Origin of the sequence: Mammaliicoccus vitulinus, from assembly GCF_029024305.1 — a bacterium.
In the GTDB taxonomy this organism is placed as follows: Bacteria; Bacillota; Bacilli; order Staphylococcales; family Staphylococcaceae; genus Mammaliicoccus; species Mammaliicoccus vitulinus.
This window is the reverse complement of sequence record NZ_CP118974.1, coordinates 1,845,484-2,076,169: the sequence shown is the minus strand read 5'-3', so window position 1 is coordinate 2,076,169 and position 230,686 is coordinate 1,845,484. Positions and strand designations below refer to the sequence as shown.

The following is a 230,686-nucleotide window of genomic DNA, read 5'->3' as shown; positions in this document are numbered from 1 at the left end:
TTACTATGCAATGGACAGAGATAATCGTTGGGATCGTGAAGAAAAAGCTTATGATGCGATGTCTAACGGTGTAGGTCCTGTCTTCACAAATGCTATTGAAGGTGTAGAAGCTAATTATAAAGAAGGTTTAACAGATGAATTCGTTATGCCATTTATCGTTAAAGACGAAGAAAAAGGCGTTGAAAATACGGGCGTTAATAGTCATGATTCAATGATATTCTTTAACTTCCGTCCAGATAGAGCGGCTCAACTTAGTCAAGTATATACAAATGAAAAATTCGAAGGTTTCGAAATTAAACGTAAACTTGAAGATTTATTCTTTGTAACATTTACGAACTATAGTGACGATGTTTTCGCTAAAGTTGCATTTAAACCAGTTGATATTAAAAATACGATTGGTGAAGTTGCAGAAAAAAATAGCTTAAATCAATTAAGAATTGCTGAAACAGAAAAATTCCCTCATGTTACGTATTTCATGAGTGGTGGCCAACATGCAGAGTTTAAAGGTGAACGTCGCGTCCTAATCGACTCACCTAAAGTCGCTACTTACGACTTGAAACCTGAAATGAGTGCTTACGAAGTGAAAGATGCATTAATTGGTGAATTAGATAAAGGTGATTTAGATTTAATTATCTTAAACTTTGCTAATCCTGATATGGTAGGTCATAGTGGTATGCTTGAACCTACTGTCAAAGCAATTGAAGCAGTCGATGAATGTTTAGGTGAAGTTGTGGATAAAATTTTATCCATGAATGGTACAGCTATCATTACAGCTGATCATGGTAATTCTGATGAAGTATTAACAGATAGCGACTCACCTATGACAACTCATACAACAAACCCTGTTCCTGTTATTGTTACAAAAGAAGGGGTAGAAGTAAGAAGTGGTGGTCGTCTAGCTGACTTAGCACCAACACTTATTGACTTACTTGGAGTAGAACAACCAGAAGATATGACTGGTGAATCATTAATTAAAAAATAATCAATTAATATTATAAAAGGAGTTTTAATTATGCCAATTATTACAGATATTTATGCACGCGAAGTATTAGATTCACGTGGTAACCCGACAGTAGAAGTTGAAGTATTAACAGAAAGCGGTGCTTTTGGTAGAGCTTTAGTACCATCAGGCGCTTCAACAGGTGAATACGAAGCAGTAGAATTACGCGACGGAGACAAAGACCGTTATTTAGGTAAAGGTGTTCTTAAAGCTGTAGAAAACGTAAACGAAATTATTGCACCAGAAATTATCGAAGGTGAATTCTCAGTATTAGAACAAGTTTCTATCGACAAATTAATGATCGCTTTAGATGGTACACCTAACAAAGCTAAATTAGGTGCTAATGCTATCCTTGGTGTATCAATCGCTGTAGCTCGTGCTGCATCAGAATTCTTAGGCCAACCATTATACAAATATCTTGGTGGATTCAATGGTGTTCAATTACCAGTACCAATGATGAACATTGTAAACGGTGGATCTCACTCAGATGCTCCAATTGCATTCCAAGAGTTCATGATTTTACCTGTAGGTGCTGAATCATTCAAAGAAGCTTTACGTTGGGGAGCAGAAATCTTCCATAACTTAGCTAAAATCTTAAAATCTCGTGGATTAGTAACAGCAGTAGGTGACGAAGGTGGTTTCGCTCCTAAATTTGAAGGTACTGAAGATGGCGTTGAAACTATTTTAGAAGCTATCAAAGCTGTTGGTTTAGAACCAGGTAAAGATGTATTCTTAGGATTTGACTGTGCAGCTTCAGAATTCTTCGAAAACGGTGTTTATGACTATGCTAAATTCGAAGGTGAAAACGGTGCTAAACGTTCTTCAGAAGAACAAGTAGACTTCTTAGAAGAATTAGTTAATAAATATCCAATTATCACTATTGAAGATGGTATGGACGAAAACGACTGGGAGGGATGGAAAATCCTTACTGAGCGTATCGGCGACCGCGTTCAATTAGTAGGTGACGATTTATTCGTTACAAACACTGAAAAATTATCTGAAGGTATCGAAAAAGGTATCGGTAACTCAATCTTAATCAAAGTTAACCAAATCGGTACTTTAACAGAAACTTTCGAAGCAATCGAAATGGCTCAAAAAGCTGGTTACACTGCAGTTATCTCACACCGTTCAGGTGAAACAGAAGATACTACAATCTCTGATATCGCAGTAGCAACAAATGCTGGTCAAATTAAAACTGGTTCATTATCAAGAACTGATCGTATTGCTAAATATAACCAATTATTACGTATTGAAGACGAATTATTTGAAACAGCTAAATTTGAAGGCCTTAAAGCTTTCTATAACTTAGCAAAATAATTGAGCATATAAATAAAATGATTCACATAAAGTACGAAAGGTGTAAGCTCACCTTTTGTACTTTTTTTATCAAAACATTCTTTAGCGCTTTAAACCAACAACAGTTTATCATTTCATTCCATATGGAAATGTTCTATAATAGAGTCAATGAATTTTATAGGAGGATCATAGATGACGATTAATTTAAAAAGTGCTCAATCACCATGGTCAAGCTTAGATGGAGTAGAACAATTAACACTTCATCCTATTAACCAACCATTTAATAAGGAAGTGATTATTCCGGGGAGTAAAAGCGTAACGAACCGTGCTTTCATTTTAGCTGGATTTAGTAATGGAACTTCGAAATTATCTGGATATTTAAAGAGTGATGACACATATTGGTGTATGGAAACATTAAAAAAATTAGGCGCTACTTTTGAAATTGTTGAAGATGAGATTCATATTACAGGAATAGATAGTTCTGAACTACCAGATAAAGAGCAAGTATTTATCGGTTCTGCAGGTACTACTGCGCGTTTCTTACCAGGTATTTTAGGTACTCAAGAAAAAAGTGAAATTACGATAACTTCAACGGAACAACTTGCCGTTAGACCTCATCAAACACTTCATGAAGCATTAAAACAGCTAGGTGTTGAAGTTAAATATCTTGAAGAAGAAGGTCAGTTGCCTGTCACGATTAAAGGCACACCTCAAACAGGTGGAAAAGTTTCAATAGCTGGAAATCAATCTAGTCAATTTATTAGTGGATTATTAATGGCAGCGCCTTTATTTAATCGTCCGACTGAAATAGAATTAACGACAAACATTGTGCAGAGTGCATATGTAGACATAACGATTGAGATGATGAATCAATTTGGAATTAAAGTTGATGTGTCTGAAGATTATAAACATATGAAAGTTGAGCAAGGTCAGTATAAGCCGGCAACTTTACCATTAGAAGCTGATTTATCGACTGCTTGTTATTTTATGGCATTAGCCGCTTTAAATCATTCAACTATTAAAATTAACCATTTAAATATGGAAAGTCATCAACCTGATTTAGAAGTAGTTGATATTCTTGAGAGAATGGGTGCAACTGTTGAAAAGGGTTCTGACTATGTCGTGATTTCTGGTCCAGAACAATTAAAAGGTGATTTAACGATAGATATGAATGCCTGTTCTGACCAAGCATTAACGATTGGTACATTAGCTGCATTCGCGGATGGTCCAATTACAATTACAGGAGTTGAACATATCCGTCATCACGAATGTAATCGTGTATCCGCATTAACAGAAAGTTTAACGCAATTAGGTATTGAAGTTATTGAACATCATGATGGATGGACGATTACACCAGGTCAAATAAAAGCAGCAACATTAGATACATTTGACGATCATCGTGTAGCAATGTCACTAAGTTTAATGGGTACTAAAGTTGATGGAATTAAGTTGTTAGATCCTTCTTGTGTTTCTAAAACTTGTCCGAATTATTTTGAAATGTTAAAATCTTTAGGTATTTCAGTCGAATATAATGAATGATAACTTGAGTGAATATTGTAAATATGCTATAATTCTACTGTTATAATAGACAGGAGGACCGAGTCCATGCATACATTTTTAATCGTCTTATTAATCATCGTTTGTATTGCATTGATTACCGTCGTGTTACTTCAAGAAGGTAAAAGTACAGGTTTATCAGGTGCAATTAGTGGCGGAGCAGAACAATTATTTGGAAAACAAAAACAACGTGGAATAGATTTAGTTTTACACAGAGTTACAATTATTTTATCAATTTTATTTTTCTTATTAATGTTAGCAATTACTTACTTTAAAATGTAAAGGTCCGACTGTATTGTCGGACTTTTTTGTTTGTTTACAAGTAAAAAAACGATACAATAGAACTAGATTATGTTAAAGGATGGTCGATCATGAGAATTCAATTACCTAAACCTTTCTTTTTTGAAGAAGGAAAAAGAGCAGTTCTACTTTTACATGGATTCACAGGTAATTCATCAGATGTTAGACAACTAGGACGTTATTTACAGAAAAAAGGATATACATCATATGCACCGCATTATGAAGGTCATGGTAGACCTCCTGAAGAGATATTAGAATCAAGCCCATATGTGTGGTTTAAAGAATGTTTAGATGCCTATGATTTCTTGGAAGAAAAAGGGTATACTGAAATAGCGGTAGCAGGGCTTTCATTAGGTGGCGTTTTTAGTTTAAAATTAAGTTTAAAAAGAGATGTAAAAGGTATTGTAACAATGTGCTCTCCTATGTATATAAAAACTGAAGGCACAATGTTTGAAGGTGTATTAGATTACGCCAAAGAATTTAAAAAGTATGAAGGAAAATCACCTGAACAAATCGAGCAGGAAATGAAACAATTTCATCCTACGAATACTTTGACTGAATTACAGGAAGTCATTCAAGGTGTAAGAGATCAAGTTGATGAAGTATTTGATCCTTTATTTGTAGTTCAAGGTAAACTAGATAAAATGATTAACCCTGATTCTGCTAATGTTATTTACAATGAATCCTCTTCAGACGATAAAAACATTAAATGGTATGAAGAATCTGGTCATGTTATAACAATCGGACAAGAAAAAGAAAAAGTATTCGAAGATGTACATCAATTCTTAGAATCATTAGATTGGTCCGAATAAGACATAATAATAATATAAACGAGAAAGGAGGCCCGCTATGAATCTAAGAGAAGAAGTTGAACAAATCATCAATGAAAAAGAATATAGTCCTATGACAGTAAGTGAATTTCAAGATGTAATGGGACTCAATAATGCCGATTCATTTAAAGAATTAATTAAAGTTCTAGTTGATTTAGAACAAACGGGTCAACTAGAAAGAACAAAGACGGATAGATATAAGAAGACAAGAGACAAATCAGATCTTGTTAAAGGTACATTAAGTCAACACAAAAAAGGTTTTGCATTTTTAAGACCTGTAGATGATACAATCGAGGATATATTCATTCCACCTAATCAAATTAATAAAGCGATGGATGGTGACGAAGTATTAGTAGAAGTTGTGCCATCTCGCGGGGATCATAAAGGGAAAATAGAAGGAAGAGTTAAAGCTATTACAACACGTAATATTACGCAAGTCGTAGGTACTTATACTGAAGCTAAGCATTTTGGTTTCGTGTTACCTGATGATAAACGTATTACTCAAGACCTATTTATTCCTAAAGGTAAAAATCTTGGTGCCATTGAAGGGCATAAAGTATTAGTAGAAATTACTGAATATGCTGATGGAACACATAATCCAGAAGGACAAGTGAAGGCGATTCTTGGTCATAAAAATGATCCAGGCGTTGATATTTTATCTATTATTTATCAACACGGTATTAACATCGAATTTCCAGACAATGTTATTGCGGAAGCAGAAAACGTGCCAGATCAAATTCAACCAAGTGAAATAAAAGGTCGACGTGATTTAAGAGACGAACTCACTATCACAATTGACGGCGCAGATGCTAAAGACTTAGATGATGCAGTATCTATTAAACCTCTTGATAATGGTTTAACAGAGCTTACAGTCAGCATTGCTGATGTAAGTTACTATGTTACTGAGAATAGTGAATTAGATAAAGAAGCTTACGATAGAGCAACAAGTGTTTACCTTGTAGATAGAGTCATTCCAATGATTCCACACAGATTGAGTAATGGTATATGTTCATTAAATCCTAATGAAGACAGATTAACTTTAAGTTGTAGAATGGAAATTAACCAACAAGGTGAAGTTGTAAGACATGATATTTTCGAAAGTGTAATCCACTCAGATTATAGAATGACTTATACAGATGTAAATTCAATTATTGAAAATAACGATCAAGAAATCCGAAATCAATATGCTGAAATTACACCAATGCTCGATTTAGCTCAACAATTATCACAACAATTAATCGCTAAACGTAAAAGACGTGGTGAAATTGATTTTGATATTAAAGAAGCACAAGTGCTAGTCGACGAAGATGGTATACCAACTGATATTAAAGTGAGAGAAAGAAATGATGCAGAAAGATTAATCGAAAGCTTTATGTTATCTGCTAACGAAACGATTGCTGAACACTTCAGTAAACTTGAAGTGCCATTTATTTATCGTGTCCATGAAAATCCAAAAGCAGAAAGACTAACGCGATTCTTTGAATTTATTGCTAACTTCGGACTTTCTGTTAAAGGGTCTAGTGAAGATATTCATCCATCAACTTTACAGAAAATTGTAGAAGAAGTAGCTGGACAAAAAGAAGAAATGGTTATTTCTACATTGATGTTAAGAAGTATGCAACAAGCAAGATATAGTGAAGATAATTTAGGACACTTCGGTTTGTCAGCTGATTATTATACACATTTCACATCACCTATTAGAAGATATCCAGATTTAGTCGTTCATAGATTGATACGTAAATATTTAATCGATAAGTCTATGAACAGTAAACAAATTAGACATTGGGAAGAAATGTTACCTGATATTGCTGATCACACATCTAAGCGTGAAAGAAGAGCAATTGATGCAGAACGCGATACTGATGATCTGAAAAAATCAGAATACATGATCCAACATGTAGGAGAAGTATTTACTGGTATTATCAGTTCAGTAGCCAACTTCGGTATGTTCGTTGAATTAGAGAACACAATTGAAGGTATGGTACACATGTCTAACTTAACTGACGATTATTATAACTTTGATGAGCGCAACATGGCTATCATAGGTGAACGCCAAGCTAAAGTATTTAGAATTGGTGATAAAGTAGAAGTTAAAGTGATCAATGTTAATGTTGATGAAAGAATGATAGACTTCCAAGTTGTAGGTATGCCAATAGCTGAGAAGAATAGAGAAAGATTAGCAAGAGAAAAAACAATCAAAGCTAAAAAACGTGGTACAACTAAAGAAGAAGAGAAGCCTAATAACCGTAAAAAAGGTGGACCTAAAGGCAAGCAAGGCGGTAATCAAGGTAATAAAGACAAAAAGCCTTATTACAAAGCTAAAGCTGTAAAAAATAAAGCGAGACGCAATAAAAAATAGAAAGTAGGTGATGGATGTGCCAAAAGTTCAGAGCAAACCATTAGCGCAAAATCGTAAAGCAAGTCATGATTACACAATAGAAGATACGGTTGAAGCGGGTATTGTACTTCAAGGTACTGAAATCAAATCCATTCGCCGAGGTAGTGCAAACTTAAAAGATGCATATGCACGCGTATACAACGGAGAAATGTACGTTTACAACATGCATATTGCACCGTATGAAGAAGGTAACCGTTTTAATCATGAGCCATTAAGAAATCGTAAATTACTTTTAAAAAGAAAAGAAATCGATAAACTTTTGGGTGTTACAAAAGAAAAAGGGTATGCATTAATACCGCTTAAACTCTACATTAAACACGGTTACTGTAAAGTACTTATAGGTGTAGCTAAAGGTAAACGAGACTATGATAAACGACATGCATTGAAAGAAAAAGAAGCAAAACGTGACGTTGAAAGAGCAATGAAACAAAGATATTAAACAATTATATTGATAAATCAATCAAAAATTGTTAAGATTAAATATACTTCTGATAAAAAGAAGTATATTTCTTATCGAGGGGACGTTACGGATTCGACAGGGGTCCCCGAGCTTATGAAGCGTGTCGGAGGGTTGTCTTCGTCATCAACACAACAGTATAATAACTGGCAAACAAGATAACTTAGCAGTAGCTGCCTAATAGCACTCTGCATCGCCTAACAGCATCACCTATGTGCTGTTAACGTGATTCAAATTAAGTAGGATACGCTCGTCACTGCCGTTTGAAGTCTGACGAGAAGAGATTAATCAAACTAGCGTTGTAACAGGGTGTCAGTCTCCTGATTCAACGCGAACCCTTAACGACTAGACTACACACGTAGAAGCATTTGTATCAGGATCTCTGGACGCGGGTTCAACTCCCGCCGTCTCCATATATAGCTCTCAGCCCTAGTGGTTGAGGGCTTTTTATTTTTATTGCCCCAGTATTGCCCCAGTATTAACTTTTAGAACGCTGAACGCATAGATATAATTGAGACTAAAAAACTGCCAACTAGTTCACTTAAAGTGAACTAGTTGGCAGTCTGACCTCATCTATAACATGAGATTTCTATTCTTTTTCTTGTTTCTTCTTTAAATAGTCGCTTATTAGAATATAAACGACACCAATAACAACACCAATAAGTATTGTAGTTGTAACAGGATTGAGCGGTTTATCATTAAATAAGGCATTATAGAATAAATTTAAGACATATAGTAAAGAAAATAAACTTAGTATAAACATGATTACTTTTTTCATAACACACCCCCTTAAAACATTATAACATATAGAATATATTTAATAAGATTCATTTTATATAGTATAAAACTATATGAGTAAGTTATAAGAATGATAGAATTAGAAAAATAAAAGTTCTTATAAATTTATTTTCTCACTTGAATAATAATAGCTTTCTTTTTTGGGTCGTATAAAAATATAAACAATAATAAGTACGCCTATTTTACCAATTATCATTAAAAGTATGAGTATTACTTTAGATAAAGAAGTTAAGTCTGCAGTAATACCGGTTGAAAGACCTACAGTCGCAAAGGCTGATATTGTTTCAAATAATACTTTCGTCATGTTCAAATTTGGACTTTCAATCAATATGATTAATGTTGATAAGAAAATTAAAGTACTTGATAAAAAACAAATTATGATCGCTTTACTAATTTGTTCAGCCATAATACTTTTTTTAAATATATGGGTATGTTTTTGACCTTTTAATTGTGCGTATAAATAAGCCACTATTATTGCTAAGGTAGTTACTTTAATTCCACCACCGGTACTCATAGGTGCTGCACCAATGAACATTAACAAATCGAATATAAAAAGTGTGGAGTCATGTAATTGACCTATATCTACGGTGTTAAAACCAGCAGTTCTTGTCGACACTGATTGAAATACAGATTTATACACTTGAACAATCCAGTTATCATTTTTTAAAGTATTATTTTTTTCGATTAACCAAAATGATATAGCTCCGACAAAAATTAATATACTCGTAGTAGTGAGTACAATTTTTGAATGTAGTTTTAACTTGCTTATACGATTAGATCGCCATAAATCTACAATAACAATATATCCAATACCACCGATGATAATTAATAATGGAACGATTATATTGACTATGAAGTTATTGCTATAGGGTATAAGGCTATTTGAAAATAGTGAGAAACCTGCGTTGTTAAATGATGAAATAGATGTAAATAAACTAAGAAATCCTCCTTTAACTATCCCGAAGTCTGGTATAAACACTAGCGACAGAATAAGAGCGCCTAGTAATTCCACAATGAAACTAAATATTACAAGGTGTATCGTTATTTTTAATAAGCCAGAATCATTATCTATACTCCATGTATACATTAGTAACTCTCTATTTTTGAAAGTTATATTCTTTCTTGTAAAAATCATAATAAAAATCGTTAATGTAACAATTCCTATACCACCTATCTGAATTAACAATATTATAACTAAGTAGCCTAAATCATTAAATTGACTAGGAATATCTACTGTTGAAAGGCCAGTTACAGTAAATGCACTAGTAGCTATAAAAAATGCATCTATAAAGCTGATTGATTTTCTTCCAGTCATGGGTAAATAAAGTAGTATAGAACCAATAACTGTCGTAGTTATAAACAGTGTAAGATAAAGCATAGTTAACTTAGATATAGTGTTCATTTAACATCACCTTATATATGAGATAAGTTGATATTAGTCCTATATAGAGAGAAAGGCAATTATAATATGATATTTTACACATTATTTATAGAGATTAACACTTAACACACAGCGTGAATTTCGAAATATTTATAAGTGAAGTATAAGTGAAAATATTGAATGGATAAGAAACAAGCTCTTAACTGTTAAGGTTAAGAGCTTGTATTTGTTATTTGAAATTAATGATCTTTATTTCTCTAATTTAAATATACTGATTGCTAAGCCTATCAGTACGGTACCGATTGCATAGTCTAGTATGGATTTGAATTTATGGTTATTGAATAATTGTCTTATGTAATTGAATAAGAAGCTGCACAAGAAGAACCATACAAACACTGTTAAGATAAATAGTGAAGACAACATGATTATCTTCATTGATCCGTCTTGTTTTGTAATAAATTGAGGTAAAATGCTGACGTAAAATAGGATTGCTTTAGGATTAAAAATTGTACTTAAAAATCCTTGCTTATAAGATAGAGTCAGTTTAACTTGTGATGGACCTGTTGGATGGGTGGTTATATTAAATGTCTTCTTAGCATTTAATATGGACTTAACACCTAAATAAGCGATATAAATAGAACCTAAAATTTTAATACCAGTAAAAACATAATATGAAGATGTTAAAATAAAGATTAAACCAAAAGCAGCTAAAGCAGAATAAAAGACATGGGCGCTTGATATGCCTAAACCTGCCATAATGCCATTTCTAGCATCTCCTTTAAGTGTATTGTTCAACACTATAAAGAAATCAGGGCCAGGGATGATGATGATCATTAATGCTATGACAATGAAACTTAACCAGTTATCCATATATGCTACACCTCTTTGTTGATGATTTATTCTAAACAATATAACAGAAAATTATGAAAATAACTACATTATTTTTAAAAATGATATAATTCATAAGAGTTAATCTATATAAGAATAGGTGATTTGATGAAGATAGGTAAATATAGAATAGATTCAATGTGGTTAAGTATGATACTTGGTTTTGTTTTTGTATCTTTAGTTGTACCACCTTTATGGTTTTCTGTTTTTGCTTTATTATATTTTGCATATAAAAGCGGTGGGATTGAAAAAAATAGATAAGAATATATTAAAGCTAGCTATGATAACATAACTAGCTTTTTTTATATTAAATATGAGAATGAGGTCATCGAACAAACGTCTCAAATACAAACTTTAGTATAGTGAATAGCGTTAATAGGGCGCCGAATGAAAATAGAAATATGTTAAAGATGCTTTTTCCTTCCCATATTATTACTAGCAATCCGACTAATGTTATGATAATGCCACATAATAAGTACATATTTCCTCCAACTGATTCTTCTAAAAAATTCAATTTAATTTATTATTATTATTTTATCACAAGTATCATCATGAAGAACGATTAAAACTTCTAGCATTCTATTTTGATTACCTTGATTTTTATTAATTAATTTGTAATAGTATTTATATAAAAGGTGATTAAATGAAAGCTTTAATTTTTTGGATTGTATTTATCTGTGAGGCTTTATTTATTTTATTAGGAATTGGTTTTGATATCTATACTAATCATATAGGCGTTAAGGATATATTCTATGATTCTTGGATGACAAGTCAATTTAATTATAAACATAACTCAGCAGGTACTTTTACAGCTGTAGCACTAGCTTATATCTCTTTAATGACAATGTTTATTGTTATTTATTTCGTATATAGAGAAAAGGGATCTAAGATTAAAATATTTACGTCGATTTTTATTCTTGCTACGTTAATTTATACATTTTATATATTCATAACAGGACTCAATTATATAGTTGATTTTATATCTATACATTAATACGGTAAATCAAAGGAGAATGTATGAACGATAACAAAAAGAAAAGAAAGCCCATTACATTTGGAGATTTTTTAGATGTATTCTTTTTCATTGGAGAACTTATTAAAGGTGTATTCTTTGTAATACCAAGAACAATTGCGAGGATTGCAAAATTTATTTTTAAGATATTCGATTAAAACATCGTAAAGGTGTTTTATTTTTTTTGGAAAGAATTACAGGTGGATTTAAAATTATATTATTCATACAGGCGTTCTATGTAGCTTGTTTAGTGAGTCTTGCAACATACGGACGTTCTATGTTGCTTGTTTGGAGAGTCTTGCAACATACGGACGTTCTATGTTGCTTGTTTGGAGAGTCTTGCAACATACGGACGTTCTATGTTGCTTGTTTGGAGAGTCTTGCAACATACAGAGCTTCTATGTTGCTTGTTTAGTAAGTCTTGCAACATACAGAGCTTCTATGTTGCTTGTTTAGTAAGTCTTGCAACATACAGAGCTTCTATGTTGCTTGTTTGGCCAGTCTTGCAACATACGGACGTTCTATGTTGCTTGTTTGGAGAGTCTTGCAACATACAGGCGTTCTATGTTGCTTGTTTAGTAAGTCTTGCAACATACAGAGCTTCTATGTTGCTTGTTTAGTAAGTCTTGCAACATACAGAGCTTCTATGTTGCTTGTTTAGTAAGTCTTGCAACATACAGACGTTCTATGTTGCTTGTTTGGTGAGTCTTGCAACATACAGACGTTCTATGTTGCTTGTTTAGTGAGTCTTGCAACATACGGACGTTCTATGTTGCTTGTTTGGAGAGTCTTGCAACATACAGGCGTTCTATGTTGCTTGTTTAGTAAGTCTTGCAACATACAGACGTTCTATGTTGCTTGTTTAGCCAGTCTTGCAACATACAGCCGTTCTATGTTGCTTGTTTAGTGAGTCTTGCAACATACGGCATGTACTTAAAAATATAAACGACTTTAAATAAGAAAAACAGTAGAAATTCATTTTTAATAATGAATTTCTACTGTTTTTTAATTTCTAGGACATTTATGTCTCATGCACTTTATTAAATCTTAATGTACGTCTTCTTTTTTAATATTACCAACATGATAATCAGCTGTTTCATATATAGCAATGTAAGCTTTAGGATCAACAGTGTTAATAATTTCTTTTAATTTTTGTTCTTCAAGTCTATTAATTAGACATGTCACTTCTGTTAACTGAGTCTGCATATCACTAGCTGTAATCACTGAGTATGTACAATATCTACCTAATTTAGTTTGTATCTCAGTAATTAAAGTTTCATGATTACTTGAAATGATTTTGAATGTTTTAGAACCACTAAATCCTTCTTCAATAATATGTATCACTTTAGATGCGATGAAATAAGCAATTGAAGATAAAATAGCGCCTTTTAAACCAAATACCGTTGAAACTAAAATAAATACAAATGAATTTAAGAATAAAATTAAATCACTCGTTCCAAAAGGTAATTTTCTCGATAATAATACAGCTAACATATCGATACCATCAAGAGCGCCACCATTTCTAAGTGCTAACCCCATACCAAAACCGATAATCACACCACCAACTACTGTTACTAATAAAGAATCTCCCTCAATAATAGTAGGAATGTTGTGCATAATTGAAGTGAAAATTGATAAAGATAAAATACCTATAATAGATAAAAATGCGAACTTTTTACCAATTTGTTTATAACCTAACCAAACAAAAGGTATATTTAGAATACCAATCAAAATACCTAAAGGTAAATTTAATAATGTAGAACTTACAATACTAATACCCGTTACGCCACCATCAGATACATTATTAGGAATAAGAATAGATTCAAGACCGTAAGCAGTAATAAACGCCCCAATAATGATCAGTAAAATTCTGATAATAAACATTGTTTTTTGTTTCATAAATTTCCTCCTTTAAAATTGCCACGTATTATTATGACATGATTTTTATGAAAATCACATAAAAAGGTTCATGATGAGATAGACCATCGTGATTTAGGAAAGAAAGATGAAACATTTTCATGAGTTCTGTTTATATTTTGCATAAATTAACGTTATCACAAAAGTGATTATTATTAAGATAAGCAATAAAACATTAATTGTTGTATTTAAGTTGTGATTTTGAATAAAAAGTCCATTTATACAAAATAGAAAACTAATAATTACCAAGAAATTCAAAACTTTCATATATAGTTTTTCCATTTTTTCTTCTTTTATACAAAATACTATTTCAATTATTTTAATTATATGTTTACAATATATGCGAAGTCAAAAATATTAGGGAGAATTTTTATATCATTTATCGTTAATCACAGTGCGCTCTTAAGAGTGCTTTCACTTTTAATATTTGTAGTGATAGGAATGTATATAGAACATAGAGATGACAAGAACACACACCCTAAAACAAAAGGAGTCCATAATGAATAAAAGTATTCCATTTATAATAATTAGATTAGTAATTTTATTTATGATTTTATTTTCATATAATTATTTTGAAATTTACAATAAATTCGGATCTTTATTAGGATTCGGTTCCTTATTAATTATTATAGTTTTAGTAAGTATCCTTTTAGAAAAAGTATATTATAAACTTATTAATAGAAAAGATTAAATATATAAGAACACCGTGAAAACAATGAGTATGAGTGATTTTATTGATTTAATTCCTTAATATTTAATCCTTCATTTTCGCTTGGAGCTTTAAAGAATTTGGATACATGGTTAAACATTTCGATTGTGTCAAAGTGCTCTCTACTCGGATCTTCGTCGCGTCTCTTCTTAATTTGTTGGATGCACTGGTCGTCTGATAAGTTTAAAAAGATTAATTGATGACTCGTTTGTATATCGGAAGAGATTTCTACTAACCATCTTCTTTGTTCGACCGTGTTACCTGGAAAGTCCATGACTACATCTGTTCCAGTTTTTAATATGCTTTGGACATGACTTTTAATTAATGGTTTAATTTGATTTGAATATTTTAAGTAATGCTCGAATGAGTGAATTTGAGTAGGGTAAAGCGTTTCTAACCATTCGTCTTCTGATATTAATACAGCGTTATTTTCTTTTGCAATTCGTTTTGCTTTTGTTGATTTTCCCGCGCCCATTTTTCCTGCAAAAAAATACAATGTACCATACTTAGTCATATTGTGTGCCTCCGATTTATTTGTATATCATTCTTTTATATCATATAATCTCGTGAAGTGTCATTTTATAAGTGATACAATTAAATTCAAAATAATTTATAGTGAGGCCATGGTTATGACAAATATTTATTTTTTAAGACACGGTGAAACGGACTGGAATGTTATGGGAAGAATTCAAGGTAGAACGGATATTCAGCTTAATGATAATGGTGTCCGTCAAGCTAAAGAGAGTAGTGAATTTTTATCCAATTTAAATATAGATTGCATTATAACGAGTCCTTTAAAAAGAGCGAAAGATACAGCGGAAATTGTTAGAGAGAAGCTTAATGTAGAGTTGATTGAAATGGAAGAATTTATAGAATTATCATTCGGTGACGCTGAAGGCATGACGCTCGTTGAACGTTTAGAACTATATCCTGATCGTATTTATCCTAACCAAGAAGAAGACGAAAGTATTAAAGCACGATTTTTCAAAGGGTTAGATACAGTGCATCAGAAATATAACAATAAAAACGTGCTTATCGTATCACATGGAGCATTTATCAATGCGATTTTATATCATTATTCTAATGGAGAAATAGGTACAGGTAAGATTAAGCTCACAAATGGTGGCATTACATCATTGAAAATGTCAGACGATAAAGTGGAAATACTTGAATATAATCAAATCAATCATTTATCTCAATATAATCGAATAGGTGAAATTTAGGAGTATGAGTTACATGCTCAAATTGTATTGTTTTTTACGTTGTTAAGTTCGATTATAGTATTTTTATCTTATCTGTTATTTACTTAAAAGAGTCTTGGGCATAAATGTCCCAAACTATAATAATTTTGTAAAGTGCATGCTTGCCTGGGGGTATGGCTCGAGCCTGTAGTCGCGCGCGGCATACTATTCCCCCGGGCGTCAGCACTTTATAAAATCAGAAATATAATATCATCCAATCCGAAAATGATTCCAACGGATTGGATGATTTATTTTAAGTTGGTATTTATGTCCCAAATTCTTTTTGTAATACTATATTGACCATTTAATTAAAGAGGATGAGTAAGTTAATCCTCCTCCAAATCCTACTAATAGTAGAAGGTCACCTTTTTTAATTTTGTTTTCTGAAATTGCACGGTTAATAGATAACGGTATTGTAGCAGAAGATGTATTGCCATAGTATGCAAGACTCATTAAAGCTTGTTCTTTTTGAATATTGGATTTGTCGCAGATTGATTCAATCATTCTTGAGTTGGCACTATGTGGTACAAACCAATCTAAATCATCGATTGTATATTTTGATTTATTTAATGTGTCTTGGATAATTTTAGGAACTGTTCCTACAGCCCATTTATAAACACCTCTACCATTCTGTACGACAAAACCTGGATTATCTAAATCTTCATGAAACATTTCTTTAGATAAGTTCGAACAGTATAAATGTGAACCTTTATCTCCGTCAGAACCAAAACTACTTGCTATGAAACTAGGATCATTCTCGGAATATTCTACTAAAATGCACCAGCTCCATCTCCAAATAGAATACATGTGTTTCTATCTGTATAATCTGTTATTTTTGATAATGTTTCCGAACCTATGACTAAAACTTTTTTACTTTGACCTGAAGTAATCAAGCCATTTGCTATATTTAAGCCATACGTAAATCCTGCACAAGCTGCATTAACATCTATTGCGCCACTATTTTTGATGCCTAATTTTGCTTGAATATATGATGCAACACTTGGTGTTTTATAATCGGGTGTTAATGTTGCATTGATAATCATATCAACATCACTTAAATCAACATTGTAATTTTGTTGTAAGTCTAGCACGGCTTTATAACTAAGATCACTTGTATATTCATCGTTCTGGGCAATTCTACGTTCGATAATTCCAGTTCTTTGTTGTATCCATTCATCGGATGTGTCTACAATTTTTTCGAAATCTTGATTGTTCATTATATTTTTAGGAACATAAGCGCCTTGAGCAGTTATTTTTGCATTTGAAATCATTTTTATCACCTTATTTTATCAATTTGAATTTAGTACCTAGTCATATTATTACATATTAATACTTGATTATAAAGTAGGGGATGAAAAGTTGATTGTATATTGTGATGTGTACAAATATCAATTATGGGGTAATAGAATTGAGAAAGGTGAATAACCTAGCGAAAGTATATTGTGTGAGGAGTTGATTTAGATGGGGAACGTGTTAAAACGTATTCTAAGATATATAGGTACAGTTGTTATATTTAGAATGATTCGTAAATTATTTAACAAAGGTACAAATAAAGGTTAATTAATACCTAGGATTATTAATTTTTATTAAAATTTTTATTAAAATTATGTTTAAGTAATAATTATGCCGGGTATTTTATTATTACAAAGCTATTTACCTAGAGTGGTTTTGAAAAAATATTTATTCGTATATTGTAATATAAGAAACACCTCACAATTTTTTGTGAGGTGTTTCCAGTTTATCTAGTATTTTACAAAATAGTGAAGATAATTCGCACGAAGACTTAAAAGATAAAGTAAAAAGAGCGCAAATTCTTTAAAAACAAGAATTTGCGCTCTTTTACATTAATCTAGGATGTTAATGTCCCAGACTCTTAATACGTTAGTATGCTTATATACTAACATTTATTTTGCATTCTATTTTTTTCTGATTGCTTTTAAAATAAATGAAAGTATTAAGATTAAGATAATTGAACCAATTAATGCTGGAATAATAGCAATTCCGCCAATTACTGGTCCCATATCTCCTAATAATGATCCACCAATTGCTGAACCAATTATACCAGCGATAATGTTCCCGATAATACCACCTGGAACATCTTTACCTAAAATAACGCCTGCTAGCCAGCCGATTAAACCACCGACGATTAACATTAATATAAAGCCCATAATAATTACCTCCTATGTTTGATTTCTTTATATATATATCCAAAGAGAAGAGACGTTAAACACTTTTATAAAATATATGTTGGTAAAAATACACAATCAAGGTATTTATTTGGGAATTATTTAGTAAATAGGAATAATTTTGTCAGCTTTAAGGATGTCGTTAGTCCAAAAATATTGTTTCCCTTGTCCAGTATATGCAGGAACTAAGACCTCATTTCTAATGCAAGCATAGAACCATTCAGGATTGACACCACTATATAATAAAGTTTGATATTCAATAAATTCATTGTTCCAATCTATTTTAAGATTTTTCATACATGACACCTCACTACAATATTAAGCTTTATGACCTGCGATTAAACCTTTTCTTTCTCGTAATGTACCACTGTTTAATAAGCTTGAACCGCGCATAACAATATTTTTCCCATATTTCATACGTATAAAATCCAAATGATTTTCTATCGTTTCTGTCTTAACTTGAAATGGATCATCAAATAAAGATAGCTGCTTAATTTGATTAGGAATAAACTTACCAAATGAAATAGTAATCGTTCGATAAAGACGATCAGGTTCTAATCGTTGAGATAAATAATCCCATAATAAATTCACGATGACATAAGTATTCATAAAACCAGTCTTATTTGTAAATTGTTTGCGAACACCACCCATATCAGCATAACCAACGCTAACACTTATCCGAGTGGGGTATAAGTTTAGCTTTCGAGATCTATAATATACTTCATCTACTTGTTCGTTTAATACAGTCTTAAGTTCATTCATACTATAATCACGCATAAGTATTTGAGATTTACCTAAAGATTTGTCATATGCTTGATGAGGTTGTCTAATCATACTTTCATCTATTCCGTTAGCATGTAAATGTAAATCGACTCCAATCACACCATAATCCCGCTTCAAATATTCAACAGGGTAGTTTGCTAAATGACCAACTGTAAATATGCCTTTCTTGTTGAGTTTAGCTTCAGTACGTCTATTAATGCCCCACATTTCTCGCAAAGGTTGAATTGACCACAATTTGGCAGGTACATCTTCGTAACGCCATTCTGATATACCAAGAGGTGTATGCTTAGCGTCAATATCCATAGACAGCTTAGCGAGTAATAAATTTGATCCGATTCCTATTGTGCTGCGAATATGGACAAGATTAAATATGCGCTCTTGAAGTTGCATAGCTAATGAAAAAGGAGAATGCGCGAATAAATGATAAGATTCAGAAACATCCATAAAAAACTCATCTATACTATATTGATGAAAATCTTCGGGTGCGACATAGTCTAAAGCAATTTTGCTAATTTGAGTTGATAATTGAATATACTTTTTCATGGATGGATTAATAATATAAATATCTTTGCGTTGAGGTATTTCAAATAAACGAGATCCAGTTTTAATACCTATTGCTTTTAATGGTGGTGTAGCAGCAAGCACGACAGAACCTGGGCGCTTTGTATCAGCAACGACAGCAAGTTTCGTCGTTAAAGGGTCCAGCCCTTTTTCAATACAAGATACAGATGCAAAGAAACTCTTCAAATCGACACATAAAATATCACGATTTAAGCAATAACTGTAGTCATACATAAAAATCACCCCAGTCATATAGTACTCTTATTATACGAACATACGTTCTATTTTGTAAAGAGAAAAGTCGTATAAAAAGTAATGTATTTATAATAGCGGATTCATATATTGAGTAAATAGCATTTAAACTACAACCTAATAAACATTATTAAATTGTTGACAATCATATTTTACGGTAATAAAATATGAGTAATATAAAAAACTGCTGGAGGTGACATTGATGTCAGATTTTATAACTAGAAATGAATTTGAACAGTTTGAGAAGCGGGTTGATGAGCGCTTTGATACTTTGAATGGTAAGATAGATCGATTGCCGGATATTATACAAGATAAGATTACTATCTCAATGAACAATCTTGAAAAGGGAATAAATGAAACGAATAAGAAAAATAGAAAGATGGTTATTACTTCGGTCTTATCTGGCATGGGTATATTAATAGCGTTTGCGGGGTTAATAGGAAATATATTTGGTGTGTTTTAAAAGAACAATCTAAGGCAGTACATTCTTTAATAAGTATGTACTGCCTTAATTGTTTGTAATCAATATTTAATATGATGAAATATTCTTCAACCGTATGAATTAATTATATTTTGTAATACAATGTAACAATAAAATTTAAAGGGGGATAATGATGAAGTATAAGTTTGGAACAGCTTTAATATTGTCATCGAGCTTATTACTTTCTCAATCTAGTTTCTATGTTAATGCTGAAGAGAAAAGTAATGAACAGACTGAGAACACAAGCAAATCAATTAGTTTTGAACAAGCACAAAAGATGAAGCCAAAAGAACTTACAAATTTATTAACGGATGAAGATTTAAAATTACATAATAAAGTTGCAGAACATCAATCAACTGAGCTAGAAACAAATAGGAATACGAATGAAGCTTATCAAAATGTAAATGGTTATATTGACCAAAATAATATTAAGCCTTCAGCAATTACACAAGATACAAGAATGAACAGTTTACCGAAATATGATTATAAGTCAGATAAATTTATCGGTGTGGTGATTCATGAGACGGCGAATCCAAATAGTACCATCGATGAAGAAATTAATTATATGTATAATAATTATGAAAGTGCTTTTGTTCATGCTTATGCAGGTAGCAGTAAAATTGTTCAAACAGCATCAAGTGATTATTTAGCATGGGGTGCTGGTGCAAAGGCTAATCCTTATTTCTATCAAATAGAGTTGGCACAATCTAGTACTTTCGATCAATTTGCGAAGTCTGTAAACAATCAAGCGTACTTAACAGCTAAAATGTTAGATCAAAATGGACTTAAACCATCATTAGCAGATCATAACGGAGGAACAGGTACAGTTATTAGCCATAATGCTATTAGTCAATATTATGGAGGAACTGATCATACTGACCCGATTAATTACTTTAGTCAATGGGGTTATGATATGGATCAATTTTATAGTCTCGTACAAAAACATTATAATCAGCTAAACGAAGCAAGTGATACCATTACTGGCGATACACATACTGTCGCTTCAGGCGATACATTATACAATATTTCTCAAAGAAGCGGTGTAAGTGTAGATAACATTAAAGAACTCAATGACTTAAGTTCAAATGAATTAACAGTAGGACAAGTTTTAAAAATGAAATGAAGTGAAAGAAGCTGGAACAATTGATAATTTGTTCCAGCTTTTTTTATTATAAAATATATTCAGACTTCAGCAATGCCATAATATATGCATCTTTATATTTTCCATTAGTATAGAATTGTTCTATTAATAAACCTTCGATTTTAAAACCTTGTGATTTATATATGTGAATAGCCTTTTCATTATCAGTATCAACATATAAATAAAGCTTATGCATGTTTAAAATGTCAAAAGCATAACTCGTTGCTTTTTCAAAGGCAAATTTAGCATATCCCTTGCTACTAAACTCAGGTTTAATAATGATTTGAATTTCACAATTACGATGAATATAATTGATTTCCACTAATTCCACAATACCTACAATGGAATCTTCGTCTTCCACAATAAATCTTCTTTCAGACTCATCCAACAGATGCTTATCAAACAAATATTGAAGTTCAGTTAAAGATTCATAAGGTTCTTCAAACCAATATGACATAATTGAATATTCATTATTTAATTCATGGACAAACGGTAAATCAGTAATTTCTAATGCTCTTAGTTTCAAAGTTCCACTCCTATAAAATTCTAATTAACCATAGTATTACATTATTTAAGTGAATAACCAAGAAATACCACAGCTGTTAAATGTTAGATAATGATAAATTTAGGAATCAGCTTAATATAAACGAGTTCACTCATAAGTTCGACAAGCGTTTGCGTCACGATAACTGTAGTTACAATCGTTGACCACTGGCTAGGTAGAGATAAAGCTAACGGTAAGACAACTAATGCATTTCGCGTGCTTGAGCTAAAAGCCAATGTCCGCTTCAAATCTACTGGTAAATTGAACATCTTTCCTGAAAAGTTACCTATAAAAGGCGCTAAAATCATAAAGCATATGTAGATAGGTGCAACTGACGATACGACATGTAAATCAGAAAGGATTTTTGTGATTTGTGAGCCTATAACCGACATTAATACGAACGCCATAAACGGTACAGGGATCCATTCTGATAAAGTTAAGACCTTCATCATTTTATTAGATTTTCTACTTAAATATTGCAATATAATAGCGATTAACAAAGGTGAAACAATCAATAATATAAAGGTTTCCAAGAAAGGTTTAATATCAATATATTGGGAGAAATCTTGATTTAAAAATATAAAAAAATAAATAGGTAGCAAAATAACTTGTAAAACAAATAATATCGGTGTAGAAATCAACATGTATTCCGCATTACCATGCCCTAACTTCGTAAATACAATGACATAGTCAATACATGGCGTCAGCAAGACTAAGTAAATACCAATAAGAAGCGGTGTAGAAGTAATATTAAAAACTGTAACCAGTAAAAAAACGAGAACAGGAATTAATAAAAAGTTTGATAAAACAAGTGCGAAAATATATCTGAAATTCAATAATTTATTCCGTAAAGATAGAAATGGTACTTGAGCAAACATCCCAAACATTAAAATAGCGATGAGAACTGAAATCGAAGGCTCGAAAATTTGCTGAGTATGTTCAAAAAAGAGACCACAAAAAATACCGATAAATATAAAAACGATATAAATATAAATTTGATGATCCTCTAAACATAATTTTAAACGGAACATAAAAACCTCCTGTAGATACCTGTATTCCTATAAATCATAATATGTTGTACTGATTAATTCAAATAGAGATGGAGAATATCTTGTGATTTCTATTAACTTGGTTCAGGGTATATGGGTCATGATATAAAACGCTTCCAAAAGAATCCTACTCTTTAATTTATTTCGAATACTGAAACAAAATAGATGAATTATTCGTAAAGGTGTTCTATTATGTACCAATACGATAGATAATAAATCAAGGGAGTAATGAAAATGGGAAGCTTAATATTTAGCGTCTTAGGAATTTTAGTATTAATAGCTTTTAGTGTGATGTTAGGCACGACTGTAGTTAAAGCGATTAGAAATACTAGGTTCAGGGTTCCATTGCTAAGTACCATTGTATTATTCTTTTTACTTTTAGGTTGTGCTGTGGCAGTGGTTTCAACTGAGCCAGTACAAGATAGTAATTCGAAACTAAAATTTAATGGTCATGTTGCTGAGGCTCAAGTGAACGAATATGAGCAAAACAAAATGAATCATTCTAAAGAAATCGATTATGATAAATTCAATCATGAAACGTATGATCATAATCAATTATTAAAAATAACGAATGCTAAGGTTAATAAAATAAGTAATAGTGAAGTTGGAAACAAGGTTGTTGAAGTTACAAAAGGTAACGGTAAAGACAAAGCTTCTTATTTTATTATAGATTATGACCATAAAAATTTAAAAGAAGGGCAAACTTATAATTTTTATGGTAAAGAAGATTTGAAATATGATGCCAATAGCCAATTACATGGTTTAAATGTATGGAAAGTTGAATAGTCTTGAACGCCACCTCAGATGAGGTGGCGTTTTTATTTTGAAATGATACTAAAAAGAAAAAGATATATTTTTTACTTGCCAAATATAAATTCATGTATTATAGTTAAAACGTAGTCATTACGATTTACCTCCGAGAGATGAAGAGACTACTTTACTTACTTTAATAGACGATTCCAAGCCAACTTAACTTTGTTGGCTTAATTTATTTCAACTTATTCATGAATAAATAAAAAAGGAGCATTAAAAATGGCAAAAAAATCAAAAATTGCAAAAGAACAAAAACGTATCCAAATGGTAGAGAAGTATCGAGAACAACGTGAAGCGTTAAAGGCAAACAAAGATTATGAAGGTTTGAAGAAACTTCCTAGAGATGCTTCTCCTACACGTATCACACGCAGATGCCAAGTGACTGGAAGACCAAGAGGTGTTTATAGAAAGTTTGGTATGTCTAGAATTGCTTTAAGAGACTATGCACATAAAGGTCAAATACCGGGCTTGAAAAAATCGAGTTGGTAAAGTTTAAGTTTTATGGGATAAATATATAAAATAGGGGGAAAGCACTTTGAACAAAGTACCTGTAACAGTGTTGAGTGGTTATTTAGGTTCTGGTAAAACAACGCTGTTGAATAATATTTTGAAAAATCGAGAAGGTTTAAAAATCGCTGTAATCGTTAATGATATGAGTGAAATTAATATAGATAAAGATTTAGTAATTGAAGGTGGCGGTATTTCTCGAACAGATGAGAAGCTAGTCGAGTTATCCAATGGTTGTATTTGTTGTACTTTAAGAGAAGACTTGCTTATAGAAGTTGAAAAAATCGTCAAACGTGGAGATGTAGATCAAATCGTTATAGAGTCAACAGGTATTTCAGAACCTGAACCTGTCGCTCAAACGTTCTCATATATAGATGATGAATCAGGTATTGATTTAACGAACATATGTCGTTTAGATACAATGGTAACAGTTGTTGATGCTCATAGATTTGTTAATGATATGTATTCAGAAGACTTGTTGAAAGATAGAGATCAAGGTGTCAGTGAAGAAGATGAACGTTCTATTTCTGACTTATTAATTGATCAAATAGAATTTTGTGACGTTTTAATTTTGAATAAAGTAGATTTAGTAGAAGAAAAAGACTTAGCGCAACTAGAAATTATTTTGAGAAAGTTGCAGCCAGCTGCTAAATTCATTAAAACAAGATTTGCAGATGTAGCAATAAATGAAGTCGTGAACACTGGTTCATTTGATTATGAAAAAGCGAGTCAATCTGCTGGATGGATAAAGGAATTGACTGAAGGTGGTCATGCCAGTCATACTCCAGAAACTGAAGAATATGGTATTTCATCTTTTGTTTATAAAAGAAGGCTACCGTTTCATGCAGAAAGATTTAATCAATGGATGGAAAATATGCAGAACAATATTATTAGAGCAAAAGGTATTGTTTGGTTAGCACAGTACAATCATGTAGCATGTTTATTTTCACAAGCAGGATCCTTTGTAAACATACATCCCATTACATATTGGGTAGATGCAATGAAAGAAGAACAAAAAAGAGAAATACTAGATGCTAGACCAGAAGTAAAAGAAAATTGGGATCCTGAATATGGTGATAGAGAGACACAATTTGTTATTATTGGCAGTGATTTAAACGTAGATGAAATAACGAAATCACTAGATAAATGTTTAGTTGATTCACAAGAAATAGATGCAGATTGGTCTCAGTTGCATGACCCATATGAATGGCAGTTATCATAAATAAGCAATAATGGAAGTTAAAGAAAGCATCCTTTTGTATAAAGGGTGCTTTCTTTAGGTTTGAAAGTCATTATGTGATAAGTTTAAAGCTATCGGAAGGAGGAGATTTGATGAACAAAAATCTTGAAAAAGGTTTGAATTACTTAGTTAAAAGCGGTAAATTAGAAAAAACTTTACACAAAGTAAATGATAAATATAGAGCAAAAAGTGGAAAAGACTATTCTAAATATATAAACATGGCAATGAATAAAATAGATAAAAAGAAAACGATAAACAAATAATTTTTGAGGAATACCTACCAAAATCGGTGGGTATTTTTTATACTTAGTGATATGATATAAAATAAATAAAATTGTGTTAAGGAGGTTGTTAGATGATTTTAGAAACGGAAAGAATTAAACTCATACCACCAGCTTATACATACTTAGATAAACTATTTGAAGTCCATCATGATCCATTAAATCAAAAGTATAATCCAGCTGGACCTGTAGAAACTGTTGAAGAATTGAAAAAAACATTATCAGGATGGATTAAACATTATCAAGACCACGGTTTTGGTTATTACGTGTTAATCAAAAAAGATCACTACCAACCATTTGGTATATGCGGATTACAATATAAAAATATAAAAGGGCAAACCTATTTGAATATTTATTATAGAATAGAAGCGGCTCAAACAAGACAAGGACTCGTAGCAGAAGCAAGTCGAAAAGTAATAGAACACGTTAAAGAAATCACCGAAAATCAATATAAAATAGTCGCTTTAACTAAAAGGGAAAATATACCATCAATCAAAACAGCTGAAGCATTAGGACTTAAATATCAACCGGAATTTGACGATTACGACGGAGAAGGTAACGTATATTATTTTAGTGAATAATGGAGTGATGGAATTGATTATTACGATGAAGATATGATGCGATTTGAAATTACAACAAATTAAGACAGAAAAAAGATGGATTGTTCAATAAATATAATGATTTGAAAACGCAAAATTTCTATATAAATACTTTCAATCAAGCTACATAATATAAGAAAAAGCATGAGGTTATATGACTTCATGCTTTTTAATGCCAATAGTTGAGTAAACTTATAAGAATAGTTTTGTATAAATGGAAATTATGATAAGATAATCCCAATCATGGAATTACGTAAACCAATTGGAGGATATATAATGGATTATTATTTAAGAGATTTGAAACGTTCAGATATAGAAGATATTCATGCATATACTGCCTTACCTGAAGTAAGTCAATATCAGTCATGGGAACCACAAACTTATGAAGAAACTGAAGCATTTGTAGACATGTTATTAAACCGAGATGAAAATTGGATGTACAATGTTATTGTCGATGCAGATACAGATAAAGTTATCGGGGCTGTACAATTGATCAGCGATACAAAAAATCAAAGCGGAGAAATTGGTTATATCGTACATCCAGAATATTGGGGTAACGGTATAGCGACAGACATCGGACGAACAATTATTAAGTATGGATTTAAAGTACTTAAACTGAACAGAATATGGGCATCAACAGATATACGCAACACAGCCTCAGAAATCGTCTTACAGAAACTAGGTATGAAACACGAAGGCATCTTAAGACAAGACACTAAATTAAAAGATGGTTATAGAGATTCGTTAATTTATAGCATTCTAAAAGAAGAATATTAAACATGGTAAAAAGGTTCGGTACTCGTTAAACAGTACTCGAACCTTTTTTGTCTTGTCACATTCCTTTATAAACTTACATAATTAACTTAAAATAAAGTTAAAGACAGATGCAATCAGGAGGGTTATGCATGCCTATTAAAATAGAGCAATTAAATATACAGTTTGAGTATGAAGGCACTGAGTATGAAATACATCCTTCTCTTATTATTTTAGACGAAGAACTCACACTTGTTGATACGGGGTATCCTGGTTTTATGTCTAAAATCGAGCAGGAAATTAATGGTTTAGGCTACGATATTAAAAATCTACAGAACATCATTATTACGCACTACGATGATGATCATATTGGTGCTTTAAAAGCTTTTAAAGATAAATATCCTCACGTCCAAATTATAAGTAGTTTTTTAGAATCTAAATATATAAGTGGTATGGAAAAATCTGAAAGGTTGATTCAAGCTGAGGGTTTATTAAAGGACATGTCTGAAAAAGATAAACCATTTGGTGAAGCATTTGTACAAACATTAGAAGCTTTGGAACATGTCGATGTTGATATAAAAGTAACGGATGGTGCAATGATATTGAATAATGAGGTAGAAGTTGTACAAACACCTGGTCATACAGCTGGCCATATTTCATTATATATTCAGTCTATTAATAGTGCCATTACTGGCGATGCTGCTGTTAAAGAAGGAGAAAAATTAGTTGTTGCTAACCCTAAATATAGTATGAATCTTGAAGAAGCGGAGCACTCTTTGAAGAAAATAAAAGACTTAAATGCTGATAAATATTATTGTTTCCATGGCGGTTTGTTAGAAGATCACTCAAATAAATAAACGTAAAGCATAACCGTCTTAAGACATACGTATTTCTTAAGACGGTATTTTAACTTTATGTATGATTCACTACTATCGTTATAAATTATAATTTTTATAATTTATATGATTTACGAGCCTTGAAATGGGTATAGGGTATAACAAGGTTTTATTGAGAGGTGAAAGTATGATTAATGTTATTCAAGCTGTTGGTTCAATAGGTACATTTATTATGGCCATTTTATATTTCATTTCTGTTATGATACAAATTCGTCAGATTAAAATATCTTTTATCCCTTATTTATCTTTTGACCAAATTATTTTGGAAAAGAAGAAAAATGGTATTAAGGTGATGAATTTAACTGCCTCAGACCATGAGTATGTAAACACTGCATTAAAATTATTGAATTTAGGTGGAGGATCTGCAAAGGATATTGAAGTGGTTCTAAAATTAAATGGTGATGAAGTTCTTCAACGAAAGATGGTTAATATTTTACCTAACAATCAGTTTTATTTGATTCCTATTAATCAAAAAGTGTTCACTGAATTTAGTGATACGATTGAAAATAATGTTTATGAGACAAATATGACGATTGAATTAAAATATAGTGGTCAAGTTTCTAAAAAGCGTTCATCTAATGAATATAGAATCTCTATCGATAATTTTGTAAATTTAGATGATAAAGATTTATATGAATTAACTTTTGAAAGATTAGAAGAATAATTAAATTGATGAAACAGGTTAGAAACAATTTTTTCTACCTGTTTTTTTAATTGATATTTTAAATGGTCAATAATAGTTAGTGATAATTTAGTTTTACACTATTATTTTTAATAATTCATGCTATGATAAAATGACTAATCAATCGAAAAAGGAGAGAAAAGATGAGTAGTATACTTTTTGCGTTATTATGGGTTATTATATCCATCGCCTTTATTACTACTTTGGTTATCACAGTAGTAAAATATGCCAAAGAAAAACAGTATAGTAGCTATTTAGTAAGTACAATTTTACTATTCGTAATTGGTGTTATTAGTTTTGTTTTTATTTTTGTAAGTTTATCTTTTGATAAAGAGTATTCATATGATCAATTATTTAAAGAAGACAAGCCAAAGCAAGTGAAACATATATCTGATACACCTAAAAAAGACTTAAAAGATTTAAAGATTGGTGACAAAATTATCGTAGACGGTTTAGAAGTGACAGTTACTAAAGCCGAGTTTGTACTTCCTGATGACGGCTATTCATATTCACAAAATGGCAAAATATTAAAAATCAATTATAAATTCAAAAATTTAGAAAAAGATAAAAAGTTTATTGATAATTCTAATTTTAAATTAACAATTGATGGTGAAGTACAACCGCAATTTAATGGTATGAAAGATAATAAAGGCGGTTTTCAACATCAACTAGATAAAGGGAAATCTGGTTCTAGTTATTTATATTATGATGTAGTGGATACGGATAAATATCAAGTGGAAATGGACATTAAACCATCTAAGAAAACATATAAAGCAAACTGGAATATCGCAAAAAAAGATATTAAAGAAGACTTGAATAGTGGAAGAACGAGCGAAGAAGCGCCACCACAAGAGCCACAAACTTATGAACAAAATACAGTTCAACAGCCTAATAATTCTGCTGAAGAACAGAGAAAATTAGACGAAGCAGAGAAAAAACGTCAACAAGACGCTAAAGATAAAGCGGCTAAAGAAGAGGCAGATAAAAAATCAGCCGAAGATGAGAAAGCACACCAAGAAGAAGCCGATAAAAAAGCTGAAGACGAACAAGCAGCGAAAGACAAAGCAGCCGAAGATAAAGCGGCTGAAGACGAAAAGCAACAAGCAGCTGAAGATAAAGCAGCTGAAGAACAAGCTGCCAAAGACAAAGCAGCTGAGCAACAAAAAGCTAAACAAGAGCAAGAAGCTGAACAGAACCGACGTGAAGAACAAGCTGCTGCCGAACGTGAAAAGCAACAACAGCAACAACAAGAACAAGCAGCCCAAAGAGAAAAAGAACGTGCAGCGCAACAAGCAGCCCAAAAAGAGAGAGATAGAGCAGCTGAACCGAAACAATCTCAACGTGACTCAAACTCATCTGAAGAACGTTAGTTGAAATAAAATAATATATTAGAAGTAGTAGGAAGAGGTATATTGATGCAGACAGTTTATTTTAACCATGATGGTGGCGTAGATGATTTAATTTCTTTGTTTTTATTATTGCAAATGGATGATGTGAATTTGATTGGTGTAAGTGCAATTGGTGCAGATAGTTACGTTGAACCTGCAACAAATGCTTCATGTAAAATCATTAATCGCTTTTCGTCTCAACAATTAGATGTTGCCCCATCTAAAGAAAGAGGGAAAAATCCTTTTCCTAAAGATTGGAGAATGCATGCATTTTTAGTAGATGCAATGCCGATTTTAAATGAAGAAATGGATAAGCAATCTACTATTTCTAATAAAGAAGCTTATGAAGATATGATTGAAAAGGTAATGGCTAGTTCTGAAAAGGTCATCATGTTATTGACGGGACCTTTAACGGATTTAGCTAAAAGTTTAAAAGTTGAACCTAGAATAGAAGATCGTATCGAAAGAGTCGTATGGATGGGTGGAACATTGTTGGATAAAGGTAATGTTGAAGAACCAGAACATGATGGTACAGCAGAGTGGAATGCTTACTGGGATCCAGAAGCTGTTCAAACAGTATTTGATACGAATATAACAATTGATATGGTTGCGCTAGAAAGTACAAACCAAGTGCCATTAACGCCAGACATTCGTAAACGTTGGGCTAATGAAAGACGATATGAAGGTGTTGATTTTATGGGAATTTGTTATGCACTTGTTCCACCGTTAACACACTTTGTTACCAATTCTACTTATTTCTTATGGGATGTATTAACAACAGCATATGTTGGCAAGCCAGAACTTGTAAAAAAAGAAAAACAAAAAATTTCGGTAATAACAGATGGTCCTAGCCAAGGTAGAACTTTTAAAAGTGAAGAAGGCAGAACGGTCAATATTATCAATGATGTTGATAGAGATGGATTCTTTGATTTTATGACGGATTTAGCTAAAAAAATATAAAGTAATGTTTAAACGCCATTTAATAGATCACTTTAACGTGAATCTATTGAATGGCGTTTTTCTTTGAATTTTAAGTTATGCATATAACAATTGATATGTATAAGATTGTGCAGTATTTACGCTAATGAATTTAAAATATTCTGATTAAAAACATTTTAATAGGTTATATGAATATATAGATAAAATGGGGAGTGTTTATCATTATGAAATTCAAGAGAAAGAACGTCAACGTTGTAGACGCTAGTAAAACTAAAAAAACGGTTGTCGCAACAGGGATCGGTAATGCGATTGAGTGGTTCGACTTTGGACTTTATGCTCAATTGGCAGTAATTATCAGTATGAACTTCTTTGGTAATATGCCAAAAGAAATTCAACTGGCATCAACATTTGCCGTATTTGCTTTTGCTTTTATAGTTAGACCAATAGGTGGTATATTCTTTAGCCATCTTGGAGATAAACATGGGCGTAAAGTCGTGCTATCAACAACGATTATTATGATGGCATTATCTACGTTAGCTTTAGGTCTTTTACCTACGCAACATCAAATAGGAATTTGGGCACCTATTCTGTTATTGATTGTTAGAATGGTACAGTCATTCTCAACAGGCGGTGAATATGCAGGTGCTATGACATACATAGCTGAAATTTCACCAGACAAGGCGAGAGGTAAATTAGGAAGCGGACTTGAAATAGGTACTTTGTCAGGAAGTATATTAGCTGCAGCGCTTGTTGGTATCATGTATGCAGTGCTTAGTGACGAACAAATGGCTTCATGGGGATGGAGAATACCTTTCATTATTGCAGCACCTTTAGGAATTATAGGTGTTTATTTGAGAAATAATTTAGATGAGAGCCCAGCATATGAAACCTCACTTGAAGAACAAGAAGAGCTTGAGTATTCTTATAAAGATATATTTAGAAAATATTGGAGAGACATTATCGTCTGCTTCACAGGTGTAGCATTCTTGAACGTTGCGAACTATATGGTGCTGTCATATATGCCGTCCTTCTTGAATGGTACGATAGATTTAGGTGGAACGATGAGTAGTATACTGAGTACTTTAACCATGGCAGCCATGATACCAGCAGTATTCTTCTTTGGTTGGTACAGTGATAAAGTGGGTAATAAAAACACCATTTTATTTGGACTTATAGGATTTAGTTTATTCTCAGTTTTAGCTTTTTGGTTAATGAGTATTCCATCAATTCCAGTTATTATTATGGGATTATTCATAATTGCATTATTCATGTCTACATTTGAAGGTGTGATGCCTTCAGTGTTACCAAGTATATTCTATACTAAAGTAAGACTTAGAACATTATCACTTGTATATAATATTGGTGCTGCAATATTTGGTGGTTTAACACCATTTATTTTGACGACTCTTGTTGAAACAACCGGTCAAAAAATTGCACCATCATATTATTTAACATTTATTAATGTAGTAGGCTTGCTCATATTCTTGTTTATGTTTAAAACGACTTCAAATAAATCATTAAAAGGATCATATCCTAACGTTGATAATAAAGAAGACTTACAAGAAGTATATGAAAATCCAAAAGATGCATTATGGTGGAATAAAGATGAAGGAACAAAAAAATCATAAAAATAAAGAGATTGGAATATAAATAACCACTCTCAAAATCAATAACAACTCATTTCACTGATTTATTCAGCTAGAAATGAGTTGTTATTTTTTATAAAATCTTACGATTTTGAAAGTGCATGCTTGCCTGGGGGTATGGTTCGAGCCTGTAGTCTCTCACTCATACTATTCCCCCGGGCGTCAGCACTTTACAAAATCGTGAAGAATATTATGCTCCACTCAAAATAAAAAAGCATATCATGCTACTGATATTTGTAAGTAATGTGATATGTTTATTTTTATATTAAAACCTTACGATTTTGTTCGTGCATGCTTGCCTGGGGATATGGCTCGAGCCTGTAGTCTCTCACTCGTACTATTCCCCCGGGCGTCAGCACTTTACAAAATCGTTATAAATATCCATTTTTATAAAAAAATAAAGCACTTTCCTATAATTTAATTAATAACGACAAAAACTAAATTATCGAGGTGCTTTATGTCCAAACTTCTATTTATAATAGGATGGGGTTCGAGCCGGTAGTGGGAGCGGGTCTGAATGTTGCTTGTTTAGTGAGTCTTGCAACATACAGGCTTTCTATGTTGCTTGTTTAGTAAGTCTTGCAACATACAGGTCTTCTATGTTGCTTGTTTGGTGAGTCTTGCAACATACAGGTCTTCTATGTTGCTTGTTTGTTGAGTCTTGCAACATACAGGCTTTCTATGTTGCTTGTTTGATAAGTCTTGCAACATACAGGCTTTCTATGTTGCTTGTTTGATAAGTCTTGCAACATACAGGCCTTCTATGTTGCTTGTTTGGTAAGTCTTGCAACATATAGCATGTACTTAAAAGAACAAAGAACTTTAAATAAGAAAAACAGTAGAAATTCATTTTTAATAATGAATTTCTACTGTTTTTTAATTTTTAGGACATTTATGTCCCAAGATCTTCTTTTATATTATTAAACAGCTTCAACATTTAATTTAACATCTATATTATCTCTAGTTGCTTTAGAGTAAGGACAGAAGTCATGAGCATCTTTTAAATATTTTTCTGCGTCTTCTTGAGATACGTTTTTAACTTTAGCATCAATATCTACTTCTAGTTTTGGACTTTCAGCATTTTCATCTTCTACTAAACGTACAGTTAACGTAACTTCTGGTTCAGCGTCACGCACTTTGTTTTGTTTTAGAATTAAATCGAAAGCACCGTTGAAACATGAAGCATAACCTGCAGCGAATAATTGTTCAGGGTTCGTAGCTTTACCGTCAGCTTGTTGTGGTGGTAACACGTCTACATCGATTGCTTTATCATCTGTATAAACATGACCTTTACGTCCACCAGTGTTTGTTGCTTTTGTTTCATATTGAGTTGCCATAAAAAAATACCTCCTTTAGTATATATTTAGTGTTTACCCACATATTGTTTTTTAAACCATAATTAAATTAAAAGTTTTCATATTTAGGTGCTGATTCTATATAATAACAAACAATCTGCGTATAGAGAGGTTACAATATAAAAGCAATATTAAATGGCACAGAGTAAGATGAGATGTTTACAAAGTTGGCTCTATGGGTATATTTACTGTGAATGGCAATCATTCAATATGATTTATGAAGGGTGATATAAAATGGCAGACGAAAGTAAATTCGAACAAGCAAAAGGTAATGTTAAAGAAACAGTTGGTAATGCAACAGATAATAAAGATTTAGAAAACGAAGGTAAAAAAGATAAAACTTCAGGCAAAGCCAAAGAAACAGTTGAAAACGTTAAAAGTAAAGCAAACGATGTTATTGATAAATTCAAAAAATAATACGTGCTTAAGTTTTATCGTTTTGTAATAGAAAATCCGCTAGACAAGTTCACTGTCTAGCGGATTTTTATTTACTTTACATCGTTTTCTTCAATTTCCCATTTCATTTTGTAACGTTTATCTGATGAACGTAATTGTAAATATACATCGTATTGATCTGCTTCTGGCACATCGTAGTATGCATATCCTGTATCAGATTGACCAGGTTTTAGACTAAATGAGAACCCGTCATTTGTGTCATCCATACCATAAAATTTTGAAACTCGGCTACCGTCAGCTGTAATTCCGAAGTTTGTATCACCAACAATTAAGCTTGAGTTATTAATATTTTCTAGTTTGTATGAAACTTTTAATATTTTATCTTTAGTAGGCTTACTGTATTTAGAAGTTGGTTCAACAAATTCTGCTTTTTCAACCGTCACTTTCGTACCGAAAACACTAATTGGACTACCGACTGATGTGTTTCTATTTACGATAGATGAATCGTTATCATCTTCTTCAGTAGAGTTTTCCTCAGTAGTAGGTTCTTCTGTAGTCTCTTCTTCAGTTGATTCTTCTTCAGTTGATTCTTCTTCAGTAGAATTTTCCTCTGTAGTCTCTTCTTCAGTTGACGCTTCTTCTGTCTTGTTGTTTGTGAAATCATCAATTTGGTCTTTTATAGGACCAGCAGCACATGCTCCTAAAATCACAGCTAAAATAATGAATATAATTAAACATCCACCACAACCAAATAACCAAGGTTTCATACTAGAACCATTGCCGTTTCCCGATTGTTGCGGCTGATTATTAGCATTAGAATCATTAAATGGATTATTTTGTTGTGAATTTTGTTGCGAATTTTGTTGTTCTGAGGTGTTTTGGTTAAAAGGATTCTGATCTGTCTGATTAGAATTAGCCATAATATTTCCCTCCCTAATATTACTTTGTTTTAATAAAAAAATAATAGACCTTAAAATGATTAGATGCTTTCATAAAAGTATTTAATCAATGTAAAACAATTATTTTGTTTATTAATTATTTTTAGTTTATAGTAAATTGGGAAATAAATCTAGGACTATTATAAAAAATATAAAATGTTTATAGTTTGTTAATATTTTATATTTTTTCGGAATGTAAAATATTTGAAAACGGTGGGATAAGTAGTTTAAAATAAAATGAAAAGGAGTGGTAATCGTGTATAAAAATATTTTGTTTGGAATCAACACAGATATGAAAAATAAAAAGGTTTTAGAACAGATTGCTAAACTTGCTGGAGAAGGTTCAGAAGTTACACTTTTAAACGTTGTAAGCGAAAAAGATTTAAAAGCTTCTGTGCGAACGGGCGTTCATTTAGATGATATTAAAGAAAGACGCCAAGAATCAATGAAACATGTCTTTGATTATTTTAATGAACAAAACATCAAATATAATTTACAATTTGCAAAAGGGAATCCTAAATCAGAATTAGTGCACAAAGCTAATAGTGGGGATTTCGATGTTGTAGTACTGAGTAACAGAAAAGCAGAAGATACTGATAAATTAGTTTTAGGTAGCGTCAGTCATAAAGTTGCGAAACGAGCGAATATACCAGTATTAATTGTTAAATAATTTTCTGTAATCTTAATAAATCATTGCTTTTCTTTTATATTCATACATCGTTTCATAGAAAAATTCCTTCTACTCATGTAAAATATAAATAGAAGAACATTGGAGGAATGACTATGACTGATGAACAAAAGAAAACGTTTCCGTATATCGTTGCGACAATATCATTAGAAACAGAAGATGATATTAAAAAAACAGTTGAAGAGCTCATTTCAAATAAAGACTCAATAGACATTGTTGAATTTAGAGCGGACTCATTAAAAAACACTTCAATTGAAAACATTAATGAAATATTAGAAAAATTTAAAGCAGAATATCAATTAGCACCAATCTTATTCACTTACCGTTCTAAAGGACAAGGTGGGTATGGTGATTTTGATCATGAAACATACTACAAATTAATGCAAGATATTATTTGTAATAAAAAAGCAGATTATGTAGACATTCAATTAGATACTTATGAAGATAATTTAATGAATTGTATAACGAGAGCTCAAAATAATGAAGTTAAAATCATCATCTCTCATCACGATTTTAAATCGACACCTGATGAAGAAGAAATGTTTGTCACTTATGAAAAGATGGCAGAATTAGGGGCAGACATCGGAAAGCTTGCCGTAATGCCAGAAAATGAAAAGCATCTTCTATCAATGCTCAACGCTATGAACAGAGCGTACCATAAGTTAGATATTGATGTGATTGGTATTTCTATGGGTGAATTAGGTAAAATGACAAGAATTACAGCGGGCTTGTTTGGCTCTAAATTTACTTACGGATTTGTAGGTAAAGAAGCAGCGCCTGGGCAAATTCACGTTAAAGAAATTAAAGAACAATTAGCATTGTATCAGGAGTAGTCTATAAGCTTAAATTCTATAACGTTAGAATTTAAGCTTATTTTTATGCTATAATTGATAATAATTATCAATGGAAATTGGGAGTGTAAATAATGGAATTAAAAAAAGCAATTACAGAGAGACGCAGTGTTAAAAATTATGATTATGAAATGTATGTAGATGAAGAAAAAGTATTTTCTCTAGTCGATTTAGCAACATATGCTCCGAATCATGGAATGAGAGAACCGTGGAGATTAGTATATATAAGCAAAAAACAAATACCAGAATTTGCTGAAAAAGTAGCAGAATCTGCATTTGCAAATGATTCAGAAAAACAAGAAAAATATATAAACAAAGTCACTAAAGTTGGTGGTATGTTTGTTATCTTGTCTAAAAGAGATCCAAGACAAAAAGAAAATTTAGAAAACCAAATGGCTGTTGGAGCATTTGTTCAAAACTTAATGTTGTTAATGCATGATGAAGGAATGGGTTCATGCTGGAAAACACCAGAATTTATATTTAGACCAACATTCCGAAAAATTGTTGGCGTAAATGATGATGAAGAAGTGAATGGATTTTTATATATTACAGAGAAAGATTCAAGCGTGAAAGTAATGGAAAGAAAAAATAAATCATTGATTACAGAATGGTAGAATATTTGGTACATATACCAATAAATATACAGTAGGAATTCATTGTCGAAATTGAATTTCTACTGTTTTTCTTATATTTTTCTGTTTGTTCTTTTAAGTAGATGCTGTATGTTGCAAGACTGACGAAACAAGCAACATAGGAGGTCTGAAAGTTGCAAGACTGATCAAACAAGCAACATACAGACCCCGACCCCGAGGAAAGCGTGCGCAAAAAAAGACTGCCAACAAGTTCACTTTAAGTGACTTTGTCGACAGTCTGAGATTTCTTCACTAGGCTATAACCTAATGAAGAGATCTTTTATTTTAAGTTCTCAGCTAAAAATGCTTTTACATCTTCTGGAGTTTTGGCATTTGCTGAATGTAAGTGTGCAAGTTTTTCATTGTTTTTAAACACTAAAAGACTTGGAATACCCATTACATCATTTTCTGTAGCCGCTTCAGGTACTTGATCACGATTGATTTGATACCAGTTGTAATTATTATATTCATCAATGATAGGATCAATCCATTGATTCATTCTAGTACAGTCTGGGCACCAGTCTGCAAAGAATTTCACTACTACTGGTTCGTCGCTTTGTGTAATCTCTTCGAATTCTGCATATTGACTAATTGTTCTCATATTTATTTTGCTCCTTAGAAATTTTTCTTATAAACAAAGTATATCTCATTTTCATTATTTAAAAAAATATTTAACTCATTACTATATGTTAGCTATTAATATTGTTATAATGGATTTAAATAGACATATGGAGGTAAAGACATGATAAAATTTTATCAATATCCTAATTGTACAACTTGTAAAAAAGCAGCAAAGTTTTTAGAAATAAATGGTGCAAGTTTTGAACCGATTGATATTACACAGTTAACACCTACAGCTAAAGAATTGAAAGATATCATTGATGGAACAAATATTACTGTAAATCAATTATTTAATACTCGAGGCGCTAAGTATCGCGAGTTGGGTTTGAAAGATAAAATGGATGATTTGTCTGATAACGAAAAATTTGATTTATTAGCATCAGATGGCATGTTAATCAAAAGACCTTTAGCAGTTTTAGGAAATAAAGTAACTTTAGGATTTAAAGAAGAAGAATTTCGTCAAACTTGGCTATAAAAATAGTTGCTTGAATAATGGCTTTATGTCATGATAATAATTGAATTACATATAGGAGGGGATTACTTTGACAGTGCCTAGTGAGTTAAAATATTCTAAAGAACATGAATGGGTAAAAATTGATGGTGATGTAGTTACAATCGGTATTACTGATTTTGCTCAATCAGAATTAGGGGACATTGTGTTTGTTGAGTTGCCTGAAGAAGGTGACGAATTAACTAGTGGAGATTCATTTGGTAGTGTAGAATCTGTTAAGACAGTTTCTGAACTATATGCACCTCTATCTGGTAAAGTCGTTGAAGTAAACGAAGAACTAGAAGATAGCCCTGAGTTTGTTAATGAGTCATCATACGATAAAGCTTGGATGGTCAAAGTTGAACTATCTGATAAAGCTCAATTAGATGAATTATTAGATGCAGACGCTTATAGCGAAATGATAGGTGAATAACATAACTTTAAACTCCACGATGCAATAGTATCATGGAGTTTTTTTTAAATCTTAAATATGAAGTTCAAAAAAATATTAATTCATTTGTAGAAGGTGATGGCCATGGCGATGATTAAAAAAGTAATAATCGTAGAAGGTATTTCTGATAAAAAACGAGTGGAAGAAGTATTAAATGACCGTGTTCATATTATTTGTACCCATGGAACAATGGGTGTAGAAAAAATGGATGAACTTTTAGAAGAGAGTTATGGTTCACAAGTATATGTTTTAGTCGATCAAGATAAAGAAGGTAAACGTATTCGAAAATGGTTTAAGAAGTATATGAGCGAAAGTCATCATATTTATATTGATTCGACATTTTCTGAAGTAGCTCGTTGCCCAAGACATTATTTATCTAATGTGTTAAACTATCATGGATTTACAGTAAAACATGATTTCGTATCGAAAGGGAAGTATCGTTACCATGAAACACACAGAAATATTGAACGATATATACAAGCATTTTGATAAAGACTTACATTTATTATTTGGGTATACGCCTACTTGCGGCACGTGCAAAATATCTGAACGCATGTTGGATATCGCGAACGAAGTAACACAATTACCAATTAATAAATGTGATTTGAATTTTTATCCAGAGTTCTGTAAAGATTTTGAAATCTTATCAGTGCCAGTGCTTTTTATAATGAATCAAGATAAAGTAGTACATCGTATATACGCTTTTCAGTCAGTTCCTTATCTTGTTGAGAATATTCAAAAAGTTATTGACGATAAAAACTTATCATGATAGTATGAATTTAATTAAATACGTATTAACTCTTATCAAGAGAGGTGGAGGGATGTGCCCTATGAAGCCCGGCAACCGTCATATAAATGAAATGGTGCCAATTCACAAAAAGTGTAAACTTTTGGAGATGAGAGAAAGACATCTTTCAAACGCCTTTCTCTTGTCAATTAGAGTGAGGCGTTTTTAATTTAGAGATTAGGAGGCAGCAGATTTGATTGAGTTAAATAAAGTTGTTAAAACTTTCAAAACAAAAAAAGGTGACATAACAGCTGTTGACCATGTTGACTTAAATATAGATAAAGGAAGTATATATGGTGTAATTGGTTTTTCTGGAGCTGGAAAAAGTACATTAATCCGAATGTTTAATGGCCTTGAAACACCAACTGAGGGTGAAGTTATAGTAGATGGTGCTAATATTGGCAAACTGTCTAAACGAGATCTCAGACAAAAAAGACAAAAAGTAAGCATGATATTCCAACATTTTAATTTACTTTGGTCTAGAACAGTTAAAGATAACATCGCATTTCCATTAGAAATTGCAGGTGTATCAAAAAGTGAAATTAATGAAAAGACGAAAGCACTTATTAAAAGAGTAGGGCTTGAAGGTCGAGAGAATGCTTATCCATCACAATTATCAGGTGGACAAAAGCAAAGAGTTGGTATTGCTAGAGCTTTAGCTAACGATCCGCATGTATTATTGTGCGACGAAGCAACAAGTGCATTAGATCCTCAAACTACTGATGAAATATTAGATTTATTAGTAGACATAAATAAAGAAATGAATTTAACAATTATACTTATTACACATGAAATGCATGTCATTAGAAAAATATGTGACCACGTGGCAGTCATGGAAAATGGTAAATTTGTCGAAGAGGGAGAAGTTATAAGTGTATTTAATAACCCTCAAACATATGTTACACAACGCTTTGTGAAAGATGATTTAAAAGCAGATGATCTTCAAAGAACATTAGCAGATTTTAGAGCAGAACAACCGAACGGTGAAATTTGGAAATTGAATTTTGTCGGTGGGACAATTGCTAATCCTGTATTAGCTAAAATTATTAAGAAGTATAATGTAGATATTAACGTCATTGAAGGTGATGTTAAGTTAACACAAAACGGCACATTCGGACATATGATTGTGCATTTACCTCAAGGAGATTATTCTAAAGATCAAATTAAAAAAGAACTAAATGATCTAGGAGTGAAAGTAGAGGTGAATGTAAGTGAATAAGTCATTTGGAGATATTATTACTGAAATGATTACAATGCCAAATGTTAGATGGGATGATGTTTGGGAAGCATTATATGAAACGTTATATATGACAGTCATTTCAACAGTATTTACATTAGTATTTGGTTTAATACTAGGTACGTTATTATTTTTAACATCTAAAGGAACATCGAAAAGCTCACGCGTGTTTTATTCAATCGTGTCATTCGTTGTTAACTTATTTAGAGCCATACCATTCATTATTTTAATTCTATTATTATTACCTTTTACAGATATTTTATTAGGTACAATAAGTGGTCCTAAAGGTGCGTTACCAGCGTTAATCATTGGTGCTTCACCATTCTATGCTAGATTAGTAGAAATAGGCATGAAAGAAATTGATAAAGGTGTTATTGAAGCGGCAGTATCGATGGGTGCTACAACATGGACTGTCGTAAGAAAAGTATTAATTAAAGAATCACTACCTGCGTTAGTTTCAGGAATCACGGTTACAGCCATTGCGTTAGTAGGTTCAACAGCTATTGCTGGTGTAATTGGTGCAGGTGGATTAGGTAACTTAGCTTACTTAACAGGATTTACGCGAAACCAAAATGATGTCATTTTGATTTCAACTATCTTTATATTAATTATTGTTTTTGTTATCCAATTTATTGGAGATATTATTGTTAAAAGAATTGATAAACGTTAAAGGAGTGTTTTACATGAAAAAAGTATTTAGTTTATTATTTATTTCGATTTTAGCAGTTGTTCTAGTTGCTTGTGGTGGAGGTAGTGGTGACAAAAAAGAGAAGAATGAAACAATTAAAATTGGTGCATCACCAGCACCTCACGCTGAAATTTTAGAAGAAGCAAAGCCACTTCTTAAAAAAGAAGGTTATGATTTAGACATCAAGACAATTAACGATTATACAACACCTAACAAATTATTAGATAAAGGTGAACTTGATGCAAACTTCTTCCAACACACACCATATTTAGATAAAGAAGCTAAAGAAAAAGGTTATAAAATTGAATCAGCAGGAAATGTACACTTAGAACCAATGGCAGTTTACTCTAAAAAACATAAAAAATTAGAAGACTTACCAAAAAATGCTACTGTATATGTTTCAAACAACCCAGCTGAAGAAGGAAGATTTTTAGCATTCTTCAAAAAAGCAGACTTAATCAAAATTAAAGATGGCGTTGATCCAGTAGATGCGACATTTGACGACATTACTGAAAATAAGAAAAATATTAAATTTAATAATAAACAATCAGCAGAATTCTTACCAAAATCTTACCAAGCAGACGAAGGTGACGCGACAATCATCAACTCTAACTTCGCAATTGAACAAGGATTAAATCCAATTAAAGATTCAATCGCAGTAGAAGGTAAAGAATCACCATATGCTAACCTTATCGCTGTTCAAGAAGGACATAAAGACGATAAGAAAATTAAAGCATTAATGAAAGTATTACAATCAAAAGAAATTAAAGACTTCATCGACAAAAAATACGATGGTGCAGTCATCGCAGCTAAATAATAAAAAGCAAAAGAGCATCTAGCCAAAAGGTTAGATGCTCTTTTAATATATTTCTTAATTCTATTTTATACTTAAGCTAACAAGTCATTAGCAAAATAAATAACAACCATAAATACTGCTATTGCATATAAAATGATGCCAATTGATCTATAGTTTCTTACATTAAATGTTGCAATACTTGCTATTGTAGCTGCAGTTAGTAATGTATTAAATAGGCTATTTATATTGAAAACACCTACTAAATTTAATAAAAGTATAAATGCGCATATTGCACTAATGACAAATGCGAATTGTTCATAACGTTTCATGTGAACTTCCTTTCTAATATGTATATTTAATTATCATTATTATAGTATAAAAATTAATAAATAGCCTTCTTAAGCCATTCAAATAGAATATTTATAAATTGAGAATAGATTGAAATGATTATCATTTGGAAAAATTTTCAGAAAAATGCGAAATATGAAGAGTTTCTTCTATATAAATTGAGCGAAAATGTTTAATTGCCCGTGTAACTACGTTATAATATGAGAGGTAAAGATTCATAACAAACTTTGACGTTACATTAAAATTATTATAAACTAGAAAAGATAATATTGGGTTATCTTTTTTAAATGTGAATAAATTCTCTGGAGGGAAAAAATAATATGGCATCAAAATTAGAAATCAAAGATTTACACGTAGAAATCGAAGGCAAGGAAATTCTTAAAGGCGTAGATTTAACGATACAACAAGGTGAAATTCACGCAATCATGGGACCAAACGGTACTGGTAAATCAACTTTATCATCAGCAATCATGGGTCACCCTAAATACGACGTAACTAAAGGTGAAATCCTTTTAGATGGTGAAAATGTATTAGAAATGGAAGTTGATAAACGTGCTCAAGCTGGTTTATTCCTAGCTATGCAATATCCATCAGAAATTTCTGGTGTGACAAATGCTGATTTCTTACGTTCTGCTATAAATGCTAAACGTGAAGAAGGCGACGAAATTAACTTAATGCAATTCATTAAGAAATTAGATAAAGAAATGGATCTATTAGAAATGGATCAAGACATGGCTCAAAGATACCTTAACGAAGGTTTCTCTGGCGGTGAGAAAAAACGTAATGAAATTCTGCAATTAATGATGTTAGAACCTAAGTTTGCTATCTTAGATGAAATCGACTCAGGTTTAGATATCGACGCATTAAAAGTTGTATCAACAGGTATTAACAAAATGCGCGGTGAAGACTTTGGTTGCTTAATTATTACTCACTATCAAAGACTATTAAATTATATTACACCAGACTTCGTACACGTTATGATGCAAGGTCGCGTTGTAAAATCAGGTGGCGAAGAATTAGCGAGACGTCTTGAAGAAGAAGGTTACGAGTGGATTAAAGACGAACTAAACATTGAAGACGAAACAATCAACGCTGAGTAATATATAAGAATTATAGTCAAGTAGGAGGAGTATAAATGGCAACTGAAACAAAGTTAAATATTAACATTGAAGACATCGTTAATTATTCAGCATCTCAGAATGAACCAAAGTGGATGACTGACTTAAGAAAAGAAAGTTTTCAAAATTTAGATAAATTAGAAATGCCTAAACCAGATAAAACTAAAATTGACAGATGGGACTTTGATACATTCAAAACTCATGCTGTTGAAAGTGATACTTTCGATTCAATCGAAAGCTTACCAGAATCAGTACAAAAAATTATCGATACTGAAAATAATACAAACTTAATTGTTCAACATAATAATACACCTGCTTTTGTTAAAGTAGATGAAAAATTAACTGAACAAGGTGTTGTAATTAAAGATTTAAAAACGGCTTTAATTGAGAACAGTGAGTTAGTACAAAAATACTTTATGACAGATGCTGTTAAAGCAGATGAGCATAGATTAACGGCACTTCATGCAGCATTAGTAAATGGCGGTGTATTCGTATACGTACCTAAAAACGTTGTAGTTGAAGAACCTGTTCAATATGTTGTGCTTCATGATGATAGTGATGCAAGTTTCTTCAACCATGCGATTATCGTAACTGAAGAAAGCGCAGAATTAACATACGTTGAAAGTTATTTATCAACTGTATCTTCTAACAAAGGTCAGTTAAACATCGTTTCTGAAGTTATAGCTGGCGCTAATTCAAACATTACTTATGGCACAGTTGATTTTATGGATAAAGGTTTCACTGGTCATATCATTCGTCGTGGTACAGCAGATGCTGATGCTACAATAGATTGGGCTTTAGGCTTAATGAATGACTGTAGTACAATCAATGACAACACGACTTACTTAATGGGTGACCGTTCAAACTGTAACCTTAAAACAGTAGTCGTAGGTCGCGGAGAACAAAAACAAAACTTTACAACACAAATTATTCAATATGGTAAAGAATCAAATGGACATATCTTGAAACACGGTGTTATGAAAGACAGTTCTTCTTCAATCTTTAATGGTGTTGGATACATTAAACACGGCGGTACTAAAGCAGATGCACAACAAGAATCACGCGTACTGATGTTATCTGAAAAAGCTCGTGGAGATGCTAACCCAATTTTACTTATTGATGAAGATGATGTAACTGCAGGACACGCAGCTTCAGTAGGTAGAGTAGATCCAACTCAACTATACTACTTAATGAGTAGAGGTATTTCTCGTGAAGAAGCAGAACGTTTAGTTATTCACGGTTTCCTAGATCCAGTTGTATCTGCATTGCCAATTGAAGGCGTTAAACGTCAATTACGTGAAGTTATTGAACTTAAAGTAACAACACAAATATAAAAAAGGCACAGAAAGGTCTGATAATGTGGCCGAATCAACATTTAATGTAGAAAAAATTATAAAAGATTTTCCGATATTAGAGCAAGAAGTTAATGGTAGTAGACTCGTGTACTTAGATTCATCAGCCACAAGTCAAACACCTACGCAAGTTACGGATAGTATAGTTGATTATTATAATCGCTATAATTCGAATGTACATCGCGGTGTGCATACGCTCGGAACACTTGCAACAGATGCTTATGAAAAAGCGCGCGAAACTGTAAGAAGATTCATAAACGCACAGTATTTTGAAGAAGTTGTATTTACAAGAGGTACAACAACTGCAATCAATTTAATTGCGCATAGTTACGGTGATGCAAATGTGACAGAAGGTGACGAAATCGTTGTCACACAAATGGAACATCATGCAAATATCGTACCTTGGCAACAATTGGCAAAACGAACAGGTGCAAAGCTTAAATTTATTCCGATGTCAGAAAGTGGTGAACTTGAAAAAGAAGCCATTGATAACACGATAAACGATAATACTAAAATTGTAGCGGTAACTCACGTGTCAAATGTATTAGGAACAATAAATGATGTGAAGTATATTGCTGAAGTAGCACATAATCATAATGCGGTCATCGCTGTTGATGGTGCACAGTCAGCGCCACATATGAATGTTGACGTTCAAGATTTAGATGTGGACTTCTTTAGCTTTAGTGGACATAAAATGTTAGGTCCTACTGGGATAGGTGTTTTATATGGTAAACGCAATTTATTAGATAAGATGGAACCTATTGAATTTGGTGGAGATATGATAGACTTTGTTGGACTAGAAGATGCAACATGGACAGACTTACCAACGAAGTTTGAAGCAGGTACACCACTTATCGCTGAAGCAATTGCATTAGCTGAAGCAATAAGATATATAGATTCTATCGGTATGGATAACATTCATCAACATGAATACGATCTCGTGAGTTATGCATACAATGAAATGTCTAAAATTGATGGTTTAGATATATATGGACCATCTCCTGATAAACGAGCTGGATTAATAACATTTAATGTAGAAGGTGTACATCCACATGATTTAGCAACTGCACTAGATTCAAATGGTGTTGCTGTGAGAGCAGGTCACCACTGTGCGCAACCGTTAATGAAATGGTTAAACCAATCTTCAACAGCACGAGCAAGCTTCTATATTTATAATACTACTGAAGATGTTGACCAGTTAGTTCAGGCACTTAATGGAGCGAAGGAGTTTTTCTCGTATGAATTTTAATAACTTAGATCAACTATACCGTTCTGTAATTATGGACCATTACAAGAACCCACGTAATAAAGGTGTTCTTGAAGATGGCTCTTTAACAATAGATATGAACAACCCTACATGTGGTGATCGCATCCGCTTAACATTAGATGTTGAAGGAAATGTTATTAAAGATGCTAAGTTTGAAGGTGAAGGTTGCTCTATTTCGATGTCTAGTGCATCAATGATGACTGAAGCGGTTAAAGGTCATTCAATCGAAGAAGCTTTAGCAATGAGTCAAGAGTTCTCGAATATGATGCTTGGAGAATCTTATGATATGTCTGAGGAAATGGGCGATATTGAAGCCTTATCCGGTGTATCAAAGTTCCCAGCACGTATCAAATGCGCAACTTTAGCTTGGAAAGCATTTGAAAAAGGAACGAAAGAGCAAGATAACGCGTAACTTTTGAAAAATGGGCGAACGCTATTATAAAAGAGGAGTGAAGAAAATGGCTAAAAAATCACCAGAAGTTGGAGATTATAAATATGGCTTCCATGATGAAGACGTTTCTATTTTCCGTTCAGGTAGAGGTTTAACAGAAGATATCGTTAGAAAAATATCTGAAATGAAAGACGAACCACAATGGATGCTTGATTTTCGTTTGAAATCATTAAAACAATTCTACAAAATGCCTATGCCTATGTGGGGTGGGGATTTAACAGAATTAAACTTTGATGAAATCACTTATTATGTAAAACCATCAGAACGTTCAGAACGTTCATGGGATGAAGTACCAGAAGAAATTAAAAATACTTTCGATAAACTTGGTATACCAGAAGCAGAACAAAAATATCTTGCAGGTGTATCAGCGCAATATGAATCAGAAGTTGTTTACCATAACATGGAACAAGATTTAGAAGATCAAGGTATTATCTTTAAAGATACTGATTCAGCATTACGTGAAAACGAAGAATTATTCAAAGAATATTTCGCATCTGTTATCCCAGCTGCAGATAATAAATTCTCAGCATTAAACTCAGCAGTATGGTCAGGTGGATCATTCATTTATGTACCAAAAGGTATAAAACTTGAAACACCACTTCAAGCATATTTCAGAATTAACTCAGAAAACATGGGTCAATTCGAAAGAACTTTAATCATTGCTGACGAAGGTTCTTCAGTACACTATGTTGAAGGTTGTACAGCACCTGTTTATACAACAAATTCACTACACTCAGCTGTCGTTGAAATTATTGTTAAAAAAGATGCATACTGCCGTTACACAACTATTCAAAACTGGGCAAACAACGTTTTCAACTTAGTTACAAAACGTACATTTGTTTATGAGAATGGTACGATGGAATGGATTGATGGTAACTTAGGTTCTAAATTAACGATGAAATATCCATCTTGTTTCTTACTTGAAGAAGGCGCTAGAGGTATGACTTTATCTATCGCACTTGCAGGTAAAGGACAAGTACAAGATGCTGGAGCTAAAATGATTCATAAAGCGCCAAATACTTCATCAACTATTGTATCTAAATCTATTTCTAAAAATGGCGGTAAAGTAGTTTACCGTGGACAAGTACACTTTGGCCGTAAAGCAACTGGTGCTCGTTCTAACATTGAGTGTGATACGTTAATCATGGATAACGAATCTACATCAGATACAATTCCTTATAATGAAATTATGAACGATAACATTTCATTAGAACACGAAGCGAAAGTTTCTAAAGTATCTGAAGAACAGTTATTCTACTTAATGAGCCGTGGTATTTCAGAAGAAGAAGCTACTGAAATGATCGTAATGGGCTTCATTGAACCATTCACTAAAGAATTACCAATGGAATATGCAGTTGAAATGAACCGCCTAATCAAGTTTGAAATGGAAGGTTCTATCGGTTAATTATTCATTACAAAAATAGATAGTTTGGGCATCAATACCCATTCTTAAAATTAAAAATCTCTTCATTAGGTTATAGCCTAGTGAAGAGATTTTTTTGTTTTACTAATCTATTTTAGAAAGTGCTACTGAAGATGTTCTATTTCTTAAATCTACTTCAATTTCTTCTAAACTACGACCTCTTGTTTCAGGTAGATATTTTATAACAAATATCATTGCAAATATACCGATGACTGCGAAAATCAAGAATACTTGTTCAATTCCCATAACTGAAGTGAGCATTGGGAAGAATTGAGCGACTAATAAACTACCGATTGATAATGATAATGTCGCAATACCTGTTGCTGCGCCTCTTGCTCTCATTGGGAATAATTCTGGTAACACAATCCATAAAATAGGTCCCCAAGTGAATGCGAAGAATACAATGAACATTGTTAAACATGCTACGATAATCCAAGCACCGACTGTTGAATCGAGTCCAATTGTCCAAACGAGTGTTGCCATGATAAGTAATGAACTAACCATACCTATATTGCCTGTAATAAGTAGTTTTTTACGATCGATTTTATCCATAATCATAATTGCAAAAATGGTCACAATCACATTAACTGAACCGATACCTACTGTACCTAAAATGGCTGTAGCATCTCCTAATCCTGCTTGACTAAAGATTGTAGGTGCATAATATATGATGGCATTTATACCAATGATTTGTTGTAATAAAGCAAATATGCAACCAATGACGAGTACAGGTCTTAACCAAATTGACTTCAATACTGTCCACGTACTTTCTGAAATATGAATGATTTCTTTCATTTCATCTATTTCTTTATCGATTTCTCCTTGTTTACGTGTTATAGCCATAACTTTTCTAGCTGCTTTCTCACTTTTGTGCTCAAGTAACCATCTTGGACTTTCCGGCATAAAGTATACGCCAATCATGAGAATAACAGAAGGTACAACAGCTAAACCTACCATCCATCTCCAAGCTTCCATATCAGCGAAAGCATAGTTTACTAAATATGATGCGAGTATACCTATTGTGATCATAAGTTGATTTAACGAACTGAGTGAACCTCTTGTATCTGTAGGTGCCATTTCTGAAAGATACACTGGCACGATTGCAGTAGATCCTCCGACAGCTAAGCCGATAATAAATCTACCAATCACTAATACAATCATTGACTGTGCAAATGAAAGTATTAAAGCACCGATTATAAATACAATGGAAATGATAAAGACAAGTTTTCTACGTCCAAGTTTGTCTGATAAAGGACCACTTGCCCCTGAACCGAATATTGCGCCGACTAACATTGAACTTACAACAAGACCTTCAGTTATATGCGTAAGTGGAATGTCATTTTTTATGAAAAGTAAAGCACCCGAAATTACTCCAGTATCATACCCGTAAAGCAATCCTCCTAAAGCACCAAGGAAGAATATTAACTTTGTTCGATAATTGCTTGCTTCCATTTTATTACCTCCAAGTATTTTGAATAAGTACATTAGATAACTGCAATTATTCGATTAATGAATAAAAATTCTGAATCAGATTTAATTATGTTAAATAACTAAAAATTTGTAATTATCTAAAAAATCTGATTTAATTATAAATGTAAGCCTTTTCAAATAGAAAATCAAGTATAAATTAAAATAACAAAAAGATATTAGTTATCGTGCATTACTTAAATGAGAGGGGGACTGTCATGAAGCAATCTTCAAGAATTAATGTAAATTTGATGAAAGATTATAATAAACAACTTGTTTTAAGAACGATTCAAAAGCATGGACCTATATCGAGAGTTGAAATTGCGAACCGCATTGAATTATCTAGGCCCTCTGTTTCGGAAATTGTCTCTATACTGATTGAAGAACAATGGATTGAAGAAAAACCATCGGAAATAAAAGTTAGAGGAAGACAACCGATACCTTTAGATATTAATAAAGAGAAGAAAGTCATCGTCGGTTTAGAAATTGGTGCTTATGCTACAACAGTTATCGTTTGTAATTTAAAGGCAGAAATCTTATATGAGATACAAATTGAGATGAATACGCATAAAGAGCCAGATCAAATGATTGAATATTTAGGGCAACAAATTAATTCAATCACTCAAACTTATAAGGAAAAGGAAATAGGAGTACTTGGTATAGGTGTTGGTATGCATGGATTAGTAGATACGGAAAAAGGTAAAAATATATTTGCCCCTAATTTAGGTTGGAGAAATGTAGAGATTCAGACGATTTTAGAAAACATTACTCAATTAAAAGTTCTAATTGACAATGACTGTAATAGTGCAGCGCTAGCAGAAATGTGGTTTGGTCAAGGTAAAGATGAAAGTAATTTCATTTCAGTTATCGTGGATTACGGTGTAGGTGCAAGTATTATTAATGGTGGTTCAATCTTTAAAGGTGCACATCATGTTACCGGACAAATTGGTCACGTAACGATAGATCCTGATGGACCTCTATGTTCATGCGGAAATTATGGATGTCTAGAAACTTTAACATCAGAAAAAGCGATTTTGAAAAAAGTGAAACGCAAACTAAAAATGGGTGAAACGAGTCACATAATAAATCAAAAGTTTAATATAGAAGATTTGACGATAGAAGATTTCTACCAAGCAGTCAATCAAGGTGATGAACTTTGTTTAAATATAGCAGAAGAAATCGGAAGAAATCTCGGTCTTGGATTTACAATTTTAATTAATTTATTTGGACCAAAATTCATCGTGTTAGGAGGGAGTTTAACTCAAATAAGTGATGTTTTAATACCGAATATAATGCGTGTCATTCAGCTAAAAGTAATGGGTGAAGAAGCAAAGCAGACGCCGATTGTTACATCTGCTTTAGAAAATGATTTATATACGATTGGCGCAGCTTCTTTAATCGTTGAAGATATATTCTCGTTGCCTAACCCTAATAAAAGATTTTAAGGAGGAAAAATGAATGAGTAATTTAAATGGACAAGTTGCAATTGTCACAGGTTCTGGAAAAGGAATTGGAAAAGGAATTGCTAAGCAGTTAAGTCTTAAAGGTGCCAAAGTAGTCGTTGCTACAATAGATGCTGAATTTGGTAAAGAAACGGTTGAAGAAATAAAGCAAAGTGGAGGAGATGCTTACTTTGTTGAAACAGATGTATCTAAAGAAGAAAGTATTATCAACATGGTTGAAGAAACGATTAAACATTATGGGCAGATTAATACACTTGTAAATAATGCTGGTATTACAGTGTTTAAGTCTATTGAAGAAGCCACAGTAGAAGATTGGGATTCAATTATCAATATCGATTTAAGAGGGACTTTCTTATGTTCCAAACATGTTATTTCTGAAATGAAAAAGCAAGGTGGCGGTTCAATTATCAACATCTCTTCAAATCATTCTATTGCAACTTTGCCTGATACTGACATGTATGCAGCGGCTAAAGGTGGCGTAAATGGCATGACAAGAGGTATGGCATTGAGCTTAGGTAAATATAATATTCGTGTTAATGCAATTTGCCCTGGCTTTACGAATACAGCTCACTTGAAAAATTGGTTTGACTCAATGGATAACGAAGAAGAAGTCAGAAAAGGTGTGTTAGATTTACATGCAACTTCAAGAATTAATGAGCCAGAAGATATTGGAAAATTAGCACAATATTTAGCTTCAGATGATTCTGAAATGATGACTGGTGAACATTTAGTCATTGATGGCGGATTGTCAGCACGATTATACAACGCAGAAGGTTATTAACTTAAAGGAGTGTTGAAATGATGGATGTTTTATCAATTGGTGAAACGATGGTCGTGTTTGCTCCGAAAGAAGTTGGTCCTATGCGTTATGCACATGACTTTACAACTCATATTGCTGGGGCAGAGACAAATACGCTTATTGGTTTAGAAAAGCTCGGCATTAAAACTGGCTGGATTAGTCAGCTTGGAAATGATGAGCTAGGATATAAAATTCTTTCATTTGTACGTGGAGAAGGTATAAATGTTGATGCAGTTCATTTAACTGATGATGCACCTACAGGATTATTTCTAAAAGAAAAAAATCGACAAGATCAAACACGCGTGCATTATTATAGAAAAGGTTCTGCTGCAAGTTTAATGACGACTTCAAATATTGATGAAGAATATGTAGCACAATTTAAGTATTTATATGTAACTGGAATAACACCAGCATTGAGTGAAAACTGTAAAGATACGATATTCCATTTAATATCTGTAGCAAAAAAGCTTAACTTAAAAATCATATTTGATCCTAATTTAAGACTTAAGTTATGGAATGAAGCGCAAGCTCGAGAAACGTTGTTAAACATCATTTCATTAAGCGATATTGTCTTACCAGGAATAAGCGAAGGCGCATTTCTATTTAATGAAAGGTCTGAAAAAAAGATTGCTCAGAACATCATAGCGTTAGGCGCCTCAACAGTAATCGTCAAACTTGGTAGTGAAGGCGCTTATTACGAAAATGATGAACATGTAGGATATGCGAAAGCTTCTAAAAACGTAGAAGTTGTGGACCCAGTTGGAGCTGGAGATGGATTTGCTGCTGGATTTATAGCTGGTTATATAGACGGATTATCTTTACATGATGCTGTCGAACAAGCTTGTAATGCAGGTGCACTGGTGACGACTGTTAAAGGTGATGTTGAAGGTTTACCGAGTAAAGAAGAAATTAAACAATTAAAAAATAATATCAATACAGATGATGTTATTAGATAAGGAGCAATTTATATGGATACTTTAAATATAATAAAAGAAACTAAACTTATTGCGATTTTACGAAATGCAAATCCGGATGATGTCTTACCTATTGTGAGAACGTTATATAAAGCTGGTGTTAGAGCTATAGAAGTAACGATGAATTCACCAAAAGCTTTAGCATCAATTGATTTAATTGCTAATGAAATGAAAGGGAAAGTAGTCGTTGGAGCTGGAACAGTATTAGATGCTGAATCTGCGAGGTTAGCAATATTGAGTGGGGCTACTTTTATTTTATCTCCTACCGTTAATAAAGAAACAATTAGAATGACTAAGAAATATGGTGTGGTAAGTATACCAGGCGCTTTAACCCCAACTGAAATATTAGAAGCTTATGAATATGGCGGCGATATTATTAAAGTATTCCCAACTACTACGATGGGACCAAGCTATATAAAAGATTTACAAGGACCATTGCCACATATACCGCTTTTACCAACAGGAGGCGTTGATCTAAATAATGTTGCTGATTTTATAAAAGCTGGTGCAGTTGGTGTAGGTTTAGGAAGTGCGTTAGTCAATACTAAAGTCGAGACAAGCGATGAATATCATGATGAATTAGAAAAAACGGCTCAAGCATTTTATAACAAAGTACATTTAGAAAAAGGACGTGCATAATATGAAAATAATTGATTATGAACTATTTCAAGTACCGCCTCGTTGGTTGTTCTTAAAAATCACAACTGATGAAGGATTGATAGGATGGGGAGAACCTGTTATTGAAGGTAAAGCAAGTACTGTTGGAGCAGCAGTAGATGAGTTTATGCAACAATTAATTGGTAAGAATCCATTAAATATAGAAGACCATTGGAATATGATGTATAGAAGCAGCTTTTATAGAGGCGGCCCAATATTAATGAGTGCGATTTCAGGAATTGATCAAGCTTTATGGGATATAAAAGGGAAATATTATAATGCACCTGTACATGAACTATTAGGTGGCGCATGTAGAGATTCAATGAAAGTCTATTCTTGGATTGGTGGCGATAGACCTCAAGATACTTCAAATGCTGCAAAAAAAGCTTTAGAAAATGGTTTTGAAGCAATAAAAATGAATGCAACTGAAGAATTACAATATGTAGATAGTTATGGAAAAATAGATCTTGTGATAGAGCGTGTTGCGGGTATACGTGAAGCGGTTGGCAATCAATTAGGAATAGGCATTGATTTTCATGGTAGAGTACATAGACCAATGGCTAAAGTATTAGCGAAAGAATTAGAACAATTTAAACCAATGTTTATTGAAGAACCCGTATTAAGCGAAAATATAGAAGCCGTAAGAGAAATTAGCCAAACGACAACGATACCAATAGCATTAGGAGAGAGACTATTTTCAAGATGGGACTTTAAACCTATATTAGAAAGTGGTTATGTAGACATCATTCAACCAGACTTATCACATGCAGGCGGCATTACAGAATGTAAAAAAATTATTTCTATGGCAGAAGCACATGATGTAGGCGCAGCTCCACACTGTCCGCTTGGTCCTATAGCGTTAGCATCTTGTTTACAAGTAGATGCAACTTGTCATAATGCATTTATACAAGAACAAAGCCTAGGCATTCACTACAATAAAGATAGTGATATATTAGATTATGTTAAAAATAAAGAAATATTTGAGTTTCAAGATGGCTATGTAAATATACCTAAAAAGCCAGGACTAGGCGTAGAAATAGATGAAGATCATGTTAGAGAAATGGCAAAAGTAAGCCATGACTGGCACAATCCAGTATGGAGACATAAAGACGGAAGTATCGCAGAGTGGTAAAGAGGAATATAAAAAATCACCCAATCCGAAAATGATTCCAACGGATTGGGTGATTTTTTATATTTCTAATGTATTTCTTTATATTCGTACACTTGTAATGGATTAAATTTAATTAAATAATGCTCATACCAAGTACTGATACCATATTTCTGTTTATAATGTTCTAAAGCTTCATCTATATATCCTTCTGATACATCTAAATAATTACTGAGCTCAAACTTATTATGCACGCCTGCTTGATATGCTTGGACGATACTTTTTAAAGGTATAATTTTCTCGAAGCCCAATCTTCTTGCTTTATGTTCAAATTTCCATTTCCATAATTCTGTTGTATCAAGTATATTTCCATAAGAAATATCATGATGGGCTAATTCTTCTCCTAGAACTTCTAACTTTTCTCTGTTAGATAAATCATCTTTCAATAAAATTAATCCATCTACATATAAACCTTTCAATTGTCGTGGAAGGTTATTTGTTTCTTTTATGACGATGTGTTCATTATTGATAAGCATTTTTTCATATCTGTTCAAATTATCCCCACCATAAGTTTTGTCTAAAATACGTTTTATTTATTTTGATGTTTTAAGAAATCAACATATTCTAAAACTTTTTTTAGTTCTTCTTCTGTTAATTCTCCATCTAAATGTGCTGCAATAGTTTCAGCAGTCGAGTTATAAGTTCTTTTAGCTTCCCCATCTAACATATAACTCACGCTAACGTTAAACAATTTAGCCATTTCTTCTATTTTTTTCATCTTTGGTGCTTTACGACCTGTTTCCCAATATGAAATGGATTGTTTTGAAACTTGTAATTCGTCCGCTAACTTTTGTTGCGTCCATCCATTCTTCGTTCTTAATAAACTAATTTGTTCAGAGAGTTTATTTTCAGACACCATAAGTTTCCCGCTCCTTATATGATTGATACTTTCATTATAACTCTTGGTTATATTTTTTCAATAAAAATATCATAAATATAACTAAAAGTTATTGACGTCAACCAAAAGTTATACTATAGTGTAACCAAGGAGGTGATAGACATGGTTAAAATGAACTTCAAAACAAATAAGGTTAACTTGAATTATTCAGAAGATGAAAACAAAATTCAAATTGATCCGGATAAGGTTAAGCAGTTTGTTGCAATGATAGGAGGATTTATTGGCGCTTTGTATTTAGCTTTAAATGCTTCTGGTGTTCAAGTTGAATGGTTTAATCCTCAAAAGTTAAATGCATGGATGAATGTACTCAATACAGGTATCCCAATTGTATTTGTACTCTATGGAATTTGGAAAAATACATTCATTTTAACGAATCGCTCTAGAGAACAAGAACAGTTTTTAAAACAATCAGGAAAGAAATAAAATTTGAAAGGATGATTCAATGTTAACAGCAATCAATTATTTAACTCAAAAAGGATGGGAAATATCATCAGATCCAAGAACTTATGATGAATATCCGAAACAATACGGATATAGAAACTATACGGAAGACGGTATCAATTACGATGCATATTGCAGTGGCTATCATAGAGCTTTTGATGTATTTAATAACAAGACAAATAATATTCCAGCAGTTACAAGTGGGACAGTTATACTTAGTGAACCATTTGGTAATTTTGGTGGAACGATGGAAATTCGAGATAGCAATGGTAACGATTGGATATATGGACACATGATGAGAGATTCTTTGAAATTTTCAAAAGGAGATAAAGTCATTCAAGGAGATATCATTGGTTTACAAGGTAATACGAATTATGATGACAATCCAATGAGTGAACATTTGCATATTCAATTGCGCAAAAAAGGAGAAAATATTACAAACGAAGTCACAAGAGTGTGCAGTGGCATGCCGATAGAAAATTATGATATTACAAAATTAAACGAAAAGTTAGATCAATCTAAAAATAAAGGAGCAGTTCAAATGAGTAGAAAAATTATGATCGTAGCAGGGCATGGATATAATGATCCAGGTGCAGTTGGAAATGGAACAAATGAAAGAGATTTTATTAGAGCTAATATTGTAGATAGAGTAGCTAACTATTTAAAACAAGCAGGAAACACAGTTGCAGTTTATGGTAAAGATCAAGATATGTATCAAGATACAGCATACGGACAACAAATAGGTAACACGACTGATTATGGTTTGTATTGGGTTAAATCACAAGGGTATGAAATCGTTGTGGAATTTCATTTAGATTCTGCATCGGCATCAGCAACAGGAGGGCACGTTATTATACCTAGTGGATTAGCAGCAGATAATATTGACAAAGCATTGCAAGCAGCCGTACAAAAGCATGTTGGAACGATAAGAGGTATCACAGAAAGAAGTGATTTGTTACATTGCAACGTAGCAAAAGCAGAATATATCAATTATAGACTTGTAGAATTAGGATTTATTACGTCAACTAAAGATATGAACACGATTAAAAATAATCTAAATGCATATACAAAATCATTAGCAGAAGCAATACACGGTGCAGCAATCGGAACTAACCCATCAACATATACAGTCGTTAACGGAGATACACTGTGGGGCATTAGCCAAAAAACAGGGGTAACAGTTGCAACATTAAAAAAATTAAACGGATTGACATCAGATGTGATACAAATCGGACAAGTATTAAAATTGAAATAGGAGATGTAAAAATGGAAAATAAAACAGAAAAAAATACCTTAGACATAAACATTATCCAATGACAGCCATCATTTAATAAAATTATGTAAGGTATCCTTAACACCTTTCAATATAACATAAAATCCCCGCTATCAACAAAAAGATAGCGGGGATTTTGTTGGTAAATTATAGTTTTTATAAATTGTTGTGGTAGAAAAATTCATATCAATCATTATCAAAACTGTTTTTTTGTAGATGAATAGTCGTATTCCAATTTGTAAAGTTAGGATGATAAAAGAGTTAGAAATTACATAAATTTAATCAAACAAACTGAACTATAAATACTCTGTATGGTATGATAAATATGGTGATAAGATATGATAAAAATTGGCCTAACTGGATGGGGAGATCATGATAGTTTATACGAGGATCTTTCTAATAAAAAAGACAAATTAAAGGCATATGCTGCTCATTTTCCTATTGTAGAATTGGATGCGACTTATTATGCGATTCAACCTCAAAGAAATATTGAAAAGTGGATTCGTGAAACGCCTGAGAATTTTAAGTTTGTAGTTAAAATTCATCAAGCTTTAACTGGTCATGCTGAAGTTACTGATTTTGCTGAGGGTAAGGTAGAGTTATTTAATTTATTTAAAGATTCTATGGCACCTTTGAAAGCGGCAGGTAAGTTAGCGATGATTCTCGTTCAGTTTCCACCTTGGTTTGATTTGCAACCTCAAAATATTAATTATTTGCGATATGTTCGTGAGCAATTAAAAGATTTTGATGTATGCATTGAATTTCGTAATCGTTCTTGGTTTAGAGATGATGTAAAAGAGTATACATTGGAATTTTTAACTGAAATGAAATTTATTCATAGTATTTGTGATGAACCTCAAAGTGGAGAAGGCTCTATTCCACTTATTAATCGTATTACACATGATGTCGCTTTTGTTCGTTACCATGGCAGAAATGTTAATGGTTGGACTAAAAAAGATATGACAGATCAAGAGTGGCGTGACGTGAGATATTTATATGATTATAATGAAGATGAATTAAAAGAATTGACTCATAAAGTGAAAATATTAAACCAGAAAGCAAAGGATATCTATGTAGTATTTAATAATAATTCAGGTGGTCACGCTGCACATAATGCCAAAACTTACCAAAAATTATTAGATATAAGATATGAAGGTTTAGCGCCTAAACAACTTAAATTATTTTAGAGGTGACAGAAGTGGCATATTTAGTGTTAGTAATTATTGGTGTGTTATCTGCAATCATAGGTGCATTAGTAGGAATAGGTGGCGGTATAATTATCGTGCCATCACTTGTATACTTTGGAATTGATCACGATTTATTGTCAGGTATGACCCCACAAAGAGCAATAGGTACATCATCAGTCATTTTAATTACGACTGGTCTGACAGCTACACTGGGCTATTTGAAAACGAAGCAAGTTGATATAAAAAATGGACTGATATTCTTAATAGGTATTATTCCTGGTGCTTTAGTTGGTGCATATTTGAGTAAGTATTTCACGTTAGATTCATTTAATTTATATTTTGGGATTTTTCTTATTCTCATTTCTATAATTTTAATGATTCGTAACCATGTGAAGCCAATTAAATATTTCCAACAAGAAAAGTATTTAAAATCATTTACAGATAGATATGGGAAACAGCATAAATATGGAATACCGCCAGTCGCTGCGGTAGTATCAGCTTTTATTGTAGGTATTACGACAGGGCTGTTTGGAATAGGTGGTGGCGCCTTGATGACACCATTGATGATTATCGTATTTAAATTCCCACCCCACGTTGCAGTAGGCACAAGTATGATGATGATTTTCTTCTCTAGTCTATCGAGTTCTGTAAGTCACGTTCTGCAAGGTAATGTTTTATGGGTACATGCAATTGTACTGATTATATCAAGTTACTTTGGTGCGAAAATTGGTGTCAGAATTAATAGTAGAATGAAATCAGATACAGTTGTTTTAATTTTAAGGATTACAATGTTAATCTTAGGTATATATTTGATTATAAAAAGTGTTTTATAAGGAGTTGAATTTGTGAAACTCACAATATTTCATACGAATGATATTCATAGCCATTTAAATACATATGCAAAAATATCTCAATATATTAAAAATGAAAGAAGCAAACTTCAACAAGATTCCTTATATATTGATATAGGTGACCATATAGATTTGTTTCATCCATTAACAGAAGCGTCACAAGGTACTGAAAATGTTAAAATATTAAATGATAGCAATGTTGATGTTGTCACGATAGGTAACAATGAAGGTATGACAATTTCTCATGATGCACTTAATCACTTGTATGATGACGCTCAGTTTGATGTAACGTGTTGTAATTTATTTGATCTTGAAGGCAATTTACCTAACCATTTAACATCTCACGTCGTTAAAGATGTGAATGGTATAAAAGTGTGCATGATAGGTCTTACAGCACCATTTAACCATATATATGAAACGTTAGACTGGAAAGTGACATCCCCATTACTTGCATTAAAAAATGAAATTGCTCAAGTTAAAGAAGACTATGGTGTATTGCTTGTCTTAAGCCACGTTGGAATCTTTTTTGATGAGCAATTATGCCAAGAATGTCCAGAAATTGATGTTATTTTCGGAGCACACACGCATCATTATTTTGAACATGGTGAAGAAAAAAACGGTGTGCTGATGGCTGCTGCTGGTAAATACGGGCACTATGTTGGACAAGTCGATTTAGAGATTGAACATCATAAAGTTATTCATAAAGAAGCTCGTATTCTCGATACAACTTTATTAGAAGAAGTCACTAATAATTATGAAGAAAAAGGTAGGGCACTCTTAAACAAGCCAATTCTAAGTAGAGAGATATCTTTACCACGACGTTTAAATAGTGCTAGCTATACAACAGATTTACTTTGTGAAAGTGTTTTAGAGTTTACAGAGGCAGATTGTGCTATCATCAATGCAGGGTTAATTGTTAAAGGTATAGCTGGAAACGAATTAACCGAATATGATGTTCATCAAATGTTACCTCATCCAATTAATACAGTTTCTATTAATTTAAGAGGTGTAGAACTTAAACAAATTATTTATAAAGCGATGGAACAGTCCTATATGGATGAAGTTGCGATCGGTTTTGGGTTTAGAGGAGATATTTTTGGCGGATATGTCTTTAAAAATATCGGTTATATTGAATCTACAGGTCAATGTTTTGTTAAAGGTGAGGAAGTTCAAGATCACGAACAATATAAGTTAGGGACAATTGACATGTATACTTTTGGTAGATATTTCCCGATTTTAAAAGAAATGAATATAAATTATATCATGCCTCAATTTTTAAGAAATATTTTCGAACAAAAGTTATTACAAAGTGAAAAGAAAGTGTAACGAGCATTTAAATTTATACGTATTTTGGTTATAATGAACGAAGATGAAAATTAATTATAGAGGGGTGTTCGCGTATATGGCTACTAAAAATGAAGAAATATTACGTAAACCAGACTGGTTAAAAATAAAGTTAAATACTAATAAGAACTACACTGGCTTAAAGAAAATGATGCGTGAAAAGAATCTTCATACTGTATGTGAAGAAGCAAAATGTCCAAATATTCACGAATGTTGGGGAGAGAGACGTACTGCTACATTTATGATTTTGGGCGCAGTGTGTACAAGAGCGTGTCGTTTCTGTGCAGTTAAAACAGGTCTGCCAAATGAACTAGACTTAGACGAACCACAACGTGTTGCAGAATCAGTTCAATTAATGAACTTAAAACACGTAGTCATTACGGCTGTTGCGAGAGATGACTTGAAAGATGCTGGTTCAAATGTTTATGCTGAAACTGTTCGTAAAGTAAGAGAATTGAATCCATATACATCTATAGAAATCTTGCCTTCAGATATGGGTGGTAGCTATGAAGCGTTAGAAACTTTGATGGATTCTAAACCAGATATTTTAAACCATAATATCGAAACAGTTAGACGATTAACACCAAGAGTTAGAGCACGTGCAAAATATGACCGTACGTTAGAATTCTTAAGACGCTCTAAAGAAATGTATCCAGACATCCCTACAAAATCAAGTTTGATGGTAGGTTTAGGCGAAACTGTTGAAGAAATATACGAAACAATGGATGATTTACGTGCAAATGATGTTGATATTATGACGATTGGACAATATTTACAACCATCTCGTAAACATTTAAATGTTCAAAAATATTATACGCCGTTAGAGTTTGGTAAATTAAGAAAAGTCGCTATGGAAAAAGGCTTCAAACATTGCCAAGCAGGACCAATGGTACGTAGTTCTTATCACGCTGACGAACAAGTTAATGAAGCAGCTAAACAAAAACATAAACTAGGTGAGCAGGCACTTAATAATTAATAAGGTGATTGAATGTTAACTAAAATAGACCATAACTATTTTGAAGTAATTAAAGATGATCAACAATCATTCAATGAAGAGCAATTTACATCACGTTATTCTGAAATTCTAGATAAATATGATTTTATTGTTGGCGATTTTGGCTATGATCAACTTCGTTTAAAAGGTTTTTATTATGATTCTAATAAAAAAAGCGACTCAAATAAGCGATTTTCAGCTATTCAAGATTATTTACTCGAGTACTGCAACTTTGGATGTAAATATTTTGTGTTAAGACGCTTAACTAAAGCAGAAATAACTAGATTAACAGCTGAAGACGCACATTTTGTAGACGAAGATAATAAATTAGATGATGTGAAAATTGAACCTACAATACAACAAAATAGTAAACAAGAGCAACACAAACAACAAGAAAACGAAGAAGTAGAAGAAGAAGAAACAGTCGAAGAAGAAATCGTTGAAGAACAGCAAACATCTAAAAATACTTTAAAAGATTATTTATAAAAAAGAGCCCGGAAAAATCCGGGCTCTTTTCGTATTTATAATAAAGATAGCGTACATTTTAAATATCAATAACATCATTTAAATATTCAGTAACTTCTTCTCCTTCTTCTGGAGAAAGACCTAAGATGTGACTAATGTATCCGTCTTCTTCTAAGTCATCTCTACCAATGATTCCAAAAGTATTATTTTGCGTATTCAGTACCATTGTTTTACCGTAATGTCTGTCTGTATAGATAAGTGTTAGATCATATCTACTATGCTCACCTACAAAACCAACAAATTTTATTTTTGCTTCGTCTTCTTCATCATATAAAAACATTTCTATCATAAGTAGTTACTCCTTTATTTTAAAGCTTTCTTTAATTGTATAGTATACAGAGCAATGCCGTATAATTCAAAATTATGATATTATGATATATGAATAGGAGGTTTTCTACATGTATTTCGTAGATAGCAAAACATTAAATTTAAAATTAAATTATTTAGAAAAATTAACAGTTGATTTTGAAATTGAGAAGAATTCTCCATATGCTTTAGAAAGAATTGCACATATGATGATTGAATCGGTAGTAGATATTGGGAATTTGATTATTGATGCATTTATTTTAAGAGATCCAGGAAATTACAAAGATGTTATAGATATTATGGAGCTTGAGAAAGTATTTCAGCCTTCAACTGCAGAAGCTGTAAGAAATTCTATAGACTATAGAAAAGAATTAATTCGTAATTATGAAAATATCAATCATGATGAATTAAGAAAAACTTTTGAAATAGCTAATCCATTTTATAAGCAAGCGATTCAGGATACGAAACATTTTTTAGAAAATGAAAATGTACCAGTTACAGCATTTGGCGAAGGAGATAAAAATGAAAGACTATAAAGGTTATTTAATAGATATAGATGGAACGATGTATAAAGGTTCAGAGATAATTGAAGGTGCTATTGAATTTATTGAATATTTAAATGAACATCATAAAAATTATTTATTCGTTACGAATAATTCTTCAAAAACACCTGCAGAAGTAGCAGAAAAATTAAATAACATGGGATTTAATACTTCAAGTGAACATGTCATTACATCAGCAATGGCGACTGCTGGTTATATAAGTGAAACATCACCAGGTGCTTCTGTATATATGGTTGGTGGAAGTGGCTTGAATACCTCTTTAAGTGAGGCCGGCTTAGTCATTAAAGAAGATGAACATGTTGATTATGTTGTGATGGGACTAGATGTTAATATTTCTTATGAAAAATTATCAGTTGCATGTTTAGCTGTCCGAAATGGCGCTAAATTTATTTCAACAAATAAAGATGTTTCAATTCCTAATGAAAGAGGGTTCTTACCTGGTAATGGTTCATTAACAAGTGTTGTAAGTGTCTCTACAGGACAAACACCGATCTTTATAGGAAAACCTGAGACAATCATTATGGAACAAGCTATTGAAAAAATTGGTCTTTCAAAAGAAGAATGTGTGATGATCGGTGATTTATATGATACAGATATTTTAGCCGGTATTAATAGTGGTATTGATACTTTACACGTTCAAACAGGCGTTACATCTTTAGAAGAAATTAACAAGAAAGAAGTATTACCTACTTATAGTGTTAAGAACTTATTTGAAGTGATTAAGTAAGCTAAATAAGGAGATGGGAACATGACTGAAAAAGTATTAGTTGCAAGACAATTACCAGATAAATTCATACAACAAATCGAACAATTTTCGGAAGTAGATGTTTGGAATAGTGAATTAGAACCTATGCCAAGAGAAGAATTTCTAAAACGATCTAAAGACGCAACAATTGTTATTACAACGTTAAGTGAGAAAATCGATGAGACCTTCTTTGAATCAGCTCCAAAAATTAAAGGGGTCGTTAACTTAGCAGTTGGATTTGATAATATTGACATTGAACTTGCTCATAACAAAGGTGTTGTTGTAACTAATACGCCAGAAGTATTAACAGAAACAACAGCAGAACTAGGCTTTACGTTAATGTTAACTGCAGCTAGAAGAATAGTAGAAGCGGTTGAATATGTAGAAAATGGTGAATGGAAAAGTTGGGGCCCTTACTTATTAGCAGGTAAAGATGTTCATGGTTCTACAGTCGGTATATATGGCATGGGTGCAATTGGAGAAGCGTTTGCAAGACGATTAAAAGGATTTAATTGCAAAGTTTTATACCATAACCGCTCCAAAAAAGAAGATGCTGAAAAACAGTTGAACGTTGAATATAGAACGATGGATCAATTGTTAGAAGAAAGTGACTTCGTAGTGTGTACTGCGCCTTTAACCCCTGAAACAAAAGGTATATTTAATAAAGAAACTTTTAAAAAAATGAAGGATTCTGCAATATTGATTAACGTCGGGCGAGGCGGACATGTCGTAGAATCAGATTTAATAGAAGCAATAGAACAAAAAGAAATTCTCGGTGCTGCATTAGATGTCGTAGAAAATGAACCTATATCTATGGATCATCCGTTCTTAAAAATGGATCAAGTAATCGTAGTACCTCATATAGGTAGTAGTTCAATAAACACACGAGATAACATGGTGCAACTATGTGTAGATAATGCAAAACATATTATAGAAGGTAACGCGCCAGTTACACCGGTGAAGAAATAATACAATATGAAGTAAAAGTTTAATCTCATTAACTGAGACAACAATAATCTTAATGATTATTTCAGACTGCTAACAAAGTCACTTAAAGTGAACTTGTCGGCAGTCTTTTTTTGCGTCATATTGCTTGTATTTTTATATGTATAAAAACATCGATATTCCTTTTAATTTCCATAATATGCTAATATTTTACATATTTTCGTTGATATCTAGTTGCGCATAGAATATAATATGAAAATAGAATAATTACAAAATAAAATTATAAGGAGATTAACGATGGAAAAAATTAGGGATATATTACTTTCTGAGAACTGCAAAATTATTGGATTAACTATTTTCTATTTCTTAATCATGATTGTTTTATTTTGGATTTATGCTGGTGGAAGTGCAAGTAACGATTTTATATACAATGAATTTTAAAGAAGGAGAGCATATATGAGGGATATCTTAGAGCAAATAACATTTATGGATAAGTGGCATAGTGATACAGTCGCTATCAACTATAGAGATGAAGAAATGACTTATCGTGAACTGAATCTTTATTCAAGTAAATTAGCTACGTTGATCAAAGATTCTGAAAAGCCTATTGTGCTATATGGTCACATGTCACCTTATATGATTGTAGGTATGATTGCGAGTATGAAAGCAGGCATTGGATATGTTCCAATAGATATATCGATTCCTTTAGAAAGAATAGAACATATCATTGAGAAGGTAGAGCCTTCTTTTATTTTTAATACAACTGGAAATTTATTGAAAGATATACAAATTAAACAAATTACGATTGAAGAATGTATTGAAGTTCAAATAAATATAGATGGAATGAATAGAATAAAAGACAAGGATACTGTTTATACAATTTTTACATCTGGGTCAACTGGCTTACCTAAAGGTGTGCAAATTAGTTATGAAAGTTTAATGGATTTTACCAACTGGATGTTGCAGTTAAATAAGCTTGGCAACTATAGTATGTGGTTGAATCAAGCGCCATTTTCTTTTGATTTGTCAGTGATGTCTATTTATCCTTGTTTGATGACAGGTGGAACGTTACAACTTGTTGATAAAAAAATGATTGAAAAGCCTAAACAGTTATATGACTTGTTAAACAACAAAGATGTTGAAACTTGGGTATCGACACCATCGTTTTTAGAAATGTGTCTATTGTTACCAGAATTTAATCAAGCCTGTCATCCTAAATTAAAGCAGTTTTTCTTCTGTGGAGAGGTACTGAGTCACAAAACGGCACAGAAATTATTAAATCTATTTGAAGATTCAACAATATATAATACATATGGTCCTACTGAAGCAACTGTAGCGGTGACAAGTATTCAAATTACGCAAGATATTCTTAATCAATTCAACCCTTTACCAATAGGTTCTGTACGTCCAAATTCACAATTAAAATTAACGGATAACGGAGAACTTGTGATTATAGGTAAAAGTGTGAGTCAAGGATACTTAAAAGATGAGGAAAAACATAATAAAGTATTTAAAAATATTGATGGTAAATTAAACTATTTTACTGGAGATAAGGCGGAATTTCATGATGGTTATTGGTTCATTCAAGGAAGAATTGATTTTCAAATAAAAATTAATGGCTATCGTATGGAACTTGAAGAAATTGAACTGGTGTTGGAACAATTGCCAGAAGTGCTGCAAGCAGTTATTACACCGATTAAAAAAGGCGAGAAAGTTCAGTATTTACATGCTACTGTTATACCCGCGAATCCAAAAATAGAAGATGTAAACGAGATGATCATGCATTTGAAGCATGAATTAAAAATTCATTTACCTGAGTACATGATTCCTAGAAATTTCAGCTTTGTAGACGACTTGCCATTAACTGCTAATGGTAAGTTAGATAGAAATAAAGTGTCAGAGGGGTTAAAATCATGATTCCATATGGTGATTTTACCTACTTTTATATTTGTTTAATCTTAATGTTACCAGTCATCGTATTAGGATTAATCGGGAAGAGGAGCCTTGTTTATAATCGCATTATTACGATCGTTATGCTTGTGCTCATTTTTTCAGATGATAGTAAAAACTTATTTAATAATAAATATTTAAGTTATCAACTTATTTTCTTCACTTTATATGTTTGCTATCAAGTTGGATTAATTAGAATGTACATTTCAATATCAAAGAAAATAAATAATTTTAGGAATTATACTATTGCTATTTTTCTATCTATTTTGCCTTTAATGATTGTGAAAGTATTACAAAGTAGTTGGTTAGGAGATTTCCAAATAACGATACATGGTAACAAGTTAATTGAATTTATTGGGTTTTTAGGAATTTCATATATTGCATTTAAAAGTATTCAGCTGATTATGGAAATTCGGGATAACCGAATAAAGTCTATCGATACTGTAAAACTGATTGATTTTATTACATTCTTCCCGACTATATCTTCAGGTCCAATCGATCGTTATAAACGTTTTATTAAGGATGAAGAAAAAATTCCTGAACCTGATGTTTACTATGCCATGGTTATAAAAGCTATTCATATGATATTTATGGGATTTTTGTATAAATATATTATTGCTTATTATATTAACGAGTGTGTAATTAAAGTTATACCAATAGATACAGATCCTACTTTTTTGAATTATATATATTATATGTATGGATATAGTTTCTATCTGTTTTTTGATTTTGCTGGTTACAGTTTGTTTGCTATCGCATTTAGTTATTTATTTGGCATTCAAACACCCGCTAACTTTAATCAGCCGTTTAAAGCTAAAAACATTAAAGATTTTTGGAATAGATGGCATATGAGTTTATCTTTTTGGTTTAGAGATTGTGTATATATGAGATTTGTATTTTGGGTTTCTAAAGAAAAATTACTAAAAGATAAATTGTTGATTTCTAACTTAGGATTTCTAATCAATTTCTTTATCATGGGTATTTGGCATGGTATTGAAATACATTATATCCTTTATGGTTTGTATCATGCGTTCTTATTTATTGGATATGGATATTATGAACAATGGCGAAAAAATCATCCGTTCAAATTTAATCATAAGTTAATGAATGTGTTCGCAATTTTAGTTACATTCCATTGTGTAGCATTTGGATTTTTATTATTCTCAGGAAAATTAATACATTAAATAAGGGAGTTATATTATGAATTTTGAAGAAAGAGTTTTAAATATATTAGCTGATGTCGCTGAAAATGATATCGTCAAAGAAAATCCTGATATCGAAATATTTGAAGAAGGGATTATTGATTCGTTTGCCACAGTTGGCTTGTTGTTAGAAATTCAGAATAATTTAGACATTGATGTTACGATTACTGATTTTGATAGAGATGAGTGGGCGACACCAAATAAAATTATAAAAGTGCTTAAGGACTTACAATGAAAATAAAATTATTGTTGCCTTTATTGTTAAGTAGTATATTATTTGGTGTATTTTTATTAATACCAGTTGAATGGTTTACATCTTTATCAAAGCACGACAATATTAATAAAGAAGCAACATCTTTAAACGATACAGTACTAAAGGGTGTACATTCTCAAGAAGAAATGTTGTTAAGTGAGCAATATTATCCGATATTTGGATCGAGTGAATTGGAAAAACAAGATATTTTCCATCCTGCATATATTTTGAAAGAAAAAAAGGCGAAATTGAAGCCATATTTAATAGGAACAGGTGGCTCAACGGATTTAATTCATGCAATTAATATTGGTAGTCAAGCTCATCATCTCAAAGATAAAAAGATAGCTATCATCATTTCACCACAATGGTTTACAGACCATGGATTAACAAATGATAATTTCAGTGCTAGATTTTCACCATTGCAAGCAGATCATTTATTTAAAAATATGTCATTAAGTCCACAGTTGAAAGATAGATTTGCTAGAAGGTTAGTTCAATTTAAACAATTAAAATCAGATCCATATTTGAATTCTGTGATACATAAAGAAAATTATCAGTATGATGAAGGAACATTTATGAATGATTTCGAAAATAATATACACGAAAAACATGACGCTCTGAAATCTATATTTGGACAAGATAGAACCCATTTAGATAACAAACCTAAACGACATTTTAGCCATATGAATTGGAATGAAATGAGATTGTATGCTAATCAATATGGTGCAAAACATTCAAGAACTAACAAATTTGGAATGAATGATAAATATTGGAGTTTATTACAGCAACAACGTAAAAGATACAATCGAGATTATGAGTTCAATAAGCAATCAAAAGAATTTAGTGATTTACAATTGTTAATTGATACATTGAAAGAAGTAAAAGCAGATCCATTATTTATCGTCATTCCAGCAAATGGAAAATGGTATGATCATATTAATGTTGATAAAGCGAAAAGAGAAGCTGTTTATCGCAAGATTAATACAATGGTAACTTCGAATAATATGAAAATATATGACATAACAGACAAAGAATATGAACCATACGTCATTACAGATGCAGTTCATATAGGTTGGAAAGGTTGGGTCTATATTAATGAACAAATGATCAATCATATAAATGGAACTTGTAATCATAAAGTGAGTAGACAATATCATTAATACAAGTTAGAAAATATAAAAATCACCATCCCTAATAATCGGGATGGTGATTTTTTGTACGTTCTATGAGCAAGTATAGAGTATGTGCAATAAGTTAGAAGACTTGTTCTACTTCTACAACGCCGGGTACTTCTTCTAGTAAAGCACGTTCTATACCGGCTTTTAAAGTAATAGTAGAACTAGGGCATGTACCACATGCACCAAGTAGACGTAATTTAACGATACCATCATCAACATCTACTAATTCACAGTCGCCGCCATCTCTTAATAAGAACGGTCTTAATTTTTCAAGCACTTCACTAACTTGATCAAACATTGTTTGTTGTTCGGTAGCCATATATATAAATACTCCTCTCATCAAGTGTTATTAGATACACTAATCTTATTTATCTATTATAATAGATATAAGGTAAAAAATCTATTCATGAAACTAGGGGGATGTGAATATGTCTAAAGCAAGTATCGTAATTTATGGTGCTGATGTAGTATGCGCAAGTTGTGTGAATGCACCTTCATCTAAGGACACATATGAATGGCTACAAGCAATTTTGAGCAGAAAATATAATTTAAATTTTGAATACACATATATCGATATCTTTAATCAAACTGAAAATTTAACAGACCATGATCTTCAATTTATTGAAAGAATTAATGAAGACGAACTATTTTATCCACTTGTCACAATAAATGATGAGTATGTAGCAGATGGATATATTCAATTAAAACAAATTACGAGATTCATTGATGAACATATTGCTGTAGAACATTAGGAAATATAAAATCACCCAATCCGAAAATGATTTCAATAGATTGGGTGACTTATTTTAAGTTGGGATTTATGTCCCAGCTTCTTCGTATATTATCCGTTATGGTATTTATATAGCCATAATACGCCTGATTTAATGACTCTCGCTAATCTTCCTGTAACTGTTTGTTCCATTAAATAAGCGAAACCTTGTTTTTCACCGAGTGAACCTACAAAGCCTTGAGGTTTTAATTCGGGCATTTTTTCAGGTAGTGGTTTATTTTCCCACTGTAATTTCATAACTTCAGCAATTTGATCTGCTTGAATTTCTGCTAAATAAGCACTTGGTGCGTGTGGCAATGCTGCACAGTCACCTACAATATATACATTTTTATATGTTGGAATTTGATGATATTGGTTTACGATAACTCTTCTGCCGTCATTAGTATCAACTGGAAGGTTTCTCACGATTTCAACCGGTTGAATCCCTGCAGTCCATACGACTAAATCTACATTGTGAACATCTTCGTTGTTGTATAATTGTCCAGGTTCAACTTTTGTAATATTTGAATTAGGAACGACTTCTACATTGTGTTTATCAAACCATTTCTTCACATAATTACTTAGTTTTTCTGGAAAAGCTGGTAAAATTCTAGAACCTCTATCAAAAAGTTTAATCGTGATGTCTTGTCTGCTTTCTCGCAATTCACTTGCTAATTCTATCCCACTTAAACCTGCACCAACGATTCCGACAGTAGCGTTACTTGGTAAGTCACATATTGCTTGATAAGTCTTGCGAGCGCTTTGTACTGTTTGAATACTGTACGTGTGCTCTTTCGCTCCAGGTACGTTGTGATATTTATCTTCACATCCTAACCCGATTACAAGTTCATCGTAATCAACACGTGTGTCACCAACTGAAACAATTTGATTATCTAAATCAATATCAGTTATTTCCCCATATACTGTATTAATTTTTTTATCTTTAGGAAATTGAACTCGAATTTCTTTATCTGGTTTTGTACCGGCTGCTAATGCGTAGAATTCTGTTTTTAAACCATGAAATGGCATACGATCAATCAGCGTAATTGAATAATCGGAAGGTAAAATGCTTGGAAGTATTTCTTTCATTAAGCGCATATTACCATATCCGCCCCCTAATAATACTAAGCTTTTCATCGTTATTCTCCTTTGTCCATAAATCAAATTTCTATAAATTTGTATGTATATATTTTATAATATATAAGTATACTTTTAGTATAATCGTTTTTGGCATAAACTACAATGAATGTTAAAATAGTTTAATGAATAAAAAGTGAGTAGGTGAACACATTGAACCCAATTGTCGAATTTTGTATTTCAAACTTGGCTAAAGGTGCTGATGCAGTGTTTAACAAGCTCGACAATGATCCAGAAGTAGATGTATTGGAATACGGTTGTCTACAAAATTGTGGACCATGTGCAAGAGGGTTATATGCATTGGTTAATGGAGATATGGTCAAGGGAGAGACACCAGAAGAATTACTAGAAAATATATATAGTCACATAGAAGAAAATTGGATTTTTTAGGAGGAATAAATATGTCAACAGTTATATTAACTGAAGCAGCAGCTTATGAAGTTAAAGATATGATGAAAAGCAACAATATGCCAAATGGTTATTTAAGAGTATCTGTTAAAGGCGGAGGTTGTACTGGATTATCTTATGGTATGTCTGCAGAAGAAGAACCTGCTGAAAACGACGAAACACTAGAATTTTTCGGTGTTAAAGTGCTAGTAGATAAGAAAGATGTTCCAATACTGAATGGGACTACAATTGACTTCAAAACGTCATTAATGGGCGGCGGATTTTCTATTGAGAATCCTAATGCAATTGCAGCTTGTGGTTGCGGAAGTTCATTCAAGACGAGAGATGTTGCAGGCACACCTGAGAATTGCTAGGAAATATAGGTTGTGACACTTGAATTTATCTTTATAAAAATATACAATAAAACTTGTATGTAAATAGTATTATCATTACTTGTGACCAAAAACACAAAGTGACACAACTTTCCTATAAGTGTCAAACAAATATCAGAAAGTATAGGTGAAAATAATGGGATTTGAACGTAAAAAAGTTCTCGTATTAGGGGCAGGGTATGCTGGCTTACAAACAGTAACTAAATTGCAAAAATTAGTTTCAAACCAAGACGTTGATATTACTTTAATCAACAAAAATGATTATCACTATGAAGCTACATGGTTACATGAAACTTCAGCAGGTACTTTAAATTATGAAGATGCTTTATATCCAATTACTAATGTAATTGATAAAAACAAAGTAAACTTTGTAAAAGCAGAAGTTAGCAAAATCAACAAAGATGCTAAAACAGTTGAAACATCAAATGGTGTATTCGAATATGACATTTTAGTTGTAGCATTAGGATTTGAAAGTGAAACATTTGGAATTGAAGGTATGAAAGAACATGCTCTTCAAATCGAAAATATTAACACTTCTCGTCGTATTTCTAAACATATCGAAGACAAATTTGCTAATTATGCTGCGTCTAAAGAAAAAGACGAAAATGATTTAGCTATTTTAGTTGGTGGTGCAGGATTCACTGGTGTTGAATTATTAGGTGAATTAACTGAACGTATCCCTGAATTATGTAAAAAATATGGTGTAGATCAATCTAAAGTTAAAATCACTTGTGTTGAGGCTGCTCCAAAAATGTTACCAATGTTCTCTGAAGAATTAGTGAACTATGTTGTTAAATATTTAGAAGCACGCGGAGTAGAATTCAAAATTTCTACACCAATCGTTGCTTGTAATGAACAAGGTTTCGTAGTTAAAGTTAATGATGTAGAACAAACTTTAGAAGCTAACACAGCTATCTGGGCTGCTGGAGTTAGAGGTAGCAAATTAATGGAAGAATCATTTGACGGCGTTAAACGTGGTCGTATCGTAGTTAAAGATGATTTATCAATCGATAATTATGATGATATCTTCGTTATTGGTGACTGTTCAGCTGTTATGGCTGGCGAAGGAGACAACAAACGTCCACTTCCTACAACAGCGCAAATCGCTATGCAACAAGGTGAACACCTTGCTAAAAATATTAAAAACATCTTCAACGGTGAAAAAACAGAAACTTTCTCATATGATGATAAAGGTACTGTATGTTCATTAGGTAGCCGTGATGGTGTTGGTGTCGTTATGGGTCGTGAAATTACTGGTAAAAAAGCAGCATTCATGAAAAAAGTTATCGATACACGTGCTGTATTCAAAATCGGTGGTATCGGATTAGCCTATAAAAAAGGTAAATTCTAATTGATTATTTATTAAATGTAGAGACCTGCTATTAGGCGGGTCTCTTTTTTTAAAGGAGGTTAGTTATGATATCTTTACCACAAGTTATCATATCAATGGCATTGTTTTTCGTTTTATTTTTTGGCATAGCTTTTATTTTAAATATGCTCTTAAAAGCTACTTGGCTAATGGTAGTGTTTTATCCATTTGTTATTTTTGCAATTGTAGATAAAATCTCGACAACTATGTACTTTACAAATCCATCGACAGCTTTTTCAAAACTTATTACAGGCTTAACACATATACATACAGCTGACATTTTAATGCTCGGTTCAGGTTGGATTGGCGCGATTGTTGCAGGATTTGTTATAAGAAATCTTAGAAGAAGCGGTTATTCAATGTTCTAATAAAGGGGATAATAATATGAAATTTCAATTTATAGAAAAATATTCAGAAAATGAATTTCCAATTGTAATAGGTTGTCCAAGTCATTTAAATCAAATGCATAATTTTGATGAAGTGAATAACATTTTAAATGGTCAGTTAGATAGCTTAAAAAAACAACAAATTATAAGTAGTGAATTAGGTGAAATTACGAGTTCAGCAATAACCGTTAATCACCATGTCATTAAATTAATTGCAGTAGGTTTAGGTAATTTAAAAGAAATTAAAGAAAATGACTATCAAGTAATATATGGTAATTTAAGTCGTTATTTACAGAACAACAAAATAGAAAATATTAATTTGCTTGATGACACATTTTTAACACAAAGCGTAACGGATAAAGAAAGATTATACCGTTTTGGTTGGTTATCTAAACAAGCTGTATTCCAATTTGATCATTATAAATCAAATAAATCGGCGAATGTTGAGACAATGATAAACTTTATTACATCATCTCATGAAGATGTGAAATCGTTTATTGCGCAAGGTGAAATATTAGGAGATAGTATTAATTTAGCAAGAACATATTCACAAACACCTCCGAACATTTTAACACCTGATTATTTTGCTCAACAAATTGAACAGCACTTTAATGGCAGCAAAGTTGAAGTCACAATTAAAGACGAGCAAGCCATTCGTGAAGAAGGAATTGGCTTATTAGATGCTGTTGGTAAAGGTTCAATAAACCCTCCACGCTTAGTTACTTTAACTTATAAAGGATCAAATGATAATCCAATTGCTTTAGTAGGTAAAGGGGTAACTTACGATTCAGGCGGTTATCAAATTAAATCTAAAACAGGTATGCCAACTATGAAATACGATATGAGTGGGGCAAGTAATGTTGTAGCGATGGTAAATGCAATAGCTGAATTACAATTACCTATACACGTCGTAGCTGTGTTACCTTTAGCTGAAAATATGATATCTCACAATGCTATGAAACCAGATGATGTATTCACTGCTTTAAGTGGAGAAACAGTTGAAATAACAAATACAGATGCTGAAGGTAGACTCGTATTAGGGGATGCTGTCACGTATGTTAAACAGTTTAAACCAGAACTTATTATGAACTTTGCTACTTTAACTGGTGCAGTAGTTGCAGCTTTAGGTTTAGGGAAGACAGGCATATTCTCTAGTGATGCAGATCGTTATATTGAAGATGTTAAAAAAGCAGCGAAGTATTCAAATGAAGTAAGCTTTGAACTACCCATTACGGACGAAGAGAAAAACGATATTCAATCTTCAGAAGTTGCCGATTTAACTAACTGTATTTTGCATAAACATGGTAAAGCATTATTTGCTGCAGCCTTTGTTACGCATTTCAGTGGTGATATTCCACATTTACATTTTGATATCGCTGGATCTAGCGAAACTGAAAAAGCATCATACCTTGGACCAAAAGGTGCTACAGGCGCAATGATACCAACTGTACTTCATTTCTTAAAAAATAAATAAATAAATAAAAATAGCTTACAAAACTACCGTGAATTTTGTAAGCTATTTTTATATTATTCTATTCTGAAAATTCGGACTAATTTGAGATATATTGACATGGTATTTCTCAACTGATATGATAAATTCATCATTTTACTTTATCCTGGTAGAGAGTTAAAGAACGGAGAGGATTTTCTTGGAAATAAATGCAGTGTTAGTAGCTGTTATTGTAATGATTATACTTTGTTTAATGAGACTTAATGTCGTGTTGAGTATTTTCGTTGGTGCATTAACAGGTGGTTTGTTAAGTGGCATGTCACTTGATAAAGTGATATCAACATTTGGAAAAACGATTGTTGATGGTGCAGAAGTAGCATTATCTTACGCGCTATTAGGTGGATTTGCAGCGCTTATTTCATATAGTGGTATTACCGACTATATTGTCGGAAAAGTTATCAAATCTATGAAACAAGAAAATTCACAAAAAAGTAGATTAAAAATAAAAATTACGTTAGTCGCTGTTTTACTCGTTATTTCAGTGCTAAGTCAGAACATTATACCTGTCCATATAGCATTTATTCCAATTCTTATACCGCCATTATTAAGCTTATTTAATGAATTGAAAATGGATAGAAGATTAATCGCAACAGTTATTGGCTTTGGATTATGTTTCCCATATATTCTATTTCCATACGGCTATGGCCACATTTTCCAATCTATTATTTTTGATGCGTTTGGTAAAGCAAACGTAGATATAGAATTTAATAATATTTGGAAAGCTATGCTTATTCCATCAATGGGTTATGTTGTTGGTCTAATAATTGCAATTATTCTTTACTGGAAACCTAGAACATATAAAACAATAAAAGTTGAAGAAGAACAAGAAATGAAAACGTTAAAGCCATATCCTTTAATTGTCACTGGCTTAGCAATTTTAGCAACATTTATTGTTCAAACATATACAGAATCAATGATTTTCGGTGCTTTAGCTGGGATTCTAATTTTCTTCTTCTCAGGATTATATAACTGGAAAGATTTAGATGCTAAATTAGTAGAAGGTATCCAAATAATGGCATACATTGGTGTTGTGATTTTATCAGCTAACGGTTTTGCTGGTGTAATGAATGCAACGAATGAAGTAGGAACGCTTGTAGAAAGCCTTGCTGCAATAACTGGTGATAATAAAGCATTTAGTATTATGATGATGTATGCTATCGGTTTAGTTGTGACATTAGGAATAGGTTCCTCATTTGCTACAATACCGATTATCGCAAGTTTATTTATTCCATTTGGACAAGAAATTGGCTTGAGCTCAATGGCGCTTATAGCAGTTATTGGTACAGCAGGCGCATTAGGTGACTCAGGAAGCCCAGCCAGTGATTCAACATTAGGTCCGACGGCAGGATTGAATGTCGATGGAGAACATGATCACATACGAGATACATGTATTCCTAACTTTATGATTTATAACATACCGTTAATCATATTTGGTTTTATCGCTGCTATGGTATTATAGTAGCAACGAGGAGGCTCACAATATGGACTTAATAGAAAATTTTGAAATACAAACAGTAGAGTCAAAACATGGATACATTGAAATGACGATGCCTGTAACGGATAAAGTTAAACAACCTTTTGGATATTTACATGGCGGTGCTACTATTGCATTAGCAGAAACTGCAGCATCTGTAGGTGCACACGTATCTTCAAATGATGATGAAATTCCTTTAGGTTTAGAGATTAATGCAAACCATATAAAATCTATACGAAGTGGTCAAGTGCGTGCAATTGGAACAGCACTTCATATCGGTCGTTCTACACAAGTGTGGGATGTTAAAGTATTAGATGAGGAAGATCAATTAATCTCAGTTGTTAGAGCAACTATTGCTATAAAAAAGAAAAGATCATGAAATATTAAAACGATTATGAAATATTAAACAGTAGAATTTATTCTACTGTTTTTATTTTTCTTTAAAAAGGGTATGCATAGAGTATCAATGATTTAAGGAGGATTTAAATGACAAAGAGAAATCCGTTAACAGATTATTATAATGATACTTACGAAAAGCAACCACAAGCATATCCTGGAATACAAAGTGAAATGAAGCCAGTACCAGACTGTGGAGAAACTTCATATAAAGGTAATGATAAATTAAAAGGCAAAAAAGCTTTAGTGACAGGTGGAGATTCTGGTATTGGACGAGCTGCGGCGATTGCTTATGCAAAAGAAGGTGCAGATGTCGCAATCAATTATATATCAGATGAACAAGCAGATGCTGAAGACGTTAAAAAAGTGATTGAAGAGGCAGGACAAAAATGTATATTAATTCCTGGTGATTTAAGGGACCGAGAATTTCCTAAAAAATTAGTTGAACAAGCTTATAAAGCGTTAGAAGGTTTGGACATTCTAGTTTTAAATGCAGGCATGCAACAATATGAGTATGATATACAGAATTTAGCAGAGGAAAATTTAAGAGATACTTTTGAAGTGAATGTATTTGCTGGTGTTTCTATCGTTCAAGAAGCATTAAACTATTTAGAGTCTGGAAGTAGTATAATATTTACTTCTTCAATACAAGGTGTTAAACCAAGCCAACATCTTGTTGACTATGCAATGACAAAGAGCTGCAATATATCAATAACAATTAGTTTAGCAGCACAATTGGGTGAAAAAGGTATTAGAGTTAACTGTGTAGCTCCAGGACCTGTTTGGACACCATTACAAATAAGCGGTGGACAACCTCAAGAAAATATCCCTAATTTCGGTAAGAACCAACCATTACAAAGAGCTGGTCAACCAGTTGAGTTAGCAGATGTGTATGTATTACTTGCATCGGATAATGCTAGCTTTATAACAGGACAAGTATATGGTGTAACAGGTGGTTCGCCAATCAACTAAGGAGGCATCATACAGATGGGAAGAGTAGAAAATAAAATTGCAGTGATAACAGGTGCGAGTACAGGTATTGGATTTGCTACGGCTATGCAACTTGCATCAGAAGGTGCTCAAGTTATTTGTTTAGACATATCAGAGCATTTGGAAGCGTCAGTAAAACAAATTAACGATGAAGGTTATAAAGCAACAGCAATGAAAGTAGATATTTCTAAAGAAGATGAAGTTGTATCTGCAGTAAAACATATTGAAGAAAGTTATGGAAATGTGCACATACTCTTTAATAATGCAGGTATTGATCATAAGGCAGGAAGAATACACGAATATCCTGTTGAAGTATTTGATGATTTAATAAATGTGGATTTAAGAGGTACATTTATGGTAACGAAGTATATATTACCACTTATGTTTAGTGAAGGAGGATCAATTATTAATACAGCATCCTTCTCAGGATTAGCTGCAGACTTAAATAGATCTGGATATAATGCCGCTAAAGGTGGCGTCGTCAATTTCACTAAATCCATTGCGATTGAATATGGAAGAGAAAATATTCGAGCTAATTCTATCGCGCCTGGTACAATTGAAACACCACTTATTGATAGTTTAGTAGGTGGACAAGAAGACGAAGCAGGTGTGAATTTCAGAGAAAACCAAAAATGGGTGACACCTTTAGGAAGATTAGGAAAACCAGAAGAAGTTGCCAAACTGGTTCAATTTCTTGCATCTGATGAAAGTTCATTTATTACAGGCGAAAATATAACAATTGACGGTGGTGTCATGTCTTATACATGGCCAGGAGATATGTTAAGCGATAAAAGTTGGAAAGAAAGTACTAAATAAATATAAAAGAGCGTAAATTCTTATTTCAAGAAGAATTTACGCTCTTTTTATTATAATGATGGACTTTCAAAATCGTAAGATTTTAAAATAAAAAACTCTTCACTAGGCTATAACCTAATGAAGAGTTTTGTTATTTTGCATCTTTTAAGTCATCGCGAATTGTACGTTCACTCGGTTTAACACCCATGTAATAAGCACTTCTTGAAACTAAATGTCCTGCTAAAGGACCTGTAATAAATATAAATATGATACCTAACAGTAATTGGACATTGAAGTGTCCTTCTTTACCTATAAAGTATATCAAAACACCGGTTAAAATTAACATAACGCCAAGTGTTGAAGCTTTACCTGAAGCATGAGCTCGAGAGAATACATCTGGCAATCTTAGAATACCTAAAGCTGCGAAAAGGCTAAAGCATGCACCAATGACCATCATAATAATTGAGATACTAATTAGAATCGTTTCTATCATTTTCAATGATCTCTCCTTTATCCATAAATTTCGCAAATGCTGCAGTACCTAAGAATGCTAAAATACCTATTAATAAAAGTATAACGAATAAATATCTAGTATTTGTTAATACAGAGAACAGTGCAATCATGGCCATTAATGTAATACCTAAAGCATCAAGGGCGATAACCCTATCAGCTAAAGTTGGTCCGATTATGACACGGATAAGAATACCTATCATAGAGAGTGCAACGATGATAATCGCAATTATAACGAAGATGTTTGTCATCGTATGCTCACCTCCTTGATTGCTTTTTCAAATGAATCTTTTATAGCACTTACTTCAGAATCTATATCCGAAAAGTCGATAGAATGAATATAAAGTGTCTTTTGATCATCTGAAACGGCTACTACGATTGTACCAGGTGTTAATGTAATCAACTGAGATAATAACGTGATTTCCCAATCTTTATCTAATTCAGTTGGATATGCAAAAAACGCTGGTTTATTTTTAATTTCTTTTTGAAGAACAATTTTAATGACATCTATATTAGCCAGTATAAGTTCTTTCATAAATATTGCTGCTAATATGATCGTCTTCCATACAGGTCGCATGTAAAAATGTTTGCCAGGAAGAAGCGGTAAAGCTACTAATACGAACAAAATACCAAATAGATAACCAAATACGAATGCACCGAATGTATATGTTTCTGAAAGCATCATCCATAACGTTGCCAATAGGACATTTATAAGTACTTGTATAGCCATTAATAATCGCCTCCTAACGCATTTACATATGTCTCAGGGTTATAGAAAGGTAAGGAAGCTTTTTCTATTAAAGGATATAAAAAGTCTGCGCCTAGCCCAAATAATATTGCTACAACTGTAATTGTGACAGATGCAAACATTAGCTTATTAATTGGTAGCTTAGGATTATAGACATAACCTTTTTCTTCTCCCCAAAACGCCATTAAGAAGATTCGCATGACAGAGTATAGTACACATAAACTTGATAATAAGACGACGACACCGCTTATATAGTAACCGTTGTCGAACGTTGACATGACGATAATATATTTACCGTAGAAACCACTTAATGGCGGTATGCCAGCTAAGGATAGGGCAGCAATAAAGTATATCCAACCTAGAACTGGATAATGATTGATCAAACCACTAAATTTTCTTAAATCTGGTGTTCCAGTTATTTTAATGATGACACCAATTAATAAGAATAAAGATGCTTTAATAATCATGTCATGTAATAAATAATAAATACTGCCCATCATGCCATTCTTATCCATCATTGCTGCACCGATAAGAATAACGCCAATCGCAATCATAATATTATAAATAATAATCTTTTTAACATCATAGTAAGCAATCGCGCCAATACATCCCATAATAATCGTAAGTATGGAAAGTACAACTAATGTTTGCGTAATAAACTCACTGTTTACTGAATAAAATAAACTAAAAGTACGCATTATCGCGTAAGCGCCAACTTTCGTTAGTAAAGCACCGAATAATGCAATGATTGGTATAGGTGGTGCATAATATGCTCCAGGTAACCAGAAATACAGTGGGAACATACCTGCTTTAGTAGCAAAGACAAATAAAAACATAATAAATGTGATGACAACGACATTTAAATTAGTTTCTGAAAGCTCTGCAAATTTCACATGTAAGTCACCTAAGTTTAATGTTCCAGTTATTGAATAAAGCATACCAACACCAAGTACAAAGAACGCTGATGTTAAAACGTTAACGAGAATATATTTAATACTTTCTTGTAGTTGAATCTTTGTGCCACCAATTACGAGTAATAAATATGATGACATTAAGAATACTTCAAAGAATACGAATAAGTTAAATAAATCGCCAGTCATAAAGGCACCGTTAACACCCGTAACCATCATTGATACACCAAAGTAATAAAAATAACTTTCACGATGAATACCTATAGATTGATGTGAGTATACAAGTACAACAAGCGTAATGAATAAACTCACAGTAACCAATAATGCACTCAACATATCAACGTATATGACGATACTGTATGGAACTGGCCAACTACCTAAATTAAGTGTTTGTGTACCGTTCATGTTAACCATGTGAATATTGTATAAACTTACTAAAAAGGCTAATATAAAGCCGGTAAGTACGACTTTACGCTTTACATAAGGTCTTTGACCAACAAAAATTAAAGCAACTGCGGTTAAAAATGTAATGACAAGAGGTACAATAATCAAGTTACTCATCTTTCGGTACCTCCTTCATCTCTTCTAAATTATCAGTTCCAAGCTCTTTATAACTTCTGAAAGCGAGTACTAAGAAAAATGCTGTAACAGCAAATGCAATAACAATTGCTGTTAAAATTAATGCTTGTGGTAAAGGATCTACATAATTTTTGATGCCTTCTTCCTGAATTGGTAAAGCACCTTTCTTTAATCCACCCATCGTAAGAAGCATTAAATGAACCCCATGTGAAAGCAACGTTGTACCAATAATAATCCTAATTAAACTTTTAGAGAGAACTAGGTATACTGATACGGATATAATAATACCTGAAACGAAAATCATTAATATTTCCATTATTCATTCTCTCCAATCGATAATATGATAGTTATTGCAGTTCCCACAACAGCAAGCAATACACCTAAATCAAAAATCATTGCTGTATGCCAGTGTACTTCCCCAAAGATAGGGAGATGGAATTCTCCAAATGCATGTGTGAAAAATGTTTTGTTGTATGTCCAACTTAACATTGGCGTAAGAACACAAAAGAACAAACCAGTGGCTGTCACCAATTTAAAATCAAAAGGAAACATTTTCTTTAATGTTTTAGTATCAAATGCAATACCGATAATGATAACTGCAGATGATAGTAATAAACCACCTACGAAACCTCCACCAGGTGTGTAATGACCTCCAAAAAATATGGAAACAGCGTACATCATAATGATTAAGAAAATGATTATGGCATTGAACTGAAAGAATACATCATTTGATTGTTTCTTCATGTTCTTCACCTCCATCCTTATCTTTATCACGCAATTTAATTAAAGTATAAATGCCTAAACCAGCAATACCTAACACTGCCGACTCAAATAAAGTATCAAAGCCACGGAAGTCAACAAGGATTACATTGACCATGTTTTTACCAGCAGCTAAGTCATAAACATTATCTACATAATATTTAGAAATTGAATCAAAATGTCTATTGCCGTATGCAATCAATCCGATTGAAACAACGCCAATACCTACACAAATTGAAATAATGAAATTACCAATTTTAAATTTACGATTTTCATCATGTCTGTTCATTTTAGGTAAATGATAAAAACATAATAAGAATAGGGCAGTTGAAATGGTTTCAATAGATAGTTGTGTGAGTGCTAAATCTGGAGCACCAAAGAACACAAAGAATAATGCTACTGAGTATCCAACTGCAGCAAGCATAATAATGCTAAATAGTCGTGATTTTGCTAATACGATACAGAATGTACTTACTAAAATTAGTCCCATTAAAATAACTTCATATGGTCTAATGTCGCTTATATTATTAAACGCGACACTAACTGGGTGTGTGAATAAAGTTAGTGCAGTCATAATGATAAAGAAACCAAATATATAAATTAAGTACGTTCTAATAAATCCGGTCATATAACTTTGAGTAATTTTATTAGATATATATGAACTTAATTGAATACCTCTATCGTAATAATAATTAAAAGTTAAATATTCTGGCTGAATATTATATATACTGATCCATTTTTCAACGGATTTGAATAATATGAAACCAACTATGAATACAATTAACGTGCCCATTAAAGCAGGTGTTAGACCATGCCAATGTGAAATGTGAACATCTGGCGCATCTGCGAATGGCGCTATAGCTCTTACTGCAGGCGCTATAATGCTTTCACTTAATATATTTGGGAATAACCCGAAAAGCACTACTAAAAATGTTAAAATACCTGTCGGCAACAACATGAGCTTCGGTGCTTCATGTGGCTTTTTAGGTAACGCTTCAGCTTTGTATTCTCCGAAGAATATTTCATGCACGTATTTAAATGAATAAACAAATGTGAAAATACTACCTACAATAGCGACGATTGGTAGTAAATAACCAATTGTTGATAAACTAAAGATATCTGCTTGATGAGCATCAAACATTGCTGTTAAAAACATCTCTTTAGATAAGAAACCGTTAAATGGTGGTACACCAGCCATACTTAAAGCGGTAATAATCGTAAATGTACAAGAAATCGGCATGATGGTCATTAATCCACCTAATTTTTTAATATCTCTCGTACCAACTTCATGATCAATGGTACCGGTAATCATGAACAACGCGCCTTTAAATGTCGCGTGGTTAATTAAATGGAAGACTGCTGCCACAATACTTGCTAAGAATAGTTGGCTTGCTTCACCTGAATAGTGATAACTTACAGCACCAATTCCTAACATTGACATAATCATACCTAGTTGTGAAACAGTAGAAAAAGCTAAAATTCCTTTTAAATCTTGTTGTTTTACGGCGTTGAATGACGCCCAAAATAATGTGATTAAACCGATTGCTGTTACTGCCCACACAAATCCTGCACTTGCTGCAAAAATTGGTGTCGTTCTAGCAACTAAGTAAATTCCGGCTTTAACCATTGTTGCTGAATGTAAATAAGCACTTACTGGCGTAGGTGCTTCCATTGCATCAGGTAACCATATGTGAAATGGAAATTGTGCAGATTTAGTCATTGCACCAATTAAAATTAAAACCATCGCAAAAATAAAGTATGGTGATGATTGTATTTCTTCAGCATTTTGTACAAGTGAAGTAATACTCCAAGAGTTACCAGCTAATGATAAGCAAATGAAACCACCTAGTAACATTAAACCACCGAATACTGTGATTAAAAGTGACTTTTGAGCACCATATATTGATGATTGTTTGTGACGCCAATAAGCAATGAGTAAGAAACTTGAAATAGATGTTAGTTCCCAGAATAAATAAAGCATAAGTAGATTATCTGATAAAACAACACCTAACATTGCCCCCATAAACATTAATAAGTAACAATAAAAATTTCCCAATGATTCATTTTTACTTAAATATGTAATGGAATAAAGTACAACTAGAGCTCCAATACCTGTAATTAAAGATGCGAATAATAAACTTAAACCATCTAAATGAACGGAAAAGTTCATTCCGAGTCTTGGCATGAAGTTCCAAATAACTATAAATGGTTTGTCCGAATCTGGAACATTTATGTATGACATAAAATAACTAAATATAATAACAGGGATTGGTAAGACAAACCATCCTAGGTGAATACCTTTATAGAACCTATATAAAATTGGTATTATGATTGCAAATATTAATGGTAATAAAATCATAATATGCATCAAACTCATTTAATAACCTCCTTCCAAAAATTACTTAACTAATATTATACACAATAATGTTTAAGCTTGAAAATACTATCAAGACAATATTTCAGGATTTTTAGGCTATTTTTAAATATGAAGAAACACGTAAAAAAATTCTTGAATCTTTTTTGTGAACTTTAAAAATTCATCTTATATTGTCTCGAATAATCTATTTTTAATTGTTCGATACATTTCAGTGCTTGTTCACTGTATGCATTATCTTTTTTCTCCATTTTATCTTCTAGTTCGTAAAGCGCCGTTTTTAATGATTCAACGTATTTTGGAGCTGCTTCATTATAAGGCTTTAAAAATTGAGCTGTTGTATACCTTTTTTCAAACTGACTTAATGCTTTTCTTTCATGGAAAAATACATTTTCAACTTCATTAGGATTATGCAAATCCCCTTGTCTAGGGTGTCTCAAAACTGCTACAACTTTAACAAGAAGTTGATCACCTTTTTCTTCAATTACTTCTACTACATATTGACCAGTTTTATGTGGAAATTGATATAACATGTTGATATCCCCTTTCTATTAAATTATGTTATGATATCACTATTGTAATTATTTTAACATGAATGGAGAATTTTAAATGACAAACTATCCTCAATTAACAAATGAAATACTTGAAGGTGAAAGAGTTGTAGAAATCAAAACGACTAAAGGTAATATGACTTTCAAATTATTTCCTGAATTAGCACCTAAAACTGTAGAAAACTTTATCGGTTTAGCTGAGAAAAAATACTATGATGGCATTATTTTCCATAGAGTTATTAATGACTTTATGGTGCAAGGTGGAGACCCAACAGGAACAGGTATGGGCGGAGAAAGTATATATGGAAGTGCTTTTGAAGATGAATTCTCATTACAAGCTTTCAACTTATATGGTGCATTATCAATGGCAAATGCTGGACCTAATACAAATGGATCTCAATTTTTCATTGTTCAAATGAGAGAAGTGCCAGCAAATATGTTGTCACAACTTAAAGATGGCGGATGGCCAGAAGAGATCGTTGATCGTTATGCAGAAAAAGGTGGAACACCTTGGTTAGATCAAAAACATTCAGTATTTGGTCACATCGTTGAAGGTGAAGATATTTTAGAAGAGATTGCAAATGTTAAAGTAGGGGCTAACGATAAACCTGTTGAAGATGTTGTAATCGAAACAATTGAAATCATTAAATAAATCGACATTCAATTGTCATAAAAAATCAATTCATTCGACTTAATCTTTGTTATAATCTAGTTGCTAGGGGAGTGGTCGGATTATGATGGAATTTCTTTATTTTCCAGATAATAAATTAGAATATATTCCTGCTGTTGCTACGTTATTATTATTTATGATTTTGGCATACATTGTATTTATGATGTTTCGTAAAAAATCAAAAAAAGACGAAGAGAAAATGAAATCATTTGAAAAACAAGTGATGGATCATTTAGAGCAAGAGGAGAAAAAAAGTGAGAAGTAACGAGGTCAATATCGCTTTATATCAACGTCTCTGAAATCGAAGATATTTCTGAACTAACTAAGACATTTCAAGAGATATACGCATTTTCATTACTTAAAATAAATAACAACTCATTTCACTGATTTATTCAGCTAGAAATGAGTTGTTATTTTTTATGAAATTTACGATTTTGAAAGTGCATGCTTGTCTAGGGTATGGTTCGAGCCTGTATTCGCGCGCGGCATACTATTCCCCCGTGCGTCAGCACTTTACAAAATCGTGGAGAATATCTATTTTTCTTATATTTTTTTGTTTGTTCTTTTAAGTACACGCTGAATGTTGCAAGACTGGCTAAACAAGCAACATAGAACGCTTGTAAGTTGCAAGACTAACTAAACAAGCAACATAGAACGCTTATAAGTTGCAAGACTGACCAAACAAGCAACATAGAACGTCTGAAAGTTGCAAGACTCACCAAACAAGCAACATAGAAGGTCTGAAAGTTGCAAGACTGACCAAACAAGCAACATAGATGGCCTGTATGTTGCAAGACTGACCAAACAAGCAACATAGAAGGTCCCTGATAGAAATGAGTTGTTATTTTTTGAAGAATTTACGCTCTTTTACGTTAATCAGGGATGTAAATCTCCCAAGATGTTTTTTAATATCTTTTCAAAATATATGGCATGACTATTCGTTATATTTATGCGATTTATTTTCAGAATTATATATCAAATTAATGGTTAATTAAAATTAACTATGCTATGATGTAAGAGTTAATAACTATAAGTACAAGGGGTTTTCTAAAAGTGAGAAAACAATATAAAGTTGGTCAGTTTGTAAAGGTGAAAGTGACTGGCATTCAGCCATATGGCGCCTTTGTTGAAACCCCTGAACATGTGGAAGGTCTCATTCATATTTCGGAAGTGATGAATGATTACGTGCATAACCTCAATCAATTTTTAACAGTTGGTCAAGTTGTTAAAGCAAAAGTGATTAAAGTTGAAACTGACGGTAAATTAAATTTATCACTTAAAGAGAATGAGTATTTCAAAAGACAAGAGCGTAAGAAAGAAAAGCGATCTGTATTAGACGAAATACGAGAGACAGAAAAATATGGGTTTCAACCTTTAGAAGAAAGGTTGCCTAAATGGATTAATCAATCTAATAAGCATCTCGAAGACGATTAAATATAAATTTAATCGTCTTTTTGTTTATTAATTTTCCGAGAGCAACTATAGATATAGTGAAACTTGTGAATGGGCTAATAATATAGAAAAAATATCTCCTATGAATGATAAAAATATCATGAATTCAAACGCGATTAAATGAGGATTTAATCGCGTTTCTGTATATTTATTTATAGTAATATTACAACTAAATTTTATCTTAAAATTTTGTAGAAAAATATCTTGAAGTAATCTATAAAAGTGTGTCATTATAAGAATGTAAGGGGTTTCTTTTTTGCCCCGTATAAACTTAGGGAGGTTTACTTTAATGATTCCATACAAACACGAACCATTTACTGATTTTACGAAAGAGGAGAATAAGGCTGCTTATTTAGAAGGTCTTAAAACTGTTGAAGGATATTTAGGAAAAGAGTATCCGATTATTGTTGGAGGAGAAAGAATTTTTACTGAAGATAAAACGCGTTCTTATAACCCTTCAAATACTGAAGAAACAGTCGGTTTAGTTTCTAAAGCTAGCAAAGAACATGCTGAACAAGCAATGGAAGCTGCTAAAGATGCTTTTAAAACTTGGAGAGAAACTGATCCAAGCGTCCGCGCAGATGTATTATTTAGAGCAGCTGCGATTACTAGACGTCGTAAACATGAATTCTCAGCATTACTTTCTAAAGAAGGTGGTAAACCATGGAAAGAAGCAGATGCTGATACGGCTGAAGCTATTGACTTTATGGAGTACTATGCGCGCCAAATGTTAGAATTAAAAGATGGCAAAAAAGTAGAGAGCCGTCCTGGAGAATATAATAAATATAATTATTTACCAATCGGGGTTAGTGTTGTCATTTCACCATGGAACTTTGCATTTGCTATCATGGCTGGTACAACAGTAGCACCAGTTGTTACAGGTAATACGGTATTATTGAAACCTTCTTCTAAGACACCTGTTATTGCATACAAATTTATGGAAGTTCTTGAAGAGGCTGGTTTACCTAAAGGGGTCGTAAACTATATACCTGGTTCATCAAGTGAAATTGGTGACTTCTTAATTGATCATAAAGATACTAGTTTAATTTCATTCACTGGATCTCGTGATGTTGGTGTATCTATTTATGAAAGAGCTGCGAAAGTACAAAAAGGTCAAACACATCTTAAGCGTGTCATTGCCGAGATGGGCGGTAAAGATACAATCATTGTTGATTCTGAAGGTGACCTAGATTTAGCAGCAGATTCAATTGTGCAATCTGCATTCGGTTTCTCAGGACAAAAATGTTCTGCTTGTTCACGTGTAATTGCTGTTGAAGATATTTACGATGAATTACTAGATAAAGTAGTTGAGCGTACTGAAAAATTAACAGTGGGTGATTCTACTAATCAAGAAAATTACATGGGTCCAGTTATCGATGAAAATTCATTAAATAAAATTAAAAAATATATAGAAATTGGTAAAAAAGAAGGCCGTGTTGTAGCAGGGGGTACTACTGATGAAGAAAAAGGTCATTTTGTAAATCCAACTGTAATTGCTGATTTGAAGCATGACGATAGAGTGATGCAAGAAGAGATTTTTGGACCAGTTGTTGGCTTCAGTAAGGCTAAAGATTTTGATCAAGCTATTGAATTTGCAAATGACACTGAATATGGTTTAACTGGTGGCGTTATTTCAAATAATCGCTCAAAACTGGAACAAGCACGCAAAAACTTCTTAGTAGGTAACTTATACTTTAATAGAGGTTGTACGGGCGCTATCGTTGGATACCAACCATTTGGCGGATTTAAGATGTCTGGTACAGATTCAAAAGCAGGTGGACCGGATTACTTAATTCTTCATCTACAAGGACGTACGACTTCAGAAATGTTATAATATTGTTAGAATAATCAAAATACAGTAGAGCGCGTTATTGCTCTACTGTTTTAATGGAAGGAGATTTAATATGACAAAGTCACAAGAAATAATCGAACAAACAAATACATTTGGTGCTCCGAACTATTTGCCATTACCAATTGTAATTTCAGAAGCAGAAGGTATTTGGGTAAAAGATCCAGAGGGCAATCGTTATTTAGATATGTTATCAGCATATTCTGCTGTTAACCAAGGCCATCGTCATCCAAAAATTATCCAAGCATTAAAAGACCAAGCAGATCGTGTAACACTTACTTCACGCGCATTCCATAATGATCAATTAGGTCCATGGTATGAAAAAATATGTAAACTTGCGAATAAAGACATGGTATTGCCTATGAATACAGGTGCTGAAGCAGTTGAAACAGCTATTAAAGCTGCTAGACGTTGGGCATATGGAGTTAAAGGTGTAGAAGATAATAAAGCTGAAATCATTGCGATGAATGGAAACTTCCACGGTCGTACGATGGCTGCAGTTTCACTGTCTTCAGAAAAAGAGTATCAAAGAGGTTATGGTCCATTATTAGGTGGGTTTAAACTAGTTGATTTTGGTGACATTGAACAAATCAAATCTGCTATTACGCCTAACACAGCAGCTATATTAATTGAACCTATTCAAGGCGAAGCGGGTATCAATGTACCTGAAGATGGATACTTAAAACAAATAAGAGAAGTTTGTGATAAAAATAATGTTCTATTTATCGCTGATGAAATTCAAGCAGGATTAGGAAGAACTGGTAAATTATTTGCTACTGATTGGGATAATGTTCAACCAGATATGTATATTCTTGGTAAAGCATTAGGCGGAGGCGTATTCCCAATTTCTTGTATCGTAGGAAATAAAGAAATATTAGAAGTATTTAATCCAGGTTCCCATGGTTCTACTTTCGGTGGGAATCCACTTGCATGCGCAGTATCAAATGCAGCTTTAGATGTATTAGTTGATGAAAAATTATCAGAGCGTTCTTTAGAACTTGGTACGTATTTCAAAGATGAATTGAAGAAAATTGATCATCCATCAATTAAAGAAGTAAGAGGTAAAGGATTATTTATTGGGGTTGAGTTGACTGAAGATGCTAGACCTTATTGTGAAAAATTAAAAGAATTAGGTCTATTATGTAAAGAAACACATGATACAGTTATCCGTTTTGCACCACCTCTAATTATCGAAAAAGAAGATTTAGATTGGGCACTCGATCAAGTTAAGTCTGTTTTCAAATAAAATTTTTGATACCGTTTACAAAAAAGCGTTTAAGACCTTTTAAAAATAAACAATTATGTTACAATTATTTAGAGATTAAAAGTATTTAAAAAAGAGGCGAAGAGGATCATGAGCGAAAATTTAAATTTAGTTTCATCGACACAAGAAATTATTGGTGTAGCCCTTAATAAATTAGGCTTTGATGAGGGGATGTATGATTTAATTAAGGAACCAATGAGATTATTAACAGTCCGTATACCTGTTAGAATGGATGACGGTACTGTTAAGACATTTACTGGGTATCGTGCCCAACATAATGATGCAGTTGGTCCAACAAAAGGTGGCGTTCGTTTCCATCCTGATGTTGATGTTGAAGAAGTAACAGCTTTATCTATGTGGATGACTTTAAAATGTGGAATTGTAGATTTACCATATGGTGGCGGTAAAGGTGGTATTGTTTGTGACCCACGACAAATGAGTATTCATGAAGTTGAAAGATTATCTCGTGGATATGTTCGTGCTATATCTCAAATAGTAGGACCGACTAAAGATATTCCAGCACCAGACGTATTTACTAACTCACAAATTATGGCATGGATGATGGACGAATATAGTCAAATGGATGAATTTAATTCACCTGGTTTCATTACTGGTAAGCCGATTGTATTAGGTGGTTCTCAAGGTAGAGATCGTTCTACTGCATTAGGAGTCGTTATTGCAATTGAACAAGCAGCTAAAAGACGTGGAAAAACAATTAAAGGTTCAAGAGTCGTTATACAAGGATTCGGTAATGCTGGTAGCTTTTTAGCGAAATTCTTATATGATGAAGGAGCAAAAATTGTAGGTATCTCTGATGCTTACGGTGCACTTCATGATCCTGAAGGTTTAGATATCGAATATTTATTAGATCGTCGTGATAGCTTCGGAACAGTAACGAACTTATTTGATGATACAATTTCAAATAAAGAATTATTTGAAATTGACTGTGACATTCTTGTCCCAGCAGCAATATCAAATCAAATTACTGAAGAAAATGCACATGACATCAAAGCTGAAATTGTTGTTGAAGCAGCAAATGGTCCAACTACAATGGGCGCTACTAAGATTTTAAGTGAACGTGGTATCCTGATAGTACCAGACGTATTAGCAAGTGCTGGTGGTGTAACGGTTTCATACTTCGAATGGGTACAAAATAACCAAGGTTATTATTGGACTGAAGAAGAAGTTAATGAAAAATTACGTGAAAAATTAGTTAAAGCTTTTGATACAATTTATAACTTAGCTGAAAACAGAAAAATAGATATGCGTTTAGCAGCATACATTGTTGGTATTAAACGTACAGCTGAAGCTGCTAGATATAGAGGATGGGCTTAAGTCCTAATCTAATAAAGAGTAGAAATTCATTGTTAAAAATGAATTTCTGCTCTTTTTCTTATGAAAATCATTTGTAATAATTTTGTAAAGTGCTGACGCCCGGGGGAATAGTATGAGTGAGAGACTACAGGCTCGAGCCATACCCCAGGCAAGCATGGACTTTACAAAATCAGCAACATAAAAATCACCCAACCCGAAATGAATCTAACGGATTGGGTGATTTATTTTGAGAAAGGGCATAATGTCCCAAGTTGTTTAATTATTATATCAGTTCTTTTGCTACATTAATTTGATGTTGGACTGCTTCTTGACCAGTAGAGCCATAACTTTTTCTACGGCTTAAACAATTTTCTGGTTTTAAATAATCGTATACATTTGATTCGATCTTTTCATTATAAGATTGATATTGTTCTAAAGGTACATCTAATAAATATTTTCCATTTTGGATACACCATAGCACAATTTTACCAACGATTTCATGTGCTTCTCTAAATGGTATATTTTGTTCTACTAAGTAATCTGCAAGTTCTGTTGCATTTGAAAAGTCTTTATGAACAGTTTCATTTAAACGCTCTTTATTAACTTGCATAGTCGTAATCATACCTTCAAATATACGTAAAGATCCTTTAATGGTATGAATGGCATCAAACAAACCTTCTTTATCTTCTTGCATATCTTTGTTATAGGCTAAAGGTAAGCCTTTTAAAGTAACTAACATACTCATTAAGTGGCCAGTTGTTCTACCAACTTTACCTCTAATTAATTCAGCCATATCAGGGTTTTTCTTTTGAGGCATGATGGAAGAACCTGTTGAGAAACTATCTGATAAAGTGATGAATTTAGCTTCGTCTGTAGACCAAAAGATAATTTCTTCTGCAAATCTTGATAAATGAACCATTGTTAATGAAATATTTTGTAATGTTTCAACGATGTAATCACGGTCGCTTACTGCATCAAGACTATTTTCATACAAACTACCGAAACCTAAAAGTTCTTGTGTACGGTGTCTATCGATAGGATGTGTTGTACCGCTCAATGCTGCTGCACCAAGGGGACTTATATCAATTCTTTTAATACTATCATTAAATCTAGACTTGTCTCGCTCTAACATCCAGAAATAAGTCATAATATGATGTGCAAATGATATAGGCTGTGCTCTTTGAAGATGTGTGTAACCAGGCATGATCGTATGAATATGTTCATCAGCAATATTTAAAATTGCTTTTTGCAATGATTCAACAAGAGTAATAATTTCTTGAACATGTTGTTTTGTATAAAGATGCATATCTGTTGCAACTTGATCGTTTCTACTTCTACCTGTATGCAGCTTTCCACCGACCTGACCAATCTTCTGTATTAATGCATGCTCAACGTTAAGATGTATATCTTCCAGTGATTCTGAAAGTTCTAAATTATGGTCATAATAATCTTTTTGGATATCTTTCAAACCTTGAATAATCAATTCAGCTTCATCTGTTTGAATAATATTTTGTTCTGCTAGCATTGTTGCATGTGCGATACTGCCTTGTATATCTTGGTCAATCAAATTTTTATCAAAATGGATAGATGCATTAAATGCATCTACCCATGATTCAGGGTTAGACTCGAATCTGCCACCCCATGCTTTTTTTGTCATTTTAAAACACCCTCTGTTTCTAATAATGCTTTAACTTTAGTTGGTAAACCAAAGATTTCAATAAAGCCTACTGCAGCTTCTTGATTGAATGCATCTTCTTTTGTATATGTTGCAAGTTCTTCATTGTATAAACTAAACGGTGATTTACGTCCATTTACGATAACGTTACCTTTAAATAGTTTAACACGAACTGTACCTGTTACTTGAGTTTGAGTAGAATCAATAAACTGTTTTAAACTATCTGTTAAAGGTGAGAACCATAAACCATTATATATTTGTTCTGACAATTGTTTTTCAATAACAGGTTTAAAGTGGGCAACATCTTTTGTTAATGTAATTGTTTCTAAAGCTTTATGTGCTTCCATAATTACTTTAGCGCCAGGTGTTTCGTATACTTCACGAGATTTAATACCAACTAAACGATTTTCAACATGGTCGATTCTTCCTATGCCATGTAAACCAGCAATTTCATTTAATTTTAAAATAAGTTGATCTAAAGGATATGACTTATTGTTTATTGAAATAGGTAATCCATTTTCAAAAACAAGTTCAAGTTCTTCAGGTGTATCTGGTGTTTCTTCTATAGGTTTAGTTAAATCATATGCATCTTCTGGTGGTGTAGCAAATGGATCCTCTAAAATACCACATTCATTACTACGACCCCATAAGTTTTGGTCAATTGAATAAGGAGAGTCTAAATTGATTGGAATAGGGATGTTATGTTTTTTTGCATAATCAATTTCTTCTTCACGACTCCAAGACCATTCACGAACTGGTGCAAGTACTTTAATATGAGGTGCTAATGCTTTAATCGCTACTTCAAAACGTACTTGGTCATTACCTTTTCCTGTACAACCGTGAGCGATGGCTATTGCATCTTCAGCTTGTGCGATTTCCACTAATTTTTTTGAAATAAGTGGTCTACTTAATGCTGATACTAAAGGATAAGTTCCTTCATACATTGTATTACCTTTGATTGCATAACCAACAAAATCTTCACTGAATTCTTTAGTAGCATCAATTACGTATGATTGTTCTGCACCCATATCGAATGCCTTTTGTTGTACGAGTTCTAAATCTTTTCCTTCGCCAACATCTAAACAACATGCAACGACTGTATAACCTTTTTCAATTAACCATTTTACTGCAACACTTGTATCTAGACCACCTGAGTAAGCTAAAACAACTTTATTAGACATAAATTAAAACCCCTCTTTTTGTATTAATATTTAATATCTTGTATATTTAATCGATAAACATACAATATCACATCGTTTATGAATTTTCAATAGTTATTTTAAATATTTATGCATCTTGAAGCATATCGTCGCATTTCAATTGAAAGGCTATGAAAACTAGAGTAAAATAAAGACGTTGTTTAAATTAAGTATGAAATAAATAGGAGGATACTATGTCACATATTCAATTTGATTATAAAAAAGCATTAACGTTTTTCGGTGAACATGAATTAGACCAATCTCGTGATTTAGTGAAAAATATACATCATGTTATACATGAAAAAACAGGAGCAGGTAGTGACTATTTAGGATGGGTTGATTTACCTGTTGATTATGATAAAGAAGAATTTGATCGTATCTTAGCTGCTTCTAAACGTATTAAAGAACAATCAGAAGTATTGCTTGTTATCGGAATTGGTGGTTCTTATTTAGGTGCACGCGCAGCTGTAGAGATGTTAAATTCAACATTTGCTAACTATGAAAAAGGTGAAAATCCTCAAATTATATTTGTAGGACATCACTTATCATCATCATATGTACATGATTTAATTGAATATATAGATGGTAAAGATTTCTCTGTTAATGTTATTTCAAAATCTGGAACTACAACTGAACCAGCTGTAGCGTTCAGAATCTTTAAGAAAATTTTAGAAGAAAAATATGGTAAAGAAGAAGCTAAAAATCGCATCTTTGCTACTACTGATAAAGAAAAAGGTGCTTTAAAAGATTTATCTACTGGAGAAGGCTACGAAACATTTGTTGTACCAGATGACGTAGGTGGTAGATATTCAGTATTAACTGCTGTAGGTTTATTACCAATTGCAGCAAGCGGTATCGATATTCAAGAAATGATGAATGGTGCAGCGGCAGCACGTGAAGATTTATCATCATCAGAACTTGACGAAAATATTGCATATCAATATGCAGCAATTCGTAACATTCTTTATGCAAAAGGTTATTCAACTGAAATGTTAATTAACTACGAACCAGCATTGCAATATTTCAGTGAATGGTGGAAACAACTATTCGGTGAATCAGAAGGTAAAGACTTCAAAGGTATTTATCCTTCAAGTGCAAACTTTACATCAGACCTTCATTCATTAGGACAATACGTGCAAGAAGGACGTCGTTTCTTATTTGAAACAGTTGTTAAAGTCGAGAGCCCTAAACATGACATTACAATAGAAGAAGATAAAGATGATTTAGATGGCTTAAACTTCTTAGCAGGCGAAACAGTCGATTATGTTAACACGAAAGCATTCCAAGGTACACTTTTAGCACATACAGATGGCGGCGTACCAAACTTAATTGTTAAAGTACCTCAATTAGATGCATATACATTCGGTTATGTTGTATACTTCTTCGAATTAGCTTGTGCTATGAGTGGATACTTACTAGGCGTTAATCCATTTAACCAACCTGGTGTAGAAGCTTATAAACAAAACATGTTTGCATTACTTGGTAAACCTGGATTTGAAGATTTGAAAAAAGAATTAGAAGACAGACTATAATAGCATATGATTTGTCTATAAAAAGAGTTTGGACATAAATCCCAACTTAAAATAAATCACCCAATCTGATGGAATCATTTTCAGATTGGGTGATTTTATATTTCTGATTTTATAAAGTGCTGACGCCCGGGGGAATATTATGTAGCTACAACTTTTGTACGATGTCAATTTACTTTTCTAATTACAATTTTATAGGTATAATTAATATAAATTTAAGAAGGAAGTTGCGTTACATGTTATTTCAAGACTTTATAAATTGGTTCAGTGAGGATAATATTATTGAATTGATTGAAACATTTAGATCGTTTGGCATTTTTATTGCATTTTTATTACCATTTATTGAAGCGTTTATACCATTTTTACCTATTATATTGTTCGTAATAGCAAATGTGAATGCATATGGTTTGTTCTTAGGGTTTATTATTTCTTGGATAGGTACTGTTACCGGAAGTTACCTTGTCTTTTTAATTTTAAGGTTAATTTCTAAAAAGCCTTTTATGAAAAAAATCGTAGAACAACGAAAAGTAGTGAAGTTTATTCAGTGGATTGATGAACATGGCTTTGGGCCACTGTTTATTTTGCTATGCTTCCCATTTACGCCTGGAGCATTGGTGAATATGGTTAGTGCTTTCTCGAATATTAGTAAGCAAGTATATTTAATTGCGTTGATTTTATCAAAAGCGATTATGATATTTATATTAAGTTTCATTGGGGCAGACATAAATTCCTTTTTTGCAAGTCCTAAAAAGAGTATAATAGTATTCGTGATTATCTTTGTGCTATGGATAGTTGGAAAAGGGTTAGAAAAATATTTTGATAAGCGCTTAAAAAATAGGAGTTAATGATGAAAAAAATATTCGAATGGTTAATTGCAATAATAATAGCGTTAGCATTATTATTTATAGTGAGAACGTTTTTATTTATTGGTTATATAGTTGATGGAGAATCAATGGAACCAACTTTTCATGATGAAGATAGATTAATCGTTAATAAACTCGTTAAAAACATTGGACAGATAAACAATGGAGATGTTATCGTTTTTCATGCTAATAAAGAGGCTGATTTTATCAAAAGAGTAATTGGATTACCAGGCGACACAGTTGAAATGAAAAATAACAAACTGTATATTAATGGTACTCATGTTAATGAGCGTTATTTGAATAATGATATCAAAACTGATGATTTTAGTACGAGAACAATTCAAGGATCTAAAAGTGATGTCATCCCTAATGGTGAGTATTTAGTCCTAGGGGATAATCGTAGTAATAGTAGAGACTCGCGAGAAATAGGTTTTGTTCATGAACAAGATATTGTTGGTAAAGTTAATTTAAGATATTATCCATTTAATCAAATAGATGTGAATTTCGATAAATAATAATAATGAGGTGGCATTTTTGAAAAAAGAAATATTTGAATGGTTTATAGCAATTGCAGTCGCAGTTGTATGTGTCTTGCTTATACAGAAATTCTTATTTGTAACTTACACAGTTTCAGGAGACTCCATGCATCCAACTTTAAAAAACGGTGAAAAAGTAATCGTCAATAAAATTGGCTATAAAGTGGGTAATATTGATAATGGAGATGTTATCGTATTTCATGCAAATGAAAATGATGATTATGTAAAACGTGTCATCGGTAAGCCAGGCGATACAGTAAAATATGAAAATGATCAGTTATATGTTAATGATAAAAAAGTACCAGAAGAATATTTGAAAGAAAATAAAGCAAATAAATCACGTGATTTATTGACTGAGAATTTTGAAGTGAAAGATCTTGTGAATTCTAACGGCGTTAATAAAATACCTAAAGGTGAATACCTTGTATTAGGTGATAATCGTGAAGTAAGTAAAGATGGACGTTCGTTTGGATTAATTAATGAAGATGTCATTGTCGGTGAAGTTGCACTAAGATTCTGGCCGTTTAGTCAATTCCATTATAATTTTGACCCATCTACAAATTAATATAGATGTCATAAACACCTCGCTTATAATCATTAAGTGAGGTGTTCTTTTTATGTTAAAATATATACATATGAAAATGCGAGGGAGGTCGAATGGAATGCAGCTAAATGTATGGACTGGACGAAGTGGCACCGGGAAAACAAGACAAATGATTGAGCAGATGACTGAAGGTATGATAGAGAATCCGTTAGGTGACCCCATTATATTTTTAACACCTACCCAAAATACGTTCCAATATGAACAAGCATTTGTTCGAAATCCAAAATTAAGAGGAAGTATTAGAACATCAGTATTTGGATTTGAAAGGTTAAGTTGGAGAGTCCTAAGTGATGAAGGTGGCTTAATTGAACAACAAATTTCTGATGAAGCATTAGAAATGCTCACGTATCATTTATTACATACACATAAAAAACAATTAAACTTATATCAATCTACCATTCAACATTATGGATTTAGTCATAAAATGATGAATGAAATTAAAGATTTTAAAAAATATAATGTACAGCCTGATGATATTTCAGCATATATTGAAAGTAATGAACAAATACCTAAAAGAATGAAAGATAAATTAAGTGATATTGAAACAATATATAAAGCATTAGAAGGCCAACTTGAAGGACGATATGTTCAAGCGGAAGACGTATTGTATAAGTTGATAGAAAAAATGCCAGACTCAGATTATATAAAACAAGCGGATATCTATATAGATGGTTTCCATAACTTTTCAACTTTGGAATATCGAGTGATTGAAGCACTTGTAAAACATAGCAGGTCTGTAACGGTTGGTTTAACGACAGATGGAGATAAAGATCCGTTTAGTTTATTTAGAAAGACATCTGAAACGTTAAGTCATATAGAAGAAATTGCGCATACATTAAATATATCAATCCATCACAAGCATTTTAGTCAGGCGGAAAGATTTAACAATAATGAAGATTTGAAACATTTAGAAAGTCAGTTTGATGCATTATTACCAAATAAAATAAATAGTGAACACTTAAAAATTATTGAAGCATCCAATATGAGAGAAGAAGTTCAGTATGTGGCAAGAGAGATATTGAGACTATCTCGTGAAGAAAATTTGTCATTTAAAGATATAGCGATTCTTTATCGTGATCCGAGTTATGAGCAATTAATTGAAACAGTGCTACCACATTTTAATATTGCTTTTAATCATGATGCTAAAAAGAAAATGGCGTATCATCCTTTTATTGAATGTTTGAGATCAATGTTAGAAGTCATTCAATCAGGTTGGAGATTTGAACCAGTCATGAGAATGTTGAAGACGGGTATATTAACAAGTCATATACCAAATGCATCTCATTTAATAGATATACTTGAAAACTATGCTTTTGAAAGAGGTATTTCTGGCAAAAGATGGACGAATCCTGAATTCTTCACGGTTGATTCATTTGAGAAATCAGGAAAAAAATCATTAAGAAAAGAAGAAGACACTTTTGTAGAAGAAGATATTCATACGATAAAAAATGTTATCGCTTTAAAAGATTATGTAGTTAGCAGAATTGACAAGTTGAATCAAGCTTTATCAGACAGTAAGACAGTTGAAGACTTTACCGTTAGATTATACGAAGTCATAGAGCAATTTGAATTGCCAACGCATCTTATGACGATGAGAGATGAGTTAGAAATTAAGAGTCAGTTTGAAGAAGCTGAACAAATAGACCAAGTATGGGAAGGTACCATTCGTATACTTGATGATATTGTAGAAGTGTTAGGCGAGGTATCCTTATCATTAAATGAGTATATAGAAATTCTTGATCGTGGATTAGATGAATTAGAATTCTCTATGATTCCTCAAACGTTAGATGAAGTTACAGTTGGTAATATGGATTTAGCTAAAGTTGATAACAAAGAAACAGTATTTTTACTTGGCATGAATGATGGTGTTCTACCTAGTGTTTCTAATCAAATGCTTTTACTGACGGATGATGAGAAAAAAGAATTAGCAGAATCAAGTGGTTTAGAACTAAGTCCGACAAGTGATATTTTACAAATGGATGAAGCCTTTGTATGTTATATCGCGATGACACGTGCGAAAAGAGAAGTCGTATTTACGTACAGTCTGATGTCAGATGGTGGCGAAGTGAGAGAAAAGAGCCCATTCATCGATACGATTCAATCGTTATTTACAAACTTAGAAGTTCTATCGCTTAAATCTAGTATAGAACAGAATCCGATTCAACTTTTAGAACATGAACATCAAAGTCAAATGCATATATTTGAACATTTAAACGATTGGCTTAATGACGAAATCGTTAATGATATATGGTTAGATGCATATCATGCTGCTCAAGAAATACATCATTTAGACCATACGATTCAATTTTTAACGTCTGCATTAACTTATAAAAATGATACAGTGCAATTGAATACAGAGGTATCAGAACAATTATATGGTAAAAAAATAAATGCTAGTGTATCCAGATTTGAAACATATAATCAATGTCCATTTAAACATTATGTGTCACATGGACTAAAATTAAACGAGCGCTCTAAATATCAAATTCAAAGTGTAGATATTGGAAATATATTCCACAACACTTTGAAATATATTTCAGATGAAGTTAACGGAGACTTTAGTAAGTTATCTGCTCAAGCAATGAATAAATTAATAAATGAAGCAATTGATGAAAGTTTACCTAAAATTCAATTTGATGTATTACATCGAACAGCTCATTATAGATATTTAAAATTAAGAATCCAAAATATTCTTAAATCCACATTAGAAGCGATGAAATATCAAACAGGTCATTCCAAATTTAAAGCTTATCAATTTGAATTGAATTTCGGTTCTACATCTAAACATCAATTGCAAACGACACCTCTTACTACTAAACGACAAATACCTATCAATATTAGAGGACAAATAGATAGATTAGATGTGTATAAAGGGAAAGAAAAAGACTATGTTTCAATTATTGACTATAAGTCATCTGAAACAAGTTTAGATTTAACTAAAGTTATGTATGGTATGCAAATGCAAATGTTTACATACTTAGATGTTGTACTTCAAAACAAATCAATATTAAGTTTACAAGATGACGTATCACCAGGTGCACTTTTATATTTCCATGTTCATGAGCCAGAAATTAAAGCAACAAGCTGGGGTGAAATTCCAGAATCTGATGATATTTATCAACATACAATTGAAAAGTTTAAAATGGATGGCTATGTAAATAAAAATCCAGAAGTTGTAGAAGCACTTGATGATAAATTAGCCAAACAAGTTAAGTCAGATATGATTCCCGTTGCTCGAAAGAAAAATGGTGATTTATACAGTTACAGCAAAGCATTAGACGAAGATCTATTCTTTAAATTAATGGAGAAAAATAGAGCTAATTTTGTTGAAACGGCGACACAAATTATGGATGGACATACTGAAGTGTCACCTATGAGATATCAAAAGAAATTGCCGTGCCAATTTTGTGAATATAAATCTGTTTGTCACATTGACCCAATTACAGATACTGATCAGTATAGGGAAATTGAACATACATTAAGCAAAGATGAATTAATCAATATGTTGAGAGAGGAGGAAGAAGAATGACATTACCAAATAAGCCAGTTGATGCACAATGGACAGATGATCAATGGAAAGCTATTTATACTGAAGGACGAGATATATTAGTTGCAGCTGCTGCAGGAAGCGGAAAGACTGCTGTATTAGTTGAGCGTATTATTCAAAAGATCATGCGTAATAAACAAGATGTGAATAGATTACTCGTTGTGACATTTACGAATGCAAGTGCTCGAGAAATGAAAGCGAGAGTAAATGCAGCAATTCAACAAGAAAGTATGAAACATCCAGAAGATGAACATTTAAAATCTCAAAGAATAAAGATTCATCAAGCACAAATATCTACACTGCATAGTTTTTGCTTATCATTAATTAAAGCGCATTATGACGAAATAGATATTGATCCAAACTTTAGAACCGCAAATGAAGTTGAAGGTATCGTTCTGTTAGAGCAAGCGATTGATGATGTTCTAGAAATGTATTACGAGAAAAATGAACAACCATTTTTAGATATAGTTGAACATCTATCCAATGACCGTTCTGATGAACCGTTAAGAGATATATTGAAACGTTTATACCGTTTTAGTATTGCGCATGCGAATCCATTTGCATGGTTAGATGATTTAGATAAACCATATAAAGAATTGGATTTGCAACATCCTTACTTTAATATGTTGGATCAATTGATTAATCGGAAATTAGATAGTGCAAAAAATGCGCTTTACCAATCAATTGATTGCTATCAACATTTAAATGAAGTTGATAAGCATATGACTTATCTTGAAGGTGAGCGTATTTGGATAGAACAAGTTCTAGACGGGACTAAATCGCTTGAATCTATACAATCAGGTGTTGCGCTCAAAAAATTGCCGACAAATACCGCTAAAATTAAAAGTGAAAATGAAGGCGACGAGCAAATGTTAGAGCTTGGTAAAAATTATCATAAAGACTATATTACGCATTTAAAAGAGCTAGCAGAAGGCTATTTAAGTCGACAAAGAGAAGATTTAATTCAAGATATGCAAGAAATGCAGCCGAGAGTTACTGTTATTGCTGAAATTACGAAAGATATTATCAAGTATTTCAGAAGTTTAAAACAGAATAAGCGTATTATTGACTTCTCAGATTATGAGCATTTAGCTTTAGATATTTTAACTGATGATGAAGGTAAACCGTCAGAAATTGCGTTCCAATACAGAGATTACTTCGATGAAATATTAGTTGATGAATATCAAGATACGAATAGAGTACAAGAAGCAATTATTAGTAGTATTAAACGTGGAGAAGAGTTTAATGGTAATTTATTTATGGTTGGTGATGTGAAGCAGTCTATTTATAAATTTAGACAAGCAGAGCCTGAATTATTTATAGAAAAGTATAAACGTTTCAAACAATTTGAGAATGAATCTGGTAAGGTCATCGATTTATCTAAAAACTTTAGATCAAGAAGAGAAGTATTAAATAATACGAATTATATATTCTCTCATATGATGGATGAAGTTGTAGGTGAAATTGAGTATAACGATGAAGCGAAATTATATTATGGCGCTGATTACGACGAACAAGATACACCACTCGAAATGGATATTTTAGTTCAAGATTCATTTGAAGAAGAGGATAACAATCTAATAGAAGCGAAATGCATTGTTGATAAGGTGCAATATATACTTGATAACAAGCGTGTATATGACAGGAAAACGAAAAGTTATCGACCAGCAACTTTTAAAGATATTGTTATTTTAGAAAGAAGTTATAGTAATGCAATGCATTTACAGCAACAATTTAAAGACGCTAATATACCATTTTATGTCGAATCGAAAAAGGGCTATTTCGAACAAAATGAAATTCGTTTAATGCTTTCATTTTTAAGAGTTATAGACAATCCGTTGCAAGATAAATATTTAGTAGGATTAATGCGCTCCATCGCTTTCCAATTTAAAGAAGATGAGCTAGCAGAAATCAGAAATAAAGCGCCACAAGAAATTTATTATCTCAATTCAATATATAAGTATTTAGCTGATCATGAAGCAAATACAGAGCTTGTGGAAAAACTTAATCAGTTTATAAACCAATTGAAAGATTATCAAGCCTATAGTAAATCAGTTCCTGTTTGGCAGTTGCTTGATAAATTATACAATGATTACTATTTAGTTTCTTATTTTAGTGGTCTTACTGGTGGCGTTCAACGTAGACAAAATTTATACGGATTATTAAATAAAGCGATTCAATTTGAAGCATCAAGTTTGAGAGGGATTTTTCAATTTATTAGATTTATAGATGAATTGATAGAACGTGGTCAAGATTTTGGACAAGAAAGTGTGATAGGCCCGAATGATGATGTCGTTCGTATGATGACAATCCATAGTAGTAAAGGATTAGAATTTCCTTTTGTTATATATTCAGGCATTACGAGAGAATTTAATCGTGCAGACTTGAGAAATCATGTTATTTTGAATAATCGATATGGAATGGCTTTATCTTATTTTAATCTAGATAAGGAATTAACATATCCAACGTTGTCATCTATTATCTTTAAAAATATTAACGAAACAGAAATGATTTCTGAAGAAATGAGACTGATCTATGTTGCACTGACAAGAGCTAAAGAAGGATTATATCTTGTTGGGCGTGTTAAAAATGATAAAGCAGTTGAAAACTTAGGATTAGTAAATGCAGATAAATATGAAATGATCGATTCAGAATTTAGAGTGAAAGCTAAATCGGCATTTGAACTCATTTCAACGATACTTACGAAGTCAAAAACACATGGCTTATCACATGCAATTCCATTTAATTCAGCTCAAAATGAATCATTGAATATAAATATCATCAGAGAAGAAGAAACATCTGAAGAAAAAGATATATCATATGAACAGCCTACAATTGAGACATTATTAAATTATAAACCGTCCAATAAGAAAGATGATATTTACAATCAAATGGTTTACACATATCCTAACGAAAAATTATTAAATATAGCAGCTAAGCAATCGGTATCAGAAATTAAGAGGCAGCGAGAGACTGAAGAAGCGGGAACAGATTATCAAATTGTAAGGCAATACCAGCTAGGTACAAAATCATATGATAGACCAAATTTCTTATCTAATCAGAAGAAGAGGCAAAGTGCTGAAATAGGGACATTGATGCATGCAGTGATGCAACATCTACCTTTAAAAAATGATGGATTAGATATGAAACAGTTAAAAGAACTTGTAAATAAACTAATCGACAAAGATATATTACCTGATGATGCATTAGAAGATATAGATTTATCACTTATAGAAGTGTTTGTAAATTCAGACTTATATAAACGATTAGTTAAAGCAGATAAAGTGTATAGAGAAGTTCCTTTCGTAGTCGGTCAAAATGATATTGATCAAGGTTTATCTTTTGAAGTTTCTGAAGCAGACAACAAACCTATTATTCAAGGAATGATTGACTGTATATTTATTGAAGGGGATAAAGTATCATTTATTGATTATAAAACGGATGCGTTTATTGTGCGAAGAGGTAAGACTGAAGATGAAGTAGCAGAAACAATGAAGCAGAAATATGAAGTACAAATGCAATATTATAAAAATACTTTAGAAACCATTTTACAACAACCAGTTGAAGGGTATTTATATTTCTTTCAATATGGCACGAAACACATCAAGGAGAATCAATAATGTCAAAACAAAGAATATTTAGTATTGATGCTTTGAGAGGATTTAGTTTGTTAGGTATTTTAATGATGAACATTTTAACATTTGCATATCCTTATCAAATTATTAATCCTTTTGAATTTTTTCAACATCAAGATGGTGCATTATTTAAAATCAGCTCACTTTTTATAGTGGCATCATTTTATCCAATATTTGCATTTCTATTTGGATACGGTTTATCTATGATGTACCAGAACAGCATTGAAAGAGGACTGGACTATTATCCTATGATTATAAGAAGGTTATCATTTTTGTTATTGCTAGGTGTTATCCACGGTATATTTATTTTTTACGGTGACATTTTAGCAACATACGCATTATTAGGTTTTATTGCGATAATCTTTGTAAAACTAAAACCTCAATATTCGTTAGTCGCGCTATCCATTGGCTTTAGCATATTAATCCTGTTATATATTTTGCCAGTGGTCTTATTACAAGATGTAACACAAGTTGAAAATTTTGTTGGTATACAAGAATTAGAAAGAGTTAATAATATATTAGCCAGTGCTGATTATTTATCTATTGTTGGATTTAATCTGAAGTACTTCGGATTAAATATATCAAGCATTATATTTGTAGGGCCATTTAGTATTTTACCAATTATGCTGTTTGGTATTTATGCTCAACAAACGAATTGGTTAAATAAAATTCGCAACCATAAAAATTTATATACAGTGATTGGATTGGTTATATTTGTATTAGGTTTAGCAATTAAAATGATTCAAATCATTTTAGAAGGATCAATGAGTTCTCAATTGATTAGCCAAATGATAGGCGGACCAATTGTTGCGTTAAGTTATATTATATTCTTTGTCCTTTTATGTGAAAGTGCAACAGCTCGTAAAATTTTAAATCCACTACAATATATTGGGAAATTAAGTTTAACGACTTATATCTCACAAAGTGTGATTTGCATCATTATCTTTTATGGTATTGGATTTAATTATTATGGTAAGTTGCCAGTATTCACGATATACACAATGAGTATTGTCATTTATGCAGTGCAGTTATTACTGAGTTACTTATATTTAAAGAGATTTAAACAAGGTCCATTAGAAAAATTATGGAGAAAAGTAACATATTTAAAATAAAAGTTTGAAAATAATGCGATTTATCAAAAAATTCGGTATAATTAACGATAAGAACAAGAAGGAGCTGACAAAGTGGATGAAATTTTTAACTTTTAAATATAAAGATATAACTTCTTATGGTGTGAAAGTAAAGCGTGAAGAAGCAGTATGGGATTTACGTAAAGTATTCTCAGACTTTGGAGATGAGGATTTTAACCCTAAAACTTTATTAGAAGGCTTACAATTAAATATTAACGTTGATTTTCAAGAAGCGGTTCGTAAAGCAGTCGTAAAAGTAGAAGAAACTGCTGAAAAAGACGATTATAAATATAGCTTCGAAGATATTGAATTTTTACCACCAGTAACACCGACAAATAATGTAATAGCATTTGGTCGTAATTACAAAAAACATGCTGAAGAATTAAATAATAAAGTTAATAGACTATATGTATTTACTAAAGCAGCATCATCTTTAACAGGTGATAATGCAGAAATTCCTAACCATAAAGATGTAACTGACCAATTAGATTACGAAGGTGAGTTAGGAATCGTAATCGGTAAATCAGGAGAAAAAATACCACGTGGTTTAGCACTAGATTACGTATACGGATATACAATTATTAATGATATTACAGATAGAAATGCTCAAAAAGAACATGATCAAGCATTTTTATCAAAATCATTAACAGGCGGTTGCCCAATGGGTCCATATATTGTAACTAAAGACGAATTACCATTACCAGAAGACGTTAATATTGTGACGAAAGTAAACAATGAAATTCGTCAAGACGGTAATACGAGCGAGATGATTTTGAAAATTGATGAATTAATTGCTGAAATCTCAAAATATGTAGCATTACATCCAGGAGATATTATTGCTACAGGAACACCAGCTGGAGTTGGAGCAGGTATGAACCCGCCACAATTTTTACAGCCAGGTGACGAAGTTAAAGTAACAATAGATGGAATTGGTACTTTAACGACTTTCATTAGTAAAAAATAATCATTAAAAGATAAAAAAGGTCAGGGATATTAACATCCCTAGTTAACATAAAAGAGCGTAAATTCTTAATTTCAAAGAATTTACGCTCTTTTTGATTTGCTATCTTGAGTCTTCGTGCGTTTCATACCTACATAGGTTTAGTATTAATTAGTAATAATAACCAAAAAAAATAACCATCCAACTTTAGCAGGTTAATGGTTATTTTTTAACTAAAACAGCTACCGTCTTTCGAACGGGCTCATAAGGGCAACATGTTAGCGTATGTTGTCCTTATTTGATTTTTACACATACATAATATCATGAAATGACATTTTTTGTCTAATGTTGTTAGTGGAATTTTTCTGAACGGACTATATGAGTTTTAAAATAAATAGGTGTACAATTTAAATTTTGATAAATACTATAGTCCACAATGTTAGATTACGCTATAATATAACTTGAGCAAGTTGGATAGATGGTGGCTAGTCTCATAAAAATGGGGTGATGCCTATGTTGTTGGTTTTTGCTCCTGGAAAGGAGTAACATGACTGATTATGAAATGCTGATGATTGTTATATCAATCATAGGTTTAGTATTAATTAGTAATAATAACCAAAAAAAATAACCATCCAACTTTAGCAGGTTAATGGTTATTTTTTAATAATATAATCAGCTACCGTCTTTCGAACGGGCTCATAAGGGCAACATGTTAGCGCATGTTGTCCTTATTTGATTTCTACACATACATAATATCATGAAATGTCATTTTTTGTCTAATGTTGTTAGTGATTTTTAATTTATAAAGCATCCAAATCATTTGTACTTAATCGCTAGTGTGATTATGATAAATGAGTATAATAAATCTAACGTGGAAGGAAGTTATTACATGCCATTAATGAAGATAGATTTAATCAAAGGAAGAGACAAAGAAGAAATTAAACAAATTTTAGATATTTCCTACAAAGTAATGTTAGATACTTTTAATGCACCTGAAGGAGATCGATATCAAATCGTTAATCAACACGAAGATTACGAAATGCAGATATTGGATACCGGGTTAGGTGTTGAGCGTACAAAAGACGTAATAGTATTCACAATCATCACGAGACCAAGGACACAGGAGCAAAAGCTTGCATTCTACAGCACTATTGTAGAAGAACTACATGATCAATTAGGTGTACGCACAGAAGATGTTATGTTTAGTTTAGTAGAAAATACAGATGAAAATTGGAGCTTCTTTAATGGAGAAGCACAGTTTTTAAATGGATCATTGTAAAAGGTTAAAGCAATGATATTCTTATTTGAATATCGTTGCTTTTTATTTTTGTTTGTATTAATCACAGTTAGTGAAAAAATTTAAAAATATAAAACACAAAAGTTACGGAATACATAAGAAAAAAGATCTTAAAATATTTATATTACCATTATCTAGTTATATAAAATGGTAATATAAATATATATAAACGAACAATTAAAAGTTAAATAGAAAGCGTGAGTAGATGGTTCATTCAAAGAAATTAATAATATGCATAAGTTTGATAATGTTAACAATATTTATTGGAGGATGTGGAATGATGGATAAAGTAGTAAGTAAAAAGCCAAATAAAGAAGAACAAATCAAGCAAAAATTCAGCAAAACACTAGACATGTACCCAATAAAAAACTTAGAGGATCTATATGACAAAGAAGGATACCGAGATGAAGAGTTTGATAAGGATGATAAAGGGATGTGGATACTTAGTTCCGAAATGGTTATCCAAAAACGAGGGGAAAATATGTTTTCAAGAGCAATGGTCTTATATATAGATAGAAATAAAAGGACAGCGACAGGGTACTTTGAAACTAGTGAAACTTTTGAAGATAAAGACGGTATGGTTGACAGTATTGATAAAGATTATCCAATAAAAATGGTTAACAATAAAATTATTCCAACTAAAAAGATAAACGATGCGAAGTTAAAGAAAGAAATCGAGGAATTTAAGTTTTTTGCACAGTATGCTGATTTCAAAGACTTAAAAAAATATAAGGATGGCAATATATCTTATAATCCAAGTGCGCCAAACTATTCAGCAGAATATCAATTGAAAAATGATGAATACAATGTGAAACAGCTTAGAAAACGATATGATATTCCTACTAAAAAAGCACCAAAATTACTATTAAAAGGTACAGGAGAATTAGAGGGGACATCAGTGGGATATGATAACTTAGAATACACTTTTGTAGAGAATAAAAAAGAGAATATATTCTTTACAGATAATATAAGTTACATTCCAGCTAAGGAGTAGAGATGTCGATGAAAAATGAATATCAAATAAAGTTGAAAGAGACAGCTTATGATTCCGAGGAAACAAGTGCAATATCTTTGGTATTATCAAGTCAGGGCTCACATGATAAATAGACCTCATGAATTTATCAAGTCAGGGCTCACATGATAAATAGCAAAAATCTTTATAATATTCTCCACGATTTTGCAAAGTGCTGACGCCCGGGGGAATAGTATGCGAGAGAGACTACAGGCTCGAACCATACCCCAGGCAAGCATGCACGAACAAAATCGTAAGATTTTAAAACATACAGTGCTTCTATGTTGCTTGTTTGGTAAGTCTTGCAACATACAGCATGCACTTGCAAAATCGTAGATTTCAAAATTAATAACAACTCATGTCTAGCTGAATATATCAGTGGTATGATTTGTTATTTATTTTGAGTTGGGATTTATCTCCAAAGTTCTTTTATTGTTATATGAATAAACTTTTGAATAAATTGTGAAAACTCAACAAACTTTAACATTTGGTATATAAAAAAGAGCCTTATTATATTTGTTCCTATGTTATAATGCTAGTGGAAAACAAATATTAATATTTAGGGGGAACTGAATATGATACATTTCCATATTTTTAGCTGGCTAGTAACTATTATTTTATTCTTTGTAGTATATATGAAAGTTACAAACAAACCAGTACATATGGTATTAAGATTATTCATGGTGCTTACATTAATTTCTGGTCTTGTTATATTTATACAAGCTATGGGCATTAATGGCATGCTATACGGTATCAAATTTATTCTTGGACTTGCTGTAATTGGATTAATTGAAATGACAATTGCTAAGAAGAAAAAGAATAAAAAGAGCCAAGGATTTTTCATTGCAACTATTGTTGTGATGGTATTAACAATTTTATTAGGTAGTTATTTACCAATGGGTGTATTACATTTTGGTTAATGATTAACTGTAACAAATCCATTCATAACTTTTACAAACAAAGTTATGAATGGATTTTTCTATAGAAATATTTTTTATGACAATTTCATGTTGTCCTATCAGTAAAGTAAACGTTTTAGTATAATAGAGATAATTGGTAATAAAGAGGGTTGAGTAAATGAATAAATGGACAAAATTAATCATAACAGTAATACTGATTGCGCCACTTTTTAATGGCTATGCATTTGCGCAAGATAAAGAATACAAAGATGTTAAATATCCTAGGATATATAGTTTAGTCGTCGATCGTTTTATGAACGGTAATAATTATAATAATAAAATGATAAAAAACAACGAGAAATCTAAAGATTTGCCACTTGGAGGAGATTTTCAAGGTATTGAATCTAAATTAGACTATATACATGACATGGGATTTAATACGATACACATTTCTCCAGTGTTTTCACATGAACAAAATGACTTTTTAGGCTATAAAGTCAATAACTATGATGAGATTGATAACGTTTTAGGTGGGGAAAAGGCATTTAAATCCCTTATTAGTGAAATACATAAAAAAGACATGAAAATTATTGTCGATATGCCGACTACTTATACAGATGAATTTAAGCAATCTGTTAATGGTGATTTAAACAAAGTACAACAGTCTTATTTTAAAAATGATAAATTTATAGATTTAAAAGATAATGAGAACCAGGGGATTTATAAAGCTAAAGTAAAATCTTTTGTAGATCAGTACGATGTAGATGGAATATCAATGAATATTGTACAGGATGATATCGATGCTCAAGCATTTTTACCTGAGGGATTAGATACTTATGGCATTATAAATAAAGACGGTATTGATGCGAAAAACTTTAAACATTTATCTACTAATAAAACAAGAACTGCTATTCAAAATGCTTTTAAAACTGTCGATACGGAAATACCAGACTATAAACAAGATGGAGAAGTACTCATTGCTGACACTTGGTTTACGGAAAGATTTACTAAACATGCAGCTGATGAAAATATGTTTCCTGGCACACGTATCAAGCAGATGATGACTTATATGTGGGGTTATAAAGGGCCAATAATGATGAATTATGGTACGGAAATAGCAGTTAATGGTTCAAAAATAGAAACGATTAACCAATTACAGAATTTTAGAACGGATAAAGAAGTCATCAATTATTTAGAAAAAATTTCAGAAACGTTCAAACAATATCAAGAGTTGCTTGAAGGAGACGTTAAAGTCTTACCTCACGATAAAGGAACAAATGTATTTTATTATGATACGAATACAGTTGATTATATTTTGAATATTAATGATTCGAGCAATTCTAAAAAAGTGACTTTAACAGATAAAGAGATAGAAAAAAATAAAATGCTTTCCGGTTTAATTTTAGGAGATAGTATTAAAAATAAAAACAATCAATATAACTTAATCACTGATAGAGAAGAAAGCGAGTTGTATGCAGTGATTAACGAAAGAGGATTAAATAATGGTTACTTTGTAGCAGCTATATTAGTTGTATTGTTATTCGGTTTATTTATCTTCCTCGTTTCAAGAAGAAGTAAAAGACAAAGAAAATAAAAATTAGGAACAGGCGTACAATTTAATCGTTGTACGTCTGTTTATTTATATAGATTAAATATTTCTGTATGACTCATAAACCCTTTCATAGCGTAATAGTACATATTTTGATACTATGTCATTATTTATTGCCTACTTTATAAATAGTATTATATGCAATAATATACTCTATATAAAATTAATTGGAAAGGGATATAATATGAAAAATAGAGTGACTGAAATTTTTAATATCGAAAAACCAATTATTCAAGGACCTTTGAATTCATTGACTAATCCTAAATTTATTGCAGCCGTTAGCGAAGCTGGTGGATTAGGGATATTAGGACCAAATGCAGGAGAAGCAAGGGTTACGCGTTCAGCAGCTGAAACGACAGAACGTATGAGAAAAGAAATTATTAAAATAAAACAACTAACAAATAAACCTTTTGCTTCAACAATTATGGTCAGTGAAGATATTACTTTCGTCGGAAATATCGTTGATATGCTTATTGAAGAAAACGTACCTATAGTATTAATTAATGGCTTGCTAGATCAAGAATTATTTAATAAATTAAAAGAAAATAATATGAGAATTATTTTTAGACCTATAACGCCTACAATAGAAAATGCGAAAGCTGCAGAAGAAATGGGGGCTGATGTATTTGTAGCAACTGGTTTCGATGAGGGAGGAACAGTACCAGAACGTGTGATTGGTACTTTTTCCATAGTGCCTATGATTGTAGATGCAATTAGTATTCCAGTTATTGCTGCTGGAGGCGTTGGCGATGTAAGAGGAGTGAGAGCTGCGTTTTGTTTAGGTGCTGAAGGTGTCTATGTAGGTAGTGTGCTTATTCCCACTATAGAAAATCCAGCTGCTGAAAATGTAAAACAATATATCGTTGATTCGAACGCTGAAGATTTAATTTTATTTAGAACTTTGCCAGCATATTATCGATCTTTGCCGGGTAAATTAGCTAAAGAATTAGAAGATATGGATAAAAATGGTGCGACAAATGAAGAACTCGCTAAACATATGGGTGCTGGAAGAAATATGAGACTTGGTATGGTAGAAGGAGATACAGAAAATGGTTATGTATCAGTAGGAACAGGTATAAGTCCTATTAAATCAATCTGTACTGTCAAAGAAGTAATAGATGATTTAATGCAAGATTTTTAAGATTTAATAAAAAAAGCATATCACTCTGTTTACTGAGAAAAATCAGTAGAGTGATATGCTTTTTATTTTGATTGTGCTTTATAACCTATCATATTGACGATATCTTTTGGACTAGAAAAAGGTGGGGCATAAGCAATTTCTATGTCTCTTAATTCATCTATCGTGAGTTCACCGATGATAGCTGTTGATAAGATATCAATACGCTTATCCGCACCATCTTTACCGACTGCACATGCACGTAAAATTTTACGAGAACTCTTTTCGAAATAAACGCGCAACGTAATGGGTTCAGCATTTGGATAATAACCAGCATGTTGCTTTTGAGTTTGTTCGACAACATCAACATCATAATTTTCCAATTCACTTTCTGAGATGCCGACACTTCCTAGTGCATAATCAAATACACGAACGATATTTGTTCCTAACAGGCCGCGGAAAGCTGATTTTTCATTGGATGACTTCGCTACGAGATTTTCAGCAATTAACGAAGCTGCTCTATGCGCACCCCAAGCTAAAGTGATACTTGTAGGCTTTTTAGTATGTCTATAAAACGTTTCAATCACATCACCAATTGCATAAACGCCTTCCAAATTTGTTTCGAAATATTCGTTGACTGGCACGTAACCTTGTTCATTTAATTGAAGTGATGATGATTTCAGCCAATCACTATTTGGCTCAATCCCAACACCTGTAATAACGATATCATAGTCTTCAACGTGGCCAGATTTAAATGTAACTGTTCGATCAGTAATACTTTCAATTTCCTCATTTAATCGATATTGAATCTCTCTTTTATCTAATTCTTCAAAGATGACGTTATTTAAATCTTTATCCATACTTTTGTTAATATGATCACTTCTATGAATTAAAGTTGTCTCTATGCCTCTATAAAATAAATTCTCTAAAATTTCTAAACTGACATATCCAGCACCAACTATCAATGCAGATTGAACCTTTTCGTTTACGATAAAGTTTTCAATTTCATCTGTATCAACTAAGTTTCTTAAAGTGAATACTCTATCTGATTGAATAGGTAAGTGTCTTGCTCGACAACCGGGACTTAAAATAAGTGTGTCATATTGGTCTTCAAAAGTTTCACCAGTTTGATGATTTTTAATCGTAATTGTTTTATGTGCATCATTTAAAGCGATTGCTTCATGATAAGTTTTTACAGTGATATTTTTTTTATCATAAAATTGTTCGGGTGTTGCAGATAACATTAAATCTCTATCTTCTACAACTTCACCTAAATAGTAAGGTAAACCGCAATTTGCAAAACTCATATCTCTATCTTTTTCATATACAACAATTTCACTTTCTGAATCAAGACGTCTAATTTGTGATGCAACTGTGGCTCCACCAGCAACTGCACCAACTACGATAATTTTATTCAATTACGATCACTCCTTATAATAAAATATTGCGATCGTGCCACTTCCTGTATGAGAACTAATAACGGGACCAATGTTTGAAATGATCACATCTTTAGGTGATAAAGTGTCTTGCATCAATGATTTTAGTCTTTCTGCTTCTTCGTAATCATCAGCATGCGTTATATAGATTGTTTCATTTGAAAAGTCGCTATTTTCATGTTTCATTTTTTCTATAATGGCATGCCATAGCTTTTTAGAGCCACGATATTTTTCGATAGGTACAAGTTTACCTTCTTCTACGTGTAATAAAGGTTTTATGTTTAATAAATTACCAAGAAAAGCTTGTCCTTTAGATAATCTGCCGCCACTTGCTAAATAGTTTAAGTCTTTTACCGTAAATAAATGTCTAATTTTCTCAAGTTTGACTTTAATATATTGATCTAATTCTTCAAATGTATAATCTTGCTGGATTTTATCTTGAACATCGAGTATAAGTTTCCCACACCCCATTGAAGCACTTAAAGTATCATAGATGGCTAAGTCGAGATTAGGGTACTCTTCTTTAACTTGCTCTTTAACTAAGCATGCAGTTTGGTATGTGCCGCTTAAAGCGCTGCTAAAAGCTAGATAAATAGCTTGTTCATTGTTTTCAGCGATTTCTGTGAATACTTTAGTCATTTGTTCCATAGTTGCTTGGTTTGTCTTAGGGTGTTTATTTTGCTTGATGGCAGCTAATACTTCTTCGTTCGATATTTCATATAGGTCTACTTTATTTTGGTTATCAATGACGATCCCATAAGGTAAAAAGTAGAATCCATATTCTTCAATTTGTGATAATGTTAAATCTGAACCACTATCTACTATCATTTTCATTTGAATAACCCCTTACATATTTAGTCCAAAATGTTTGTTTAAGTATTTTCCGATACCATCATTGTTATTAGTGTCTGTAACTTCTGTTGAAATTTCTTTAAGTTCTGGAATAGCATTACCCATAGCAATTCCGTAATTAGCAAATTGTATCATTTCAAAATCATTATCTTCGTCGCCAAATGCAATGATATTATCAAAGTCTATATTTAAATATTCAGCTACATATTTCACAGCTTTGCCTTTGTTAATACCCTTTTTAACAATCTCAATAACAGGAAATGGTGCGCCCCAACGACGATGTTCTATAAATTCAGCATAATGCTTATTTAAGTGCTTCTTAATATTAGGAATTTCATTTTCCTCTGCTTGTATTAATAAGCTCGTCGGTGATTCTGGAAGTAACTGGTTTAATTCACCATACTTAATTTCTGGGTTACCCATACTAAAACCTTCAAATAATGTTTGATCATAAGTATTAATATAAACTTGATCTCTTACTTCTGCTATAACGTTTTTAACGTTAAGTTGGCTTATATCTTGGAAAATTTTAGAAGCTATTCGTGCGTCAAATTGTTCGTGCTTTGGTTCAAATCTATTGTCAGTAGGGTGGTGTATATAGGCACCATTAAAATTAATAATAGGTGTGTTCATATCCATAGCATTATAATAATCTACGCTTGCTCGATATGGTCGACCTGTTGAAATAATAATTTCATGACCTGACTTCTTTAAATATTGTAATACGCTTTTAGTAAAAGGTGAGATGTGCTTTTCATCATTTAATAATGTGCCATCTAAATCTAAACAGATTAAATGTTTTTCCATATCGATAACTCCTTACTCATTTTCTTTTTGATACATACTATAATATCATATCATTTTCTTTAACCAATGCTTTAAATTTGATATATTATATATAGTAACTTTAAGAATGAGGTGAAAATATGGAAGAAGAAATGAAAGATAGTATTATTGGTGCACTTGAAAACGTAATTGACCCAGAACTTGGAATTGACATAGTTAACTTAGGTCTTATATACAACGTTGACTTAGACGATGCTGGATTATGTACAGTAGAAATGACACTAACTTCTATGGGTTGTCCTATGGGGCCACAAATTATAGATCAGGTTAAAACAGCTTTAGCTGAATTACCTGAAGTTAAAGAAACAGAAGTTAACATTGTTTGGAATCCACCATGGGGTAAAGACAAAATGTCACGTTACGCTAAAATTGCATTAGGTGTAAGCTAATAAAACAAATAAGCATATCACGCTACTGATTTTATTCAGTAAGTAGCGTGATATGCTTTTTTTATAATGGGACGATTTTGTTTGTGCAAGCTTGCCTAGGGTATGGTTCGAGTAGCACAATTTTAATTATTCTATTCTACAAATTGATAAAGGACAGTTTTCACAGTTTATAGATTTTTTTAAGTAATCTAAATCATGTATCGTAATTCTTTTATGCTGTACAGAGACGATGTTTTCCTTTTTTAAATAGCTCAACATTCGATTAACACTTTCTCTTGTTACGTTACAGAAGTTAGCTAATTCATGATTGGTTAAATCTACATTAATCAAAATACGATCGTCAACTTGAACGCCGTATGTGTTTGCTAGTTTAATGAGTATGGAATAGAAAGCACCTGTTTTTCCTAAAGTATATACATCTCTGATTAGATATTCGTTCTTTTCATTTTCGTTTTGAACCCACAGTAACCATTCGTATTTTAGCACTTCATCATTTAATATTGCTTCTTCAAATTGGTTTTTTGGCATGCTGTATACGATTGCTGCTTCTTTCACCCGTGCTGAGAGGCTATGTGTTTTTCTGCCACAAAACAAAGTAGTCGAACCGAAGATACTATGTCTTCCTAATAATTTCGTATTAAATTCTTTTCCGTCTTCCATCACACGATGTGTAATAACTTTTCCTTCAGAAATGACATAAATATGATTACATAAGTCTCCAGAATGGTATATATAATGGTGAGTGTCAAAATGTAGTCGTTGGCCGTTGTTTATAATGTATTCAATAACTGAAGTAGCTTCTGTATATGTAGTTTGCAAAAGATCACTTCCCCGTTTATTTTCAATTGTATTTTACCATAATATGGGATTAAAAAGCTTTGGAAATTTGATGTTTTATATTTGTCAAAGAAGGTCAAACAGTATATAATTAAATTAAGGTCAAAGATAGTCAAACTATTAGGCCGATGAAAAATTAAAAGAGGTGATACATTTGGATATTAATCAAATGACATATTCAGTTCAAAGTGTTATCGAGAAAGCACAACAATTATCACAATCATATCAACTACAAAATATTGAAATAGAAGCTGTATTATTATCAGCGTTAAATGAAGATGAAAGTGTTTTTAAAAGAACATTAGACAGAGCTAAAATTGATACAGAATCATTAAAAGAGAAATATGAACAAAAGTTAAATCAATATTCTGTAGTAAAAGGTGATAACGTCCAATATGGACAATACGTGTCGCCGAAACTCAATGAATTGTTTAACAAAGCTAATCAAATTAAAGAAGAAATGCAAGATGACTTCATGTCGATGGAACATATTTTAAAAGCAGCAATGGAAGTTGACCAAACGACTAAAGACATCATTGGAAATAAGAAAGAAGTCATAAATGAAATTATTAATAAAATAAGAGGGGGTAATCGTGTGACATCACAAAATCCTGAAGTGCAATATGAAGCACTATCTAAATATGGTAGAGATTTAGTTGAAGAAGTACGAAAAGGTAAAATGGATCCAGTTATTGGTAGAGACGAAGAAATTCGAAATACGATTCGCATATTAAGTAGAAAAACTAAAAACAACCCGGTATTAATTGGGGAACCTGGTGTAGGTAAAACAGCAATTGTAGAAGGATTAGCGCAACGTATCGTTAGAAGAGACGTTCCTGAATCACTTTTAGATAAGACGATATTTGAATTAGATTTATCAGCTTTAGTGGCTGGCGCTAAATTCAGAGGTGAATTTGAAGAAAGATTGAAAGCTGTCTTAAAAGAAGTAAAAGATTCAGAAGGTAAAATTTTACTTTTTATTGATGAAATTCATATGCTTGTTGGCGCAGGAAAAACAGAAGGTGCTATGGATGCAGGTAATATGCTCAAACCAATGCTAGCAAGAGGTGAATTGCACTGTATCGGTGCAACAACTTTAAATGAATACCGTCAATACATTGAAAAAGATTCTGCATTAGAAAGACGTTTCCAAAAAGTGAACGTGAAAGAACCAGACTTAGAAGATACTATTTCAATTTTAAGAGGTTTAAAAGAAAGATATGAAGTTCACCACGGTGTGCGTATACAAGATAGAGCGTTAGTAGCAGCGACAGAATTATCAGATAGATATATTACGGATCGATTCTTACCAGATAAAGCAATAGACTTAGTTGACCAAGCATGTGCGACGATTCGTACAGAAATGGGTTCTAACCCTACAGAATTAGATGCAGTAAATAGACGTGTTATGCAACTTGAAATTGAAGAAAACGCACTGAAATCTGAATCTGATCAAAGTAGCCAAATACGTTTAGAAGAATTACAAAAAGAATTAGCAGACGAAAAAGAAAAACAACAACAATTACAAAGTAAAGTTGAACAAGAAAAAGAACAAATCAAATCACTTCAAGATAAAAGAGCAGAGTTAGATGAAAGTAAACAAGCTTTAGAAAATGCGGAAAATCAATATGATTTAGCGAAAGCAGCAGAACTTAAACACGGTAAAATACCTCAAATAGAAGCGGAATTAAAAGCGCTAGAAAATGAATTTGCTGAAGAAACAGGTTCTGATCATGATCGTTTGATTAGAGAAATTGTAACAGATGAAGAAATTGGTTATATCGTAAGTCAATGGACAGGTATTCCAGTTTCAAGACTAGTTGAGACTGAAAGAGATAAATTGCTTAAACTATCAGATATTTTACACGAGAGAGTAGTAGGACAAGATGAAGCAGTTGATTTAGTATCTGATGCAGTAGTTAGAGCAAGAGCAGGTATTAAAGATCCGAATAGACCAATTGGTAGCTTCTTATTCTTAGGTCCAACAGGTGTCGGTAAAACGGAATTAGCTAAGACATTAGCAGCAACTTTATTCGATTCTGAAAAACATATGATTAGAATAGATATGAGTGAATATATGGAAAAACATTCAGTCGCACGACTCATTGGTGCGCCTCCAGGTTATGTAGGTTATGAAGAAGGTGGCCAACTAACTGAAGCAGTTAGAAGACAACCATACTCTGTCATACTACTTGATGAAATTGAAAAAGCACATAATGATGTATTCAACGTATTGTTACAATTGTTAGATGAAGGTAGATTAACAGATGCGAAAGGGCGCAGTGTCGATTTCAAAAATACGATTATCATTATGACGAGTAATATCGGTTCGCAATATTTATTAGAAGGTGTAACAGACGATGGTGAAATTGAAGATTCAGCTAAAAAACAAGTGAACGAAAGTTTACATGCTTACTTCAAACCAGAGATTTTAAATAGAATGGATGACATTGTATTATTTAAACCATTATCAGTTAAAGATATGAGTTTTATCGTTGACCATATTATTACGAACTTAAATATTAGATTGGTAGATCAACACATCAAAATTAATGTGGACCAAGATGTTAAAGAATGGATTGCGCAAGAAGCATACGAACCACAATTTGGCGCAAGACCATTAAAACGATTTGTACAAAGACAAATCGAAACACCATTAGCAAGATTGATGATCGGTCAAGAATTGAAAGAAGGTACAAATGTAGATGTACATCTAGTAGATGGTGAAGTGAAATTTGAAGTAAATGAATAAAGAAAAAATCCCGTCAAATGAAATTGACGGGATTATTTTTATGAATGTTGTGCTTTTTGTTTGTCCGATGACGATTTACCAACTAAAATATCTAGTAGAATAATAACAACTGTAAAGATAACAGCATAAACTGTTGGACTAACAAAGTTTAGCGCTTCTGTAGAGCCACCTAAACTATGTAAAACAAAGTTAATCATTTGTGACAATAAGAATGCCCATATGAATGTTAAGATGTAATGCATATCTCATCCTCCGTAACTTTTAATATCATATCTTTCATTATAATTAACTTTTTATAAATTGTATACCTATAATTATGAAAACGATTTAAATATTTTCTATTAATAAGACTGTGCTTGTGTATTAAGGCATAAGTGTGTTAAATTAGTACCTGATAATAACAACAGATTATAAGAAGGTGTCAATATAATGGATATTGGTATAAAAGGTTTTGGTGCTTATGCGCCGAAACGTGTGGTAAAAAATGAACATTTTGAAAAATATTTAGAAACATCCGATGAATGGATTACTAAAATGACAGGTATTAAAGAAAGACGCTTTGCTGCGGACGATGAAGACACAAGTGATTTAGCTTATGAAGCGGCAGTTAGAGCGATAGAAGATGCAGGTATAGATAAAGATGAAATAGAAATGGTTATCGTAGCAACTTCAACAGGTGATAAACCATTTCCAACGGTTGCAACAACTTTACAGAAGAGATTAGGCTTAAATAAAGTGCCTTCAATGGACCAACTTGCGGCTTGTACTGGGTTTATTTATGGTATTGTGACTGCACAACAATTTGTTAATTCAGGTCTTTATAAAAACGTACTAGTAGTTGGTGCTGATAAACTCACTAAAATTACAGATATGCATGATCGTAGTACAGCAATTTTATTCGGTGATGGAGCGGGTGCTGCTATCATTGGTGAAGTATCTGAAGGTAGAGGTATTTTAGGTGTTGAACTTGGTTCAGATGGTAACGGAGCGCCATATTTATATCAAGATATGGATGAACATACCATTCAAATGAATGGTAGAGAAGTGTTTAAATTCGCAGTAAGAATTATGGGAGAAGCTTCTACTAAAGTAGTAGAAAAAGCTGGTCTTACGGCAAATGACATTGATATGTTCGTACCACACCAAGCCAATATTAGAATTATGGAATCTGCTAGAGAAAGATTAGGTATTGAAAAAGAAAAAATGAGTGTAACAGTAGATAGATTCGGGAATACATCTGCTGCATCAATACCCTTAAGTATTGCATATGAATTAGAACAAGGTAAAATAAAAGACAACGATACAATAGTCCTAGTTGGATTTGGTGGTGGCCTGACATGGGGTGCCATAACGTTACGCTGGGGTAAATAGGAGGATATTGAATAATGACAGAGAAAAAGCGTGTTGTAATGACTGGTTTAGGGACGTTAAACCCGTTAGGAAATGATGTGCCTACAACTTGGAATAATGCAATTAATGGTGTAAACGGCATAGATGAAATAACAAGAATTGATGTTTCTGAATTTCCAGCTAAATTAGCAGGTGAATTGAAAGATTTTAACATTGAAAATCATATTGCGAAAAAAGATTCTCGTAAAATGGACAGATTTACTCAATACGCAATTGTTGCTGCTCGTGAAGCTTTAAAGGACTCTAAATTCGAAATTACTGACGAGAACAGTGATCGAATAGGTGTTTGGATTGGGTCAGGTATCGGCGGAATGGAAACATTCGAAGTTTCACACAACATGTTATTGAAACGTGGACCTAAAAGAGTAAGTCCATTCTTCGTACCAATGATGATTCCTGATATGGCTACAGGACAAGTATCTATTGATTTAGGTGCAAGAGGGCCTAACGGTTGTACAGTTACGGCTTGTGCAACAGGTACAAACTCTATTGGAGAAGCTTTTAAAATTATTCAACGTGGAGATGCTGATTTAATGTTAGCAGGTGGTACAGAGGCACCTATAACAGAAATGGCAATGGCAGGATTTAGTGCTAATAAAGCATTATCTACAAACCCTGATAGAAATTCAGCATGTCGTCCATTCCAAGAAGGCAGAGATGGGTTTATTATGGGTGAAGGAGCTGGAGTGGTTGTCCTAGAATCACTTGAATCAGCTGAAGCACGTGGCGCTCATATTTATGCTGAAGTAGTAGGATATGGATCAACAGGAGATGCTTATCATATTACTGCACCTTCACCAAATGGAGAAGGCGGAGCACGCGCTATGCAAGCAGCAATTAAAGATGCAGGCATTAAACCTGAAGACATTCAATATTTAAATGCTCATGGTACAAGTACGCCAATTGGAGATTTATATGAAGTTTTAGCTATTAAATCTACTTTTGGAGAAGCTACTAAAAACTTAAAAGTAAGTTCTACTAAATCAATGATGGGACATTTACTTGGTGCGACTGGTGCAGTTGAATCAATCTTAACTGCATTATCAATTGAAAATAGTATTGTAGCACCTACTATCAATGCTGATACACCTGATCCAGAAATTGATTTAGACTATACACCGAACAAAGCGGCTAAATTAGATATAGAGTACGCAATGAGTAATAGTCTTGGTTTTGGCGGACATAATGCAGTATTAGTATTTAAAAAGTATACAAAATAATATTCAATATAAAAGATATCTTCATTAGGCTATTGCCTAGTGAAGATATCTTTTTTTTATTTTAAAATTTTATGATTTTGAAAGTGGATGCTTGCCTTATGAATATGGTTCGAGCCTGTAGTCGCGCGCGGCATACTATTCCCCTGGGCGTCCACACTTTTTTTACGATGTTTAAACGACAAATCCAATAATGATTGAAATGATAAAAAATAAAGTGCTTAATGTGACAAATGGAACAATCCAATTATATTGTTTCGTTTCTTTTAAATGTAAATTATTCATATTAGGATTCATGAGTTCGTCATCTTTCAAATAATCTTGTGAAGCTTTTGATTTCATGTGGAAATTAAATTTTCTCAAAGCTTGACGTGATACTTTTCCAACACCATCTTGTTTCATTGCAAACAGCCAACTTGCTGCAAAAAATAAAGTCATAATATAAAAGTATATATTAACTGCTTGATCTACATCCTTTAAAAAGATAAGACATAATAATAAAAATATACCTATATACGAAATAGAAAAAATACCCCAAAATTTCATAATTACCTACCTCTTACGTTTAGAATTAATTGTATTATAACAGATTGAAAAAAAGATTTTATGTTTTGCGGAACTTAATAAAAAAATAAGTGTAATTTTACTTATGTATAATTATTGCATGCGATTACATAATAAATGACTGAAAATTAGAAAAAATAGGTAATAATTATCCATGAATGGTATAATTATACTGCATATGTGTATATTATCATCGCGTTGTCGCTTTATTGTAATAAAATAATCACCTATTTTAGAGAGTTTCATATTCAAAATTCAGAATATTCGTGTTGATTTACATTGTATAAATTCTGTATAATGTATATAAATATTTCAGAATATTAAAAGAAATATGAATTCGATAAGGGGATAGGAGGCAAAACAATGGTTAGGTATACTTTGAAGCGTATTTTTTATATGTTCATATCATTGTTTTTAATTATGACGATAACATTTTTCTTAATGAAATTGTTACCGGGTTCACCGTACAACGATGAGAAATTATCAGAAGAACAAAAGGTTATTATAAACGAAAAGTATGGTTTGAATGATCCTGTACCAGTACAATATGCAAATTACTTAGGGAGTGTTGCAAAAGGAGACTTCGGTATTTCATTCCAATACGATAACAGAGAGGTTTGGAGTTTGATTAAACCGAGACTTGGACCATCTGTTGAAATGGGTACATATGCGATGATTTTAGGAACTATAACGGGACTATTACTTGGTATAGTTGCTGCTATCAGACAGAATACAATTATAGATTATGGGGCCACCTTCCTATCGGTAATATTTATTTCTGTTCCTTCGTTCGTTCTAGCGGTACTACTACAATACGTATTTGCAGTGGAGTGGCAAATATTCCCTGTAGCAGGTTGGAGTGGATTTATGACAGCAGTATTACCATCAATTGCTCTTGCGGCAGGTGTGACAGCAACAATTGCGCGTTACATTCGTTCTGAGATGATTGAGGTCTTGGGTTCTGATTACATAGAATTAGCGAGAGCTAAAGGGATGTCTAGCGCTCGAGTTATATTTGGACACGCGGTTCGTAATGGGTTAATTCCTATTGTTACAATTATCGTTCCAATGTTAGCAGGTATTTTAACAGGTACTTTAACAATTGAAAATATATTCGGCGTACCAGGTCTTGGTGACCAATTCGTACGTTCGATTCAAACAAATGACTATCCAGTCATTATGGCTTTAACTTTATTATTTAGTTTCTTATTTATAATATCTATCTTCATTGTTGACGTATTATATGGACTTATAGATCCGAGAATTCGTGTGCAAGGAGGTAAGAAATAATGAGTAAAGATCAAGAAAATAAATTAAACAATAGCGGTTATGATAATGCCTCAGTCACGCATTCTACACAAGGTATGCCTGCTGACAGCTTTGTATTACACGGTAGAGACAAAATAGTAGAAGAAAAGTTCGAAAGAAAAAGTCGTACATTTTGGCAAGATGCATGGAAACAATTAATTGGTAATAAATTAGCAGTCATTGGTCTTATAGGATTGTTAATCATGACGTTAGTGTCACTTACTGGTCCACTAATGAATGATCATAAATTTAGTGATCAAAATGTTTCGCACGCTAACTTACCACCAAAAATTCCAGTGTTAGATAAAGTTCCATTTTTACCATTTGATGGTACTGACCGAGATGGCTTTGATTTATATGAAAGTCAAAACGTGAATGAAAATTACTGGTTTGGTACTGACGAACTTGGACGTGATTTATGGACACGTACATGGAGAGGTACACAAGTATCACTATTTATTGGCTTAGTTGCAGCAGCGCTAGATATCTTTATTGGTGTTATATATGGTGCAGTTTCAGGTTACTTTGGTGGAAGAATTGATGATATTTTACAGCGTATCGTTGAAATTTTATCTTCTATTCCAAACTTGATTGTCGTTATTTTATTCGTATTATTATTCGATCCATCTATGTGGACCATTATATTAGCGATGTCGGTAACAGGTTGGCTCGGGATGAGTCGTATCGTACGTGGTCAGTTCTTAAAACTTAAAGAACAAGAATTCGTAATGGCTTCTAGAACGTTAGGGGTTTCAAACTTTAAACTAATCTTTAAACATATTTTGCCAAACACACTAGGACCAATTATTGTAACTTCAATGTTTACAGTTCCAAGTGCAATATTCTTCGAAGCTTTCTTAAGTTTCATTGGGTTAGGTATTCCAGCACCACAAGCATCATTAGGTTCATTAGTTGATACAGGAAGAAAAATGTTATTAATCTTCCCACATGAATTATTTGTACCAGCTATCGTGCTTAGTTTGTTAATCTTATTCTTCTACTTATTCAGTGATGGATTAAGAGATGCTTTCGACCCTAAAATGCGTAAATAATAAGGAGGAAATTAATTATGGCTAAGAGAATATTAGAAGTAAATAACTTACATGTTTCCTTCGACATTGACGCGGGGGAAGTACAAGCTGTAAGAGGTGTAGACTTTTATTTAGATAAAGGAGAAACACTTGCTATTGTTGGTGAATCTGGATCAGGGAAATCAGTTACAACAAAAGCACTCATGCAGTTACTGCCTAAAAAGGTAGGTAGAATTAAAGATGGTTCAATCTTATTCGACGGGAAAGATTTAGCTAAATTAAAAGAAAAAGAAATGCAAAAAATTCGTGGTAAAGAAATTGGCATGATATTCCAAGATCCAATGACTTCTTTAAATCCTACAATGAAAATTGGGAAACAAGTTATGGAGCCACTTATTAAGCATCAAAAATTATCCAAACATGATGCTAAAAAGCGAGCATTGGATATTTTAAACTTAGTAGGATTACCGAAAGCTAAAGAAAGATTTAATAACTATCCTCACCAATTCTCTGGTGGTCAAAGACAAAGGATCGTTATTGCAACTGCTTTAGCATGTGACCCTAAAGTGTTAATTGCAGACGAACCAACTACAGCATTGGATGTTACGATACAAGCTCAAATTTTGGAATTAATGAAAGAATTACAACATAAAATTGATACTTCTATCATATTTATTACTCATGATTTAGGTGTTGTAGCGAACGTTGCTGATAGAGTGGCAGTAATGTACGGTGGTCAAATTGTTGAAACAGGTTCAGTAGATGAAATTTTCTATAATCCTAAACATCCGTATACTTGGGGACTGTTGTCTTCAATGCCAAGCTTAGAAACGACTCATGATACAGAACTACTAGCAATTCCTGGTACACCACCAGATTTGATTAAGCCGCCTGTAGGTGATGCGTTTGCGAGACGAAGTGAATATGCACTAGATATTGACTATAAGGAAGAGCCACCTTGGTTCCAAGTGTCTCCAACACATTTCGTTAAATCTTGGTTATTAGATGAACGAGCACCTGAAGTGGAATTACCAGAAGCTGTTAAATTAAAACAAAAAGCAACACCAGATCAATTTGACAAGCCAAAACGTGTAGAAAGGGTGACGTTCTAATGGCTCAAAATAAAGAAGTATTAATTGATGTACAAAATTTGAAACAGTATTTTAACGTCGGTAAGAAAAATGAAGTTAGAGCAGTTGATGATATCTCTTTTAAAATTTATAAAGGTGAAACATTAGGTTTAGTAGGTGAATCTGGTTGTGGTAAATCCACAACTGGACGTACACTTATCAAACTATATGATGCTACTGACGGTAAAGTCATATTTGATAATGTTGATATTCAAAATATTAAAAAGAGAAAAGATCTTTTGAAATTTAACCGTCGTATGCAAATGATTTTCCAAGATCCATATGCATCTTTAAATCCGAGGTTAAAAGTGATGGATATTGTAGCTGAAGGATTAGATGTGCATAAACTCGTTTCTAGTAAAGAAGAAAGAAAAAAACGTGTTTATGACTTATTAGAGACAGTTGGTCTATCTAAAGAACATGCGAATAGATACCCACATGAATTCTCTGGTGGTCAAAGACAAAGGTTGGGAATCGCACGCGCATTAGCTGTTGAACCTGAATTTATCATTGCAGATGAACCTATTTCTGCACTTGATGTATCTATTCAAGCACAAGTGGTTAACCTAATGCAGAAGCTTCAAGATGAAAAAGGTATAACATTCTTATTCATCGCACATGATTTATCAATGGTTAAATATATTTCAGACAGAATTGGTGTTATGTATTTTGGAAAGCTGGTTGAACTTGGGCCATCTGAACAAATATATATACATCCTCAACATGAATATACAAAATCTTTATTATCTGCTATTCCGTTACCAGATCCTGATTCTGAAAGAACAAGAACGAGATCTTCATATAATCCTGAGATACATAAATATGAGGATGATGACAACTTGGAACTTAGAGAAGTAGGACCAGATCACTTTGTATATTGTTCTGAAAAGGAATTTGCTGAGAAAAAAGAAAATTATAATAAAGATTTTGATTTAACTGAAGCATAATTTTAATTTTCAACTAAAATTAAAATTGTTATAAAGTTAATTATGATTTTATTTTGCAATATATCAATTGTTTGAAAATTGTATGAAACACTATTGTTTTTTATGCATTTTTAAAATATAATAAAATTAAGAATCTTCTGAAAATTTAGGAGAAAAAAACAAGGGGGAAGAGCTATATGAGGAAAAGATTAGCGGCTTTATTATCAATTTTAGTTGCAGTTGTTTTAACGTTAGCAGCATGTAGTGGTGGTGGTTCTAAAAGTGAAGATGGAGGTAAAGGCGGCGTTAAAAGTGAAAAATCTGAAAACGTCTTAAACTTAACTTCTACGGCCGATATACCAACGATGGACTCATCGTTAGCAACTGACCAAATATCATTTATCAACTTTAATCAAACATTAGAAGGGTTATATGTGTTAGATAAAGATGATAAACCTGCTCCAGGTGTTGCTAAAGAAGATCCTAAAAAATCTGACGACGGGAAAACGTGGACGATTAAGTTACGCGACAACGCTAAATGGTCAAATGGGGATCCAGTTACAGCGCATGACTTCGTTTACGCATGGCAAAGAACGGTAGATCCAGATACTGCAGCTGAGTATGCATACATGTTTGAAAATATCGAGAACGCTAAAGATATTACTGCTGGTAAGAAAAAACCAGAAGAGTTAGGTGTTAAAGCAGTAGACGATCAAACATTAGAAATTAAATTAGTGAAAGACGTTCCTTGGATGCAAAGTCTATTTGCTTTCGGTTCATTCATGCCTCAAAATGAAAAATTCGTTGAAAAACAAAGGAAAAAATTCGGTACAACAGCTGATGCAACTTTATCAAACGGTCCTTTCCAATTAGAAGATTGGAAAACTGAAGATAACTGGAAATTAGTACCAAACAAAGAATATTGGGATAAAGACAAAGTTAAATTAAAAGAAGTAAACTATAAAGTCGTAAAAGAAAATCAAACATCATTAAATCTGTATCAAACTGGAAAAGCAGATAGTGTAGTACTAGAAGCTCAGAATGTTCCAAAATATGAAGATAGAAAAGATTTCTCAACAGAATTAGTAGCATCTAACTGGTTCTTAAGAATAAATAAAACTAAAAATAAAGACTTATCTAATGAAAATTTGAGAAAAGCTATTGCTAAATCATTTAATAAAAAAGAATACACTAATTCTATATTAAATAATGGTTCATTACCTACTGATACTCTTATGATTAAAGATTTTGTTGAAGACAAAAATGGTAAAGATTATCTTGATGGCGTTAAATCTCCATTAAATTATGATAAAGAAGAAGCTAAAAAATTATTAGAAAAAGCTAAGAAAGAAACTGGTAAAGATAGTTTCAAAATTGAATTTTTAACATATGATGATGCAGAAAGAAAACAAGCGGCACAATATATGAAAGAACAAATTGAGAAAAACTTACCAGGCGTTACATTAAAAATTAAACAACAACCATTTAAACAAAAATTAGCTCTAGAATCTAAAGGCGATTATGATATTTCATTTGCTGGTTGGGGTCCTGACTATCCAGATCCAACAACATACTTAGACTTATTCACAAAAGATAGTCCTCATAACCAAACTGGATATTCAAATGCTGAATATGATAAAGCTTTAGAAGAAGCTAATTCAGATGAAATGTTGAAACCAGAAAATGAACAAAAACGTCTTGAAATGTTGCAAAAAGCAGAAGGTCAGTTTTTAGAATCTGCTGCAATTGCTCCAATGTATCAAGCTGGTGTTGCTCGTTTACGTCAACCATACGTTAAAAACTGGCAGACACATAAATTCGGTGGTGACTACTCTCTTAAAGAAGTAGAAATCGCTGGAGCTAAATAAAAGTGAATGAAAGCAATCAATGGAAACATTGATTGCTTTTCTTTATATCAAACAAGTTTTTATAAAAAAATAGGAGGCTTATGAATATGAATAAAAGGTATAAAGTAATGTTTGTAATATTCGTATCTTTTGTACTGATTTTATCTGCATGTAGTGGCGATAATAAAAAGGACAGTGATAATAATATTAAGCAGTCTAAATCTAAAAATGAACTTAATCTATCATCTAGTGATGATATACCTACGATGGACCCTTCATTAGCTGCTGACCAAGTTTCATTTACAACATTTACCCAAACGCTAGAGGGTTTATATGTACTCGATAAAGATGATAAGCCTATCCCAGGCGTTGCGAAAGATAAACCTGAGAAATCGAGTGACGGTAAAACATGGACGATTAAATTAAGAGATAATGCAAAGTGGTCTAACGGTGATCCAGTTACGGCGAATGATTTCGTCTTCGCATGGCAACGCTCAGTTGATCCTGACACAGCAGCAGAATTTTCATATATGTTTGAAAATATAGAAAATGCGAAAGAAATAACGGCTGGAGATAAGAAACCTGAAGAACTTGGTGTGAAAGCAATTGATGATCATACACTTGAAATTAAACTGATTAAAGACGTACCATGGATGGAAAGTTTATTAGCTTTTAGTTCTTATATGCCTCAAAATGAAAAGTTTGTTAAAGCACAAGGAGACAAATTTGGTACAACAGATAAAACAACTTTATCAAATGGGCCATATAAATTAACAGAATGGAAACCAGAAGATAGATGGAAATTGGAAAAGAATGATCAATATTGGGATAAAGATAAAGTGAACATTAAAGATGTGAACATTAGAGTTGTTAAAAACACACAAACGGCTATTAACATGTATCAAACTGGCAAGTTAGATATGGTAGGTTTAGATGCACAAAATGTTAAGAAATATAAAGACAGAGAAGATTTTTCAACTGAATCTACATCTGGTAGTTATTTCTTTAGAATTAATAAAGAAAAGAACGAAAACTTAAAAAATGAAGATTTAAGAAAAGCGATAGCGAAATCAATAGATAAAAAATCTTATGTTAATTCATTGCTCAACAATGGTTCTAAACCATTAGACACGCTAATGATTAAAGACTTTGTAAAAGATGGAGACAACAAGGATTATACAGAAGGTGTTAAATCACCTTTAAGCTATGATAAAGCTGAAGCTAAAAAACATTTGGACAAAGCTAAAAAAGATTTAGGAAAAGACAAATTTACGATTGAATTATTAACTTATGATGAAGACGAGTCTAAAAAAGCAGGTGAATTTGTTAAAGAGCAAGTAGAGAAAAACTTGCCTGGTGTTACTTTGAAAATTAAACAACAGCCATTTAAACAAAAGCTTGCATTAGAAACTAAAAAAGATTTTGATATTTCATTTGCTGGTTGGTTCCCTGACTATCCAGATCCAACAACATTTTTAGATGTATTTACATCAGATTCACCACATAACCAAACAGGATATGCGAATAAAGAATATGATAAAGCAATAGAAAAAGCAAATTCTGATGAAATGCTTAAATCAGAAAATAGTGAGAAGCGTATTAAAATACTTCAAGATGCAGAATCAGAGTTCTTAGATTCAGCTTCTATTTCACCATTATTCCAAACAGGGGCTGCAAGACTGACACAGCCATATATTAAAAATTGGCAAAATCATAAATACGGCGGAGATTACACATTAAAAGGTGTAGAAATAGAAGGCGCTAAATAATAAATATATTAAAGCGTTCGAGACATAAATGTCCTAAACTGTAATGATTTTGTGAAGTGCGGACGCCCGGGGGAATAGTATGAGTGAGAGACTACAGGCTCGAGCCATACCCCCAGGCAAGCATGCACTTTCAAAATCGTAAGATTCAAAAAATATAAATCACCCAATCCGATAGTGTATCGAAGGATTGGGTGATTTATATTTATAAAGAAATTGTGGGAAATTTATTTTTCATATCTTGATAAGTTATCTTGCTACAAATTGAAAATAACTTTATAATTGAAGAAAGTTCAGAAATGACTGAATTTTCAAAAATTGAATAAGGGGAAATGTTTATGAACAACAAACATTTAAGGTGGAGCTTTTTAGTTTTTCTGTCGGTTATTTTATTTTTATCGGGATGTAGTGGTGGGAATGAAAAGAAAGAAAGTGACTCTTCTGCAGGGGATGGCAAAAAGTTACGATTAATTTCTATTTCTGATATTCCATCAATGGATTCAACATTAGCTACTGATGCTGTTTCTTTCGATGCGTTAAATAATACAATGGAAGGATTGTATAAGTTAGACAAGAATGACAAAGCGGTTCCGGGAATTGCGAAAGGTGATCCAAAAAAGTCTGATGATGGTTTAACGTGGACGATTGAATTAAGAGATGCTAAGTGGTCTAATGGCGATAAAGTTAAAGCAGATGATTTTGTTTATGCTTGGCGTAAATTAGTAGATCCGAAAAACGCTTCTGAATATGCATTTATTATGTTTGATATTAAAAATGCAGAAGACATTAACAAAGGTAACAAAAAGCCTGAAGAATTAGGTGTTAAAGCAATTGATGATCATACATTAGAAATTAAGCTGAATCGTGAATTACCTTATTATCAAGAGTTGTTAACATTCGGTTCGTTTTTACCTCAAAATGAGAAGTTTGTAAAAGAAAAAGGCGATAAGTACGGTACAACAGCAGAAGATACTTTATACAATGGACCGTTTACTTTATCAGATTGGAAAACAGAAGATAATTATACGTTCACAAAAAACAAAGAGTATTGGGATAAAGGCAATGTGAAGTTAGATAGTGTTAACTTCAAAGTGGTTAAAGAGCCGCAAACAGCTTTAAATATGTACAATGCAGGCGATGTTGATGAAGCATTAATTCCTGCTGAAAATGTAGATAAATATAAAAAAGATAAAGCTTATAATACTGAACTTGAATCTAGAGTTTACTTTATGAGAATGAACCAAAAAGATGTACCAGAATTTAAAAATAAAGATTTAAGAATGGCAATTGCTCAATCAATTGATAGAGAGCAATACGTTAAGAGTAATTTGAATAACGGTTCTAAAGCAGCAAATACATTAGTACCAACTGAATTTGTAAAAGATAAAAAAGGCACAGATTATACGAAAGGTGTTAAGACTGAAAATAAATTTAACAAAGAAGAAGCTAAGAAACATTTAGAAGCTGCTAAAAAAGCACTTGGTAAAGATGAATTCACTTTTGAATTGTTAACTTATGATCAAGATAATGCTAAAAAAGACGCTGAGTATTTCAAAGAACAAATTGAACAAAACTTACCTGGCGTTAAAATTAAAGTGAAGCAACAACCATATAAACAAAAGTTAAAACTTGAAGCTAATATGGATTATCAAATTTCATTCGGTAGATGGGGTCCAGACTATCCAGATGCTATGACATTCTTAGATTTATTTACGAGTGATAACGTTATGAATGAAACAGGATGGAAAAACAAAGAATATGACAAGAAAATTAAAGATGCAGGAAACAATTTGTTAGATAAAGAACAAGAGCGTATTGAAACAATGCAAGATGCTGAAACATTATTATTAGATGAAGCAGTAATTGTTCCAATCTATCAGCAAGGTAATGCGAGATTAACACAAAGTTATGTTAAAGATATTGAAAGACATAAGTTTGGTGGAGATACAGATTTAAAACACGCTTATATTCAAAAGTAACAAATCAGTAGTTTAAATGAAAAAACTAAGGGGATGAGTTACATGTCTAAAATGTTCAAATTTATAGCAATGATGTTAACTGCAGTACTTGTATTAAGCGCTTGTTCATCAGGAGGAGGCAAGAAAGACTCTAAAAGTGATGAAACATTAGATTTACAAATCAATGGGGACGTTCCTACAATGGACTCAGCGATGGCAACAGATGGTTTATCATTTGATATGTTCTTCCAGACTATGGAGGGTCTTTATACATTAGATAAAAATGATAAAGCAATACCAGCTGTAGCAAAAGGGGAACCTAAAATTACAAATGACGGGAAAAAATGGACTGTCAAATTAAGAGAAGATGCTAAATGGTCAAATGGTGATCCAGTAACTGCAAAAGATTTCGTCTTCGCTTGGAGAAAAGTTCTAGATCCAGATACAGCATCTGAATATGCGTATATTTTATATGATATTAAGAATGCTGAAGCGGTTAACAATGGAGATAAGAAACCTGAAGAACTTGGTGTAAAAGCAGTAGATGATCATACATTAGAATTCGAACTTACAAAATCGTTACCATATTATAAAGAATTGCTTTCATTCGGTACATTTATGCCACAAAATGAAAAATTCGTTAAAAAACAAGGCGATAAATATGGTACTACTGTAGAATCAACACTTTATAATGGACCATTTAAAATGGCTGAATGGAAAACTGACGATAAAGTTACTTTAGAGAAAAATGATAAATATTGGGATAAAGATAAAGTTAAATTAAATAAAGTGAACTATAAAGTAGTTAAAGAAGCATCAACTGCTGTAAATTTATATGAAACAAATAAATTGGATATTGTAGACTTACCAGCAGAGCAAGTGAAAAAATATAAAGACGATAAAGCATTTAATACAGAGTTAGATACGGTAACTTACTACTTTAAATTAAATGAAGATACCGTACCAGAATTTAAAAACCAAGACTTTAGATTAGCTTTTGCTAAAGCGATAGATAAAGACGCTTACGTTAAAAATAATTTAAATAATGGTTCGATTCCGTCAGATAATTTTGTGCCAAAAGACTTTGTTAAAGATAGTAAAGGAAAAGAATATCAAGATGGCGTAAAAAATAAGAATCAATATAACGTTAAAGAAGCAAAAGAACATTTTGAAAAAGCTAAAAAAGCGTTAGGTAAAGATAAATTTACGATTGAATTGATGACTTATGATAAAGACACAGCTAAAAGAGATGCAGAATACTTTAAAGAACAACTCGAGAAAAATTTAGATGGCGTAACAATCAAAATCAAACAACAGCCATTTAAACAAAAACTTGATGTCGTGTCTAAAGGAGAATATGAAATGTCACTAGAGAACTGGATTCCAGATTATCCAGACCCAATGACATTCTTAGAATTATATGTAACAGATGGATCACACAATAATACAGGTTGGTCTAATAAAGAATACGACAGTATTATAAAAGCAGCAGATTCATCATTAGCAAGCGATCCAGACAAACGACTTTCTGAACTACAAAGAGCAGAAGGTATGCTATTAAACGAAGCTGGTATCATTCCACTTTATCAAGTTGGGATAGCACAACTGAAAAAACCAAATGTTAAAAATGTAGTCAATCACCAATTCGGTGGCGTATCTACATTAAAAGAAGCATATATCGAGAAATAGTATAATACAAAAGCGTCTGGGACATAAATGTCCTAAACTATAATGATTTTGAAAAGTGCATGCTTGCCTGGGGGTATGGCTCGAGCCTGTAGTCTCTCTCACATACTATTCCCCCGGGCGTCAGCACTTTACAAAATCAGAAATACAAAATCACCCAATCCGAAAATGATTCCAACGGATTGGGTGATTTATTTTAAGTTAGGATTTATGTCCCAAACACTTTTCCTAAGATTAGTATGTTTATAATGGGGTGTGAATTTATCAAGTCAGGCTCCACATGATAAATAGAGGCGATGAATTTATCAAGTCAGGCTCCACATGATAAATAGAGCCGTTGAATTCCACCGCTCTGCTGATTCACTCTATACAATAAAGAAAGCAATCGCTCGTTATGAGCGATTGCTTTACTATTCATTATTTTCTTTTGCGACCTAGTCCCATAGCATTTTCCATTTTTTTTAATGTTTTATTAGCTACGAAGCTTGCTTTGTCTCTACCTTTATCAAGTATTTCATCTAATACTTCTTTGTTTTCATAGAAGTAATTGAATTTTTCTTGGAACGTTATAAGGAATTTTTTAACTTCTTCAGCTAAGTCGCCTTTAAAGTCTCCATATCCTTTACCTTCGTATTGTGCTTCTAGTTCTTCAATTGATTTACTAGTAATACTTGAATAGATGACTAACAAATTACTAATACCTGGTTTGTTCTCTTTATCATATTTAACAATTCCATCAGAATCAGTTACAGCACTTTTGATTTTTTTCGCTGCAACGTTTGGTTCATCTAATAATGAGATGAAGTTCTTTTGGTTATCATCACTTTTACTCATTTTTTTAGTAGGATCTTGTAAACTCATTATTCGAGCGCCAAATTTAGGCATGTGAATGGATGGCTTAGTTAATATATCATTATATTTAGAATTAAAACGGTCTACAACGTTACGCGTTAATTCTATATGTTGCTTCTGATCATCTCCAACAGGGACGATGTTCGTGTTATAAAGCACAATGTCTGCTGCCATTAACGGTGGGTAAGTTAATAATCCAGCTGGGATACCTTGTGATTGTTTTTGCGCTTTGTCTTTATATTGAGTCATTCTTTCTAGTTCACCGATTGAAGTAATTGTCGTTAAAATCCAACCTGCTTGAATGTGGGCTGGTACTTCTGATTGAATGAAGAGTGTTACTTTTTCGTGATCTAAACCTGATGCTAAATATATAGCAGCTAGTTTACGTGTGTTTTCTCTTAGCTTAAGTCTGTCTTGAGGTACTGTTATTGCATGTTGGTCTACAATACAAAAAAAGCAGTCATAATCATGTTGAATCTCATTAAACTGTTTTAAAGCACCAATATAATTACCTAAAGTTGGAATCCCACTAGGTTGGATGCCTGAAAATAAAGTTTCCATTAATGTTGCCTCTTTTCTACAAAATTTCTTTATATCATTATAACAGTATTTTATTCATTTGTAAGTTGTGTTATTCTAGTTAATAGATAAATGTATTGTTAATAGCAAATTCATCTATAATTTATATGCTTTTTAATGAATTATTAGAAGTTTCTCATTTAATTTTAATCTTTGAGTTATATAATATGTTTATAGCAATTAGATAAAGATTAAACCAAGTGAGCATTATATGTTTAACCTATTGCTATATGGGGTATACATAAATAAGTGCATTTAAACTTATAAGTTCACTGACGTTTAACATAAATAATATTCGATTAGGAGAGTGAGATGTATGGTAACATTATTTACTTCACCAAGTTGCACATCTTGCCGTAAAGCGAAAGCATGGTTACAAGAACATGACATTCCGTATACGGAGCGTAATATTTTTTCAGAACATTTAACATTAGATGAAATTAAATCAATCTTAAAGATGACAGAAGATGGAACAGATGAAATTATTTCAACTCGTTCTAAAACATATCAAAAATTAAATGTAGATATCGATGCATTACCTCTACAAGAATTATATACAATTATTCAAGATAATCCAGGTTTACTACGTCGTCCAATTATTTTAGACGAAAAACGTTTACAAGTTGGATATAACGAAGATGAAATTCGTCGTTTCTTACCTAGGAAAGTACGTACTTTCCAACTATTAGAAGCACAACGTATGGTTGACTAATTTGGTCTAATATTAAATTTATAGCTCCTGTTTACAGGGGCTATTTTTATATAAAAAATTAAATTAGAATAGTTTAAACAAATTACTGTTAAAATGTATTTGTTTATAATACAATGAATGTACTATTCCTAGAGTAAGGGAGTGTGACATTATGAGAATAGAACGAATTGATGAAACAACTGTAAAATTATTTATAACTTATCAAGATATCGAAGCAAGAGGTTTCAAAAGGGAAGACTTATGGACAAACCGTAAACGCGGAGAAGAGTTTTTCTGGTCTATGATGGATGAAATTAATGATGAAGAAGACTTCGTTGTCGAAGGTCCTTTATGGATCCAAGTACATGCGTTTGAAAAGGGTGTTGAAGTAACAGTATCTAAATCTAAAGGTGATGAGCTGTTGAATATGACTGACGAGGAATCTAATGAACAATTAGAGTATCAAGTCAATGATTTCTTATCTCAAGCACTCGATTCTGACCAGAATATCGGCGAAATGTTAAACGAAGACAACGAATCAGATCAACAATTTATTCCTAAAGACATCGGATTACTTGTTAGATTCGAAGAGTTAGAAGATATTATCGAATATGCACATTATAATGAACATAAAGATATTGTATTCACAGATTTATTATATATGTTAGATAACAAATATTATTACTATGTACAATTTGATCAAATAGATAGTGAAGAAATCATTAACGATTTTTATGGACAATTGCTTGAATATGCAAATCCAACACAAGTTTCTAAATTATATCTAGATGATTATGCGAAAATTGTCATGAGTTATAATGTTATGGGTCAAGTAACAAGATATTTTGAACCGAAAAATAAATAAGTAATTTTAGCACCTCTTTACGTTTTATATAGTAAAGAGGTGTTTTTATGTTAATAGGACTAAATAAAAATAATGAACGCGTATTTGCGCAACATGCTAAACCACATGAAATTTATAAGTGCCCTGACTGCTTATCAGAACTTATTTTAAAAAAAGGGAAGCATACTGTAGCTCATTTTGCCCATAGAGCAAATAGTTATTGCTTAAGAAATAGTTATAAGAAAGAGTCTTTAATACATTTAGCATCTAAACATCATATTTATTCGCAGTTGAATGATAAAGTAATGATAGATATGGAATATTATTTATCTGAAATAGATCAAATTCCCGATATTATTATTAACAAGAATATCGTAGTTGAATTTCAATATTCTCCGATCAGTCTAGATTTATTAATGGATAGAACTGAAGGGTTTAAAGCCTTGAATATGCGTGTGATATGGATAGGGAAAGAAATAGATTATCATAATGGTGTATTCCGTCTCAGTTATTTTGAAGCGGCTTTAATAAATCATATAGAGAGAACATTAATCACTTATAATCCTCACAACAAAACGCTCATTAGATATGAAGGGATACAACCACTAGATAAGTATACATTTATAGGTAATAGAAATAAGATTGAATGGGAAGATTTATTAAAAGGTCATCCTGTGCATCATGTTCCAAATTTATATTTAACTGACAGTGCTTATCATCATTATTTGTCGAAATGTAGACAGCGCAGAAATGTATTAGAACCAACACTTTCATTATTATATAACGCGAGATTAATACATAAAGATAGGTTGCAAATCATTGGCATTATTGTACCTGAACAAATATATTTTTTAACACATTGTATAACTTGGCAAACTTACTTATATTATGAAATGGAGAAGAAGACTTTTACTTTTGAGAACTTCTTTAAATTTATGAAATTCAGAACATTTTATGATTGTCATTTTTCAAAGAAAGAGATACTAGCAAAAGCCTTGAATTCATATATTTCGATTATTCATCAAAAGTCTATATCACGTGCAAAAATGACTGTTTAATGAGAAAATTATAAATATGAAATTCAAAGGAGGCTATTAATATGGCAAAGTTAATTACAAGAGAAGAACAGCAAGAACAATATACATGGGATTTAACAACTATTTTTGCTTCGGATGAAGCTTACGAAGAAGCTTTTAAAGAATTAGAGACATATTTAGGTAAAGAAGAACGTTTTAAAGGACATTTGAAAGATAGTTCAGATACACTTTATCAAGCTTTATTACTAGATAGTGAAATAGATGAGAAATTAGGTAAAGTCTATGTGTATGCGCATTTGAAACATGACCAAGATACTGCTAATGATAAATACGCGGGTTATGAAGCTAAAGCAGCCACTTTAGCTAACAAATTTGCTAGTGCATGGAGTTTTATATTACCAGAATTAATGTCTATAGATGAAGAAACATTAAACGAATTTGTTGCTTCAAACAATGATTTAAAAAGATATCAATTCGATATAGAGAAATTAAATAAAAAAAGACCTCATATTTTAAGTGATAAAGAGGAAAAAATATTGGCAGAAGCGGGTGAAGCATTACAAACGCCAAGTAACGTATTTGGTATGTTTAATAATGCTGACTTGGAATTCAAACCTGCTATAGATAAAGATGGAAAAGAACATGAGTTAACACAAGGTACATACACTAAATTGTTAGAGTCTGAAGACCGTGTTTTAAGAAAATCTGCTTACGATAATGTATATGATGCGTATGGTAGTCATAACAACACTTTAACAGCGACATTAAGCGGTAAAGTTAAGACTGCTATATTTAGTTCTAAAGTACGTCAGTATCAATCAGCTAGAGAACAAGCGTTATCTAATAATTTCATTCCAGAAGAAGTTTACGACAATTTAATTGATACTGTGCATAAATATTTACCATTGCTTCATCGTTACACTGAACTTAGAAAAGAATTATTAGGTTTAGATGAAATGCATATGTACGACATGTATACACCACTAGTTAAAAACTCATCATTTGAAATGCCTTATGAAGAAGCTAAAGACTGGATGGTTAAAGCTTTACAACCAATGGGCAAAGAATACATTGAAGTTGTAGAAGAAGGGCTAAATAATAGATGGGTAGATGTATATGAAAATAAAGGTAAACGTTCTGGTGGATATTCATCAGGTGCACATTTAACAAACCCATTCATATTACTTAATTGGTCAGACTCAATTTCTGATTTATTTACACTTATCCATGAATTTGGGCATTCAGCACATAGTTATTTCAGTAGAAAGCATCAACAATCAAATGAAAGTGGTTATTCAATATTTGTTGCTGAAGTTGCATCTACTACAAATGAAGCATTGTTAAGTGAATATATGGACAAGAATTTAGAAGATCCTGAAAAACGTAAATATTTATTGAATCAAGAATTAGAAAGATTTAGAGCAACATTATTTAGACAAACAATGTTTGCTGAGTTTGAATATCTGATTCATAAAATTGTTGAAGAGGGAGAACCTTTAACAGCTGACCGTTTGAATACTGAATACGCAGAGCTAAATAAAAAGTATTTTGGTAATTCAGTTGTAACAGATGACAATATCGCTAAAGAATGGTCTCGTATACCTCATTTCTATTATAATTTCTACGTTTATCAATATGCTACTGGCTATAGTGCAGCACAAGCATTGAGTAAACAAATATTAGATGAAGGAGAACCAGCAGTTAAGAGATATATTAACGAATTCTTAAAAGCAGGTAGTTCAGATTATCCAATTGAAGTATTGAAAAAAGCAGGTGTAGATATGACCTCTAAACAACCTATAGAAGAGGCAATGGAAGTCTTTGAACAGAAGTTAAATGCCTTTGAAAAGCTAGTAAAAGAGAATTAAATGTATGTACACGTTTCCAATATGACAAGTGTGTGACAAATTAAAAAAACCGACGTTTTTTGTTGAATTTAGTCTCGAAACCATGTTATATTACATACATGAAATTAATCACATAACAAACATACCCCTTTGTTTGAAGTGAAAAAATTTCTCCCATCCCCTTTGTTTAAGCACCGTGTAATCAGACACGGTGTTTTTTTTATTTGTTCATAGATAACATCCCAAAAGTTATCTATTATTTAGTAAATATGAGTCAAATAACTTATGTTTAACTAAAAGAGTATGGAATCTAAATTCACATACTCAAAAAATGATCTTGTGACATAAATGTCCTAGATACTTAAAAAGCGCAGAAATTCATTGTTAAAATTGAATTTCTGCGCTTTTTCTTATATGTGTTGCTATTAAGTCAATTACTAATTCGCGCTTTACTTTGGATTTCTCTTGTAATGATAAACAAATCATACCCTGAGATAAGTATGGGCTTTACAATATCAGAAATATAAAAATCACCCAATCTGAAAATGAATCCAACAGATTGGGTGATTTATTTTGAGAAGAGCATGATGTCCTAAGCTCATTGTTTTTATTATTTATCTTTTCTTGAATTTCCAAAAGTCGCCATTTACTGAATCTTGTTGTTCAATATAATTTTGAAGTTGTAATTTTTTTAATTCTCTTTTAACGATTTTTTCTGGCCATTCATATATTGTCGCTATTTCTTGTTCAGAAATAATGCTTTGTGATTGTATATAATCTATCAATTTAGGAGGGAGTTGCTTTTCAACTTCTGTTCCCATCAGTTCTTGAATAATATAGGTATATATATGGTATGGGTAATTACCTTCTACTTTTAGTCCTTCTGAATGTACGTCTTCATTAAAGAAAACGAGTGATGGTGTCATATTGATATCCATCTCACGGGCAATATGCAAATCAGTTTGTAAACTCTCAGTTAGTGATTGCTCTTTTAAGTCTTTAATAAAGACTGGTAAATCAATTCCTGATTTATAAGCACACTTTCTTATGATTTCAGTTGTGATGATTTTATCTTTAGGAATAATCTCATTCTGAAGTAAGTTTAAAAATCTACTTGCTCTGTTATGTCCTTGTAATTCTGCTGCTTTAAACGCTAAAGCTACATTATCAAATTCACATGTGCTTTGAGCCTGACACTTAGTTAAAACTTTAAGAGATGGGTTCAAAATCTGACGAACCTTGACATATTTTTGGTATTCAATTTTTAGCTTTGCTAATGTTGATGATAGATTGAAACAATCTTCGCAAAATGGATCGAAAAATGAATAAATTTCAATTTTGCTCACGGGTGTTAAATCTATATTATTTTGTTCATTAGCATGGATTAATCTTAATTCTTCGGCCATATTATCCACCTTCAACTATATTAAGCGTTAACCATGTGATTTGCAGTTAGCTTGAGTCTTTCATATAAATATTCTTGTATATCTTTATTTAATTGAGAGCTGGTAATTGCTTCGTGCATATTTTCTAACCAAGCATCTCTTTCTTTATCCGTAATTCTGAAAGGCAAGTGACGCTGACGTAACATCGGATGACCATGTTCTTCTGTATATAATGCAGGACCACCCAAAAACTGAGTTAAGAATTGCTTCTGTTTACGACTCGTCTCTGCAAAGTCACCAGGGAAAAGATGATTAATCCGATTATCTTTTTCTACAAGATAATAAAAGTGATCAATCATGTCGTATAAATCTTGGGGGTCGATTACTTCGTATGGGGTCATAATTTCACCTTTTCTTGCTTATTTCAATATCGATAATATTAATATAACATGTTCTTAAATTTTTAAAAGTATTTCGACTTGTACCGAAAGTGAATTCATGTTGTTCTATGTTGTGCATCAAAGAACCGTTTAACTTTATTATCTGGTACCTTTTTTGATATCTTCATTTTTTCTAACAATTCATTAAAAGCAACTGCACCTTTATCATAGTCAGTTACCTCAAATTCAAGCTCATAATCTTCAATGCCTAAATAAGTACTGTGATCTAAAACTAACAAACCAGACTCAATTTCTTTTTCAAGTCTATAAGTCGTTAAGTCACCGAGTAAATGGAGGTCATTAATCGGTATATCATGTTTGTTTAATATTTCAGTAATATTTTCTGGAAGAAATTGTTTATTTAAAATACTTCCTTGTTCTGGTAATTGATCAATTATTTCATTATATTCTAAAAGACCAATGTTTTGCGGAACTTTTAATGTCATTTCATAATGATTGCTCTTCTCACGTATTCTTAGCGCCATTCTTTTGCCAATAATATCGTGATTTGGTGTATCTATATAGTGATTTGTTTGTTTAAATGGCTCACTTTGTTTAAAATAATATTGTTTGATTACATTATATTCATCAATAGTGAGTAGATTTTTAAATTCAATTTCTAATTCTTGTCCCATTTTCTGCTACACTTCCTTTTACACTATTATTATAGAAGATTTACGTATAAACAAGTAATTATGTAAAAATAGCGTGATGATATGAATGTTTAAATTAAAATGTGTTAAAATAGATTGGAATAAGGAGGAACAGCAATGCGTATTTATGTGAATGAAATTAAGATAAATGATAATCAAATCAAATGTTATACAGATCAGTCAACTGAAGGGTTAGAAGCAGCAGAACATATGATTGTAGATAGTGATAATCATGCATTTGTATATATGCTAGATAACGGTGAAAATTATAATTATTTATTATTTGTGGAAGAAACATGGTCAATGATTCATGAACATTTCGACAAAGAAATCATCGTCAACGATCATTTGATATTAACTTCATTTAAAGAAGAAATGGAATTTTTATTAGATAATATTGCAGATAATCACAACTATGGTAAAGCGTTTGTGGCTTCTGTAGAGGAAGCATTTGAATTAAACAAAGCGGAGTGATGGTTATGAATCAATGGGAAGAATTTTTGGCACCATATAAACAAGCAATTGACGAATTAAAGATTAAATTGAAGGGGTTACGTAAGCAATATGAATCTTCAGATAAACCTTCGCCAATTGAGTTTGTTACTGGCCGTGTTAAGCCAATTTCAAGTATTATTGATAAAGCAAATCAACGTAATATTCCTTTCGATAGATTAAGAGAAGAAATGTACGATATTGCTGGTTTAAGAATGATGTGTCAGTTTGTAGATGATATAGATGTTGTTGTTGAGCTATTAAGACAGCGACAAGATTTTGAAGTAGTGGAAGAGCGTAATTACGTAGAATATACTAAAGAAAGTGGTTACCGTTCTTACCATGTGATCATCAGCTATCCTATTGAAACATTACATGGTCAAACAAATATTTTAGCAGAAATACAAATTAGAACTTTAGCAATGAATTTCTGGGCAACTATTGAACATACTTTGAGATATAAATATGATGGCGATTATCCTCCTGAAATTAGAAATAGACTGGAGAGAGCAGCTGAAGCGGCATTCTTATTGGACGAAGAAATGTCAGAAATACGTGAAGAAATTCAAGAAGCTCAGAAATATTATTCAAGACAGAAGAGTAATAAACATAAACATGATTAAGGGGTGAATGCTTTGAAGTATAATATATTATCTAAAGGTGATTCAAAATCTAATGCATTAATGTATAAGATGAAAAATCATATGAATGACTTTAATATGATTGAAGATAAAGAATCACCAGATATCGTAATTTCAGTTGGTGGTGATGGTACTTTATTACAAGCATTTCACCAATATAGTCACATGCTAGCTGATGTTAGTTTTGTAGGTGTACATACTGGGCATTTAGGTTTTTATGCAGATTGGTTGCCACATGAAGTTGAAAAATTAATTATAGAAATTAATAATTCAACATATCAAGTGATTGAATATCCATTATTAGAAGTGATTATTCGCTATAAAAAAGGTGGATATGAAACAAGATATTTAGCATTAAATGAAGCGACTATAAAAACAGATAATGGCGCTACATTAGTTGTGGATTTAGTATTAAGAGGAGAGCAATTTGAAAGGTTTAGAGGAGACGGATTATGTGTCTCTACACCTTCAGGTTCAACTGCGTATAATAAAGCGTTGGGTGGCGCATTAATACATCCATCTCTTGAAGCAATGCAAATAGCTGAAATAGCCTCTATAAATAACCGTGTCTTTAGAACTGTAGGTTCTCCATTAGTATTACCTAAACATCATGTGTGCCATATTCATCCTGTTAATCATGATACATTGCAAGTTACAATTGACCATGTGAATGTAAAGCATAAAAATATTGAATCTATACAGTATAGGGTAGCTAATGAAAAAGTTCGATTTGCTAGATTTAGACCATTTCCATTTTGGAAAAGAGTTCACGATTCATTTATATCTAATGAGGAATAAAAAATGAAAGTATTACAATATATTGCAACATCGTCTAACGTGTTAAAAACATTTTTATATGATAAAGGCATTTCTAGAAAGAGTTTAAGCGCCATTAAGCAGAATGGCGCTTTATTAGTTAATAAAGAAAATGTAACTGTTAGAAAAATCATTCAAGAAGGCGATGAAGTAACAGTTTATTTACCAAACGAAACACCTAGTCCTAATCTTGAGCCAGTTAAAATGGATTTGAAGATATTATATGAAGATGAGTGGTTTATAATTGTTTCAAAGTCAGCGATGATGAATACGGCACCTTCAAGAGAACATCGACATAATAGTTTAGTTGAAGCGGTTCTATATTATATGATTCAAAATGGAGAACAGACAATTCCACATATTGTGACACGTTTAGATAGAGGTACAAGCGGTATTGTTATATTTGCAAAGCACCAATTGTTACATCATATGATATCAGAGACAACAGTGAACAAATATTATTTAGCAGTTGTCCACGGTGTTGTTAAGCAAAAATATGGAAAAATTGAAGCGCCAATCGCTAGAGCTAAACATTCTATTATAGAAAGAGAAGTATCTCCTGATGGTAAATTTGCGCACACTGAATATGAATATTTAAGTGATGATTCACAAAATAGTATGCTTAAATTGCAATTGTTTACAGGGAGGACACACCAAATTAGAGTTCATCTAGCACATATAGGACATCCTATAGTTGGTGATAGTTTGTACGGCTATAAAACAAAAGGTATTGGACATCAATTATTACAATGTTACAATGTAGAATTTGAGCATCCAATAACAAAGAATAAAATTAATATAATTGATGAAATGCACTATAACTTAGCGGCTATAGATATGCTATAATAAATTGTATTTTTATGAGGAGGTGGCAAAGTTGGTTAACGAAAATAATGAACAATACATCGAAGACGAAGCTTTTGATAAAGAGCAGCTTGATGCATTATTAGAGAATGATAAAATAGACCAATTTCGAGAAGAATTTTTAACGATGCATACATATGATCAAGGTGAGTACTTTGAAATATGTGACAATGGCCTTAAACAAAAAATATATCAATTTCTTTCTCCTGAAGAAGTTGCGGACTTCTTTGAAACGACTGAATTAGATGATGAAGAATACGAAGAAATCTTTCAAAATATGAATGCTAACTATGCTAGTCAAATGTTAAGTGACATGTCTTATGACAATGCTGTTGATATTTTGAATGTATTATCAAAAAACAAAATAGCCACTTTACTCACACTCATGAATCGTGAAGATGCGAGAGAAATAAAAGCATTATTACATTATGAAGAGGATACTGCCGGCGGTATCATGACCACAGAATTTATTTCAGTGTATTCGACTATGTCTGTGAAAGAAGCTATGTTCTATGTTAAAGAACAAGCTCCACAAGCTGAAACAATATATGTCATTTTTGTTGTTAATGAAAATAAAAAATTAGCTGGTGTCATCTCACTTCGTGATTTAATCGTAGCGGAAAATGATGCTTATATAGAAGAAATTATGAATGAACGTGTAATTAGTTCTAACGTTGCAGATGACCAAGAAGATGTAGCGCAAACAATGCGTGACTATGACTTAATTGCGTTACCTGTTATAGATTATCAAGATCACTTGCTAGGTATTATCACAATCGATGATATTTTAGATGTAATGGATGAAGAAGCAAGTGAAGACTACTCTAAATTAGCCGGTGTTTCTGACATCGACTCTACAAATGATTCAGTAGTTCAAACAGCTATGAAACGTTTACCATGGTTGTTAATTTTGACTGTGTTAGGTATGATAACTGCATCTATTTTAGGTCAGTTTGAAGAAACGTTATCACAAGTTGCATTATTAGCAGCATTTATACCTATTATAAGTGGTATGAGTGGGAATTCAGGAACACAATCTTTGGCCGTATCTGTACGTAATATATCTACAGGTGAAATAAACGAACAAAGCAAATTTAAGCTTGCTTTACGTGAATCTGGATCAGGTTTGTTAACAGGTTTCTGTTGTGCAGTAAGTTTATTTATTATAATTGTAGTGATTTATCGTGAACCTATATTAGCATTAATTGTTTCAGTTAGTTTAACAGTTGCAATGACAGTAGGTACACTTATGGGCGCAATTATTCCAATGTTTATGAATAAAATGAATATTGATCCAGCTGTTGCAAGTGGACCGTTTATTACGACGATCAACGACATCGTAAGTATGTTAATATATTTCGGCTTAGCAACAGCGTTTATGTCTTATCTAATATAAGGAGAAAAATATGGAGCATTCTAGTTTTACATCTCTTGTTATCGTTGTTATAGCTGCATTTTTAACGCCTATACTTGTTAATAGACTTAAAATTTCTTTCTTGCCTGTTGTCGTTGCTGAAATCATAATGGGGATCATTATCGGTGATTCTTTATTTGGTTTAGTAAAAGAAGATGCATGGTTATCTATATTATCAACATTAGGTTTTATATTTTTAATGTTTTTAAGTGGATTAGAAATTGATTTTAATGCTTTTAAAACGAAAAAACATTCTAAAGAAGATGAAGGGAACGTACCAAGTAATTTATATTTAATGACAGTCGTTTTCTCATCAATTATGATTTTATCAATTTTATTAGCCTTTGTATTTAAATGGACTGGTTTAATCGATGACGTATTATTAATGATCATAATTATTTCGACAATTAGTTTAGGTGTTGTTGTACCAACGTTAAAAGAAATGAACATCATGCATACTAGTATAGGTCAATTTATCTTATTAGTAGCAGTAGTAGCTGACTTGGCTACAATGTTGTTATTAACTGTATATGGTACGATTTACGCAAAAGGTGACTCACCATTATGGTTAATAGGAATATTAATTGTATTTAGTTTTATATTTTATATAATGGGTGGTTTATTTAAAAAATCACCTTTCTTAAAAAAATTAACATCAGGAACAACACAAATTGGTATACGTGCAGTATTTGCTTTAATTATTTTATTAGTAGCTCTAGCTGAAGGTGTTGGGGCAGAGAATATTCTTGGTGCATTCCTTGCAGGTGTGATCGTTTCACTATTAGGACCTGACCAAGATATGGTTGAAAAGCTAGATTCATTTGGATATGGTTTCTTTATACCAATATTCTTCATTATGGTTGGTGTAAACCTCGATATACCATCACTTGTTAAAGAACCAGAATTACTTATTATCATACCATTACTGTTTATTGCATTTTTAATTTCTAAACTTATTCCTGTTGCCTATATCGGCAAATGGTATGATAAGAAAACAACTATTTCATCAGCATTTTTATTAACATCAACGTTATCATTAGTCATTGCAGCAGCTAAAATTGCTGAACAACTCGGAACAATTAGTCCGGAAATATCAGGGATTCTCATTTTGAGTGCAGTCATAACGTGCGTCTTTGTTCCTGTAGTATTTAAGAAAATGTTCCCAATGCCTGAAGAAACGAAGATGATTGTTAAAGTAAGCTTTATCGGTAAAAACCAATTATCGATACCAGTTGCTCAAAGTATACATTCACATATATATCAAACGACTATGTTCTTTAGAAAAGATTTGTCAGATAATAGAAAATTAGATCAAAGTATTAAAACATATGAATTAGATGATTATATTGAAGAAGAATTGGTGGAATTAGGACTATTCGATTCAAACATTATTGTATGTTCTGCAAATGACGACAGTATTAATAAAAAAGTCGCTTTAATGGCTCATAAACATGGCGTAAAACGAATCATTTGTAAACAAGAAAATGGTTCTGAAGATATAGAATTTGAAGGTAAAAACATTGAATTCTTTAGTAGTTTCTTAAGTAATAAAATATTGCTTAAAGGTTTAATTGAATCACCGAACATGTTGAACTTATTAAGTAATGTAGAGACATCATTATATGAAATAGAAATGAAAAATCATAGCTATCACAATGTGTTGCTTAGATCATTCCCATTTGCTGGAGATGTTATCTTTGTTCGTATCATTAGAGGAAAAGATTCAATCGTACCTCATGGTGATACAGAACTGCAATACGGCGATAAATTAATTGTAACGGGTTCTAAAGAATACGTTTCAGAATTAAAACAAGATATGGAATTTATATAATAAATTTAGTAAAAATGAGGTACACAAATAATCCTCATTTTTACTTTTTTTGAATTTTAAAATAAAAGTATAACGCTTGTCAGGTGGTCTGACCAGTGGTATCATAACGAGTGAATGTTATGAAGAATATACATATTAAAGGAGTATAATCAATGTTTAATTTAGAAGGTAAAACATATGTAATTATGGGAATCGCAAACAAAAGAAGTATCGGCTTTGGTGTTGCTAAAGTGTTAGACGAATTAGGCGCTAACTTAGTATTCACATATAGAAAAGAACGCAGTAAAAATCAACTTGAAAAATTATTTGAAGAACTAAAAAATCAAAATGGTAAACATATTTATGAGTGTGACGTTCAACAAGATGATCACGTTATAAATGCATTTGAACAAATTGGTGAAAAATTTGGTCATATAGATGGTGTTTATCATTCAATCGCTTTTGCAAATATGGAAGACTTAAGAGGTAGATTTATAGATACATCTCGCGAAGGATTCTTATTAGCTCAAGATATCAGCTCATTCTCTTTAACAATTGTAGCTAGAGAAGCTAAAAAATTAATGCCTGAAGGTGGAAGTATTGTAGCAACTACTTATTTAGGTGGAGAATATGCAGTACCTAATTACAATGTAATGGGCGTAGCTAAAGCAAGTTTAGAAGCAAACGTAAAATATTTAGCGCGTGATTTAGGTGAAGATAATATTAGAGTGAATGCAATCTCAGCTGGACCAATACGTACATTAAGTGCCAAAGGTGTAGGCGGATTTAATGCAATACTTAAAGAAATAGAAGAACGCGCACCATTAAAACGTAATGTAGATATTATTGAAGTAGGTAAAACAGCAGCTTACTTACTAAGTGATTACTCTAGTGGTGTTACAGGCGAAAATATCCACGTAGACTCAGGATACCACGTCGTAAGATAATACAAACTAAAAATATAAAATCCATTCAGAACGAGCTTAAATAGAGCAAAGCCTTGATTTCGTAATCATTGACTTTGAATCTAGAAATAAGTAATCGTATGAATGGATTTTTTTATGGGAATATTTTACAAAATAGTTGACGTTTTTTGGAAGTTATAATACTATATGTTTATAAAAGTAGGAGAGTCCAAGCCGTTAAGTTGGACATCAATGAATAGAGAAAAGAGTAGTCCTAATGGGATTACTCTTTTTTGTATTGCATAAAAACAAGTATAGAGGTATCCAATAGAAGAAAGTGTGCACAAAAAAAGACTGCCAACAAGTTCACTTTAAGTGACTTTGTTGGCAGTCTGACTGAAACTATAATTGGTTTCAGTTTTTTATTTTAAATCATTATCTAGAATTGGATCATCTTCTACTGTTCTACTTGCACTTGAACTGATTGATTGTCTATGTGTATACACATTTCTTACAATTGTCTTAAGAACTGCATACGTTGGTACAGCTATTAAGATAGCGACGAATCCGCCTAAATTACCGGCTGCTAGTATAACAGTGATAATTGTAAGTGGGTGTATGTTGAGCGATTTACCCATAATGTTAGGCGTGATGACATTACCTTCAAGTTGTTGACATATGAGTGTAATGATACTGACCCATACGAGCATCATTGGATCTTGTATAAGTGCGATAGTAGCTGCTGGTATAAAAGCTAACCATGGTCCTAAAAATGGAATCATGTTTGTGATTAAAGCTAATAGTGCTAATAACAATGCATAATCTAAATCTACAAATGTATAGCCTAAGTATAATAATACGCCTAGAATGACGCTGACAGTAACTTGTCCTTGAATGTATGATTGTAATGTTTGGTTAATGTCTTTACTTAAGTTTACTACGAACCATTTTGAACGTCCTTTAAATGGTTTTGCGATAAATGGTATGAATCTTTCATGATCTTTTAACATATATATTAAGAAAAATGGTACTAAGATTAATAAGAACATAGTCGAAACAATTGAAGAAATATAACTGAATAAATTTGTGAGCATGTTAGTAACAATGCCACTAATACTTTCAATTGAATCATTAATTTTTTGAGATATATTTTCTGGCAATCTATCTCTTTGTTGTAGTGCGTAATCAACGACTTGTTGTATTTCGCGTTGAATATAAGGGATGTTTTTAATCAAGTTATTAATTTGATCTGTTAATACTGGCACAATGATCGATATAAATAGAATAACGATAAGCGTTAATGCAAGTAGTATAATCGAAATGCTACCCCATCTTGGTATTTTTCTTTTTTCTAACATTTTCTGAAAAGGTAAACAAATATAAAACAAGAATCCACCTAATAATAATGGAAGTAAAATTGATTTTACGATGATGACAACCGGATAAAATATTTCGTTTATTTCCATGAATACTTTTATAATTAAAAATGTTAGGAGAATTGCAATTCCAGTGCGAAACCAAGCTTTATTTAACAATAGTAGTCCTCCTCATTAAACTTTCTCATACTTTTATATTATAAGCGAAAATACAGATTTAACAATGATAAATAGTCTTTCGAAAAAATAAAAACATGTATTTGTTTTTCACCATTTTTTAAGTTGTACGGATTAGAATAATTATTAATTAATTATGAATATAATATTGACGTAGATATTTGGTATATTATTGTAAAAAAGCTTTTTGACAATGTAGTAAGCGCTTACAATAAAATGCAATTCTTGCCTAAAAAAATGATTGATTGTGTATTTATACATGGTATAATCATAACAAGATAATTTCGAAATTTTCTGAACATGGGATTATCTTAAGGCTTACAACAAAGGGGAGATGAATTATGGAGTCTATTGTTAGCTTTGCAAATGAAATCGTATGGAGTAAAGCATTGGTATATGGTTTATTATTAACAGGTGTTTTATTTTCAATTATGATGAGGTTCTTCCAAGTTAGACATTTTAAAGAAATGATAAGATTAATGTTTCATGGGGAAAAATCACCAACTGGTATTTCTTCTTTCCAAGCGATAGCTGTATCATTAGCAGGTCGTGTTGGTACGGGTAATATCGTCGGTGTTTCAACAGCAATCTTCATCGGTGGTCCGGGTGCAGTATTTTGGATGTGGGCTACAGCGTTTCTAGGGGCAAGTTCAGCTTTTATTGAATCAACACTCGGTCAGATATATAAAAGAGAAATTAACGGCCAATATCGTGGGGGGCCAGCTTATTATATAGAATCAGGTATTAAAGGTAAGGCTGGTAGAATATACGGTATCGTCTTTGCACTTGTTACAGTGCTATCGGTCGGTTTATTATTACCAGGGGTACAATCAAATGCTATCGCTTCATCTATGAAGAATGCTTTTGGTTTAAATCCTTGGATTATTGCAATCTTTTTAGGTGCCTTACTAGCTTTAATTATTTTCGGTGGTATTAAAACGATTGCAAATGTTGCAACTGCCGTTGTTCCATTTATGGCCATTGTATACATAGGATTAGCAGTTGTTATTATTGTTTTAAATATTGGTGAAGTTCCAGGATTAATCGCAATGATTTTCAAATCAGCATTTGGTGCTGAAGCTGCTTTCGGTGGTATATTTGGTGCTATGATTGAAATTGGTGTTAAACGTGGACTTTATTCAAATGAAGCAGGTCAAGGTACTGGACCACATGCTGCTGCAGCTGCAGAAGTATCACATCCAGCTAAACAAGGACTTGTACAAGCTTTTTCTGTTTATGTTGATACACTTTTAGTATGTACAGCAACAGCATTAATGATTTTAATGTCTGGTACATTTAACACAACAGATGGAACAACTAACAAAGATGGTACTCCGCATTTAATGCACGATAATGGAATATATGTAAAAGCTCCAGATGGAAGTAAAGATGTTACGGGTACTGCGATGTACGCGCAAGCAGGTATCGATAAGGCATTTGCAGGTGAAGATTATACATTTGATCCTGCATACTCAGGATTCGGTTCTTACTTTATTGCACTTGCGCTATTCTTCTTTGCCTTTACAACAATATTGGCATATTACTATATTGCAGAAACCAATGTGAGTTATATTATACCTTCAGATAAGCAAAAAATATGGATAATTGTAGTACGGCTCGTCTTGATAGGTGCAACAGTTTACGGATGTGTAAAAACAGCGGACGTAGCTTGGGCAATGGGTGATTTAGGTGTAGGTATGATGGCATGGTTAAATATTATTGCTATATGGATACTTCACAAGCCAGCTTTAAGAGCGTTACGTGACTTTGAAATCCAGAAAAAACAAAAAGGTTCTGGTAAATATGCAATATACAAACCAGCTCCGGATGAAGTGCCTAATGCTAAATTCTGGCACGAAGATTATCCGGAACGTCTAAAAGAATTTGACTTAAAAGATAAGTAATTAACAATATCAAACGCTTTCAAATATGCGCTCTCTACTGTACAATATACTTATATGTACAGTTGGGAGCGTTTTTTATGGATAAAAAAATAGGTCTAGTTGACCAAATCAAACTTGAAAGTAAATTTTTGAGAAGGGAAGTGACAATCTCAATTTACTTACCTAAAGACTACACAGATCTATACAAACATCATGTTGTGATTACATTTGATGGTAGAGACTTCTTCCAATTCGGTCAAATTCATCGAGAATATGAAAAGTTGAGAACTGCGGATAAAGTCGAAAGGTCAATCATTGTAGGTGTTCACTATGAAGATGTTGAACTTAGAAGAAAAGAGTTCCATCCTGATGGAGAACATCGAAAGGAAATGTCACAATTTGTTGTGAAAGAGTTATGTCCTTATATTGATAAAACATTCTCAACTTTAAAAGTAGGAAATGCAAGAATATTATTAGGTGATAGTCTTGCAGCGAGTATAGCTTTAGTAACTGCTCTAGAATATCCACATCATTTTAGTCAAGTTGGATTATTTAGTCCATTAGTAAATGATACGGTAACGGAAAAGTTTCAAAATTGTTCAGCTAAAGATCTATTAACAATTAAACATTATATTGGTAAAGAAGAAGATTCATTTAAATTGATTAGCGGTGATATGGCAGACTTCTTAACACCTAATAGAGCCTTTAGTGAAAGTGTTAAACAATCAAATATAACTTATAATTATGAAGAACTAGATGGGGGACATACATGGAAAACATGGAAACCTGAACTAGGAAATATGTTAAGTTACTTTTTAAGTCATCAAAATCAGAAAAATTTGATATAATAATAATGAAGAAAAACAAAGGAGGAAGTGTCATTATGAAATTAGGTATCGTACTTATTCCATCTAAACCATTCCAAGAAGCAGTGAATGCTTATCGTAAAAGATATGACAAACACTATGCATTAATTGCACCACATATTACTATCAAAGAGAAATTTGAAATTGAAGATGGTAAATTAGATGAGGTTAAATCTAAACTAGAGAAAACAGCAAAAGAATTTGAACCAGTTGATATTCAAGTGTCAAAAGCTTCAAGCTTTGTACCAACTAAAAATGTAATTTATTTTAAAGTTACTAAAACTGATGCATTAGAATCTTTGTATAGTAAATTTAATAGTGGAGAATTTTATGGTGAAAGTACACATCCATTTGTTCCACACTTTACAATAGCTCAAGGTTTATCAAGTCAAGAATTTGAGGATATCTATGGACAAGTGAAAATGGCTGGCATAGAACATTCAGAAACAATTGACACGATTAAATTAATGAAACAAAATGATGACGAAACATGGTCAGAAGAAGCATCATATACGTTAGGTTAAGTTAATGATGAAGCATGAAATTATATACTCATATAATTTCATGTTTTTTTTATGTAGAAAATGATGTTGAGATAACCACATCATTCTTATACTATCGGATAAAGCATCTTCAATGAAGAACAATAATACAAAAATCAGCATATTAGAATACTTTAAAAAGTAATAGAACCTGTGAAATTATCAAGTCAGGCTCAACATGATAAATAGAGCCGTTGAATTTATCAAGTCAGGGCTCACATGATAAATAGAGCTGTTGAAATTATCAAGTCAGACTCCACATGATAAATAGCAAAAATCTCTATAATATTCTCCACGATTTTGCAAAGTGCTGACGCCGGGGGAATAGTATGCGAGAGAGACTACAGGCTCGAACCATATTCATAAGGCAAGCATGCACTTTCAAAATCGTAAGATTTAAAAAAGATCTCTTCATTAGGATTACCCTAATGAAGAGATCTTTATTGATGTCCGAGACTCCGGACTAGTTTATATTGAGTTTTTCTTTTTATAATTAATAATAAAGAATGTACCATAGAATAAAGCTAAGAATAAAAACATTAAACTAGATGCATATATTGTATAATAAACGTCTCTAAATACTTCAGAAATAATACCGCCTAAAACGGGACCAATCATAGTACCAAAGCCTTGAACACTATTAAATACGCCCCATGTTTCTTCTTGTACTCTATTATGAATATGACCTGCCATAAACGTATTCCAAGCTGGTAAGAGTAATCCATATATTGTACCGATAAGTAAAGCAATCAACAGCACGATAAATAATTGTGTTAATAATGTTAGTCCAAATATAAATGAACTATACGCTAAAAATCCGACAAAAATAATGACGTGTGTAAATGTTTTAGAGTGCTTATCCATTAGCTTTGAAAAGAACAGCATGGATACTGTACAGCCTATACCACCGACAATGAGTATCAACGTGTATTCTAACGTTGTTACACCCATATGTTTAGTGGCATATGTAGGTAGTATAGGTACAAGCATACCAATTGCGGATCCTTGTAAAAATATACCTGGGAATAATAGTAAATGACGTTTCGTTACTTGAATAATTTCCTTGAATTGTTTTTTTACAGACTTACTTTCATAGTTCGTTAATTGAACTTTAACAAAATAGAATAAAATCCAAGCAACTAATACGCAAAGAGCCATCATAAATGTAAATCGGGTTGGGTGTAGTTTAAATAGTAAGTTCATAAAGATCATACCTGAAAGCATGCCGACTAACCAACTAAAATAAACATATCCCATCTGTTTGCCTCGAGATGCTTCATCTACGCTTGAAAGCATAATGACCCAAATAGGACTTACAGCAATACCTAATAAGATAGCACTTATAATGAATATTACTGGTGATGGTATAAATATAATTAACGCTAAACTAGAAAAAGCTAATATAAAGCCACAAGTTAAAATAATCGTTGGACCGAATCTTTTTAGAAGAAAGCCAATAACAAAGTTTGTCAATGCATCACTTATGAAATGTAATGATATTGCTAACGAAGTAATACCAACAGTCACTTTAGAAGCGGTTGTTGGTAAAATAGGTAAATAGCTTAAGATGTACATACCTCTAGCAAATTCCATCATAAATAAAATGACTAGCATTATCCAAAAATCTTTTTTATAAAATGTCTTACCTGATGAAGTATTTCGCATACATAGGAACCTTTCCGTAAACTTCATTATATGAAAGTGAGTCACTTAATAATGATAGTAAATCGTTACATATATTTTCTGTTGATTTTTCAATATAATTTTCTTCTAATAGATGTGTCATTTGTTTTAACTTATTCGGTTGATTAGTAAGTGAAATAACCATTTTAGTTGCTTCTTCTGGCGAATTTGCTATTTTTCCATACCCTTTATGTTCGAAATAATTGGCATTTTCCAATTCTTGTCCTGGAGCAGGATTTAAGAATATAAGTGGTAAGTGTCTAGAAAACGCTTCTGAAATCGTAATACCACCTGGCTTAGTGATCATAAGTTGACTTGAAGCCATCCACTCATTCATATGTTTAGTGTAGCCGAGAATTAAGACGTTCTTATTATCTTTGAAATGTTCTCTCAGTTCATTTTTTAATGATTTACTGTTACCACAAATCATAACAACTTGAGCATCTTTAGCGTGCATATCAATTTGACTAATCATAGTAGAGAAGCCAGTAGACACACCAAACGCACCTGCAGACATTAGAATAACCTTTTTATCGGGATCTAATTTGTGTTTACTCAACCAATGATATCGATCAAGTGGCTCTTCGAACTGTTTTGAAATTGGAATACCTGTTACTTTTATATCTTCACGTTCAATTCCAATCGATTGCATCTCATTTTTTAAATCTTTAGTCGCGACATAATAACGATTTGAGTGTGGAGTTACCCAGTTCTTGTGTAAACGATAGTCTGTCATAACTGTAGCAATTGGTATATTTAAATTAAACTGTTCTGTTAATACAGACACAACCGGTGTTGGGAAAGTTAGCAGTATTAAGTCTGGCTTTTCTTTTATAAGTAAATTTAATAATTTATTCAGTCCATAGTACTTATAGATACATTTATCAATTTGTTCTGGTCTACTATAGTAGAAAAATTTATACATATTTCTAAAGTATTTAAAGCTGTTTATATACCACTGTTTCGCAATTGAAGTCATAATAGGGTGTGCTTCCAAAAACAAATCATGCTCTATTACAGTCAAATGATTTAAATTCATTTCACCAAATTGTTTCACAATACTATTAGTTACTTGTAAGTGACCGTTACCGAAAGAACCAGTAATAATCAATAATTTTTTGTTTTGAGAAACCATTAGCCACACTCCGTATTTGTATTTAAATTCTATGATAGTTTAACGCATTTTCCCTGTTTTGTGAAAAGATATCGCATATCATTACAAAAAACATATAAAATCTTTAAACTATTTCAATGTTGTAATTAATATTTTTATAACTGTTTATGTCGGAATATTAGAATCTATTTGATGATTCTTTATAATGTCCCATAATATTTTTGTTATTATGAATGAATTCTATTCTGTTATCAATAAAAATGTCAATAAACATCGGCAAATTGTCACTTTTAAATAGAGGTAATAGGCTCATATGAAGAAATTCATCTTTCCTTTATGTATACATACCCGTTATATTTATAATTAATAATAAAATGAAGGAAATAAATAATCCAATTTATATAAATATCGAAAACTTCAGAGCCTCTTAACATCCTACATTTGTTTATACATGTAGTCAAAGCTATAAAATCATAATAAGAAAGTGTATAATAAACCTATTGAAAATAAAGGAGAAATAACGATGAACGTTAAGACGTTATTAAATAAAATTAAAATAAAAAAAACTTATGGTAATGTAGATCAAGAAGTAGTAGACATTACGACAGATTCAAGACATGCATCTGAAGGCTCTATCTTTGTTGCTTCTCAAGGATATACAGTTGATAGCCATAAATTTATACCGAATGTTGTTGAGCAAGGTTGTACAGTTGTAGTAAGTGAGAAGTATTTAGAACTTACTGACAATGTATTGTTAATAGTTGTTAAAGATACATTGAAAGTAGCGAGTATGTTCAGTCATGTATTGTACGATTTTCCAAGTCAAAAATTAACAACGATTGGCGTGACTGGAACAAATGGTAAAACGACTATCGCTACTATGATTCACCATTTAACGAGAGGTCTAGGAAAAGGAAGTGCTTATTTAGGCACAAATGGATTTCAAGTTAATGAGAAAGTTACTAAAGGTGTGAACACGACACCAGAAACGGTTACTTTAACTAAGCATATAGTAGAAGCTGTAAACCAAGAATGTAAAAGTATGACATTTGAAGTTTCAAGTCATGGCTTAGTCATAGGTAGATTAAGAGGTTTAGAGTTTGATATCGCAATTTTTTCTAATTTAACGCAAGATCATTTAGATTTTCATGGTACTATGGAAGCTTATGGATATGCTAAATCATTATTATTTAGTCAATTAGGACAAGATTATAGAAAAGATAAATTTGTTATACTAAATGCAGACGATAAATTCTCTAAAGAATTAATACCAGTGACGCCATTTGAAATTTTTACATATGGTATTGATAATGAAGCAGATTTCATGGCTAAAAATATTCGTGAATCTATTAGAGGCGTAGAATTTACCCTTGTAACATCTTTTGGAGAATATGAAGTACATTCACCTTATTTAGGTAAATTTAATGTACTTAATTTACTAGCAAGTATTTTAGGTTTATGGGTTCAAGGATATGAATTAGACGATATTACGAAAGCTGTAATAAATATGCCGGCTGTTGAAGGCCGTTTAGAAGTGTTAGACAGAAATCTTCCGATTGATTTAATTATCGATTATGCCCATACACCAGATGGTATGGATAAATTAATTGATGCTGTTAAACCATTCGTTAAACAAAAACTTATATTTTTAGTTGGCATGGCTGGCGAAAGAGACTTAACAAAAACGCCAGAAATGGGTAAAATAAGTTGTCGAGCGGATTATGTCATATTTACACCAGATAATCCTGCAAATGATGACCCGAAAATGTTAACAGCAGAATTAGCTAAAGGAGCGACACACAATAATTATGTAGAATTTGAAGATAGAGCAGAAGGCATTAAACATGCAATTGAAATTTCTGAACCAGGTGATACGGTTGTACTTGCTTCAAAAGGTAGAGAACCTTATCAAATTATGCCTGGTCATATAAAAGTGCCTCACAGAGACGATTTAATTGGTCTAGAGGCGGCATATGAAAAATACGGAGGAAAGCCAAGTGAAGATTAGAGAAAATCATTCGCAAAACTTAAACTGTAAAGTTTTTATATATGAAAATAAAAAAGAAGAATATTTTGTGATTTCTATTCCGGATTTATTTTGGTCTATAGAAGTAGATTATGATTTATACGGAGAATCTTTAATTGAACATTTGTATTTGCATTTATTTAATGTACTTGATGAAGACGAAGCGAATGAATTAGCGAATAGAATAAGCCAATGGACATCCGAATTATAAGGAGAAATGAATCGTGACGATTAAACAAGAAGTAGAGAGTAGAAAAACATTTGCGATAATATCCCATCCAGATGCCGGTAAAACAACTTTAACTGAGAAGTTATTACTTTTTGGTGGAGCAATTAGACAAGCTGGTACTGTAAAAGGGAAGAAAAGTGGAAAATTTGCAACAAGTGACTGGATGAAAGTGGAACAAGAACGTGGTATTTCTGTAACAAGTTCAGTTATGCAATTTGATTATGATAACTATAATATTAATATTTTAGATACACCAGGACATGAAGATTTCTCTGAAGATACTTATAGAACGTTAATGGCTGTCGATAGTGCAGTTATGGTGATTGACTGTGCGAAAGGGATAGAGCCACAAACATTAAAGTTATTTAAAGTGTGTAAAATGAGAGGTATACCTATCTTTACGTTTATTAATAAATTAGACCGTATGGGTAAAGAGCCTTTTGAATTATTAGAAGAGATTGAAAAAACTTTAGAAATAGAAACTTACCCGATGAACTGGCCAGTTGGAATGGGACAAAACTTTTTCGGCATAATTGATAGAGCGGAAAAGACGATTGAACCATTTAGAGACGAAGAAAATATTTTGCATTTAAATGAAGATTACGAACTAGAAGAAGATCACCCAATCAAAAATGACTCACAGTTTGAACAAGCAATTGATGAATTAATGTTGGTTGATGAAGTTGGAGAGCAATTTGATGAAGAAATGTTATTAGCTGGAGAACTTACACCAGTATTCTTTGGATCAGCTTTAGCGAACTTCGGTGTTCAAAACTTTTTGAATGCATATGTAGATTATGCGCCAATGCCAAGTGGTCGTAAAACAGAAGAAGGAGACGTTGTTGATCCATTTGATCAAGATTTCTCTGGATTTATCTTTAAGATACAAGCAAATATGGATCCAAGACATAGAGATAGAATTGCGTTTATGAGGATTGTAAGTGGTGCATTTGAAAGAGGTATGGATGTGACCCTTCAAAGAAATAAGAAAAAGCAAAAGATTACGCGTTCAACTACATTTATGGCTGATGACACTCAAACGGTCAATCATGCAGTAAGTGGTGATATTATCGGTTTATATGATACAGGAAACTATCAAATAGGCGATACACTTGTTGGAGGTAATCAAAAATTCCATTTCGAAACATTACCACAGTTTACACCTGAAATATTTATGAAAGTTAGCGCTAAAAACGTGATGAAGCAAAAACACTTCCATAAAGGAATTGAACAATTAGTTCAAGAAGGTGCTATACAACTTTATAGAACACTTCATACTAATCAAATTTTACTTGGAGCTGTAGGACAATTACAATTTGAAGTATTTGAACATCGTATGAAAAATGAATATAACGTTGATGTTGTAATGGAACAAGTCGGCAAGAAAATAGCAAGATGGATTGAAAATGAAAAAGAGATAACGGACAATATGAATTCAAGCAGATCTATTTTAGTGAAAGATCGCTATGACGAATATGTGTTCTTGTTTGAAAATGAATTTGCAACGAGATGGTTTGAAGATAAATTCCCAGAAATCAAATTATATAGTTTGTTATAATTCACAAAACATTGTATAATAACAAAATACAACTAAATAGACCTACGACTTTGTCGAAGGGGAGTAACTTGAGAACTTAAAAATTCTAGCATATTATCGTCATTACGAAGTGGAAGCTTCCGGTAATATGGACATATTATAAATGTTAAGTGAGACCTTTGCCTTTAATTAGGCATGGTCTCTTTTGTTTTTTATTAGAAGAAAATGGAGAGTGAAAAAGATGGATCCGAGTTTATTTTTAAGTTACGGTTGGGTATTAATCGTATTGATTTTTCTAGAAGGACTATTAGCAGCAGATAATGCTGTTGTAATGGCGGTAATGGTTAAACATTTACCAGAAGATTTAAGGAAAAAAGCACTTTTCTATGGTTTATTAGGTGCTTTCGTGTTCCGTTTCATGTCACTGTTCTTAATTAGTTTCTTAGCTAACTTCTGGCCAATACAAGCAGCAGGAGCATTATACTTAATTTATATGTCTGTTAAAAATTTAATAGACTTCAAGAAACATAAAGACAAGCCAATTGAGACACCAGATGATATCGAAGGAAAAGAAGAATTTTCAGATTCTGAATACCCTACAGATGAAGAAGGTCATCATAAATTGAAAAAGGATTTCTGGATGACTGTATTAAAAGTCGAATTTGCAGATATAGCATTTGCGATCGATTCAATGTTAGCGGCTTTTGCAATAGCTGTTACATTACCAGCAGTAGGCGTTCACTTTGGTGGAATGGACGCAGGTCAATTTTCTGTTATGTTCGTAGGTGGTATGATTGGTGTAATCATTATGAGATTCGCAGCAACTTACTTTGTTGAATTATTAAATAAATATCCAAATCTAGAAGCAGCAGCATTTGCTATTGTAGGTTGGGTAGGTATCAAATTATTCGTTATCGTCCTAGCACATGATGAAATTGGCGTATTGCCACATGAATTCCCACACGGTATATTATGGCAATCCATATTCTGGAGTGTATTATTATTGTTAGTTGTAATAGGTTGGATAACATCAGTTCGTAACAATAAAAAAACAAATGAGTAAATAAAGAAGATATAAGCTGTCGACAAAGTTCAAAACTTTGTCGACAGCTTTTTGTATATAGTAGCGTAAAAATACATTTCTAAATTACATTGTGAAGTTCAATATTCATGGTTTTTTAAGTAATTAAACTAAAACGTAAATATATGTAAAAATAGGTGTATAATGTAGAGATATACAATGGTTTTATGTTAATAATTTTAATATTATATGGCATAATAGAAACATTAAGATTTTAGATTGAGGAGGGCAATAAATGTCACGAAAAAAGCATGTCATTCCTAGAAATGAATATAAGAGACAGCGACGTGAATTTTTTCATAATGAAGAGCGTGAAAAAAGAATCGAACAAAAGAGACAAGAGGATGAGATTAAAAAAGCTAACGAGTTAGAACTACAGAAGAAAAATGAGTTACGTGTGAGAGAAAATATGCAAAAAGCACGTATTGAAAAATTAACTAAAGAAGAAATAAAAAAACAAGAAGAAGAGTCCAAATCACATCCAACGATAGATTTGGATGACGATAGATTAACTGATTCACATAAAGACAGCATTGAGCATGAAAACAATATACAACCTGATTTAGATAAAGATATTTCTAATGCTGATAGTGATGAAGATTCACAAAATATTGAATATAAAAAAGTAGACAATCAAAGTCAAGATGAAGTTGATAAACAACTTGTTAAAGATAATGACTTTGAAACTAATAAACAACTCGGTGCAATACATGATGAAAAGGTAGAAGTAAAATCTCAAAACAAGAATAACTTTATAAATACGATATTATCTAAAGTTGAAAAACATTGGCCGATTATTGCGATTATATTAGCTATCATATTAATCTTCATTTTAGTATGGAGCATTTTTCAAAATGTGAATCCGCCTAATGAAGGTCGAAAAACAATCGAAGAAAAGCAATCTCAAAAAGGTTTCCAAAAACCGATTACAAATGTGATGGAAGCGGTAGAGAAATCTAAGAGTTCAGTAGTTGGTGTTTCTCATGAGGATTCTGATATATCTAGCAAAAGGGAAGCTTCACAAAAGAAAAAAGAAGAAAATAGTGGCGTCGGTTCAGGCGTCATTTATAAAGTTGAAGATGATAAAGCATACATAGTAACAAACGCACATGTTGTTTCAAATGATAAAAAGCCAATTATTACGACAGCTAATGATAAAAAATACGATGGTAAAGTGGTAGGTACTGATCAATGGTCTGACATAGCCGTCGTAACTGTTCCAATTGAAAAGGATGCTAAATTTAACCCTATTAAATTTGAAGACTCCGATAATTTAATTTTAGGTGAAACAGCAATCGTCATTGGGAGTCCACTAGGACCAGAATTCCAAAATAGTATTTCAACTGGTGTTGTTTCCGGTTTGAATAGAAAAGTACCTGTTGATTTTAATGGTGATGACGAGTATGATTGGGAAATTAAAGCGATTCAAACAGATGCAGCAGTCAATCCTGGTAATTCAGGTGGACCAATTTTAGATTCCCAAGGCAATTTAATTGGCATTGTATCCTTGAAAATAGATATGCCAAATGTTGAAGGCATGGCATTTGCTATACCGTCAAACGAATCAGCAGACTACATTAATAAATTAGAAAAAGACGGTAAAATTAAGCGTCCAGAACTGGGTATAATGGCTCAAAATTATACTAAATTAGGTTCTAATGAAAAATCTCAAATATCTTTACCTGGCAAATATAAATCAGGAATGGTTATTGCTGGGGTTACTAAAGATGGTAATGCTGATAAAGCAGGAATAGAGTTTAACGATGTAATTGTCGGCATTGAAGATACAAAAATCGAAAATAATCTTGAATTTAGAAAAGAATTATATAATAATCATAAAATAGGTGAGAAAGTTAACTTGAAACTTATTAGAAATGGTAAAGAAATAACGAAAACATTAACGTTGAAATAAATAGAGGTGACAATTTGTGTCCATTATAAAATACTTTTTTCAAAAAATGACGCCGCAACAAGGTATTGTATTATATTATTTGGGTGCAATCATTGTCGCCTTTTTATTATTGAATTTACCTTATGTCATTAAACCTGGTGTGAAGATTGCACCAGTAGATACATTATTTGTTGCGGTATCAGGTGTAAGTGTAACAGGGCTTACGCCAGTTATTATTGAAGATACTTTTACAATGTTCGGTCAGGCTATCATACTTATCATTCTTAATATTGGCGGTATCGGTGTCATGGCAATTGGTACTTTATTGTGGGTGATATTAGGAAAGCACATCGGATTAAGAGAACGACAACTCATTATGCTTGATAGTAATTCTAATGCTATGAACGGTGTTGTTAAATTAATCTTAGACATTGTTAGAACAATATTAATGATTGAAGTAATAGGTGCGATATTATTATCTTTTTATTTTTATAAAGATATAGGATCAGTTAAAGAAGCGATACATCACGGGATTTTTGCTTCAGTGTCTGCAACAACAAATGGTGGCTTAGATATTACTGGAGAATCACTTGCACCTTATGCGAATGATTATTTCGTACAAACAATTATTATGTTGCTCATTATGTTAGGTGCTATCGGCTTTCCAGTGTTAATAGAAGTCAAAACGTATATGCGAAATACGATACCTAATTTTAGATTTTCATTATTTACTAAAATTGCAAGCGCGACATATTTGTTCTTATTTTTATTAGGTACAATTGTGATTTATTTATTCGAGTTTTCAAATGCATTTAAAGATGTTTCATGGCATAAAGCAATATTCTATGCCATGTTCCAATCATCTTCAACACGAAGTGCAGGACTCTCAACAATAGATCTCAGCCAATTTTCTGAAGCTACGAATTTCTTCTTAGGTGGTTTGATGTTTATAGGGTCATCACCAAGTTCAGTAGGTGGCGGTATAAGAACAACAACGTTTATGATACTTATACTTTATTTAGTGAATTTTAGTAATGGTCGGACGACGATAAAAGCATTTAATAGAGAAATACACCCAATAGATATCCAAAGATCATTTGCGGTTATTTCATTAGCATTAGCGATTACATTCGTAGGTGTATTAACAGTTGTGAGATTTGAAGACGGTAAGCACGATTTGTTATCAATATTCTTTGAAACAATGTCGGCATTTGGTACATGTGGATTATCCATGGGGATTACAGATAGTTTACAATTAGGATCTAAAGTCGTCATTATGATACTTATGTTCATAGGTCGAGTAGGCTTACTATGTTTCATCGTAATGCTTGGTGGTAAGTCCACACCAGATAAATTCCACTATCCAAAAGAACGTATACAAATAGGATAGTAAGAAAAAGCGTCCGGGACATAAATGTCCTAAAAACTTAAAAAGAGCAGAAATTCAATTTTAAAATTGAATTTCTGCTCTTTTTTAATTGGGTGTGGTGGGAACGTGGTCTGAATGTTGCTTGTTTGATCAGTCTTGCAACATTCAGGCCTTCTATGTTGCTTGTTTGGTAAGTCTTGCAACATTCAGGCCTTCTATGTTGCTTGTTTGGTAAGTCTTGCAACATTCGGGCCTTCTATGTTGCTTGTTTGGTAAGTCTTGCAACATTCGGGCCTTCTATGTTGCTTGTTTGGTGAGTCTTGCAACATTCAGGCCTTCTATGTTGCTTGTTTGGTAAGTCTTGCAACATAGAGCATGCACGAACAAAATCGTAGACTATATTAAAATAACAACTCATTAGTTTTTCATGACTAAATAGATTTAACGATAGGAATGGTAATAATAAAGGTCGTGCCTTTAGACATATTGGTAAATACGCTTATTTTGCCTTCCCAGTCTTCAATTAATTTCTTACTTAAATAAAGCCCTAGACCACTACCGGATTCTTTCGTTGTAAAGAACGGATCAAATATTTTTTGCTGAGTTTCTTTAGACATCCCTTTACCGTTATCTTTAAATATTATAGTTGCTTGTTTAGTATTTGTATTTTGCAATTGTATCTCTATTGAAGCATTGTCTATATCAGTTAACGCGTCTTTTGAATTTTGAATTAAATTTATGAGTATTTGTTTCAATTGATCTTCTGATATAAATGCGTAAATCGGTTCTTCGGGTAATGTTAAAGTGATGTTGATATTATTTTGCTCTAATTCATATTCTAAAAATTGTATGACTTCTTCAATTGTTTGGCTAATATCGACGTTTGTATATGCCAAGTTTGTTGGCTTACCTAAATATAAAAATTGAGTAACGATATTGTTAATTCTATCGAGTTCTTCGGAAATGATATTAAAATGTTTATCTTGGTGTTCTTTATCATATTTCATTCTTGTAAGTTCGACAAAACCATTGATGCTTGTTAAAGGGTTTTTTATTTCATGCGCAGTGTTTGCTGCAAGTGTACCAATTAGTCTTAATTTTTCATTATTAGCTTGTTCGATTAATTTTTCATGTTCTAATCTCTCTGAACGACTTTTAAATATCAAAGTTAAAATCGTTAATAATAAAAAGACAATTAAGAATATAAATATACTTGGTAAAATGATACGTGATATAAAATTGTATTGTCCTGTAATACTAATTGATACAGGTAAATTATTATATAAATATGTTATCGTTTTTGAATGTTGATGTTCTTTACCAACTTGATAAATTTCAGTGCCATCAATACCTTTTACCTGTATATTGAAACGTTTTGAAATTAATTTTATTTCATTTTTAAAAGCGTTCATATTTATTTCTGCAGCTACGGTATAATCTTTGTTTTTTATTTTTAATTGGTTTGTAAGTAGTAATGTACGAGGTCCTTTTAACGTTTTTTCTGTACTACTTAATGTTGAATTTTGTGAAAAAGGAAAGTGATATTTATATTTTTTGAAATCTTCTATAGATGTATAATCTTGTCCTTTAGAATCATAGACGACTTGTTTTTGATCATTCAAAATATAAATATGATCTATCCAACTATATCTTGTATGATTATCTTCTAAAAATTGATTAATAAACTTTTCATCATCACTATTTGATAAAATAGTCGTTAATGATTCGGAAATGCTATTGGATTCATTTATAAATGTACCGATTTTTAAATTAACTATTTCTTTAGTTGTGTCTAATCTTTGGTTAACTCTATTCGTATAGTTTCTGCTAATGATTGCACCAATTAATAAAGAAACAACAAGTGCAATAACAATATTAAGTATTATGATTTTATTAAAAGGTTTCATAATAGCCTCCCGTTTTTAAATACTACTTAATTGAGTATATTATGATTAACAATTATTGCCAACATAAATTAAAACACTTTATCATGATTCAAATTAGCTTTAAAAGACATAATGCTTTTTAAAAATGGTAAAATAAATAGAAAAGAGGGGGAATAACATTGAGGACGAATGAAATCATCACAATTGATCTATTAGCTACTTCTGACTTACATGGCCAAATAGGCAAGAGTGGTATAAGTGGTAATATATTAAAGATGGCTACTTATGTTAAACATAAACGTAAAGCCAATCACCATGTATTATTATTGGATAATGGTGGCATGCTGTCGGGTTCAATGTTTGCATTTTATTACGCTCAAATTGCACCTTACAAGAGAAATCCTATGATTAAAGTGATGAATGAAATGCAATTTGATGCAAGTGGTGTTAGCCCCGATGAGTTTAGTTTTGGTTTAGATTTCTTAAATAAGTCGATAGCATTAAGTAGGTTTCCATGGCTTGCAGCTAATATAGAACATAGTAAGACGAGAGAACCTTATTTCACAACGCCGTACACCATTAAACATGTGGATGGCATTAAAATTGGCATTATTGGTTTTACTTCAAGTGGTTTAATGGAAAATAAAAATATAGAATTTGAAGATGAAGTTATGGTTGGAGAATCTATGGCATCAGCAAAACGTTGGGTGAGATATCTACATGAAAAAGAAAGTCCTGACTTTTTAATTATGTTGTATCATGGTGGATTAAACACATATACAGATAAAAATAATTACCGATCATATTATAGTAATAACGCTGAAAACATGATTAAAAGTACGGAAGGCGTTAACGTCATTATTACAGGTCATCAAGAGCATGTTGTAGATTTGAAAGTTGCTGAAACTCAGTTTATACAACCAGGTAAAAATGCGACTAATATTGTCGACATGTCGATTCAATTTAGAAAAAGAACTAATTCAGTAGAAATTATCGACACATCTATCAAACATGTTGAAATATCTAGCTATCCAGAAGATAGAGATTTGTTAGAATTAACACATTTTGACCAAAAAGCTGTACAACATTGGTCAGAACAAAATGTCGTAGATATCCCTGTCATATTGGATTATAAGCACTTAACGGATTTATATAGTAAACCACATAAATATACAGAGTGCATTCAAAATAGTATGAGTAGAGCATTTTCAGATGCGGACTTTATATGTGCACAAATTGGAAATCCAATAGGCAATGGTTTGCGAGGCGAACTTAAAGTAAAAGATATTTATAAATCTTATGTTCATACTGATAAACCAGTCAAAATCAAATTGACCGGTAAAGAAATTAAACGTATTTTAGAAAGAACTGCAACCGCATTATATAAAGAAGATAATACAATAAAGTATAATGAGGAGATTTTAGAGCCAACTTTAATGACAGTATGGAAAGGTTTCAAATATACAATTGATTTAAGTAAACCTGTTGGCAATAGAGTTATTCTTCATAACATCGATTTAGAAAAAAGTTTTAATGTTATTATGACAGACTACTTATTTAGACACGTGAATAAAATTATTTCAGAATCAACATATGAAAGATCTAAAAAAACGGTTATTGAATATATGATAGAAGAATTAGAAGAAACTAAAGGTAAATTTGAATTAAAACATGACTTCGAAGTGATATAGCACTGTATAAAAAGATAAAAAAACTGCCAACAAAGCCTTTGACTTTGTTGGCAGTTTGAATTTAAACACAATTGTATTTAAATTATTATTTTAGCTAAATATAATAACGAGAATAATAATGGCTGCAACTTGAGCGATATATGAAGTTACAATTCTTTTCGTGTGAAAATATAGCGTAGATAATATTAATTGAGCTAAAAATATAAAGATAAATATAGCAAAATGATTTAAATATAAAAATAGCGAACTAGATGCAAAAGCACTTACAACAATTGCAACAAGAGGTTGCGAAAATTTAAGTTGTAATTGATTTTGTAATATTGTTCTTATATACAGTTCGTGACACGGTATCGCAATCACAATTGTAACTAACATTTGCCATTTGTAAAAAACGCCCGCTTGCATTAATTCTTTCAATAATGATGCATATGATAAACCATTATAAATTTGGGATAATAACAGTTGAAGTATTACTAGCAATACTGCACCAATTAAACCATATCCTATTGATTGTAATAATCGTTTAGACTTAATCTCGCGTTGATAAAAGACATAGCTAATGCCTGCAATCATCATGATGCCAGTATATAAGTACCAGAATACTTCTTTTTCACCTTGCATAACAAATAATATAAAGTGAAAAATAATGTAACTTGATATGAACCATATTAATTGAGGATTAATTTGTTTTTTCACTATTATCCCTCTTCAGAAATTATAGTATAACGCTTGTGATTCACTACTGTTTTTTCAGGTAGTTCTAAACTTTCAAAGTTATCCATGATTGTTATATCTACTATAACTGAGTTTTCATTGATTTTTTCAACTCTACCTTTTAAGCCATCTTGAAATTCTATGATATTTCCTACTTCTGCGATTGTCATGTTATTCCTCCTAAATAATACTATTGAAACATTATACTAAATTACCTTTAGTTAATAAAGTAATAATAAGATATACGTCTATTTTATCACAAACATATCATATATATGATTAATTAAACATATGGTAATATGAAAGTGAGGCTATTAGGGGAGAAAACAAGGAGGAAATATAAATGAAATTTGTAAGTAATAATGATATTAATGATCCAATGATTAATTTAGCGATGGAAGAATATGTTCTAACTTCTCTACCTAAAGATGATAGTTATTTTTTATTCTATATTAATCAACCATCTATTATAGTTGGTAAAAATCAAAATACGATTGAAGAAGTTAACCAAGAGTATGTTGAGGCTAACAACATTAAAGTTGTGAGAAGAATCTCAGGCGGTGGCGCAGTTTATCATGATTTAGGGAATTTGAATTTCAGCTTTGTTACTAAAGATGATGAAGATAGTTTCCACAATTTTGCCAAATTCACTCAACCGATTGTTGACGCTTTAAATGAAATGGGTGTTAAAGCAGAATTATCAGGTAGAAATGATATTCAAGTCGGTGCAAAGAAAATTTCTGGTAATGCGATGGTCAAACAAAAAGATAGAATGTTTTCACATGGTACTTTAATGTTAAATAGTGAAATTGAAGAAGTTGTGAATGCTTTAAGAGTTAATGAAGCAAAAATTAAATCTAAAGGTATTAAATCTATACGCTCTCGTGTTGCTAATATTCAAGAATTTTTAGAAGAGCCAATGGATATTGAAACATTTAAACAACGTATTTTAACTTCTATATTTAAACAACAAGGTAGTGAAGAAGTAGAAGAGTACCATCTTACAGATGAAGACTGGGAAAAAATTAATGAATTAAGTCAAAATAAATATCAAAAATGGGAATGGAATTATGGAAAGAACCCTAAATACAACTTTGAAAGAAGTCACAAATTTGATAGAGGTTTAGTTCAAATTAAATTAGATGTTAAAAAAGGAATCATAGAGCATGCGGCAATATTTGGTGATTTCTTCGGTGTAGGTAATGTAAATGATATTGAAGAGGTATTAATAGGTGTACAACATCAAAAATCTTCTCTAAAAGAAGCGCTAAAAGATATCGATGTATATCATTACTTCGGAGATATTGATAAAGAAGAGATTATCAATTTAATGTTATAAAATAAAAGAGACTATTTTTGAAGGCGTTCAAAAGTAGTCTCTTATTATGTGTTAAATTTTAAATAACAACTCACGATTGCAAATCCTCCAACTGTATTAATTCTTCACTGTATTGTTCAAATAAAGTATTATTACGATTCGCAAGTGCTTCATCAATTAAAACCATTAATTCTCGTTTACGATTTTCACGTAAAGCAGAGTCAATTACGAGCTCGACTGATAAATCATTTAAGTTATTAACAAAAGTTTCTAAACTCTGATGCTTAACTTGAGAATATTGTTTCATTTTAAACAACCCCTTGACTTTATTTGTTAAAATTATAGCGTATTTATTTTCTAAATGCAATGAATATTCAGAAATTTTAAAAAGTTATTTTATTAGTAGTAAATTTTGATAAACTAACTTTATATGTACATTATAATTTAGTATTTATAATATTCAAATTATTTTGCTCATAAACACTGTAGTAAGTTGTAAATGATTGTTAAATAGGATTTACAAAATTGAAAAACTAAAATTAAGGAGATGATCGGATGTATAAATTGAAAATGTGGGACCATGTGCAATTATCAGCACCATATGGATCAGAAGAGCGAGCTAGAGAATTTTACGTAGGGAAATTAGGATTTAACGAAGTTGAAAAACCAGAAACTTTAAAAGGTAATGGAGGCATTTGGTTTAATATTAATAACGTAGATTTACATATTGGCATTGAAGAAGATTTTAAACCTTTAAAAAAAGCCCATCCGGCAATCAATGTAGAAAATCTTGAAAGCTTAATTGAACATTTAACGAATGAAAAGATCGAATTTAAAACGGATAATAGATTTCCAGGTGCTAAAAGACTACACTTGTTAGATCCTTTTAAAAACAGACTCGAATTTATAGAAAAGTAATAGTATTTTATAATTATAGTATTGACTCTAATCTAAATGTGTAATATATTTTATTCAAAGATATAGAAAACTCAAAAAACAACTTAGAGAGGAGCATGCTATGAAAAAGTATGTCATTAAACAGAACACAATGTATATAAGGGGTATCAAAGTAAATGAACAGACTGTTCATACTGAGGTTTCTGAAGCAGGTAAATCACCGTTTATAGTCAAACAGAAACCTCAAGAAATTATGAATCACTCCTGTCGGTTCTATGGAGAACATTTTCAAGAAAGAAAATTATTTACGAAGCGCCTCACAAGTATTACGAGTAAGCCTCCTATTTTAGTCTCACCTGTAACATCTACTTATTTCTTCTGTACACATTCCGAAAGATCTACAGAAAACACATGGATTAATTTACTCTACGTTAAACATTTCACTAAATATAAAGGTGATAAAACTAAAATCTTTTTAGAGCAAGATCAAACCCTCGTATTTCCAATTTCATTTCACATTATCAACCATCAATATTTGAACTGCACATGTCTGTATTATAAGAATCATAGAAATAATATTTTTATCAAACAACTGAATATGCCTAATATCGACTTAACACAAGATGGATATAGTGTGTTAGATGTTATAAAGATGTATCTTAAAAATCATCATTAAAGAGTTAAAGTGAACATTAACGGAACATGTGCTACTAAAGTGTAAATGTTCCGTTAATTTTTTTAAGTTTACTCTTGAAAATATCTTCATGATTGATATAATAGTATTTGTGCTTGATAGAAAGCATATTATTCCACAGTAGCTCAGTGGTAGAGCTATCGGCTGTTAACCGATCGGTCGTAGGTTCGAGTCCTACCTGTGGAGCCATGGAGATGTACTCAAGTTGGCTGAAGAGGCGCCCCTGCTAAGGGTGTAGGTCGTTCTGCGGCGCGAGGGTTCGAATCCCTCCATCTCCGTCACAAAGTCTGTAACCGTTATGGTTGCAGGCTTTTTTTGTATATGGAAAAGAAATTATAAAGTAAGTTTAGAAATTTAATACCGGAGTGATAGATTTGTTGAAATTGAAAGAATCTCGAAATGTATATTTAAAAGGTGGTAAAGAAGCAGTGTTATTGCTGCATTCTTTTACAGGCACGGTTAGAGATGTGAAAGATTTGGCTGTTACATTAAATGAAGAAGGGTATACATGTTATATACCTGCTTATAAAGGTCATGGTTTGAGTGTAGAATCATTGTTGAAATACAATACGAATGATTGGTGGCAACAAGTACAAAACAGTTATCAATTTTTGAAAGATGAAGGTTATCAAGATATTAGTGTACTTGGTGTGTCATTGGGAGGTTTAATGTCATTAAGACTTGTTGAAACAAGCGACATTAAAAAATGTGTTGTGATGTCTGTACCTAATAATCGTACAAGTATTGATATAAAACGTAGACTTTATAGCTACGGTAAAAGAATCAATCAAATTCAAAATTTAGACCAAAATGAAAGTGACCGACAACTTGCGCTTATTGATGGATATGATGAAGGCGCTCAAGTTTTCAGTAGTTTTATTGAACAAACGATGAAAGAGCTATGCAGTATCCAAATACCAATTTCCATTATGTATGGAGAACTTGATCAATCAACTTATAAAGATAGTGCTGAACATATTTATAAAGAAATAGGTACACAGCAGAAAACGCTCACTTCATATGAAAAAGCAACGCATCTTATGACACGAAGTGATGACAAAGAGAAAGTGGGAAAAGATATTATTCAATTTTTAAATGAATAATAGCGTGAGTTTTTGATTTATAGGCCCGTATGATTCACAATAAATAAATCTAATCAAAAGCAATATAAAAAGAACAGCACGAACATTTTGCAAGTTCGTACTGTTCTTTTTTAAATTGTTATAGTCCACCTAGTAAACCGCTAATATATACAGCTAGTGCTAATAATAAGCCGAATATCGTGTTAGCTTTGCCAGTTGCTGCCATAGCAGGCATCATTGACTGTGGCGTATCATTCTTGTTAAAGCGTCGTACAGCTTTAATTGGGAATGGTACTGAAATAAGTACGAGCAACCATAATATTGAACCATATGGCTTAAATAATGCTAAGTAGATAACAAATACGTATGAGAAAATGTACAGAATCGCCATTGTCATAAGTGAAAATCTTTTTCCGACTAAAATAGCGTATGTTTTTCTACCACTTTGTTTATCTTTTTCGCGGTCTCTAATGTTATTGGCTAAGTTAATGAGCCCGATTGTAATAGAGACAGGTATACTGAGTAGTGCTGGATAAAAACTTAATGTACCGGTTTGTATGTAGAATGAAATCATGACAATAACAAATCCCATAAAGATTCCAGCGAATATTTCTCCAAATGGCGTCCATGATATAGGATATGGTCCACCTGTATAAAAATATCCAATGGCCATACAAAAAAGTCCTATAGGTATTAATAACCAAGTACTTTGCATACAAATATAAATACCTAAAAGCACTGCGATAATATAAAATGCGATAGCTAAGTTATAGACGGATTTTGGTGACATACCATTTCTAACTATAGCACCACCTATACCAACAGATGTGTGATCATCTAATCCACGTTTATGATCGAAGTATTCATTAAACATATTTGTTGCTGCTTGTATTAAAATGCTTGCTAATAGCATAGCTAATACTACTGTAATTTTAATGGATGCTTCAGCACCTGTTAAAAATATTTTCGATGAAGCTGTACCTAGTAATACTGGTACAAATGAAGCAGTAAGTGTATGCGGCCTCATTAAATGATAATATTTTTTTACGCCAGAATGCTGTGATAAATTTTGTGACATTTATTTACCTCTTATTATTAATATTTTTGACAGTATTAGTATATGCCTTCATCATCAATTGGTCAATCACGGTTATTGTGTAATATTTTAATATATATTCTATTTTAAAAGTACAATATTAACGCATGTTGTGTTAAAAAATGATAAAATAAGAAGATAGATATTTATCGGAAAGAAGTGGAAGTGAAATGGCCTTGAAGAAGGATTTGAAGCAAAAAATGATTTCTGAAATCGATGGTAATAAAAATTATATTTCAGTTGAAATTGAGCTTCAATATCAACCAGATTTAATCCATTTATTAAGGGAAGAAATCAATTATATAGGACAACGTTTTTATTACAAATCTAAGGATTACAAATTAGAAATGTGTGGTATCGGTTATTTATTAGAAGCTAGATATTCACATTTAGAGCACGATGAGATATATGAATATTGGCAAAATATTAAAGAACAGTTAAATACGATGGTCTTTCATGAAGATAAACATCATTTAAAATTCTTTGGTGGATTTCAATTTTCAGAGCATTCTTTAACGAACGAATGGAAAGATTTTGGAATGAGTCATTTTGTATTACCAAAATTTATGATTACGAAAGAAAATGGTCGTTGTTACTTAACGTACACTGACCATAGTCATAAGTTTGATATAGATAACATAGAAGAAATATTGAACATTGTTGAATCAAAAGCTCAAGCAAGAACAGTATCAGAACCAAAAATGGTTGCTAATAAAGATATTCAAAGTGAAGAGTGGAAAGCATTAGTTACAAAAGTAGTAGCATTGATGAATGAGTCAGTCGCTCTACAAAAAGTTGTATTAGCTAGAAGGAGAAAAATTGAATTTCAGGATAATGTAGATGTTGAAGATGCATTACAAAGGTCATTAGATAGTAATGAAGCAAGTTATTTATTATTATTTGAATCTGGTAAGTCTCAATTCATTTCACAAACTCCAGAACAATTATGCCAAATAGAGAATGGAAAACTTTATACGAACGCAATTGCTGGAACGATAGCTAGAACAGAGGATGAATCTGAAAATAACATTTTAAAAGATGAGCTCTTAAATGATTCGAAAAATCAATTTGAACATCGCTATGTTGTTGATAGCATCATCCATGATATCCAGTCCTTTACGAAGCAATTAGAATACGATAAAAAACCAACGATTTTAACAAACAAACATTTATATCATCTATATACGAAGATTCAGGCAGATTTATTATCTGAAAATGTTTTAGAAATCGTAAATCAATTACATCCTACACCTGCTCTTGGAGGATTCCCAAAAGTAGAAGCTATTAAATTTATAGAGCACGAAGAGTTTGGTACGAGAGGATTTTATGGTTCGCCGTTAGGTTATATTGATTTAGAAAATAATGGTGAATTTATTGTTTCTATTCGTTCAATGCTTGTAAAAGGAAAGACAGCCACATTATATTCAGGTTGTGGCATCGTAAAAGATTCAAATGCAATTTCAGAATTTGAAGAAACAGATTTAAAATTCAAACCAATGTTAAAAGCACTAGGAGTGATGTAGATTTGAGTACACATACCGAAAGTCTAACTAAACAAGTATTCACATTTGTTTCTAAATTATATGAGTATGGCGTTGATGATGTCGTAATCAGCCCTGGTTCTAGATCTACACCATTGGCAATTGCATGTGAAAGACACCCTCATATAAAAACATGGATACACCCTGATGAAAGAAGTGCAGCTTTCTTCGCATTAGGCATCATCAAAGCTAGTCAGAAACCAGTTGCAATCATTTGTACGTCAGGAACTGCTGCTTCAAATTATACACCTGCTGTTTCTGAGGCGTTTATTAGTAGGTTGCCGCTTGTCGTCGTGACGAGTGACAGACCTCATGAACTTAGAAATGTCGGTGCACCACAAGCAATTAATCAAGTGAATATGTTCGAGAATTTCACGAAATTTCAATTTGATATGCCTTTAGCCGATGAAACAGAAGGTACTATAAACGCAATTAATATGAATATGATTAAAGCTGAAAAACATTTTGTTGGACCACAAAGAGGCCCAATTCATTTTAATTTCCCATTTAGGGAACCTCTTATACCAAACGTTAAGCTTAGAAGATATTTATCTTCTAAAAGAAAAATAGCAACTAAATATCAAAAGTCAATTGACTTTTCAAATATTCAAACCTACATTGAAAAGCCTCGTGGTGTTGTTGTAGTTGGAGATACACAAGGTCAAGATTTGTCACAAATCTTAACGTATTCAGCGATTCATAACATTCCAATCTTGGCAGATCCATTGAGTAACTTAAGAAAGTTAAATCATCCAAATGTTATCGCTACTTATGATGCACTTTTCAAAGGTGGTTTAAAAATAGAACCACAATTTATCATAAGAGTAGGGCAACCAGTTATTTCTAAACATTTAAATAATTGGTTGAAAGATATAAAATGTCCACAAATACTTGTTCAAAATAATGATACACCAGATGCATATCCAAAAGTGCCAACAATTTCTGTAGAGTTAAGTCCAAATGATTTCTTCAGACAAGCTCAAGATGTAACACCAACTCAAAATAAAAATTGGCTAGAAAAATGGATAACAATGGATAAAGAAGCAAGAGTATTAATAGATGAGTATATACAAGAAGAAACTGACGAAGGAGCAGCTGTTGGTAGTTTGTTGAAAAAAATGTCGTCTAAAGATACTGTTTTTGTGGGTAATAGTATGCCGATTAGAGATGTTGATACATTCAATTTAGACTCCAAAGCTGAGATTGCAGCAAATAGAGGTGCTAATGGCATTGATGGTGTTGTTTCAACCGCTTTAGGCATGTCAGTTTATAATAAAGTCACATTAATTATTGGAGATATTTCATTCTTCCATGATATGAATGGACTCATTATGAGTAAATTGCATGATCTTGATATTACGATAGTGTGCTTAAACAATAATGGTGGCGGTATTTTTAATTACTTAGCCCCGAAAGAAGAAGCGCCTGAACATTTTGAAAAATTATTCGGTACACCGCTTGATTTAGATTATCAACATGTAGCGCATTTATACGAATTAGGATATGAAAAATTTGAAGATGTTTCTGACTATAAACGTCAAACTTTACCTCAATTTGGTTCTTATTTGTATGAAATTATGACGAATAGAGAAGAAAATACAGAAACACATAGAGAATTATTTGCAAAAATGAGAGGCATTCAATATGTTAACTCACCACGTTAAACAACTTGATGCTGATAAGCCAACGATTATATTATTACATGGTTTTATAAGTGATCACACGACCTTCCATTTAGTCGAAGATGATATAACTAATCAAGGCATTAATGTGATAACTGTAGACCTTCCTGGTCATGGCAGTGATCAATCAAGTTACGATGAAAAATGGTCAATGGAATTTATAGCAAACCACATTAAAAAAATAGTGGACTATTATCAGTTGAAAAATGTCTATCTACACGGATATTCAATGGGCGGACGTGTTGCATTAAGTTTTGCAACTCAATTTCCTGAGTTGTTAAATGGCCTTATATTAGAAAGTGCGAGTCCTGGTTTAGCAAATGATGAAGATAAGCTTAGTCGTATAGAAGTAGATCATAATAGGGCGCGTTATATTCAACATGTAGGTATGAAACAATTTGTAGAAGAATGGTCTCAATTACCACTATTCAAGAGTCAATCGATGCTGTCATCTGAAGAAAGAGAACGTATAAAGCAAATGAGACTTTCACAAACGCCTGATGGACTAAGCAAAGCTTTAATAGATTATGGAACTGGTGTGCAACCTTCATATTGGAAAGCATTACATGCGCTTGAAGTGCCTACATGCATAATAGTAGGAAGCGAAGATAAAAAGTTTATAGAAATAGGTAAACAGATGCACGAAAGTATTAAAAATAGTAAATTTCATATTGTAAATGAAGCTGGTCACACAATTCATGTGGAACAACCCACAAAATTTGATACAATGATAATAGATTTTATTTTAGGAGGCAAATTATGTCAAGACAATGGGAAACTATAAAAGAATATAAAGAAATTAAGTATGAATTTTTCGAAGGAATTGCAAAAATTACGATAAATCGCCCAGAAGTACGTAATGCATTTACACCATTAACTGTACAAGAAATGATCGATGCATTTTCAAGAGCAAGAGACGATCAAAGAGTAGGTTCAATTATTTTAACAGGTGAAGGCGACTTAGCATTCTGTTCAGGTGGAGACCAATCAGTACGTGGACATGGTGGATATGTTGGAGAAGATCAAATCCCAAGACTTAACGTATTAGACTTACAACGCTTAATCCGTGTAATCCCTAAACCAGTTATAGCAATGGTAAGAGGTTATGCTATCGGTGGCGGTCACGTGTTGCATATCGTATGTGATTTAACAATCGCTGCTGATAATGCAAGATTTGGACAAACTGGACCTAAAGTAGGATCATTCGATGCTGGTTATGGATCAGGTTATTTAGCTAGAATCGTTGGACATAAAAAAGCTCGTGAGATTTGGTTCTTATGTCGTCAATATGATGCTAAAGAAGCAATCGATATGGGACTTGTTAACACTGTAGTACCATTAGACAAAATAGAAGACGAAACAGTGCAATGGTGTAAAGAAATGATGGAACACTCACCAACAGCATTACGCTTCTTAAAAGCTGCTATGAACGCAGATACAGATGGACTAGCGGGATTACAACAATTCGCTGGAGACGCAACATTGTTATACTATACTTCAGAAGAAGCGAAAGAAGGTCGTGACGCATTTAAAGAAAAACGTCAACCAGACTTCGATCAATTCCCTAAATTCCCATAATATAGATACAGAGATTGGGATATATCGCTCAACTCAAAATAAATAAGCATATCACGTTACTGATTTTTCTCAGTAAATAGTGATATGCTTATTTTTATAGTAAATGCTTTTTAACGACTTGTTCGATTATTGTAGGTATTTCTTCAAATGCGCTCTTCATATTAATACGTTCTGTAACTTGATGTGCGTCTTTTCCTATAGGCCCGATATTAATAACAGGTGCGCTTATCTCTTTTATATCATTAAAAGGTATAAAGTAAGATTCGTTAAATACTGGAGTTTGATCAATGTAACTTTCAAACCCTAAATCATCTTGTCTATATTTAGCGTAACTTAAATCACTAATACCATTGAAGAAATATTGTCTTTGAGAAACTCTATTAAATTGAGATAAGGAGATTTCACTTACTGTTTCTACTATTTCATCAATAAACGAATCCTCTGATGAGTGAGCTGCCGGATAATAGGGTGGCGCAAAGAATGTTATGACACTTGGTCCAAGCTCCTTGAGCATATGCATGAAGCGATCAGTGATCTCTATTGATTGTGCTCTGTCATCATGTATGTGTTCAATGACCTCATTTATGACATGTTTTATATGCGCTTCTCCAAATTCTTTAATTGCTAAATCTTTTAATTCTTTAAAAGTTAATACATTTATAGATATATTTTTAAGATAACCTTCAGATTTTAAAATTTCTTGGTAAGATTTCTCACAAGTTGAAACAGCTTCTTTTACGACATTATTAAAAATTGTAAAGATATCCTCGGCGTTTCGTTGAAACAAGAATACATTATATAAAGCCACTGTACGGAAAGGCGTTTGTACATCATAGTGGTCTTTAATATCTCGACTCATAAGAGAAACGGGGAGTGGTGTGATTTCGTCTTTATAATGTTCTTTAAATAATGTGCTATATTCCATCTTGTTATTAATAAAGCTTTGAATGTAATTTGAACTGATACCGTTTAAAGGTTGCCCGACATGTGTTTCTTTACCATAACATAGTGTAGAGGGCATAATTTTTCCTATAGTACCTGAATAAATGTAATGGTTTGAATCTTTTTCTGCTTGTGAAAATGTTGGTTCACTATTTAAATGTAAGACGATTTCTAAATTGTCTTCTTTACGAATTTGATTCAGTCTTTCAACTGCTTTATGCATACCTTTAGATTCAACTTCTTCGTCTGGAACAGAAATGACTATAATATTGATATCCCACGCTTCTCGAATGGCTTTTTCAATAAGTGACATATGTATCATAAGGCCGGGTTTCATATCCATAGAACCACGTCCAAATAAGTAATTACCAGAATGGATATCTTCTTTACCATCAGGTGTTAAATACTTGTCATCTATGCGGAAAATTTCTGTAATGTGATCCATATCAAATGCTGCTTCTTTATACTCACTATAGTCATCGACACCAACTGTATCAAAGTGACTAATACACACAAGTGTTTTTTTAGTTTTTGGCGCTTTATAATATGCCAATACTGCATGTCGACCATCCCCAGTCGGATGCAATATAACTTGATCGGAATATTTTTTGAAATAATCGAGTTTTAAGTATTGTTGCTTTAAAAAATATGGAAAGGATTTTTCACCTTCAGAATGTGTAATGGAATCATGCTGTACTAAGTTTTTTAATAAATTTTTTCGATCTTCAAATGTTTGCCATAAAAAGTTCATTAAAATTCAGCCCCTTTAAAATACTTCTTGAATCATTCTTTCCAATCTATTCAATCCTTCTTCAAGGGATTTTATATTATAAGCATATGAAATTCTTATATAGCCTTTGCCAATATGTGTGAAAGCTGAACCAGGTACGATTGCTACATGATAGTCTTCGAGCGCTTTCATACAAAATTCGTAATCATCCATACCAAATTGTGATATTTGAGGGAATATATAAAATGCGCCTTGAGGTTTTTCATTCAAGATAAAGCCCATTTCAATTAAACGTTTATAAACATAATCACGACGTTCAATATACGCTTTGTTCATTTCTTTTGGTGAGTCGATTGCATTTGTAAGTGCTTCTATAGCAGCATATTGGCTTGGTACGTTTGCGCAAATACAATTATATGCATGAACAAAAGTTAATTGCTTCATTACATATTCAGGTCCGAGTAGAAAACCAATGCGTAAACCTGTCATAGAGTGTGATTTACTTAATCCACCTAATAAAATACATTGGTCTTTAATAACATCATATGAAGCAAATGATGTGTGTGGTTGGCCAAAAGTATTTTCAGCATAAATTTCATCGCTGATGATGTATATAGGGTAGGCTTTAAACACGTCAATGAGTGCTTCGACTTCTTGCTGGTTTAAAGTTATACCAGTTGGATTGTTAGGATAGTTTAATAATATTGCTTTAGTTTTATCGGTAATATGAGCTTCAACTAAGTCTGGTGTTATTTTTAATCCAGTTTGGGTAGTATCTATGTATATAGGTTTAGCCCCTAATAATTCAATGAGAGGGACGTAGCCGGCATATACAGGAGATGGTATTAATACTTCATCACCTTGTTCAATTATGCCTCTTAAAGTAGTATCTAACGCTTCACTTGCACCATTAGTTATTAATATTTCATTTGTTGTAAAAGAAGCATTGAAACGATTTTTGTAATAAGATTGTACAACTTTTCTCAGTTCTAACAATCCTGCATTATGAGAATAAGACGTAAAATTTTGATCGATTGCATCTTTCATTGCTTCTTTAACACTTACTGGTACTAGAAAGTCAGGTTGTCCAACAGTCAAGTTTACGACATCATCAATTTCAGGTATGCGGTTAGATATAGCTCTTATACCAGACACTTGAAGTTGAGATGCAAATTTATTTAATGGTAATTGCATTTTTTTCACCTCTTCAAAACGATAATTTAATTATAACGTTAAAAAGAGAACAAATAAATGAATATAGCAAAAATTTAGAAAACGTATTACAATAAGGGAAACATTACAATAAAAGGGGATGTTTATATGGTGGACTTAAATAATATGAATCAACGATTAAAGTTATTACTTTCTTTAAATATTTTTGAATGGTTACCACATCCAACTTTTGTGCTCATACAAAATAATGATGAACAATGGATGATTTCATTTGAAGAAGATTCAATACATATATATAGAGCAGAAGCTCAGTTACCACATTTTCATCGTTACTATTTCGGACAAGATAATCGCCTTATTAAAAATGCACAATTTCACATTAAATTTAAATCAAAAGAAGAACTGTCATTTGATGAAAGAAAATTTGTTTCTGATTTTATGCAACCTACAGAAAAAAAAGAGAATCCTATTTTATTTATACAATCAGATACACCTTATACCCAAGAGTGGATTGATTACTTAACATATTTACTAAGTGCAAGTTATGAAGTGTTAGAAAACCTATACAATAATAATCATGAACTCGCACCGGTAACACATAAACATGTCCAAATACCAGCCTATTTATTAAATAGTGAAGATAAATATATTGGTACGATTCCATATGAATCTTTAATTAGATAAATTTCAATCTCGATATAACAAAAAAAGCCTATCCTTTGAGTGTTTAAAGGATAGGCTTTTTAATTATTCTTTCTTTTTAGGTGGTTTTTTAATATTAACAATTGGGTTAGCGTAGTGCCTAACGAGATCACTACTGAAGAAATAAACAATTATGATAGTAATGAGCACAATTGCAACCCAAACATACGGTTGATCTAATAGCATTCTATCCCATTCTTTTGAACGGAATAAACCAACGAAAAGTCCATGAAGTAGGTAGATAAACATCGTTCTTGAACCAATATAAGTCAGGGGTAATTTTCGTTCGGGTATTAAATTCATAAAACTTAAAGTAGATACGAAAATAACGACATAAATGAACAACCTTTTTAAAGAACTGTATACATCAACATCACTTTCAAGTGCTGAGTAAGGTTTGCTACCAAATAACCATTCAAAGTTATAATCAGTTAATAAATAAGCAATGAAAATAGCGAATAAACTCAATGTTGAAAGCCATAAATACTTTTTATTTCTTAAAATAAACGATTGTTCTTTATTAATATAATATCCTAATAAGAATATCGGGAAGAATACGAATGTTCTTGATAGACTAAGTTTTGCATTGATAAAATCAAAGTAACCAACTACTAAACCTACTATTATAGCTACAGTAAATGTTATATAAGGATTGAAGTTTCTTACGAAATGCAATATAACATGCCATGAGAATAGACTGACTAAGAACCACATAGCCCATTGAGGATCAAAGGGACTAATATTCAACGTATCGTCTCTGTCTATATAGTAATAATATAAACCATAAAATAATTGGAATATAAGATAAGGTAATAAAAGCTTTATTGTAATTTTTTTTATGTAACCTGGTTTACCTACACTTTTTGCGAAAAATCCTGATATAAGAACAAATGCGGGCATATGGAAACTATATATAAACATGTACAATGCTTTAAATATATGACTATCATTAACATAAGATCTTGTTAAATGTCCGAAAACAACTAACACAATTAAGAAAAATCTAGCGTTGTCAAAATAATGATCTCTTTCTTTATCGTTTGGCATGAAAAGTGCTCCTCTAAATCGATTGTCTACAGTTTACTTGAAATGTAGATTATAAATTAAAATTTCTGAAAGTACAAATAAAAATAATAGAATATAAACTAAAAAAATCAAACCAATGCCTTGATGGCATTGGTTTATTAAATATTTGATTAATAATTATGATTTATATTGATCTACATCGTAATATTGACCATCTGTTTGAATCTGTTGATAGAAGTCACTAATACGTCGGGCGTTAGATTTTGCGAAATCTACACCAGTAGCATATTGATGTACACCAGGATTTTGTGGATTGAATCTCATTTTATATAATGTGTTTTGTCCAGCTTTAATGTAATTGTTTGATATAAATTGAGCGCCACCTAATATCGCTTTTTCAGGTGTATTCCAACCAGCTTGTTGAGCATACTTAATACCACCGTATAATGCATTGTTATCAATCGCACCGACACCAAACATATTATAATATTTAGTTTGAGGATTTAAGTCAACTTTTCCATTTTTATCAATAGCACCACCATTTGCTAATTGGCTTGTACCATTACCTGTTTCTAATAACGCATGTGAGATTAAATAAATTTCATTAACACCAACAGCTTTTGCAGCTTGGCTAAATGCTTCACCTTGGTTTTCTAAAATGCCTTTACCGCGAAGTAAGTCATTTAATTTAGAAACAGAGATGCCTTGTGATTTATTTAAATCTAAAAATTGATATTTTTGAACTGGATCATTTACGTACTTAGTTGTATCCATTGAATCTTTAACTTCAGCTCTAGTAGCATTTCTCACACCACTTGGTAATACTTTTTTAGGTTCAGAGCCATTTCGTAATGCCATTTGAATATTTACTGCTTCGTCAAGTGTATAAGGACTAGTTGAAATATTCGTTGCCTCAGTAGCTAGTTGTAAATATTTAGAGTTAATCCATACAGTTTTACCATTGAGAATACCTTTATACCAAAGTTCATTCTCAATTTGTTGTGAAGAAATAACTTTGAAATAAGCATATTGATAATTTTGTAATGAACCTAGTAATGTATTTTTTGAAACATGTGGTTGGCTATAGAAGTAGCCAGTGTTATCAAAAATTAAATAGTTAGTATAATTTTCTTTTAAAGCAATTGGTTGATTGTTTACTGCACTATATTTAATCGCATTAGTTTTCTTAGGTTGTGCAGGTGTAGCTTGTTTTACTGCTTTAGGTTGAGCTTTAGTTGTTTGTAATTGCACATCACGCGCATTAACCCATCCTAAAGGTATGGCATTGTTATCTTGTAATAAATAGAATGTTTGATTATTATAAGTTGATTGTTTACCAATTTTAAATGTTTTTCCAGCTTTATTAAGAGCAGGGACAGTTTTTTGATCATAAACTGATGTATAAACACCAGAAATGTTTTGATTAACTTTACCAACATAATTCACTCTAACTGTTTTCGCAACTGAATTAGAAGCTGTAGACTTCGCCACAGGTTTAGATTTCACTGAATTAGAAGCTGTAGACTTCGCCACAGGTTTAGGTTTCACTGTATTAGAAACAGCAGTCTTCGCAACAGTTTTAGGTTTTACCGTATTAGAAGCGGTAGACTTCGCCACCGGTTTAGGTTTAACCGTATTAGAAGCGGCAGGCTTCGCACTAGTTTGCAGTTGAACGTCGCTAGATTTAACCCAACCTAATGGCGTACCGTTACTATCTTGTAATAAATAGAACACTTGATTATTATAAGTTGATTGTTTTCCTATATTGAATGTTTTACCAGCTTTATTAGTCGCTGATTTAGTTGTTGTATCATATACAGAACTGTAAACACCTGAAATATTTGGATTAACTGTACCTTTATACTTAACGACGACTGTTTTAGCTGGACTACTAACAGGTTTAGTCGCAACTGGTTTAGGTTTCACTGTACTAGAAGTAGCAGGCTTAGCTACAGGTTTAGGTTTTACTGTATTAGAAGCGGCAGGCTTAGCTACAGGTTTAGGTTTAACCGTATTAGAAGCGGCAGGCTTAGCTACAGGTTTAGGTTTCACCGTATTAGAAGCAGCAGGCTTAGCTACAGGTTTAGGTTTTACTGTATTAGAAGCGGCAGGCTTAGCCACAGGTTTAGGCTTCACCGTATTAGAAGCGACAGGCTTCGCAGTATTTTGCAATCGAACATCGCTAGATTTAACCCAACCTAATGGCGTACCGTTACTATCTTGTAATAAATAGAACACTTGATTATTATAAGTTGATTGTTTTCCTATATTGAAAGTTTTACCAGCTTTATTAGTCGCTGATTTAGTTGTTGTATCATACACAGAACTGTAAACACCTGAAATATTTGGATTAACTGTACCTTTATAGTTAACGACGACAGTTTTAGCTGGACTACTGACAGGTTTAGTTGGTTTAGTCGCAACAGGTTTAGTTGGTTTAGGTTTACTTACTACTGGTTTAGTAGGTGTAGCTGGTTTAGGATTAGATACAACAGGTTTAGATGGTGCAGTTAAATGACCTGTTTTATATGAATATTTCTCACGAACTAAATCAATAAGTTCGTTAAAAGTATAGTTATTTTCAGCAAACCATCCATAAGGATCACTATGATCAGTACCGCCTAAATATCTTGAAACAGCATCATGAGACCATAAAGTACCAGTACCATCATTTTCAGCGCTATCTAATGGCAAGCCATAATAAGCTAAGTTAGTGGCAATATAATCAGCATAGTTATTAATAGAACGTGCGAAACGATCACCACCATAAACACGAACAAGTTCTACATGTATGAAACGTTGGTTAGCAACACCACCAGCACCCCATGCAAGATAGTCAGTAGGCGCAACCTCAATAATGTTTTTGTCATCTACAAAAGCATGAACAAAGGCACTTTGATAGTTGTTTTTCATATAAGCAATTTCACCTTGAATAGTTGAGTTAGGATTTGCCGTTTCATGTGCAATGATACCTTCAGGCTTACCAACACCATGACGATAAGGAATTTTAGGAATATGACTAGAAAAGTCCTCTACATATCTAGGAACCGCATAATTGTTACTTCTAATTTGGCTGTTTGTTCTTGAACTTACAGTTGGATTGTATGTTCTCGTAGTCGCAGCAGCTCTTCTAAAAGTAGGCGCACCACTAACAGATCTAAACGCAAAAGTACTAACTTGAGGTTTTTCATTAGTTGTTTCTAATTCAACGTTATTATTGCCGTCTTGATCAGCTACATTTTTAGAAGCTGGTTCTTCTGAATCAGCAACGTTAGAAGTATCTTCAGTAGTATTATTTTCAACGTTTTTATTGCCGTCTTGATCAGCTACGTTTTTAGAAGTTGTATCTTCAGTAGTGCTATTCCCAACATCTTTATTGTCGTCTTGTTCAGTTACGTTATTAGAAGCTGTATCTACAGAATCCGCAACGTTAGAAGTGTCTTCTGTAGTGTTATTTTCAACATCTTTATTGCCGTCTTGATCAGTTACGTTATTAGAAGCTGTATCTACAGAATCCGCAACGTTAGAAGTGTCTTCAGTAGTACTGTTCTCAACATCTTTATTGCTTTCTTGATCAGCTACGTTATTAGTAGTTGTATCTTCAGAATTAGCAACATTAGAAGTGTCTTCAGTAGTGTTATTTTTAACATCTTTATTGCTTTCTTGATCAGCTACGTTATTAGTAGTTGTATCTTCAGAATCCACAGTGTTAGAAGTGTCTTCAGTAGTATTATTTTTAACATCTTTATTGCCGTCTTGTTCAGCTACGTTGTTAGTAGGTGTATCTTCAGAATCCACAGCGTTAGAAGTATCTTCAGTAGAGTTATGTTCAATATCTTTATTGCTTTCTTGATCAGCTACTTTATTAGAAGTTGTATCTTCAGAATCAGCAACATTAGAAGTGTCTTCAGTAGTGCTATTCTCAACATCTTTATTGTCGTCTTGTTCAGTTACGTTATTAGAAGCTGTATCTTCAGAATCAACAACATTAGAAGTGTCTTCAGTAGTACTGTTCTCAACATCTTTATTGTTGTCTTGTTCAGCTACGTTATTAGAAGCTGGTTCTTCCGAATTAGCAACGTTAGAAGTGTCTTCAGTAGTACTGTTCTCAACATCTTTATTGTTGTCTTGTTCAGCTACGTTATTAGAAGCTGGTTCTTCCGAATTAGCAACGTTAGAAGTATCTTCAGTAGTACTGTTCTCAACATCTTTATTGCTTTCTTGATCAGCTACGTTATTAGAAGTTGTATCTACAGAATCCACAGTGTTAGAAGTGTCTTTAGTAGTGTTATTTTCAACATCTTTGTTGTTGACTTGTTCAGCTACGTTGTTAGAAGTTGTATCTACAGAATCCACAGCGTTAGAAGTGTCTACAGTAGTGCTATTTTCAACATCTTTATTGCTTTCTTGATCAGCTACGTTATTAGAAGTTGTATCTACAGAATCCACAGTGTTAGAAGTGTCTTTAGTAGTGTTATTCTCAACATCTTTATTACTGTCTTGGTCAGCTACATTTTTAGAAGCTGGTTCTTCTGAATTAGCAACATTAGAAGTGTCTTGAGTAGCGTTGAGTTCAGTATCTTGTGCATTTTCAGTGCTGGCTAAATCTAATGTTGAGTCATTAGATTTAGTTGTATCTTCATTTTTACTTGGCTCATCTATAATAGATGGGTCTTTATACGCTTTGCTACCTGAAACGCTTAAAGATTGGTTTTTTAATTCCTTTTGTTCACCTTGAATTTGACTAGCATTGTTATGTTGCTCAATGATGTTTTTGTTATCATTGTTAGTTGTTTGTTCTGCATTCACTTGATGAGAAACAAGTGTCGTACCTGCTAGAGTCATTGCAACAAGTGCGGGGGTTTTGTAATAGAATTTTTTATCCATAAACAATCTCCTTTGAATAGGTATTTTATTTAATAACAGTATAAGGCTTTTTATCTATAAAGAACGAAAATTGTTTGATTTGTAATGTAAGTTTAATATTTGAGATATATAATATTTTAGTCAAAAGATAATGTCATATGATAGTGGGGGATGTTTTCTTCTAAGAATTCTGCGCCTTCAGCTACATATCCTAATTTTTCATAAAATCCTTTTGCATGAGATTGTCCATTTAAAACAGTACCTAAATATCCATCTTCTTTAGCTTTAAGATTTATAAAATTCATCACTTTTTTGCCATACCCATATTTTCTATAGGGCTTTAACACTGCTACGCGTTCAACTTTTGCGTAGCCATTATTATATGTTCTATATCGTCCAACTGCAGCTGGTTCTGAATCATGATATAGAATGATATGTTTAGAAATATCTTCATATTCATCTATTTCAGCATCTAATGGCACACCTTGTTCTTCTACGAAAACAGTTTTTCTAATACTAAATGCATCTTGTTTTTCTATATCATTTTCAACTATTTTTATCATTGTGATACCTCCATAAAATTGATTCATTTTATTATACATTAATATGATTATTAATGGCGTAAGTAAGAATTAAACCGCTTCACATAAGTAATGAAAAGTATAAGCACAAGTGGTTTATATACGTCTCATTATAAAAAAACTGTCACAAAGCTATTTTCATAACTTTATGACAGTCTATAGTCGTGTGTATTTTAATTTTGAATGGCTTCTCTTCTAACAATTGCTGTATATTGCCAAAATAATCTAAGTTGGTGAAGGTTCCAATTTGTGATTCCCATTGTATAACCGCTTGGTGTAAATATTTGAATTTGACTTGTTTCTAATGCAGCGGCAACGAGATATTGTAAGTGGACACTTAATGATTTCATTTCTTCTGTTAGTCCTGTTTCTGTATATACCCACGAGAATGGTAGGGGATTATCGAAAATATTAATAGCATTGAATATTTCTGGTATTGCTATGATATAACATGCACCATCTACTATTGGATCATGGTTTGCTTGATTATAGTAAAGTAACAACGCTTCGTAATTTTCATGATGTTCATGATTTACATAATATAAATTTTTTCTAAAGTTAGATAAATCTCCAGAATGGATGATTTGATTTTCTAAAGCATCAAACATCGTATTGATTTGTTCATACTTTTCATAAGTTTTACGTTCAATCATATTATCCCTCCTTCACTAGTATACTTCTGGACTTGGTTGCTGTGTATTAGGATCTACGCCTTGGTTATATTGTTCAGGAGCTTGTTGTGGTGCTTCTTGTGGTATTTCCTGAGATGGCACTTCCTCTGAAGGAGCTTGTTCTACAGGAGCCTGTTCACTAGGTTGTTCTACAGGTTGTTCTACCGATTCTTCTGTATCAGGTTCTATTGCTGGCTCAACTGTTTCAGCGGAATCGTCAGAATTAGCTGGATTACCACTTTTCAGACTTTTTTTCGAAACTTCAACATAAGGCATTAAATCTCCATACGCTTGAGTCATAAGGTAATTCATCATTTCTGTTTTCTTAGTTTGTGGTAATTTTAAATCTTTTCTAAGTTTGTTAGACAACTCTAATAAGTTATCTAAATCTGGATTGAAGAAATAAACACCATTATAATTAGCATCTGTACCAGATAATTGCTCTGTTTTAATTTTGACTTTACTAGAAGAGTACGTAGTCGCTAAATTTTGAATATCTTCAAATGAGAAATTATGTTTAGCATTTTTACCTACAATTTTAACTAAATCATCTAGCTTATTAATTGAATTCGTTTTTTGTGCTTTTTTGATAATCGCTTTTATCATTTCCATTTGTCTCTTACCACGCTCTAAATCTGAATCTTGTTTTCTTGAACGTACAACGGCAAGTGCTTCATCACCAGTTAAATTCTGTTTACCTTTTTTAACTTTAATTCTGCCCTTATCTTCTGTGTTAGGTTCATTTAAGTTGAATGGAACATCATATTCAATGCCACCCAGTTCATCAACTACTTCAACAAAAGCTTCCATATTGATACGTGCATAGTAGTCAACTGGAACATTTAATGTAGATTCAACACTTTCCATTGAACCTTCTGGACCATCTATTGCATGAGCATGTGTAATCTTGTCATAGTATTTAACGGCAGGTATATAGCTTAATGTATCTCTTGGAATACTTACCATACGGATTTGCTTTTTATCTCTATTAAATGTTGTGTAAATCATTGCATCTGTACGAGATTGGTCAGCTTTTTGGCCGCCTTCACGTCTCGACTTGCTATCATCTACACCTAAGAATAGGACTGATATATGATCCAAACTCGGATCTACAGGTCTATCCCTTAAAGATGATTTGCTTTTTTTAGAATCAAGAAAAGAATCATTTATAGCACCTTTAGTTTCAAGATAAAGCATAAGACCAAATACTACGGGTAGAATCATGAGAATTATTGACATCAAAAGTAAACCGATCTTTGAGAATCTTTTCATATTTTATATTTACCCTTCTATTCGTATTGTGATTTGAAATATCTATTTTTGCATATTATACATCATATATGATTATACAAGTAAAATTCAACAATTTAAATGAATTACGTTTATGGATTAATAAATGTATAATGTAAATTTCTTGTAAAATTTATGGAAATGGTGTAAATTATAGTGAAGAATGTGAGGTGAAACAAATGGCAAAAGTACTAGAAAAAGATTTGAATAGCATAAGTGAACAAATTGAATTGAATAGAGAGAATTCGTTTGATGTCATTAAGCCACAGACAATTAATGTACTAGGTTTGCCATTTGCAAACTTAACAGCATATGAGATGGTTGAGCGAATTAAATATTTTGTCAATCAAGAAACGAATGATAATTTATTTATTGTAACTGCAAATCCCGAAATAGCACATTATGCTTATAACAATAATCATTACCAAAGACGTATTAAGCATGCAGATTATATTGTACCAGATGGTATTGGTATCGTTAAAGCAGCTAAATATTTGAATACACCTTTGAAAGAACGTATTCCTGGTATAGAGTTGATGGAAGAAATGTTGAACATTGCGAATGCTAGTAGTAAAAGAGTCTTCTTGTTAGGTTCATCTAAAGAAGGCGTGAAAGCTACTAGAAAAATTTTAGAAGCGCAATATCCTAATATCACATTCGACCATAAACATGGTTATAAGCATGTTCTGGATTATAAAGTCACTAAGAAGATTAAAAAATTCGATCCTGACTTTATTTTTGCAGCAATGGGATTTCCTAAACAAGAAGACTGGATTTACTATAACCGACATCACTTTAAACATACCGTGATGATGGGTGTAGGTGGATCATTTGATGTAATAAGCGGAAATGTTAAACGTGCACCTAAAATGTTTATTAAACTTAACTTAGAATGGTTATATAGAATTATAACAGATTTAAAACGTGTTAATCGTGCATTTAAGATTCCAATGTTTTTAAAAGAAGTACAGTTTCAAAAATCAAGCAGACCTAAAAAGAATAAATATGATTATATGAAAAATAGATAATTTTTAATAGAGCATCTTGTTATTGTGGGCTATGGCTTACATCAACAAGATGCTTTTTTATTAATTGTATTGTTAACTAAATGATATGATAGAGTTAACAATAAAAGTAGGTGAACAATTTATGAAAATATTAGATTTAATTAAAGAACAAGTAAGTTTAAAACAAACAGAGAACGCAATTTTTATAGAAGACGAGTCAATCTCATATAAAGAATTGTGGGAGGAATCTGAAATTTTAGCGAATAAGTTAAGTTATTATCCTGAGAAAGTGATGATAGGTATTGCGATTCATCATCCACTACAATTTATAAAATGGTATATTGCGGCATTAATGAATAAGCAAATTCCATGTGTAGTCGATGCTAATCTAACAAATGAAAAATTAAATGAATTGGCACATATTTATAGTATACAAGTATTTGTAAATGATGCTAATGACATCACATATATGAAACATTCTAAACTAAATAATGTTCCTGATGACATTTTACATATCGGTTTTACTTCAGGTACTACAGGTACTCCAAAAGCTTATATGCGTAATCATGATTCTTGGATCAAGTCTTTTGAGTATAATGAACAGTTAATGAACGCTTATAGCCAAATTATAGTAGCGCCTGGTCCTCATGCGCATTCTTTATCTTTGTATGCTCTCATTTTTGCTTTAAGTAGCGGGCGAGGATTTATAGGTCAACGTAATTTTAATGCGCAATCACTTGAAAAAGTGATGAACAATATCAACCAGCCTAAAACACTGTTTATTGTGCCGACGATATTATATAGTTTGATAAATTATAAAGTGAATTTAAACAATGTTAATAGCATATTCTCATCAGGTGCCAAATTATCTCCTAATATATTTCAAAAATTTAAAAATCAATATCCATATATAGATATTATTGAATTTTTTGGTAGTTCAGAAGCGAGCTTTATTAGCTATAATATTAATGGAGATGCACCATGTGGTTCAGTTGGTAAACTATTTCCAAGTGTTAAAGTTAAAATAGAAGACCAAGATAAAGACAATGTTGGAAGATTGTATGTTAAAAGTGACATGACCTTCAGTGGTTATTTAAATGAGGAAATGAGAGAAGATTGGATTAAAATAGGTGATTGGGCTTCCATCACAGAACAAAATGAATTGTATTTATATGGTAGAGAAAGTGACCGATTAATTATAGGCGGCAAAAACATTTATCCTGAAATCATTGAACAAAATCTGTTGAAATGTGATGAAATTGAAGAGTTGATCATCATAAGTGAAAAACATGAAAAATTTGGTGAAATAGCTGTCTTAATTTACAAAGGACAAGTAGAACTAACGTATTTAAAAGTCAAAAATTTCTTGTTGAATTGTGGTTTAAGTCGTTATGAAATACCATCTAAATTAATAAAAGTTAACAAAATGTTATATACATCTAGTGGAAAGATAGCTAGGCATAAGATGAAATCTACATACGATTTAGGAGGAGAACGATGGAACCAGTTATTGTAGCTGCAAAAAGAACACCATTTGGTAAATATGGTGGGATATTTAAACATTTAGAACCTGAAATGTTATTAAATCCTTTATATGAATATTTATTGAATGAACATAGTGATGCTTTAGAAAATTTATCAGAAGTCGTGTTAGGGAATGTCGTAGGAAATGGTGGAAATATAGCAAGAAAGTCATTGTTAGAAGCTAAATTATCCAAACATATACCTGGTGTAACAATTGATAGACAGTGCGGTTCTGGACTTGAAGCTGTTACGTATGCTTGCAGAATGATACAAGCAAACGCTGGAGAGATCTATATTGCAGGTGGTGTAGAAAGTACGAGCAGATCACCATGGAAAATAAAAAGACCACAGTCAGTTTATGAATCCGATGTTCCAAACTTTTTTGAAAGGGCTTCTTTTGCACCTGATGGAGAAGATCCATCAATGATTGAAGCGGCTGAAAATGTTGCTCAAGTTTATCAAGTTTCAAGAGAAGCTCAAGATGAGTTTGCATATTCTAGTCATCAAAAAACGATAGCTGCTATAGAACAAGGGCATATATCTCATGAAATATTACCAGTTAAAGTGAGGAATGAGTGGATTGATCGTGATGAAAGCATTAAACCAAGGTTGAATTTAAAGACATTGTCTCGCTTAAAGCCATTAATTAAAGATGGCACTGTGACTGTCGGTAATAGTTGTATGAAAAATGATGGTGCAGTTTTACTTTTGATTATGAGTAAAGAAAAAGCCGTTTCATTAGGATATCATGAAGGTTTAGAATTTGTAGATAGTGTTGTGAAAGGTGTAGATCCAAATATATTAGGTATCGGTCCTGTGCCCGCAATTGAGCAATTGTTAAAAAAGCGTGATTTAAGTATTAACCAAATTGATGGTATTGAATTTAACGAAGCGTTCAGCTCACAAGTATTAGCATCTAAAGAGATGTTAAACATCCCTGATGATAAGTTTAATATTTATGGAGGTGCATTAGCTATAGGCCATCCATACAGTGCAAGTGGCGCTCAGCTTATAACGCGATTATTTCATATGAAGCATATCGACACATCGATTGCTACAATGGGAATAGGAGGAGGAATGGGGCATGCAGCACTATTCAAAAGATGGAATGGAAGTCATTAATATACTTTTTAATAAAGAAGAAGTAGATGCATATAAAACAATCGTGCAAACTAATGATCAATCTGAATTTATTCCTCTTCTATTTTTAGCAAGTGTATGGTCGAAATTTCAAATATTCGAGCATTTTCTCAAAAAAGAAATATATTTAAGAGAAACTTCTGTCGATAAGTTAAAAGATTTAAGTGTAGATACAATGTACGAAGCGGTTTTAAGAAAAGAAAAACAATATAAAATAAAATCATACAATGTTTATCAATTTAGCCTAACAATAAAAAAAGATTTGATAACATATGTAACAATTAAACAAATGTTTATAGAAAAGTGAGGTAAGGTATGAAATTCGATAAAGAAGTCGTTGAAACATACTTGAAAATAATTAATGACAATAATCCTATTCATAGTGAAATTGTACCAGGCCAGCTCATATGTGAATGGTTATTAAATGAAGTTAGCTGGCGAAAATATACAGTGCAATATAAGAAACCCATATATATAAACGAATTTTTGAAAAAAGAAATTACGAAAGACAAGATATACTGTACCAATGAACATGGAATCGTGAAAATAGTAGTAAAAAATTGTGAGTAAAAAAGAGTCACTCAATAAATGAACAAATGTTTAATAATAAATAGTGATATTGATTTATTTTACAATCTAATTAAAATCATGTACTCTTTTTTAAGTAACAAAAATATGTTAGATGGAGTACTTATGAATAGAAAACATGAAATTACATATGCTAGGGCAATATTTTGTTTAATTATTGTAGCAGTTCATATATTGTCCAATTATTTAAGAGATGTAGAATTACAAGATAGTAACAGAATGATTGTATTGTCATTTCAAATCTTAATACTTTTTGCTACACCATGCTTTATCATATTGTCAGAGTCATTAATATCAATGGTATATAAAGATAAATTACCTCAGAATTTTTTATTGAAAAGATTCAAGTATATTATGATTCCGTATTTCTTAATAGGTTCATTTTATATTTATACTAAGTACGAAGTTGAGGGTAATAAAGAAACATATTGGCAATTATATAAAGATCAATTATTAATTGGAAATTGGTATGGTTGGTTTGTAATCGTCATATTCCAATTTTACATTTTACACATGTTGTTCCATAAAGCGTTAAGTAAATCAAACCCATTTATTATACTAATGATTAGTTTTGTTATTAGTTTTACACATTCGTTTTTAATGTACGATAATGAGACATATATTCATTGGTGGAACGAGTATTATCCATTATTTCATAGAACATCAATCTTATATTGGTTATTCTATTTTATATTTGGGTTCTATTTAGGAAGATATTATAATGAAGTGCTCGCTTTTATAGAGAAAAGATATATTTGGTTAGTAAGTAGTCTTGCCGTTGTTATCATGTCGATTATTTATTCCATATATCAAAATGATGTTACAGTAGTTCAATCTAATAGATATGATATTCTTTTATATTCAGTATTAGCATTCTTATTTATATTATTAATTGCTAAAAAGTTAGCGAAATTTGATATTAGTTTCTTATACTTTATAGGTGAAATATCATTCTTTATTTATTTAACACATAAAATAATGGTTTATTATATGGCAAAGTATACGTTCCACTTTATAGATCAATTCTTCATTTATAATATAGCGACGTATTTATTCGCATTATCATTAAGTGTAGGGCTTGCAGTAATACTTTCATTTTTACCTTTTTCTAGATTTTTAATAGGTAGAAATTCCATTAATTCTATGATTAAAGGTAATTACAATATGCGCTAGCAAGTAGAATTTAAAATAGAAAATAATAAAAGCACGACACGTAGACTGACTGAACTGTACCCTGTCAAGTAGACAACTAAATAATAAAAATGTCATTTTTGGTCGAATTCATAGCTAAGCTATAGATTCGGCCATTTTTAATGTAATTCGATTAGTATTATAGAAACGAATGTATTTTGTTATTTCAATCACTGCTTGTTCATAATTTATAAAAGAAAAATTCTTTTTTCCTTTATAGATTTCACTTTTCATCATTCCCCATCCTGATTCCATTGGACCATTATCAATACAACAACCTACACGCGACATACTTTGAATCATGTTATGATTTCTTAATTTTGCTTTGAATCTTCTAGAAGTATATTGAAAACCTCTATCACTATGAAATATAATACCCTTGGTATTTTTCACTTGTTTAACAGCTTTATCAAATGTATTAAATACTAATTGGTTATTATTTGTACTACTCAATTCATAGCTTAAAATTTTTTTGCTACCTAAATCATATATAGCACTTAAGTATATTTTCTTACCATTCTTTAATTTGAATTCAGTCACATCAGTTAACCATTTTTTATTTTTCTCAACTTCATTAAATGATCTATTTAAAATATTTTGTGCAGTTACTTCAGGAGTAAAAGAGTTATATCGCTTGGCTTTGCGACATATAATAGCTTTTAATTTTAATTGCTTCATTAATCTATATACTCGCTTATGATTTACACGTTTATTTAATTTAAGACGAATATAGATGTAAATGCGTCTATAACCATAAATACCTTGATATTGATGATAGATATCGTTGATATCTTCCATTAATGCATTGTTTTCAAGCTCTCTCTTAGATTGTTTTCTGTTTGTCCATTTATAATAACTTGATCTATTTATTCCTAAAACACTACATAACCACTTAATTGGGTATTTATTTTTTAGCGCTTTGATCGTTTTGTACGACGCGATTTGTTTACTTTTTGATTCATCATCTCTCTTTCGAATTCTCTCCGCTTTTTTAAAACCTCGTTCTCCATTTCTAAATATTTATTTCGTTCTTTTAATGCTTTAATTTCAGCATCTTTTATTTCTTCTTCTGTCATTATGGATTGAGGTTTCCCTTTGCCTCTTCCATCTTCTAAACCAGCATTACCATGAGCTTTATATTTTTTTACCCAATTATAAACTTGGCCATAAGTCACTGAGTATTTTTCAGCGATTGTTTTATAATCACTATTATTTTCTATGTAATCTTTAACTATTTTAATACGTTCTTCTAAACTCGTTTTTCTCGCTTTCATCGTATACACCTCGGGTTTTGGAGAATATGTTTTGTTCTCTTTACCCATAGTATAACGTTTTATCCAATTACGAATAGTAGTATGTGAAGAAATATTATATTTAATAGCCAACTGTGTTAAAGATAAATCCTCATTAAAATACTCATTAACAATTTGTAATTTAAAAGATGATGAATATGAGTTATTTTTTGTTTTAGGTAACAATCCATTAATGCCATATAATTTATACCTATGATATTTTTCCCCTAATCTACCATGAGTAATATTTAATGATAACATCTCAATCACGTTTAAAAAGCTATATCCTTCCTCATATAATTCAAAAGCTTTCAATAAGATATTGATATCTACTTTCATTTTTCTAGTCATAATAAAACTCCCTGTTAAGTTTTCACTATTTACGTGACTACTTAACAGGGAGCATATCAGACCTCTACATGTCGTGCTTTTATTTTATAATATTGTTAATTTAAGTGCTTGTTACTTAATATAAAATCGAGTGGCATCTAATTCATCTTTAAACGCTTTTTTATCTTTAGCAGACTTTTTATTAAATGCTTTTAAGAATGATTCATATTTCGGTAATATTTCTTCAGTAGAACCAAATTCTTTTAGCTTTCCGCCTTCAATCCAAGCTATTTTAGTACAAAAATCTTTAACTTGACCGATGTTATGGCTGACAAAGAATATTGTTTTTCCTGCTTCTTTAAATTGATTCATTTTATCTAAACTTTTTTTAGTGAAAGTTTGATCGCCTACAGATAAGGCTTCATCAATAACTAGGATATCCGGATTTACAGTTACATTAATTGCAAAGCCTAATTTCGATTTCATACCACTAGAATATTTTTTAACTGGTTGATATATGAATTCTCCTAACTCTGAGAATTCTATAATTTCAGGTGTTAGTTCTTTAATTTGTTTTTTTGAAAAGCCAAGTAATAGCATTTTATATTCAATATTATCTACACCATTTAATTGTGTATTTAATCCAGAATTTATTGCTATAACATTCACATCACCATGACGTTCTATTTCGCCACCTGTAGGTTGCAGCGATCCACCTATAATATTACTTAAAGTTGATTTACCAGAACCATTTATACCTACCAAACCAATAATGTCACCTTCATATGCAGTGAAAGTAATATCTTGTAGGGCAAAAAATCGTTTAGACTGATGTTTCGGTAAAAATACATCCTTTAATCTTTCTTTATTGTTACGGAAAATTTTATATTCTTTTGTTAGATTATTAATGATAACTGTTTCATTCATATGTACTTCATTCCTTATAATTATTAACAAGTCTATTATGCATTATTTTACGAGTTAAGTAAATTTATTGTAAATTCTGTTGGAATCATGTAAATTAAATATGTTCTGTAATTAAGAGATAAACCTAAAGATAAATATATCATCTAACGTCAATTGATGCTATATTATTGATTAAGTTATAAATGTCTAAGCGAGAGAGTGATATTCATGCATGCTGTGTTTACGGTGATAAAAGAGCACGTTAAAAACTTTTATTTAATACAAAGATTAGCGCAATTCCAATTAAAAATTTCCAATCATGATAACTATCTTGGACTAGTGTGGGAATTAATTAATCCTGTCCTACAAATATTTGTTTATTGGTTTGCATTTGGATTTGGTATTCGACAGAATGGTCCAGTTGATGGTGTACCATTTATATTATATTTATTAGTCGGTATTAGTATGTGGTTCTTCGTGAACCAAGGCATACTTGAAGGAACTAAGTCTATCGGTACTAAATTCAATCAAGTAGCAAAAATGAACTTTCCGTTATCAGCAATTCCGGCATATATTTTAACAAGTAAATTTTATGGTCATATAATCTTAGTTGCTGTAATAGTCTTACTTTGTATTCCAGCGGGAATAGTTCCTTCTATATACATTTTACAACTATTTATATATTTACCTTTAGTTTATTTATTTGCATTTTCAGTATCATTGCTGACGTCAACATTAGGTGTGCTTATACGTGATACTCAAATGGCGATGCAAGCTATATTAAGAATGTTATTCTATATGTCACCGATATTATGGATACCAGATAAAGGGTCTGTTATCGAAATGATTATGAAATTAAACCCAGTATTTTTCTTTGCTGAAGGCTATAGAGCTGCAATTCTTTATGATAATTGGTACTTAATAGAGCATTGGCAACTAGCACTTTATAACATATGTGTTACGATATTATTCTTTGTTGTAGGTGCAATTTTACACATTAAATTCAGACAAAGGTTTGCTGATTTTATTTAAAATATTAATAATTAAAATAAGGATTGCTCATAAGAGTAATCCTTATTTTATAAAGTAACTTAATAAATGTTAGGAAGTGTCAACGTGATTAGAAGTGTGATTAAACAAATTTATCTTTCAGCATTACTTATATTTAATCGATTTTTTAAACATAATATAAAAAGTAGAAATGCTGTCGTGTTTATGACATTTAAAGAAGACGTGCTACCAATAATTGAAGCATTAAAAAATGAAAATTATCATATTACTATAATTGCCCATCCACAATGGATAGAATTTGCAAATAACTTAGAAGTTGATAAAGTGATAAACTTAAGAAACAAATATGTATTGCAACAATTAAAGGCTATTAAAAATAGTAAGACGATTATTATCGATACATATTATTTATTACTAGGCAGTATAAGTAAATCAGCTGAACAAAATGTTTTTCAAACTTGGCATGCTGCTGGAGCATTGAAAAAATTTGGGCTTGAAGATAATAGTATTAATAAAAATAATAAGCAGTTAATTAAAAATTATTTGGCGGTTTATCATTTTACTGATTATTATCTTGTAAGTTCAGACATTATGAAAGAAGTGTTTATAAAAAGTTTAGATGCTAAAGCAGAACAGATGTTACCATTTGGATTACCAAGATTAGATCACTATAAAAATAAACATATAAGTCATGAGCATTCTAAAAAAATGGCTTTATATGCGCCAACATATAGAGACTATACGACTGACATCCATACAATAGATAAAAATGAATTTGAACAGATGTGTCCTAACTATGAACTTATAACTAAATTACATCCGAGCATTAAAAACTATGATTCAGACGAAAGAGATATACAAGAATTGGTTGAAATGGCAGATGTTATTATTACAGATTATAGTTCACTAAGTATTGAAGCTTCTATATTAAATAAACCGATTGTATTTTATTGTTATGATGAAGAAAAGTATGATGAAATGAGAGGTTTAAATAAACATTATTATGAAATGACAAAAGAGAATAAAGCATATGATCTAGACACACTTTATAAACTGGTCAATCAAAGTAAGCTTAATAATGAAATTAAACCGATGTGGCATCAATATACGAACTTTGATGCTACAAAAAAACTAATTGATTTTATAAACAAAGGAGCTTAACCCTATGGAAGTAAGTGTCATTATACCCATTTATAACGCCGAAAAAACAATAGAAGAAACAATTCATTCTATAAAAAGTAACTATGAACATGAAATCATTTGTATTAATGATGGCTCTAAAGACAAAAGTGCAGATATTATTAGTAAAATAGATAATCCTAATATCATTTTAGTAAACAGAGAGAATAAAGGCGCAGCAGCAACGAGAAATGAAGGGATTAGCATTGCTAAAGGCAAGTACATTATGTTTTGTGACGCTGATGATAAATTAGGCGATGGAATAATTGATAAAATGGTAGGTGCGATAAAAGAAAACAACACAGATATAGTTGTAGGGAAAGTATTACATTTAATTGGTGAAGAAGTTCGACCAATTAAAACTTATAACGAACTATCAGCTATCGAACATACTTCATTAAATAGGACACCTGAGATTACTCAGTCAATAGGACCATATGGTAAATTATATAAAAATGAAATTATAAGAGATATTAGATTTGATGAAGATATAACTTTTTGTGAGGAACATACATTTAATTTAAAAGCGTGGTCAAACAGTAAAATTACAATAATAGACGACCAAGCATATTTATATAATATTGGTATTGAAGATTCGATTGTTGCAACAAGCTATAAACATATTGAAAAGTATTTAAATGATGCAACAGAAGTAAGAAAGAGAACTTTGGATATTTTGAGTGGTTTAAAAGAAAAGGTGAGTAATTATTATAGCTATAGAATGGACTATTTAATAATTTACTTTTTAATCCGCAATAATTTCATGAAAGTAGACGATCTAAATCATTTATTAAATCCAGCCGTCAATTATTTGAATGTTGTTGAGACGATTGAAACGGATAGTGTTCATGACTTAAAAGAATTGGTTTTAACAATTTCTACTGGTGCTCATTACAATAAGTATGTAGAAGTATCGAAAGGCTTGAAAGTAGACTTTGACAAGAAAACTTATAGAAATTACCAAATGAAACTTTTAAAACTTAAAACGAAAATGAATTTAAGAAATATAAGAAATAAAAGTAAAAAAATAGCTCATTAAAAGTTAAAAAAACGAGAGTGGAACATAAATGTCCTAAAATATAATAATTATGTAAAGTGCATGCTTGCCTGGGCGTCAGCACTTTACATAATCAGAAATATAAAATCACCCAATCCGAAAATGATTCCACCGGATTGGGTGATTTATTTTGAGTTAGGAATTATGTCCCAGACTAATCGTAGGAAAGAGCGGGAGAGGGTTAGGTTATGAGTAGCCTTCTTTATAACAAATGTAAAAAAATGTTAATAGATGTTTATTATATAATTATTGTATATCTTAGTTTTTTGATATTTACATAAAATAAATATTTCTTTAACATGCTTTACATCGGTTAATTGTTTGATATAATTTATAATTGCATAATAAACAATTATTGAGATGGAGTCTAAAAATGAATAAAAATATGATTAGTATAGAAAGAAAATTTCGTCCCGAAATAGAAGGATTACGTATTATAGCAGCGTTATTAGTAGCTATTTATCACATTTGGTTTGGTAAAGTATCTGGTGGAGTTGATGTTTTCTTCGTGGTATCTGGATTTTTAATCACGACATCTATCATATCCACTATTAACAAAACTGGGGAATTTAAGTTTTGGCCATACATATCTAAGTTAATGAAGAGGTTATTCCCTCTGGCATTTATAATAATATTAGTCATACTAATATTAAGTATTTTCTTCCTTCCATCGACAATTTTTGATAAAACAATTAAAGAAGTAATTTCATCGATGTTCTATTATCAAAATTGGCAATTAGCTATAAGTAATACAGATTACTTAGATGCTAATCAAATGAAGAGTCCTCTTGAACATTATTGGGCAATGTCTATTCAAGGGCAATTTTACATTATCTGGTTCCTATTATTTACGGGAATTTTGTTCTTAATTAAAAAGTATAATTTATCGAATGGTAAAAGACTGGTAAACGTAGTTTTAGGAGTTATATTCGTTGCGTCATTTGCGTATTCTGTTTATTTAACTGAAGTTAACCAACCATTAGCTTATTTTATTACTTTTACGAGAGTATGGGAGTTTGCATTAGGCGGTTTACTTTGTATTAATTTAAGCCGAATTAAAATATCGAATTTTGCTGCTGAAATAATAGGATGGATTGGTCTAATTGGATTGATTTTAACAGGTGCATTATTTGATGTATCCACAATGTTCCCAGGATATATAGCGTTATGGCCGATGACTTGTGCATTACTTATCATTTTATCTGGAAATAAGGAGACAAAGTATGGTGTTAAAAACTTCTTATCTATGCCAATCATGATAAAATTAGGTGGCGTTTCATTCGGTATTTATTTATGGCACTGGGTTTTACTATCTTTCTATAAATATAATATATCTGAAACACCAGGTATTATTTCAGGTGTACTTATAATTGCGTTGTCAATTGTACTATCATTTATTACTACTAAATATGTTGAAGCACCAATTAGAAATGCGGAATTTAATAAAGTTGCATTTAAGAAAATTGGTATTATTGCACTTGCAAATATTATATTGATTGCTGCTTTATTTTCATATAATGCGTACGTCAAAATGTCAGATGATAAAGAACTTGCGAGCAAAGATTATCCTGGAGCTTTAGCAGCAATTTCTAAAGGTAAAATAAAAGAAAATGATCCAAAACCTGAATTCGCAAACGTATTTGATGATCTTCCTGAATCACATTTAGATGATACGAACCAAGGTTTGAAAAAATCTGATTTAAAAATAGGTACTTACGGAAAGAAAAAGAATTATAAAGCAACAATAGCATTAGTAGGTAGTTCACATTCAGAACATTGGTTAGGAGCAGTTATAGAAGCTGCTAAAGAGAATGACTATAGAGTTATTAATATAACAAGATCAGGAACAAGATTCTCTACTGGATATGAAGATGATTCATTAAAAGGACAATGGGTAAAAAATGTAGAAAACTATTTGAAAAAATCAAATGATATTGATTTAGTTTTATCACATGTCACGGCAGCAGATTCTAATAGTGACAAAATTCAACAACAAATGGTTGATGAATTATTAAAAGTTAAGACTGATTATGATATCAATGTCATGGCAATAAGAGATATACCAAGATATGAATTCAGTGTATCTGAAGAACTAGAGAAGTCTGGTGAAAAAGAAACTATTAAATTGATGAATAAAGCTAATAACCAACAAGATGAATCATATTGGAAAAAATTAGCTAAAACCAATAAAGACTTACCAAAATTCGATCCTACTGAATACTTTAAAGTTAACGGTGAATATAGACCAACAATAGGTAATATTGTTGTATATAGAGATATGGACCATATGACCAATACTTATTCAGAATCATTTGGACCAATCTTAAGTAAAGAAATTAAAGATGTAGTGAAAAAATAAAAGAACGATTCGTATAAATATAGCCTCACTACAATAAAAAAGAGCGGTTATAACATAAAAAACTAGAGACAATCACTATGATTGTCTCTAGTTTTTTTATGTTAATTGTTGCTTAAGTATATTTATATATATATATTTTAATGATTTTTCAGTTTCTTGCTGATAAGGTTCGCTTAGCTTATTGCTTGCTATAGATACAATGTATCGATTATTTGAGTAAGAAATAATATCATTTTGATAAAATACACCTCTATATCTCTGATAATTTAAATAACTATAAAAGCCATATCTATAGCTACTTGGATAGATATTATTATTACCAGCTGATAGCAAGTTTGCAGTTGATGAACTAGAAAGCATTTGTCCTGATTTAAATTTATTGATGAGTTTAGCCATATCATCTGTAGAGATATAAATATTCCCGGCTCCATCATATTTATCTAAATTCTTTGGTTGAGTATATATGTACTGGTTCTTGATAGATTTATATCCATTAACCATATATTTACTATGTTTAGCTGATGTATATCTAGCCGTATATTTTAAATGGGCCTTCTTAATAATCAGTTCATTAAGGTTTTCTTCAAACGATTTTTTAGTAGCGTTTTCTATTACCTTAGCTATTGTTATATAATTGACATCATTATAGTTATATTGATGATAACGATTAAGTACAACGCCCCTTAATTTAATACTTTCAATAGCGCCATCTAAACCATAGTAGTATGGAATTAAATTAGTTTTAGCTAAACCACTACGGTGTAACATTAAATCTTTAATAGTTATTGGGTATTTATTTTGAAAGTTAGGTATGTACTTATTTACATTATCATTTAAATTGATTATTCCTTTTTCTTCTAATTGTCTTAACATTAAACCAGTTATGAATTTATTAGCAGAACCTATTAAATACATTGACTTAGAGTCATTTTTTATGCCATTTTCAAAATCTCTATACCCATAGCTATTGCTCATAACTAACTTATTATCTTTATATACTGTGATATTTCCATTGAAATTTCTTTTTTTTAAATATCGATCAATATCTTTGTATTTAGAAAAAGATTTTGTATTTGGTTTATCAATATCTTGCTTATTTTTAGGCTTTTGGCCTTTATAAGACTGCTTGTTTTCTTTTGTTATAGTATCTTTCTTATCATGCAAATTTTTAAGCTGTGCTATACCAAATATAATGACAAATACTACTAAAATACATATCAAATATTTATATGATCTTTTCATCTATCTCTCCTAATATTTTTTACTCTATATTACCATAATTGCTAAAAAATGACATTTATTGTTATAAAAAAAGAACACAGTCAAGTGTTCTATTCGTTACCATATAATTCTTTTTTAATTTGAGTTGTTGAGATGCCTTCAGTTCTTTTAAGGTAAATCACTTCACAATGATCTTTTAAGAAGTCAAATTCACCTTCCCAGTCATGTCCCATTAAGAATGTATCAACTTTGTAATTTAAAACGTCATCTGTTTTTTGTTCCCAGTTGTTTTCAGGTATTACAAGGTCTACATATCGTATAGACTCTAACATCATTTTTCTTTGTTCATAATTATAATATGATTTTTTATTTTTCAGCTTATTAAATTCATCCGTCGAAAGTGCAACGATTAAATAGTCACCATGCTGTTTCGCTCTTCTTAAAAGCTCAATATGACCATAATGTAGTAAATCATAAGTTCCATAAGTAATTACTCTACGCATTTTTTTCACCCCATTATTTTATATAGTTAAGCTTAATATATATATATATTAATGTAAACTATTTGTCTACTTAGTAAAGGTATTATTAAGTTGTTTTGAAGTAATTAATCTCATTAAATAACATTTTGCATCGTGATGAAAGGACATCAGTTTAAATTTATAAATCATTAGTGTATTATAATAGAATATGTTAATTTTGTGTAAATCATGATTTAGAGGAGCATTTATGAAAGAAAAATTATTTTTAATGACTGAAGATTCATTCAATAGTACAGTTGCATTTTATAGTAATAAGGAACAGATTGATTCAACATCAAAAGAAAAATTATTTTATTATTTTAATAAAGTATTCAATCCTCTATTTCCTTATAAGTTTGATTTTATACTCGAAAACAGGTGTGAATTATCAATTTTATTGAAAAGAATCGATTATAAATCGCCGAAAAAAAGTATATTTAAAAATTTAGAGATTAAAGCTATGAAAAAAGGAAATTATAAATATAGCTACATGATTTCACAATTTAGAAAATTGTTAAGTACTGTTAGATCAGCACAGTATTCAACGAAAATCTTTTCGGAAAAAATTGATAATATAATAATATATGAATCATTCAATGGTAAATCTTTTTCTGATTCACCTAGAATGCTCTATTTTTATTTGAGCAAAGCATTGCCTGAATATAAACATGTAGTCGTATCGGATAATGATACGTTAGATGAACAACTTGCTCATTTAAATATTGAAACAGTGAAAAAAAATACTAAGACATACTTTGAATTATACAATAATGCTAAGGTATGGATCGTTAATACAAGGTTATCACCACAAATAAAGAAAAAATCCAATCAACTTTATATACAAACATGGCATGGAACACCTTTGAAGAAACTTGCTAATGACCAAACTGTTATTTCAATTCCTGATGTTACTTTAGAAGAATATCTTTATGGTTTTAACAAAGAAACGAGTAGATGGGATAGTTTATTGTCACCAAGTGAGGTGGCTACAGAGAGGTTTCAATCAGCTTTCAATCTTGAAAATGATCAAATTTTGACATTAGGTTATCCTAGAAATGATGATTTGATAAATTTGAATAATGCGGACTACGCTTATCAATTGAAACAAAAATATAATATTCCGACAAATAAAAAAGTAGTTTTATATGCTCCGACATGGAGAGATAACGATCGTGTCGATATTGGTCAATATAATCTTAAATTACAAATAGATTTAGAAGATTTTAATAAGCAATTAGGTAATGAATATGTCTTAGCGATTAGAGCCCATTACTTAGTTTCAGAACATTTAAACCTTGATCGTTATGATAATATATATGATTTATCAAAGGCGAATGATGTAAATGAGCTATTCTTAATGAGTGATACATTGATTACAGATTATTCATCTGTATATTTTGATTATGCGAATTTACATAGACCTATTTTATTTTTTGCGTATGATAAAGATGCTTATGCAAATGATATTAGAGGATTTTATTTACCTTATGAAGAAGAGTTGCCAGGGCCGATTTTTAAAACAAGTGAAGATTTAATTGCCCATATAAAATCGGGGGAATATGAAAAAATCCCACATTCTGAAGAATACAAAGCATTCACTCATAAATATAATTATCTTGATGACGGAGAAGCAACTAAAAGAGTAGGCGAATATATTATGAGCACTCTAATTAAAGAAAAGGAGTTTCAATAAAAATGAAAATATTAAATATCTATCAAGAAAATGAATTATTAGTATTTGAGTTCGATCAGACTATTGATAATATTGTAAATGTTTATATAAAAAATGAATTTGATGAATTAAGTTTTACTCAAACGAATGTCAAAAATCAATTTAAAATAAACTTAAGCGAAGTTTTAGAAACATTTTCACAGTATGATAGAGAAACAATTTTCTTTCTACTTGAGAAATCAGATGGTATAACTCAATCTATACAAAAAGTAAATGTTAAAAAGTATAAGTACGACATACAAAATTTCGAAACGATTATAAATGATGAAGCAACAATTACGCCATATTTAACTAAAAATGGCATTATCCAATTCACATTAAAACCACAACTACCAGTTTCAACATATTTCGCTAGAAGACATATAGATAAAATTATAATAAATAATAAACAGGCATTTTTAAAAGGTAAGTTTTCAATTCAAAATTCTACCCTTGAGTATGCCAATATAATAATTACTTCAAGGTTAAGTGAGAAATTTATAGAGATACCTTTAGAACCGATAATATTTAATGTGTATAAATCATTAAATTCAATAAGTTATGATTTTGAAGTTGATATTATAGAGGAATTAAAACAATTTTTAAAAGATGAATTTGATTCCGAAGATATTATAGATATCTTTTTAAATATTAAAGTTAAAGAGTTTAAAAACATCATTGAGGTTAAATTAGGAAATCCGAGAATTATGGTAGAAAGATTTGCTAAAGGTGAAGTATCTATAGATGTAAATCATTCAGTTAAGACTGCCGTTCCGTATTTCACAATGAAAGGTAGAAACTTATCATTCAGAATTAATGAATATGCTAAAGAAGATTATGAAGCCTATAAAAAATTAATGCATGATTATCCTACTTTAATTAAGAATAATTTAAATAAGAATAAAGTATGGGTAGTAGGTGAAAAGTCGTATAAAGCTCAAGATAATGGATATCATTTCTTTAAATATATGAGAATGGAACACCCTGAGGAAGAAGTTTATTATGTCATAGATCGCAACTCTGATGAAAGAAAAAAAGTAGAACCATTCGGCAATGTTATTTATTTTAAATCTAAAGAACACTTTGAATTAATGATTAAAGCTGACGTAATTTGTAGTACACATCATACAGAATTACTTTTCCCAAGTCACGAAGCAAGTTATGTCAAGAAAATAAGAGCTAAACGTGTTTTCTTACAGCATGGTGTGTTAGGTACTAAAAACTTAACTCAAATTAATGGTAAACAACTTAAAGACTTTAATGTAGACATGTTTATCACAAGTTCAAAACGAGAAAAACAAATTGTTAATAGAGACTTATTGTTTGATGATTATCAAGCTAAAGTAACAGGTCTATCCAGATTTGATGAACTATTTAAAAATAATGTAGAAGAAAAGAATCAAATTTTAATTATCCCAACTTGGCGTGATTGGATTACAAATATTAATAGTTTATTAGAATCAGATTATTTACAAAATTATAATGATTTATTAAATAATCCGGAATGGAAAGAAATTGTTCAAACTAAGAATGTAGAAGTTATTTTCTGTTTGCATCCTAATATGCAAGCCTTTATCGAATATTTTGATATCCCAGAATATATAAAAGTGATTAGACAAGGGGAAGTTGATGTTCAGTTCCTAATTAAAGAAAGTAAATTGATGATTACAGATTATTCTAGTGTTGCATTTGATTTTAGTTTCTTAGAAAAGCCTGTTATTTATTATCAATTTGATAGGGATAGATTTATTGGCAATTTACCTTCACACATAGATATAGATAGAGAATTACCAGGTAAAATTATAGATAATGTTCCATCTGTACTGGAAGCAACTCATAACTACGTAGATAATGGGTTTAAAAACGAACAATCGATTATTAATAAAGCGAACAACTTTATAGAGTACAAAGATACTGAGAATTCAAAACGAATTTATCAAGCTGCAAAAGATTTTAAAAGAAGGAATTTTATAAAAGATACTTTGAAATATGATATCCTGTCTCAACATGTTTTTAAGCGATTTAGAAGACATAAGAAATATTTTGATACAATGTCATATATGAATAAGCTATTAGTTAAATTCGCCAAAATTGATGAGAAATTAATTGTGATTGAAAGCAATTTAGGAAAACAAGTTACAGACAGTCCAAAAATGATATATGACCAAATAAAAGAATTGGATAAAGGGTATAAAATAGTATGGGTTTCAAACAAAATATATCCATTTGACGATGAAAATGTAATAACGGTTAAAAGGTTAAGTCCAAGTTATTATAAATATCTATCAATTGCTAAATATTGGATTAATAATCAGAATTTCCCTCATTATATCGAGAAGAAAAAGAATACTGTTTATATTCAAACTTGGCATGGTACGCCTTTGAAAAAAATGTTGAATGATGTAGATGATTTTAAAGGTAGAGATGAAGGATATATTGATCGTATTAACAATTCTGTTTCAAAATGGGACTATTTAGTTTCACCAAGTCCATATGCTACAAATTGCTTTAAATCTGCGTTTAAATATGACAAAGAAATGTTAGAGGTTGGTTATCCTCGTAACGATGTATTTTATCAAAATGAGAGCGAAATAGAGAATAAGCAAAATATTATTAAACGAAAACTATCAATTCCTAAAGATAAAAAGGTTATATTATATGCACCTACATTTAGGGATGATGAAGTCTCTTCAGCTAAAAAACATTTAATTAACTTAAAATTAAACTTACATCAAATGAAAGAAAAACTTGGAGAAGAATATGTTTTACTTTTAAGACCTCATATTATAATTAGCAATAAAATTATTATTGATAAATCTTTAGAAGACTTTATTTATAATGTTGCAAGTTATGAAGATATTAGCGATTTGTATCTCATTAGTGATATATGCATTACAGATTATTCATCAGTAATGTTTGACTATGCTAATACTAAGAAACCATTGTTATTCTTCACTTATGATTTAGAACATTATAAAGATAATTTAAGAGGATTCTACATGAACTTTGAAGATGAAGCGCCAGGTCCATTATTGAAAGATAATGATTCACTTATTGAGGCTATTCAAAGCATTGAAGAGGTTAATGAAAATTATAAAAATAAATACAAAGACTTTTATGAAAAATTCTGTTCATTTGAAAAAGGTAATGCAGCAAAACGCATAGTTGAAAAAATATTTTAAGGCATAATAAAGAGCAGAAAAGACTCTGTAATTACTAGAGTCTTTTCTGCTCTCTTAAATTAAAATTTATTTATTGGTTAATTTTAAAGATAAATTACCATTAATAGTAGGATAAAACACACCGTTTTTATCTTTTAAGTTGGTCTTTTTATCATAACCATACTTAATATTTAAATGTTTAAAGCCTTCATAAACAATAATACAATTATAAATGGCTGCTTTTTTCTCATTAATTTTATCTTTCGGTATAGAAATAGTCATAATATTATCAGTGATTTCAAAATCATCAATGACAATATCTTCTTTATAATCGTTTCTAGACATGATAGATAAATTGAGAATGGATTCTTTTTCAACGCCATAAATACTAACTTGAATCTTTATTTCGTTCTTGGATTCTACAAGATTCAGTAAATTTGTTTGTTGAAAAGGTATAGAATATTTGTATTTCATATCAGTTAATTTTATTTCGTTTTGTTGATTATCAATTATTTTAGATCCTTTTTTTAACCAAGTGAAGAAAGATATAAATGTTTCAAAATCATTATTTTGAATATATTGAATAGCATCTTTGTATTCACTACTAATATGATTAATTACTTTATCTTTGATGAGTTGATTATTGAAGACATCGCTAATTTGATTGAAATAATTTATTTGCTCTGTTTTTTCACTATTCAAAAACACAAAACTATTACAACTTTTAAGTAAATCAAATTCTAAAAATCTATTTAATAGTTTTATGTTTTTTTCATTTACTTCTTGATCTAATAAGTAATCAATAATTTGTAAATCAGATTCTCTTTTTTTATAGAAATTAATTGATTTTGTTAAGGATTGATTAGAAGTTGTTCTATCTATAAATGAGCTATCATCAGTGATTGTAGAAACTTTAGTTATAAATTGACTGAGCTTTGTAAAAAACAATTTATCTTCGCCGAAATGCAAATCTTCTGGAAATATTATATTATTTTTTTGAATAATCGTAAGTTTCATAAATTTAGATGGCGGACCAAAGTGATTATAAATATAGGGAACCTCGTTAATGTTATAATTATAACGATTCTCATTACTCATAAATCTTGCGTGAACAGTTAATGAATTATCATTTCTACGTATTGTTCTGCCTATAATCATATCTGATTTAAGAAGCTCATCATCATTAGCAATCCTATCTAATATACCGGGTGCTAAATAGTCATCAGCATCTAAAAAATATACGTATTTACCAGCAGCTTCTTTTATACCAGTGTTTCTTGGTTTAGAAGGGCCGCCAGAATTTTGGTCTAATACTATGAGTTTAATGTTTTTTGAATCGTATTTATTAACTAAATTTTGTGTGTTGTCTGTGGAACTATCATCAACAACAATAATTTCATAATTTCTTGAATCTAACGATTGATTTAAGATAGAATCAATAGCGCGTTCAATTTTATCTTCATTATTGTAAGAAGTAATAATAATTGAAAAAAGCTTTTTGCTTTTAAATAACATAAGTAAACTCCATTCGTTTCTAAAAATTTGAGGATTTAAATATAATACAGAGATTTCATATTACATTATTAATATAATGTAATATGTATAGTTAATGAAGTCAATTTATTGTATTAATTTAATGATATACGAGGTGTAAAATGATTAAAGTTATAGATTTTCATGAGCAATTGGATTTAAAAAGCTTTATAAATTCATATTGTCGTGAAGCGAGTCATATTATTTTAAAAGATAAAAATACTCAAGTTAGAGATGAAGCAGTAAATCATACAGCATTGGATGACCATACTTTTATAGTTGACTATACGAACAATGGTTATTATACAAATGATAGTAGATATATGGGGAAGGCATTTATAACAGTTAATGACTGGTTTAATAATATAACGCTTCAACCAAATATGATCTTTCGGAAAGAAGATTTAAAGTGGCTAATTTCAAACGTTGAATGGGAAAACATTTTCGATATTACATTAAATGCTTTGATTTATTTAGATGAAATTAAAATAGATTCACATGTTGTATTTAATTTTAATCATCAAAATAAACCTAGTGCACAGTGTTTGAAGTCTTTCAAAGGACAAAACATTGATTCAGAGTCGAAATTTTATATTAATAAATTGGCAATATTAAGCTCTATAAAACCTGTGTTTGATACGAAAGAAATAAATTTACCGTATAATGTAAGAACGATAGACAAGATTATGTTGAAAACAAAATTCAAATTACCAAAAAGTGCTTATCAAAATTTAAATAAGAAAGCTATCCAAAAACAAATGCAATCTATCAATATTTATGAAAAAGATAAATCACAATTAAAGCCTTATATTGTATTTTTAGGTTTTGATTTTGGATATAGAGGTAATTCGAAATATTTGTTTGAATATATAACTGAACATCATTCTAGATACACAGTGTACTTCGTTACTAAGGATAAAAAAGGTGCTCATTTTATTTCACCAGATCATGCTTCTATAAATGACGTGATAGAAAAAGCTAGCGTCGTGATACTAGAAAGTTATTTACCAGATCATATTAAACCTAATGGTACGATTATACAATTATGGCATGGTACACCATTGAAACGATTATTCTTAGATAGTAAAGAACCGAAACAGAATAATGATATTTATAATTATAGAGCACGTAAATACAATAAGTTGATTAAGCAAGATTATTTTATTACAGATGTGGCATCAATCAATTATGTGTTTGAATCAGCTTTTCCAATGCATGAAACTAAGATAGTGTCATGTGGATATCCTAGAAATCAATATTTATTAGAATATCAAACTAATACGAATGAAGTAGATCATATAAAACAACTGTTAAACTTAGATAAGGATAAAGAAACGATTTTATATACACCTACATGGAGAGACAATAAAGAAAATGATTTTTTACTAGTATTTCCTGAAGAAATAAAGTCTAAATATAATATCATCTACAAATATCATGAAGAAGATCAATCGAATAAACATAAAAATGATATCGATATTAACCAATTTGAAACTCAGCAGCTTATATTAGTATCTGACATTGTCATTAGTGATTATTCTTCTATTATTTTTGATGCATTAACGATTGATAAAAAGGTATACTTATATACACCTGACTTTAAAGATTATGATTATCATCGCGGTCTATATAAACATGTATATGAATTAATTAACGAGAATCAATACTTTGAAAAAGCGCTTTTATTCAAAGCTATAATGGATAATCAATATAATATGATTAATGATAAATATATCAACAAAAATAATGATTCATACGAAGCTATCACTCAACTGATAGAAGATGCTATGATCTGAAATAGGGGATTGTTATGAAGTCTTTTACATTTTTAGTTCACAATATATATCATATGGGCGGTACAACGAAATCAATTTCAAATTTGGCGAACATATTAAGTGAAAAAGGTCATCCTGTAAAAATTATTTCAGTTTTTAAAGCGAGACAAAAACCATACTTTGACTTGAATGAAAAAATTGAAATAACATCGATAATTGAATATAATAAAACATTTAAAGGATTAACTAATATATTGATGAATAGAATCAATAAATATACGCCTATGCTTAAACCGAAAATCATTCATCCATCTGAACCAGGATTACATCAATTTTCAAGCTATATAGAAAAACAAATTGTTCGAGAGATAAATAATGTTGATACAGATATTATTGTAGGTACTCGTGCAAGTTATAATTTACTCATTGCTGAATATGCACCTAATGATGTTTTTAAAATTGGTATGGAACATATGTATTTGCATGCCCATGATGAACAATATCAAAAAGATATTTTGCGCACTTATAATAAGCTAGACTTAGTTACAACATTAACAAACGAAGATCAGCAAGATTATCAACATGGTTTGTCTCATACAAAAGTTATAATCGTGCCAAATATACTTAATGAAATTAAATATGATGTTGAAAAGCACAATGTTATTGTGGCGGCTGGACGTTTTGAACAAGAAAAAGGATTTGATTTGTTAATTGAAAGTATTAACTATATACAAGAAACAATGAGGGAAAATCAATATCATGTAGAATTATATGGGGATGGACAAGAAAAAGAAAACTATATCCAAATGATTCAACAATATGGCATTAGCGATCTCATCGAATTAAAACCAACAACAAATCAACTTTCTAAAATACTAGCCAAAAGTAAAATCACTGCAGTTCCTTCAAAAGTTGAAGGATTTGGCTTAGTCATTTTAGAAGCAATGTACCAAAGCAATATTGTCGTAAGTTATAAAGGGTGTTATGGTCCAGAATATTTAATAGAAAATGAACGCAATGGCTATTTAATTGAACAACAAAATGTAAAATATTATGGCAATCAATTGGCATATATAATGGGAAATTATAATACTGATGAAATACAAAAAATGATTGAACAAGCTCAAATAAGAAGTATGCAATTTGATGGTGAAGCTATATATCATCAATTCATTGAAAATATTAATCAGTATATTCAATAGGAATATACTTTAGACTGTCGACAAATTTTCATATTTTGTTGGCAGTTTTCTTTATATTATAGGAATCCTTAACAATTCAATTGTTAGGGATTCTTTAATTGAGTATTAAGATATTGTAAATATCATATATTTATCTTTCTAATAAATATTTAGATAGATATACTAAAATCTGTATTATATTAAAAGGAGTTTTTCATATGCAGACAAAGACAATCAATATAGAAAGAAAATTCAGACCAGAGATTGAAGGTTTAAGGGTCGTTGCTGCACTGTTAGTAGCAATTTATCATATATGGTTTGGGAAAGTATCGGGAGGGGTCGATGTATTCTTCGTAGTCTCAGGCTTTCTCATAACGACATCAATCATTTCCAAATATAATAAGGAAGGCTCTTTTAAATTCTTACCTTATATTAAAGGTTTAATAAAACGATTGTTTCCTTCAGTTATAACGGTGTTGCTCACGACGGTTGTATTGAGCTTTTTCTTATTACCACAATCCATATTAGGTAAAACGATAAAAGAAGTGATAGCATCATTGTTTTATTATCAAAATTGGCAATTAGCTTTATCGAGCACTGATTACTTAAATAAAGATCAAATGAAAACACCCGTAGAACATTTCTGGGCTATGTCTATACAAGGACAGTTTTATATCATCTGGTTCTTATTATTTAGTTTAATATTTGTCATATTTAAAAAGAAACAAAATTTAAAAATTATTAATGTCATGAATTTATTTTTAGGTACTTTATTTATTGTATCTTTGATCTATTCCATATATTTAACACAAGTAAATCAACCATGGGCATATTTCCATACATTTACAAGAGTTTGGGAATTTTCTTTAGGCGGATTGTTAGCAATTAATTTATCGAAAATTAAAATAACGAGTTTAATGGCTAGTATTATAGGTTGGCTTGGACTCATTGGCTTAATTTTAACGGGCATTATTTTCAACGTATCAACAATGTTCCCTGGATACATAGCATTATGGCCAATGCTGTGTGCAGTATTTATTCTCGTATCAGGAAATCATGAAACTAAATTTGGTGTTAAGAAATTTTTAGGATCATCATTTATGGTTAAATTTGGTGGGTTATCCTTTGGATTATACTTGTGGCATTGGGTTATCCTTTCATTTTATCAATATCACAACAATGAAAGACCTGGACTAGTAATAGGTGTTGGTATGATATTATTATCATGGTTATTATCATATTTAATGACTAAATATATCGAAAAACCGATACGAACTGCATCTTCTGATAAAATATCATTTAAAAAGTTAGGTATAGGATTAGCTATTAATTTATTTGCAGTAATGGCATTATATTTCATAGTGTTTAATAATCCGTTAGAGAAAGAAAAAGTTGCGCTTAGTAATGATTACCCAGGTGCAATGGCTGCAGAAAAACAACTCAACGTAAAAGATGATGTGGACGTCATACCAGAATTTTCGGAAATTAGAAATGAATCACCAGACTCATCTAAAGACAAAGTTCACCAAAAAATTGGAGAATCAAAAGTTTTAGTGGGGGAATATGGCAAAAAGGAAAATTATGATAAGACGATAGCATTAGTTGGTAGTTCTCATGCACAACATTGGCTTGGCGCTTTACAAACAGCTGCAAAAGAAGGCAATTATAGAGTGTTAAATATGACTAAGAGTGGTTGTGTACTCACAACGCAAGATAGTGATAAAGATTGTGAAGATTGGAATAAAAACTTAATCAAAGAAATTGAAAAACAAGACATAGATTTAGTTGTTACGACAGCGGATTCCAGTACAGATGTAAAAGGAAAAGTAGATCCATTACAGATTAAACAATTTGATAACATAACAGCAACAAAAACACCGATAATGGCGATAAGAGATAATCCACGTTATGAATTTAATGTTCCAGAGACATTAGACAAATTCGGTGAAGAAGAAACAATCAAAAAAATGAATGCAAAACAACGATTACCTAAAGTATCTAAATGGAATAAACTTGAAGAAAAGCCTACAAACACAAAATATATAGACTATACACCATACTTTAAAGAAAATGGTAAGTTTGTACCGATTATAGGAAATGTTATTGTTTATATGGATAAGGGCCATATCTCAAATAGCTATTCGAAAACATTTGGACCTAAATTAAAAGAAGATATTGAAAAATACTTTAAAGAACTCAATTAACTTTGAGTTCTTTTTTATTTATTGATTAATTGTAAACATTGATAAAAGAATGTAAACCCTTCTTTAAGTATCTGTTAATCAACTGTTTATTGCTTTAATAATAGTTACAATATATTTAACATTACAAAAGTAATAGCTTAACAATTTAATTATAAAAGGATGGATATAATATGAAATTAACTACTATTGGTTTAGGATACATTGGATTACCAACCTCAATTATGTTTGCGAAACATGGTGTAGACGTTGTAGGTGTAGATATAAATAAAGAAGCAGTAGATAAATTAAATAATGGTCAAATTCATATTGAAGAGCCAGGTTTACAAGAAGCATATGAGGAAGTACTATCTCAAAATAAATTTAAAGCAAGTTTAACACCTGAAGAAGCTGATGCATTTATTATTGCAGTACCAACTCCAAATAATGATGATCAATATGAATCATGTGATATTTCATTAGTTATGGGTGCAGTAGAATCTATCGTTCCATTTTTAGAAAAAGGAAATACTGTAATTGTTGAATCGACAATTGCACCAAGAACTACAGATGATCATGTTAAACCATATCTTGAGAGCCAAGGTTTTGAAATTGGGAAAGATATATTTTTAGTACATTGTCCTGAAAGAGTGTTGCCAGGAAAAATATTACATGAATTGATTCATAATAATAGAATTATTGGTGGTATTACTCCGGCATGTGTCGAAGCGGGTAAAGAAGTTTATGGCACATTTGTTCAAGGCGAAATGATTGAAACAAACGCTAAGACAGCTGAAATGAGTAAGCTTATGGAAAATACTTATCGAGATTTAAATATAGCACTAGCGAATGAATTAGCTATGGTATGTAATCAATTAGATATCAATGTACTAGAAGTTATTAAAATGGCGAATAAACATCCTCGTGTAAACATTCATTTACCAGGCCCAGGTGTTGGTGGTCATTGTCTAGCAGTTGATCCATACTTTATTATTGCAAAAGCGCCAGAGACTACGACATTAATTCAAGAAGGCAGACGTATTAATCGCTCAATGCCTCAATATGTTATTGAAGAATCTAAAAAAATATTAGAAACATTAAATGGCAATAAAATAGTCGTATTTGGTTTAACTTACAAAGGAGATGTAGATGATGTAAGAGAGTCACCTGCATTCGATATTTATAATGATTTGAGAAAAGAAGAAAATCTGATTATTGAAGCTTATGATCCACACGTTGAATTAGGTTTTGTTGAAAAAGATGTTAAGAAAGCAGTTAAAGATGCCTCACTTGTCTTAATATTAAGCGACCATTCAGAATTTAAAACGTTAGTTGATCAAGACTTTGATGGCATGAAAGATAAAATTATATTTGATACTAAAAATGTTGTTCAAACTAAATTTGAACAAGTTAAGTATTATAACTACGGTAATTTATATACATTCGGAAAAGAAGTAGCGTATTCATTTAATAAGTAAAGATTGAGGGGTCTTCGTATGATTGACGTAAAAAATCCATTTATTCAAAGCGGATTAAGCTTTCAAATTATTTTAATAGAACCAGAAAATCAAGAGATTTATGATGTGGATGATGATGAAATTACAGTAGGACACGCTTCTGATTATTTAAACAAAGCTTTAAAAGTTATTTCAGTTAAAGAAATTGAAAGCGAACTTTACGGTCTGATTGTGAGAGGTTCGAATATTATTGGATGGACTAAATTAAATAACTCTATCAAATTAATTTCAAAACCTATCGATACAATAAGAGTAGATTTAACAAACTTTACAACGCCACAAATAAATAGAGCGTTAGGTTTTAAAGTAGACTATAACTTGTTATTCCAAGAAAAAAACTTTTCATCTAGAGCTTTATATTTATATGAAGGTGAAATTTTAGAAGCCATATTTAATAAAGGTACATTTACTGGATTTGTGCACACAAAAGATATTGATAGAGCTGTCATGGTAAACACTAAAGCAGCTATAGAAGATTCTACTATTTTTTATCAAGACAGTGCGAAGAATAAAACGATTGAACTTTCTTTAGATGAAGAACAGTTCGACTTTAATAACGTGAGTATCGATATGGTATTTTTAAAAGCGCGTTCAGCAAGAGTCATCATCAAAAAGAAAAAATATTGGATAAATTTTTCTGATTTAATAGATAGTCAATTTATTGATGCTTTAGAAAGCAGTAGTTATGAGGATTATAATGAGTTAGAACTGGAACAATTAGATATGATTACTAACTTTCAAGAGGAAAGAAAAGAATCTAAATCCGCTATTGTGCGTTTAATAAATGAGAATATTACATTACAAAAAAGTAATAAAAAAGAAGATAAATTGCAGTATGAAAGATTATATCATAATTTGAGAAATTCTAAATTAGGAAAAATCCAAACAAAATACTGGGGTTGGAGAAATAGGAGGAAATCGTAATGTCTTCAAATAAACCAACAAAGCTTGAAAACAACAATGCACTTCAAACAACGAAAGAAGAATTAGTTAACTTTGATGATAAAACTAAAGTTGAACAACTAGAAGAAGTGTTGGATATTGTGGAACAAGATTATATGTATGGATTATACAAATTGAAAAAAGTGAAAGATTATACGAATCATCATAACTATTATAAAAAAGTTGCTGATGAATCGAAATTAGATTTCCTTGATAATCATCAACAACACATTTCGAAATTAAACGATTCTAATGAATCGAGATCATTTGTGAAAAACAAATATAAAGTTGGATTAATCGCTGATGAATTTTTATATAACTCGTTTAAAGATATAGGTAATATCGTGTATATAGATAGTGAATTCACTTCGCTCAGTAACGATATGGATGTATTAATTGTTGCAACTGCTTGGAGAGGCATAGATGGCAGTTGGACAGGTCTAGCATCTGTTAATAGTGAGAAGAGAAGAATGCTAATAGAAGGTATTCAAAAGGCTAAAAAGCTAAATATTCCAATTGTATTTTATTCAAAAGAAGATCCGGTTAATTTCCATTTATACAAAGATATTGCAACGGAATGTGATATTATTTTAACTTCTGCTGAAGAGGTTGTAGATGATTACAAAGCATATTGTCAAAATGACAACGTTCATGTCCTTCAGTTTGGTATTAATCCTCATTATCATAATCCGGTTGGTTCTAGAAGCCAATATAATAAATCGTTTAAAAATGATGTTATATTTGCAGGAAGTTGGACTGAAAAATATCCAGTCAGAAACCAAGAATCAGCAAGGATTTTTGATGAGTTAATTAATAATGAAAATGATTTAACGATAATTGATAGAAATTTACCGTTAAGAAGATCCCGTTATCAGTTTCCAATGAAATATATTCCATTTTTAACAATGCCAATTGATCATAATGAGCTAATGAGATTACATAAAGTATATCGATGGGCAGTAAATGTAAATTCAGTTAAATATTCAGAAACAATGTTTGCTAACAGAATTTTTGAATTACAAGCTTTCGGTAATTTAATATTATCTAATTATTCAGTAGGTGTTAACAATCAATTTCCTAACGTATTCATGATTAATCATAAAAGTGATGTCGCTCCAATTATGAATCAATATAAAGAATATGAAATTGAAGATATGCAGGCGAAGAGCATTAGAAGTGTCATGAGAGACAGCACAACTTATCATAGATTAGATGAAGTCTTGGCGCATATAGATATTAAACCAACTCAACAAGAACAAAAAGTTTTAGTCATTGTAGATCAATTAACAGATAAAATGAATGATATATTGAATCGCCAACTATATGTACAGTTTGATGTAATTGAAGATAAACAAAAAGTAGATGACATAAGCCAATTTGAATTCGTTACTTTCATGAAAGATTCTATTGAATATGAAGAATATTATTTAGAAGATTTATTATCCGCTTTTAAATATGTTGATGTCGATTTTGTTACTAAAGATCAACAACACGAGGCGCACCAATATATCGAGGAAGCAAAAGATAAATATTTAACTATGTATCATAAAAATATTGTAGATGAAAATTTAAATGTATCTCATTCAAATAATGGATACAATTTAGACCAATCCGAAATTTACCAAGATAATTTATATGGTCAAAATCATCAAAAGAAAAAATTAAGTGTTATCATTCCTATTCATAATAATGGGACATACTTAGAAGACAAATGTATGCGTAGTTTAAGAAGGTCATCAATTTTTGATGAAATGGAAATTATTTTTGTTAATGATGGCAGTACGGATTCAGAAACAATTTCTATTATTAACAGATTGAGAAGAAGGTTCCCGGATATTGTGTATTACGCTTATGATCAAGGATCAGGCAGTGCATCAAGACCAAGAAATAAAGGGGCGGAACTTGCAACGACTGAATATATGACTTATCTTGATCCTGACAATGAAGCTACAGGTGATGGTTATGCAACATTATTAGAAGAAATTGAGATGAATAAAGATGTAGATATGGTTGTCGGAAATATTATTAAAGAAGACAATAAGCGTAGAGCGTTGTTTAATTATGCTGGAACAGTAATGAAATATAATGATGGAAATTTATTAATTGAAGATCCAAAGAAATACATGAAAAAATGTGGATTACGTGCACAAAGTATTCAAGCTTTAGTGATTAAATCGAATATTATTAAAGATAATGAAATACAAATGATTGAAGGTGCAGCAGGTCAGGATACGTTGTTCTTCCAAGAATTGATGATTAATTCTAAAAAAGTAAAAGCAGTTACGGATGTCATTCACATGTATTATGCAGCAGTGTCAGGTTCTGTAACGAATTCAATTTCTAAAAAATTATTTGATAAGTATTATGCATTAGAAATTGAAAGAATTCCATTTTATGAAAAACATGGACTGCTTAATTCATATTTAGAACATAGATTTAACTTCTATGTGAAAGGTTGGTATTTACCAAGACTTGAGAAAGTTAAGGCTGATGAAAGAAAAGAAGCGGTTGAAAGATTTTTAGAAATTTATAGTTTATATGATCAATATAAACGTCCAGATGATCACGATTTAATTCAATATATTGAAAATCTGAAAAAAGAAGTTCAGTAAACGATTCGTGTATGAAAATAAGGGGGGGATATGATGAATCATGTACTAACAAAGTTTCATAAAGCATATATGGTGTATCCCAATCAATTCTCGGTTAATCATGAATATTATCAAAAAAATATAGAATTCCATGATTATAAAGTATATTTTTCTGATGACTTAGATGATTACCAAGATTCGATGAGTGGAGCAAAAGTTGTGTTGTTAGGTCATTTAGTTCACACTAAAAATAGTGAATTGAATTATGATGAAATATTCTCTCAATTATTATCACACGAAATAGATTCATATGAATTTCTAGAAGAGATGAGTTTTTATAATGGTAGATATGCATTGTTTTTAGAATGCAATGAACAATTATACTTTTATAATGATGCAACATCATTTTTATCACTGTATTATCACGCTGACTTGCCTGTATATGCTAGTCATTCGGAGCTATTAAAACAATTGATTGAACAGCTTTATAACATTGATTGTGAACAAATTGCTTATAAATCAAATGGCTTTTTAGACTATAGTAAATACAAAAATATTTATAAATTTAATGCAAATACAAGGTTGAACATGACGTCGCAAAAAATTAAAAGAATTTATCCGATTAAATCTTATGAAGAAAAATCGGCTGAAGATGTATACAGTTTAATAGACAATGAGATAAAAGAATCGGTTAAATATTTATTTGGACTAGATAAGAAGGTATTGTGCTCTGTCACTGCTGGTCATGACTCAAAAGTATCATTGTCTTATATTAAAGATCATACGGATAGGGTCAATTTTTTCACTTATACGAAAAATATAGAAGAATTAGAAAATAATGCAGTAGCTCAAATATATCGTATAGATGAATTAATAGCACAAAAGCTTGCATCTAATTTAAATTTAAACCATACATTATTTAATATGGACAACTTACCGATAAAACCTAAGTTAAATGAAGATTATGATTTATATGAAACGAGCCACAGTATAAAACTTATTAATTACTATAGTGAAAATAATGACTTTAAAAATGTCATACATTTAAAATCGACAATTTTTGAATTGGCTAAAGGTATTATTCCAAAAAACATTCAAAATCGAGATTCTTTTTTCCCTTATAACAGTGCTATAAAAAAATGGGCAAAAGATTTTCCGATTGATGACGAGCTGGTGACGAAATATTTGTCGGACTTCATCGTTAGAAACGATTTGAATAAAACAATACAATCTGGTTATCATCCATTTGAAATTTTATATTACGAATCAAGAATGAATGGATGGCACAGTGGCATCATTCAAGAAAGTGACGGTTATTTAGATGTATTTAGTTTAATAAACACAAGGCATATTCTGTTTGAGTTACTTAATATAAATGACTCAGATAAACAAGATCAACAGCTACATAAATTAATTGTTCAAAACAATTGGCCAATCTTAAATTATTTTCAAGTAAACAATAGTGACTCTTTAGAAGATAAAGTGATTCATTTAAAAGAACAATTAGATGAGCGGATAAGTAACTTAGAAAATATTGTAATAGAAAGTAAGGATTTTTATCAATATATTAAATTAAATGAAACTAGGTTCAGAGCACTTTCAAATGAATTTAGTAAAGTTGATAAAAAACAGCTAGTATTAACAAATAAATCAAATAACATTCGAAAAATTGAAATTAAAACTTTTTATAACAATACAAATGGTAGAGGCATAATCTACTTTGATGTAGAAAATGATACGATTGATTTAGTAGATTTAAGCTTAAATGGATATGATTTAACGTTCAGTCCTCAAGAGACAAAAATAATTTCAGTATATGCAAGTAAAAATTTTGAAAAGTCATCGTGGATCAATGCTTCAGAATTTGAAATTATAGAAAAATAAAAAATCAAAATCAAGTAGGTCGTTATAATATGAAGATAGTTACTGAAATCTTTAAAGAACAATTTAATAATTTACCTAAAATTTTCAAACTTGCAATTTATAATATGAAAAGTCAATACGCCAATCATTATCTTGGCGTGTTTTGGAATATATTACAACCGATTTTACAAGTGACTGTTTATTATCTTGTGTTTGGTTTAGGTTTAAGAGGAGATGCTAGTGCACAAGTAGTGGGTGTACCATTTTTAGTACATTTAATATCAGGTCTCTTCCCTTGGTTATTTATTTCACAAGGAATTAATACTGGTGCAGCTGCCATACAAGGTAATGTGGGGCTTTTATCGAAGATGAGGTTCCCATCCTCAATATTTATCTCGATAGCATTAACGAACAATATGATTAATCTGATGATTACTTCATCAATACTATTTGTCATTTCACTTGTTAATGGTTATGTACCATGGTGGCACTATTTCTGGTTCATTTACTTTTTAATTGCATCTTATGCGATTATTTTTGGTATATCACTCATAATGAGTACTTTAATAATTGTCATTAGAGATACTAAAAATTTACTTCAAAATGTTATAAGAATGTTATTCTTTATGACACCTATTTTTTGGGCCATGGAAGAGGCGCATGGTATTTTGCAAAAATTAGCGAGCTTAAATCCATTTGCTTATTTAGTAGGTGTATATAGAACAGCATTTGTTCATGGAAATGTATCAATATATGGACAATGGCATGATCATTTATACTTTTGGTTAATTACAATTATATTATTGTTAATTGGTTCATTGATTCATTCAAGATTCAAAAGGAAATTACTAGACTACTTATAGGGTGTTCATAATATGACTAAGAAATTATTAATGATTTCACAAAACTTTTATCCAGAACTCGGATCTGCAGCAAACAGAATGAAAATGATGTTTAAAGCTTTTAAACTGAAAGGCTCAGATCCGACAATGTTAACAACTGAACCAACATACCCGAACCAAAACTTATTTGATGATGATACATATTTTACTGATCATTCTTTAAATGAGTTAGAAAAAAGTAAAATTATACGCATGAAAATGCATGGAAATAAACAAAATAGTAATTTTGTAATGAGATTAGTTTACTATATGGAACAATATATAAGATTAAAAGTGTTTCTTAAAATGCATAAGGAAGATTATGATATTGTATATGTTTCAAGTCCAAATATATTTCTTGCTTGGGCAACACTTTTTTTCAAACAAGCAAAGCGCCCGACATACGTGTTGGAAATTAGAGATTTATGGCCAGACAGTGTAAATGGATTGAAACATATTAACATTAGTTTATTTATGCCACTTTTAAAATATTTAGAAAAGAAAATGTATAATTCTGCCGATAAAATTGTCATAAACAACGAAGCATTTAGAGCACATATTCAAAATAGATTAGAGAATAAAACGCCCATTTTTTACTTGCCTAATGGGATTTCAAAAAGTGAATTGGTTGTTGAAGAAAAATGTGAAGATTTTAGCGTAATATATACAGGAAATATAGGATATGCACAAGATGTCGATAAATTAATATCCATATGTAAAGCTTTGAATGACAAACAAATATATGTAACAGCAATCGTATATGGCGTACAAGCTGCTAAATTTAGACAAGCTGTAAAAGATTGTGCATATATTCAAATAAGAAAGCCAATGGATCGTATAGACTGTTTAACTGAAATAGCTAAACACCACGTATCACTTTCAATATTGGAATCTTCAGATGTTTTTATGAATGTGATGCCTGGTAAAATTATAGATTCTATAGGTGTAGGAACACCGCCAATATCCAATATAAGCGGTCCTACTGAAGCTATTATTCAAAAATACGATTTAGGGTTTGCTCGAAAACAAGCTTCAATTACAACAATTGTTAATGAGATAGAGACTTTAAAAAATGATAAACAATCTTTATTGAATAAAGAAAATAATGCAAAGAAATATCGAGATGAACATTTAATTTGGGAAGATAATATTGAAAAGCTAATTACGTTTTTAAGAAAAGGTGATGAAGATGACAAAAACATACAAAATTAAATGTGAAAATGTCTCGAAAGTTTATGACTTGAATGTAAATAAAAAAGATAAATTGTTATCGTTATTTACTTTTGGCTTAAGTTATAAATCAAAACCTTATTATGCTTTACACGATATAACGTTTGAAGTAGAAGAAGGTACTTCAGTAGGTATTATTGGATTAAATGGTTCTGGAAAGTCGACGCTGTCTAATATTTTAGGTGGAGTGATTGAGCCTTCATCTGGTAATGTGTATACTAACGGAAAACCATCTTTAATTGCTATCGGCGCTGGATTGAACCCTGATTTTACAGGTGAGGAAAACATTCATTATAAATGTCTAATGCACGGTATGCCCCAAAAAGAAATCAATGAAAAATTTAATGATATCGTGCAATTTAGTGAGTTAGATGAATTTATATATCAACCTTTAAAATCTTATTCTAGTGGTATGAAATCTAGATTAGGGTTTGCTATAGCAATCCATACAGATCCAGATATCTTAATAGTAGATGAAGCTTTATCAGTAGGAGATGAAACTTTTTCAAACAAATGTATCGATAAAATGCATGAACTGCAAGAACAAGGCAAAACGATATTTTTTGTATCTCATTCTGCTGGTCAAATTAAAAAAATGTGTAAAAAAGCGATTTGGATACATTATGGGGAAATGGTTGCTTACGGTGAAGTGAATGAAATTATTGAAAGATATGTTCAATTAATTCAGAAAGTCAAAAAGAAATCTAAAAACGAACAATTAGATTATAAACGAATTAAAATTCAGCAACAACGTGAAAAAGTAGTGGATGATTCAATTATTCATAAAGAGAAAAGGCCAACTGGCTTATTGGCAATGATTGGTTTAATGAGTGTAGCATGGTTATATATACTATTGTTCCAAGTAGGTATACTATAAATCATATAGAATGAGGTTGGAAAATGAAAAAAGTCACAATGTTTGTATGGAATCATTTCACAAATGATGCAAGAGTTAATAGAGAATGTACAACTTTAGCTGAACGTGGTTATGAAGTAGATTTAATAGCAATTGATGATCCTAAGAATCCAGTAATCTCTGCCTATGAAGAAATTTCTAAATCATTTAGAGTACATAGAGTTAAAAGGTATCCTTGGATGTTGCAAGCTTATCAAGATCACGGAAAGAAATTTTTACTAGTAGTAGCTGGCGTTCAAGTAGCAATTATCCCAAGTTTATTTTTTATTAGTTTTACTTTAATGGCTGCATATTTCATGTCGCTAGTTCTTGCAGCTGGAATGATAAAAATAAAAAAAATGAGAAAATGGTTTATCAACGGTGCGATTATTACTCGAATGATTGTCAAAGGCTATATACAAAATGCTGATATTTATCATGCAAATGATTTAAATACATTACCACAAGCAATTGTTTGTTCGAAATTACGATTAAAGCCTAAACCACTTATATATGATAGTCATGAAGTACAATCTGATAGAACAGGTTATAATAAAGAACGCATCAAAAGAATCGAATCATTTATGTTAAAATTTGTTGATCAAATGATTGTAGAAAATCATACAAGAGCATCATATAACGAAGAAATTTATGGTTTTTATCCTAAAACGCTGTATAACTACTCTGAAAAATATGATATACACACTAAACCGAAAATTAATTTACATCATAAAATCGGTATAAATGAAGATGAAAAAATATTGTTATATCAAGGTGGACTACAACAAGGTAGAGGACTGGAATTACTGATTAAAGCAATGGATGATATTGAAGAAGGACACTTATTATTTATAGGTGGCGGAAAATTAACACAAGAATTAAAAAACCTTAGCAAAAATTCTTCCGAAGCTCATAGAATACACTTTTTAGATAAAGTGCCATTTCAAGAATTACCGTCCTATACAA

The 230,686-nt window shown here is 31.6% G+C and carries 213 protein-coding genes, 2 tRNA genes, 1 other RNA gene, 2 pseudogenes and 1 riboswitch (2 of these 219 running past the window's edge); of the genes and pseudogenes, 157 read left to right on the top strand and 61 right to left on the bottom strand.

The window, feature by feature from the left end; translation table 11 throughout:
* From gpmI to ssrA, 8 genes are all read left to right on the top strand, one after another.
* Positions 1–982, top strand: the 3' portion of a protein-coding gene (gene gpmI / locus PYW35_RS10420; protein ID WP_103322546.1) for a 2,3-bisphosphoglycerate-independent phosphoglycerate mutase. Its footprint begins 554 nt before the window's first position; 982 of the gene's 1,536 nt are visible here — the last part of the coding sequence; its start codon lies off the left edge, out of view; it ends in the stop codon at positions 980–982.
* 30 nt (positions 983–1,012) lie between these two features.
* A complete protein-coding gene (gene eno, locus PYW35_RS10415) occupies positions 1,013–2,317 on the top strand; it encodes a surface-displayed alpha-enolase (RefSeq protein WP_103322547.1) in 1,305 nt (434 codons plus the stop codon).
* A gap of 171 nt (positions 2,318–2,488) precedes the next feature.
* Entirely contained in the window at positions 2,489–3,835 is a 1,347-nt protein-coding gene (gene aroA, locus PYW35_RS10410; protein ID WP_016911936.1) for a 3-phosphoshikimate 1-carboxyvinyltransferase, read from the top strand.
* Positions 3,836–3,901: 66 nt separating this feature from the next.
* Entirely contained in the window at positions 3,902–4,135 is a 234-nt protein-coding gene (secG, locus tag PYW35_RS10405; RefSeq protein WP_016911935.1) for a preprotein translocase subunit SecG, read from the top strand.
* 89 nt (positions 4,136–4,224) lie between these two features.
* Complete coding sequence (locus PYW35_RS10400) at positions 4,225–4,965, top strand: alpha/beta hydrolase (RefSeq protein WP_016911934.1); 741 nt, start codon at positions 4,225–4,227, stop codon at positions 4,963–4,965.
* A 37-nt stretch (positions 4,966–5,002) separates the two neighbouring features.
* Entirely contained in the window at positions 5,003–7,342 is a 2,340-nt protein-coding gene (rnr, locus tag PYW35_RS10395) for a ribonuclease R (protein WP_016911933.1), read from the top strand.
* A 16-nt stretch (positions 7,343–7,358) separates the two neighbouring features.
* A complete protein-coding gene (gene smpB / locus PYW35_RS10390; protein ID WP_016911932.1) occupies positions 7,359–7,820 on the top strand; it encodes an SsrA-binding protein SmpB in 462 nt (153 codons plus the stop codon).
* 78 nt (positions 7,821–7,898) lie between these two features.
* Positions 7,899–8,254, top strand: a transfer-messenger RNA (tmRNA) gene (ssrA, locus tag PYW35_RS10385).
* A 173-nt stretch (positions 8,255–8,427) separates the two neighbouring features.
* Here the strand turns inward: ssrA and PYW35_RS10380 are convergent.
* From PYW35_RS10380 to PYW35_RS10370, 3 genes are all read right to left on the bottom strand, one after another.
* Entirely contained in the window at positions 8,428–8,616 is a 189-nt protein-coding gene (locus tag PYW35_RS10380) for a hypothetical protein (RefSeq protein WP_103322548.1), read from the bottom strand.
* Between the two features lie 117 nt (positions 8,617–8,733).
* Entirely contained in the window at positions 8,734–10,038 is a 1,305-nt protein-coding gene (locus PYW35_RS10375; RefSeq protein WP_204107848.1) for a TrkH family potassium uptake protein, read from the bottom strand.
* 228 nt (positions 10,039–10,266) lie between these two features.
* Entirely contained in the window at positions 10,267–10,887 is a 621-nt protein-coding gene (locus PYW35_RS10370) for a LysE family translocator (protein WP_103323494.1), read from the bottom strand.
* Between the two features lie 126 nt (positions 10,888–11,013).
* On the opposite strand from PYW35_RS10370, the gene PYW35_RS10365 reads away from it, so the two are divergent.
* The 3 genes from PYW35_RS10365 to PYW35_RS10355 all read left to right on the top strand — a co-directional run bounded on the left by PYW35_RS10365 (position 11,014) and on the right by PYW35_RS10355 (position 12,075).
* Positions 11,014–11,166, top strand: a complete 153-nt coding sequence (locus PYW35_RS10365) for a hypothetical protein (RefSeq protein WP_169925709.1) — start codon at positions 11,014–11,016, stop codon at positions 11,164–11,166.
* A gap of 382 nt (positions 11,167–11,548) precedes the next feature.
* The gene (locus tag PYW35_RS10360; RefSeq protein ID WP_103323493.1) at positions 11,549–11,899 is read left to right on the top strand and encodes a hypothetical protein; all 351 of its coding nucleotides are present in this window, start codon (positions 11,549–11,551) and stop codon (positions 11,897–11,899) included.
* Between the two features lie 23 nt (positions 11,900–11,922).
* Positions 11,923–12,075 (top strand): hypothetical protein, encoded by a 153-nt coding sequence (locus PYW35_RS10355; RefSeq protein ID WP_169925708.1) that lies wholly within the window; start codon positions 11,923–11,925, stop codon positions 12,073–12,075.
* An 889-nt stretch (positions 12,076–12,964) separates the two neighbouring features.
* Here the strand turns inward: PYW35_RS10355 and PYW35_RS10350 are convergent.
* Together PYW35_RS10350 and PYW35_RS10345 are read right to left on the bottom strand one after the other, a co-directional pair.
* Complete coding sequence (locus PYW35_RS10350; protein WP_103323579.1) at positions 12,965–13,816, bottom strand: YitT family protein; 852 nt, start codon at positions 13,814–13,816, stop codon at positions 12,965–12,967.
* Positions 13,817–14,565: 749 nt separating this feature from the next.
* Positions 14,566–15,057 carry a P-loop nucleotide/nucleoside kinase family protein gene (locus tag PYW35_RS10345; RefSeq protein WP_103323431.1) on the bottom strand — a complete coding sequence of 164 codons (492 nt, stop codon included), beginning with the start codon at positions 15,055–15,057 and terminating at the stop codon, positions 14,566–14,568.
* 115 nt (positions 15,058–15,172) lie between these two features.
* Between PYW35_RS10345 and PYW35_RS10340 the strand changes: the two genes are divergently transcribed.
* Complete coding sequence (locus tag PYW35_RS10340; protein WP_103323430.1) at positions 15,173–15,766, top strand: histidine phosphatase family protein; 594 nt, start codon at positions 15,173–15,175, stop codon at positions 15,764–15,766.
* A gap of 309 nt (positions 15,767–16,075) precedes the next feature.
* Here the strand turns inward: PYW35_RS10340 and PYW35_RS10335 are convergent.
* The 4 genes and pseudogenes from PYW35_RS10335 to PYW35_RS10320 form a co-directional block, all read right to left on the bottom strand.
* A pseudogene (locus PYW35_RS10335) lies at positions 16,076–17,055 on the bottom strand (beta-ketoacyl-ACP synthase 3).
* Between the two features lie 645 nt (positions 17,056–17,700).
* Entirely contained in the window at positions 17,701–17,952 is a 252-nt protein-coding gene (locus PYW35_RS10330; RefSeq protein ID WP_016912210.1) for a GlsB/YeaQ/YmgE family stress response membrane protein, read from the bottom strand.
* A gap of 120 nt (positions 17,953–18,072) precedes the next feature.
* Positions 18,073–18,267, bottom strand: a complete 195-nt coding sequence (locus PYW35_RS10325) for a hypothetical protein (RefSeq protein WP_016912211.1) — start codon at positions 18,265–18,267, stop codon at positions 18,073–18,075.
* A gap of 21 nt (positions 18,268–18,288) precedes the next feature.
* The gene (locus PYW35_RS10320) at positions 18,289–19,548 is read right to left on the bottom strand and encodes a Y-family DNA polymerase (RefSeq protein WP_103323429.1); all 1,260 of its coding nucleotides are present in this window, start codon (positions 19,546–19,548) and stop codon (positions 18,289–18,291) included.
* 220 nt (positions 19,549–19,768) lie between these two features.
* On the opposite strand from PYW35_RS10320, the gene PYW35_RS10315 reads away from it, so the two are divergent.
* Together PYW35_RS10315 and PYW35_RS10310 are read left to right on the top strand one after the other, a co-directional pair.
* Positions 19,769–20,029 (top strand): hypothetical protein, encoded by a 261-nt coding sequence (locus PYW35_RS10315; RefSeq protein WP_016912214.1) that lies wholly within the window; start codon positions 19,769–19,771, stop codon positions 20,027–20,029.
* 151 nt (positions 20,030–20,180) lie between these two features.
* On the top strand, positions 20,181–21,170 hold the full coding sequence (locus PYW35_RS10310) for a LysM peptidoglycan-binding domain-containing protein (protein WP_103323428.1): 990 nt from the start codon (positions 20,181–20,183) through the stop codon (positions 21,168–21,170).
* Positions 21,171–21,216: 46 nt separating this feature from the next.
* Here PYW35_RS10310 and PYW35_RS10305 read toward each other — a convergent pair whose 3' ends face one another.
* Positions 21,217–21,714, bottom strand: a complete 498-nt coding sequence (locus PYW35_RS10305; RefSeq protein WP_103323427.1) for a GNAT family N-acetyltransferase — start codon at positions 21,712–21,714, stop codon at positions 21,217–21,219.
* Positions 21,715–21,797: 83 nt separating this feature from the next.
* Positions 21,798–22,763 carry an arsenic resistance protein gene (locus tag PYW35_RS10300; protein WP_103323426.1) on the bottom strand — a complete coding sequence of 322 codons (966 nt, stop codon included), beginning with the start codon at positions 22,761–22,763 and terminating at the stop codon, positions 21,798–21,800.
* 252 nt (positions 22,764–23,015) lie between these two features.
* Here PYW35_RS10300 and PYW35_RS10295 point away from each other — a divergent pair, with 252 nt between their 5' ends.
* The 11 genes from PYW35_RS10295 (at position 23,016) to PYW35_RS10245 (ending at position 32,507) form a co-directional block, all read left to right on the top strand.
* Positions 23,016–23,567 (top strand): NADH-quinone oxidoreductase subunit J, encoded by a 552-nt coding sequence (locus PYW35_RS10295; RefSeq protein ID WP_103323425.1) that lies wholly within the window; start codon positions 23,016–23,018, stop codon positions 23,565–23,567.
* 246 nt (positions 23,568–23,813) lie between these two features.
* A complete protein-coding gene (rpsN, locus tag PYW35_RS10290; protein ID WP_016912218.1) occupies positions 23,814–24,083 on the top strand; it encodes a 30S ribosomal protein S14 in 270 nt (89 codons plus the stop codon).
* Between the two features lie 46 nt (positions 24,084–24,129).
* Positions 24,130–25,323: a GTP-binding protein gene (locus PYW35_RS10285; protein WP_103323424.1), complete on the top strand. Its 1,194-nt coding sequence runs from the start codon at positions 24,130–24,132 to the stop codon at positions 25,321–25,323.
* A gap of 110 nt (positions 25,324–25,433) precedes the next feature.
* Positions 25,434–25,604, top strand: coding sequence for a hypothetical protein (locus PYW35_RS10280; RefSeq protein WP_016912220.1), 171 nt, complete (start codon positions 25,434–25,436; stop codon positions 25,602–25,604).
* A gap of 92 nt (positions 25,605–25,696) precedes the next feature.
* Positions 25,697–26,203: a GNAT family N-acetyltransferase gene (locus PYW35_RS10275; protein WP_103323423.1), complete on the top strand. Its 507-nt coding sequence runs from the start codon at positions 25,697–25,699 to the stop codon at positions 26,201–26,203.
* Between the two features lie 294 nt (positions 26,204–26,497).
* The gene (locus tag PYW35_RS10270; RefSeq protein ID WP_103323422.1) at positions 26,498–26,998 is read left to right on the top strand and encodes a GNAT family N-acetyltransferase; all 501 of its coding nucleotides are present in this window, start codon (positions 26,498–26,500) and stop codon (positions 26,996–26,998) included.
* 134 nt (positions 26,999–27,132) lie between these two features.
* The gene (locus tag PYW35_RS10265) at positions 27,133–27,831 is read left to right on the top strand and encodes an MBL fold metallo-hydrolase (protein WP_103323433.1); all 699 of its coding nucleotides are present in this window, start codon (positions 27,133–27,135) and stop codon (positions 27,829–27,831) included.
* 166 nt (positions 27,832–27,997) lie between these two features.
* A complete protein-coding gene (locus PYW35_RS10260; protein WP_016912225.1) occupies positions 27,998–28,534 on the top strand; it encodes a hypothetical protein in 537 nt (178 codons plus the stop codon).
* A gap of 161 nt (positions 28,535–28,695) precedes the next feature.
* Positions 28,696–29,922: a DUF4352 domain-containing protein gene (locus tag PYW35_RS10255; RefSeq protein ID WP_103323421.1), complete on the top strand. Its 1,227-nt coding sequence runs from the start codon at positions 28,696–28,698 to the stop codon at positions 29,920–29,922.
* 45 nt (positions 29,923–29,967) lie between these two features.
* A complete protein-coding gene (locus PYW35_RS10250) occupies positions 29,968–30,900 on the top strand; it encodes a nucleoside hydrolase (RefSeq protein ID WP_016912227.1) in 933 nt (310 codons plus the stop codon).
* A 203-nt stretch (positions 30,901–31,103) separates the two neighbouring features.
* On the top strand, positions 31,104–32,507 hold the full coding sequence (locus PYW35_RS10245; protein ID WP_016912228.1) for an MFS transporter: 1,404 nt from the start codon (positions 31,104–31,106) through the stop codon (positions 32,505–32,507).
* A 938-nt stretch (positions 32,508–33,445) separates the two neighbouring features.
* Here the strand turns inward: PYW35_RS10245 and PYW35_RS10240 are convergent.
* The gene (locus tag PYW35_RS10240; RefSeq protein ID WP_016913127.1) at positions 33,446–33,862 is read right to left on the bottom strand and encodes an organic hydroperoxide resistance protein; all 417 of its coding nucleotides are present in this window, start codon (positions 33,860–33,862) and stop codon (positions 33,446–33,448) included.
* 252 nt (positions 33,863–34,114) lie between these two features.
* On the opposite strand from PYW35_RS10240, the gene PYW35_RS10235 reads away from it, so the two are divergent.
* The gene (locus PYW35_RS10235; RefSeq protein WP_016913128.1) at positions 34,115–34,297 is read left to right on the top strand and encodes a CsbD family protein; all 183 of its coding nucleotides are present in this window, start codon (positions 34,115–34,117) and stop codon (positions 34,295–34,297) included.
* Between the two features lie 71 nt (positions 34,298–34,368).
* Here PYW35_RS10235 and PYW35_RS10230 read toward each other — a convergent pair whose 3' ends face one another.
* Entirely contained in the window at positions 34,369–35,196 is an 828-nt protein-coding gene (locus tag PYW35_RS10230) for a DUF4352 domain-containing protein (protein WP_103323420.1), read from the bottom strand.
* Positions 35,197–35,470: 274 nt separating this feature from the next.
* Here PYW35_RS10230 and PYW35_RS10225 point away from each other — a divergent pair, with 274 nt between their 5' ends.
* From PYW35_RS10225 to PYW35_RS10215, 3 genes are all read left to right on the top strand, one after another.
* Positions 35,471–35,884 carry a universal stress protein gene (locus tag PYW35_RS10225; protein ID WP_103322534.1) on the top strand — a complete coding sequence of 138 codons (414 nt, stop codon included), beginning with the start codon at positions 35,471–35,473 and terminating at the stop codon, positions 35,882–35,884.
* A 113-nt stretch (positions 35,885–35,997) separates the two neighbouring features.
* The gene (gene aroD / locus PYW35_RS10220; protein WP_103322533.1) at positions 35,998–36,735 is read left to right on the top strand and encodes a type I 3-dehydroquinate dehydratase; all 738 of its coding nucleotides are present in this window, start codon (positions 35,998–36,000) and stop codon (positions 36,733–36,735) included.
* A gap of 92 nt (positions 36,736–36,827) precedes the next feature.
* Positions 36,828–37,367, top strand: a complete 540-nt coding sequence (locus PYW35_RS10215; protein WP_016913132.1) for a nitroreductase family protein — start codon at positions 36,828–36,830, stop codon at positions 37,365–37,367.
* A 298-nt stretch (positions 37,368–37,665) separates the two neighbouring features.
* On the opposite strand, the gene PYW35_RS10210 is transcribed toward PYW35_RS10215, so the two are convergent.
* The gene (locus tag PYW35_RS10210) at positions 37,666–37,986 is read right to left on the bottom strand and encodes a thioredoxin family protein (protein ID WP_016911594.1); all 321 of its coding nucleotides are present in this window, start codon (positions 37,984–37,986) and stop codon (positions 37,666–37,668) included.
* 141 nt (positions 37,987–38,127) lie between these two features.
* On the opposite strand from PYW35_RS10210, the gene PYW35_RS10205 reads away from it, so the two are divergent.
* The 7 genes from PYW35_RS10205 (at position 38,128) to PYW35_RS10175 (ending at position 42,476) form a co-directional block, all read left to right on the top strand.
* Positions 38,128–38,481: an arsenate reductase family protein gene (locus tag PYW35_RS10205; protein ID WP_016911595.1), complete on the top strand. Its 354-nt coding sequence runs from the start codon at positions 38,128–38,130 to the stop codon at positions 38,479–38,481.
* 67 nt (positions 38,482–38,548) lie between these two features.
* Positions 38,549–38,929, top strand: a complete 381-nt coding sequence (gcvH, locus tag PYW35_RS10200) for a glycine cleavage system protein GcvH (protein ID WP_016911596.1) — start codon at positions 38,549–38,551, stop codon at positions 38,927–38,929.
* Positions 38,930–39,031: 102 nt separating this feature from the next.
* Positions 39,032–39,436 carry a toprim domain-containing protein gene (locus PYW35_RS10195; RefSeq protein ID WP_103322532.1) on the top strand — a complete coding sequence of 135 codons (405 nt, stop codon included), beginning with the start codon at positions 39,032–39,034 and terminating at the stop codon, positions 39,434–39,436.
* Complete coding sequence (locus tag PYW35_RS10190) at positions 39,393–39,716, top strand: thioredoxin family protein (protein ID WP_103322531.1); 324 nt, start codon at positions 39,393–39,395, stop codon at positions 39,714–39,716. Before PYW35_RS10195 ends, PYW35_RS10190 begins: the two co-directional genes overlap by 44 nt.
* 29 nt (positions 39,717–39,745) lie before the next feature.
* A riboswitch (SAM riboswitch) is annotated at positions 39,746–39,850 on the top strand.
* A gap of 77 nt (positions 39,851–39,927) precedes the next feature.
* Entirely contained in the window at positions 39,928–40,953 is a 1,026-nt protein-coding gene (locus tag PYW35_RS10185) for a methionine ABC transporter ATP-binding protein (RefSeq protein WP_103322530.1), read from the top strand.
* Positions 40,946–41,641 (top strand): methionine ABC transporter permease, encoded by a 696-nt coding sequence (locus PYW35_RS10180; protein WP_016911600.1) that lies wholly within the window; start codon positions 40,946–40,948, stop codon positions 41,639–41,641. The genes PYW35_RS10185 and PYW35_RS10180 overlap by 8 nt, the downstream gene beginning before the upstream one ends.
* 13 nt (positions 41,642–41,654) lie before the next feature.
* Positions 41,655–42,476 carry a MetQ/NlpA family ABC transporter substrate-binding protein gene (locus PYW35_RS10175; protein WP_103322536.1) on the top strand — a complete coding sequence of 274 codons (822 nt, stop codon included), beginning with the start codon at positions 41,655–41,657 and terminating at the stop codon, positions 42,474–42,476.
* Between the two features lie 71 nt (positions 42,477–42,547).
* On the opposite strand, the gene PYW35_RS10170 is transcribed toward PYW35_RS10175, so the two are convergent.
* Complete coding sequence (locus tag PYW35_RS10170) at positions 42,548–42,784, bottom strand: hypothetical protein (RefSeq protein WP_103322529.1); 237 nt, start codon at positions 42,782–42,784, stop codon at positions 42,548–42,550.
* Positions 42,785–43,123: 339 nt separating this feature from the next.
* Between PYW35_RS10170 and sufC the strand changes: the two genes are divergently transcribed.
* The 5 genes from sufC to sufB are packed head-to-tail and all read left to right on the top strand — an operon-like array spanning position 43,124 to position 48,396.
* Positions 43,124–43,903 (top strand): Fe-S cluster assembly ATPase SufC, encoded by a 780-nt coding sequence (gene sufC, locus PYW35_RS10165; protein ID WP_103322528.1) that lies wholly within the window; start codon positions 43,124–43,126, stop codon positions 43,901–43,903.
* Positions 43,904–43,938: 35 nt separating this feature from the next.
* Positions 43,939–45,255, top strand: coding sequence for a Fe-S cluster assembly protein SufD (gene sufD / locus PYW35_RS10160; protein ID WP_103322527.1), 1,317 nt, complete (start codon positions 43,939–43,941; stop codon positions 45,253–45,255).
* Between the two features lie 25 nt (positions 45,256–45,280).
* Entirely contained in the window at positions 45,281–46,522 is a 1,242-nt protein-coding gene (locus tag PYW35_RS10155) for a cysteine desulfurase (RefSeq protein WP_103322526.1), read from the top strand.
* On the top strand, positions 46,512–46,952 hold the full coding sequence (gene sufU / locus PYW35_RS10150; RefSeq protein WP_016911606.1) for a Fe-S cluster assembly sulfur transfer protein SufU: 441 nt from the start codon (positions 46,512–46,514) through the stop codon (positions 46,950–46,952). Before PYW35_RS10155 ends, sufU begins: the two co-directional genes overlap by 11 nt.
* 46 nt (positions 46,953–46,998) lie before the next feature.
* Positions 46,999–48,396 (top strand): Fe-S cluster assembly protein SufB, encoded by a 1,398-nt coding sequence (gene sufB, locus PYW35_RS10145; RefSeq protein WP_016911607.1) that lies wholly within the window; start codon positions 46,999–47,001, stop codon positions 48,394–48,396.
* 102 nt (positions 48,397–48,498) lie between these two features.
* Here sufB and glcP read toward each other — a convergent pair whose 3' ends face one another.
* Positions 48,499–49,866 (bottom strand): glucose transporter GlcP, encoded by a 1,368-nt coding sequence (gene glcP, locus PYW35_RS10140; RefSeq protein WP_016911608.1) that lies wholly within the window; start codon positions 49,864–49,866, stop codon positions 48,499–48,501.
* A gap of 233 nt (positions 49,867–50,099) precedes the next feature.
* Between glcP and PYW35_RS10135 the strand changes: the two genes are divergently transcribed.
* From PYW35_RS10135 to dgoD, 5 genes are read left to right on the top strand one after another with little or no spacing between them, the layout of a single operon-like run.
* Positions 50,100–51,326: an ROK family transcriptional regulator gene (locus PYW35_RS10135; protein WP_103322525.1), complete on the top strand. Its 1,227-nt coding sequence runs from the start codon at positions 50,100–50,102 to the stop codon at positions 51,324–51,326.
* A 13-nt stretch (positions 51,327–51,339) separates the two neighbouring features.
* Positions 51,340–52,125: an SDR family NAD(P)-dependent oxidoreductase gene (locus PYW35_RS10130; RefSeq protein WP_103322524.1), complete on the top strand. Its 786-nt coding sequence runs from the start codon at positions 51,340–51,342 to the stop codon at positions 52,123–52,125.
* A gap of 20 nt (positions 52,126–52,145) precedes the next feature.
* A complete protein-coding gene (locus PYW35_RS10125) occupies positions 52,146–53,099 on the top strand; it encodes a sugar kinase (RefSeq protein WP_103322535.1) in 954 nt (317 codons plus the stop codon).
* A gap of 12 nt (positions 53,100–53,111) precedes the next feature.
* Positions 53,112–53,756 (top strand): bifunctional 4-hydroxy-2-oxoglutarate aldolase/2-dehydro-3-deoxy-phosphogluconate aldolase, encoded by a 645-nt coding sequence (locus PYW35_RS10120; RefSeq protein ID WP_103322523.1) that lies wholly within the window; start codon positions 53,112–53,114, stop codon positions 53,754–53,756.
* Between the two features lies 1 nt (position 53,757).
* Positions 53,758–54,906, top strand: coding sequence for a galactonate dehydratase (gene dgoD / locus PYW35_RS10115; RefSeq protein WP_103322522.1), 1,149 nt, complete (start codon positions 53,758–53,760; stop codon positions 54,904–54,906).
* Between the two features lie 65 nt (positions 54,907–54,971).
* Here the strand turns inward: dgoD and PYW35_RS10110 are convergent, their stop codons facing one another.
* Both PYW35_RS10110 and PYW35_RS10105 read right to left on the bottom strand, forming a co-directional pair.
* Complete coding sequence (locus PYW35_RS10110; protein ID WP_016911613.1) at positions 54,972–55,436, bottom strand: ImmA/IrrE family metallo-endopeptidase; 465 nt, start codon at positions 55,434–55,436, stop codon at positions 54,972–54,974.
* A 35-nt stretch (positions 55,437–55,471) separates the two neighbouring features.
* Positions 55,472–55,801, bottom strand: a complete 330-nt coding sequence (locus PYW35_RS10105; RefSeq protein ID WP_016911614.1) for a helix-turn-helix transcriptional regulator — start codon at positions 55,799–55,801, stop codon at positions 55,472–55,474.
* A gap of 141 nt (positions 55,802–55,942) precedes the next feature.
* Between PYW35_RS10105 and PYW35_RS10100 the strand changes: the two genes are divergently transcribed.
* The 7 genes and pseudogenes from PYW35_RS10100 to PYW35_RS10070 all read left to right on the top strand — a co-directional run.
* Positions 55,943–56,263 (top strand): phage holin, encoded by a 321-nt coding sequence (locus PYW35_RS10100; protein WP_016911615.1) that lies wholly within the window; start codon positions 55,943–55,945, stop codon positions 56,261–56,263.
* Positions 56,264–56,282: 19 nt separating this feature from the next.
* Positions 56,283–57,536 (top strand): N-acetylmuramoyl-L-alanine amidase, encoded by a 1,254-nt coding sequence (locus PYW35_RS10095; protein WP_103322521.1) that lies wholly within the window; start codon positions 56,283–56,285, stop codon positions 57,534–57,536.
* A 356-nt stretch (positions 57,537–57,892) separates the two neighbouring features.
* On the top strand, positions 57,893–58,741 hold the full coding sequence (locus PYW35_RS10090) for a DUF72 domain-containing protein (RefSeq protein WP_103322520.1): 849 nt from the start codon (positions 57,893–57,895) through the stop codon (positions 58,739–58,741).
* Positions 58,742–58,752: 11 nt separating this feature from the next.
* Entirely contained in the window at positions 58,753–59,574 is an 822-nt protein-coding gene (locus PYW35_RS10085) for a sulfite exporter TauE/SafE family protein (RefSeq protein ID WP_103322519.1), read from the top strand.
* Between the two features lie 12 nt (positions 59,575–59,586).
* Positions 59,587–60,918: a bifunctional metallophosphatase/5'-nucleotidase gene (locus PYW35_RS10080; RefSeq protein ID WP_103322518.1), complete on the top strand. Its 1,332-nt coding sequence runs from the start codon at positions 59,587–59,589 to the stop codon at positions 60,916–60,918.
* A 76-nt stretch (positions 60,919–60,994) separates the two neighbouring features.
* The gene (lipA, locus tag PYW35_RS10075; protein ID WP_016911624.1) at positions 60,995–61,912 is read left to right on the top strand and encodes a lipoyl synthase; all 918 of its coding nucleotides are present in this window, start codon (positions 60,995–60,997) and stop codon (positions 61,910–61,912) included.
* A 12-nt stretch (positions 61,913–61,924) separates the two neighbouring features.
* A pseudogene (locus PYW35_RS10070) lies at positions 61,925–62,290 on the top strand (YutD family protein); the annotation flags it as partial.
* Positions 62,291–62,474: 184 nt separating this feature from the next.
* On the opposite strand, the gene PYW35_RS10065 reads toward PYW35_RS10070, so the two are convergent.
* Positions 62,475–62,744 (bottom strand): DUF3055 domain-containing protein, encoded by a 270-nt coding sequence (locus tag PYW35_RS10065; protein ID WP_016912815.1) that lies wholly within the window; start codon positions 62,742–62,744, stop codon positions 62,475–62,477.
* A 109-nt stretch (positions 62,745–62,853) separates the two neighbouring features.
* Here PYW35_RS10065 and PYW35_RS10060 point away from each other — a divergent pair, with 109 nt between their 5' ends.
* The 8 genes from PYW35_RS10060 to dltD all read left to right on the top strand — a co-directional run bounded on the left by PYW35_RS10060 (position 62,854) and on the right by dltD (position 69,579).
* Positions 62,854–63,297, top strand: coding sequence for a DUF86 domain-containing protein (locus PYW35_RS10060; RefSeq protein WP_103322516.1), 444 nt, complete (start codon positions 62,854–62,856; stop codon positions 63,295–63,297).
* Positions 63,284–64,051 (top strand): TIGR01457 family HAD-type hydrolase, encoded by a 768-nt coding sequence (locus PYW35_RS10055; protein WP_103322515.1) that lies wholly within the window; start codon positions 63,284–63,286, stop codon positions 64,049–64,051. The genes PYW35_RS10060 and PYW35_RS10055 overlap by 14 nt, the downstream gene beginning before the upstream one ends.
* 21 nt (positions 64,052–64,072) lie before the next feature.
* Positions 64,073–65,038: a 2-hydroxyacid dehydrogenase gene (locus PYW35_RS10050; protein ID WP_103322514.1), complete on the top strand. Its 966-nt coding sequence runs from the start codon at positions 64,073–64,075 to the stop codon at positions 65,036–65,038.
* Between the two features lie 273 nt (positions 65,039–65,311).
* Entirely contained in the window at positions 65,312–65,455 is a 144-nt protein-coding gene (locus PYW35_RS10045) for a teichoic acid D-Ala incorporation-associated protein DltX (RefSeq protein ID WP_103322513.1), read from the top strand.
* A gap of 15 nt (positions 65,456–65,470) precedes the next feature.
* Complete coding sequence (gene dltA, locus PYW35_RS10040) at positions 65,471–66,931, top strand: D-alanine--poly(phosphoribitol) ligase subunit DltA (protein ID WP_103322512.1); 1,461 nt, start codon at positions 65,471–65,473, stop codon at positions 66,929–66,931.
* Positions 66,928–68,148, top strand: coding sequence for a D-alanyl-lipoteichoic acid biosynthesis protein DltB (gene dltB, locus PYW35_RS10035; protein WP_204107847.1), 1,221 nt, complete (start codon positions 66,928–66,930; stop codon positions 68,146–68,148). Before dltA ends, dltB begins: the two co-directional genes overlap by 4 nt.
* A gap of 16 nt (positions 68,149–68,164) precedes the next feature.
* Positions 68,165–68,401, top strand: a complete 237-nt coding sequence (gene dltC / locus PYW35_RS10030; RefSeq protein WP_016912808.1) for a D-alanine--poly(phosphoribitol) ligase subunit 2 — start codon at positions 68,165–68,167, stop codon at positions 68,399–68,401.
* A complete protein-coding gene (gene dltD, locus PYW35_RS10025; protein ID WP_103322438.1) occupies positions 68,398–69,579 on the top strand; it encodes a D-alanyl-lipoteichoic acid biosynthesis protein DltD in 1,182 nt (393 codons plus the stop codon). The genes dltC and dltD overlap by 4 nt, the downstream gene beginning before the upstream one ends.
* A gap of 94 nt (positions 69,580–69,673) precedes the next feature.
* Here dltD and PYW35_RS10020 read toward each other — a convergent pair whose 3' ends face one another.
* Positions 69,674–69,916, bottom strand: coding sequence for a NifU family protein (locus tag PYW35_RS10020; RefSeq protein WP_016912597.1), 243 nt, complete (start codon positions 69,914–69,916; stop codon positions 69,674–69,676).
* Positions 69,917–70,025: 109 nt separating this feature from the next.
* Here PYW35_RS10020 and PYW35_RS10015 point away from each other — a divergent pair, with 109 nt between their 5' ends.
* Positions 70,026–70,349 carry a YuzD family protein gene (locus PYW35_RS10015; protein WP_103322439.1) on the top strand — a complete coding sequence of 108 codons (324 nt, stop codon included), beginning with the start codon at positions 70,026–70,028 and terminating at the stop codon, positions 70,347–70,349.
* A gap of 89 nt (positions 70,350–70,438) precedes the next feature.
* Here the strand turns inward: PYW35_RS10015 and PYW35_RS10010 are convergent, their stop codons facing one another.
* Positions 70,439–71,503, bottom strand: a complete 1,065-nt coding sequence (locus PYW35_RS10010) for an NAD(P)/FAD-dependent oxidoreductase (RefSeq protein WP_016912595.1) — start codon at positions 71,501–71,503, stop codon at positions 70,439–70,441.
* Positions 71,504–71,656: 153 nt separating this feature from the next.
* Here PYW35_RS10010 and PYW35_RS10005 point away from each other — a divergent pair, with 153 nt between their 5' ends.
* From PYW35_RS10005 to PYW35_RS09965, 9 genes are all read left to right on the top strand, one after another.
* Positions 71,657–71,893 carry a YuzB family protein gene (locus tag PYW35_RS10005; protein ID WP_016912594.1) on the top strand — a complete coding sequence of 79 codons (237 nt, stop codon included), beginning with the start codon at positions 71,657–71,659 and terminating at the stop codon, positions 71,891–71,893.
* Positions 71,894–71,904: 11 nt separating this feature from the next.
* Positions 71,905–72,264: a HesB/IscA family protein gene (locus tag PYW35_RS10000; protein ID WP_016912593.1), complete on the top strand. Its 360-nt coding sequence runs from the start codon at positions 71,905–71,907 to the stop codon at positions 72,262–72,264.
* Positions 72,265–72,418: 154 nt separating this feature from the next.
* Positions 72,419–73,633: an NAD(P)/FAD-dependent oxidoreductase gene (locus tag PYW35_RS09995; protein WP_016912592.1), complete on the top strand. Its 1,215-nt coding sequence runs from the start codon at positions 72,419–72,421 to the stop codon at positions 73,631–73,633.
* Between the two features lie 65 nt (positions 73,634–73,698).
* Positions 73,699–74,019: a YuiB family protein gene (locus tag PYW35_RS09990; RefSeq protein ID WP_016912591.1), complete on the top strand. Its 321-nt coding sequence runs from the start codon at positions 73,699–73,701 to the stop codon at positions 74,017–74,019.
* 16 nt (positions 74,020–74,035) lie between these two features.
* The gene (locus PYW35_RS09985) at positions 74,036–75,511 is read left to right on the top strand and encodes a leucyl aminopeptidase family protein (protein WP_103323077.1); all 1,476 of its coding nucleotides are present in this window, start codon (positions 74,036–74,038) and stop codon (positions 75,509–75,511) included.
* 175 nt (positions 75,512–75,686) lie between these two features.
* On the top strand, positions 75,687–77,006 hold the full coding sequence (locus PYW35_RS09980; RefSeq protein WP_204107846.1) for a Na+/H+ antiporter family protein: 1,320 nt from the start codon (positions 75,687–75,689) through the stop codon (positions 77,004–77,006).
* Between the two features lie 22 nt (positions 77,007–77,028).
* Entirely contained in the window at positions 77,029–77,400 is a 372-nt protein-coding gene (locus PYW35_RS09975; RefSeq protein ID WP_103323078.1) for a PaaI family thioesterase, read from the top strand.
* 107 nt (positions 77,401–77,507) lie between these two features.
* Positions 77,508–78,389 (top strand): SDR family oxidoreductase, encoded by an 882-nt coding sequence (locus tag PYW35_RS09970; RefSeq protein ID WP_103323079.1) that lies wholly within the window; start codon positions 77,508–77,510, stop codon positions 78,387–78,389.
* Between the two features lie 15 nt (positions 78,390–78,404).
* On the top strand, positions 78,405–79,223 hold the full coding sequence (locus PYW35_RS09965) for an SDR family oxidoreductase (RefSeq protein WP_103323080.1): 819 nt from the start codon (positions 78,405–78,407) through the stop codon (positions 79,221–79,223).
* A gap of 130 nt (positions 79,224–79,353) precedes the next feature.
* Here PYW35_RS09965 and mnhG read toward each other — a convergent pair whose 3' ends face one another.
* The 8 genes from mnhG to kapB all read right to left on the bottom strand — a co-directional run bounded on the left by mnhG (position 79,354) and on the right by kapB (position 85,616).
* Positions 79,354–79,695, bottom strand: a complete 342-nt coding sequence (gene mnhG, locus PYW35_RS09960; RefSeq protein WP_016912787.1) for a monovalent cation/H(+) antiporter subunit G — start codon at positions 79,693–79,695, stop codon at positions 79,354–79,356.
* On the bottom strand, positions 79,673–79,963 hold the full coding sequence (locus PYW35_RS09955) for a Na(+)/H(+) antiporter subunit F1 (protein ID WP_016912788.1): 291 nt from the start codon (positions 79,961–79,963) through the stop codon (positions 79,673–79,675). Before PYW35_RS09955 ends, mnhG begins: the two co-directional genes overlap by 23 nt.
* On the bottom strand, positions 79,960–80,442 hold the full coding sequence (locus tag PYW35_RS09950) for a Na+/H+ antiporter subunit E (RefSeq protein WP_016912789.1): 483 nt from the start codon (positions 80,440–80,442) through the stop codon (positions 79,960–79,962). The genes PYW35_RS09955 and PYW35_RS09950 overlap by 4 nt, the downstream gene beginning before the upstream one ends.
* The gene (locus PYW35_RS09945) at positions 80,442–81,932 is read right to left on the bottom strand and encodes a Na+/H+ antiporter subunit D (RefSeq protein WP_103323081.1); all 1,491 of its coding nucleotides are present in this window, start codon (positions 81,930–81,932) and stop codon (positions 80,442–80,444) included. Before PYW35_RS09945 ends, PYW35_RS09950 begins: the two co-directional genes overlap by 1 nt.
* The gene (locus PYW35_RS09940) at positions 81,925–82,266 is read right to left on the bottom strand and encodes a Na(+)/H(+) antiporter subunit C (protein ID WP_016912791.1); all 342 of its coding nucleotides are present in this window, start codon (positions 82,264–82,266) and stop codon (positions 81,925–81,927) included. The genes PYW35_RS09945 and PYW35_RS09940 overlap by 8 nt, the downstream gene beginning before the upstream one ends.
* Positions 82,266–82,694 (bottom strand): Na(+)/H(+) antiporter subunit B, encoded by a 429-nt coding sequence (locus PYW35_RS09935; protein WP_016912792.1) that lies wholly within the window; start codon positions 82,692–82,694, stop codon positions 82,266–82,268. Before PYW35_RS09935 ends, PYW35_RS09940 begins: the two co-directional genes overlap by 1 nt.
* Positions 82,675–85,086 (bottom strand): Na+/H+ antiporter subunit A, encoded by a 2,412-nt coding sequence (locus tag PYW35_RS09930; RefSeq protein WP_103323082.1) that lies wholly within the window; start codon positions 85,084–85,086, stop codon positions 82,675–82,677. Before PYW35_RS09930 ends, PYW35_RS09935 begins: the two co-directional genes overlap by 20 nt.
* 152 nt (positions 85,087–85,238) lie before the next feature.
* Complete coding sequence (gene kapB, locus PYW35_RS09925) at positions 85,239–85,616, bottom strand: sporulation phosphorelay system protein KapB (protein ID WP_016912794.1); 378 nt, start codon at positions 85,614–85,616, stop codon at positions 85,239–85,241.
* Positions 85,617–85,692: 76 nt separating this feature from the next.
* On the opposite strand from kapB, the gene PYW35_RS09920 reads away from it, so the two are divergent.
* From PYW35_RS09920 to PYW35_RS09895, 6 genes are all read left to right on the top strand, one after another.
* Positions 85,693–86,286, top strand: coding sequence for a peptidylprolyl isomerase (locus PYW35_RS09920; RefSeq protein WP_016912795.1), 594 nt, complete (start codon positions 85,693–85,695; stop codon positions 86,284–86,286).
* Between the two features lie 82 nt (positions 86,287–86,368).
* Positions 86,369–86,569 (top strand): hypothetical protein, encoded by a 201-nt coding sequence (locus tag PYW35_RS09915; protein ID WP_016912796.1) that lies wholly within the window; start codon positions 86,369–86,371, stop codon positions 86,567–86,569.
* A gap of 788 nt (positions 86,570–87,357) precedes the next feature.
* A complete protein-coding gene (gene ygs / locus PYW35_RS09910) occupies positions 87,358–87,738 on the top strand; it encodes a S1 domain-containing post-transcriptional regulator Ygs (protein WP_016913258.1) in 381 nt (126 codons plus the stop codon).
* 307 nt (positions 87,739–88,045) lie between these two features.
* Positions 88,046–89,590 carry an L-glutamate gamma-semialdehyde dehydrogenase gene (gene pruA, locus PYW35_RS09905; RefSeq protein ID WP_016913096.1) on the top strand — a complete coding sequence of 515 codons (1,545 nt, stop codon included), beginning with the start codon at positions 88,046–88,048 and terminating at the stop codon, positions 89,588–89,590.
* Positions 89,591–89,660: 70 nt separating this feature from the next.
* Positions 89,661–90,851 (top strand): ornithine--oxo-acid transaminase, encoded by a 1,191-nt coding sequence (locus PYW35_RS09900; protein ID WP_103323083.1) that lies wholly within the window; start codon positions 89,661–89,663, stop codon positions 90,849–90,851.
* A 108-nt stretch (positions 90,852–90,959) separates the two neighbouring features.
* Positions 90,960–92,204, top strand: a complete 1,245-nt coding sequence (locus PYW35_RS09895) for a Glu/Leu/Phe/Val family dehydrogenase (protein WP_103323084.1) — start codon at positions 90,960–90,962, stop codon at positions 92,202–92,204.
* 262 nt (positions 92,205–92,466) lie between these two features.
* On the opposite strand, the gene argH is transcribed toward PYW35_RS09895, so the two are convergent.
* Positions 92,467–93,840, bottom strand: a complete 1,374-nt coding sequence (gene argH, locus PYW35_RS09890) for an argininosuccinate lyase (RefSeq protein WP_016912034.1) — start codon at positions 93,838–93,840, stop codon at positions 92,467–92,469.
* Positions 93,837–95,039, bottom strand: coding sequence for an argininosuccinate synthase (locus tag PYW35_RS09885; protein WP_103323085.1), 1,203 nt, complete (start codon positions 95,037–95,039; stop codon positions 93,837–93,839). The genes argH and PYW35_RS09885 overlap by 4 nt, the downstream gene beginning before the upstream one ends.
* Positions 95,040–95,251: 212 nt before the next feature.
* Here PYW35_RS09885 and PYW35_RS09880 point away from each other — a divergent pair, with 212 nt between their 5' ends.
* From PYW35_RS09880 to PYW35_RS09820, 13 genes are all read left to right on the top strand, one after another.
* Positions 95,252–96,589, top strand: a complete 1,338-nt coding sequence (locus tag PYW35_RS09880; RefSeq protein ID WP_103323086.1) for a glucose-6-phosphate isomerase — start codon at positions 95,252–95,254, stop codon at positions 96,587–96,589.
* 233 nt (positions 96,590–96,822) lie between these two features.
* The gene (locus tag PYW35_RS09875) at positions 96,823–97,431 is read left to right on the top strand and encodes a TVP38/TMEM64 family protein (RefSeq protein ID WP_103323087.1); all 609 of its coding nucleotides are present in this window, start codon (positions 96,823–96,825) and stop codon (positions 97,429–97,431) included.
* 2 nt (positions 97,432–97,433) lie between these two features.
* A complete protein-coding gene (gene lepB, locus PYW35_RS09870; protein ID WP_016912038.1) occupies positions 97,434–97,964 on the top strand; it encodes a signal peptidase I in 531 nt (176 codons plus the stop codon).
* A gap of 19 nt (positions 97,965–97,983) precedes the next feature.
* Positions 97,984–98,550, top strand: coding sequence for a signal peptidase I (gene lepB, locus PYW35_RS09865; RefSeq protein WP_016912039.1), 567 nt, complete (start codon positions 97,984–97,986; stop codon positions 98,548–98,550).
* A 97-nt stretch (positions 98,551–98,647) separates the two neighbouring features.
* Positions 98,648–102,118, top strand: a complete 3,471-nt coding sequence (addB, locus tag PYW35_RS09860) for a helicase-exonuclease AddAB subunit AddB (RefSeq protein ID WP_103323088.1) — start codon at positions 98,648–98,650, stop codon at positions 102,116–102,118.
* A complete protein-coding gene (gene addA / locus PYW35_RS09855; protein ID WP_103323089.1) occupies positions 102,115–105,756 on the top strand; it encodes a helicase-exonuclease AddAB subunit AddA in 3,642 nt (1,213 codons plus the stop codon). The genes addB and addA overlap by 4 nt, the downstream gene beginning before the upstream one ends.
* A complete protein-coding gene (locus PYW35_RS09850) occupies positions 105,756–106,883 on the top strand; it encodes a DUF418 domain-containing protein (RefSeq protein ID WP_103323090.1) in 1,128 nt (375 codons plus the stop codon). The genes addA and PYW35_RS09850 overlap by 1 nt, the downstream gene beginning before the upstream one ends.
* A gap of 76 nt (positions 106,884–106,959) precedes the next feature.
* Positions 106,960–107,865 (top strand): fumarylacetoacetate hydrolase family protein, encoded by a 906-nt coding sequence (locus tag PYW35_RS09845; protein WP_016912043.1) that lies wholly within the window; start codon positions 106,960–106,962, stop codon positions 107,863–107,865.
* An 865-nt stretch (positions 107,866–108,730) separates the two neighbouring features.
* Positions 108,731–109,120: a tautomerase family protein gene (locus PYW35_RS09840; RefSeq protein WP_103323092.1), complete on the top strand. Its 390-nt coding sequence runs from the start codon at positions 108,731–108,733 to the stop codon at positions 109,118–109,120.
* A 223-nt stretch (positions 109,121–109,343) separates the two neighbouring features.
* A complete protein-coding gene (locus PYW35_RS09835; protein WP_103323093.1) occupies positions 109,344–110,132 on the top strand; it encodes a tandem-type lipoprotein in 789 nt (262 codons plus the stop codon).
* A gap of 593 nt (positions 110,133–110,725) precedes the next feature.
* Complete coding sequence (locus tag PYW35_RS09830; protein ID WP_016912362.1) at positions 110,726–111,070, top strand: DUF1516 family protein; 345 nt, start codon at positions 110,726–110,728, stop codon at positions 111,068–111,070.
* 157 nt (positions 111,071–111,227) lie between these two features.
* Positions 111,228–112,643: an alpha-amylase family protein gene (locus PYW35_RS09825; RefSeq protein WP_103323094.1), complete on the top strand. Its 1,416-nt coding sequence runs from the start codon at positions 111,228–111,230 to the stop codon at positions 112,641–112,643.
* A gap of 115 nt (positions 112,644–112,758) precedes the next feature.
* Positions 112,759–113,799: an NAD(P)H-dependent flavin oxidoreductase gene (locus tag PYW35_RS09820; protein WP_142381072.1), complete on the top strand. Its 1,041-nt coding sequence runs from the start codon at positions 112,759–112,761 to the stop codon at positions 113,797–113,799.
* Positions 113,800–113,861: 62 nt separating this feature from the next.
* Here PYW35_RS09820 and PYW35_RS09815 read toward each other — a convergent pair whose 3' ends face one another.
* From PYW35_RS09815 to PYW35_RS09805, 3 genes are read right to left on the bottom strand one after another with little or no spacing between them, the layout of a single operon-like run.
* Positions 113,862–115,193, bottom strand: a complete 1,332-nt coding sequence (locus PYW35_RS09815; RefSeq protein ID WP_103323095.1) for a CoA-disulfide reductase — start codon at positions 115,191–115,193, stop codon at positions 113,862–113,864.
* A 6-nt stretch (positions 115,194–115,199) separates the two neighbouring features.
* Positions 115,200–116,045 carry a DegV family protein gene (locus tag PYW35_RS09810; RefSeq protein WP_103323096.1) on the bottom strand — a complete coding sequence of 282 codons (846 nt, stop codon included), beginning with the start codon at positions 116,043–116,045 and terminating at the stop codon, positions 115,200–115,202.
* Between the two features lie 12 nt (positions 116,046–116,057).
* The gene (locus tag PYW35_RS09805; RefSeq protein ID WP_016912367.1) at positions 116,058–116,870 is read right to left on the bottom strand and encodes a Cof-type HAD-IIB family hydrolase; all 813 of its coding nucleotides are present in this window, start codon (positions 116,868–116,870) and stop codon (positions 116,058–116,060) included.
* A 119-nt stretch (positions 116,871–116,989) separates the two neighbouring features.
* On the opposite strand from PYW35_RS09805, the gene PYW35_RS09800 reads away from it, so the two are divergent.
* Positions 116,990–117,298 (top strand): metal-sulfur cluster assembly factor, encoded by a 309-nt coding sequence (locus PYW35_RS09800; protein ID WP_016912368.1) that lies wholly within the window; start codon positions 116,990–116,992, stop codon positions 117,296–117,298.
* Between the two features lie 126 nt (positions 117,299–117,424).
* Here PYW35_RS09800 and PYW35_RS09795 read toward each other — a convergent pair whose 3' ends face one another.
* Positions 117,425–118,117 (bottom strand): Crp/Fnr family transcriptional regulator, encoded by a 693-nt coding sequence (locus PYW35_RS09795; RefSeq protein ID WP_016912369.1) that lies wholly within the window; start codon positions 118,115–118,117, stop codon positions 117,425–117,427.
* Between the two features lie 172 nt (positions 118,118–118,289).
* Here PYW35_RS09795 and clpB point away from each other — a divergent pair, with 172 nt between their 5' ends.
* Entirely contained in the window at positions 118,290–120,887 is a 2,598-nt protein-coding gene (clpB, locus tag PYW35_RS09790) for an ATP-dependent chaperone ClpB (RefSeq protein ID WP_103323097.1), read from the top strand.
* Positions 120,888–120,925: 38 nt separating this feature from the next.
* Here the strand turns inward: clpB and PYW35_RS09785 are convergent, their stop codons facing one another.
* Entirely contained in the window at positions 120,926–121,129 is a 204-nt protein-coding gene (locus PYW35_RS09785) for a YjzD family protein (protein WP_016912371.1), read from the bottom strand.
* A 187-nt stretch (positions 121,130–121,316) separates the two neighbouring features.
* Here PYW35_RS09785 and PYW35_RS09780 point away from each other — a divergent pair, with 187 nt between their 5' ends.
* Both PYW35_RS09780 and fabF read left to right on the top strand, forming a co-directional pair.
* Positions 121,317–122,258 (top strand): beta-ketoacyl-ACP synthase III, encoded by a 942-nt coding sequence (locus tag PYW35_RS09780; protein ID WP_016912372.1) that lies wholly within the window; start codon positions 121,317–121,319, stop codon positions 122,256–122,258.
* 14 nt (positions 122,259–122,272) lie between these two features.
* Positions 122,273–123,517, top strand: coding sequence for a beta-ketoacyl-ACP synthase II (fabF, locus tag PYW35_RS09775; protein WP_016912373.1), 1,245 nt, complete (start codon positions 122,273–122,275; stop codon positions 123,515–123,517).
* Positions 123,518–123,688: 171 nt separating this feature from the next.
* On the opposite strand, the gene PYW35_RS09770 is transcribed toward fabF, so the two are convergent.
* A complete protein-coding gene (locus PYW35_RS09770) occupies positions 123,689–124,060 on the bottom strand; it encodes a DUF3899 domain-containing protein (RefSeq protein WP_016912688.1) in 372 nt (123 codons plus the stop codon).
* A gap of 381 nt (positions 124,061–124,441) precedes the next feature.
* Between PYW35_RS09770 and opp3b the strand changes: the two genes are divergently transcribed.
* The 8 genes from opp3b (at position 124,442) to PYW35_RS09730 (ending at position 135,733) form a co-directional block, all read left to right on the top strand.
* Complete coding sequence (gene opp3b, locus PYW35_RS09765; RefSeq protein ID WP_016912689.1) at positions 124,442–125,368, top strand: oligopeptide ABC transporter permease; 927 nt, start codon at positions 124,442–124,444, stop codon at positions 125,366–125,368.
* Positions 125,368–126,438, top strand: a complete 1,071-nt coding sequence (gene opp3C, locus PYW35_RS09760; RefSeq protein WP_016912690.1) for an oligopeptide ABC transporter permease — start codon at positions 125,368–125,370, stop codon at positions 126,436–126,438. Before opp3b ends, opp3C begins: the two co-directional genes overlap by 1 nt.
* Before the next feature lie 17 nt (positions 126,439–126,455).
* Positions 126,456–127,529 (top strand): ABC transporter ATP-binding protein, encoded by a 1,074-nt coding sequence (locus tag PYW35_RS09755; RefSeq protein ID WP_016912691.1) that lies wholly within the window; start codon positions 126,456–126,458, stop codon positions 127,527–127,529.
* Complete coding sequence (locus tag PYW35_RS09750) at positions 127,529–128,494, top strand: ABC transporter ATP-binding protein (RefSeq protein WP_103323098.1); 966 nt, start codon at positions 127,529–127,531, stop codon at positions 128,492–128,494. The genes PYW35_RS09755 and PYW35_RS09750 overlap by 1 nt, the downstream gene beginning before the upstream one ends.
* 176 nt (positions 128,495–128,670) lie before the next feature.
* The gene (locus PYW35_RS09745; protein WP_103323099.1) at positions 128,671–130,341 is read left to right on the top strand and encodes a peptide ABC transporter substrate-binding protein; all 1,671 of its coding nucleotides are present in this window, start codon (positions 128,671–128,673) and stop codon (positions 130,339–130,341) included.
* Between the two features lie 86 nt (positions 130,342–130,427).
* Positions 130,428–132,089, top strand: a complete 1,662-nt coding sequence (locus tag PYW35_RS09740) for a peptide ABC transporter substrate-binding protein (RefSeq protein WP_103323100.1) — start codon at positions 130,428–130,430, stop codon at positions 132,087–132,089.
* Between the two features lie 335 nt (positions 132,090–132,424).
* Positions 132,425–134,065 carry a peptide ABC transporter substrate-binding protein gene (locus PYW35_RS09735; RefSeq protein WP_103323101.1) on the top strand — a complete coding sequence of 547 codons (1,641 nt, stop codon included), beginning with the start codon at positions 132,425–132,427 and terminating at the stop codon, positions 134,063–134,065.
* Positions 134,066–134,107: 42 nt separating this feature from the next.
* Complete coding sequence (locus PYW35_RS09730; protein WP_103323102.1) at positions 134,108–135,733, top strand: peptide ABC transporter substrate-binding protein; 1,626 nt, start codon at positions 134,108–134,110, stop codon at positions 135,731–135,733.
* 414 nt (positions 135,734–136,147) lie between these two features.
* Here PYW35_RS09730 and trpS read toward each other — a convergent pair whose 3' ends face one another.
* Entirely contained in the window at positions 136,148–137,143 is a 996-nt protein-coding gene (gene trpS / locus PYW35_RS09725) for a tryptophan--tRNA ligase (protein ID WP_016913231.1), read from the bottom strand.
* A 334-nt stretch (positions 137,144–137,477) separates the two neighbouring features.
* Between trpS and spxA the strand changes: the two genes are divergently transcribed.
* The 4 genes from spxA (at position 137,478) to pepF (ending at position 141,601) form a co-directional block, all read left to right on the top strand.
* Entirely contained in the window at positions 137,478–137,873 is a 396-nt protein-coding gene (gene spxA, locus PYW35_RS09720; protein ID WP_016913230.1) for a transcriptional regulator SpxA, read from the top strand.
* Between the two features lie 151 nt (positions 137,874–138,024).
* On the top strand, positions 138,025–138,717 hold the full coding sequence (gene mecA, locus PYW35_RS09715; protein WP_103323104.1) for an adaptor protein MecA: 693 nt from the start codon (positions 138,025–138,027) through the stop codon (positions 138,715–138,717).
* Positions 138,718–138,764: 47 nt separating this feature from the next.
* Positions 138,765–139,754 (top strand): competence protein CoiA, encoded by a 990-nt coding sequence (locus PYW35_RS09710; protein WP_103323105.1) that lies wholly within the window; start codon positions 138,765–138,767, stop codon positions 139,752–139,754.
* A gap of 41 nt (positions 139,755–139,795) precedes the next feature.
* Complete coding sequence (gene pepF, locus PYW35_RS09705) at positions 139,796–141,601, top strand: oligoendopeptidase F (protein WP_103323106.1); 1,806 nt, start codon at positions 139,796–139,798, stop codon at positions 141,599–141,601.
* Positions 141,602–142,194: 593 nt separating this feature from the next.
* On the opposite strand, the gene PYW35_RS09700 is transcribed toward pepF, so the two are convergent.
* From PYW35_RS09700 to PYW35_RS09690, 3 genes are all read right to left on the bottom strand, one after another.
* Complete coding sequence (locus tag PYW35_RS09700; RefSeq protein WP_103323107.1) at positions 142,195–142,986, bottom strand: DsbA family protein; 792 nt, start codon at positions 142,984–142,986, stop codon at positions 142,195–142,197.
* 20 nt (positions 142,987–143,006) lie between these two features.
* Positions 143,007–143,366: a truncated hemoglobin YjbI gene (locus tag PYW35_RS09695; RefSeq protein ID WP_016912326.1), complete on the bottom strand. Its 360-nt coding sequence runs from the start codon at positions 143,364–143,366 to the stop codon at positions 143,007–143,009.
* 95 nt (positions 143,367–143,461) lie between these two features.
* A complete protein-coding gene (locus PYW35_RS09690; RefSeq protein WP_103323108.1) occupies positions 143,462–144,040 on the bottom strand; it encodes a CYTH domain-containing protein in 579 nt (192 codons plus the stop codon).
* A 135-nt stretch (positions 144,041–144,175) separates the two neighbouring features.
* Between PYW35_RS09690 and PYW35_RS09685 the strand changes: the two genes are divergently transcribed.
* The 7 genes from PYW35_RS09685 to fabI all read left to right on the top strand — a co-directional run bounded on the left by PYW35_RS09685 (position 144,176) and on the right by fabI (position 151,042).
* A complete protein-coding gene (locus PYW35_RS09685; RefSeq protein ID WP_016912324.1) occupies positions 144,176–144,532 on the top strand; it encodes a UPF0738 family protein in 357 nt (118 codons plus the stop codon).
* 5 nt (positions 144,533–144,537) lie between these two features.
* Entirely contained in the window at positions 144,538–145,173 is a 636-nt protein-coding gene (gene yjbM / locus PYW35_RS09680; RefSeq protein ID WP_016912323.1) for a GTP diphosphokinase, read from the top strand.
* Positions 145,174–145,185: 12 nt separating this feature from the next.
* Positions 145,186–145,989, top strand: a complete 804-nt coding sequence (locus PYW35_RS09675) for an NAD kinase (protein WP_016912322.1) — start codon at positions 145,186–145,188, stop codon at positions 145,987–145,989.
* 3 nt (positions 145,990–145,992) lie between these two features.
* Complete coding sequence (locus PYW35_RS09670; protein ID WP_103323109.1) at positions 145,993–146,853, top strand: RluA family pseudouridine synthase; 861 nt, start codon at positions 145,993–145,995, stop codon at positions 146,851–146,853.
* A 31-nt stretch (positions 146,854–146,884) separates the two neighbouring features.
* Positions 146,885–148,267: a magnesium transporter gene (gene mgtE, locus PYW35_RS09665; protein WP_016912320.1), complete on the top strand. Its 1,383-nt coding sequence runs from the start codon at positions 146,885–146,887 to the stop codon at positions 148,265–148,267.
* 10 nt (positions 148,268–148,277) lie between these two features.
* Complete coding sequence (locus PYW35_RS09660) at positions 148,278–150,116, top strand: cation:proton antiporter family protein (RefSeq protein ID WP_016912319.1); 1,839 nt, start codon at positions 148,278–148,280, stop codon at positions 150,114–150,116.
* Positions 150,117–150,268: 152 nt separating this feature from the next.
* Positions 150,269–151,042 carry an enoyl-ACP reductase FabI gene (fabI, locus tag PYW35_RS09655; protein ID WP_016912318.1) on the top strand — a complete coding sequence of 258 codons (774 nt, stop codon included), beginning with the start codon at positions 150,269–150,271 and terminating at the stop codon, positions 151,040–151,042.
* A 380-nt stretch (positions 151,043–151,422) separates the two neighbouring features.
* Here fabI and PYW35_RS09650 read toward each other — a convergent pair whose 3' ends face one another.
* On the bottom strand, positions 151,423–152,535 hold the full coding sequence (locus tag PYW35_RS09650; protein ID WP_016913095.1) for an AI-2E family transporter: 1,113 nt from the start codon (positions 152,533–152,535) through the stop codon (positions 151,423–151,425).
* A gap of 356 nt (positions 152,536–152,891) precedes the next feature.
* Here PYW35_RS09650 and PYW35_RS09645 point away from each other — a divergent pair, with 356 nt between their 5' ends.
* The 3 genes from PYW35_RS09645 to PYW35_RS09635 all read left to right on the top strand — a co-directional run bounded on the left by PYW35_RS09645 (position 152,892) and on the right by PYW35_RS09635 (position 155,826).
* A complete protein-coding gene (locus tag PYW35_RS09645) occupies positions 152,892–154,457 on the top strand; it encodes an alanine/glycine:cation symporter family protein (protein ID WP_103323110.1) in 1,566 nt (521 codons plus the stop codon).
* 77 nt (positions 154,458–154,534) lie between these two features.
* Entirely contained in the window at positions 154,535–155,284 is a 750-nt protein-coding gene (locus PYW35_RS09640) for an alpha/beta hydrolase (RefSeq protein WP_016913093.1), read from the top strand.
* Between the two features lie 35 nt (positions 155,285–155,319).
* Positions 155,320–155,826 (top strand): YjcG family protein, encoded by a 507-nt coding sequence (locus PYW35_RS09635; RefSeq protein ID WP_103323111.1) that lies wholly within the window; start codon positions 155,320–155,322, stop codon positions 155,824–155,826.
* 486 nt (positions 155,827–156,312) lie between these two features.
* Here PYW35_RS09635 and ltaA read toward each other — a convergent pair whose 3' ends face one another.
* Together ltaA and PYW35_RS09625 are read right to left on the bottom strand one after the other, a co-directional pair.
* Positions 156,313–157,509 (bottom strand): lipoteichoic acid biosynthesis MFS flippase LtaA, encoded by a 1,197-nt coding sequence (ltaA, locus tag PYW35_RS09630; RefSeq protein ID WP_016911650.1) that lies wholly within the window; start codon positions 157,507–157,509, stop codon positions 156,313–156,315.
* On the bottom strand, positions 157,487–158,662 hold the full coding sequence (locus PYW35_RS09625; protein ID WP_016911649.1) for a diglucosyl diacylglycerol synthase: 1,176 nt from the start codon (positions 158,660–158,662) through the stop codon (positions 157,487–157,489). The genes ltaA and PYW35_RS09625 overlap by 23 nt, the downstream gene beginning before the upstream one ends.
* A gap of 502 nt (positions 158,663–159,164) precedes the next feature.
* On the opposite strand from PYW35_RS09625, the gene PYW35_RS09620 reads away from it, so the two are divergent.
* The 6 genes from PYW35_RS09620 (at position 159,165) to PYW35_RS09595 (ending at position 166,795) form a co-directional block, all read left to right on the top strand.
* A complete protein-coding gene (locus tag PYW35_RS09620) occupies positions 159,165–160,649 on the top strand; it encodes a UDP-N-acetylmuramoyl-L-alanyl-D-glutamate--L-lysine ligase (protein WP_103323472.1) in 1,485 nt (494 codons plus the stop codon).
* A complete protein-coding gene (locus PYW35_RS09615; RefSeq protein ID WP_016911647.1) occupies positions 160,639–160,878 on the top strand; it encodes a YueH family protein in 240 nt (79 codons plus the stop codon). The genes PYW35_RS09620 and PYW35_RS09615 overlap by 11 nt, the downstream gene beginning before the upstream one ends.
* Positions 160,879–160,891: 13 nt before the next feature.
* Complete coding sequence (locus tag PYW35_RS09610; RefSeq protein ID WP_103323471.1) at positions 160,892–162,454, top strand: peptide chain release factor 3; 1,563 nt, start codon at positions 160,892–160,894, stop codon at positions 162,452–162,454.
* Between the two features lie 220 nt (positions 162,455–162,674).
* Entirely contained in the window at positions 162,675–163,496 is an 822-nt protein-coding gene (locus tag PYW35_RS09605; RefSeq protein WP_103323470.1) for a TerC family protein, read from the top strand.
* A gap of 253 nt (positions 163,497–163,749) precedes the next feature.
* Complete coding sequence (locus PYW35_RS09600; RefSeq protein WP_103323356.1) at positions 163,750–165,426, top strand: S1C family serine protease; 1,677 nt, start codon at positions 163,750–163,752, stop codon at positions 165,424–165,426.
* A gap of 16 nt (positions 165,427–165,442) precedes the next feature.
* Positions 165,443–166,795 carry a TrkH family potassium uptake protein gene (locus PYW35_RS09595; protein ID WP_016911643.1) on the top strand — a complete coding sequence of 451 codons (1,353 nt, stop codon included), beginning with the start codon at positions 165,443–165,445 and terminating at the stop codon, positions 166,793–166,795.
* A 410-nt stretch (positions 166,796–167,205) separates the two neighbouring features.
* On the opposite strand, the gene PYW35_RS09590 is transcribed toward PYW35_RS09595, so the two are convergent.
* On the bottom strand, positions 167,206–168,681 hold the full coding sequence (locus PYW35_RS09590; protein ID WP_204107845.1) for an ATP-binding protein: 1,476 nt from the start codon (positions 168,679–168,681) through the stop codon (positions 167,206–167,208).
* A 158-nt stretch (positions 168,682–168,839) separates the two neighbouring features.
* Here PYW35_RS09590 and PYW35_RS09585 point away from each other — a divergent pair, with 158 nt between their 5' ends.
* Positions 168,840–170,351: a bifunctional metallophosphatase/5'-nucleotidase gene (locus tag PYW35_RS09585; protein ID WP_103322901.1), complete on the top strand. Its 1,512-nt coding sequence runs from the start codon at positions 168,840–168,842 to the stop codon at positions 170,349–170,351.
* Between the two features lie 90 nt (positions 170,352–170,441).
* Here the strand turns inward: PYW35_RS09585 and PYW35_RS09580 are convergent, their stop codons facing one another.
* Positions 170,442–171,047: a CPBP family glutamic-type intramembrane protease gene (locus PYW35_RS09580; protein ID WP_103322900.1), complete on the bottom strand. Its 606-nt coding sequence runs from the start codon at positions 171,045–171,047 to the stop codon at positions 170,442–170,444.
* Between the two features lie 2 nt (positions 171,048–171,049).
* Entirely contained in the window at positions 171,050–171,235 is a 186-nt protein-coding gene (locus PYW35_RS09575; protein ID WP_016911639.1) for a YkvS family protein, read from the bottom strand.
* A gap of 173 nt (positions 171,236–171,408) precedes the next feature.
* On the opposite strand from PYW35_RS09575, the gene PYW35_RS09570 reads away from it, so the two are divergent.
* Positions 171,409–172,404 carry a lipoate--protein ligase gene (locus PYW35_RS09570; RefSeq protein WP_103322899.1) on the top strand — a complete coding sequence of 332 codons (996 nt, stop codon included), beginning with the start codon at positions 171,409–171,411 and terminating at the stop codon, positions 172,402–172,404.
* A 70-nt stretch (positions 172,405–172,474) separates the two neighbouring features.
* Here PYW35_RS09570 and PYW35_RS09565 read toward each other — a convergent pair whose 3' ends face one another.
* Entirely contained in the window at positions 172,475–172,690 is a 216-nt protein-coding gene (locus PYW35_RS09565; protein ID WP_016911637.1) for an IDEAL domain-containing protein, read from the bottom strand.
* Positions 172,691–172,938: 248 nt separating this feature from the next.
* On the opposite strand from PYW35_RS09565, the gene PYW35_RS09560 reads away from it, so the two are divergent.
* The 5 genes from PYW35_RS09560 (at position 172,939) to PYW35_RS09540 (ending at position 175,077) form a co-directional block, all read left to right on the top strand.
* Entirely contained in the window at positions 172,939–173,301 is a 363-nt protein-coding gene (locus tag PYW35_RS09560; protein ID WP_103322898.1) for a VOC family protein, read from the top strand.
* Positions 173,302–173,401: 100 nt separating this feature from the next.
* The gene (locus PYW35_RS09555; protein ID WP_016911635.1) at positions 173,402–173,956 is read left to right on the top strand and encodes a competence protein ComK; all 555 of its coding nucleotides are present in this window, start codon (positions 173,402–173,404) and stop codon (positions 173,954–173,956) included.
* A gap of 132 nt (positions 173,957–174,088) precedes the next feature.
* Positions 174,089–174,163: transfer RNA gene (locus PYW35_RS09550), tRNA-Asn, on the top strand.
* A 1-nt stretch (position 174,164) separates the two neighbouring features.
* A tRNA-Ser gene (locus PYW35_RS09545) sits at positions 174,165–174,252 on the top strand.
* A 96-nt stretch (positions 174,253–174,348) separates the two neighbouring features.
* A complete protein-coding gene (locus tag PYW35_RS09540; RefSeq protein ID WP_103322897.1) occupies positions 174,349–175,077 on the top strand; it encodes an alpha/beta hydrolase in 729 nt (242 codons plus the stop codon).
* Positions 175,078–175,195: 118 nt separating this feature from the next.
* On the opposite strand, the gene PYW35_RS09535 is transcribed toward PYW35_RS09540, so the two are convergent.
* On the bottom strand, positions 175,196–176,134 hold the full coding sequence (locus PYW35_RS09535) for a 1,4-dihydroxy-2-naphthoate polyprenyltransferase (protein WP_016911633.1): 939 nt from the start codon (positions 176,132–176,134) through the stop codon (positions 175,196–175,198).
* A 188-nt stretch (positions 176,135–176,322) separates the two neighbouring features.
* Here PYW35_RS09535 and PYW35_RS09530 point away from each other — a divergent pair, with 188 nt between their 5' ends.
* From PYW35_RS09530 to menB, 4 genes are read left to right on the top strand one after another with little or no spacing between them, the layout of a single operon-like run.
* Entirely contained in the window at positions 176,323–177,675 is a 1,353-nt protein-coding gene (locus PYW35_RS09530; RefSeq protein ID WP_016911632.1) for an isochorismate synthase, read from the top strand.
* A 2-nt stretch (positions 177,676–177,677) separates the two neighbouring features.
* Entirely contained in the window at positions 177,678–179,357 is a 1,680-nt protein-coding gene (gene menD / locus PYW35_RS09525; RefSeq protein WP_103322896.1) for a 2-succinyl-5-enolpyruvyl-6-hydroxy-3-cyclohexene-1-carboxylic-acid synthase, read from the top strand.
* Positions 179,338–180,159, top strand: a complete 822-nt coding sequence (gene menH, locus PYW35_RS09520; protein WP_103322895.1) for a 2-succinyl-6-hydroxy-2,4-cyclohexadiene-1-carboxylate synthase — start codon at positions 179,338–179,340, stop codon at positions 180,157–180,159. The genes menD and menH overlap by 20 nt, the downstream gene beginning before the upstream one ends.
* Entirely contained in the window at positions 180,132–180,953 is an 822-nt protein-coding gene (gene menB / locus PYW35_RS09515) for a 1,4-dihydroxy-2-naphthoyl-CoA synthase (protein ID WP_026023210.1), read from the top strand. Before menH ends, menB begins: the two co-directional genes overlap by 28 nt.
* A gap of 94 nt (positions 180,954–181,047) precedes the next feature.
* Here menB and PYW35_RS09510 read toward each other — a convergent pair whose 3' ends face one another.
* Together PYW35_RS09510 and PYW35_RS09505 are read right to left on the bottom strand one after the other, a co-directional pair.
* Entirely contained in the window at positions 181,048–182,646 is a 1,599-nt protein-coding gene (locus PYW35_RS09510) for a M20/M25/M40 family metallo-hydrolase (RefSeq protein ID WP_103322894.1), read from the bottom strand.
* Between the two features lie 15 nt (positions 182,647–182,661).
* The gene (locus tag PYW35_RS09505; RefSeq protein WP_103322893.1) at positions 182,662–183,819 is read right to left on the bottom strand and encodes an aminotransferase class I/II-fold pyridoxal phosphate-dependent enzyme; all 1,158 of its coding nucleotides are present in this window, start codon (positions 183,817–183,819) and stop codon (positions 182,662–182,664) included.
* Positions 183,820–183,945: 126 nt separating this feature from the next.
* Here PYW35_RS09505 and PYW35_RS09500 point away from each other — a divergent pair, with 126 nt between their 5' ends.
* Positions 183,946–184,482 carry a hypothetical protein gene (locus tag PYW35_RS09500; protein WP_103322892.1) on the top strand — a complete coding sequence of 179 codons (537 nt, stop codon included), beginning with the start codon at positions 183,946–183,948 and terminating at the stop codon, positions 184,480–184,482.
* A 63-nt stretch (positions 184,483–184,545) separates the two neighbouring features.
* On the opposite strand, the gene PYW35_RS09495 is transcribed toward PYW35_RS09500, so the two are convergent.
* From PYW35_RS09495 to PYW35_RS09475, 5 genes are all read right to left on the bottom strand, one after another.
* Positions 184,546–185,547 (bottom strand): acyltransferase family protein, encoded by a 1,002-nt coding sequence (locus PYW35_RS09495; protein WP_103322891.1) that lies wholly within the window; start codon positions 185,545–185,547, stop codon positions 184,546–184,548.
* Positions 185,548–185,703: 156 nt separating this feature from the next.
* On the bottom strand, positions 185,704–190,413 hold the full coding sequence (locus PYW35_RS09490) for a glucosaminidase domain-containing protein (protein ID WP_204107844.1): 4,710 nt from the start codon (positions 190,411–190,413) through the stop codon (positions 185,704–185,706).
* A gap of 116 nt (positions 190,414–190,529) precedes the next feature.
* Positions 190,530–190,955, bottom strand: coding sequence for a GNAT family N-acetyltransferase (locus PYW35_RS09485; protein WP_016911292.1), 426 nt, complete (start codon positions 190,953–190,955; stop codon positions 190,530–190,532).
* Positions 190,956–191,146: 191 nt separating this feature from the next.
* Positions 191,147–191,623: a DUF2538 family protein gene (locus tag PYW35_RS09480; RefSeq protein WP_026023190.1), complete on the bottom strand. Its 477-nt coding sequence runs from the start codon at positions 191,621–191,623 to the stop codon at positions 191,147–191,149.
* Between the two features lie 18 nt (positions 191,624–191,641).
* Positions 191,642–192,883 carry an LCP family protein gene (locus PYW35_RS09475; protein WP_240594873.1) on the bottom strand — a complete coding sequence of 414 codons (1,242 nt, stop codon included), beginning with the start codon at positions 192,881–192,883 and terminating at the stop codon, positions 191,642–191,644.
* 230 nt (positions 192,884–193,113) lie between these two features.
* On the opposite strand from PYW35_RS09475, the gene PYW35_RS09470 reads away from it, so the two are divergent.
* From PYW35_RS09470 to PYW35_RS09445, 6 genes are all read left to right on the top strand, one after another.
* Entirely contained in the window at positions 193,114–193,962 is an 849-nt protein-coding gene (locus PYW35_RS09470) for a WecB/TagA/CpsF family glycosyltransferase (protein WP_016911289.1), read from the top strand.
* A 121-nt stretch (positions 193,963–194,083) separates the two neighbouring features.
* Positions 194,084–195,457, top strand: coding sequence for an AMP-binding protein (locus PYW35_RS09465; RefSeq protein ID WP_204107877.1), 1,374 nt, complete (start codon positions 194,084–194,086; stop codon positions 195,455–195,457).
* Positions 195,439–196,587 carry a thiolase family protein gene (locus PYW35_RS09460; protein WP_103323350.1) on the top strand — a complete coding sequence of 383 codons (1,149 nt, stop codon included), beginning with the start codon at positions 195,439–195,441 and terminating at the stop codon, positions 196,585–196,587. Before PYW35_RS09465 ends, PYW35_RS09460 begins: the two co-directional genes overlap by 19 nt.
* Positions 196,550–196,912 carry a hypothetical protein gene (locus PYW35_RS09455; RefSeq protein ID WP_103323351.1) on the top strand — a complete coding sequence of 121 codons (363 nt, stop codon included), beginning with the start codon at positions 196,550–196,552 and terminating at the stop codon, positions 196,910–196,912. Before PYW35_RS09460 ends, PYW35_RS09455 begins: the two co-directional genes overlap by 38 nt.
* Before the next feature lie 8 nt (positions 196,913–196,920).
* On the top strand, positions 196,921–197,175 hold the full coding sequence (locus PYW35_RS09450) for a hypothetical protein (RefSeq protein ID WP_103323352.1): 255 nt from the start codon (positions 196,921–196,923) through the stop codon (positions 197,173–197,175).
* A gap of 123 nt (positions 197,176–197,298) precedes the next feature.
* A complete protein-coding gene (locus PYW35_RS09445) occupies positions 197,299–198,366 on the top strand; it encodes an acyltransferase family protein (RefSeq protein WP_204107843.1) in 1,068 nt (355 codons plus the stop codon).
* A 114-nt stretch (positions 198,367–198,480) separates the two neighbouring features.
* Here the strand turns inward: PYW35_RS09445 and PYW35_RS09440 are convergent.
* Both PYW35_RS09440 and tagH read right to left on the bottom strand, forming a co-directional pair.
* Positions 198,481–200,027, bottom strand: a protein-coding gene (locus PYW35_RS09440; protein WP_103323587.1) for an IS3 family transposase whose coding sequence is annotated in 2 segments (ribosomal slippage) — positions 198,481–199,370 and positions 199,370–200,027 — 1,548 coding nt in all. Because the reading frame shifts where the segments join, the coding sequence is not laid out codon by codon here.
* A 111-nt stretch (positions 200,028–200,138) separates the two neighbouring features.
* Positions 200,139–200,933 carry a teichoic acids export ABC transporter ATP-binding subunit TagH gene (gene tagH, locus PYW35_RS09435; protein WP_103323588.1) on the bottom strand — a complete coding sequence of 265 codons (795 nt, stop codon included), beginning with the start codon at positions 200,931–200,933 and terminating at the stop codon, positions 200,139–200,141.
* 207 nt (positions 200,934–201,140) lie between these two features.
* On the opposite strand from tagH, the gene PYW35_RS09430 reads away from it, so the two are divergent.
* The 4 genes from PYW35_RS09430 (at position 201,141) to PYW35_RS09415 (ending at position 206,518) form a co-directional block, all read left to right on the top strand.
* Positions 201,141–201,944, top strand: coding sequence for an ABC transporter permease (locus PYW35_RS09430; RefSeq protein WP_103323589.1), 804 nt, complete (start codon positions 201,141–201,143; stop codon positions 201,942–201,944).
* 84 nt (positions 201,945–202,028) lie between these two features.
* Positions 202,029–203,084: a CDP-glycerol glycerophosphotransferase family protein gene (locus tag PYW35_RS09425; protein WP_204107842.1), complete on the top strand. Its 1,056-nt coding sequence runs from the start codon at positions 202,029–202,031 to the stop codon at positions 203,082–203,084.
* A gap of 4 nt (positions 203,085–203,088) precedes the next feature.
* Positions 203,089–204,141 carry a glycosyltransferase family 2 protein gene (locus tag PYW35_RS09420; RefSeq protein WP_192978023.1) on the top strand — a complete coding sequence of 351 codons (1,053 nt, stop codon included), beginning with the start codon at positions 203,089–203,091 and terminating at the stop codon, positions 204,139–204,141.
* Positions 204,142–204,532: 391 nt separating this feature from the next.
* Positions 204,533–206,518, top strand: a complete 1,986-nt coding sequence (locus tag PYW35_RS09415) for an acyltransferase family protein (RefSeq protein WP_103323600.1) — start codon at positions 204,533–204,535, stop codon at positions 206,516–206,518.
* 96 nt (positions 206,519–206,614) lie between these two features.
* On the opposite strand, the gene PYW35_RS09410 is transcribed toward PYW35_RS09415, so the two are convergent.
* Together PYW35_RS09410 and tagD are read right to left on the bottom strand one after the other, a co-directional pair.
* The gene (locus PYW35_RS09410) at positions 206,615–207,760 is read right to left on the bottom strand and encodes a serine hydrolase domain-containing protein (protein ID WP_103323599.1); all 1,146 of its coding nucleotides are present in this window, start codon (positions 207,758–207,760) and stop codon (positions 206,615–206,617) included.
* An 89-nt stretch (positions 207,761–207,849) separates the two neighbouring features.
* Positions 207,850–208,242, bottom strand: a complete 393-nt coding sequence (gene tagD / locus PYW35_RS09405; protein ID WP_103323598.1) for a glycerol-3-phosphate cytidylyltransferase — start codon at positions 208,240–208,242, stop codon at positions 207,850–207,852.
* Between the two features lie 226 nt (positions 208,243–208,468).
* On the opposite strand from tagD, the gene PYW35_RS09400 reads away from it, so the two are divergent.
* Positions 208,469–209,953, top strand: coding sequence for a CDP-glycerol glycerophosphotransferase family protein (locus PYW35_RS09400; protein WP_204107841.1), 1,485 nt, complete (start codon positions 208,469–208,471; stop codon positions 209,951–209,953).
* Positions 209,954–209,955: 2 nt separating this feature from the next.
* Positions 209,956–213,153 (top strand): CDP-glycerol glycerophosphotransferase family protein, encoded by a 3,198-nt coding sequence (locus PYW35_RS09395; protein ID WP_204107840.1) that lies wholly within the window; start codon positions 209,956–209,958, stop codon positions 213,151–213,153.
* Between the two features lie 66 nt (positions 213,154–213,219).
* Here PYW35_RS09395 and PYW35_RS09390 read toward each other — a convergent pair whose 3' ends face one another.
* Positions 213,220–214,647: a glycosyltransferase family 2 protein gene (locus PYW35_RS09390; protein ID WP_204107839.1), complete on the bottom strand. Its 1,428-nt coding sequence runs from the start codon at positions 214,645–214,647 to the stop codon at positions 213,220–213,222.
* 140 nt (positions 214,648–214,787) lie between these two features.
* Between PYW35_RS09390 and PYW35_RS09385 the strand changes: the two genes are divergently transcribed.
* From PYW35_RS09385 to PYW35_RS09335, 11 genes are all read left to right on the top strand, one after another.
* Positions 214,788–216,461 carry a CDP-glycerol glycerophosphotransferase family protein gene (locus PYW35_RS09385; RefSeq protein ID WP_204107838.1) on the top strand — a complete coding sequence of 558 codons (1,674 nt, stop codon included), beginning with the start codon at positions 214,788–214,790 and terminating at the stop codon, positions 216,459–216,461.
* A gap of 14 nt (positions 216,462–216,475) precedes the next feature.
* On the top strand, positions 216,476–217,642 hold the full coding sequence (locus tag PYW35_RS09380; RefSeq protein WP_103323669.1) for a glycosyltransferase: 1,167 nt from the start codon (positions 216,476–216,478) through the stop codon (positions 217,640–217,642).
* Positions 217,643–217,839: 197 nt separating this feature from the next.
* A complete protein-coding gene (locus PYW35_RS09375; protein WP_107559490.1) occupies positions 217,840–219,825 on the top strand; it encodes an acyltransferase family protein in 1,986 nt (661 codons plus the stop codon).
* A gap of 170 nt (positions 219,826–219,995) precedes the next feature.
* Positions 219,996–221,279 (top strand): nucleotide sugar dehydrogenase, encoded by a 1,284-nt coding sequence (locus tag PYW35_RS09370; RefSeq protein WP_016911275.1) that lies wholly within the window; start codon positions 219,996–219,998, stop codon positions 221,277–221,279.
* An 18-nt stretch (positions 221,280–221,297) separates the two neighbouring features.
* On the top strand, positions 221,298–222,242 hold the full coding sequence (locus PYW35_RS09365; protein ID WP_103323419.1) for a hypothetical protein: 945 nt from the start codon (positions 221,298–221,300) through the stop codon (positions 222,240–222,242).
* On the top strand, positions 222,242–224,872 hold the full coding sequence (locus PYW35_RS09360; protein WP_204107837.1) for a glycosyltransferase: 2,631 nt from the start codon (positions 222,242–222,244) through the stop codon (positions 224,870–224,872). The genes PYW35_RS09365 and PYW35_RS09360 overlap by 1 nt, the downstream gene beginning before the upstream one ends.
* 33 nt (positions 224,873–224,905) lie before the next feature.
* Complete coding sequence (locus tag PYW35_RS09355) at positions 224,906–226,735, top strand: hypothetical protein (RefSeq protein WP_204107836.1); 1,830 nt, start codon at positions 224,906–224,908, stop codon at positions 226,733–226,735.
* Positions 226,736–226,764: 29 nt separating this feature from the next.
* Positions 226,765–227,577 (top strand): ABC transporter permease, encoded by an 813-nt coding sequence (locus PYW35_RS09350; protein WP_016911271.1) that lies wholly within the window; start codon positions 226,765–226,767, stop codon positions 227,575–227,577.
* Positions 227,578–227,589: 12 nt separating this feature from the next.
* Positions 227,590–228,807: a glycosyltransferase family 4 protein gene (locus PYW35_RS09345; protein ID WP_103323324.1), complete on the top strand. Its 1,218-nt coding sequence runs from the start codon at positions 227,590–227,592 to the stop codon at positions 228,805–228,807.
* Positions 228,808–228,859: 52 nt separating this feature from the next.
* Complete coding sequence (locus PYW35_RS09340) at positions 228,860–229,702, top strand: ABC transporter ATP-binding protein (RefSeq protein WP_371868269.1); 843 nt, start codon at positions 228,860–228,862, stop codon at positions 229,700–229,702.
* Between the two features lie 23 nt (positions 229,703–229,725).
* A protein-coding gene (locus PYW35_RS09335; RefSeq protein ID WP_103323325.1) for a glycosyltransferase crosses the window boundary here: on the top strand, positions 229,726–230,686 show its 5' portion. The gene runs 365 nt beyond the window's last position; 961 of the gene's 1,326 nt are visible here — the first part of the coding sequence; its start codon is at positions 229,726–229,728; the stop codon falls past the right edge of the window.

What these genes read in the sequence shown, in the direction of transcription:
- PYW35_RS09485 (WP_016911292.1), bottom strand. Translation starts at nt 190,955, where the DNA reads ATGATAAAAATAGTTGAAAATGATATAGAAAAACAAGATGCATTTAGT.
- PYW35_RS10125 (WP_103322535.1), top strand. Translation starts at nt 52,146, where the DNA reads ATGGATGTTTTATCAATTGGTGAAACGATGGTCGTGTTTGCTCCGAAA.
- PYW35_RS10310 (WP_103323428.1), top strand. Translation starts at nt 20,181, where the DNA reads ATGAAGTATAAGTTTGGAACAGCTTTAATATTGTCATCGAGCTTATTA.
- eno (WP_103322547.1), top strand. Translation starts at nt 1,013, where the DNA reads ATGCCAATTATTACAGATATTTATGCACGCGAAGTATTAGATTCACGT.
- PYW35_RS10255 (WP_103323421.1), top strand. Translation starts at nt 28,696, where the DNA reads ATGAGTAGTATACTTTTTGCGTTATTATGGGTTATTATATCCATCGCC.
- PYW35_RS09745 (WP_103323099.1), top strand. Translation starts at nt 128,671, where the DNA reads ATGAGGAAAAGATTAGCGGCTTTATTATCAATTTTAGTTGCAGTTGTT.
- PYW35_RS10275 (WP_103323423.1), top strand. Translation starts at nt 25,697, where the DNA reads ATGATTTTAGAAACGGAAAGAATTAAACTCATACCACCAGCTTATACA.
- PYW35_RS09350 (WP_016911271.1), top strand. Translation starts at nt 226,765, where the DNA reads ATGAAGATAGTTACTGAAATCTTTAAAGAACAATTTAATAATTTACCT.
- PYW35_RS10190 (WP_103322531.1), top strand. Translation starts at nt 39,393, where the DNA reads ATGAAACACACAGAAATATTGAACGATATATACAAGCATTTTGATAAA.
- PYW35_RS10050 (WP_103322514.1), top strand. Translation starts at nt 64,073, where the DNA reads ATGACTGAAAAAGTATTAGTTGCAAGACAATTACCAGATAAATTCATA.
- PYW35_RS10260 (WP_016912225.1), top strand. Translation starts at nt 27,998, where the DNA reads ATGATTAATGTTATTCAAGCTGTTGGTTCAATAGGTACATTTATTATG.
- PYW35_RS10365 (WP_169925709.1), top strand. Translation starts at nt 11,014, where the DNA reads ATGAAGATAGGTAAATATAGAATAGATTCAATGTGGTTAAGTATGATA.
- PYW35_RS09895 (WP_103323084.1), top strand. Translation starts at nt 90,960, where the DNA reads ATGAGCGAAAATTTAAATTTAGTTTCATCGACACAAGAAATTATTGGT.
- PYW35_RS10280 (WP_016912220.1), top strand. Translation starts at nt 25,434, where the DNA reads ATGAACAAAAATCTTGAAAAAGGTTTGAATTACTTAGTTAAAAGCGGT.
- PYW35_RS10350 (WP_103323579.1), bottom strand. Translation starts at nt 13,816, where the DNA reads ATGAAACAAAAAACAATGTTTATTATCAGAATTTTACTGATCATTATT.
- PYW35_RS10105 (WP_016911614.1), bottom strand. Translation starts at nt 55,801, where the DNA reads ATGGTGTCTGAAAATAAACTCTCTGAACAAATTAGTTTATTAAGAACG.
- PYW35_RS09875 (WP_103323087.1), top strand. Translation starts at nt 96,823, where the DNA reads ATGTTATTTCAAGACTTTATAAATTGGTTCAGTGAGGATAATATTATT.
- PYW35_RS09940 (WP_016912791.1), bottom strand. Translation starts at nt 82,266, where the DNA reads ATGGAAATATTAATGATTTTCGTTTCAGGTATTATTATATCCGTATCA.
- PYW35_RS10400 (WP_016911934.1), top strand. Translation starts at nt 4,225, where the DNA reads ATGAGAATTCAATTACCTAAACCTTTCTTTTTTGAAGAAGGAAAAAGA.
- PYW35_RS09885 (WP_103323085.1), bottom strand. Translation starts at nt 95,039, where the DNA reads ATGTCTAATAAAGTTGTTTTAGCTTACTCAGGTGGTCTAGATACAAGT.
- PYW35_RS10015 (WP_103322439.1), top strand. Translation starts at nt 70,026, where the DNA reads ATGTCTAAAGCAAGTATCGTAATTTATGGTGCTGATGTAGTATGCGCA.
- PYW35_RS09750 (WP_103323098.1), top strand. Translation starts at nt 127,529, where the DNA reads ATGGCTCAAAATAAAGAAGTATTAATTGATGTACAAAATTTGAAACAG.
- PYW35_RS09730 (WP_103323102.1), top strand. Translation starts at nt 134,108, where the DNA reads ATGTCTAAAATGTTCAAATTTATAGCAATGATGTTAACTGCAGTACTT.
- PYW35_RS10045 (WP_103322513.1), top strand. Translation starts at nt 65,312, where the DNA reads ATGGAAAAAATTAGGGATATATTACTTTCTGAGAACTGCAAAATTATT.
- PYW35_RS09975 (WP_103323078.1), top strand. Translation starts at nt 77,029, where the DNA reads ATGGACTTAATAGAAAATTTTGAAATACAAACAGTAGAGTCAAAACAT.
- PYW35_RS09635 (WP_103323111.1), top strand. Translation starts at nt 155,320, where the DNA reads ATGAAATTAGGTATCGTACTTATTCCATCTAAACCATTCCAAGAAGCA.
- PYW35_RS09820 (WP_142381072.1), top strand. Translation starts at nt 112,759, where the DNA reads ATGTCATTATTTATTGCCTACTTTATAAATAGTATTATATGCAATAAT.
- PYW35_RS10245 (WP_016912228.1), top strand. Translation starts at nt 31,104, where the DNA reads ATGAAATTCAAGAGAAAGAACGTCAACGTTGTAGACGCTAGTAAAACT.
- PYW35_RS09495 (WP_103322891.1), bottom strand. Translation starts at nt 185,547, where the DNA reads ATGCCAAACGATAAAGAAAGAGATCATTATTTTGACAACGCTAGATTT.
- PYW35_RS10010 (WP_016912595.1), bottom strand. Translation starts at nt 71,503, where the DNA reads ATGAAAAGCTTAGTATTATTAGGGGGCGGATATGGTAATATGCGCTTA.
- PYW35_RS10325 (WP_016912211.1), bottom strand. Translation starts at nt 18,267, where the DNA reads ATGAAAAATCTTAAAATAGATTGGAACAATGAATTTATTGAATATCAA.
- opp3b (WP_016912689.1), top strand. Translation starts at nt 124,442, where the DNA reads ATGGTTAGGTATACTTTGAAGCGTATTTTTTATATGTTCATATCATTG.
- PYW35_RS09565 (WP_016911637.1), bottom strand. Translation starts at nt 172,690, where the DNA reads ATGAAACAATATTCTCAAGTTAAGCATCAGAGTTTAGAAACTTTTGTT.
- lipA (WP_016911624.1), top strand. Translation starts at nt 60,995, where the DNA reads ATGGCTACTAAAAATGAAGAAATATTACGTAAACCAGACTGGTTAAAA.
- PYW35_RS09355 (WP_204107836.1), top strand. Translation starts at nt 224,906, where the DNA reads ATGAATCATGTACTAACAAAGTTTCATAAAGCATATATGGTGTATCCC.
- PYW35_RS09700 (WP_103323107.1), bottom strand. Translation starts at nt 142,986, where the DNA reads ATGGCCGAAGAATTAAGATTAATCCATGCTAATGAACAAAATAATATA.
- spxA (WP_016913230.1), top strand. Translation starts at nt 137,478, where the DNA reads ATGGTAACATTATTTACTTCACCAAGTTGCACATCTTGCCGTAAAGCG.
- PYW35_RS10315 (WP_016912214.1), top strand. Translation starts at nt 19,769, where the DNA reads ATGTCAGATTTTATAACTAGAAATGAATTTGAACAGTTTGAGAAGCGG.
- PYW35_RS10375 (WP_204107848.1), bottom strand. Translation starts at nt 10,038, where the DNA reads ATGAACACTATATCTAAGTTAACTATGCTTTATCTTACACTGTTTATA.
- PYW35_RS10345 (WP_103323431.1), bottom strand. Translation starts at nt 15,057, where the DNA reads ATGACTAAGTATGGTACATTGTATTTTTTTGCAGGAAAAATGGGCGCG.
- PYW35_RS09570 (WP_103322899.1), top strand. Translation starts at nt 171,409, where the DNA reads ATGAAATTTGTAAGTAATAATGATATTAATGATCCAATGATTAATTTA.
- PYW35_RS10250 (WP_016912227.1), top strand. Translation starts at nt 29,968, where the DNA reads ATGCAGACAGTTTATTTTAACCATGATGGTGGCGTAGATGATTTAATT.
- fabI (WP_016912318.1), top strand. Translation starts at nt 150,269, where the DNA reads ATGTTTAATTTAGAAGGTAAAACATATGTAATTATGGGAATCGCAAAC.
- PYW35_RS09785 (WP_016912371.1), bottom strand. Translation starts at nt 121,129, where the DNA reads ATGCATTACATCTTAACATTCATATGGGCATTCTTATTGTCACAAATG.
- PYW35_RS09670 (WP_103323109.1), top strand. Translation starts at nt 145,993, where the DNA reads ATGAAAGTATTACAATATATTGCAACATCGTCTAACGTGTTAAAAACA.
- dltA (WP_103322512.1), top strand. Translation starts at nt 65,471, where the DNA reads ATGAGGGATATCTTAGAGCAAATAACATTTATGGATAAGTGGCATAGT.
- PYW35_RS10100 (WP_016911615.1), top strand. Translation starts at nt 55,943, where the DNA reads ATGGTTAAAATGAACTTCAAAACAAATAAGGTTAACTTGAATTATTCA.
- kapB (WP_016912794.1), bottom strand. Translation starts at nt 85,616, where the DNA reads ATGTTATATCAATTTCCACATAAAACTGGTCAATATGTAGTAGAAGTA.
- sufC (WP_103322528.1), top strand. Translation starts at nt 43,124, where the DNA reads ATGGCATCAAAATTAGAAATCAAAGATTTACACGTAGAAATCGAAGGC.
- PYW35_RS10370 (WP_103323494.1), bottom strand. Translation starts at nt 10,887, where the DNA reads ATGGATAACTGGTTAAGTTTCATTGTCATAGCATTAATGATCATCATC.
- opp3C (WP_016912690.1), top strand. Translation starts at nt 125,368, where the DNA reads ATGAGTAAAGATCAAGAAAATAAATTAAACAATAGCGGTTATGATAAT.
- PYW35_RS10020 (WP_016912597.1), bottom strand. Translation starts at nt 69,916, where the DNA reads ATGGCTACCGAACAACAAACAATGTTTGATCAAGTTAGTGAAGTGCTT.
- PYW35_RS09950 (WP_016912789.1), bottom strand. Translation starts at nt 80,442, where the DNA reads ATGGCTATACAAGTACTTATAAATGTCCTATTGGCAACGTTATGGATG.
- aroA (WP_016911936.1), top strand. Translation starts at nt 2,489, where the DNA reads ATGACGATTAATTTAAAAAGTGCTCAATCACCATGGTCAAGCTTAGAT.
- PYW35_RS09740 (WP_103323100.1), top strand. Translation starts at nt 130,428, where the DNA reads ATGAATAAAAGGTATAAAGTAATGTTTGTAATATTCGTATCTTTTGTA.
- PYW35_RS09805 (WP_016912367.1), bottom strand. Translation starts at nt 116,870, where the DNA reads ATGGAAAAACATTTAATCTGTTTAGATTTAGATGGCACATTATTAAAT.
- mecA (WP_103323104.1), top strand. Translation starts at nt 138,025, where the DNA reads ATGAGAATAGAACGAATTGATGAAACAACTGTAAAATTATTTATAACT.
- PYW35_RS10300 (WP_103323426.1), bottom strand. Translation starts at nt 22,763, where the DNA reads ATGTTCCGTTTAAAATTATGTTTAGAGGATCATCAAATTTATATTTAT.
- PYW35_RS10120 (WP_103322523.1), top strand. Translation starts at nt 53,112, where the DNA reads ATGGATACTTTAAATATAATAAAAGAAACTAAACTTATTGCGATTTTA.
- PYW35_RS09375 (WP_107559490.1), top strand. Translation starts at nt 217,840, where the DNA reads ATGCAGACAAAGACAATCAATATAGAAAGAAAATTCAGACCAGAGATT.
- PYW35_RS10340 (WP_103323430.1), top strand. Translation starts at nt 15,173, where the DNA reads ATGACAAATATTTATTTTTTAAGACACGGTGAAACGGACTGGAATGTT.
- PYW35_RS09575 (WP_016911639.1), bottom strand. Translation starts at nt 171,235, where the DNA reads ATGACAATCGCAGAAGTAGGAAATATCATAGAATTTCAAGATGGCTTA.
- PYW35_RS09500 (WP_103322892.1), top strand. Translation starts at nt 183,946, where the DNA reads ATGGTGGACTTAAATAATATGAATCAACGATTAAAGTTATTACTTTCT.
- PYW35_RS10195 (WP_103322532.1), top strand. Translation starts at nt 39,032, where the DNA reads ATGGCGATGATTAAAAAAGTAATAATCGTAGAAGGTATTTCTGATAAA.
- PYW35_RS09620 (WP_103323472.1), top strand. Translation starts at nt 159,165, where the DNA reads ATGAACGTTAAGACGTTATTAAATAAAATTAAAATAAAAAAAACTTAT.
- PYW35_RS10330 (WP_016912210.1), bottom strand. Translation starts at nt 17,952, where the DNA reads ATGGGCTTTATATTAATGTTAATCGTCGGTGGTTTAATCGGCTGGCTA.
- menH (WP_103322895.1), top strand. Translation starts at nt 179,338, where the DNA reads ATGTTAACTCACCACGTTAAACAACTTGATGCTGATAAGCCAACGATT.
- sufB (WP_016911607.1), top strand. Translation starts at nt 46,999, where the DNA reads ATGGCTAAAAAATCACCAGAAGTTGGAGATTATAAATATGGCTTCCAT.
- PYW35_RS09735 (WP_103323101.1), top strand. Translation starts at nt 132,425, where the DNA reads ATGAACAACAAACATTTAAGGTGGAGCTTTTTAGTTTTTCTGTCGGTT.
- PYW35_RS09590 (WP_204107845.1), bottom strand. Translation starts at nt 168,681, where the DNA reads ATGAAACCTTTTAATAAAATCATAATACTTAATATTGTTATTGCACTT.
- PYW35_RS09560 (WP_103322898.1), top strand. Translation starts at nt 172,939, where the DNA reads ATGTATAAATTGAAAATGTGGGACCATGTGCAATTATCAGCACCATAT.
- PYW35_RS09930 (WP_103323082.1), bottom strand. Translation starts at nt 85,086, where the DNA reads ATGAGTTTGATGCATATTATGATTTTATTACCATTAATATTTGCAATC.
- PYW35_RS10380 (WP_103322548.1), bottom strand. Translation starts at nt 8,616, where the DNA reads ATGAAAAAAGTAATCATGTTTATACTAAGTTTATTTTCTTTACTATAT.
- PYW35_RS09535 (WP_016911633.1), bottom strand. Translation starts at nt 176,134, where the DNA reads ATGTCACAAAATTTATCACAGCATTCTGGCGTAAAAAAATATTATCAT.
- PYW35_RS10000 (WP_016912593.1), top strand. Translation starts at nt 71,905, where the DNA reads ATGTCAACAGTTATATTAACTGAAGCAGCAGCTTATGAAGTTAAAGAT.
- PYW35_RS09880 (WP_103323086.1), top strand. Translation starts at nt 95,252, where the DNA reads ATGTCACATATTCAATTTGATTATAAAAAAGCATTAACGTTTTTCGGT.
- PYW35_RS10235 (WP_016913128.1), top strand. Translation starts at nt 34,115, where the DNA reads ATGGCAGACGAAAGTAAATTCGAACAAGCAAAAGGTAATGTTAAAGAA.
- PYW35_RS10215 (WP_016913132.1), top strand. Translation starts at nt 36,828, where the DNA reads ATGGAATTAAAAAAAGCAATTACAGAGAGACGCAGTGTTAAAAATTAT.
- PYW35_RS09835 (WP_103323093.1), top strand. Translation starts at nt 109,344, where the DNA reads ATGGTTCATTCAAAGAAATTAATAATATGCATAAGTTTGATAATGTTA.
- addA (WP_103323089.1), top strand. Translation starts at nt 102,115, where the DNA reads ATGACATTACCAAATAAGCCAGTTGATGCACAATGGACAGATGATCAA.
- PYW35_RS09985 (WP_103323077.1), top strand. Translation starts at nt 74,036, where the DNA reads ATGAAATTTCAATTTATAGAAAAATATTCAGAAAATGAATTTCCAATT.
- PYW35_RS10055 (WP_103322515.1), top strand. Translation starts at nt 63,284, where the DNA reads ATGAAAGACTATAAAGGTTATTTAATAGATATAGATGGAACGATGTAT.
- PYW35_RS09945 (WP_103323081.1), bottom strand. Translation starts at nt 81,932, where the DNA reads ATGAGTAACTTGATTATTGTACCTCTTGTCATTACATTTTTAACCGCA.
- PYW35_RS09410 (WP_103323599.1), bottom strand. Translation starts at nt 207,760, where the DNA reads ATGAAAAGATCATATAAATATTTGATATGTATTTTAGTAGTATTTGTC.
- PYW35_RS09365 (WP_103323419.1), top strand. Translation starts at nt 221,298, where the DNA reads ATGATTGACGTAAAAAATCCATTTATTCAAAGCGGATTAAGCTTTCAA.
- PYW35_RS09390 (WP_204107839.1), bottom strand. Translation starts at nt 214,647, where the DNA reads ATGTTATTTAAAAGCAAAAAGCTTTTTTCAATTATTATTACTTCTTAC.
- mnhG (WP_016912787.1), bottom strand. Translation starts at nt 79,695, where the DNA reads ATGATAGAAACGATTCTAATTAGTATCTCAATTATTATGATGGTCATT.
- PYW35_RS09345 (WP_103323324.1), top strand. Translation starts at nt 227,590, where the DNA reads ATGACTAAGAAATTATTAATGATTTCACAAAACTTTTATCCAGAACTC.
- PYW35_RS09625 (WP_016911649.1), bottom strand. Translation starts at nt 158,662, where the DNA reads ATGGTTTCTCAAAACAAAAAATTATTGATTATTACTGGTTCTTTCGGT.
- PYW35_RS09465 (WP_204107877.1), top strand. Translation starts at nt 194,084, where the DNA reads ATGAAAATATTAGATTTAATTAAAGAACAAGTAAGTTTAAAACAAACA.
- PYW35_RS09710 (WP_103323105.1), top strand. Translation starts at nt 138,765, where the DNA reads ATGTTAATAGGACTAAATAAAAATAATGAACGCGTATTTGCGCAACAT.
- PYW35_RS09810 (WP_103323096.1), bottom strand. Translation starts at nt 116,045, where the DNA reads ATGAAAATGATAGTAGATAGTGGTTCAGATTTAACATTATCACAAATT.
- rnr (WP_016911933.1), top strand. Translation starts at nt 5,003, where the DNA reads ATGAATCTAAGAGAAGAAGTTGAACAAATCATCAATGAAAAAGAATAT.
- PYW35_RS10135 (WP_103322525.1), top strand. Translation starts at nt 50,100, where the DNA reads ATGAAGCAATCTTCAAGAATTAATGTAAATTTGATGAAAGATTATAAT.
- addB (WP_103323088.1), top strand. Translation starts at nt 98,648, where the DNA reads ATGCAGCTAAATGTATGGACTGGACGAAGTGGCACCGGGAAAACAAGA.
- PYW35_RS09445 (WP_204107843.1), top strand. Translation starts at nt 197,299, where the DNA reads ATGAATAGAAAACATGAAATTACATATGCTAGGGCAATATTTTGTTTA.
- PYW35_RS10130 (WP_103322524.1), top strand. Translation starts at nt 51,340, where the DNA reads ATGAGTAATTTAAATGGACAAGTTGCAATTGTCACAGGTTCTGGAAAA.
- fabF (WP_016912373.1), top strand. Translation starts at nt 122,273, where the DNA reads ATGACAGAGAAAAAGCGTGTTGTAATGACTGGTTTAGGGACGTTAAAC.
- PYW35_RS09395 (WP_204107840.1), top strand. Translation starts at nt 209,956, where the DNA reads ATGAAAATATTAAATATCTATCAAGAAAATGAATTATTAGTATTTGAG.
- dltC (WP_016912808.1), top strand. Translation starts at nt 68,165, where the DNA reads ATGAATTTTGAAGAAAGAGTTTTAAATATATTAGCTGATGTCGCTGAA.
- PYW35_RS09460 (WP_103323350.1), top strand. Translation starts at nt 195,439, where the DNA reads ATGGAACCAGTTATTGTAGCTGCAAAAAGAACACCATTTGGTAAATAT.
- PYW35_RS10240 (WP_016913127.1), bottom strand. Translation starts at nt 33,862, where the DNA reads ATGGCAACTCAATATGAAACAAAAGCAACAAACACTGGTGGACGTAAA.
- PYW35_RS10205 (WP_016911595.1), top strand. Translation starts at nt 38,128, where the DNA reads ATGATAAAATTTTATCAATATCCTAATTGTACAACTTGTAAAAAAGCA.
- PYW35_RS10295 (WP_103323425.1), top strand. Translation starts at nt 23,016, where the DNA reads ATGGGAAGCTTAATATTTAGCGTCTTAGGAATTTTAGTATTAATAGCT.
- PYW35_RS09505 (WP_103322893.1), bottom strand. Translation starts at nt 183,819, where the DNA reads ATGCAATTACCATTAAATAAATTTGCATCTCAACTTCAAGTGTCTGGT.
- PYW35_RS09915 (WP_016912796.1), top strand. Translation starts at nt 86,369, where the DNA reads ATGATGGAATTTCTTTATTTTCCAGATAATAAATTAGAATATATTCCT.
- PYW35_RS09920 (WP_016912795.1), top strand. Translation starts at nt 85,693, where the DNA reads ATGACAAACTATCCTCAATTAACAAATGAAATACTTGAAGGTGAAAGA.
- PYW35_RS09600 (WP_103323356.1), top strand. Translation starts at nt 163,750, where the DNA reads ATGTCACGAAAAAAGCATGTCATTCCTAGAAATGAATATAAGAGACAG.
- PYW35_RS09450 (WP_103323352.1), top strand. Translation starts at nt 196,921, where the DNA reads ATGAAATTCGATAAAGAAGTCGTTGAAACATACTTGAAAATAATTAAT.
- PYW35_RS10210 (WP_016911594.1), bottom strand. Translation starts at nt 37,986, where the DNA reads ATGAGAACAATTAGTCAATATGCAGAATTCGAAGAGATTACACAAAGC.
- PYW35_RS09935 (WP_016912792.1), bottom strand. Translation starts at nt 82,694, where the DNA reads ATGAAGAAACAATCAAATGATGTATTCTTTCAGTTCAATGCCATAATC.
- PYW35_RS09840 (WP_103323092.1), top strand. Translation starts at nt 108,731, where the DNA reads ATGCCATTAATGAAGATAGATTTAATCAAAGGAAGAGACAAAGAAGAA.
- yjbM (WP_016912323.1), top strand. Translation starts at nt 144,538, where the DNA reads ATGAATCAATGGGAAGAATTTTTGGCACCATATAAACAAGCAATTGAC.
- PYW35_RS09845 (WP_016912043.1), top strand. Translation starts at nt 106,960, where the DNA reads ATGAAATTTTTAACTTTTAAATATAAAGATATAACTTCTTATGGTGTG.
- trpS (WP_016913231.1), bottom strand. Translation starts at nt 137,143, where the DNA reads ATGGAAACTTTATTTTCAGGCATCCAACCTAGTGGGATTCCAACTTTA.
- secG (WP_016911935.1), top strand. Translation starts at nt 3,902, where the DNA reads ATGCATACATTTTTAATCGTCTTATTAATCATCGTTTGTATTGCATTG.
- dltD (WP_103322438.1), top strand. Translation starts at nt 68,398, where the DNA reads ATGAAAATAAAATTATTGTTGCCTTTATTGTTAAGTAGTATATTATTT.
- PYW35_RS10355 (WP_169925708.1), top strand. Translation starts at nt 11,923, where the DNA reads ATGAACGATAACAAAAAGAAAAGAAAGCCCATTACATTTGGAGATTTT.
- dgoD (WP_103322522.1), top strand. Translation starts at nt 53,758, where the DNA reads ATGAAAATAATTGATTATGAACTATTTCAAGTACCGCCTCGTTGGTTG.
- PYW35_RS10060 (WP_103322516.1), top strand. Translation starts at nt 62,854, where the DNA reads ATGTATTTCGTAGATAGCAAAACATTAAATTTAAAATTAAATTATTTA.
- glcP (WP_016911608.1), bottom strand. Translation starts at nt 49,866, where the DNA reads ATGGAAGCAAGCAATTATCGAACAAAGTTAATATTCTTCCTTGGTGCT.
- ltaA (WP_016911650.1), bottom strand. Translation starts at nt 157,509, where the DNA reads ATGCGAAATACTTCATCAGGTAAGACATTTTATAAAAAAGATTTTTGG.
- PYW35_RS09510 (WP_103322894.1), bottom strand. Translation starts at nt 182,646, where the DNA reads ATGAACTTTTTATGGCAAACATTTGAAGATCGAAAAAATTTATTAAAA.
- PYW35_RS09780 (WP_016912372.1), top strand. Translation starts at nt 121,317, where the DNA reads ATGGATATTGGTATAAAAGGTTTTGGTGCTTATGCGCCGAAACGTGTG.
- PYW35_RS10360 (WP_103323493.1), top strand. Translation starts at nt 11,549, where the DNA reads ATGAAAGCTTTAATTTTTTGGATTGTATTTATCTGTGAGGCTTTATTT.
- PYW35_RS10320 (WP_103323429.1), bottom strand. Translation starts at nt 19,548, where the DNA reads ATGTATGACTACAGTTATTGCTTAAATCGTGATATTTTATGTGTCGAT.
- tagH (WP_103323588.1), bottom strand. Translation starts at nt 200,933, where the DNA reads ATGAATGAAACAGTTATCATTAATAATCTAACAAAAGAATATAAAATT.
- PYW35_RS09430 (WP_103323589.1), top strand. Translation starts at nt 201,141, where the DNA reads ATGCATGCTGTGTTTACGGTGATAAAAGAGCACGTTAAAAACTTTTAT.
- aroD (WP_103322533.1), top strand. Translation starts at nt 35,998, where the DNA reads ATGACTGATGAACAAAAGAAAACGTTTCCGTATATCGTTGCGACAATA.
- sufU (WP_016911606.1), top strand. Translation starts at nt 46,512, where the DNA reads ATGAATTTTAATAACTTAGATCAACTATACCGTTCTGTAATTATGGAC.
- PYW35_RS09555 (WP_016911635.1), top strand. Translation starts at nt 173,402, where the DNA reads ATGAAAAAGTATGTCATTAAACAGAACACAATGTATATAAGGGGTATC.
- PYW35_RS09660 (WP_016912319.1), top strand. Translation starts at nt 148,278, where the DNA reads ATGGAGCATTCTAGTTTTACATCTCTTGTTATCGTTGTTATAGCTGCA.
- PYW35_RS09530 (WP_016911632.1), top strand. Translation starts at nt 176,323, where the DNA reads ATGGCCTTGAAGAAGGATTTGAAGCAAAAAATGATTTCTGAAATCGAT.
- pepF (WP_103323106.1), top strand. Translation starts at nt 139,796, where the DNA reads ATGGCAAAGTTAATTACAAGAGAAGAACAGCAAGAACAATATACATGG.
- PYW35_RS10090 (WP_103322520.1), top strand. Translation starts at nt 57,893, where the DNA reads ATGATAAAAATTGGCCTAACTGGATGGGGAGATCATGATAGTTTATAC.
- PYW35_RS09695 (WP_016912326.1), bottom strand. Translation starts at nt 143,366, where the DNA reads ATGACCCCATACGAAGTAATCGACCCCCAAGATTTATACGACATGATT.
- sufD (WP_103322527.1), top strand. Translation starts at nt 43,939, where the DNA reads ATGGCAACTGAAACAAAGTTAAATATTAACATTGAAGACATCGTTAAT.
- PYW35_RS10065 (WP_016912815.1), bottom strand. Translation starts at nt 62,744, where the DNA reads ATGATAGAAATGTTTTTATATGATGAAGAAGACGAAGCAAAAATAAAA.
- tagD (WP_103323598.1), bottom strand. Translation starts at nt 208,242, where the DNA reads ATGCGTAGAGTAATTACTTATGGAACTTATGATTTACTACATTATGGT.
- lepB (WP_016912038.1), top strand. Translation starts at nt 97,434, where the DNA reads ATGAAAAAAATATTCGAATGGTTAATTGCAATAATAATAGCGTTAGCA.
- PYW35_RS09490 (WP_204107844.1), bottom strand. Translation starts at nt 190,413, where the DNA reads ATGGATAAAAAATTCTATTACAAAACCCCCGCACTTGTTGCAATGACT.
- PYW35_RS09800 (WP_016912368.1), top strand. Translation starts at nt 116,990, where the DNA reads ATGGAAGAAGAAATGAAAGATAGTATTATTGGTGCACTTGAAAACGTA.
- dltB (WP_204107847.1), top strand. Translation starts at nt 66,928, where the DNA reads ATGATTCCATATGGTGATTTTACCTACTTTTATATTTGTTTAATCTTA.
- PYW35_RS09605 (WP_103323470.1), top strand. Translation starts at nt 162,675, where the DNA reads ATGGATCCGAGTTTATTTTTAAGTTACGGTTGGGTATTAATCGTATTG.
- PYW35_RS09965 (WP_103323080.1), top strand. Translation starts at nt 78,405, where the DNA reads ATGGGAAGAGTAGAAAATAAAATTGCAGTGATAACAGGTGCGAGTACA.
- argH (WP_016912034.1), bottom strand. Translation starts at nt 93,840, where the DNA reads ATGACAAAAAAAGCATGGGGTGGCAGATTCGAGTCTAACCCTGAATCA.
- PYW35_RS09850 (WP_103323090.1), top strand. Translation starts at nt 105,756, where the DNA reads ATGTCAAAACAAAGAATATTTAGTATTGATGCTTTGAGAGGATTTAGT.
- PYW35_RS10270 (WP_103323422.1), top strand. Translation starts at nt 26,498, where the DNA reads ATGGATTATTATTTAAGAGATTTGAAACGTTCAGATATAGAAGATATT.
- PYW35_RS09385 (WP_204107838.1), top strand. Translation starts at nt 214,788, where the DNA reads ATGATTAAAGTTATAGATTTTCATGAGCAATTGGATTTAAAAAGCTTT.
- PYW35_RS09955 (WP_016912788.1), bottom strand. Translation starts at nt 79,963, where the DNA reads ATGACAAACATCTTCGTTATAATTGCGATTATCATCGTTGCACTCTCT.
- PYW35_RS09970 (WP_103323079.1), top strand. Translation starts at nt 77,508, where the DNA reads ATGACAAAGAGAAATCCGTTAACAGATTATTATAATGATACTTACGAA.
- PYW35_RS09415 (WP_103323600.1), top strand. Translation starts at nt 204,533, where the DNA reads ATGAATAAAAATATGATTAGTATAGAAAGAAAATTTCGTCCCGAAATA.
- PYW35_RS09995 (WP_016912592.1), top strand. Translation starts at nt 72,419, where the DNA reads ATGGGATTTGAACGTAAAAAAGTTCTCGTATTAGGGGCAGGGTATGCT.
- PYW35_RS09475 (WP_240594873.1), bottom strand. Translation starts at nt 192,883, where the DNA reads ATGTCAATAATTCTCATGATTCTACCCGTAGTATTTGGTCTTATGCTT.
- pruA (WP_016913096.1), top strand. Translation starts at nt 88,046, where the DNA reads ATGATTCCATACAAACACGAACCATTTACTGATTTTACGAAAGAGGAG.
- PYW35_RS09825 (WP_103323094.1), top strand. Translation starts at nt 111,228, where the DNA reads ATGAATAAATGGACAAAATTAATCATAACAGTAATACTGATTGCGCCA.
- PYW35_RS09470 (WP_016911289.1), top strand. Translation starts at nt 193,114, where the DNA reads ATGGCAAAAGTACTAGAAAAAGATTTGAATAGCATAAGTGAACAAATT.
- PYW35_RS09380 (WP_103323669.1), top strand. Translation starts at nt 216,476, where the DNA reads ATGAAGTCTTTTACATTTTTAGTTCACAATATATATCATATGGGCGGT.
- rpsN (WP_016912218.1), top strand. Translation starts at nt 23,814, where the DNA reads ATGGCAAAAAAATCAAAAATTGCAAAAGAACAAAAACGTATCCAAATG.
- PYW35_RS10230 (WP_103323420.1), bottom strand. Translation starts at nt 35,196, where the DNA reads ATGGCTAATTCTAATCAGACAGATCAGAATCCTTTTAACCAAAACACC.
- PYW35_RS09770 (WP_016912688.1), bottom strand. Translation starts at nt 124,060, where the DNA reads ATGAAATTTTGGGGTATTTTTTCTATTTCGTATATAGGTATATTTTTA.
- PYW35_RS10170 (WP_103322529.1), bottom strand. Translation starts at nt 42,784, where the DNA reads ATGAAACGTTATGAACAATTCGCATTTGTCATTAGTGCAATATGCGCA.
- PYW35_RS09990 (WP_016912591.1), top strand. Translation starts at nt 73,699, where the DNA reads ATGATATCTTTACCACAAGTTATCATATCAATGGCATTGTTTTTCGTT.
- PYW35_RS10095 (WP_103322521.1), top strand. Translation starts at nt 56,283, where the DNA reads ATGTTAACAGCAATCAATTATTTAACTCAAAAAGGATGGGAAATATCA.
- PYW35_RS09900 (WP_103323083.1), top strand. Translation starts at nt 89,661, where the DNA reads ATGACAAAGTCACAAGAAATAATCGAACAAACAAATACATTTGGTGCT.
- PYW35_RS09455 (WP_103323351.1), top strand. Translation starts at nt 196,550, where the DNA reads ATGCAGCACTATTCAAAAGATGGAATGGAAGTCATTAATATACTTTTT.
- PYW35_RS09640 (WP_016913093.1), top strand. Translation starts at nt 154,535, where the DNA reads ATGGATAAAAAAATAGGTCTAGTTGACCAAATCAAACTTGAAAGTAAA.
- PYW35_RS10175 (WP_103322536.1), top strand. Translation starts at nt 41,655, where the DNA reads ATGAAAAAAGTATTTAGTTTATTATTTATTTCGATTTTAGCAGTTGTT.
- PYW35_RS09690 (WP_103323108.1), bottom strand. Translation starts at nt 144,040, where the DNA reads ATGGGACAAGAATTAGAAATTGAATTTAAAAATCTACTCACTATTGAT.
- PYW35_RS09755 (WP_016912691.1), top strand. Translation starts at nt 126,456, where the DNA reads ATGGCTAAGAGAATATTAGAAGTAAATAACTTACATGTTTCCTTCGAC.
- PYW35_RS09420 (WP_192978023.1), top strand. Translation starts at nt 203,089, where the DNA reads ATGGAAGTAAGTGTCATTATACCCATTTATAACGCCGAAAAAACAATA.
- PYW35_RS09360 (WP_204107837.1), top strand. Translation starts at nt 222,242, where the DNA reads ATGTCTTCAAATAAACCAACAAAGCTTGAAAACAACAATGCACTTCAA.
- PYW35_RS09830 (WP_016912362.1), top strand. Translation starts at nt 110,726, where the DNA reads ATGATACATTTCCATATTTTTAGCTGGCTAGTAACTATTATTTTATTC.
- PYW35_RS09370 (WP_016911275.1), top strand. Translation starts at nt 219,996, where the DNA reads ATGAAATTAACTACTATTGGTTTAGGATACATTGGATTACCAACCTCA.
- PYW35_RS09400 (WP_204107841.1), top strand. Translation starts at nt 208,469, where the DNA reads ATGAAAGAAAAATTATTTTTAATGACTGAAGATTCATTCAATAGTACA.
- PYW35_RS09685 (WP_016912324.1), top strand. Translation starts at nt 144,176, where the DNA reads ATGCGTATTTATGTGAATGAAATTAAGATAAATGATAATCAAATCAAA.